This is a genomic window from Saccharobesus litoralis, assembly GCF_003063625.1.
GTDB lineage: Bacteria > Pseudomonadota > Gammaproteobacteria > Enterobacterales > Alteromonadaceae > Saccharobesus > Saccharobesus litoralis.
In genome coordinates, this window is the sequence record NZ_CP026604.1 from 4,556,049 (window position 1) to 4,786,734 (window position 230,686).

Annotated in this window: 197 protein-coding genes, 9 tRNA genes, 3 rRNA genes and 1 pseudogene (2 of these 210 only partly in view); 64 read left to right on the plus strand and 146 right to left on the minus strand. The window is 41.4% G+C overall.

Going from position 1 to position 230,686, the window contains the following annotated elements; translation table 11 throughout:
• The 16 genes from C2869_RS16965 to C2869_RS17040 all read right to left on the minus strand — a co-directional run.
• Positions 1 to 270, minus strand: partial view of a response regulator gene (locus C2869_RS16965; protein ID WP_159084209.1) — the 5' portion only. It extends 111 nt beyond the left edge of the window; 270 of the gene's 381 nt are visible here — the first part of the coding sequence; it begins with the start codon at positions 268 to 270; the stop codon falls past the left edge of the window.
• Between the two features lie 215 nt (positions 271 to 485).
• Complete coding sequence (nqrM, locus tag C2869_RS16970) at positions 486 to 716, minus strand: (Na+)-NQR maturation NqrM (protein WP_108604077.1); 231 nt, start codon at positions 714 to 716, stop codon at positions 486 to 488.
• Positions 717 to 768: 52 nt separating this feature from the next.
• A complete protein-coding gene (locus C2869_RS16975) occupies positions 769 to 1,791 on the minus strand; it encodes an FAD:protein FMN transferase (protein WP_228710694.1) in 1,023 nt (340 codons plus the stop codon).
• 239 nt (positions 1,792 to 2,030) lie between these two features.
• Positions 2,031 to 3,254, minus strand: coding sequence for an NADH:ubiquinone reductase (Na(+)-transporting) subunit F (gene nqrF / locus C2869_RS16980; protein WP_108604079.1), 1,224 nt, complete (start codon positions 3,252 to 3,254; stop codon positions 2,031 to 2,033).
• 66 nt (positions 3,255 to 3,320) lie between these two features.
• Complete coding sequence (nqrE, locus tag C2869_RS16985; protein ID WP_108604080.1) at positions 3,321 to 3,944, minus strand: NADH:ubiquinone reductase (Na(+)-transporting) subunit E; 624 nt, start codon at positions 3,942 to 3,944, stop codon at positions 3,321 to 3,323.
• A gap of 3 nt (positions 3,945 to 3,947) precedes the next feature.
• Positions 3,948 to 4,568 carry an NADH:ubiquinone reductase (Na(+)-transporting) subunit D gene (locus tag C2869_RS16990; protein WP_108604081.1) on the minus strand — a complete coding sequence of 207 codons (621 nt, stop codon included), beginning with the start codon at positions 4,566 to 4,568 and terminating at the stop codon, positions 3,948 to 3,950.
• Complete coding sequence (locus C2869_RS16995; protein ID WP_108604082.1) at positions 4,568 to 5,338, minus strand: Na(+)-translocating NADH-quinone reductase subunit C; 771 nt, start codon at positions 5,336 to 5,338, stop codon at positions 4,568 to 4,570. Before C2869_RS16995 ends, C2869_RS16990 begins: the two co-directional genes overlap by 1 nt.
• A complete protein-coding gene (locus C2869_RS17000) occupies positions 5,331 to 6,542 on the minus strand; it encodes an NADH:ubiquinone reductase (Na(+)-transporting) subunit B (protein ID WP_108604083.1) in 1,212 nt (403 codons plus the stop codon). Before C2869_RS17000 ends, C2869_RS16995 begins: the two co-directional genes overlap by 8 nt.
• Positions 6,543 to 6,544: 2 nt before the next feature.
• The gene (locus tag C2869_RS17005) at positions 6,545 to 7,882 is read right to left on the minus strand and encodes a Na(+)-translocating NADH-quinone reductase subunit A (protein ID WP_108604084.1); all 1,338 of its coding nucleotides are present in this window, start codon (positions 7,880 to 7,882) and stop codon (positions 6,545 to 6,547) included.
• A gap of 329 nt (positions 7,883 to 8,211) precedes the next feature.
• On the minus strand, positions 8,212 to 9,399 hold the full coding sequence (gene fabV / locus C2869_RS17010; protein WP_108604085.1) for an enoyl-ACP reductase FabV: 1,188 nt from the start codon (positions 9,397 to 9,399) through the stop codon (positions 8,212 to 8,214).
• Between the two features lie 110 nt (positions 9,400 to 9,509).
• Positions 9,510 to 10,604 (minus strand): TRAP transporter substrate-binding protein, encoded by a 1,095-nt coding sequence (locus tag C2869_RS17015; RefSeq protein ID WP_108604086.1) that lies wholly within the window; start codon positions 10,602 to 10,604, stop codon positions 9,510 to 9,512.
• Between the two features lie 11 nt (positions 10,605 to 10,615).
• The gene (locus tag C2869_RS17020; RefSeq protein ID WP_108604087.1) at positions 10,616 to 11,314 is read right to left on the minus strand and encodes a hypothetical protein; all 699 of its coding nucleotides are present in this window, start codon (positions 11,312 to 11,314) and stop codon (positions 10,616 to 10,618) included.
• 22 nt (positions 11,315 to 11,336) lie between these two features.
• Entirely contained in the window at positions 11,337 to 12,701 is a 1,365-nt protein-coding gene (locus C2869_RS17025; RefSeq protein WP_108604088.1) for a TRAP transporter large permease, read from the minus strand.
• The gene (locus C2869_RS17030) at positions 12,701 to 13,279 is read right to left on the minus strand and encodes a TRAP transporter small permease subunit (protein ID WP_108604089.1); all 579 of its coding nucleotides are present in this window, start codon (positions 13,277 to 13,279) and stop codon (positions 12,701 to 12,703) included. The genes C2869_RS17025 and C2869_RS17030 overlap by 1 nt, the downstream gene beginning before the upstream one ends.
• Positions 13,280 to 13,329: 50 nt before the next feature.
• Entirely contained in the window at positions 13,330 to 13,644 is a 315-nt protein-coding gene (locus C2869_RS17035; protein ID WP_108604090.1) for a BolA family protein, read from the minus strand.
• Between the two features lie 17 nt (positions 13,645 to 13,661).
• A complete protein-coding gene (locus C2869_RS17040; protein WP_199915585.1) occupies positions 13,662 to 14,315 on the minus strand; it encodes an alpha-ketoglutarate-dependent dioxygenase AlkB family protein in 654 nt (217 codons plus the stop codon).
• Between the two features lie 401 nt (positions 14,316 to 14,716).
• Between C2869_RS17040 and C2869_RS17045 the strand changes: the two genes are divergently transcribed.
• From C2869_RS17045 to C2869_RS17055, 3 genes are all read left to right on the plus strand, one after another.
• Positions 14,717 to 15,964: a methyltransferase gene (locus C2869_RS17045; RefSeq protein ID WP_108604091.1), complete on the plus strand. Its 1,248-nt coding sequence runs from the start codon at positions 14,717 to 14,719 to the stop codon at positions 15,962 to 15,964.
• Between the two features lie 13 nt (positions 15,965 to 15,977).
• Positions 15,978 to 16,577 (plus strand): peptidylprolyl isomerase, encoded by a 600-nt coding sequence (locus tag C2869_RS17050; RefSeq protein WP_108605102.1) that lies wholly within the window; start codon positions 15,978 to 15,980, stop codon positions 16,575 to 16,577.
• 155 nt (positions 16,578 to 16,732) lie between these two features.
• Entirely contained in the window at positions 16,733 to 17,056 is a 324-nt protein-coding gene (locus tag C2869_RS17055) for a hypothetical protein (protein ID WP_108604092.1), read from the plus strand.
• Between the two features lie 30 nt (positions 17,057 to 17,086).
• Here the strand turns inward: C2869_RS17055 and C2869_RS17060 are convergent, their stop codons facing one another.
• The 5 genes from C2869_RS17060 to C2869_RS17080 form a co-directional block, all read right to left on the minus strand.
• The gene (locus tag C2869_RS17060) at positions 17,087 to 18,415 is read right to left on the minus strand and encodes an AmpG family muropeptide MFS transporter (protein ID WP_228710695.1); all 1,329 of its coding nucleotides are present in this window, start codon (positions 18,413 to 18,415) and stop codon (positions 17,087 to 17,089) included.
• A gap of 363 nt (positions 18,416 to 18,778) precedes the next feature.
• On the minus strand, positions 18,779 to 20,437 hold the full coding sequence (gene glnS / locus C2869_RS17065) for a glutamine--tRNA ligase (protein ID WP_108604094.1): 1,659 nt from the start codon (positions 20,435 to 20,437) through the stop codon (positions 18,779 to 18,781).
• 508 nt (positions 20,438 to 20,945) lie between these two features.
• Positions 20,946 to 21,140: a carbon storage regulator CsrA gene (csrA, locus tag C2869_RS17070; protein ID WP_108604095.1), complete on the minus strand. Its 195-nt coding sequence runs from the start codon at positions 21,138 to 21,140 to the stop codon at positions 20,946 to 20,948.
• Between the two features lie 127 nt (positions 21,141 to 21,267).
• The gene (alaS, locus tag C2869_RS17075) at positions 21,268 to 23,892 is read right to left on the minus strand and encodes an alanine--tRNA ligase (protein WP_108604096.1); all 2,625 of its coding nucleotides are present in this window, start codon (positions 23,890 to 23,892) and stop codon (positions 21,268 to 21,270) included.
• Between the two features lie 134 nt (positions 23,893 to 24,026).
• Positions 24,027 to 24,533, minus strand: a complete 507-nt coding sequence (locus C2869_RS17080; protein WP_159084210.1) for a regulatory protein RecX — start codon at positions 24,531 to 24,533, stop codon at positions 24,027 to 24,029.
• 82 nt (positions 24,534 to 24,615) lie between these two features.
• On the opposite strand from C2869_RS17080, the gene C2869_RS17085 reads away from it, so the two are divergent.
• A complete protein-coding gene (locus C2869_RS17085; RefSeq protein WP_108604098.1) occupies positions 24,616 to 25,734 on the plus strand; it encodes a GNAT family N-acetyltransferase in 1,119 nt (372 codons plus the stop codon).
• Between the two features lie 197 nt (positions 25,735 to 25,931).
• Here the strand turns inward: C2869_RS17085 and C2869_RS17090 are convergent, their stop codons facing one another.
• Complete coding sequence (locus tag C2869_RS17090; RefSeq protein ID WP_108604099.1) at positions 25,932 to 28,481, minus strand: LamG-like jellyroll fold domain-containing protein; 2,550 nt, start codon at positions 28,479 to 28,481, stop codon at positions 25,932 to 25,934.
• Positions 28,482 to 28,641: 160 nt separating this feature from the next.
• Between C2869_RS17090 and C2869_RS17095 the strand changes: the two genes are divergently transcribed.
• A complete protein-coding gene (locus C2869_RS17095) occupies positions 28,642 to 29,634 on the plus strand; it encodes a sulfotransferase (RefSeq protein ID WP_108604100.1) in 993 nt (330 codons plus the stop codon).
• Between the two features lie 104 nt (positions 29,635 to 29,738).
• On the opposite strand, the gene C2869_RS17100 is transcribed toward C2869_RS17095, so the two are convergent.
• Genes C2869_RS17100 through ffh form a run of 3 tightly spaced genes read right to left on the minus strand, consistent with a single transcriptional unit; the run spans position 29,739 to position 32,140 of the window.
• The gene (locus C2869_RS17100; protein ID WP_108604101.1) at positions 29,739 to 30,224 is read right to left on the minus strand and encodes a WbuC family cupin fold metalloprotein; all 486 of its coding nucleotides are present in this window, start codon (positions 30,222 to 30,224) and stop codon (positions 29,739 to 29,741) included.
• A gap of 16 nt (positions 30,225 to 30,240) precedes the next feature.
• Positions 30,241 to 30,603, minus strand: coding sequence for a Rieske 2Fe-2S domain-containing protein (locus tag C2869_RS17105; RefSeq protein WP_159084211.1), 363 nt, complete (start codon positions 30,601 to 30,603; stop codon positions 30,241 to 30,243).
• A gap of 58 nt (positions 30,604 to 30,661) precedes the next feature.
• Positions 30,662 to 32,140, minus strand: a complete 1,479-nt coding sequence (gene ffh / locus C2869_RS17110; protein WP_108604103.1) for a signal recognition particle protein — start codon at positions 32,138 to 32,140, stop codon at positions 30,662 to 30,664.
• A gap of 278 nt (positions 32,141 to 32,418) precedes the next feature.
• On the opposite strand from ffh, the gene C2869_RS17115 reads away from it, so the two are divergent.
• The 6 genes from C2869_RS17115 (at position 32,419) to fur (ending at position 36,717) form a co-directional block, all read left to right on the plus strand.
• A complete protein-coding gene (locus C2869_RS17115) occupies positions 32,419 to 33,207 on the plus strand; it encodes a cytochrome C assembly family protein (RefSeq protein WP_108604104.1) in 789 nt (262 codons plus the stop codon).
• A 67-nt stretch (positions 33,208 to 33,274) separates the two neighbouring features.
• Positions 33,275 to 34,567 carry an HlyC/CorC family transporter gene (locus tag C2869_RS17120; protein WP_108604105.1) on the plus strand — a complete coding sequence of 431 codons (1,293 nt, stop codon included), beginning with the start codon at positions 33,275 to 33,277 and terminating at the stop codon, positions 34,565 to 34,567.
• Positions 34,568 to 34,579: 12 nt separating this feature from the next.
• Entirely contained in the window at positions 34,580 to 35,350 is a 771-nt protein-coding gene (locus tag C2869_RS17125; RefSeq protein WP_108604106.1) for an alpha/beta fold hydrolase, read from the plus strand.
• Positions 35,351 to 35,403: 53 nt separating this feature from the next.
• Positions 35,404 to 35,604: a DUF2788 domain-containing protein gene (locus C2869_RS17130; RefSeq protein ID WP_108604107.1), complete on the plus strand. Its 201-nt coding sequence runs from the start codon at positions 35,404 to 35,406 to the stop codon at positions 35,602 to 35,604.
• 15 nt (positions 35,605 to 35,619) lie between these two features.
• Positions 35,620 to 36,144, plus strand: a complete 525-nt coding sequence (fldA, locus tag C2869_RS17135; protein WP_108604108.1) for a flavodoxin FldA — start codon at positions 35,620 to 35,622, stop codon at positions 36,142 to 36,144.
• A 150-nt stretch (positions 36,145 to 36,294) separates the two neighbouring features.
• Complete coding sequence (fur, locus tag C2869_RS17140; protein ID WP_108604109.1) at positions 36,295 to 36,717, plus strand: ferric iron uptake transcriptional regulator; 423 nt, start codon at positions 36,295 to 36,297, stop codon at positions 36,715 to 36,717.
• A 556-nt stretch (positions 36,718 to 37,273) separates the two neighbouring features.
• On the opposite strand, the gene C2869_RS17150 is transcribed toward fur, so the two are convergent.
• The 13 genes from C2869_RS17150 to C2869_RS17210 form a co-directional block, all read right to left on the minus strand.
• On the minus strand, positions 37,274 to 38,407 hold the full coding sequence (locus C2869_RS17150) for a sodium ion-translocating decarboxylase subunit beta (protein ID WP_108604111.1): 1,134 nt from the start codon (positions 38,405 to 38,407) through the stop codon (positions 37,274 to 37,276).
• An 11-nt stretch (positions 38,408 to 38,418) separates the two neighbouring features.
• Positions 38,419 to 40,206: a sodium-extruding oxaloacetate decarboxylase subunit alpha gene (oadA, locus tag C2869_RS17155; protein ID WP_108604112.1), complete on the minus strand. Its 1,788-nt coding sequence runs from the start codon at positions 40,204 to 40,206 to the stop codon at positions 38,419 to 38,421.
• Between the two features lie 19 nt (positions 40,207 to 40,225).
• The gene (locus tag C2869_RS17160) at positions 40,226 to 40,471 is read right to left on the minus strand and encodes an OadG family transporter subunit (RefSeq protein ID WP_108605103.1); all 246 of its coding nucleotides are present in this window, start codon (positions 40,469 to 40,471) and stop codon (positions 40,226 to 40,228) included.
• A 378-nt stretch (positions 40,472 to 40,849) separates the two neighbouring features.
• A tRNA-Arg gene (locus C2869_RS17165) sits at positions 40,850 to 40,926 on the minus strand.
• A 28-nt stretch (positions 40,927 to 40,954) separates the two neighbouring features.
• A tRNA-Arg gene (locus tag C2869_RS17170) sits at positions 40,955 to 41,031 on the minus strand.
• 24 nt (positions 41,032 to 41,055) lie between these two features.
• Positions 41,056 to 41,148: transfer RNA gene (locus C2869_RS17175), tRNA-Ser, on the minus strand.
• Positions 41,149 to 41,298: 150 nt separating this feature from the next.
• Complete coding sequence (locus tag C2869_RS17180; RefSeq protein ID WP_108604113.1) at positions 41,299 to 42,051, minus strand: HvfC family RiPP maturation protein; 753 nt, start codon at positions 42,049 to 42,051, stop codon at positions 41,299 to 41,301.
• On the minus strand, positions 42,048 to 42,896 hold the full coding sequence (locus C2869_RS17185; RefSeq protein ID WP_108604114.1) for an HvfB family MNIO-type RiPP peptide maturase: 849 nt from the start codon (positions 42,894 to 42,896) through the stop codon (positions 42,048 to 42,050). Before C2869_RS17185 ends, C2869_RS17180 begins: the two co-directional genes overlap by 4 nt.
• A 359-nt stretch (positions 42,897 to 43,255) precedes the next feature.
• Entirely contained in the window at positions 43,256 to 43,750 is a 495-nt protein-coding gene (locus C2869_RS17190; protein WP_108604115.1) for an HvfA family oxazolone/thioamide-modified RiPP metallophore, read from the minus strand.
• Between the two features lie 231 nt (positions 43,751 to 43,981).
• Positions 43,982 to 44,401, minus strand: coding sequence for a type 2 periplasmic-binding domain-containing protein (locus tag C2869_RS17195; RefSeq protein WP_108604116.1), 420 nt, complete (start codon positions 44,399 to 44,401; stop codon positions 43,982 to 43,984).
• Positions 44,402 to 44,410: 9 nt separating this feature from the next.
• Positions 44,411 to 45,646: a porin gene (locus C2869_RS17200; protein ID WP_108604117.1), complete on the minus strand. Its 1,236-nt coding sequence runs from the start codon at positions 45,644 to 45,646 to the stop codon at positions 44,411 to 44,413.
• A 150-nt stretch (positions 45,647 to 45,796) separates the two neighbouring features.
• A complete protein-coding gene (locus C2869_RS17205) occupies positions 45,797 to 46,753 on the minus strand; it encodes a 3-keto-disaccharide hydrolase (protein ID WP_228710696.1) in 957 nt (318 codons plus the stop codon).
• 133 nt (positions 46,754 to 46,886) lie between these two features.
• Positions 46,887 to 47,750, minus strand: coding sequence for a helix-turn-helix domain-containing protein (locus C2869_RS17210; protein WP_108604118.1), 864 nt, complete (start codon positions 47,748 to 47,750; stop codon positions 46,887 to 46,889).
• A 490-nt stretch (positions 47,751 to 48,240) separates the two neighbouring features.
• On the opposite strand from C2869_RS17210, the gene C2869_RS17215 reads away from it, so the two are divergent.
• The 7 genes from C2869_RS17215 (at position 48,241) to C2869_RS17245 (ending at position 58,171) form a co-directional block, all read left to right on the plus strand.
• Complete coding sequence (locus tag C2869_RS17215) at positions 48,241 to 49,578, plus strand: c-type cytochrome domain-containing protein (protein ID WP_159084212.1); 1,338 nt, start codon at positions 48,241 to 48,243, stop codon at positions 49,576 to 49,578.
• A gap of 15 nt (positions 49,579 to 49,593) precedes the next feature.
• Positions 49,594 to 50,790 (plus strand): NHL repeat-containing protein, encoded by a 1,197-nt coding sequence (locus C2869_RS17220; protein WP_228710697.1) that lies wholly within the window; start codon positions 49,594 to 49,596, stop codon positions 50,788 to 50,790.
• 11 nt (positions 50,791 to 50,801) lie between these two features.
• Positions 50,802 to 54,074: a DUF1553 domain-containing protein gene (locus C2869_RS17225; protein WP_108604120.1), complete on the plus strand. Its 3,273-nt coding sequence runs from the start codon at positions 50,802 to 50,804 to the stop codon at positions 54,072 to 54,074.
• A gap of 21 nt (positions 54,075 to 54,095) precedes the next feature.
• On the plus strand, positions 54,096 to 55,535 hold the full coding sequence (locus tag C2869_RS17230) for a DUF1501 domain-containing protein (protein ID WP_108604121.1): 1,440 nt from the start codon (positions 54,096 to 54,098) through the stop codon (positions 55,533 to 55,535).
• A gap of 451 nt (positions 55,536 to 55,986) precedes the next feature.
• Positions 55,987 to 56,649: a hypothetical protein gene (locus C2869_RS17235; protein ID WP_108604122.1), complete on the plus strand. Its 663-nt coding sequence runs from the start codon at positions 55,987 to 55,989 to the stop codon at positions 56,647 to 56,649.
• 158 nt (positions 56,650 to 56,807) lie between these two features.
• Positions 56,808 to 57,230 (plus strand): hypothetical protein, encoded by a 423-nt coding sequence (locus tag C2869_RS17240; RefSeq protein WP_159084213.1) that lies wholly within the window; start codon positions 56,808 to 56,810, stop codon positions 57,228 to 57,230.
• A gap of 335 nt (positions 57,231 to 57,565) precedes the next feature.
• Positions 57,566 to 58,171 (plus strand): GntR family transcriptional regulator, encoded by a 606-nt coding sequence (locus tag C2869_RS17245; RefSeq protein WP_108604124.1) that lies wholly within the window; start codon positions 57,566 to 57,568, stop codon positions 58,169 to 58,171.
• 94 nt (positions 58,172 to 58,265) lie between these two features.
• Here C2869_RS17245 and C2869_RS17250 read toward each other — a convergent pair whose 3' ends face one another.
• A complete protein-coding gene (locus C2869_RS17250; RefSeq protein WP_159084214.1) occupies positions 58,266 to 58,565 on the minus strand; it encodes a hypothetical protein in 300 nt (99 codons plus the stop codon).
• Between the two features lie 380 nt (positions 58,566 to 58,945).
• Between C2869_RS17250 and C2869_RS17255 the strand changes: the two genes are divergently transcribed.
• A complete protein-coding gene (locus tag C2869_RS17255) occupies positions 58,946 to 60,535 on the plus strand; it encodes a tryptophan halogenase family protein (RefSeq protein ID WP_108604126.1) in 1,590 nt (529 codons plus the stop codon).
• On the opposite strand, the gene C2869_RS17260 is transcribed toward C2869_RS17255, so the two are convergent.
• Positions 60,532 to 61,545: a LacI family DNA-binding transcriptional regulator gene (locus C2869_RS17260; protein ID WP_108604127.1), complete on the minus strand. Its 1,014-nt coding sequence runs from the start codon at positions 61,543 to 61,545 to the stop codon at positions 60,532 to 60,534. The genes C2869_RS17255 and C2869_RS17260 overlap by 4 nt on opposite strands.
• Positions 61,546 to 61,928: 383 nt before the next feature.
• Here C2869_RS17260 and C2869_RS17265 point away from each other — a divergent pair, with 383 nt between their 5' ends.
• The 7 genes from C2869_RS17265 (at position 61,929) to C2869_RS17295 (ending at position 74,542) form a co-directional block, all read left to right on the plus strand.
• Entirely contained in the window at positions 61,929 to 64,640 is a 2,712-nt protein-coding gene (locus C2869_RS17265) for a TonB-dependent receptor (RefSeq protein ID WP_108604128.1), read from the plus strand.
• A 126-nt stretch (positions 64,641 to 64,766) separates the two neighbouring features.
• Entirely contained in the window at positions 64,767 to 67,355 is a 2,589-nt protein-coding gene (locus C2869_RS17270) for a family 20 glycosylhydrolase (protein WP_108604129.1), read from the plus strand.
• 404 nt (positions 67,356 to 67,759) lie between these two features.
• The gene (nagK, locus tag C2869_RS17275) at positions 67,760 to 68,638 is read left to right on the plus strand and encodes an N-acetylglucosamine kinase (RefSeq protein ID WP_108604130.1); all 879 of its coding nucleotides are present in this window, start codon (positions 67,760 to 67,762) and stop codon (positions 68,636 to 68,638) included.
• Positions 68,639 to 68,659: 21 nt separating this feature from the next.
• Complete coding sequence (nagB-II, locus tag C2869_RS17280) at positions 68,660 to 69,658, plus strand: glucosamine-6-phosphate deaminase NagB-II (protein ID WP_108604131.1); 999 nt, start codon at positions 68,660 to 68,662, stop codon at positions 69,656 to 69,658.
• Positions 69,659 to 69,660: 2 nt separating this feature from the next.
• The gene (gene nagA, locus C2869_RS17285) at positions 69,661 to 70,833 is read left to right on the plus strand and encodes an N-acetylglucosamine-6-phosphate deacetylase (protein WP_108604132.1); all 1,173 of its coding nucleotides are present in this window, start codon (positions 69,661 to 69,663) and stop codon (positions 70,831 to 70,833) included.
• Between the two features lie 31 nt (positions 70,834 to 70,864).
• The gene (locus tag C2869_RS17290) at positions 70,865 to 72,568 is read left to right on the plus strand and encodes a sodium:solute symporter family protein (RefSeq protein WP_108604133.1); all 1,704 of its coding nucleotides are present in this window, start codon (positions 70,865 to 70,867) and stop codon (positions 72,566 to 72,568) included.
• A gap of 324 nt (positions 72,569 to 72,892) precedes the next feature.
• A complete protein-coding gene (locus tag C2869_RS17295) occupies positions 72,893 to 74,542 on the plus strand; it encodes a methyl-accepting chemotaxis protein (protein WP_199915586.1) in 1,650 nt (549 codons plus the stop codon).
• A gap of 273 nt (positions 74,543 to 74,815) precedes the next feature.
• On the opposite strand, the gene C2869_RS17300 is transcribed toward C2869_RS17295, so the two are convergent.
• The 8 genes from C2869_RS17300 to fabB all read right to left on the minus strand — a co-directional run bounded on the left by C2869_RS17300 (position 74,816) and on the right by fabB (position 81,277).
• On the minus strand, positions 74,816 to 75,064 hold the full coding sequence (locus tag C2869_RS17300; RefSeq protein WP_108604134.1) for a type II toxin-antitoxin system Phd/YefM family antitoxin: 249 nt from the start codon (positions 75,062 to 75,064) through the stop codon (positions 74,816 to 74,818).
• A 213-nt stretch (positions 75,065 to 75,277) separates the two neighbouring features.
• Positions 75,278 to 75,520, minus strand: a complete 243-nt coding sequence (locus C2869_RS17305; RefSeq protein ID WP_108604135.1) for a DUF2442 domain-containing protein — start codon at positions 75,518 to 75,520, stop codon at positions 75,278 to 75,280.
• Positions 75,521 to 75,529: 9 nt separating this feature from the next.
• The gene (gene dhiT, locus C2869_RS17310; protein WP_108604136.1) at positions 75,530 to 75,799 is read right to left on the minus strand and encodes a type II toxin-antitoxin system toxin DhiT; all 270 of its coding nucleotides are present in this window, start codon (positions 75,797 to 75,799) and stop codon (positions 75,530 to 75,532) included.
• 202 nt (positions 75,800 to 76,001) lie between these two features.
• Positions 76,002 to 76,541 carry a DNA-deoxyinosine glycosylase gene (locus C2869_RS17315; protein ID WP_108604137.1) on the minus strand — a complete coding sequence of 180 codons (540 nt, stop codon included), beginning with the start codon at positions 76,539 to 76,541 and terminating at the stop codon, positions 76,002 to 76,004.
• Positions 76,542 to 76,821: 280 nt separating this feature from the next.
• On the minus strand, positions 76,822 to 77,838 hold the full coding sequence (locus C2869_RS17320) for an aspartate-semialdehyde dehydrogenase (RefSeq protein ID WP_108604138.1): 1,017 nt from the start codon (positions 77,836 to 77,838) through the stop codon (positions 76,822 to 76,824).
• 16 nt (positions 77,839 to 77,854) lie between these two features.
• Positions 77,855 to 79,000, minus strand: a complete 1,146-nt coding sequence (locus tag C2869_RS17325; protein WP_108604139.1) for a 4-phosphoerythronate dehydrogenase — start codon at positions 78,998 to 79,000, stop codon at positions 77,855 to 77,857.
• A gap of 293 nt (positions 79,001 to 79,293) precedes the next feature.
• Entirely contained in the window at positions 79,294 to 79,893 is a 600-nt protein-coding gene (locus tag C2869_RS17330) for a peroxiredoxin family protein (RefSeq protein WP_159084215.1), read from the minus strand.
• A gap of 172 nt (positions 79,894 to 80,065) precedes the next feature.
• A complete protein-coding gene (fabB, locus tag C2869_RS17335) occupies positions 80,066 to 81,277 on the minus strand; it encodes a beta-ketoacyl-ACP synthase I (protein ID WP_108604141.1) in 1,212 nt (403 codons plus the stop codon).
• A 319-nt stretch (positions 81,278 to 81,596) separates the two neighbouring features.
• Between fabB and mnmC the strand changes: the two genes are divergently transcribed.
• Positions 81,597 to 83,609, plus strand: coding sequence for a bifunctional tRNA (5-methylaminomethyl-2-thiouridine)(34)-methyltransferase MnmD/FAD-dependent 5-carboxymethylaminomethyl-2-thiouridine(34) oxidoreductase MnmC (gene mnmC / locus C2869_RS17340; protein WP_159084216.1), 2,013 nt, complete (start codon positions 81,597 to 81,599; stop codon positions 83,607 to 83,609).
• A gap of 202 nt (positions 83,610 to 83,811) precedes the next feature.
• On the opposite strand, the gene C2869_RS22510 is transcribed toward mnmC, so the two are convergent.
• On the minus strand, positions 83,812 to 83,982 hold the full coding sequence (locus C2869_RS22510) for a hypothetical protein (protein WP_159084217.1): 171 nt from the start codon (positions 83,980 to 83,982) through the stop codon (positions 83,812 to 83,814).
• Between the two features lie 122 nt (positions 83,983 to 84,104).
• Positions 84,105 to 84,863 (minus strand): sulfite exporter TauE/SafE family protein, encoded by a 759-nt coding sequence (locus C2869_RS17345; RefSeq protein WP_108605107.1) that lies wholly within the window; start codon positions 84,861 to 84,863, stop codon positions 84,105 to 84,107.
• A gap of 128 nt (positions 84,864 to 84,991) precedes the next feature.
• On the opposite strand from C2869_RS17345, the gene smrA reads away from it, so the two are divergent.
• From smrA to C2869_RS17375, 6 genes are all read left to right on the plus strand, one after another.
• Positions 84,992 to 85,570 carry a DNA endonuclease SmrA gene (gene smrA / locus C2869_RS17350; RefSeq protein ID WP_108604143.1) on the plus strand — a complete coding sequence of 193 codons (579 nt, stop codon included), beginning with the start codon at positions 84,992 to 84,994 and terminating at the stop codon, positions 85,568 to 85,570.
• A gap of 232 nt (positions 85,571 to 85,802) precedes the next feature.
• Positions 85,803 to 86,618 carry an SDR family oxidoreductase gene (locus C2869_RS17355; RefSeq protein WP_108604144.1) on the plus strand — a complete coding sequence of 272 codons (816 nt, stop codon included), beginning with the start codon at positions 85,803 to 85,805 and terminating at the stop codon, positions 86,616 to 86,618.
• A 5-nt stretch (positions 86,619 to 86,623) separates the two neighbouring features.
• A complete protein-coding gene (locus C2869_RS17360) occupies positions 86,624 to 87,964 on the plus strand; it encodes an NTP/NDP exchange transporter (RefSeq protein WP_108604145.1) in 1,341 nt (446 codons plus the stop codon).
• A gap of 159 nt (positions 87,965 to 88,123) precedes the next feature.
• Entirely contained in the window at positions 88,124 to 89,233 is a 1,110-nt protein-coding gene (locus tag C2869_RS17365) for a glycoside hydrolase family protein (protein ID WP_108604146.1), read from the plus strand.
• 163 nt (positions 89,234 to 89,396) lie between these two features.
• Positions 89,397 to 91,559: a sensor histidine kinase gene (locus C2869_RS17370; protein WP_108604147.1), complete on the plus strand. Its 2,163-nt coding sequence runs from the start codon at positions 89,397 to 89,399 to the stop codon at positions 91,557 to 91,559.
• 9 nt (positions 91,560 to 91,568) lie between these two features.
• Positions 91,569 to 92,213 carry a response regulator gene (locus tag C2869_RS17375; RefSeq protein WP_108604148.1) on the plus strand — a complete coding sequence of 215 codons (645 nt, stop codon included), beginning with the start codon at positions 91,569 to 91,571 and terminating at the stop codon, positions 92,211 to 92,213.
• 598 nt (positions 92,214 to 92,811) lie between these two features.
• On the opposite strand, the gene C2869_RS22700 is transcribed toward C2869_RS17375, so the two are convergent.
• Positions 92,812 to 92,949, minus strand: coding sequence for a hypothetical protein (locus tag C2869_RS22700; protein WP_199915587.1), 138 nt, complete (start codon positions 92,947 to 92,949; stop codon positions 92,812 to 92,814).
• A 257-nt stretch (positions 92,950 to 93,206) separates the two neighbouring features.
• On the opposite strand from C2869_RS22700, the gene C2869_RS17380 reads away from it, so the two are divergent.
• From C2869_RS17380 to C2869_RS17390, 3 genes are all read left to right on the plus strand, one after another.
• A complete protein-coding gene (locus C2869_RS17380) occupies positions 93,207 to 94,511 on the plus strand; it encodes an alkaline phosphatase (protein WP_159084218.1) in 1,305 nt (434 codons plus the stop codon).
• Positions 94,512 to 94,558: 47 nt separating this feature from the next.
• Entirely contained in the window at positions 94,559 to 97,363 is a 2,805-nt protein-coding gene (locus C2869_RS17385) for a bifunctional acetate--CoA ligase family protein/GNAT family N-acetyltransferase (protein WP_108604150.1), read from the plus strand.
• A 203-nt stretch (positions 97,364 to 97,566) separates the two neighbouring features.
• Complete coding sequence (locus tag C2869_RS17390; RefSeq protein ID WP_108604151.1) at positions 97,567 to 98,055, plus strand: DUF6491 family protein; 489 nt, start codon at positions 97,567 to 97,569, stop codon at positions 98,053 to 98,055.
• 123 nt (positions 98,056 to 98,178) lie between these two features.
• Here the strand turns inward: C2869_RS17390 and adk are convergent, their stop codons facing one another.
• The 4 genes from adk to ligA form a co-directional block, all read right to left on the minus strand.
• The gene (gene adk, locus C2869_RS17395) at positions 98,179 to 98,823 is read right to left on the minus strand and encodes an adenylate kinase (protein ID WP_108605108.1); all 645 of its coding nucleotides are present in this window, start codon (positions 98,821 to 98,823) and stop codon (positions 98,179 to 98,181) included.
• 169 nt (positions 98,824 to 98,992) lie between these two features.
• Positions 98,993 to 100,924 carry a molecular chaperone HtpG gene (gene htpG / locus C2869_RS17400; protein WP_108604152.1) on the minus strand — a complete coding sequence of 644 codons (1,932 nt, stop codon included), beginning with the start codon at positions 100,922 to 100,924 and terminating at the stop codon, positions 98,993 to 98,995.
• Between the two features lie 160 nt (positions 100,925 to 101,084).
• On the minus strand, positions 101,085 to 101,882 hold the full coding sequence (gene murI / locus C2869_RS17405; RefSeq protein ID WP_159084219.1) for a glutamate racemase: 798 nt from the start codon (positions 101,880 to 101,882) through the stop codon (positions 101,085 to 101,087).
• 96 nt (positions 101,883 to 101,978) lie between these two features.
• Positions 101,979 to 104,018, minus strand: a complete 2,040-nt coding sequence (gene ligA / locus C2869_RS17410) for an NAD-dependent DNA ligase LigA (RefSeq protein ID WP_108604154.1) — start codon at positions 104,016 to 104,018, stop codon at positions 101,979 to 101,981.
• 145 nt (positions 104,019 to 104,163) lie between these two features.
• Here ligA and C2869_RS17415 point away from each other — a divergent pair, with 145 nt between their 5' ends.
• The 3 genes from C2869_RS17415 (at position 104,164) to C2869_RS17425 (ending at position 105,842) form a co-directional block, all read left to right on the plus strand.
• On the plus strand, positions 104,164 to 104,649 hold the full coding sequence (locus tag C2869_RS17415) for a YajQ family cyclic di-GMP-binding protein (protein ID WP_108604155.1): 486 nt from the start codon (positions 104,164 to 104,166) through the stop codon (positions 104,647 to 104,649).
• A 112-nt stretch (positions 104,650 to 104,761) separates the two neighbouring features.
• Positions 104,762 to 105,136: a hypothetical protein gene (locus tag C2869_RS17420; RefSeq protein ID WP_108604156.1), complete on the plus strand. Its 375-nt coding sequence runs from the start codon at positions 104,762 to 104,764 to the stop codon at positions 105,134 to 105,136.
• A 211-nt stretch (positions 105,137 to 105,347) separates the two neighbouring features.
• Entirely contained in the window at positions 105,348 to 105,842 is a 495-nt protein-coding gene (locus C2869_RS17425; protein WP_159084220.1) for a nucleotidyl cyclase domain-containing protein, read from the plus strand.
• A 271-nt stretch (positions 105,843 to 106,113) separates the two neighbouring features.
• Here the strand turns inward: C2869_RS17425 and C2869_RS17430 are convergent, their stop codons facing one another.
• The 20 genes from C2869_RS17430 to C2869_RS17525 form a co-directional block, all read right to left on the minus strand.
• The gene (locus C2869_RS17430; RefSeq protein ID WP_159084221.1) at positions 106,114 to 107,340 is read right to left on the minus strand and encodes a tetratricopeptide repeat protein; all 1,227 of its coding nucleotides are present in this window, start codon (positions 107,338 to 107,340) and stop codon (positions 106,114 to 106,116) included.
• A gap of 97 nt (positions 107,341 to 107,437) precedes the next feature.
• The gene (locus tag C2869_RS17435; protein ID WP_108604159.1) at positions 107,438 to 108,061 is read right to left on the minus strand and encodes an energy transducer TonB; all 624 of its coding nucleotides are present in this window, start codon (positions 108,059 to 108,061) and stop codon (positions 107,438 to 107,440) included.
• A gap of 1 nt (position 108,062) precedes the next feature.
• Positions 108,063 to 108,461, minus strand: coding sequence for an ExbD/TolR family protein (locus tag C2869_RS17440; RefSeq protein ID WP_108604160.1), 399 nt, complete (start codon positions 108,459 to 108,461; stop codon positions 108,063 to 108,065).
• Positions 108,462 to 108,475: 14 nt separating this feature from the next.
• Positions 108,476 to 109,000 carry a MotA/TolQ/ExbB proton channel family protein gene (locus tag C2869_RS17445; RefSeq protein WP_108604161.1) on the minus strand — a complete coding sequence of 175 codons (525 nt, stop codon included), beginning with the start codon at positions 108,998 to 109,000 and terminating at the stop codon, positions 108,476 to 108,478.
• Between the two features lies 1 nt (position 109,001).
• Positions 109,002 to 110,369, minus strand: a complete 1,368-nt coding sequence (locus C2869_RS17450) for a MotA/TolQ/ExbB proton channel family protein (RefSeq protein WP_108604162.1) — start codon at positions 110,367 to 110,369, stop codon at positions 109,002 to 109,004.
• The gene (locus C2869_RS17455) at positions 110,369 to 111,130 is read right to left on the minus strand and encodes a DUF3450 domain-containing protein (protein ID WP_108604163.1); all 762 of its coding nucleotides are present in this window, start codon (positions 111,128 to 111,130) and stop codon (positions 110,369 to 110,371) included. Before C2869_RS17455 ends, C2869_RS17450 begins: the two co-directional genes overlap by 1 nt.
• A gap of 445 nt (positions 111,131 to 111,575) precedes the next feature.
• Positions 111,576 to 113,315 (minus strand): arginine--tRNA ligase, encoded by a 1,740-nt coding sequence (gene argS, locus C2869_RS17460; protein ID WP_108604164.1) that lies wholly within the window; start codon positions 113,313 to 113,315, stop codon positions 111,576 to 111,578.
• Between the two features lie 14 nt (positions 113,316 to 113,329).
• Complete coding sequence (gene prfC / locus C2869_RS17465) at positions 113,330 to 114,916, minus strand: peptide chain release factor 3 (protein WP_108604165.1); 1,587 nt, start codon at positions 114,914 to 114,916, stop codon at positions 113,330 to 113,332.
• Between the two features lie 317 nt (positions 114,917 to 115,233).
• Positions 115,234 to 117,819, minus strand: a complete 2,586-nt coding sequence (locus C2869_RS17470; protein WP_108604166.1) for an Ig-like domain-containing protein — start codon at positions 117,817 to 117,819, stop codon at positions 115,234 to 115,236.
• A gap of 442 nt (positions 117,820 to 118,261) precedes the next feature.
• Positions 118,262 to 119,275, minus strand: coding sequence for a DUF4340 domain-containing protein (locus tag C2869_RS17475; RefSeq protein ID WP_108604167.1), 1,014 nt, complete (start codon positions 119,273 to 119,275; stop codon positions 118,262 to 118,264).
• 21 nt (positions 119,276 to 119,296) lie between these two features.
• Positions 119,297 to 121,156 (minus strand): GldG family protein, encoded by a 1,860-nt coding sequence (locus C2869_RS17480; protein ID WP_108604168.1) that lies wholly within the window; start codon positions 121,154 to 121,156, stop codon positions 119,297 to 119,299.
• A 12-nt stretch (positions 121,157 to 121,168) separates the two neighbouring features.
• Positions 121,169 to 121,903: an ABC transporter permease subunit gene (locus tag C2869_RS17485; RefSeq protein ID WP_108604169.1), complete on the minus strand. Its 735-nt coding sequence runs from the start codon at positions 121,901 to 121,903 to the stop codon at positions 121,169 to 121,171.
• A 3-nt stretch (positions 121,904 to 121,906) separates the two neighbouring features.
• Complete coding sequence (locus C2869_RS17490) at positions 121,907 to 122,827, minus strand: ABC transporter ATP-binding protein (RefSeq protein ID WP_108604170.1); 921 nt, start codon at positions 122,825 to 122,827, stop codon at positions 121,907 to 121,909.
• 366 nt (positions 122,828 to 123,193) lie between these two features.
• Positions 123,194 to 123,901 (minus strand): ABC transporter permease, encoded by a 708-nt coding sequence (locus C2869_RS17495; protein ID WP_108604171.1) that lies wholly within the window; start codon positions 123,899 to 123,901, stop codon positions 123,194 to 123,196.
• Between the two features lie 30 nt (positions 123,902 to 123,931).
• On the minus strand, positions 123,932 to 125,158 hold the full coding sequence (locus C2869_RS17500) for a response regulator (protein ID WP_108604172.1): 1,227 nt from the start codon (positions 125,156 to 125,158) through the stop codon (positions 123,932 to 123,934).
• Positions 125,159 to 125,277: 119 nt separating this feature from the next.
• Positions 125,278 to 126,501, minus strand: a complete 1,224-nt coding sequence (locus tag C2869_RS17505) for an EAL and HDOD domain-containing protein (RefSeq protein ID WP_108604173.1) — start codon at positions 126,499 to 126,501, stop codon at positions 125,278 to 125,280.
• Between the two features lie 327 nt (positions 126,502 to 126,828).
• Entirely contained in the window at positions 126,829 to 127,431 is a 603-nt protein-coding gene (locus C2869_RS17510; protein WP_228710698.1) for a DUF6942 family protein, read from the minus strand.
• A gap of 1 nt (position 127,432) precedes the next feature.
• Positions 127,433 to 130,525, minus strand: a complete 3,093-nt coding sequence (locus C2869_RS17515) for an efflux RND transporter permease subunit (protein WP_108604174.1) — start codon at positions 130,523 to 130,525, stop codon at positions 127,433 to 127,435.
• Positions 130,526 to 130,528: 3 nt separating this feature from the next.
• Entirely contained in the window at positions 130,529 to 131,617 is a 1,089-nt protein-coding gene (locus C2869_RS17520) for an efflux RND transporter periplasmic adaptor subunit (RefSeq protein ID WP_159084222.1), read from the minus strand.
• 100 nt (positions 131,618 to 131,717) lie between these two features.
• A complete protein-coding gene (locus C2869_RS17525) occupies positions 131,718 to 132,833 on the minus strand; it encodes an AI-2E family transporter (protein WP_108604176.1) in 1,116 nt (371 codons plus the stop codon).
• A 121-nt stretch (positions 132,834 to 132,954) separates the two neighbouring features.
• Here C2869_RS17525 and folX point away from each other — a divergent pair, with 121 nt between their 5' ends.
• On the plus strand, positions 132,955 to 133,317 hold the full coding sequence (gene folX, locus C2869_RS17530) for a dihydroneopterin triphosphate 2'-epimerase (protein ID WP_108605110.1): 363 nt from the start codon (positions 132,955 to 132,957) through the stop codon (positions 133,315 to 133,317).
• A gap of 56 nt (positions 133,318 to 133,373) precedes the next feature.
• Positions 133,374 to 134,279 carry a TIGR01777 family oxidoreductase gene (locus tag C2869_RS17535; protein WP_108604177.1) on the plus strand — a complete coding sequence of 302 codons (906 nt, stop codon included), beginning with the start codon at positions 133,374 to 133,376 and terminating at the stop codon, positions 134,277 to 134,279.
• Between the two features lie 33 nt (positions 134,280 to 134,312).
• On the opposite strand, the gene C2869_RS17540 is transcribed toward C2869_RS17535, so the two are convergent.
• The 12 genes from C2869_RS17540 to C2869_RS17595 all read right to left on the minus strand — a co-directional run bounded on the left by C2869_RS17540 (position 134,313) and on the right by C2869_RS17595 (position 142,964).
• On the minus strand, positions 134,313 to 134,789 hold the full coding sequence (locus tag C2869_RS17540) for an acyl-CoA thioesterase (RefSeq protein ID WP_108604178.1): 477 nt from the start codon (positions 134,787 to 134,789) through the stop codon (positions 134,313 to 134,315).
• Between the two features lie 384 nt (positions 134,790 to 135,173).
• Positions 135,174 to 136,682, minus strand: coding sequence for a hypothetical protein (locus C2869_RS17545; protein WP_159084223.1), 1,509 nt, complete (start codon positions 136,680 to 136,682; stop codon positions 135,174 to 135,176).
• 789 nt (positions 136,683 to 137,471) lie between these two features.
• Positions 137,472 to 137,547 (minus strand) — tRNA-Gly (locus tag C2869_RS17550).
• Between the two features lie 4 nt (positions 137,548 to 137,551).
• A tRNA-Leu gene (locus C2869_RS17555) sits at positions 137,552 to 137,638 on the minus strand.
• A gap of 166 nt (positions 137,639 to 137,804) precedes the next feature.
• Positions 137,805 to 138,851: a succinylglutamate desuccinylase gene (locus C2869_RS17560; RefSeq protein WP_108604180.1), complete on the minus strand. Its 1,047-nt coding sequence runs from the start codon at positions 138,849 to 138,851 to the stop codon at positions 137,805 to 137,807.
• A 67-nt stretch (positions 138,852 to 138,918) separates the two neighbouring features.
• Positions 138,919 to 138,992 (minus strand) — tRNA-Cys (locus tag C2869_RS17565).
• 126 nt (positions 138,993 to 139,118) lie between these two features.
• Positions 139,119 to 139,194: transfer RNA gene (locus C2869_RS17570), tRNA-Gly, on the minus strand.
• 117 nt (positions 139,195 to 139,311) lie between these two features.
• Positions 139,312 to 139,860: a CDP-diacylglycerol--glycerol-3-phosphate 3-phosphatidyltransferase gene (pgsA, locus tag C2869_RS17575; protein ID WP_108604181.1), complete on the minus strand. Its 549-nt coding sequence runs from the start codon at positions 139,858 to 139,860 to the stop codon at positions 139,312 to 139,314.
• A gap of 113 nt (positions 139,861 to 139,973) precedes the next feature.
• Positions 139,974 to 141,803, minus strand: a complete 1,830-nt coding sequence (gene uvrC / locus C2869_RS17580) for an excinuclease ABC subunit UvrC (protein ID WP_108604182.1) — start codon at positions 141,801 to 141,803, stop codon at positions 139,974 to 139,976.
• Positions 141,804 to 141,819: 16 nt separating this feature from the next.
• On the minus strand, positions 141,820 to 142,464 hold the full coding sequence (gene uvrY, locus C2869_RS17585; protein WP_108604183.1) for a UvrY/SirA/GacA family response regulator transcription factor: 645 nt from the start codon (positions 142,462 to 142,464) through the stop codon (positions 141,820 to 141,822).
• Between the two features lie 282 nt (positions 142,465 to 142,746).
• A tRNA-Ser gene (locus tag C2869_RS17590) sits at positions 142,747 to 142,837 on the minus strand.
• Positions 142,838 to 142,873: 36 nt separating this feature from the next.
• Positions 142,874 to 142,964 (minus strand) — tRNA-Ser (locus C2869_RS17595).
• 319 nt (positions 142,965 to 143,283) lie between these two features.
• On the opposite strand from C2869_RS17595, the gene C2869_RS17600 reads away from it, so the two are divergent.
• From C2869_RS17600 to C2869_RS17620, 5 genes are all read left to right on the plus strand, one after another.
• The gene (locus tag C2869_RS17600) at positions 143,284 to 143,949 is read left to right on the plus strand and encodes a Bax inhibitor-1/YccA family protein (protein WP_108604184.1); all 666 of its coding nucleotides are present in this window, start codon (positions 143,284 to 143,286) and stop codon (positions 143,947 to 143,949) included.
• A 91-nt stretch (positions 143,950 to 144,040) separates the two neighbouring features.
• Positions 144,041 to 144,421, plus strand: a complete 381-nt coding sequence (tusD, locus tag C2869_RS17605) for a sulfurtransferase complex subunit TusD (protein ID WP_108604185.1) — start codon at positions 144,041 to 144,043, stop codon at positions 144,419 to 144,421.
• Complete coding sequence (gene tusC / locus C2869_RS17610; RefSeq protein WP_108604186.1) at positions 144,418 to 144,768, plus strand: sulfurtransferase complex subunit TusC; 351 nt, start codon at positions 144,418 to 144,420, stop codon at positions 144,766 to 144,768. The genes tusD and tusC overlap by 4 nt, the downstream gene beginning before the upstream one ends.
• Complete coding sequence (gene tusB, locus C2869_RS17615; protein ID WP_108604187.1) at positions 144,768 to 145,058, plus strand: sulfurtransferase complex subunit TusB; 291 nt, start codon at positions 144,768 to 144,770, stop codon at positions 145,056 to 145,058. Before tusC ends, tusB begins: the two co-directional genes overlap by 1 nt.
• A 5-nt stretch (positions 145,059 to 145,063) precedes the next feature.
• A complete protein-coding gene (locus tag C2869_RS17620; protein WP_199915588.1) occupies positions 145,064 to 145,402 on the plus strand; it encodes a TusE/DsrC/DsvC family sulfur relay protein in 339 nt (112 codons plus the stop codon).
• A gap of 35 nt (positions 145,403 to 145,437) precedes the next feature.
• On the opposite strand, the gene C2869_RS17625 is transcribed toward C2869_RS17620, so the two are convergent.
• The 8 genes from C2869_RS17625 to hemH all read right to left on the minus strand — a co-directional run bounded on the left by C2869_RS17625 (position 145,438) and on the right by hemH (position 154,988).
• The gene (locus C2869_RS17625) at positions 145,438 to 145,635 is read right to left on the minus strand and encodes a hypothetical protein (RefSeq protein WP_108604189.1); all 198 of its coding nucleotides are present in this window, start codon (positions 145,633 to 145,635) and stop codon (positions 145,438 to 145,440) included.
• A gap of 130 nt (positions 145,636 to 145,765) precedes the next feature.
• A complete protein-coding gene (gene serS / locus C2869_RS17630; RefSeq protein WP_108604190.1) occupies positions 145,766 to 147,058 on the minus strand; it encodes a serine--tRNA ligase in 1,293 nt (430 codons plus the stop codon).
• Positions 147,059 to 147,069: 11 nt separating this feature from the next.
• Positions 147,070 to 147,462 carry a fluoride efflux transporter CrcB gene (crcB, locus tag C2869_RS17635; protein WP_108604191.1) on the minus strand — a complete coding sequence of 131 codons (393 nt, stop codon included), beginning with the start codon at positions 147,460 to 147,462 and terminating at the stop codon, positions 147,070 to 147,072.
• 226 nt (positions 147,463 to 147,688) lie between these two features.
• The gene (locus C2869_RS17640; RefSeq protein WP_108604192.1) at positions 147,689 to 149,116 is read right to left on the minus strand and encodes a hybrid sensor histidine kinase/response regulator; all 1,428 of its coding nucleotides are present in this window, start codon (positions 149,114 to 149,116) and stop codon (positions 147,689 to 147,691) included.
• A gap of 179 nt (positions 149,117 to 149,295) precedes the next feature.
• On the minus strand, positions 149,296 to 150,579 hold the full coding sequence (locus tag C2869_RS17645; protein ID WP_108605111.1) for a replication-associated recombination protein A: 1,284 nt from the start codon (positions 150,577 to 150,579) through the stop codon (positions 149,296 to 149,298).
• Positions 150,580 to 150,626: 47 nt separating this feature from the next.
• Positions 150,627 to 151,259 carry an outer membrane lipoprotein chaperone LolA gene (gene lolA, locus C2869_RS17650; RefSeq protein ID WP_108604193.1) on the minus strand — a complete coding sequence of 211 codons (633 nt, stop codon included), beginning with the start codon at positions 151,257 to 151,259 and terminating at the stop codon, positions 150,627 to 150,629.
• Positions 151,260 to 151,280: 21 nt separating this feature from the next.
• Entirely contained in the window at positions 151,281 to 153,935 is a 2,655-nt protein-coding gene (locus C2869_RS17655; RefSeq protein WP_108604194.1) for a DNA translocase FtsK, read from the minus strand.
• An 87-nt stretch (positions 153,936 to 154,022) separates the two neighbouring features.
• On the minus strand, positions 154,023 to 154,988 hold the full coding sequence (gene hemH / locus C2869_RS17660) for a ferrochelatase (RefSeq protein WP_108604195.1): 966 nt from the start codon (positions 154,986 to 154,988) through the stop codon (positions 154,023 to 154,025).
• A 242-nt stretch (positions 154,989 to 155,230) separates the two neighbouring features.
• Between hemH and C2869_RS17665 the strand changes: the two genes are divergently transcribed.
• The 3 genes from C2869_RS17665 to C2869_RS17675 all read left to right on the plus strand — a co-directional run bounded on the left by C2869_RS17665 (position 155,231) and on the right by C2869_RS17675 (position 157,990).
• A complete protein-coding gene (locus tag C2869_RS17665; protein WP_108604196.1) occupies positions 155,231 to 156,385 on the plus strand; it encodes a response regulator in 1,155 nt (384 codons plus the stop codon).
• A 169-nt stretch (positions 156,386 to 156,554) separates the two neighbouring features.
• Positions 156,555 to 156,995 (plus strand): hypothetical protein, encoded by a 441-nt coding sequence (locus tag C2869_RS17670; RefSeq protein WP_108604197.1) that lies wholly within the window; start codon positions 156,555 to 156,557, stop codon positions 156,993 to 156,995.
• 164 nt (positions 156,996 to 157,159) lie between these two features.
• Positions 157,160 to 157,990 (plus strand): SDR family NAD(P)-dependent oxidoreductase, encoded by an 831-nt coding sequence (locus C2869_RS17675; protein ID WP_108604198.1) that lies wholly within the window; start codon positions 157,160 to 157,162, stop codon positions 157,988 to 157,990.
• Here C2869_RS17675 and recR read toward each other — a convergent pair.
• The 19 genes from recR to rpsB form a co-directional block, all read right to left on the minus strand.
• Positions 157,987 to 158,586 carry a recombination mediator RecR gene (gene recR / locus C2869_RS17680; RefSeq protein ID WP_108604199.1) on the minus strand — a complete coding sequence of 200 codons (600 nt, stop codon included), beginning with the start codon at positions 158,584 to 158,586 and terminating at the stop codon, positions 157,987 to 157,989. The two genes, C2869_RS17675 and recR, sit on opposite strands and share 4 nt — an antisense overlap.
• Positions 158,587 to 158,642: 56 nt before the next feature.
• Positions 158,643 to 160,037: a tRNA lysidine(34) synthetase TilS gene (gene tilS, locus C2869_RS17685; RefSeq protein WP_108604200.1), complete on the minus strand. Its 1,395-nt coding sequence runs from the start codon at positions 160,035 to 160,037 to the stop codon at positions 158,643 to 158,645.
• Positions 160,038 to 160,131: 94 nt separating this feature from the next.
• The gene (accA, locus tag C2869_RS17690) at positions 160,132 to 161,088 is read right to left on the minus strand and encodes an acetyl-CoA carboxylase carboxyl transferase subunit alpha (RefSeq protein ID WP_108604201.1); all 957 of its coding nucleotides are present in this window, start codon (positions 161,086 to 161,088) and stop codon (positions 160,132 to 160,134) included.
• Between the two features lie 204 nt (positions 161,089 to 161,292).
• Positions 161,293 to 164,775: a DNA polymerase III subunit alpha gene (gene dnaE, locus C2869_RS17695; RefSeq protein ID WP_108604202.1), complete on the minus strand. Its 3,483-nt coding sequence runs from the start codon at positions 164,773 to 164,775 to the stop codon at positions 161,293 to 161,295.
• Complete coding sequence (rnhB, locus tag C2869_RS17700) at positions 164,775 to 165,383, minus strand: ribonuclease HII (RefSeq protein WP_108604203.1); 609 nt, start codon at positions 165,381 to 165,383, stop codon at positions 164,775 to 164,777. The genes dnaE and rnhB overlap by 1 nt, the downstream gene beginning before the upstream one ends.
• A 2-nt stretch (positions 165,384 to 165,385) precedes the next feature.
• Positions 165,386 to 166,510, minus strand: coding sequence for a lipid-A-disaccharide synthase (lpxB, locus tag C2869_RS17705; protein WP_108604204.1), 1,125 nt, complete (start codon positions 166,508 to 166,510; stop codon positions 165,386 to 165,388).
• A gap of 13 nt (positions 166,511 to 166,523) precedes the next feature.
• The gene (gene lpxA / locus C2869_RS17710) at positions 166,524 to 167,297 is read right to left on the minus strand and encodes an acyl-ACP--UDP-N-acetylglucosamine O-acyltransferase (RefSeq protein WP_108604205.1); all 774 of its coding nucleotides are present in this window, start codon (positions 167,295 to 167,297) and stop codon (positions 166,524 to 166,526) included.
• Between the two features lies 1 nt (position 167,298).
• A complete protein-coding gene (gene fabZ / locus C2869_RS17715; protein ID WP_108604206.1) occupies positions 167,299 to 167,760 on the minus strand; it encodes a 3-hydroxyacyl-ACP dehydratase FabZ in 462 nt (153 codons plus the stop codon).
• A gap of 73 nt (positions 167,761 to 167,833) precedes the next feature.
• Complete coding sequence (lpxD, locus tag C2869_RS17720) at positions 167,834 to 168,871, minus strand: UDP-3-O-(3-hydroxymyristoyl)glucosamine N-acyltransferase (RefSeq protein ID WP_108604207.1); 1,038 nt, start codon at positions 168,869 to 168,871, stop codon at positions 167,834 to 167,836.
• Complete coding sequence (locus C2869_RS17725) at positions 168,871 to 169,386, minus strand: OmpH family outer membrane protein (protein ID WP_108604208.1); 516 nt, start codon at positions 169,384 to 169,386, stop codon at positions 168,871 to 168,873. Before C2869_RS17725 ends, lpxD begins: the two co-directional genes overlap by 1 nt.
• 35 nt (positions 169,387 to 169,421) lie before the next feature.
• Entirely contained in the window at positions 169,422 to 171,932 is a 2,511-nt protein-coding gene (gene bamA / locus C2869_RS17730) for an outer membrane protein assembly factor BamA (RefSeq protein ID WP_108604209.1), read from the minus strand.
• 26 nt (positions 171,933 to 171,958) lie between these two features.
• Complete coding sequence (gene rseP, locus C2869_RS17735; RefSeq protein ID WP_108604210.1) at positions 171,959 to 173,308, minus strand: sigma E protease regulator RseP; 1,350 nt, start codon at positions 173,306 to 173,308, stop codon at positions 171,959 to 171,961.
• Positions 173,309 to 174,505: a 1-deoxy-D-xylulose-5-phosphate reductoisomerase gene (ispC, locus tag C2869_RS17740; RefSeq protein WP_108604211.1), complete on the minus strand. Its 1,197-nt coding sequence runs from the start codon at positions 174,503 to 174,505 to the stop codon at positions 173,309 to 173,311.
• Positions 174,506 to 174,511: 6 nt separating this feature from the next.
• Positions 174,512 to 175,387, minus strand: a complete 876-nt coding sequence (locus C2869_RS17745; RefSeq protein WP_199915589.1) for a phosphatidate cytidylyltransferase — start codon at positions 175,385 to 175,387, stop codon at positions 174,512 to 174,514.
• Complete coding sequence (locus tag C2869_RS17750) at positions 175,377 to 176,132, minus strand: isoprenyl transferase (protein ID WP_408011867.1); 756 nt, start codon at positions 176,130 to 176,132, stop codon at positions 175,377 to 175,379. The genes C2869_RS17745 and C2869_RS17750 overlap by 11 nt, the downstream gene beginning before the upstream one ends.
• A 396-nt stretch (positions 176,133 to 176,528) precedes the next feature.
• Positions 176,529 to 177,086 carry a ribosome recycling factor gene (gene frr, locus C2869_RS17755; protein WP_108604213.1) on the minus strand — a complete coding sequence of 186 codons (558 nt, stop codon included), beginning with the start codon at positions 177,084 to 177,086 and terminating at the stop codon, positions 176,529 to 176,531.
• Between the two features lie 20 nt (positions 177,087 to 177,106).
• Positions 177,107 to 177,844 carry a UMP kinase gene (gene pyrH / locus C2869_RS17760; protein ID WP_199915590.1) on the minus strand — a complete coding sequence of 246 codons (738 nt, stop codon included), beginning with the start codon at positions 177,842 to 177,844 and terminating at the stop codon, positions 177,107 to 177,109.
• 257 nt (positions 177,845 to 178,101) lie between these two features.
• On the minus strand, positions 178,102 to 178,953 hold the full coding sequence (gene tsf, locus C2869_RS17765; protein WP_108604214.1) for a translation elongation factor Ts: 852 nt from the start codon (positions 178,951 to 178,953) through the stop codon (positions 178,102 to 178,104).
• Between the two features lie 111 nt (positions 178,954 to 179,064).
• A complete protein-coding gene (gene rpsB, locus C2869_RS17770; RefSeq protein ID WP_108604215.1) occupies positions 179,065 to 179,796 on the minus strand; it encodes a 30S ribosomal protein S2 in 732 nt (243 codons plus the stop codon).
• A 359-nt stretch (positions 179,797 to 180,155) separates the two neighbouring features.
• Here rpsB and map point away from each other — a divergent pair, with 359 nt between their 5' ends.
• The 3 genes from map to dapD all read left to right on the plus strand — a co-directional run bounded on the left by map (position 180,156) and on the right by dapD (position 184,514).
• Positions 180,156 to 180,974: a type I methionyl aminopeptidase gene (gene map / locus C2869_RS17775; RefSeq protein WP_108604216.1), complete on the plus strand. Its 819-nt coding sequence runs from the start codon at positions 180,156 to 180,158 to the stop codon at positions 180,972 to 180,974.
• Between the two features lie 64 nt (positions 180,975 to 181,038).
• The gene (glnD, locus tag C2869_RS17780; RefSeq protein ID WP_108604217.1) at positions 181,039 to 183,660 is read left to right on the plus strand and encodes a [protein-PII] uridylyltransferase; all 2,622 of its coding nucleotides are present in this window, start codon (positions 181,039 to 181,041) and stop codon (positions 183,658 to 183,660) included.
• 26 nt (positions 183,661 to 183,686) lie between these two features.
• Complete coding sequence (gene dapD / locus C2869_RS17785) at positions 183,687 to 184,514, plus strand: 2,3,4,5-tetrahydropyridine-2,6-dicarboxylate N-succinyltransferase (RefSeq protein ID WP_108604218.1); 828 nt, start codon at positions 183,687 to 183,689, stop codon at positions 184,512 to 184,514.
• Between the two features lie 112 nt (positions 184,515 to 184,626).
• On the opposite strand, the gene C2869_RS17790 is transcribed toward dapD, so the two are convergent.
• On the minus strand, positions 184,627 to 185,139 hold the full coding sequence (locus C2869_RS17790; protein ID WP_108604219.1) for a hypothetical protein: 513 nt from the start codon (positions 185,137 to 185,139) through the stop codon (positions 184,627 to 184,629).
• Positions 185,140 to 185,199: 60 nt separating this feature from the next.
• Positions 185,200 to 186,075, minus strand: a complete 876-nt coding sequence (locus C2869_RS17795) for a LysR family transcriptional regulator (protein WP_108604220.1) — start codon at positions 186,073 to 186,075, stop codon at positions 185,200 to 185,202.
• Between the two features lie 118 nt (positions 186,076 to 186,193).
• Here C2869_RS17795 and trxA point away from each other — a divergent pair, with 118 nt between their 5' ends.
• On the plus strand, positions 186,194 to 186,511 hold the full coding sequence (gene trxA, locus C2869_RS17800; RefSeq protein WP_108604221.1) for a thioredoxin: 318 nt from the start codon (positions 186,194 to 186,196) through the stop codon (positions 186,509 to 186,511).
• A 137-nt stretch (positions 186,512 to 186,648) separates the two neighbouring features.
• Here trxA and rrf read toward each other — a convergent pair.
• The 8 genes from rrf to dinB form a co-directional block, all read right to left on the minus strand.
• A 5S ribosomal RNA gene (gene rrf, locus C2869_RS17805) occupies positions 186,649 to 186,763 on the minus strand.
• 147 nt (positions 186,764 to 186,910) lie between these two features.
• Positions 186,911 to 189,783, minus strand: a 23S ribosomal RNA gene (locus C2869_RS17810).
• A gap of 296 nt (positions 189,784 to 190,079) precedes the next feature.
• Positions 190,080 to 191,608: ribosomal RNA gene (locus tag C2869_RS17815) — 16S ribosomal RNA — on the minus strand.
• The 16S, 23S and 5S rRNA genes sit together here, the layout of an rRNA operon.
• 572 nt (positions 191,609 to 192,180) lie before the next feature.
• Positions 192,181 to 193,293, minus strand: coding sequence for an enoyl-CoA hydratase/isomerase family protein (locus C2869_RS17820; protein ID WP_159084224.1), 1,113 nt, complete (start codon positions 193,291 to 193,293; stop codon positions 192,181 to 192,183).
• Positions 193,294 to 193,403: 110 nt separating this feature from the next.
• A complete protein-coding gene (parC, locus tag C2869_RS17825; protein WP_108604223.1) occupies positions 193,404 to 195,689 on the minus strand; it encodes a DNA topoisomerase IV subunit A in 2,286 nt (761 codons plus the stop codon).
• Between the two features lie 397 nt (positions 195,690 to 196,086).
• Complete coding sequence (locus tag C2869_RS17830; protein ID WP_108604224.1) at positions 196,087 to 196,398, minus strand: Rieske (2Fe-2S) protein; 312 nt, start codon at positions 196,396 to 196,398, stop codon at positions 196,087 to 196,089.
• Positions 196,395 to 196,799, minus strand: a complete 405-nt coding sequence (locus tag C2869_RS17835; RefSeq protein WP_108604225.1) for a DUF4124 domain-containing protein — start codon at positions 196,797 to 196,799, stop codon at positions 196,395 to 196,397. Before C2869_RS17835 ends, C2869_RS17830 begins: the two co-directional genes overlap by 4 nt.
• Positions 196,800 to 196,915: 116 nt before the next feature.
• Complete coding sequence (gene dinB / locus C2869_RS17840) at positions 196,916 to 198,031, minus strand: DNA polymerase IV (RefSeq protein ID WP_108604226.1); 1,116 nt, start codon at positions 198,029 to 198,031, stop codon at positions 196,916 to 196,918.
• A gap of 84 nt (positions 198,032 to 198,115) precedes the next feature.
• Here dinB and C2869_RS17845 point away from each other — a divergent pair, with 84 nt between their 5' ends.
• Positions 198,116 to 198,730 (plus strand): acyl carrier protein phosphodiesterase, encoded by a 615-nt coding sequence (locus C2869_RS17845; protein WP_108604227.1) that lies wholly within the window; start codon positions 198,116 to 198,118, stop codon positions 198,728 to 198,730.
• A 61-nt stretch (positions 198,731 to 198,791) separates the two neighbouring features.
• Here the strand turns inward: C2869_RS17845 and C2869_RS17850 are convergent, their stop codons facing one another.
• The 5 genes from C2869_RS17850 to C2869_RS17870 all read right to left on the minus strand — a co-directional run bounded on the left by C2869_RS17850 (position 198,792) and on the right by C2869_RS17870 (position 205,441).
• Positions 198,792 to 199,772: an aldose epimerase family protein gene (locus tag C2869_RS17850; protein ID WP_108604228.1), complete on the minus strand. Its 981-nt coding sequence runs from the start codon at positions 199,770 to 199,772 to the stop codon at positions 198,792 to 198,794.
• A 35-nt stretch (positions 199,773 to 199,807) separates the two neighbouring features.
• Entirely contained in the window at positions 199,808 to 200,704 is an 897-nt protein-coding gene (locus tag C2869_RS17855) for an SMP-30/gluconolactonase/LRE family protein (RefSeq protein WP_108604229.1), read from the minus strand.
• A gap of 154 nt (positions 200,705 to 200,858) precedes the next feature.
• Positions 200,859 to 201,872 (minus strand): UDP-glucose 4-epimerase GalE, encoded by a 1,014-nt coding sequence (galE, locus tag C2869_RS17860; protein WP_108604230.1) that lies wholly within the window; start codon positions 201,870 to 201,872, stop codon positions 200,859 to 200,861.
• A 125-nt stretch (positions 201,873 to 201,997) separates the two neighbouring features.
• Positions 201,998 to 203,002 (minus strand): dTDP-glucose 4,6-dehydratase, encoded by a 1,005-nt coding sequence (gene rfbB / locus C2869_RS17865; RefSeq protein ID WP_108604231.1) that lies wholly within the window; start codon positions 203,000 to 203,002, stop codon positions 201,998 to 202,000.
• 195 nt (positions 203,003 to 203,197) lie between these two features.
• Positions 203,198 to 205,441 carry a HEAT repeat domain-containing protein gene (locus C2869_RS17870; RefSeq protein ID WP_228710699.1) on the minus strand — a complete coding sequence of 748 codons (2,244 nt, stop codon included), beginning with the start codon at positions 205,439 to 205,441 and terminating at the stop codon, positions 203,198 to 203,200.
• A 284-nt stretch (positions 205,442 to 205,725) separates the two neighbouring features.
• On the opposite strand from C2869_RS17870, the gene C2869_RS17875 reads away from it, so the two are divergent.
• Positions 205,726 to 206,637: a hydrogen peroxide-inducible genes activator gene (locus tag C2869_RS17875; protein WP_108604232.1), complete on the plus strand. Its 912-nt coding sequence runs from the start codon at positions 205,726 to 205,728 to the stop codon at positions 206,635 to 206,637.
• 83 nt (positions 206,638 to 206,720) lie between these two features.
• On the opposite strand, the gene C2869_RS17880 is transcribed toward C2869_RS17875, so the two are convergent.
• The 5 genes from C2869_RS17880 to prmB form a co-directional block, all read right to left on the minus strand.
• Positions 206,721 to 207,878: a DUF1501 domain-containing protein gene (locus C2869_RS17880; RefSeq protein WP_108604233.1), complete on the minus strand. Its 1,158-nt coding sequence runs from the start codon at positions 207,876 to 207,878 to the stop codon at positions 206,721 to 206,723.
• Between the two features lie 24 nt (positions 207,879 to 207,902).
• Positions 207,903 to 209,279, minus strand: coding sequence for a DUF1800 domain-containing protein (locus tag C2869_RS17885; protein ID WP_108604234.1), 1,377 nt, complete (start codon positions 209,277 to 209,279; stop codon positions 207,903 to 207,905).
• A 475-nt stretch (positions 209,280 to 209,754) separates the two neighbouring features.
• Positions 209,755 to 210,894 (minus strand): MFS transporter, encoded by a 1,140-nt coding sequence (locus C2869_RS17890; RefSeq protein ID WP_108604235.1) that lies wholly within the window; start codon positions 210,892 to 210,894, stop codon positions 209,755 to 209,757.
• A 110-nt stretch (positions 210,895 to 211,004) separates the two neighbouring features.
• The gene (aroC, locus tag C2869_RS17895) at positions 211,005 to 212,102 is read right to left on the minus strand and encodes a chorismate synthase (RefSeq protein WP_108604236.1); all 1,098 of its coding nucleotides are present in this window, start codon (positions 212,100 to 212,102) and stop codon (positions 211,005 to 211,007) included.
• Between the two features lie 26 nt (positions 212,103 to 212,128).
• Positions 212,129 to 213,070, minus strand: a complete 942-nt coding sequence (gene prmB, locus C2869_RS17900; RefSeq protein ID WP_108604237.1) for a 50S ribosomal protein L3 N(5)-glutamine methyltransferase — start codon at positions 213,068 to 213,070, stop codon at positions 212,129 to 212,131.
• A gap of 97 nt (positions 213,071 to 213,167) precedes the next feature.
• On the opposite strand from prmB, the gene smrB reads away from it, so the two are divergent.
• The 4 genes from smrB to C2869_RS17920 all read left to right on the plus strand — a co-directional run bounded on the left by smrB (position 213,168) and on the right by C2869_RS17920 (position 215,700).
• Entirely contained in the window at positions 213,168 to 213,707 is a 540-nt protein-coding gene (gene smrB, locus C2869_RS17905) for an endonuclease SmrB (protein ID WP_108604238.1), read from the plus strand.
• 117 nt (positions 213,708 to 213,824) lie between these two features.
• Positions 213,825 to 214,466, plus strand: a complete 642-nt coding sequence (locus C2869_RS17910; RefSeq protein WP_108604239.1) for a hypothetical protein — start codon at positions 213,825 to 213,827, stop codon at positions 214,464 to 214,466.
• A gap of 15 nt (positions 214,467 to 214,481) precedes the next feature.
• Positions 214,482 to 215,042, plus strand: coding sequence for a hypothetical protein (locus C2869_RS17915; RefSeq protein ID WP_108604240.1), 561 nt, complete (start codon positions 214,482 to 214,484; stop codon positions 215,040 to 215,042).
• 169 nt (positions 215,043 to 215,211) lie between these two features.
• Positions 215,212 to 215,700: a hypothetical protein gene (locus tag C2869_RS17920; protein ID WP_108604241.1), complete on the plus strand. Its 489-nt coding sequence runs from the start codon at positions 215,212 to 215,214 to the stop codon at positions 215,698 to 215,700.
• 131 nt (positions 215,701 to 215,831) lie between these two features.
• On the opposite strand, the gene parE is transcribed toward C2869_RS17920, so the two are convergent.
• The 5 genes from parE to nudF all read right to left on the minus strand — a co-directional run bounded on the left by parE (position 215,832) and on the right by nudF (position 220,326).
• On the minus strand, positions 215,832 to 217,724 hold the full coding sequence (gene parE, locus C2869_RS17925; protein ID WP_108604242.1) for a DNA topoisomerase IV subunit B: 1,893 nt from the start codon (positions 217,722 to 217,724) through the stop codon (positions 215,832 to 215,834).
• A gap of 94 nt (positions 217,725 to 217,818) precedes the next feature.
• Positions 217,819 to 218,400, minus strand: coding sequence for a YqiA/YcfP family alpha/beta fold hydrolase (locus C2869_RS17930; RefSeq protein ID WP_108604243.1), 582 nt, complete (start codon positions 218,398 to 218,400; stop codon positions 217,819 to 217,821).
• Positions 218,397 to 219,158 carry a metallophosphoesterase family protein gene (locus tag C2869_RS17935; RefSeq protein WP_108604244.1) on the minus strand — a complete coding sequence of 254 codons (762 nt, stop codon included), beginning with the start codon at positions 219,156 to 219,158 and terminating at the stop codon, positions 218,397 to 218,399. Before C2869_RS17935 ends, C2869_RS17930 begins: the two co-directional genes overlap by 4 nt.
• 78 nt (positions 219,159 to 219,236) lie before the next feature.
• Complete coding sequence (locus C2869_RS17940; RefSeq protein ID WP_108604245.1) at positions 219,237 to 219,689, minus strand: DUF1249 domain-containing protein; 453 nt, start codon at positions 219,687 to 219,689, stop codon at positions 219,237 to 219,239.
• A gap of 1 nt (position 219,690) precedes the next feature.
• Complete coding sequence (nudF, locus tag C2869_RS17945) at positions 219,691 to 220,326, minus strand: ADP-ribose diphosphatase (protein ID WP_108604246.1); 636 nt, start codon at positions 220,324 to 220,326, stop codon at positions 219,691 to 219,693.
• A gap of 107 nt (positions 220,327 to 220,433) precedes the next feature.
• On the opposite strand from nudF, the gene tolC reads away from it, so the two are divergent.
• The 3 genes from tolC (at position 220,434) to C2869_RS17960 (ending at position 222,682) form a co-directional block, all read left to right on the plus strand.
• Positions 220,434 to 221,726 carry an outer membrane channel protein TolC gene (gene tolC, locus C2869_RS17950; protein WP_108604247.1) on the plus strand — a complete coding sequence of 431 codons (1,293 nt, stop codon included), beginning with the start codon at positions 220,434 to 220,436 and terminating at the stop codon, positions 221,724 to 221,726.
• Positions 221,727 to 221,761: 35 nt separating this feature from the next.
• Positions 221,762 to 222,049 (plus strand): DUF1330 domain-containing protein, encoded by a 288-nt coding sequence (locus tag C2869_RS17955; protein WP_108604248.1) that lies wholly within the window; start codon positions 221,762 to 221,764, stop codon positions 222,047 to 222,049.
• A gap of 198 nt (positions 222,050 to 222,247) precedes the next feature.
• Entirely contained in the window at positions 222,248 to 222,682 is a 435-nt protein-coding gene (locus C2869_RS17960; protein ID WP_159084225.1) for a hypothetical protein, read from the plus strand.
• Positions 222,683 to 223,047: 365 nt separating this feature from the next.
• Here C2869_RS17960 and C2869_RS17965 read toward each other — a convergent pair whose 3' ends face one another.
• From C2869_RS17965 to C2869_RS17990, 6 genes and pseudogenes are all read right to left on the minus strand, one after another.
• The gene (locus C2869_RS17965; RefSeq protein ID WP_108605114.1) at positions 223,048 to 223,941 is read right to left on the minus strand and encodes a DUF2971 domain-containing protein; all 894 of its coding nucleotides are present in this window, start codon (positions 223,939 to 223,941) and stop codon (positions 223,048 to 223,050) included.
• Between the two features lie 440 nt (positions 223,942 to 224,381).
• On the minus strand, positions 224,382 to 224,561 hold the full coding sequence (locus tag C2869_RS17970) for a helix-turn-helix domain-containing protein (protein WP_228710700.1): 180 nt from the start codon (positions 224,559 to 224,561) through the stop codon (positions 224,382 to 224,384).
• Positions 224,562 to 224,741: 180 nt separating this feature from the next.
• Positions 224,742 to 226,358 (minus strand): IS1634 family transposase, encoded by a 1,617-nt coding sequence (locus C2869_RS17975; RefSeq protein ID WP_159083991.1) that lies wholly within the window; start codon positions 226,356 to 226,358, stop codon positions 224,742 to 224,744.
• Positions 226,359 to 226,609: 251 nt separating this feature from the next.
• A pseudogene (locus C2869_RS23170) lies at positions 226,610 to 226,860 on the minus strand (type II toxin-antitoxin system RelE/ParE family toxin); the annotation flags it as partial.
• A 280-nt stretch (positions 226,861 to 227,140) separates the two neighbouring features.
• Positions 227,141 to 227,440 carry a hypothetical protein gene (locus C2869_RS17985; RefSeq protein WP_108604250.1) on the minus strand — a complete coding sequence of 100 codons (300 nt, stop codon included), beginning with the start codon at positions 227,438 to 227,440 and terminating at the stop codon, positions 227,141 to 227,143.
• Positions 227,441 to 227,494: 54 nt separating this feature from the next.
• Complete coding sequence (locus C2869_RS17990) at positions 227,495 to 228,211, minus strand: SIR2 family NAD-dependent protein deacylase (RefSeq protein WP_108604251.1); 717 nt, start codon at positions 228,209 to 228,211, stop codon at positions 227,495 to 227,497.
• 92 nt (positions 228,212 to 228,303) lie between these two features.
• Between C2869_RS17990 and C2869_RS17995 the strand changes: the two genes are divergently transcribed.
• Both C2869_RS17995 and C2869_RS18000 read left to right on the plus strand, forming a co-directional pair.
• Entirely contained in the window at positions 228,304 to 228,756 is a 453-nt protein-coding gene (locus C2869_RS17995) for a DUF2721 domain-containing protein (protein WP_228710701.1), read from the plus strand.
• Positions 228,757 to 228,885: 129 nt separating this feature from the next.
• On the plus strand, positions 228,886 to 229,854 hold the full coding sequence (locus tag C2869_RS18000) for a TIGR00341 family protein (RefSeq protein ID WP_108604252.1): 969 nt from the start codon (positions 228,886 to 228,888) through the stop codon (positions 229,852 to 229,854).
• Positions 229,855 to 229,952: 98 nt separating this feature from the next.
• Here C2869_RS18000 and C2869_RS22515 read toward each other — a convergent pair whose 3' ends face one another.
• Positions 229,953 to 230,686, minus strand: partial view of a PKD domain-containing protein gene (locus C2869_RS22515; protein WP_159084226.1) — the 3' end only. It continues 2,032 nt past the right edge of the window; 734 of the gene's 2,766 nt are visible here — the last part of the coding sequence; its start codon lies beyond the right edge, outside the window; its stop codon occupies positions 229,953 to 229,955.

Below are 230,686 nucleotides of genomic sequence, written 5' to 3' on the forward strand. Positions count from 1 at the left end.
TTGGTTTATATGGAAAAACTGCGTGTAAGTAACAAGTATTATTTTCATATTAGGTTGTAAAGCTTTTAACCTTAATAAGCTATCTAACAGCTCACCGTAAGGTAAGTAACAGTCGTAAAATAATACGTCGCATGGTTTTTCTTCTAAAACATCATGCAGCTCAGCAAAACTCCCTGCTTCACCAATAACATTATAGGTAGTTGATTTTAAGTAGGTTTTTAAACCTAAGCGATAGATTGAATGACTATCAGCAAGTACAACATTGGCCATAATTTTTCTCCCATTTAAAACGCAAGCCAAAACTAAGATAAGCACGAACGGCATTGCTCGCCTTCTCGATGAAATGCATTTTCAAGGTAAAATGTGGACGAAATATGGAAGCAATTAAAAGGGTAAATAAAGTGTGCGTTTGCGCACACTTTATTGTCATAAAATCTTAAAGAAAGAAGTACAACTGACGACTCAGATGTTAATAAGGTGAGAATTTAGATGATACGGTTATCTTGCCAAGCTTTTTCTTTTGCGGCTTTTTCTTCCGCTGCCATTTTTGCTTTACGATTATCACAAGGATCGTCGCAGTCGCAGGCTTTATCTATGCCTAGTGAACCTAAACCACCACAACTACCACTGATAGTTTTCTTTTGAAAGATATACCCAACCGCCATTGCCAAAACCACAAGTAAAAACATGGCAAATACTAAAAGAAATATTGTCATCTCAACCTCTAAACTAACCGCAAATCATTCACAGCTAATTTCAACGCGAATATTACTGAATATAACTCGAAAATCCTGAGCTATATTTTACATCGAAACCTTCTGCCGATTTTACCACAAGATAAACCGCTAAGTTTTGTCTTTCCGCAAATTCCAACGCTTTTTGCGGCCCCATGACATTTAACGCCGTCGCGTAACCATCTGCCATCATGGTTGAGTCGTGAATAACCGTAACGGAAGCCAGTTTATGTGTTATCGGCTTGCCGTTGCTAGGATCGATTGTATGCGAATAACGCTTACCTTCTTTCTCAAAATAATTACGGTAATCACCCGAGGTTGCTATTGCCTTGTCTTGCAGATCGACAACTTGTTGTACCGCACGCTCTGCACTAGTGGGTTTTTCAATAGCCACTCGCCACAAACTACCGTCCATTTTTTTGCCTTTGGCGCGCATTTCACCACCTATTTCGGCTAAATAGCGATTTATGCCTTTGGCCTCTAGGTATTCTGCAATTTTATCGACACCAAAACCTTTAGCGATTGCAGATAAATCTATATACAGCTGATCTTGAGTTTTAATTAATGTTCTACCTTTTACCAATAACTTGTCGATGCCAATCAAGCCTTTAGCCAATGCGATTTGCTCAGATGTTGGTGCACTTTCGACATGGCCATTAGGTCCAAATCCCCATAAATTAACTAAAGGACCAATTGTTATATCTAAAGCACCTTCAGACTGAACACCAATATCTATTGCACTTTGCACAACGTAGGCCGTATCACTTGAAACAATAAACGGCTCGTCATTAGCTGAAGTGTTAAAGCGACTAATCTCAGAGTCAGGTCTATAGGTCGACATTTGTTGATTAACGGTTTCCAGCAATGCTTCTATGTCTTTGTAGAATTGCTCTGTGCGAATTTGCTGCTCAGTGGCAAAGAACTTAACACTATAGGTTGTGCCCATAGTTCTACCTTGCAATTCGACTGGAGTCAGTTTATTACTTGTATCACTACATGCTGAAACTAACAGCAAAACAAGAGTAAAAAATGAAAATTGGATTTTGTTCAAATTCAAAATGCGTTCCTTAATACAGCTGTATCCACAGTTCATATTGTAACTATATTTTACAGGTAGAAACAAAAAAGGCTCTGAAATCAGAGCCTTTTGTTATTCTTCACACTCAAGCTTTAATGCTTCATTGTCTGCACAATCTCGTCCCAATCACTTAATAACACATAAGCTCATGGGAACTCGATGTTTGACGGCTTCGCCTAAAGCTCGATTGTTTTGACTAAATACCTAATACAAGGCTATTAACCACCGAAATCATCAAGAAGGATGTTTTCGTCTTCAACACCTAAGTCTTTCAGCATGCCGATAACAGCCGCGTTCATCATAGGTGGACCACACATGTAGAATTCACAATCTTCTGGCGCTTCGTGGTCTTTCAAATAGTTCTCTAAAAGAACGTTATGAATGAAACCAGTATAACCTTCCCAGTTATCTTCAGGTTGTGGATCCGATAACGCAACATGCCATTCAAAGTTTTCGTTTTCTGCGGCAAGCATATCGAAATCTTCTACATAGAACATTTCACGCTTAGAACGTGCACCATACCAGAAAGACATCTTACGAGAAGATTTCAAACGACGTAATTGGTCGAAGATATGAGAACGCATTGGCGCCATACCAGCACCACCACCAACGAATACCATTTCAGCATCAGTTTCTTTCGCGAAGAACTCACCGAATGGACCAGAGATGGTAACTTTGTCACCTTCTTTTAAGCTCCAGATGTATGAAGACATCTTACCACAAGGCAAGCTTAAGTTATTTGGCGGCGGAGTCGCAATACGTACATTAAGCATGATGATACCCTCTTCTTCAGGGTAGTTAGCCATTGAGTATGCACGTAATACATCTTCATCAACTTTTGATTCAAGTTTGAAGAAACCAAAACGTTCCCAATCGCCACGATATTCATCAGGAATATCGAAATCTGCGTATTTAACGTGATGAGGTGGTGACTCAATTTGAATATAACCACCCGCACGGAAAGGTACAGACTCACCATCAGGAATAGCCAGTTTAAGCTCTTTAATGAATGTCGCTTTGTTATCGTTAGAGATAACCGTACATTCCCACTGTTGAACACCGAAGATCTCTTCTTCTAGTTCAATAGACATGTCTTGCTTAACCGCAACTTGACATGATAAGCGACAACCTTCGGCGGCTTCACGCTTAGTAATATGGCTTTCTTCAGTTGGTAAAATATCGCCACCGCCAGAATGAACTTCTACGCGACACTGACCACATGTACCACCACCACCACAAGCAGAAGGAATGAAAATACCTTGATCTGCCAATACGTTTAGTAGTTTACCGCCCGCTGGAACAGTAACTGATTTTTCTGGATCGCCGTTTATCGAAATAGTGATATCGCCTGATGATACTAATTTAGATTTAGCAAAGACGATTATCAGTACTAACGCTAGTACTATCGCGGTAAACATCGATACGCCGAGAATAATTTCCATCGACTTTTCCTTTAATTCTTATCTAAAGGTCTGGCTGGTATCACACCAACCAAGACCGACATTAGCCTATAGGGAAATACCACCGAAAGAAAGAAAGCCGAAAGCCATCAATCCAGCGGTAATAAATGTAATACCCAAACCTTTCAAACCATCTGGCACGTCAGAGTACTTCATCTTCTCACGAAGACCGGCTAACAATACGATTGCTAGCATCCAACCAACTCCACTACCAACACCGTAAACCACACTTTCACCTAAGGTGTAGTTACGAGCAACCATGAAGGATACGCCACCAAAGATTGCACAGTTTACTGTGATTAATGGTAAGAAAATACCTAATGCGTTGTATAAAGGCGGGAAGTATTTATCAAGTACCATCTCAAGGATTTGTACGAGAGCCGCAATTACACCGATAAAGGTAATGAATGATAAGAAGCTTAGGTCAATTGACTCTGCTGGCGTTGTTACACCCATTAAGCCATCTAATGCACCTGGTGCAAGAATAGCTTGATAAATAATTTGGTTAGCCGGTACCGCAATACCTAAAACCACAACAACCGCAACACCAAGGCCAATCGCAGTGCTGACTTTCTTAGATACCGCCAAGAAAGTACACATACCTAGGAAGAAGCTAAGTGCCATGTTCTCAATGAAAATGGTCTTAACAAACAAACTTAAATAATGTTCCATTGTTTACTTCTCCACTTGCTCTGGTTTCTTCTGACGAATAGCCCAGATAATTAAACCAATGATGAAGAACGAGCTAAATGGAAGAACCAATAAGCCGTTTGCTTGATACCAACCACCGTTTTGCACTAGAGGAAGAATTTCAATACCGAACAAAGTACCGAAACCGAGTAATTCACGGAAGAAAGCAACAGAAATAAGAATGAAGCCGTAACCTAAACCGTTACCGATACCATCTAAGAAACTCATCATAGGTGTTTCTTTCATCGCGAAAGCTTCAGCACGCCCCATAACAATACAGTTAGTAATGATAAGGCCGATATAAACTGAAAGCTCTTTCGACAATTGGTATGAGAAGGCTTTAAGCACTTGGTCAACCACGATTACTAACGAAGCAATAATCGCCATTTGCACGATAATACGTACGCTACCAGGTATATGGTTACGAATGGTAGAGATAAATAAACTAGAGAAACCAGTTACACAGACAACCGCAATAGTCATAACTAATGCGTTTACCATTGAACTTGTCACCGCAAGTGCAGAACAGATACCTAAGATCTGAAGTGCGATTGGGTTATTGTCAACGATTGGACTGGTAAGAACCTTTTTAGTATCAGAACTCATTAGTTAAGTCCTCCGTTACGGAAGTTAGCAATGAAAGGACCATAGCCCTCTTTACCAAGCCAGAAATGCAACGTACGCTCAACACCGTTTGAAGTTAAAGTTGCACCAGATAACGCATCTACGCCGTGGATGTCACCAGATTTAGCGCCACCTTTAACGATTTTGATCGCTACGTTATTTTGTGCATCGTACATTTTCTTGCCGTCCCATAAAGCAATCCACTTAGGGTTTTGCACTTCTGCACCTAAACCCGGAGTTTCCTTATGGTCAGAGTAGATAACACTCTTAACTGTGTTTAGATCCGTTTCTAAACCGATGAAACCAAACATTAAGTCCCAAAGACCGCTACCTACGATAGGTAAAACCACAGTATCAACCTGACCTGCATCATCTTTTACTAAGTAGATAACAGCATCATGTGAACGACGGTTAATACCCGCAATATCATTTTGCGGTTTGTCACTTTTGCTAGCGTCACGTGAATTCGCACGCTCGTCGAAAAGCTCAGGGTCACCTTCGATGAACTTACCTGAATCTAGGTCGATCATCTTAGCTTCAACATACTTAGCGTAAGTACCTTTGATATCAGTACCCGCTTTTTCTAATAAGCCTGCGGCTTCTAAAATCTTGGTTTGCTTATCCAATAATTTGTTTTGGGTTTGCAAAGGCTTAAGGCCTACTGCAGAAACCGATACTAATGCAGCACACACCAAACAAACGACGAATACGAAACCAACCGTTTTGCCAAAAGTTTCTTTATTACTAGACATGGCGAGCAAGTCTCCGTTTTATGTTGGACTGAGCAACGAAGTAATCGAACAATGGAGCAAACAAGTTAGCAAAAAGAATAGCTAACATCATGCCTTCTGGGAAAGCTGGGTTTACTACACGAACTAATACAACCATGATGCCAATTAACGCACCAAATGCATATTTACCTTGGTTAGTAAATGACGCAGACACTGGATCAGTCGCCATGAACATCATACCGAAGGCAAAACCACCAACCACTAAGTGCCAGTACCAAGGCATAGCAAACATAGCATTTGTATCACTACCGATAGCGTTAAATAATGATGCAGTCGCAACCATACCTAGGAAAACACCTAGAACAATACGCCATGATGCAATACCTTTGTACAAGATATAAGCGCCACCGATGAATACGGCCGCAGTTGAAACTTCACCAACTGAACCTGGGATTAAACCCCAAAACGCATTCCACCAATCAGCATTGACACTGTAGTCAATCGCACCCACTTGCGCTACGGCACCCGCAGCAAGGGCTGTTGCACCAGAGAAACCATCAACAGCAACCCACACAGCATCGCCTGAAATCTCAGCTGGATAAGCAAAGAATAAGAAAGCACGGCCTGCTAATGCTGGGTTTAAGAAGTTTTTACCTGTACCACCGAATACCTCTTTGGCGATAACTACACCAAAGGTGATACCCAATGCAACTTGCCATAAAGGAATAGTTGCCGGCATGATAAGCGCGAAAAGAATAGAGGTTACGAAGAAACCTTCGTTAACTTCATGCTTACGCACAGCAGCAAATAATACTTCCCAGAAACCACCGACAATAAAGGTCACGGCATAAATAGGTAGGAAGAAACACGCCCCATACCACATTAATTCGAACCAACCGGAATCAGCGGTTAAGTTACCACCGAAAGCTGAGAAGATAGCCACTTGCCAAGAATCAGGAACGGCGAAACCGGCGATTAATGCTTCTTGAGCCTGGAAACCCACGTTGTACATACCAAAGAACATACAAGGGAATACAGCCATCCAAACCGTGATCATGATACGTTTTAAGTCAATAGCATCACGAATGTGAGTTTGACCTTTAGTCACATAACCAGGTGTAAATAAACCAGTTGCAATGGCTTCGTATAGTGCGAACCATTTTTCATGCTTACCGCCTTTTTCAAAATGCGGCTCGATATCGATAATAAATTGTTTCAAGCTCATGCTTAACCTTCCTTCTCGATAGTTGTTAAGCAGTTACGAAGTAAAACACCGTAATCTGTTTTGCCTGGACAAACGAAAGTACATAAAGCTAAATCTTCTTCGTCTAACTCTAGTGCGCCTAACTGTTGAGCACTATCTGTGTCACCAGCGCAAATATCACGCAATAATAAAGTTGGAAGAATATCTAAAGGCATAACACGCTCATAGTTACCAATTGGCACCATGGCACGAACACTACCGTTAGTCGTTGTTGTTAAGCCAAATAACTTACCTGAGAATAAGTGTCCCATGTACGCTCGGGTAACAGAGAACTTATTAGCACCTGGTGTCATATAACCAATGAAGTCACGCTCACGACCTTCTAGCAATAAAGAAACTTGGTTGTGATAACGACCTAAATAAGCGTGAACACCAGCAGCTTTGGTACCTTGTAATAAAGAACCCGATACGGTACGTACTTCACCGTCAACGACTTCATTAGCCGCTAACTCGTCTATATTGGCACCTAATAGGGTGCTCACTAAACGTGGTTTAGAAGCAGCTGGGCCAGCAAGTGAAATAACACGCTTAGTGTTTAATTCACCAGTGGTAAATAATTGACCGAAAGCGATTACGTCTTGGTAACTAACATGCCAAACCGTTTTAGTCGCGCTTACTGCATCTAAATGATGAATATGCGTACCAACTAAGCCAGCTGGGTGCTTACCACCAAATTCGTGAGTTTCAACACCTGAGGTTGACGGAACGCTAGCGCCTGCAGCTTTACAAAGGAAAACTTTACCTTCAGTTAGCTGAGTGATAACGGTTAAGCCGTTAATAAACGCTTCTTGGTTTTCAGCGATAATGACTTCAGGGTTAGCCGCTAAAGGATTAGTATCAATTGCGGTAACGAAGATTGAATTAGCTGTCGAGTCAAGAGCAGGAATTTTGCTGTATGGGCGAGTACGTAAAGCAGTCCATAAACCTGAATTAACAAGGTTTTCTTGAACCTTTTCACGACCTAAGCTACTTAATTGAGACGCGTCATACTTAGCATATGTTTCTTGCTCGTCACCATTGAGAGTAATGACTACAGATTGCAAAACACGCTTAGCACCGCGGTTTACTTCTGTAACCTCACCAGCAGCAGGGGCAGTAAATACTACTCCTGGGTTCTTTTTATCTTCAAAAAGAACCTGGCCTTTCTTAACCGTGTCGCCAACGCGAACACGCATAGTCGGGCGCATGCCAATGTACTCTTCACCAAGGACAGCAACCTTTGTAACGGCATTGCCGTCAGATATTGCTTGTTCTGGCGCTCCAGTAATAGGAACGTCCAAGCCTTTCTTGATAGTTATCATAGGTTTGCACTTAATGTTTTAATGTTAAAACTAATAAAAATAAAAAAGTTGGTATCCGGTTAAGCAATTTGTTGTTCTTATTACTTATCTGCTTAACCATATATTCTCTAGTGTTATTAACCGGCAAATTTTAGCACAAAATCGTAATTTTACGCTAATAAAAACTAGCAGCTTGCGCCAATTTTGCTACGAAATGATGAAAAAATAACCAGGTGATACTAATGAGGATTGTTCACATTTAAGGATGGGTAAAAAAACAACAGGCTGCGCAAGGCAGCCTGTTAAAAAATAAACGATATTGCTTCAAGTCAGCAAATAAATGTCAAGGTTTATTCTTCAATTTTAAGATCAACTAACGGGCTGACATCCGCGTCATAATCAACGCCATCAACTTCAAAACCGAACAGCTTCAAAAACTCATGGTGATAACTTTTATAGTCGGTTAATTCATCAATTGAATCAGTATCAACTTCATCCCAGATTTTCTGTACAGCATCTTGAACTTTATCTTCAAGCTCTTTGTAGTTTTGACTTAAACGACCTGCCTCGTCTAAACGCGGGCTTTCGCCATAAAGGTTTTCCCAAAATAAGCCTGCGATCTGCTCAATAACCCCTTCATATGTACCCTGCTCTTTCATCACTTTGAAAAGACCTGAAATATACAAAGGCATAATAGGAATGGCAGAGCTTGCTTGAGTGACAACTGCATTTAGCGAGGTGACATAAGCTTTGCCATTTACATTAGCAACAGACTCAGTAATCGCAGCCGCAGCACGATCTAAATCTTCTTTCGCTTTACCTATGGTCGCATGCCCATAAATTGGCCAAGTTAACTTTTTACCAATATAAGTATAAGCCGTGGTTTTGAAATTTTCGGCTAACACGTCAGCTTGTTGTAATGCATCGATCCACATTTCCCAATCAGCTCCACCCATAACATCAATCGTGCCTTGGATTTCTGCTTCATTCGCTGCTTCAACGGTAATATCTTCAATGACGCGCTTAGAAGTATTTAGGTTTTTAGTGGTAACAGATGAACCAATTGGCTTTAACGTAGAAGAATAAACTTCACCCGTATTCGGATCAGTACGACGTGGCGCCGCAAGGCTGTATACAACCAAGTCTATTTTGCCTAAATCTTTTTTAATAATATCAATTGCTTGTTGCTTGATTTCATTTGAAAAAGCATCACCATTAATATTCTTTGCGTATAAACCAGCCTCTTCAGCTGCCGCTTGAAACGCAGCAGAATTGTACCAACCCGCGCTACCGGTTTTTTTCTCAGTTGCTGGTTTTTCAAAGAAAATACCTAAGGTTTTTGCACCTGCACCAAATGCAGCGGTAATGCGCGAAGCTAAACCGTAGCCAGTAGAAGAACCGATAACCAGTACATTTTTAGGCCCTTCTAATTGACCTTTTGACTTAACATAGTCGATTTGCTCTTGTACTGCGGCCGCGCAACCAACGGGATGAGCATTTGTACAAATAAAACCGCGAACTTTAGGTTTGATAACCATATTAATTTTCCTAATCGAATGAATTTTTATTGACTAGCGCCATTGATTTATTGGAACTGAATCCGACAACGGCGCTATTCTAAAGATATTGTCATCGTTAACTGATCTGATCAGTTAAGATCACGTGAAGCGTAATACGCTTGCTCAGATAGCTGATTGTATTGCTTAACTTTTTGATAAAACGCAGAGTACGATTGATAAATTTTGTCAGCCGTTTTATCTGTCGCAACTAATTCGTCAATGACTTGTTGGCTGTATCGCTTATAGGCGGCAACTACATCAGCAGGTAACTGACGTACCTCTACACCATGTTGCTTGGTTAATGTTTGTAGTGCTTCTTGGTTACGCGCGGTATATTCTGACAGCATGTCTGAATTAACGGCTCGCGCGGCCACTTCAATAATTTTTTGTAAATCTTTAGGTAATGCCGCCAACGCTTTTTCATTAATAATAAACTCAAGCATCGAACCTGGCTCATGCCAAGGCGTGGTGTAATAATATTTAGCCGCTTTGTGAAAACCAAATGCTAAATCATTATATGGCCCAACCCATTCTGTGGCATCAATTGTACCCGTTTGTAATGCAGTGAATAATTCACCACCCGGTAACGTAGTCGGCACACCTCCGGCCTTTTTAAATACGTCGCCAGCAAAGCCCGGAATACGCATTTTTAAACCTTGAATATCTTGCAACGAGTTGATCTCCTTATTAAACCAACCCGCCATTTGCACACCTGTATTGCCACCGGCATAAGGCACTAAGCCAAATGGTTTATAAAGCTCGCGCCAAAGTGCTAAGCCATCTCCATAATGGATCCACGCATTCAACTCTTGAGCGTTCATACCAAAAGGAATGGAAGAAAAGAAAGGTGAGGCTGGAATTTTACCTTTCCAAAAATACGAGCCACTGTGGCCCATTTCAGCGGCACCATTGCGCACACCGTCAAAAACTCCAAAAGCCGGAACTAATTCACCAGCACCATATACTTTTATGGTTAAGCGACCGCCAGACATTTCGTTAACATATTGGGCGAATAGTTCGGGGCCGTGTCCCAGACCTGGAAAATTTTTAGGCCAGCTAGTGACAAGCTTCCACTTAAACTTTTTAGCGGCTGGCGCAGCGCCAGTTTCTGCTGTGTCATTACCACCACAGGCCGCCAACAATAGGCTTAATCCTGTGACTAATGCTAAACAATACTTCTTCATAATTGTCCTATTTATTCTTGTTCAAGTTCCGTCAACGATATGCCCTGCATATCTAGCAGCAACTTTGTAAAAATACTTTGTAAATTCTGGTTGGCGTTTTTCTCAAACTTCAGGCCTAAATGCAACTTTTCTTTAGCATTAACATTTTTCACTACGGCTTTCAGCGTGGTTTCAGTTTGACTAACCGGATCAAATTGCGCGTTTATAGTTAATTCTTTTTCTAACAAATTTTCTTCTAATTCAGCAAAATCATGATTGCTACCATCGCTAGGCAAACATTCGCATTTACAACCGCTCAACGAAAAATCCGTTAACAAGGCAATTAAATCTAAGTTCATTTGCGGCACTTTAACTTCCGCCATTAGTTCAACTTTAATTCTTGGCTGAGTACGCAGTTTTTGAGTTTGCACCTCTTGTGGGTAATCCAGCACTAAAATAGGCTCTTTATAAGTTATCTTAGCTTGAACTGCTGCAGAAAAAACAATGTAGTCCATGTGAAAATCATCAACCAAAGCTCGTGCCATGACTTTAACCCCAGATCGTAGCGAACTCGCATCGCGACTATCTTTCGACTTTGGCCAACGAAACATCATGTATTGGTTTTCGATACAACCAATATATTCAGCTCGCGCTCGGGCTTTTTTATGAACTGCATTGAAAAAAAACAATTCAACTGCGGTTGATGGCTTCAAATCCGTGACTTTGCGCATAATTGTCCTAATTCTTTATCTGTTAGCCATACATTATTTCAGGTAACCAAGTAGCCAACTCAGGCCATACAGCCAGCAATACTAAAACCAATAGTTGAATAACAATAAATGGCGCAACGCCCTTGTAGATCTGCGCGGTTTTAATACTCGCTGGGGCAACACCACGCAAATAAAATAAAGCAAAGCCAAATGGTGGGGTTAAAAATGAAGTTTGCAAATTAATGGCTATCATGATCCCTAACCAAATCGGGTCAACCCCCATAGTTAGAAGCACAGGTCCAACAATCGGCACTACAACAAAAGTGATCTCAATAAAGTCGAGAATAAAACCCAATACAAATATCACCAGCATCACCACAAGGATGGCAGTCCAAACCCCACCTGGCATATTATGGAAAACATCATGAATTAAATCTTCGCCCCCTAACCCTCTAAACACCAAGGAAAAGATAGACGCACCAATTAAGATCAGAAAAATCATGCTCGTGACTTTAACTGTGTCTTGGCCTATTAACTGAGCTTGATCCACATTGAGCTTGCCCTTAACCGCCGCCAAAACTAAAGCACCAAATGCGCCTATGCCGGCAGCTTCGGTCGGCGTTGCAAACCCCAATAAAATAGAGCCTAAAACAATAAATATTAACGTCAGTGGTGGTAATAACGCTTTCAGTAACGCGATAAGGTTAATATTGTCATTATCGTTTTTAACCGGTTGAACATTTTTGTCTGTGTACACTGCGTAAATGGCGTACAGCGCATAAAAAGCAACCAGTATTAACCCCGGAATTAAGGCACCGACAAATAAGTCACCCACTGAAACCGTTTCAGGCGAAAAAATCCCTTGGCTAATTTGCGCTTGTTGATAAGCGTTTGACAAAACATCACCCAACAAGACTAAAGCAATTGAAGGTGGAATAATTTGCCCTAGCGTCCCCGTACTACAAATAATGCCAGTTGCTAAGGATGCTGGGTATTTTTGCTTAAGCATTGCAGGTAAAGACAATAAGCCCATTGTCACAACCGTTGCGCCAACGATGCCGGTACTGGCCGCTAGTAACATACCAACTAAAATTACACTTAGCGCCAAACCCGCTTTAAAACGGCCAAACAATTGCGCCATAGATATCAACAAATCTTCAGCAATTTTAGACTTTTCTAACGTGACACCCATCAATATAAATAAAGGCACCGCGAGCAAGGTTTGATTATTAACAATGCCAAATAAGCGACTCGGCAAGGCATTAAAAAAACTAAAATCAAAAGCGCCAAACAAGCTGGCTAAGGTAGCAAATATTATTGAGGTTCCGGCTAAGGCTAGCGCCACTGGATAGCCCGACATTAAAACCAAACAGACAACAACAAAAAGTAATACTGAGAGCCATTCCATTAGATACTCTCCTTGTGTGACTGTTGTTGTGATTGTGACGGAGACTGTGACTGTGTCTGTGACTGTGTCTGTGACTGTGACTGTGACTGTGTTAATAGCAAAATACTTTTGATAATTTCACTGACTGCCTGCAATACCATGACAACACTAAACACTAAAATAAATGACTTAAGTACATACACTAAGGGTAAGCCGCCCGGCTCAGCGGAAGCCTCTTTAATCTGCCAAGCATTAGCAACGTATTCGACACTCATGCAAAAGATAAATATCACCACAGGCAATAACAAACAAAGATGGCCTAATAAATTAACCATTGCTTTTTTCTTAAGTGAAAAGTGACGGTAAAAAACATCAACCCTAACATGCTCGTCATATTTTAATGTATAGCCAGCGGCAAACAATAATGCCGCTGCGTGAAAATAAGATACACTCTCCTGTAGCGCAATCGAGCCTATATTTAGGCCGTAGCGCATCACAACGACAGATGTCATCAAGACAACCATGAGTAAAGTAAACCAAGCGGTTATTTTGCCAAGCCATTCACTAACTTGATCAATAAAAAAAGATATTTGCTTCATTATTTTTGTTTATTGTTTTAATCGTCTTATCGGGGCGTGTCTTAACATTATTAGGCTTTTTTACTGCCACCTAAGCAATTTGGTGATAGAGGAACATCATTTTTTCGCGTTTGCCATTCTTCAGGATGATAAGCATGGATGGCTAACGCATGAACAGGTCCTGCCAACTCATCAGCTAAGCAAGAATTAACCGCTCTATGCCTAGCCAACAAGCGCTGGCCAATAAAGTTGTCACTAACAACAATAACCTTAAAATGAGACTCTGTTGCTGGTCCAGAATGCATGTGACTTTCATTAATCACATCAAGTACGGCTGGATCAAAGGTTTGAGTTAGCTTTTCTATAATTACTGATTCGACTGACATTTTACTCACGCAATGATTTATTTGGGCGAGTTAATTAAATAGCGAAAGGTTAAATTAATCCTAGGCTCTGCAACTCGCATCCTTTTAGGTAAGCTATGATACCAAAATTGTTGAGTTTTGCCTGCCATAATCAACAAGCTACCATTTTCTAATAGCAAGTTATGTTGTTGAGAAGAAAATTTGTGCTTAAATTTGAAGTCTCGGGCTGCACCAAAATTCAACGACGCGATAACAGGCTCTTGGCCTAATTCCGGCTCGTCATCCGCATGCCATCCCATATTATCATTACCGTCACGATAATAATTACCCAACATAGCGTTAAACTGGATGGTACGGCCAAGCACTTGACTACATGTCGATGCTAACCAAGGTTTAAGACACGACAACACCTGTACCCATTCTGTAGCATCAAACCGCTGGCCAGAATACGTATAATAAACGCCGTTATCGCCATAAAATGATTGTAACCGCGGGGTTTTGACCTCTCGATTATATAAATTCAAGGTTTCCTGTTGCCAGTTTAACGACTCAAGTAGTCGAAAATAATGCCGAGATTCACTTAACGAAAATAAATTAGGGAAATAATATACATCGCTATCTTGCCAAGGCATTTTACCTTGCAACTCCAATTGCGAAGCCGAATGCGTATTATCAAATAACTGAAACTGCATAAACACGCCCTAAACAAACCACTTTTTCATTATAACTGAATTGTCCAAAGTGATTAATCATTACATTGTGCTAAACAAGCTAGGTTTTCTTGATATGTTTAGTTAAAATCCACGCTTTTTATAGTCTTCTCGCTCAGGTTTTATGGTTCATTGTCGGCGCTTACTCGCCCCAATCACATAGTAGAGCATATGCTCATGGGGTCTCAAAGCTTGACGGCTTTGCCTATATGGATGTAGGTACTTAGGTTTCGTCTGGAACTAGAAACCTGCCCCTAAAACCCGATCGCTTTGACTATTCGTGCCTTGAATTAAATCAATAATCAAAATAATCGATGGATCAAGACAGGTTTCCATTACCAAACGAAACCTAAACAGAAGATTATAAAAAGTAGCGACTTTTCATGTCTAACGAAACAATATTAGCATTGCACTCTTCTCAGCAATCACAACACGAACCAAAGCCGGCTAGCCAAGTTGAATTGTGGCGTTATCCACCACAACTTGCCGATGCCAATTTACGTGCGTGGGATGCCGCTGACAAATATGTGTTACAACAGATCCTTGATGGGGAAATAACGTTAGGCAACACCCTGCTAATCAACGACGCCTTTGGTGCTTTGGCAGTGAGCCTGCATCAATTAAAAACATTAAAGTTAATTGCCAATATAGCTTTATATAGTTATACCGACTCAAAAGTGAGTGAGTTAGCACTAAAAAATAATTTAACGAGAAACTGGCCAACAGCCCTTCACACAGAAACGAATAGCTCAGTCCATGTGCTCTCGCAAACACAAGCTTTTTCAGCAAACAACCATTGGCAAAGTATAATCATTAAATTGCCTAAATCCGTAGCTTACCTCGAGTTTTTATTAATACAGTTAGTCGAATATTTGCGCAGTAGTGGTAAGACAAAACCGGCCATTATCATCGCTAGCAAAGCAGTTGAATTGACTCCGAGTATAATCAAGTTACTCAAGAGCTACTTTAAACAAGTGGTTCCCAGCCGCATTAAACAAAAAGCCCGTTACTTAACTCTGCTCGACCCAGTGGAATCTACACCCGTATTTTCTTATTGGTCAACCACTAAAAAACCGCTTAACGGTGTTAATTACACCGCTGCGCCTAATGTTTTTGCTCGCGGTAAAATTGATATAGGCGGACGCTTCTTAGCCGAAAATTTACCTAACTGTAATCAAAAAAGCGTCATTGATTTAGGCTGTGGGAATGGCTTACTCAGTGTTAACGTACTTCAAGCGTTTACGCCTTCTTTATTAATCGCTAGCGACGAATCTGCACAGGCAGTAGAAACAACACTAGAAAATATAAATAACACTAAAGATAAACAACAAAGCCAAACAGTAAAGGTTAATGTAATACAAGATGATTGCTTAACTAATCAAGCATCAAATAGCGCTGATGTTATTTTATGTAACCCTCCCTTTCATCAGGCAAATGCCGTTACCGACCACATTGCTTGGCAAATGTTTAATGATGCTAAGCGCGTACTCAAAGTAAAGGGGGAGCTACGCATTGTTGGTAATCGCCACCTTGGTTATCATACTAAGCTAAAACGTATTTTCGGCAATTGTAAAAATATTGCCAGCAATGACAAATTTGTCATTCTTGCTGCTTTTAAAATAAATGAATAAAGGACACTTAAAAATGATTTCTCACATTTTCAAGGTTATCACCTTACTGCTTTTTTCCACGGCCATTAGTGCGCAAGCTGCTGCGGACAAACGAATTCAACCCGATGTGTTGTATCCAAGAGTTAAATTCGAAACCTCGTTGGGCGACTTTACAGTAGAGCTTAATCGCCGACGTGCTCCTATTACGGTTGATAATTTTTTAACCTATGTTGTTAAAGGTGAGTTTGATGGGGTTATTTTTCATCGAGTAATTGGCGATTTCATGGCTCAAACTGGCGGCTATGATAAAAACTTTCAAGAAAAGCCTAAACGAGACAGCATAGTTAATGAAAGTGGCAATGGCTTAAAAAATGATGAAGGAACGATTGCCATGGCTAGAATGAATGACCCTCATTCAGCAGCTCGACAATTCTTTTTTAACCTCAATGACAATGATCATTTGAACCCAGGTCGTAACTGGGGATATACCGTGTTTGGAGAAATTGATTCAAATAGCGAAATATTAGAAAAGTTTAAGCAACTAGAGACTGAATTTAACCCAAAGTTAGGACAACCGGACGTTCCCAAACAAATTGTTCTAATTAAACGCGTCACCTTACTTCCGCAAAGCTAATCAGCGTCTATACTTAGGTCGTCAACGAGAAAACCTGTTGACGACCAGTATTCAGCTATTTTGGGCCATTTGATATACAAAGATATATTTTGACATGTATTGTTATACGAATGACAAAGTAGAGCATAAGAATTAATTGAGGAATACTTATAGTCGTGATAGTTAACCAATTCATAGAGCTTAAAAAGAAACAACTTAGCTATTATGTACGCGAATTTTGTGAAAAAAATTTACCGTACAACGAGCTTAATTTGTTTTTATGGGATACGCTCGAAGAATGGACACAGGTCACTATTCGTAAGGATGAACCCTATTCGCAAGTCGAGCGTGTATTTTGGCATTTAATCCATCTACTCAGTTACTGGCCAGAACAACAATTACTGCAGGACGACTACCTAGTTGAAGAAATGCAGTTATGTGTTGAGTATTTAGAAGGCCAAGGTTGCGTGCCTTTTGACTGTGTAGGGATAAGGCCATAACCAACAGCTAACAAAACGCTTCCCCACGCATTAACTGGCTTTTGTTTCCAACTGGCTCACTTGTGCTTTAATTCGCCAAAGTAGAAACAAAGCAGGAATAATCATCAAAGTAGTGATGATAAAAAATATTGTCCAATTACCATCTAACGCATCAACCATCACGCCGCTATAGGCACCAATAAATGTACGCCCTACAGTTCCTATTGAAGCCATTAGCGCATATTGACTGGCCGAAAATGTATGGCTACACAACAAAGAAATAAATGATACAAAAGCCACTGTACCCCAAGCGGCAGTGAAACCATCAACTATCACGGCAAATATAAATAGATTTAAATTGGGGCCGACTTGAGCCATCACAGCAAACAACAAATTGCTTGAAGCCATAGCAATACCCGCAACGACTAATCCTTTAACTATGCCTTGTTTAGCAGTAACCCAACCACCTATTAGTGAAAACAGCACTGTTACCCACCAAGTGATCATTTTAGAATAGATACCAATATCGGTATTGGAAAAGCCTATTTCTTTATAAAAAACGATAGACATACGCCCCAAAATGGCTTCACCTAACTTAAACGTGAAAATAAACAAAAGGATCGTTAACGCGAGTTTAATGCCGTTACGTTTAAAAAATTCAGCAAAGGGTTCAAAAACAGATACCACTAACCAAGCTAACAATTGAGAAAGCGAGCCCTTAGCGCCTTGCTTGGCTAATTTTTCAGCATATATTTTTTCTAATGCAGATTGCACTTGCTCTCGATTACTATTGGGTTCGCGTATCCAAAGTACAGGGAGCATCAAACACAGCATAATAGCGCCAATCACCCAATAGACATCTTGCCATTGCCAGCCGCTGGCATCAGATAATATCAACGGAATACTGCCAAGCGCCGCGTATCCAGTCCACCAACCTGATGTCGCCATGCTCGCGGCTAGAGGTATTTTTTCACTTTCGTCATGCTTAAAAAAATCAATGCGCAAAGCATCAATTGCAATATCTTGAGTCGCTGAAGCAAATGATATAAGTAAGCCACTCACCGCAAGTATCACTAATTGGTTTTGCAAGGTTAAATTGGCAAAACTAATGCATCCTACCGCTATAAGGGATTGGCAAAACAATATCCAACTGCGCCGCTGCCCTAAAAAGCGATGTAGAACAGGTAATTTAATTCGATCGACCAAAGGCGACCACAACCAATTTATTGAATACGCAATAAAAATAGCGCCTAAATAACCAATTTCAGATCGAGAAAAACCTTCATCTTTTAACCAAGCTGACAACGCTGAGCCTATGATCACCCAAGGAAAGCCACTAGACATACCCAACAAAAAAACAGAAATAAGTCTTTTATCCATATAGTTGGCAAATTTGCCATTTATACTTATCATAAATTGAGTGGCCTACTAACTCACAAACGGGTGTTATACTTTGCAGATTACAGCGCCTAACGTATTGAAAACAAGCTATTTTACAAAATGATTAGACTATTTTTATTTGTTCCACTTATCACATTTGGCCTTTGGTATCTGTATTTAAGACACAACGGCTGGACTATAGAACAAGGCATGAAAGGCTTTAAAGCAATACTCATGTTTAATATTGCAGTATTAGGCTTATTTATATTTTTGCTTTTTGTAACAGGGTAGTAGCACCCAATAAACAAATAAGCCGACTCAACGTCGGCTTATTAAATTATCAAACACGTTTGAATGTATAGACTAACCAGCCCAAGTATCGCGTAAAGTAACCGTTCGATTAAATACTAGATTATCCGCTGAGCTAGACTGATCCGGACAAAAGTAACCCATACGTTCAAATTGAACCGCAGTACCTGTCGCTAATTCAGCCAAGCTTGGCTCTACAATGGCATGTTTCATTTCTACTAACGAGTCAGGGTTTAATACTTGTGTAAAGTCTTCTTCAGCCGCTGGGTTTGGTACAGTAAATAAACGGTCGTACAAACGTACTGTCGCAGGCTTACCTTCACTGGCAGATACCCAATGGATCACCCCTTTAGGCTTAGTACCGTCTGCTGGGTTTTTACCTAATGTATCTGGGTCGTAGGTACAATAAATCGTGGTTACATTACCATCTGCATCTTTATCACACCGCGTAGCTGTAACCACATAAGCGCCGCGTAAACGAACGGCTTTTTCTAATACCAAGCGTTTATATTTTTTATTAGCAGATTCGCGAAAGTCTTCTGCTTCAATAAAAAACTCGCGGGAAAATGGCACTATTCGCTTACCAAACTCTTCATTCTGCGGATGGTTAGACACTTCTAATTGCTCAACCTGCCCTTGTGGGTAGTTTTCAATAACCACTTTAACAGGGTCGATTACCGCCATAGCTCGAGCTGCGTTGCTATTTAAGTCATCGCGAATACAAGCTTCCAACATGCCCATTTCGACCATATTTTCCATCTTAGTCACACCAATGCGCTTACAAAATTCACGAATAGACGCAGGGGTATAACCTCGACGACGTAGGCCGGCTATTGTCGGCATGCGCGGGTCATCCCATCCTTCAACGTGATTATCTACCACTAAAGTATTCAATTTACGCTTACTCATAACTGTGTATTCAAGATTTAAGCGTGAAAATTCATACTGATGCGGTCGAGCTTCAATGCTAATGTTATCGAGGATCCAGTCGTAAATGCGACGATTATCTTGGAATTCTAAGGTACATAGCGAGTGGGTAATACCTTCAATTGCGTCCGAAATACAATGCGTAAAATCGTACATTGGGTATATACACCACTTATCAGCGGTTTGATGATGATGAACAAAGCGAATGCGATATAAAACCGGATCGCGCATGCACATAAAAGAAGATGCCATATCAACTTTGGCACGTAAGCAACATTCGCCTTCTTTAAATTCGCCATTGCGCATTTTGGCAAACAAGGCTAAATTTTCATCAACACTGGTATCACGGTAAGGGCTGTTTTTACCAGGTTCTTTTAACGTGCCGCGATACTCACGTGTTTGCTCGGCATTTAAAAAGCAAACATATGCCTTGCCCGCTTTAATCAACTCTACTGCGTAATCATGTAACTGATCAAAATAGTTAGATGAATAACAAATATCACCATCCCACTGAAAACCTAACCATTTCACATCTTCTTGAATAGAATTAACGTAATCAATATCTTCTTTTTCTGGGTTAGTATCATCAAAGCGTAAATTACATTTACCCTTATAATCTTGGGCAATACCAAAATTTAAACAAATTGATTTTGCATGGCCTATATGTAAATAACCATTGGGTTCAGGTGGGAAACGGGTATGCGTTGAGGCATGTTTACCGTCTGCCAAATCTTTGTCGATAATATTGCGTACAAAATTTGACGGGCGAGCTTCGTTCTCAGCCATAAAAGTGGGATTCCTTTAAAACAGTCTAACTATTATCTTGGATAACAACCAAGTGGATTACGGGTCAATTTTAACCCTTACTCCTACAGGTATATAGTGGTGATTAACAAAAAATTAAGGCTTTTTACTTATTTTTGTTGGAATAAAACACCATGTGCTAATCAAAACGCTGGGATATTGAAAAGATGCGCTAACCTTAGTCGAGTATCAGCACTAACAAAGAAGTATAAAGCCAGAATGAGCAAGATAGGCTCTAGATGATTATTACAGCGCTAAGATCAAAAAAGCCGACTTAACATCGGCTTTTTATTTATAGTCAAAGCGATCAGGTTTTAGGGGCAGGTTTCTAGTTCCAGACGAAACCTAAGTACCTACATCCATATAGGCAAAGCCGTCAAGCTTCGAGGCCCCATGAGCATATGCTCTATTATGTGATTGGGGCGAGTAAGCGCTGACAATGAACCATAAGACCTTAGCGAGAAGACTATATCAACTGAAATCTAATCGACTACATATTGCCGTTAGGTTCCTGTTGATTTTTTTCCGCTTGTATACGCATGTAGATTTCTTCGCGGTGAACAGAAATCTCTTTTGGTGCATTAACACCAATGCGAACTTGGTTGCCTTTAACACCTAAGACAGTCACAGTAACATCGTCACCAATCATTAGAGTTTCGCCAACGCGACGCGTTAAAATTAACATTTCCTACTCCTTTTCCTAATCCAACTAACCGTTTAAAAAAGTTATTGCAAATTAAAGTTAGTTCATAAAATTAAGAACTTCACGTCAATTTACAATTTTTTAATAAAAGCTGGCCAATAATACTGGTTTACAGCTTTTCTTCAAGCCATTTGTTAACAGTTGCAATAGCCGCAGTTAGGTTTTCAGGTTGAGAACCACCCGCTTGAGCTAAATCAGGACGACCACCGCCTTTACCACCGACTTGCTGCGCAAGAAAGTTAACCAACTCACCCGCTTTCACTTGGCTGGTCAAATCTTGGGTTACACCGACAATTAAGTTAACCTTACCTTCGCCTTTTAAACCAAGAGCGATAATGGCGCTCCCTAATTTAGTTTTTAACTCGTCAACTGTATTACGTAATGCTTTAGGTTCAACCCCTTCGATTTCTGCAGCTAATACTTTAACCCCATTAATCTCAGTTGTTTGCGATGCCAAATCAGCACTGGCGGCACTGGATAACTTGTCTTTTAATTGCTGTAGTGATTTTTCTAAGGCTTTATTTTTATCTAACGCGGCTTTGACTTTTTCTGTTGCACTAGCCACATCAGATTTAAGCAAACTGGCGATTTGTGCCAGTTGAGATTCAAGAGAATTCACTTGCGCTAATGCTGCTTGACCAGTAACCGCTTCTATACGACGTACACCAGCGGCAATACCACCTTCAGATACAATTTTAAATAATCCAATATCACCTGTTCTTGCTACGTGAGTACCACCACAAAGTTCAATTGAATAATCGCCCATGCTGACAACACGTACTTCATCATCGTATTTTTCACCGAACAACGCCATTGCACCCGCCTGTTTTGCGTCGTCAATATTCATCAACTTTGTTTGCAAGGCGTTATTGGCGCGAATTTCAGCATTAACCTGATCTTCTACTTGTTGAATTTGTTCAGCAGTAACCGCTTCAAAATGAGAGAAGTCAAAACGTAATTTATCAGGATCAACCAATGAACCTTTTTGCGATACATGATCGCCCAATAAGTTACGCAGTGCCGAATGCATTAAGTGCGTCGCAGAGTGATTAAGTTTAATTGCTTGACGGCGCTTGGCATCAACAACAGCTTCTACTTTGCTGGCAACAGAGATAGCAGCCAATGCTTTCCCCTTATGGGCAATCGCACCAACTAGCTTAACGGTATCAGCTACAGTAAAGACCGTTTGGCCTGATTGCGCAAATGACCCTGTGTCACCGACTTGGCCACCGGATTCAGCATAGAATGGTGTTTGGTCTAGGATCACAATGCCTTCTTCGCCCGCAGCCAGTTCGCTTACCACTTCACCATCTTTAATAATTTCAACAACGCTTGCAGTATCAGTTTCTAAATCATAACCGGTAAAATCAGAGCTTTGCTCAGTTGTTAGTGCATCGTTGTAATCTTTACCAAAGCTGCTGGCTTCTTTTGATTTATCGCGCTGACCTTGCATGGCTTTTTCAAAGCCTGGCTCATCAATGGTTAAGTCACGCTCACGCGCCACATCGGCGGTTAAATCAGCTGGGAAACCATAGGTATCGTAAAGCTTGAAGACTAAATCACCAGGGATAACCGCGCCCTCTAGTGTTTTTAATTCGTCATTTAAAATAGCTAAACCACGATCTAAGGTTTTTAAGAATTGCTCTTCTTCAATACGCAGCATTTTTTCTACTAGCGCTTGTTGTTTCACTAGCTCTGGGTACGCTTCACCCATTTCATTAACTAAGGCTTGAACCACTTTGTAGAAGAAAACATCTTTCGCGCCTAACTGGTTACCATGGCGGATCGCGCGGCGAATAATACGACGCAATACATAACCACGGCCTTCGTTCGATGGCATAACACCATCAGCGATAAGGAAGCTACAAGAGCGAATATGATCCGCAATAACACGTAACGATTTATTTTCTAAATCGGTTACGTTTAATAAGTCAGCCGTGTATTTAATTAGGTTTTGGAAAATATCAATTTCATAGTTGGAGTGAACGCCCTGCATAATAGCGGCAATACGCTCTAGCCCCATGCCGGTATCAACAGACGGCTTAGGCAAGTTTTCCATAGTACCGTCGGCATGACGGTTAAATTGCATAAAGACTAGGTTCCAGATCTCGATGAAACGATCACCGTCTTCTTCAGGAGAACCAGGAGGACCACCCCAAATATGCTCGCCATGATCATAAAAAATCTCGGTACAAGGACCACATGGGCCTGTATCACCCATAGCCCAGAAGTTGTCTGACTCGAACTTTTTATCAGGGGATTTATCACCAATGCGAATAATTCGATCGGCCGCGACACCCACTTCTTCGTTCCAGATTTTAAACGCTTCGTCGTCAGATTCATAAACCGTAACCAAAAGCTTTTCTTTTGGTAAGCCAAGCGTGTCGGTTAAAAACTGCCAACCAAAACGAATAGCGTCTTGCTTAAAGTAGTCACCAAAACTGAAGTTACCTAACATTTCAAAAAAGGTGTGATGACGTGCGGTATAACCAACATTTTCTAAATCGTTATGCTTACCACCGGCTCGCACACAGCGTTGGCTCGAAGTGGCGCGACTATAGCTACGCTTATCACTGCCTAAAAATACATCTTTGAACTGATTCATACCTGCGTTGGTAAACAACAAGGTTGGATCATCTGCTGGAACAAGTGAACTACTCGCAACAACTTGGTGCTGTTGCTGTGCAAAATAATCTAAAAATGCCTGCCGGATCTGTGCAGTGTTCATTTTCATGGGGTCAATCCTATTTGGTATGAATATGGCTCAAATTACTGGGGCGGGAATGTAACATGATCTTGGTATTTAGTTAACCAAGCAAACGTGCAAAACCATTAAAACTAACAATTAAATTCTTGATTGCATAAATTTCAAGCAAGTTCACGCCATAATTGATTTATCTCTTGTTGATTAAAGCCTTTTTGCATGAGATACCGGCTGATTTTTTGCTTATCTTTGACATTGTCAGGCCCTGTTTCTCCGTAACGTTTTTCATAAAGTTGTAGCAGTTGGCTAAACCAATCAACTTCTAATTCTGCCAAGCATAATTCAAATTCTGCATAACTAATTTTATGGGCTTGCAGCTCGGCAAAAATTTTATTTTTACCATAACCGCGACTAATTTTATTACGCACAAACACTTCAGTAAAACGGCTATCGGATTGATAACCTTTATCAATAAACTCAGATAAGAGTTGTTCACATAACTGACTGGAATAACCTTGTGAATAAAATTTACGCTTAATTTCAACTTGCGAATAGTCACGCCGAGCGAGTAAAAACGTTAAATAATGACGCGCTTTTTTTTCGATTTGCTTTTGTGTTTCAAGTGAGTTTTCGTTTTCACCTGATCCACTATCATTTATTTGGTTGTTCAATTTAGTGTTGTATTGTTGCGGATGACTTATAGTACGCCCTATCCAACGAAAATTTCAACGACTCAGTACAAAGACATTGTTAATGACGCCTGATAATCAATTTTCTGTTTATTCTAAAACACCTGATAATTTAGGAAATTTGGATAACGACCCTTTTCTTAATTCGGTATTTCTAAAAGCCTTAGAAGACAAACAATGTGTCAATTTAAAAAGCGGTTGGCATACTAGCCACATAGCTAATCAGGATTTGAGTTTATTCTTACCCAGCTATATAAAACAGCATAGTTACGGTGAATATGTGTTTGATTGGAGTTGGGCGCAGGCTTATCAGCAATACGGTTTTGATTATTATCCGAAATTACTTTCCGCCCTGCCCTTTACGCCCATTCCCAACCCTAAGCTATTGGGCAATCATAATTTAGAGCAATTAAGCCAACTCTGTGAATTTGGCCGGCAATTTTGTTTGGATAACCAATTCAGTAGTTGGCATATCAATTTTATTCCGCAAGCATTTGCTGAACAGTTAGCTACACACGATTTTAATATTCGCTTGGGGGTACAATTTGAATGGTTTAATCACAGCTATAATGATTTTGAGCACTACCTCAATCGTTTTACTTCTCGCAAGCGCAAACAAGTCAAAAAAGAACGAAAATCGGCTCAGCAAGCTGTCACGTCAATTCGTGTTTTTGATTCACATACTGAACATCAACTCGACACCCAACTCATTAAGCAGTTTTACTATTGCTATCAAGTCACCTATTTAAAGCGCGGGCAACAAGGCTATTTAAACCAAGCGTTTTTTGAACATTTATTTGACGTAATGCCAGACAACTTAGCTTTGATCGCAGCTTTTGACGAGCAAGATAAAATGATTGCTTCAGCCTTGTTTTTCAAAGACCAACAAAATTTATATGGCAGGTATTGGGGATGTTTAACCGAGGTCGAATACTTACATTTTGAACTTTGTTATTACCAAGGCATTGAATACGCAATTAAGCATAATTTGCAGCGTTTCAACCCCGGAACTCAAGGCGAGCACAAACTGGCAAGGGGCTTTGAACCCATTTATAGTTACTCAGCGCACTGGCTAGCAGAGCCGACGTTTCAACCGGCAATCAAGCAATTTTGTGCAGAAGAAGCAAAGCAAATTAGGCTGTACCAAAAAGAATGTTTAAAGCGTATACCTTTTAAGCGATGAAAGTATGAGTTGCTTCACATATGCTAGTTACCTTTAATGAGGTAACTAGACACCTTTGAGAAAAGCGAACAGCACAAATAGCATTGTTTACCGAGGAAGATTACCACTCTGTAAACTGTGAGTTTATGCGTACCGATTGCTTAGTCAATTATCGCTAACCTTTTTAAGAACGCAAACGACTAATAACTCTACAATTTTTATTTATTAATAAATTGAATTGCACTTTGAAATTGAACTAAACCTAGATAAATTTGAGTCTGATCGCTGCAGTGGGATATTTTATCGTTATTATCAACTTCACCAGTAATAGCACATCCATCTGTTTTAGGAATAATATCATTTTCAAGCTTATCGTATGCGTCTCCCAACAAAGCTTGTCCTGTATTAAGGTCTGATTCATTTACAGCCTGCTCGACAAGACTAACAACTTCATTCAACTTATTTGCAAATGTTTTCCCCCAATTTTTGCTTTTAAGATTTGCAACGTCTATTTGTTGAATAAGCTCGATCAGGCTTGCTGCTATCCCTGATGCGGTATCATCATCTGGGTTACAGTTTTCGTCGATTCCATTTTCTATGATTTCTGTTGCTCCTGGATTTATAGTTGCATCAAATGGAGCGCAATCCTCACCATTTAGCCAAGTGTCATTATCGATATCAGGGTCACATGCATCACCAATCCCGTCGATATCAAAATCGGCTTGGTCACTGTTGTAAATGTCCGGACAATTATCGAGATCATTGTCGAAAAAATCACCATCTATATCAGGATCACATAAGTCTCCTAAACCATCTCCATCCATATCAGCTTGGTCTGAATTAGCATTTAACGGGCAGTTATCTACTTCGTTCAATACCAAATCACCATCCATATCACTATCACAAACATCGCCAAGGCCGTCCCCATCAAGATCCTTTTGTTCGTTGTTAGTTATTGTTGGGCAGTTATCTAAAGTGTTATCAATCGAATCACCGTCTAGATCGAGATCACATAGGTCTCCTATACCGTCTCCGTCTGTATCTACTTGATTGGCATTTGCTAGTTGTGGGCAGTTATCGTCATCATCTGCAATACCATCTTCATCCGTATCATTTGATGCTGATTCGCCAAGGAATAACATTTCAACGTCTTCTGCTGATAATGCTCGATTGTATATTCGAATATCATCAATTGCGCCATAGAAGTACTCTGTATTACTTGCTCCAGTTCCAGCGTGACCTATGGTTAATGGTGTATTTTTTACTAGCATATCGCCGCTGGCAGCTGCACTTTGCTCGATAAATTCTCCGTCAATATAAAACTTGGTTGAATTTCCATCATAGGTCAACACGGCATGGTGCCATTGGTTAAGGCTGGGAAATACGTCATTAAAGCCAATGCCATGGGTAGCCCCACCTTGACTGCGAACTCGGCTAAAGATAACTCTACCATTGGATTCTCGACCCATGCGGATTTCAAAGCTACCAAATGTATTATAGCCGTTGTTTAAGAGACCTTGATACCGCGTAACTAGTCCCGTTCTTTTAAACCAAATACTCGCAGAAAGTTGGTCCCCAAACGCATAATTTCTTAACGTATTTACTGTGATTTTATCTCTACCATCAAAATAATAAGCACTAAATGGGTCGCCATCTTTGCCAACCGTAAGCATAGCGCCAGAAACAAGACCATGATGGCCATTGCCACTATAGTCTTGAGCATTAGTAGCAATGGGGTAATAAGCAATGAGTTCGCTAACATCAACTGTTGGAATGACGTGAATTTCAACGGTATCAGATAGGTTTATTTGACCATTTGTTCCGGTTAATTCAAATCGATAATAGCCTGGTTTAACTGCAGTAAAGCTAGGTGTTGCTGAAGATATATCGGACAGCGTGACAGGAACATTCTTAGGACTCTTAGCTAAAGACCACTGATAGCTAATGACGTTACCATCCGAATCATAACTTGATGTGGCATCTAAAGTTATTTGTTCTCCAGCCATTTTTATTTGGCTTTGGCCCGCATCCAATATAAAACCAGTTTCAGCATCATCTTGATATAAAGTTAATATTTCACCAGGTGTAAAAGCTCTTTGATAAATTCTTACATCATCAATTGCACCATAAAAATATTCACTTTCTACACCACGTCCACCGCCATTTCCACCCATACCAATAGCTAAAATATTATATTTAGTTTGCATATTGCCTCGGGCAGCAGTGCTAGACTCAATAAATTGGCCATCTAAGTAAAAATTAGTTATTGAGCCGTCATAGGTTAACACAACGTGATGCCACTGGTTGTTAGCTGGATACACATCGTTGAATCCTAAACCTGGTGTACCACCGTTTTCACTATTAATGCGACCTAAAATAGCAGTTCCGCCATTCTCGCGCCCCATACGGATTTCAAAGCTGCCTTTGGTATAATACCCGTTGTTTACAATTCCTGAGTATTTACCAAATAATCCTGTCCGCTTATACCAAGCAGTGACCGTAAATTGACTGCCCCAATCAAAGCCATATAAGCTAGGAGCCCTCACTAGATCGTTACCATTAAAAAAATAAGCACTGTTGGGGTTCCCTTCTCTATCAGAAGTAAGCGTAGCCCCCACTGCAAAAGCATGGTGCCCGTTACCACTATAGTCTTTGGCATCTCCCGCAAAGGGATAAAAAGCCAATAACTCGTTTCTATCAAAGGCGTGAGCTCCACATACCGTGAAACTAAGAGCAAAAACACAAGCACGAATGACCCGTATACTCATAAAGTAAAATTCCTTGTATCAAATTGTATTGATTGTTTTATATAAGAGGTGTAGGTTAGATATGAATTTAACCCCTTATAAATATACAACGCACATACTATCTAATACAATAAGGGGTATAGTGTTAATGTAATCTCGAGAAAAATTACGGCCAAATGTAATGGAAGAAGCAAAACTCAATTTAATTCATATCGGTTTACCAAAGACTGGCTCAACAGCACTACAAAATTACTGGTCAACACATAAACACTTAAATTGCTGCTGGCAAAATTTAGCGCCCATGGTGAGCAATATTAGGCAGGCTATTCATCAATTTAAAGACTATGAAGATTTACCAATAGCTACCCCGTTAACTTTTGACAAGCGAGTTGATGAACCAGTCAGTGGCATTTATACATCGGAAGCCTTGTCAACTTTTGCTTGGGGCTATTCAGTAAGTGCAGAGCAAGTTACCAAAGCCCGTTGGTTTTTTGCTGACAGCATATTTAACCAAATCCCTGAAGCCAAAGTTTTAGCTGTAATTAGAGATCCCATCGATTGGATATTATCAATCTATAAACAATATATTCAGGAGGGCGGTCATCTCGATCTACAGAGCTTTGTTGAAAGTGAAAAAGAGTTTTTGCTAGCGACTTTGAACTTAAGAGAATTATTCGATGTTTGGGCTGAGTATTATCAAAGTCAGGATATTATTTTCTTGCCTTATGAAATGTTAAGAAAAACACCACAAAGATACAATCAGATACTCAGTGTTAAGTTAGGCTTGTCCGAAGAGCACAGATTAGTAGGAAATCTACCAGAAGCAAATACCTCTATTAGCAATAAAGAAGTTGAATTGATGCGTCAATCTGCAGCTTGGTTTCAACAACTAGAGGAGCATTCTGAATGGTCGAAATTAACCTTTAAGCGACTGAGGAAAGATTTATTATTAGCGCTTAGAACAGAATTTCAAAAGCAGGGAACATTATCTGAGTATATCGAAGCTACGTACTCTCAATCAGAGCCCAAATTTGAATTAACTAGCGAATATTTAGATATGTTAGAAACTCAGTTTCTTAGTTTTTTGAATGAATATAGTCCCGAGTTCTATGGTTATTTATCTAGATATCGCTCGACCTTATACCAAAACCAATACGAATTAAACGAGGAATAATTATTAATAAGCACTTGAGCACCAAACGATTAGGTTTTTGCGAACTATACCTAGCTTATCCAATTGGTGCTCAAAAAACGAAACTAAAAGTAAATATTCTAAGATTAAAAACGAGCCGATTCACCCTCTTGGATATTGACTAACTTAGCAATAAAATCAGCCACTTCAGGATCGCCTTCTACTGGCGCCCACTGAGCAAAACCTTTGTCCGTTGTCACTGTGTAAGGTCCTTCTTTGACCTCAAAAAAAACGGTGCCGCTTTCTAACGCGACAGTTGAATGCCAAACATTAGGTGGGATCTCTAAGCCTTGCTGTGGACCATTAGCCGAAAGTTCAACTTTCTTAGTGACCGTACCTTGCTCATCATAAAGTAAAAACAAAAGGCGGCCTTGGCTTACATAAAAGAATTCCCACTTGTTGCTTTCTATATGACGATGCGGGCGCACATAGCTATCTGGCTCCATGGCAATAAATAATCTTTGCACTGGCGCATTATAATCATCATGCAGATTTTCATTGGTACGCCGCCGCGGTGAGGCTTTTGCCCGCTCAACCAGCTGGTCAAAAAAGCGTTGGTCAAAATTTTTCATGTTCTTATCCTTACCTCTAATTTTCTATTATCCAGTATTCATCACCGCTATTTTCAACCGCAAACGCTTGATTATATTCGCTATAAATACAGATTGGCCTTCTATGTAACGAACAGTAGACATTACCATCGGCCTTTAGCGGATCTTTGCTAATATCATAGCCTTGGTGTGGACAGTAAGCAGAAACCGCACGCAGATCAATTGAACCGTCTTGCAAAATCGTTTTGTATATCACAACCTTGCCAACGTGGTCGGTCAAGGGTAACTGTGCTTTCCCCACCAAAACATCAGGATTCGCGGTTTCTTTGACCTGTTCTATTTTTATTCTTGCACTGCATTTACCCGCTGCCGGATAAAATACATTTAGTTCGTTTGCCATTTTTTGTTCCATTCACAAAAAAGTCACCCGAAGGTGACTTTTCAAATATTAATAGTGATTATTTTTTCTTAAATGGGTTGCCACCTACCCCCGGTAAGCCGCCACCAAGTCCTGGTAAGCCACCTGGCGCGCCTGGATTGCCCATGTCGCCCATTCCTGGTGGTAATTGCCCTGGTGCTCCGCCGCCACCCATACCAGGCATACCGCCCATGCCTTTCATCATTTTCTTTAAGCCGCCTTTGCTAGACATCTTCTTCATCATCTTTTGCATTTGATTAAATTGTTTAATCAAGCGGTTTACATCTTGAATAGTGGTACCTGAACCATTGGCGATACGACGCTTACGCGAACCATTAATGACTTCAGGGCGCTGACGCTCTTTTGGCGTCATTGAATTGATAATGGCTTCTAACTGGACGAATTGCTTATCGTTTACCTTATCTTTCATATTGTCAGGCAATTTCGACATACCCGGCAATTTATCTAACATGGACATCATTCCACCCATGTTTTTCATTTGCTGTAATTGGTCACGAAAATCTTCTAAATCAAAGCCTTGGCCTTTTTGTATTTTCTTAGCCATTTTCTCGGCTTTTTTCTTGTCTACTTTACGCTCAACTTCTTCAATTAAGCTTAAGACATCACCCATGCCGAGAATACGAGAAGCAATACGATCCGGATGGAAAGGCTCTAATGCATCCAGTTTTTCGCCCATACCAATAAATTTAATTGGCTTACCGGTAATATGACGAATAGAAAGTGCAGCACCACCACGAGCATCACCATCCGCTTTAGTTAAGATAACACCCGTTAATGGTAGCGCTTCATGGAAAGCTTTAGCGGTATTGGCAGCATCTTGACCTGTCATGGCGTCAACCACGAATAAAGTTTCTACTGGCTCGATTGCCGCATGTAACTGTTTGATTTCATCCATCATGGATTCGTCAACGTGCAAGCGCCCTGCAGTATCAACTAATAGCACATCGAAAAACTGAATTTTTGCGTGCTGGATTGCGGCGTTAACAATATCGATCGGCTTTTGTTCTACCGTACTTGGAAAAAACTCAACGCCCACTTCACCGGCTAAGGTTTCTAGCTGTTTAATCGCCGCTGGACGATATACGTCAGCCGATACGACTAAAACTTTTTTATTTTCGCGTTCACGCAAATAACGCGCTAATTTACCAACAGAGGTGGTTTTACCCGCACCTTGCAAACCCGCCATTAAAACAACAGCCGGTTTTTGGGCCGCTAAGTTTAATTCTTCATTCGCTTCGCCCATGGCTTTAACAAGCTCGTCATTAACAATTTTGACAAAAGCTTGACCAGGATTAAGACTTTTACTGACTTCAGTACCTAAAGCCGCTTCTTTAACATTGGCGATAAATGCTTTGATTACAGGTAGAGCAACATCTGCCTCTAATAGCGCCATACGCACTTCGCGCAGCGTTTCTTTAATATTGTCTTCAGTTAAACGACCACGACCTGTAATATTTTTAAGCGTTTGGCCAAGACGATCTGATAAATTTTGAAACATGAAATTACCTAAAATTGCAGCATGCACACATAATGCTTGCGAAATACGCTAAGCGGCAGGCAAAAATATCTTTGTAAATATAGGCGGCATTATAACCGCAATTTAATCCAATATGCAGGTCATGAACGGTGAATTAAAGTGTTGAAACACAGTTATTAATAAAAAATGTGCAAAATCACAGCAAGATAGACAGATTTTCCAAGGTTAATTCGTTTAATTATCAAAGAAAGTTGTTATTATCCGCAGTTGAGGAATTAACACTATTTCAAGGGTAATACATGGCTTTCGCTGTTATAGGCGTTTTAGGTTATTTAATCAGTGCGGCTGCCTTACTGTTATTATTTTTCAAGCACTACAATTACCAACTTAAAATCATCATCACCCCTGGCTTACTTGCGGTTGTGATGCATACCTTGTTTATCCATCAGCATTTTGATCTTGCTTCGCCAGATTCATACAATTTAGTCTTGGTCGTCAATATCGTCAGCTTAGTGGTTTCTTTTGCATCAATTGGTTTTGCGCAAAAGTTCAATAATTTCTTTGTGTTACCTGTTTGCTTTGTATTTACCGCCGTTATGTTGCTCATTGGATTGGTTGCGCCAGTAGACTTACCCACTGTCGCGTCTTGGTCGAGCCAAACCCTATCACATATCGGATTTGCGATTGGCGCCTATGCCATATTAACGGTAGCGACTCTTTTAGCTTTCCAATATCGATTTGTCAGTTATCGTTTAAAAATGCATGACCTGTCAATTTTACGATTACCTATTCCAGCGTTAAATGAAATTGAACGACAAATTTTCCAATTGCTGATCACAGGTACGTTGTGTCTAACCATTTCTATTATCACAGGTGCTCTATTTCTCGATAACTTCTTTGGTTCAGGCCAATCCCACAAAGCCATACTGTCTATTATCGCTTGGGGATGTTTTAGCTGTTTGCTTTTAGGGCATGCAATTTGGGGATGGCGAGGAACCATTACATTGGTACTTACACTAAGCGGTTCAACACTATTAACCTTGGGTTACTTTGGCTCACGTTTCGTACGTGACTTTATAATGAGCTAACACCATGGGCTTGAAAATATCAGTTTCATCACCATATAACTGATTCAATAATTAAAGGGCTTAATTCTTGGACGACATATCTACCGGTACCCTGCTAATATTTTTGGGTGTACTTGTCTTAATTTCTGCTTTTTTCTCTAGTTCAGAAACAGGCATGATGTCTTTAAACAAATATCGCTTAAGGCATCTTGTTACACAAAAAAATCGCAATGCCATGCGCGTGCACAATTTATTGTCACGCCCAGATAGACTCATTGGTCTTATCTTAATCGGTAACAACTTAGTCAATATTCTAGCGGCATCTATTGCAACCACGATAGGTATGCGCTTATTTGGTCACTTAGGTTTAGGGGTTGCCACCGCAATTACCACCGTAGCTTTAACCACCATCATACTCATTTTTGCAGAAGTTACGCCAAAAACGCTGGCTGCTTGGTTTCCTGAACGCATTGCTTACCCTGCTGCCATCATTTTAAAACCATTAATGTGGGTTTTTTATCCTTTCGTTTTGGGGCTTAACGCCATCACTAATGGTATTTTAAAACTATTTAGAGTTAAACCTGATGACAATGGACAGGTACTTAACCAAGAAGAATTACGTACTGTAGTTAATGAAGCCGGTACTATGATCCCACGTCAACACCAAGATATGCTACTGAGCATTCTCGACTTAGAAAAAGTTGCGGTGGAAGATGTCATGGTGCCTCGCAATGAAATTTTAGGCATTGATATTAACGACGAATGGGCTGATATTGTTAAGCAGCTGTACGGCACAAAACATACTCGCTTATTACTTTATAGAGATACAGTAGACGATGCCGTCGGATACATCCACGCCCGCGACGTATTGCGTTTAACGTCGAAAAAGAAATTCTCGAAAGATACTTTGCTGCGGGCGGCCAAGAAATTAGTTTTTGTACCAGAAGGCACGCCACTCAACACCCAATTATTACATTTCCAGCGTAAAAACTATCGATTTGCACTAGTAGTTGATGAGTATGGTGACATTCAAGGCTTATTAACTTTAGAAGATATTCTTGTCGAAATTGTTGGCGACTTTGAAAATCGAGCTCAACCTGGTCGACATGAAGATTACCGCCGTCAAGTTGACAACTCATATTTAGTTGAAGGCAGCGCCAATGTTAGAGATTTAGCAAAAGACTTGGGCTGGAAACTGCCCATTGACGGCCCTAGAACCATAAACGGCTTAATACTCGAATATTTAGAAGAAATTCCACAGCCTAATGTTTCCATTAAGTTGTATGGCTATCCGGTAGATATTGTCGAAGTTACCGATAACGCCATTAAGCAAGTCAGGGTACATGCTCAACTCTATAAAAAAATGAAATCTTCAAAATAATTAACGCGTTTTATGATCCTCAATTTTACTGACAAAGGGCAAGGCCCTACCTTAGTTTTAATCCATGGCCTGCTAGGTAGTTTAGATAACTTAAATATGGTTGCCCGTTCACTCAGTAAGCATTATCGGGTGATTTCAGTTGACTTGCGAAATCACGGAGCCTCAGCCCATGACGCTGCGATGGATTATCACACGTTAGCAAGCGATGTTTTCGAAACCCTAGATTCGCTCCAAGTGACAAATTTTTACCTTCTCGGCCACTCTATGGGCGGCAAAGCGGCTATGGTTATGGCTATACAGCAACCCTGTCGCATAAATAAACTAGTCGTAGCTGACATCGCGCCTGTCACCTATCCTGAACGCCACCAGCAAATATTTAATGGCTTAAAGGCGATTGATTTAGATACGATTAATAACCGTAATGATGCAGATGTAACCTTAGCCAAATACGTCGACGAACCTGGTGTTAGGCAGTTTTTATTGCGTAACTTAAGTCGTCAAGCTGAGTCTTTTGTCTGGAAAATGCACCTTGAATACATCATCAATAATTATTCATACGTTATTGGCTTTCCAGAGCTTGAGGCTGAATACACTCACCCTACTCTATTTATTAAAGGTGGCGAGTCAGATTATATTCAACGTCAGCATCAACCAGCCATAGTCAAACTGTTTCCAAACAGTAAAGCTAAAATCATTCAAGGTGCTGGTCATTGGCTGCATGCTGAAAAAACTACGCTATTCAATCGTATCGTCAGTGATTTTCTTGGCGCGTCCTCTGTGTAACTAACCACCATCTATGTTAAAATGCGCGTCCATTTAACGTTGAATTTACAATTATGACGTTTGAGCAGTTTGAAACACTCGGCTTTTACTTAGGTATTGCAGCACTATTTCTGTTTATATTCTTAGCAATTAAAGATGTGCTCGATAAAGGCAATGTGCCTTTAATTGGTAAGTTGGCCGTTTGGTTAGTTTTATTTTTGGGTTGTTTCGGTTTTATTGTAAAGGGAATAATCCAAGTATTTTTTGATTCTTAGCGAGACAGATAAACTATGTCAGTTATAGGTTGTTTTTTTGGTAGCGACACCGGCAACACAGAAGCCATCGCAAAAATGCTACAAAAAGAAATCGGTAAAGATTTAGTCGATGTCTATGACATTGCTAAAGCGAGTAAAGAAGATATAGCCAAGTATGACTTTTTATTGTTAGGCATACCCACTTGGTATTATGGTGAAGCCCAATGTGATTGGGACGACTTTTTTCCTGATTTAGAAGAGCTAGACTTCAATGATAAGCTTGTCGCTATCTTTGGTTGTGGTGATCAAGAAGACTATGCTGAATATTTCTTAGATGCCATGGGGATGATCCGCGATATCGTAGAGCCTAAAGGCGCTATTGTTGTCGGCCACACCTCAACAGAAGGTTATGAATTTGAAGCGTCAAAAGCCTTAGTCGACGACAGTACTTTTGTTGGACTCGGCATAGATGAAGATCGCCAGCCCGAGTTAACCGACCAAAGAGTTAAAGCTTGGTGTAAACAACTTCGTGAAGAAATGTGCTTAGACGAATTAGCCTAATACACTTAAAAGAGAAGCCACTCGCTTCTCTTTTCCCCTATCTTATTCCGCATTCAACTCAATATTAACAAATAAACTTACAGAGTAAGGTTTTATATTAGCGGCCTTGCTATATAATGTACGCAATAGGTTATATAAAGTTTATTTATTATGTCTGACCACAATTTAGAATTAAAAAAAGCCGGTCTGAAAGTCACTTTACCTCGAGTAAAAATTCTCGAAATGTTGCAAGAACCAGAATTGCAGCACATTAGCGCAGAAGATCTGTACAAGATTTTACTAGAGCGTGGAGAAGAAATCGGCTTAGCGACTGTTTATCGAGTACTCAACCAATTTGATGATGCAGGTATTGTTACCCGTCACCATTTTGAGGGTGGAAAATCCGTATTCGAATTAAGTGAAAAACAACATCATGATCATCTCGTTTGCTTAAAATGCGGTAAAGTTATTGAGTTTGCTGATGAAATGATTGAAGAGCGTCAAGAGAGAATAGCCAATGAAAACGGCATTAAACTCACTGCGCACAGCTTATATTTGTATGGTGAATGTACTGACAAAGAAAACTGTAAATAAGCTTATTTTACCGTTTTAATTCACTAACGAATAAAAACCAGTGCTAAGTCACTGGTTTTTTTATAGCTTGCAATAACCGAAATCAATTCGGCCCAACAATGGAAATTGAACGGGTCTCTAATCTTACTCTACATTGATGTCGCCGTACGCTGTTCCAGACGCTTAACGGCATTTCCTACATCCATATAGGTCGCCGTACGCTGTTCCAGACGCTTAACGGTATTTCCTACATCCATATAGGTCGCCGTAAGCTGTTCCAGACACTTAACGGCATTTCCTACGCCCATGTACGACAATAGCAGCAGAGCTGATACAAACTTGTTTTTCCGCTGCGACATTACCTAATATCTGCAACATTTATCGAAGTACAAGGTACAGACCTAGATCCTGTTTCCTGAAAAACCCTAACGACCTGCTCTACTATGCCGAAAGACACCAAAAGTAAGTATTTTAAGCGAGTCTCTAGCGACAAGTTAGATCTAAACTAATCTCAATTCAAAAACAAAAAAAGCGCCTAAAGGCGCTTTTTTAAAAGGATTATATAGCAAAGTGCTAATTACACTTGAACCAACGCAAGTAATATACCTGCCGCAACAGCGGAACCCAATACACCTGCTACGTTTGGCCCCATAGCATGCATCAATAGGAAGTTATGAGGGTTAGACTCTAAGCCAACCTTATTAACAACACGAGCCGCCATAGGTACCGCAGAAACGCCTGCGGCGCCAATTAATGGGTTAATCTTACCACCTGATAAACGACTCATCAGTTTAGCCATTAATACCCCAGTTGCAGTACCAATACTAAATGCCACCGCACCTAAGGCTAAAATACCTAATGTTTCTACCGTTAAGAAAGCTTCAGCTGATAATTTTGAGCCTACCGCTAAACCTAAGAAGATAGTTACAATGTTGATTAATTCGTTTTGCGCAGTCTTGCTTAAACGATCAACCACACCACATTCACGCATTAAGTTACCTAAACAGAAACAGCCGACTAACGGTGTTGCTGAAGGTAAGAATAAAATAGTCGCGAATAACACCATTAACGGGAAGATGATCTTTTCTTTTTGAGAAACAGGACGTAATTGCTCCATTTGGATCTTACGTTCTTCCTCATTAGTTAAGGCTTTCATAATTGGCGGTTGAATTAGTGGAACTAATGCCATGTATGAATAAGCAGCAACAGCAATCGCACCTAATAACTCAGGCGCTAACTTAGACGCAACAAAAATAGCAGTAGGACCATCAGCACCACCGATGATAGCAATCGCAGATGCATCAGCTAGGCTAAATTCAAAACCAGGTACAGCATTAAGCAAAATGGCACCGAACAAAGTCGCAAAAATACCAAACTGCGCAGCAGCACCTAATAATAACATTTTAGGGTTAGCAATTAGCGCGCTGAAATCTGTCATAGCACCAACGCCCATGAAGATTAACAGCGGAAAGACACCACTATCGATACCAATGTAATACACGTAGTACAACATTCCACCTGGATCAGATAAGCCAGCAATTGGAATATTAGTTAATAACGCGCCAAAACCGATTGGAACCAATAGTAAGGGTTCGAATTTTTTAACAATGGCAAGATATAGCAGTAGAAAGCCCACTGCCATCATCAACACCTGACCTAGCTCAAAATTAGCCAGTCCAGTTGATTGCCAAAGGGTAACTAAACCTTCCATTTAATTCCCTCTTAAGCCAAAGATAAGATTGGATCGCCAGCAGCTACTGAGTCACCTTCTTTAACGAATAGATCGACAACTGTGCCGTCTTTCGCAGCACGCACTTCGGTTTCCATCTTCATTGCTTCCATAATGATCACAACATCACCAGCAGCGACTTGATCACCTTGAGAAACGACAACTTTGAAGATATTACCCGCTAATGGCGCATTCAATGTTTCGCCACCAGACACTGATGCTGACTGTGGTACGACTTCGTCAGCAGCTTGAGCTGGGGTAATATTGCTAATTGTGCCACTAGGCGCAACTTCAACATGGAATAACTTGCCATCTACTCTAACATCATAAGCGCCTGGCTCATTATTGCTAGTTGATTGAGCTGGAGCCGCTTTAGCTGGAGCTTCATCTTCACCCGTTGGAGCCGGTTCGAATGCATCAGGGTTATTGCGGTTTTCTAAGAACTTAAGTCCAATTTGCGGGAATAACGCGTAAGTTAATACATCGTCAATTTTCTCATCCGCTAAAGAGATACCTTTTTCAGATGCTAAAGTGTCTAACTCAGCAGAAAGTTTATCTAGCTCAGGCTCTAACAAATCAGCTGGGCGACATGTGATAGCTTCAGCACCATCTAATACGCGAGCTTGTAACTCAGCATTTAATGGCGCAGGCGCAGCACCGTACTCACCTTTAAGTACACCTGAAGTTTCTTTAGTAATTGACTTATAACGCTCACCAGTTAATACGTTCAATACGGCTTGCGTACCAACGATTTGCGAAGTTGGTGTGACTAAAGGAATATAACCAAGATCTTCACGTACACGTGGAATTTCTTTTAATACTTCATCTAAACGGTCTGAAGCACCTTGTTCGCGTAACTGGTTTTCCATGTTAGTTAACATGCCACCAGGAACTTGAGCCGTTAATATACGTGCATCAACACCTTTTAATTCGCCTTCGAACTTAGCGTACTTCTTACGTACTGCACGGAAGTAAGTTGCAATATCTTCCATGTCTTCTAAATTCAAGCCTGTGTCGCGCTCTGTACCTTCAACAATTGATACCATGGTTTCAGTAGCAGTGTGACCATAAGTCATACTCATACTTGAAACAGCGGTATCTAGCATGTCGATACCCGCATCAATTGCTTTCATATAAGTCGCTGTGCTTAAACCTGTTGTCGCGTGACATTGCATGGCAATTGGCACAGAAACAGTCTCTTTAAGACGTGTAACCAACTCTTCAACAACGTAAGGCTGAAGTAAACCCGCCATATCTTTAATGAAAATAGAGTGAACACCCAAATCTTCAATTTGACGAGCTAAGTCTAACCATGAGTCCAATGTATGAACCGGACTAACAGTATAAGATAATGTACCTTGAGCATGAGCACCTACATCAATTGCCGCTTTAACTGCCGTTTGGATGTTGCGAACATCATTCATTGCATCAAAAATACGGAAAACGTCAACACCATTAGTGTGAGCACGCTCAACAAACTTGGTGACAACGTCATCAGCATAGTGACGATAGCCTAATAAGTTTTGGCCACGTAATAACATTTGCTGACGCGTATTTGGCATCGCTTTTTTCAGAGCACGAATACGTTCCCAAGGATCTTCACCAAGATAACGAATACAAGAATCAAACGTTGCACCGCCCCAGCTTTCTACAGACCAGTAACCGACTTTATCGAGTTTTTCTGCGATAGGCAGCATATCTTCGAGACGAACACGCGTAGCCAACAGTGACTGATGCGCATCACGTAACACAAGCTCGGTTATCGCGAGTGGTTTAGACATATTATTCTCCTGCTAGAACTTACTTTTGACGGTGTTTATGAATTGCTGCAGAAATCGCGGCTGTTGTTTGCGCCGCACGCGCTTGGTCATTCTGAACAGCGGGACGTCTGCTAGGTTGAGTCACACTAGTTTCAACCTCACCAGCAAAAGCCTTTGACATTAATTGGATACATACAATTAGTAGGCTTAAAAAGCCGAATACCACGACCATGCCCACCAACATTAAATTAGCGGCTTCTAGTAACGTACTACTAAGATTTTCCATACCATCATTCATTTAAAAAATGCAGAACAGTACGTATACCGTGCAGATAGGTAAAAATCAAATTTTCGTCCCATCAAATCGGCATAACGTATGTGAAAACTCATTTAAATTAGCTTGCTAAAAGCCAATTCAAACTAATTCTCTGCATTTGGTTATAATAAGTTTTAGTATCTTAGCCGATATGCGGCAAGATCTCTAAGTTTTTCAAGCTATAAACGGCGATCCGCCCTTAAATTCTCTGTGGGTAATATTTAAACACCCAGAAAAAAGAATAGCTTTTTCACCCCAGCTTGTGTCTTGCTTGAGTTAATGTTTTGGGCATTTAAAAATAAAATTTAGCTGAAATAGCCAAAAAGAATAGATAACTTAGGAAAGGAATGGCGCGCGTGGAAGGATTCGAACCTCCGACCATCTGGTTCGTAGCCAGGTACTCTATCCAGCTGAGCTACACGCGCGCTTTGGAAAAACGCAGTGTGAAGAAAGTGGCGCGCGTGGAAGGATTCGAACCTCCGACCATCTGGTTCGTAGCCAGGTACTCTATCCAGCTGAGCTACACGCGCGCATCTAAAACACACTTCACGAAATGGCGGTGAGAGAGGGATTCGAACCCTCGATAGAGCTACAAACCCTATACTCCCTTAGCAGGGGAGCGCCTTCAGCCTCTCGGCCATCTCACCGTTTCGTGGGTGCGCATATTAAAGAAATTATTCTTCAAGTCAACGAGTTTTATCATTTTTTTCTTAAAAAATTACTGTTTGATTAAAACACCAGCAAAGCGATGAAATTAACAACAATTCGAACAAAAAACAGCTCAAATAATGTCCATACTAAGAACAATATTGACGAACAATACCTCTAGCTAACAATCCAGACAGGGTTTGTTCAAAACCACTTTCTATTTGTTCCTGAGTAAATTGCGGCATGGATTGTTGAACTGTCTGTAAAATATCTTGATAAAGGCAACCAGGATTTGCTTGTATCAATCCGAGCAATTGAATGGTCGCTGGATTAACTAACATAAAATCGACATCCAGTTCTTTATTTCTATACACGACCAACCCCGTCCCTTCTGTAGTGGGTTGTTGCGGTTGGTATTCATTAGATATTTGATGAACAGGATATTGGTAATGAAGTGGCCATGCAGTTTCTGCTATAACAAGCGGCTGCTCCTTCGCTTGCTCAATATCGATACATGGATAATCCGCTAATTCCTGCTTAATTGATATAACCAACTCAACCCATTCATAGTGTGCTAATTCAACCAGAAATGGCGGATCGATCGCGGTTGGTTGATACTCATTTGCCAAAAACTCAACAAAGGCCTCTGATATATCTAAAAATATTGGCGACTCACATTGATGCTGAATAAAAAATTTGCGAGCTAAACGCTGCCAATCCTCTTCATTATATAAACTGTTTAATACCGGAAAGCCTGACGTAATAAACCCTAACACGTTATTGAAGAACAAATCGCGATAGATCTTCATTCTGCGGTTTTCAATTCCTTCTGGCATGGCCGCATTTTCAGGGTCACGGATATGGTTAGCGAATGCCTGTTGTATTTCAGTAAAGTCTGTCATCCAGCACTCACCTTTTGCAAAGCTTGATACTTTTGCTGAATAACTTTTATTTTTTCTAGCTCGAGTACTAATTCATCCGTTTCGGGAATATTAAAGTCGCGCTCCAGCAATGTCGGAAAAACACCATGTAGAGAATAAGCTTTTTCAAGTAACTGCCATACGGGTTCAATGACATCGGCTCCATGCGTATCAACTATTAGATCTTTAGCCTCTTGATAATGACCTGCAATATGCCCATAGGCGATCCGTTGCGTCGGCATTGCTTGTAAAAAATGCTCGGCATCATAGCCATGGTTAACTGAATTAACATAGATATTATTAATATCGAGCAATAACTGACAATCGGCTTGTTCTAGCACTTCTAACGTAAAGTCGAGTTCTGTCATCTCCTGACCAGGCGCTGCGTAATAAGATACATTTTCCATAATTAAAGGGCGTTCAATAATATCTTGTACTTGCTTTATACGCTGTACAACGTGTTTAACAGCACTTTTAGTGAACGGAATTGGCATCAAATCATATAAATGACCATTGGCAGAGCAATAACTCAAGTGCTCCGAATAGGCTAAAATATTGTGTTTATCAAGAAATTGCTTAACCGCCCGCACAAATTCAATATCCAAAGGGTCAGGACTGCCAATTGACAGTGATAAACCATGGCAAACAAACTGCTGACTTTCGGTTAAAAAGCTAAACTGCTCAGCATACTTGCCTCCCAACGTCATCCAATTTTCAGGCGCCACTTCCATAAATTCAGCTTGTGGTGGAACTTGTTCAACAAATTCGCTAAGCATATCGCGCCGCAAACCTAAACCGACCCGATTTAAATTAGCCAATCCAGCCATTCTCTTCTCTCAAAATATAAAAACGCAAAATGCTAAACACAAAACGTAAAAAAGCCATGACACTTTATACCCATACATTTTAGGTAAATAAAGCTGTCACGGCCTCAAATAAAACAGTAAGTAGCTGTCATGTATAGTCAAAGCGATCAGGTTTTAGGGGCAGGTTTCTAGTTCCAGACGAAACCTAAGTACCTACATCCATGTAGGCAAAGCCGTCAAGCTTCGAGACCCCATGAGCATATGCTCTATTATGTGATTGGGGCGAGTAAGCGCTGACAATGAACCATAAGACCTGAGCGAGAAGACTATATAAAGAAACTATAAAAACAACTACTTTTAATAAATACGCGAGCGACTACTTAGCTTTTACCGCCGCACTTACCTTCGCCGCACTTGCCTTCTTTTTTAGCTTTGCCGCCACACTTACCTTCGCCGCACTTGCCTTCTTTTTTAGCTTTGCCGCCACACTTACCTTCTCCGCACTTTCCTTCTTTGTTGGCCTTGCCGCCACATTTACCTTCGCCGCACTTGCCTTCTTTGTTGGCCTTGCCACCACATTTACCTTCGCCGCACTTGCCTTCTTTTTTGGCCTTGCCACCACATTTACCTTCGCCGCACTTGCCTTCTTTTTTGGCTTTGCCACCACATTTACCTTCGCCGCACTTGCCTTCTTTTTTGGCTTTGCCACCACATTTACCTTCGCCGCACTTACCCTCAGCCATTTGTAACTGGTAACCAGCGTCTAAATCTTGCATTGTAAATGGCGCAGCTGAAGCCGGTGCTGATACCGCCAAAGAACCTACCATTACTGCACCTACAGTTGCTGCTACTGAATTTTTTTTGAATGCGCTCATTTGAATTACCTTTTCAATTGTGTCATGTGAATGATTAATATGTCGTTATTGTAAAAGACCCTAAAGGGTTTTAATTAATTTCAAGATTTTTTACAAATTAAAGATTTTGGCCAAAATATAAGGAGTTTTTTTCTTGTAAATCAATGACCAAGAACAATAGGTAAGATTTTAGATAAAGTGAAGGAACAGAGCCAGATTATTTTCTGACTCTGTATTAAGTAAAGGTACAAACTAAAACGTAGCAATAACCTTTACATCAGGCGTGACGTTTTTGGCGTCAATATAGCCGATCGCATTAGGGGAGGATTTAACTTTTGCAATCACATCCGCTTCTGATTTTAACTGATCGGGTGGCGTACCTTTACCCGTAAACACATATTTACCCCAATAAGCATTAATTTGCGCAGGCGAACGTTGGATAACCATTTTCTCAAACTCGTTGCGAACACCACTGCCTTCATTCAAATTAAAAGGAATAACATCAGAGCCAGAGGGAAAAGCCTTATCTTTACCCATAAAAATTCGGCTAATTTGCTTTCTATCTAAGTTGTCTGCGACACTCGGATTAACAATAATAGCCACCTCGGCTGATAAGCTAAAAACGCTAAAGCTAATACAACCTATAGCAATAGTTAATATTTTCCTGAACATATCAACCCCCTAAAACATTAAATCGATACCGAAACGCAGCGCCGATGCATCTCGATTACGATTATCTTGTTCAAATTTAGAATATTCAACTTTAACCGCTGCATTATAACTAATGTCGTACCGCGCCCCAAAAGATAGTACTGTAGCATCTGATAATTCAGAAACCGATGGCTCGTTCAATACATTATCATGAATAAAGTTGTATAACAGTTGTGGTGTAGGCTGACCAGTCGCATCCAACATCACCACTGGTGTACCGGCAGGGAGCGTTACAGGTCCTTGCGGGCTTAATGTCGGCGTATCACTCGCCAACGCGGTTGGAATAGAAGAAAGTGCGACTTCATTCGACTCATCATCAGCCTTTTCGTACGTCACTTGCAGAACGAGATTATCAATGCGTCGGCCAAATGACACATATGAACGTTTTTGCACTGCTAATAATGAGTTATCCACTTTAAGCTCAGTATATTCAACTTCTGCTAACCAGTTGTTGTAATCGATTTTACCACCTACCCCAATAAAAACCCCAGGGTCTTCCTGCGCTACAAGATCGTTTTTCGCTTGTTCTAATCGGTAAAAATCGAGCAATTGGGTTAAAGCACCAAAACTAGAACCGGCGTCAAAACTCACGTCACCGACAATATAACCCCCACGTAAACTTAACCATTCATCATAATCTAAAGTTAAATTAACACCGGATAATCCGTCTACTTTAACACTACTATCTTCACCGCCATCATAAGCGCCTGTAAAACCTTGAAAAATATAATCAAAATCAGCAACTCTACCATTATTGATAACGGAAATACCTTCGTAAGTATTGAAAGGTAAGCTGTATACTAACTGAGGTGGTTTTACCCAATTGTAAGAAAAGCCAACATCTAGGAAATCAGAATAGCGATAAAAAGGCACTCTTAACTTACCGGCATTAACTTTCCAATTTCTATCAATCTGATAAGTGACATAGGCCCATTCCATATCAACATTGTAGTCATTTGCGCCGCGAGCAATAATTTGTGTGGTTGCGGATAACCCTTCACCTAAATCAGTCGAGGCTTGTAATGCGAATAATGATTCAGGCTTAAAGTTAAGTTTGTCGCTGTAACCTCGATACTCCCAGCTATCTTCAGAAGAGGTACCACCAACGATAGAAGCAAACCCTCTAAATTGAAGTTCAGCTGATGCCGGTAACGAGGCAGACACAGCCACGGCTAAAACACTCAGTGAAACTAATTTTCTTTTCATACTTCACCCATCTTAGTCTTCCCCAATAAGACATAAACAGCCGCCTAACTTATGTTTAGTTCAGTTCCACTGAATTTCGCTAATTCACAAATTAGGTAGCGGTTTGATTGTTATTGTTATAGGTATAGCAGAGATCCGTAAAAATAAAATTTATTCACTTAAATAACGTGTAAATGAAGATGGCATCTTATCAAGCGCGCGAATTTTAATTGCTCGATAATAAACTTCAGCGCCTTCAGATTGGATTTGCAGTTGACCAGACGTAAGCGGCTGTCCTTTTTTATCGAGTGAGTTTTCAATCGCCATAACCACTTGGCCATTAATGACAAAAACCGCTTTATCATTAAGTGCATACAAATCCACTTGGTTCCATTCACCGTGCGGTGCATCCGGCTCTAAATAGGCGTGACTATAACCTTTTACTAAGCGGTTATGTTTACCTTCGGGCTGATACAAATAGTGACCTTCTAAAGTATTGGTTTTTATCGTCGCGGTCGGGCCAGCTAAAGGAATGTAATCACCAAAATCGCTTTCCTGAACTTGCAACTCTTGGCACGCTTTCCAAACTCGCCAAAATGCTCCATGCTCACCATAACAGTGGAACAATACTCCACTGTCGCGTTTAGCATTTAAACGCGGCGCCCATTTTTTATCGCCCCACTTAATTTGCATAGTTAAGTGATAATTTTGATAGCTGGCTAATGTGGTTAAACCACCGTATATCTCACCGCTGATTTTTAATTCGGGTTGCGCTTTAGAATGGTCAACTTGAAAGACATTTTTAACATCATTATTAAGTCCCATGGCTAATGATGGATCACCATGCTGATTTAAGTTCGTGGCTGTGTATGTGCCTTTTGGTAAACCTTTTACAGACGAGTGCGGAACACCCATCCAAATCTGCCATTGGTCTAAATTTCCAGGCATTAAATCATGCCAGTCAGATGTCAGTTTATGTTCAATCACAGGTGAATTGCTAGGATCAGACAATAACTGACAAGCAGTAAGTGAGCTTAGCACGCAGAATGTGAGGGAAAGTTTAGTTATTTGATTTAGCGTTGTTTTGAGTGTTGTTTCGAGTGTCGTATTGAGCGTTTTTGTGAACATATGTGGCCTTCTTAGTTGGGCGAGTTTTTTAACTTAATAACTTAAGCACCCTAACAGAAAGCCGTCATATTCAGCAGTCTAACTATTCACAGATAAAATATAGATTTTAATACTATTAAGAAATAACTGTCATCTATCCAGCTACAACAAAGTTTTTACGAAACGCGGTCGGTGACGAACCGGTTTCTTGCTTAAAGGTACGTGAAAAATGATAAAGATCACAAAAACCACAACGTTCAGCGACTTGCTCTACCGAATCCCCCTCTAGCAATAATAATTGCTTAGCTAACTCGATACGTTTAGCCAATATGTAACGTTTAGGCGCAATATTAAAAGCCGCTTTAAACTTACGCGAGAAATGTTCTGGCGACATGTTCGCGTCTTGCGCTAACTCTTTAATGTCAGGCGGATTAGTCAAATTAGCGTTAATTTTATTAAGTGCTGGCAATAAAGACTGGTGTCTAAAACCCGCTTCATGAATTTCTGTTTGCTGAAACTGCTGAATAAAAGGCGCAACCAAGTTGAGCAAATGAATTTTACGATTAATAACACCACTAGGTTGCTTATCGTTAACGGCTGAAATTAATTTTAAAAAACTGGCCTTATATTCAGGTTTATCTGACACATCAATTTCAGCCGTTTGGCCGTATAGCATAAATAAGTCTAATTCAGCTTCTAAGGATGCTTGAAAATGCGTCCACAAAAAATGCAGTCCATCTTTAGTGCTATGTGAAATAAGTTGATAAGGTGGGATCAAATATAAATACCCTGGTTTCATAGTGATCTTCTTATCTTTAAATACCAACTCACCTTCACCAGACTCAATATAATAGATACGATTATAATGATTAATAAATTGATCACCTGCCCACTCACGACCAATTTGCATGTCATGAGCAGTATAAACATGAAATTTCACGTGACTAAAAAGATTGTCTGGCATCAAGTTTTCCCAGACAAATCCGCCTGATCCGGTTTCGTATTTTTCAGGTCTCATATTTTAACTCATCAAAAAAAATCAAATATCCAAAGTGGATTTTGTAAACAATCGAGGTAAAAAGCAATAGGAAATGCAAAATATACATCATAAAAAAACAAATATTTACCTAAATTAACGAAACAAATTTGGATAATAAATGGTTTTATCTTGGGCCATTCGCCTACGGAACAAACAACTCTGATTACTAGGTAATGGTTACAATTCGTTTAAAATAAAATCCACACAAATCTACCTACTGAGTAGGACAAATAGCTGCTATTTATTGCTATTTATGTCTATAATCAGATGAATAAATTTGATATTAGCTCCCCCACTAAGAAAAAATCAAAAACACACAAAACAAACCCAACTCCATCAATTTTTTAATTATTTACACTTATGTAACATTGTCAGCATCAAAATAGTTCGTGGTGTTGAAATGGACATTATTCAATTTTTTGGGCGTTTCCACGTCCTGGTTTTGCATTTACCCATAGGAATTTTGCTAATGGCAGCCCTGATGGAAATGCACACATCAATTACAGGTAAACAAAGAAATCCACTATTAAATCAAATTTGGTTATGGGGAGCGATATCTGCTATTGCAGCTTGTATACTCGGCTACATGCTCTCTTTAGGCGGTGGATATAATCCAGAAGCTGTCGATATTCATAAAGCATTTGGTATTTCAGTCGCGACTCTCTCCATCATCTGCTGGTTAGCCTTCTCCATTAAAAGCCAATTAAACAAACTCTTGGTTTTAGGCTTATCTGGTTTTCAATTGCTATTACTGTTCACAACCGGCCATTATGGCGCCAACATGACTCATGGTGAAACTTACCTCGTTGAGCATGCGCCTAATTTTGTACGGCAGATCGCAGGGTTTGAACCCCACGCAGCACCTCGCGAAAAAGTGACATCAATCGCCCAAGCTGATATTTACCTTGACCTTATTCAACCTATGTTTAAACAACGTTGTGTCAGTTGCCACAATGATTCAAAAGCAAAAGGTGGCTTAAACCTAGCGTCGGTCGACGGTATTGTAAAAGGGGGAAAAACAGCATCCACTTGGGGCAATGGTCAACTTGAAAACAGTGAGCTATATAAACGGATCAGCATAGATAAACATGATAAAAAGTTTATGCCGGCTGAAGGTAAAACGCCTTTAAGCGATGATCAAGTTGATGTTATCGCGTGGTGGATAAAAGCCGGTACGCCAACCTCTGGTTTAGTCGGCCCACAAAAAATTGCCGACCGCTACCAAGGCGCAATGGCTCGAGTTTTAGGTTTAAGTGCCAGCGCCGGAGCGTGGCCGCTAGCAAAAATAGCAACGCCTAATCCACAAATAATCACATCGTTAAATAACCAAGGGTTTATTGTTAAGCAGATTTCGCAAAAAGTAGCGCACTTAGATATTGACGCTTCAATTCGAGTTAAAAACCTACCCAATAGTGCAATACAAACGTTAGTCGACAATAAAACGGCTATCGCTTATCTCAACCTGTCTAAAACGCAGGTAACCGACGAGCAATTAGTGCAGATCGCACAGTTATCTAATCTCATTAAATTGCGACTCGATAGCACACAAGTCACTAGCCAAGGCATTGCAGCGCTCGCGGGTGCAAGCAACCTCACCTATTTAAATCTGTACGGCACGCAAGTTGATGATCAGGTATTTAGCACGTTAGCCACATTCCCTAAATTGAAAAAAGTCTTTCTAGCTGACACCAACATCAGCCTAAAAGCCGCCAATGAATTTAGTGAAAAGCATAGTGAAATAGCCTTAATTCATAACAAAGGGCTAAATAAAAAACCTGAACAAATAGCCCAAACCGCAGCCGAATAAGGCAAGGCAAAATTTATGAAAAATAACAACACAAATACAAAAGACCAAACTAGCCAAACGGTTAATCAAAGCAAACGTCAGTTTATTAAACAATCATCTGCGTTAAGTACCACCCTATTGTTGGCCGGCATGAGCCAAAGTGCCAATGCGCATGAACCACCACCTAAGCCGTTACCCAAAGCGGGGCGTAACCCGCACGGTAAAATTGTTGGCCATGGTGATTTTCAATACAAGGTAGATTATCACTGGGGGGAGCAAGACCGCAGCAAGTTCCCTGTCGAAAATAGTCATGGTTTAGATTTTGACTCCAAAGGCCGTTTAATTATGGTGACCGATAGCGATGTTAATAACTTCGTTATTTTTAACAAAGACGGCAAAGTATTAGATGCATGGGGCACACAACACCCAGGGGCGCACTCAGTTAAAGTGTCACGCGAAAATGGCGAAGACTTTATCTATATTGTTGATGGCGGCTGGATATTAGACAGAAACCGTCCTGATAACCAATGGAAAAATAAATGGACACGGCAAAGCGGTTTTGTTTCCAAATTAACGCTAGACGGTAAATTAGTTTACACATTAGGCCACCCGCTTAACTTAGGCATTTACGAACCGGGAATGCGTTTTCAGCCAACTGATATCACCATTGCCCCAAATGGTGATTTATATGTAACGGATGGTTACGGCTCTGACTGCGTTATCCATTATGATTCTAATGGTCGTTATATAAACCATTGGGGCGGTTGGAAAAACAAAGATAAAAAACTAAACCTGAAAAATACTCACGGGATCGCAGTAGATACCCGCGATCCTAACAGCCATCACTTATTAATAAGTTCTCGTGGTGAGCAAAAAATTAAGCAATACACACTAGATGGAAAATTATTAGGCGAAATTAACTTACCCGGCGCCTATGCCGGTGGGCCCGTATTCAAAGGCGAGCATTTTTACGCTCCGGTTTGCTGGTCAAAAATCGATGGCAAAATGGCGCCCAATTCTGGCTTTATCACTATTTTAGACAAGCACAACAAAGTTGTTTCTAACCCCGGCGGTACGCGCCCACATTACGAGAACGGCCAACTCACATCCATGCAAAGCACATGGGACGTATTCAATCACTGCCACGCTGTTGCAGTCGATGATGAAGAAAACCTGTATGTCGGCCAATGGAACAGCAACCAAATTTATCCCATTAAACTCGTTCGTGTGTAGGTTGAATTAGCATGAAAAACACTAATCATTTACAAACAAGCTTATTGATACCCCAGTTAAAGCGCACTTTTCAGCAAACATCGACAGCCAAGCCATATTGGTTATCACTTATTTTTGCTAGCACTCTAGTGGCGTGTGGCAGTCAAGACGACCAACAAACCTTTGCTGAGCCATTACCTGAGGTAGTCGACTTTAACTTTCACGTTAAACCCATTTTGTCCGACACCTGTTATTTGTGTCACGGCCTAGACGAAACCAACGCCAAAGGCGGCTTAAGCTTAGCCAGTTACGACAAAGCCACCAGCCACAAAACCGCAGAAGGAAAAATGGCACTGATCCCTGGCAATCCAGAAGACAGTGAAATTTGGCAGCGTATTTTATCTGATGATGAAAATACCATCATGCCACCGCCCTCTTCCAATCTCGTTTTGTCTGATCGCGAAAAAGCCATTATCAAAAAATGGATAGAACAAGGCGCCGAGTATAAAAAGCACTGGGCCTTGATCAAACCTGAACGCGCTAAAACCCCTACAGTGTCTAAAGTTGACTGGGTTAACAACGATATTGATAACTTCATTTTAAAACAAATTGAAGCCAAAGGTTTAACCCCGCAAAGCCCCGCAGATAAAGAAAGCTTGATCCGCCGAGCTAGCTTTGACTTAACCGGCTTACCGCCGACACTGAGCGAAATTGACGAGTTTCTCGCAGATGATTCTGCTAATGCCTATGAAAAATTAATTGATCGCTTGCTCGCAAAACCAAGCTTTGGCGAGCGCTTAGCCACAGAGTGGATGGATGTAGCCCGCTACGCAGACACCCATGGTTACAGCACCGACTTTTACCGCGACATGTCACCCTATCGCGACTGGGTTATTGACAGCTTTAATCAAAATCGTCCGTTTGATGAATTTATCACTTGGCAGGTCGCTGGCGACTTATTACCCAACGCGACCACTGAACAACGTTTGGCCACCGCCTTTAACCGCATTCACGCACAAAATGGCGAAGGTGGAATTGTCGCAGAGGAGTTTCGTGTTGAGTACGTCAAGGATCGTGTACAAACCATAGGCACTGGCTTATTGGGTTTAACCATGCACTGTGCACAATGTCATGATCATAAATACGACCCCATATCGGCCAAAGACTATTACTCTACATTTGCCTTTTTTAACAACATAGACGATTCAGGTCAGATTTCTTATGATCCGAACGACATTCCGGTACCCACGCTAAGATTACCTAACGCAGAACAGGAAAAGCAATTAACCAGCCTTGAAGCTGAAATAGCTAAGCAAAGTCAGTTAATTAACCAAACCCATTCGCTAAACAATGCCGAGTTTAAAAAATGGTTAGCCAAAGACCCATCGCTTGACAAAATCACTGGCGACGACGCGTTAATTGCCTACTACCCGTTCAGCAAAAAAGACAGTGTAAAATCAATTGCTGAAGTTAAAAACCAAGACCTAGCCGGTAAAGTCATTTGGGGCGCGCAGCCCAATGAAAAGAATGGGCCAGACATGGTGCATGAAATCAGCGAAGGCCGCCAAGCAATCGTGTTAAACGGTGACGACGCCCTGTATTTTCCTAAACTTAACGACTTTGACCGAGCTCGCCCGTTCAGTGTCAGTATTGATGTCAAATTACCAGACGACCTAGAAGAAGGTGTATTGGTGCACTACAACAAAGCTGGCGTTTTGTATAACTTTAAAGGGTTTGATTTTGGCCTAGAAAATAACCAATGGATTGTACGTTTAGCCCATACTGCCCCCTACAACGCCATTATTCTTAAATCTCAGCAAACAGTGCAACGCAATAAATGGTTAAACGTAACCATGACCTACGATGGCTCATCAAAAGCCGCTGGCACTAAATTCTTTGTTAACGGCCAAGAAATTGCCATGACTGTCGAGCGCGACAATTTATACAAAGACATCAAACATACTAAAGAAGGAGTGCTAAAAGAAATTGGCATTAAAGTAGGTGCTCGCTGGCGTAGCCGCGGGTTAAAAGGGGCTGTTGTTGACAACTTAAAGGTATATCAGCGCGACCTAACCGCTATCGAAATAGCCAACGCCAACCAAGTACAGGCACCAAGCAAAAGTGAGGCACTGTTAGCCTTATTTAATAGCCAGTACAACAAGCGCTATCAACAAGATGTCGCCAAGCTAACCCAATTGCGCCAACAACAAAACAGCTTAGCTGAAACCATTAAAGAAATCATGGTTATGGAAGAGCTACCCGAACCACGCCAAGCCTATATTTTAGAGCGTGGTAGCTATGCCTCGCACGGTGAGCCGGTGCAACCTGGGGTGCCAGAACGCGTATTTCCTTATGACCCAAGCTGGGGTAATCAACGCGACGGTTTAGCTAAATGGCTAACCCATCCCGATCACCCTCTGGTATCTCGCGTTGTGATCAACCGCTATTGGCAAATGATGTTTGGTACAGGATTAGTCCGCACACCGGAAGATTTTGGCAACCAAGGTCAATTACCCACGCACCCTGAATTACTAGACTGGCTAGCGCGTGAGTTTGTCGCCTCCGGTTGGAATGTTAAACACATGCTTAAGTTAATGGCGATGTCACAAACCTATCGCCAAAGCTCAATTGCCGATGCGCAACTAACTGAAATCGATCCAGAAAATAGACTGTATGCGCGTGGTCCCAAAGCACGCTTAACAGCTGAAATGATCCGTGACAATGCCTTAGCAGCCAGTGGCTTATTAGTCGATAAGTTAGGCGGTGAAAGCGTTAAGCCTTATCAACCCAAAGATATTTGGAAAATGAACAATATGGAATACAAACAAGGTGCAGGAGAAGAACTCTATCGCCGCAGCATGTACACCATACATAAACGCAGTGCTCCACCACCAAACATGACAGCATTTGATGCGCCAATGCGCAGCTATAGTGTCGGTACACGCCAACAAACCAGTACGCCGCTACAAGCTTTAGCCTTGCTAAACGACCCGCAAATTGTCGAAGCGTCACGCGTGTTAGCCAGCAAAGTTATGCAGCAAACAACGGATAAAACCGCACAACTGCGTACCATATACCGAACATTAACCAGTCGTAAAATCAGTGATGACGAATTAGCCATTGTCGAACAAATGTACCAAGACATGCTAAGCAGTTTTGCCAATAAATCAGAACAAAGTCACGAGTTACTCGCGATAGGTGAAGCCCAAGTGACAGGCGATAATATTCAAGCCGAACAATTAGCGGCTTTAACATCTATCACCAATATTCTGATCAACCACGACGCTACCGTTATTAAGCGCTAGGCATAAGCGAGGAGAACAATTATGTTTAATCGACGTCAATTTTTAAAAGGCGCCGGGCTTGCAACCGGCGCAGGTGTATTATCGGGTATACCTAACGCTGCATTTTCCAACGACAGTCAAGCGCAGAAAATGGCGCAGCAAGCTGTTAATTTAGATGGTGTATTAGGCCAACCTCACAAACCGGCAAAAGCCAAGCGAGTCATCTATTTATTTCAAAGCGGCGGGCCATCACAGCTTGAAACCTTTGATTACAAACCCGAGTTAGACAAACGTCACGGCCAACAATTACCCGATGAAGTGCGCGGTGATCAGGTATTAACGGGCATGAGCGCCCAACAAACGTCACTGCCGTTAGCTCGTTCGGTATTTGACTTTAAACAACATGGTGAATCAGGCGCTTGGGTCAGTGAATTACTGCCACATACCGCCAAAATAGTTGATGATTTATGTATTGTTAAATCTATGCATACGGATCAAATCAACCACGATCCGGCCATTACTTTTTTACAAACCGGTTTCCCGATTGCCGGACGCCCCAGCATAGGCGCTTGGTTAAGTTATGGTTTAGGTACCGACAACCCTAACCTACCGCCGTTTATTGTCATGGTGTCGGCCAACGGCGGCGGCCAGCCTTTGTATTCGCGTTTATGGGGTAATGGCTTTTTACCGTCAATACATCAAGGGGTGCAGTTTCAAGGCGGTGCCGATCCTGTACTCTACTTAAACAACCCACAAGGTTTAAGCAGCTTAGATCGCAAAGGCTTAATGGACCGATTCCGCCAATTGCAAGATATTCAGCATCAAAAATGGTTAGATGATGAAATACAATCACGCATGGCACAATATGATATGGCAGAGCGCATGCAAGCCTCCATTCCAGATGCTACCGATTTCAGTGATGAACCCGACTGGGTCTTTGACCTATACGGCCCCGATGCCAAAAAGCCCGGAACCTACGCCGCTAACTGTTTAATGGCAAGACGCTTAGCCGAGCGCAACGTTAAATTTATTCAACTGTATCATCAAGGCTGGGATCAACATGGTTGGTTGCCGGGCGGCATTAAAAAACAATGTAAAAACACAGACCAAGCCTCAGCAGCCTTAGTGCAAGATCTAAAAATGCGTGGACTACTCGACGACACCTTAGTGATTTGGGGCGGTGAATTTGGTCGCACCAACTACTCACAAGGTAAGCTGACAGAAACCAACTATGGCCGCGATCACCACCCAGGTTGCTTTACCATGTGGATGGCCGGAGGCGGTATTAAACCCGGCGTTTACGGTGAAACAGATGACTTCGGATATAATATTAGCAAAAACCCAGTACACGTATACGACTTCCAAGCAACACTCATGCACTTAATGGGAGTCGACCACGAAAAACTGACCTACAAATATCAAGGCCGCCGCTTCCGTTTAACCGATGTGCACGGTAAAGTGATAAAAGATATTTTGGCTTAAGCCACCAGTGCTGATGCCAATAAACTCAATTCAATAAAGCCAATAAGCTCAACATAGATAAACATCAAGTGTGTTGGGCTTTTTCATAACTTAGAAAATGGACTCACAACGCAATTTGCACCATGGTTAAGAGCATGGGGATAAATTTGCGTTGCTCTAATATTTGTATGGCCTAATTGTTTTTTTACTGTCGATGTAAAGAGCTATCAGAGGGAAGGCTCCCTAAGTCACAAATAAGGTGCGGCATGTAATTTTAAACTTGGCTCGATTAAGTAATTGGCTCATTTTACGGAATGTGGAATTGCTAATTGAAGACCAAATAAATTGATGCTAAGTTGCTGACCCTATTAAGAAATAATTAAGTGTTACTAAGATGACGTGACGATATTGTTAACATATCTGAGAGTGCTTGGTAATACGTTGTTATACCTAAATGGTGATTACTCTAACCATGGAAGATATTTATAAAGTCATCGCAAATAATCCAGATTACTTCGCTTGGGCATTCACATTAATTAATGTTTTCTGGGGGGCTTTTGTCTATTTCAATAAAAAACGCCATCAACGGGAACTTGTGAGCTTAAAGCAATCATTAGATTTAGATCTTGAACGGCGAAAAAAAGTCTTTGAAATGAAAACAAGTCAATATGAAGACTATTTCAAAAACATGGACAATATTCATAGTAAACATCAAAACGACTACCAGACTATCGTTTTACCTATTATCAATGAATTTAATTCATCGTATCAAAGAGCTTTAGCCGTAAATAATAATGAAGCAGCTACCGAAGCAACAATTAAGTTTAGTGAAGAAATAGGTAAATTAACTTACGATGGTTTTGAAGAACTACAAGCTATGCGCTCGCAAACAAATGCATTACGTTTAACTGCTAGCGATAAGGTAGCTAATCTATTAGATGAACTCCAAGAGCTTTACGAACAGCTTTTTAATATCTCAACAAAAATGGTTTCTGATCTCGTTCAAATAATCATGAATGGTGATCAAGCTCTTGCTCAGGAAAATCAACGTAAATTAAACGAGTTGGGAGGTATTACTAAGCAAAGGTCGGTTGAGTTACGCGAACAAATGCGCAGCGATCTTAAGCAAATTTAGGTATTAAGAATTAACAAAAAATCTATACAGGTAATCAATATTAATAAAGACCCCCATCTTTAAAAGTATTGATAACCTAAGCGAGAGCGGTAAGCTAAAAAACAAGTTCTGCCGCGTAGCGGCTTAGTTCAACAAGGCCATCAAGTGGAAGAATAAATATGTCTATGGAATTGTTCGTTATAGTAGCTTTAGATCAAGTTACAAATACTGAATCATTCAATAACAAAGCAAAAGAACATTCTGTTCCCATTGTATTTGAAGAAAATATTAACTTAATGAAGCACACTGGCTTTTTGCCTTCGACTACCAAAAGCCAAAAATCTGGTGTCGAGGTATATTCAATTAAATATACCGATATTGAGTCTATGCTACCACCAAATGAAGAACTAAAAATAACAAACCCTACAGTAATTACATTTCGTTGGGGTGGTGATTTTTTTGAAGGCGCTACAGCTATGTATGCGGCGGCTGTTTTGATAGCAAACAATAATGGTTTAGCTTTTGAGCCAATTAGCAACATGTATTTAGATAATACGCAGCTAATTGAAGGAGCCGAAGCAATGTTAAGCTACTCTCAGTAATCGGCACTTAACAAACGCATGGGCTAATAACAAGCCCCCCATCTTTAAAAGTAAACCAGTAACTTGTATTGAACATTACTGCTTATTCATACAACCCGTAACGCAGTTTAACGAGGCTAAGATAAACCCTAATTAAGGTATAAGATATTACAGCTAAAAAATGTAAGTTATATCTATTCTTGAATGAGATTTTGTTAACAATTTACCAAATTTCGGCTATCTTCGACGAAATACAGGAAAAAATGCAAAAACTTTAGCTGATAGGGTTCGCAATATACTGGCAATCGTATACAATCGAGCCATTAAAAGTATGCATCCTCTTGTAAAATAATATTATGAAAGCTAACAAAATTATCCCTGTACGCGAACAAATCGCAGATGTTTTACGTGCCGATATTATCTCTGGTGAACTTGCCGCTAACACTAAGTTAAACGAGCAACAACTTGCTGAGCGCTTTGGTGTTTCTCGCGGGCCAATTCGTGACGTATTGCTTAAGCTAACGAAAGAAGGTTTGTTAGTCAGTAAAAATAATATTGGCTCTTCTGTTAGTGCGCCACTAACACATGACATGCAAAAACTCAGTGTTGATTTACGTCGTAAAATTGAAGAATACGCCGCTAAACATTTAGAGAAAACCCTACTAGATAAAGATGTAGAAGCATTAGAAGAAATCATTGAGCGCATGCAAGGTCACTTCGACCGCGAAGAGTTTACTGAACTCACCATGGCTGATATCGAATTTCACCAGTACTACGTTAAGCTAGCCGGTGGCGAAGATTTAGTTAACTTATGGTATCCGATTGTTATGCGTATGCGCATGAACTATAAGCGTATTGAAACATCACAAGAATTAGTTGACGAGCACAGAGACATTTTAGAAGCGTTAAAAGCCCGTGACTCTAAAGCCGCTATCGCTGCTATTCGCAAAAACATCAAATAAACGCTGCGTTTATTCTCATTTTAAAAGCAGTCTCATTTTAAAAGCCGTTGCCAAACTCGCAACGGCTTTTTTGATCATAAATAACTAACCTTACCTACCTCACCTTTAGGCTGATTTGACAATCAATATGCTTGAGAAATTGATTAACGATAGTCGGTAAATTAATTTCGGTTACAGCTGAGCTGTCCACCTCCACCAATAAATCACAATTATCCAGTTCGAGATTTTGCCTAACAAAATACAAGGTGATCTCATCAAAATTCATGGCGTTTAATGGAATTAGCCCTACACAAAAACGCGGATCATCCGTTGCTTCATAACAAGCTCCCTCTATCTCACGACTCAGCATAATAGCCTGCATTTTATCTAAATGCTTAATACGAAAATTAACCAAAGCGGACAAACTCACCTACTCTTAGCAATATAAAAAACATTGTTTGTACCTTTTCAATAAAGAAATGATCAGTTGAATCACTCGCATAATTTACTATCACTCGTGATGCTTTTAACCATATTTAGATTAAATAAACAACTTCAGGCTGAGCTTGTCGAAGTCTTATTACTTTCTAATTTACCGACACTTCGACTGCTTCGCGCTCAGTGTGAAAGTGATCACCAATTTTTTCAACTAATCAAAATTAAATTGAAAAAGTGCTAGCTTACTTATTTATAGCGAAATAAACAGTAAAAATGGCGTAAAAACACCAATAGACAACGCTGTCATTTTAATTGATACTAAAATAACAGCCAGCATAAACACTTATCGGAGTCAGAATGCGTTCAATTTTAATTTGTGGTGGTGGAACCGCAGGATGGATGACAGCCGTCTACCTGAGTCACTTATACAATCGATTTGAACAAACAGTCAGTATAGAACTCATTGAAAGTTCAGATTTACCGCCCGTAGGGGTTGGTGAAGCCACTGTGCATAGTATCCGCCATTTTTTCGATATGGTCGGTATTAATGAAGCCGAGTTTTTTACGGCAACCGACGCCACCTTTAAATTAGGTATTGAGTTCATTAACTGGAAGCAAGCGCAAAAAGGGAAAACCCACAGTTACTGGCACCCTTTTGATATGCAAACCGCTGAGATAGCGGGTGATAATTTAGCGCAATGTTGGCTGGATAACTTAGCGCATACCAAGCATGATTACGCTCATAGCGTTTCCATATCGCCTTACCTATCTGCTGCCCACAAAGCCCCTAAAACCATTGACATGCCAGCGTATCAAGCCCCTATCCCCTACGCTTATCACTTTGATGCTGGAAAATTAGCGACCTTTTTAAAGTCCATTGCCTTAAAACGTGGGGTTAAACATACAATTGGGGCGATTGATAAAGTCATTCAGCACAATGGTATTATCCAAGCCATTCAAACTAATATTGCAAACAAACAGGCTGACTTTTACTTTGATTGCACAGGTTTTCGTGGCCTTTTAATTAATCAACTCAGCGCCAATAATTGGTTAAGCTTAGAAGATGAACTGCCGTGCAACCGTGCTTTAGCTATTCAAACGCCATACCCAGACCAGCAACAGCCAGCCACCCATACGCAAGCGATTGCCATGCAACACGGTTGGCGCTGGCGAATTGGTTTGCAAAACCGCGTTGGCAATGGCTATGTTTTTAGCGACAAATACTGTAGCGAAAGCCAAGCAGAACAAGAGCTTAGGCAGGATCTCTTACAAAACAATACTAAACTAGGCCGTGACGCTGAATTTAAACTCTTAAAAATGCGCATTGGCCATCGCCAACAAACGTGGATCAACAACTGCTGCGCAATTGGTTTATCGTCGGGTTTTATTGAGCCGCTTGAATCAACGGGCATTTACCTAATTGAGGCAGGGTTAAGGCTTTGGGGAGAATACACGCGCTTTCATGACTTTAGTCAATTAAGCAAAGCAACCTCATTGCTACCCAACCAATATAACCAAATATTACGCGATATTTATCAAGATCTTAAACGCTTTATCGTATTACATTATGTATTGAGTGATCGACAAGACAGTGAGTTTTGGCGCAGTTGGCAACAGGTATTAAACCAAGACGAGGTTTTACAGCAGCAACTGGCTGTTTGGCGTTATAAACCAGTCGAGGCTAGCGACTTTTTCGCAGCCAAAAGCCAGTTGTTTAATGAAATTAACTACCGCTTTGTATTGTACGGCATGGGACACTTACCCACGCAGACGGTCACGCAAACAACCAAGCAGTCAGCAAGCCAAGTTCCCGCGACACGTGGCAGTAGTCATCAACAAAACCAACTCAATTTATTAAAGCAATTGAATCAGTTTTGTTTAAAGCAAACACAAAAACACCCAGATCAAATGGCCGTATTAAACAGCTTTAAATCGATTAAAAGCTAAGTCGACTCGCGCACGACCAATTGCGGCTCAAAACTAATATTTTCGCAGGCTTGCGGCTGTTTTTTATTGGCTTGTTGTAAAGTTCTGAATAACAGCTCGGCGGCCTCGTTAGCAATATCCTGAGTTGGCTGGGCTGCCGTGGTCAATTTAGGCCATGTTTGACGAGAAAACGGGTTATTCTCAAAGCCAGCGATAGCAATGTCGCTGGGTACATCTAAACCATTTAATCGCGCGGCAAACAGAGTTCCAGCCGCAATTTCGTCGTTACAAGCAAATACCGCACTTGGCTTGGCCGATTTAGCCAGCATAGCTTTGCAGTTTTCAACGCCTGATTCAAATGAGTACTGGCCGCTATACACCCACTCAACATCAGCAGAAATATTATGATCAGCTAAAGCCGCTTTGTAACCGGCTAAGCGCTCAGCTGTCGATTGATGCTCTTCATCCCCACTAAAAAATGCAATAGCTTGATGGCCTTGTGCAATTAAATGCTCAGTAATTTGATATGCGGCTGTGCGGTCATCAACAAATACACAAGGTGTTTCAGTAGCATAAGGCTTGCCAGATAACACACGTACCATATTTACGTCGGCCTCGGTTAGCATTTGAATAACATCCTGCATTTCAGACAATGGCGGCGTTAAAATTAAACCCGATGCCCTTGACTGGCGCAGCATCTCTTTTAATTCATCTAATAACGAGTCCGATTTACTGTTAATTGGGTGGATCAACAATTCATAATGTTTTTCACGACAAGCGTTCAAAATACCTTGTTGCATATCAATAATGTAATAAGCATTGGGATTGTCATACACAAACCCCACCACATAAGATTTACTGGCCGCTAAACTTCTTGCCGACTGGTTGGGTTGATAATTTAATTGCCGAACCGCCTCTCTTACTTTGTCTTGCGTATTTTGTCTGACACTGGGCTCGTTGTTAATAACGCGGGATACAGTCTTAATTGAAACGCCAGCTAATTTGGCAACATCGTTTATCGTAGCTTTCATCGTTTTTGGGTAATTCCTTAGGGTCGACTATATTTTGCCTATGCACGCAATATCTTTCAAACAATAACTGAGTTATCGGTAAAAACCTATGAATTCCTCTTAGAAACAAGCGATTAACAAAAAAACAACAAAATAATTTGAAAAGGCAATTGACAACGCTGTCATTTGATTGCTATAAATAATGACATCGCTGTCATTTAATGAATTGTATAGTCAAAGCGATCAGGTTTTAGGGGAAGCCGTCAAGCTTCGAGACCCCATGAGCATATGCTCTATTATGTGATTGGGGCGAGTAAGCGCTGACAATAAATCATAAGACCTGAGCGAGAAGACTATAGTTTTGGCAGGCGCGTTTAAAGACACTTAAACTAAGGGCACAAAACATGAAACAACTCAAATTAACGCCAATCACTCTTGCTGTAAATGCAGCATTACTTACCGGACTAGCATATACAGCGCCAGCCTTGGCCGCTGAACAAACTGCAGAAGAAGAAATAGAAGTCATTGCAGTTAAAGGGATCCGCGCTAGTGCCAAAGCCAACTTAAATACTAAGCGCTTTGCCGACTCAATTGTTGATGCGATCACCGCAGAAGATATTGGTAAATTTCCAGACAAAAACGTCGCCGAATCATTGCAACGTGTAGCTGGTGTATCCATTACTCGTGATTTCGGTGAAGGTGAAAAAGTCTCTATTCGTGGTACAGCGCCACAATTAAACAACACCTTGTTAAACGGCCAAGCCGTAGCCACAACCAAATGGTGGGCACTAGAGCCTTCTTCACGCAGCTTTAACTTCTCTTTATTACCGTCTGAACTGGTTTCAGCGTTAGAAGTTTACAAATCACCCGAAGCAAAAATCGACGAAGGTGCTATTGGTGGTACTGTTATTTTAAGAACCCGCAAACCGTTAGATTTAGATTCTGGTACAATTTATGGCTCGGCCGGTGTGCGTTACAACGACAAAACAGAAAGTTCAGATCCGCAATTTTCTGGGCTTTTTAGCTGGAAAAACGAAGACGAAACCTTTGGTATATTAGCGTCTATTATTCAACAAGGCCGCGAACAACGTCGTGACGGTTTAGAAGCCTTTGGTTGGTTTGACGCTACCCGCGCCGATACCGCAGCATCTGTTGGTAAATCAATTCCAGGATGGGACTACGACACCAATACAGGTAAAACAGCCTCATGGAACTGGGGCATGGGTTCAGCCTACTTTGACCAAGAGCGTGATCGTTTAGGCTTAAACTTAACCGCGCAAATGCGTCCATCAGACAACTTGGATCTCACCTTAAATATTGTTGATTCTGAGCTAAAACAAACCAATACCAATAATAACTATATTTCGTCGCACGGTTGGGCTGCCTATATGCCATGTACGCCGTGGGATCCAGCCTCAGACTTTGAATTATGTGCCGGTATTGAAGACTATACCCTAACCGATCCAAGTGGTGTTGCCGCATTAACCAAATACACCATAGGCAAAAATGGTCATGGCGATTATCAACTTAACCAAATGAATGAATCCCTAGCTCGTGTTTCAACCCTAACAACACAAGTTATTGATTTAGAAGCGAATTACACCGGCGATAACTACACCATTCACGCCCAAGTTGGGGTAACAGAAGCCAACGGTGGTTATGATCGCGAAGATTTGGTTAACTTTGGTCATGCGTCAGGTTCAAACATCGAAATCTACGACAACGGTTTAATTAACTTCTCATTCCCAACTGAGTTAGGTGGATTGCCGACCGACTCATACGCAGGTTTTGACTTCCGTCAGTATCGTTGGAATTCTCGCCCTGAAGTAGACAAAGAAACCTATGCTCAAGCCGATTTTAAATACGAGCTTGATGGAGATGTTATCTCGTCAATTGAAGTTGGGGTTAAATTCCGTGACAAAGAACATTCGCAATCGGGTGTCACAACAGAAACTCAAGATTACTCAGCGTTAATCGACAATGCAGATACCAGTAAATATGATGGTGCAATGTCACCTGACTTACATAGTAGTGTAGCTAATGCGGGTACTTTAACTCGATACGCCACTATTGATATCGACAAAATTCGCGCAGATGCCGATAAAGTCAGCGGCATTACACCTACTATTGATTACGGCAATGTATATCAATTAACCGAAGATATTACAGCCGCTTATGTGCAAGCGAACCTAGATATGGGTGAGCTAAAAGGTAATGTCGGTGTGCGTTTAGTGAATACCGAGGTTACGTCCGCGGCATACGAATTAAGCGACAATACTTGGTTTAGTGAAAGCTCTAGCTATAGTGATGTGCTACCGTCATTAAACTTATCTTACAGCTTAAGTGACGATTTAATTATTCGTGGTGCGGCGTCTAAAACCATGTCGCGCGCCAACTACGCTGATTTAGCCGCCACTCGAACACTTAGCGCTAACTTAACAGGCAGCGGCGGTAATACCGAATTAAAACCTTACGATGCCACTAATTTCGACTTATCTGTTGAATGGTATTTTTCAGACGAAGGCTTGTTGTCTTTAGCCTTGTTTAATAAGCAAATTGATTCATTTATTTTCAATTCAGCTGAACAAGCAACGCTTAGCTACGACTGTGACCAAAGCGGCAGTATTGAACCAGGTGAAACCTGTATTTTCACTATGACTCGTCCTAATAACGGTGCAGAAGCGAAAAACACAGGTATTGAAGTCAGCTTCCAAATGCCAATTGGCGAATACTTTGGTGTGGTAGCTAACTACACGTATTCAGACGCCGAAGGCAAAAATGCAGCAGGCGACACGATCGATTTAGCGGGTAATTCTAAAAATACTGTCAACCTAACGGGTTATTTTGAGAATGATAATATTTCTGCTCGCGTTGCTTATAACCAACGTAGTAGTTATCTAACTGGCTTTACCTTTGGTGGCGCGAATACGGCCGATGCTTACTCACAACTAGATGCATCAGTTTCGTATAACCTTACTGATAACTGGTCGGTAACGTTAGAAGGTCAAAACTTAACAGACTCTGAAGTCTTCCATTATCAAGGTCAAAAGTACCGCCCAATTGGTTTGTATACCTTTGGTCGCAGTTACTATGTTAGCACCAGTTTTAACTTCTAAACCAAGCTGAACTGTAAATTAATGTGTGTTGGACAAGGATGTCTGTTCTCTTTGTAACATTCTTTTTGCCCGCTACGTTCGACTATTAACTAGCGGGTATTTTTTTCTAATAACGAGGGTAACAAAATGCAACGTTTAGGCTTGTTACTGACTTTATCCATTTTTGCACTAAGCGCCTGTAAATCTTCAAGGCATAATCCGGTTCAACGATTGGCAGAACAACTCGCGGTTCAGTATCAAGTTATCACCAATCGCGCCGATGAAACTTGTCCCAAACAATACGCCGGTGGTGCTTGTTTTCAAGGGCAAATTAGTTTGCAACTGCCATACGAATATACCAATAGCGATTGGCAAATTTACTTTAGTCATGTAGCTCCCATTCGCAGCGAGTCCAGCGAGTTATTCGATATTATTCATATCAATGGTGATCTGCATAAAATCCAGCCTACTGCAGCGTTTAACGGTTTTCTAAACCAGCAAACCTATAAAATACAATTTAAAGCAGATTACTGGCACTTATCCAATTTCGACGCTATTCCCAACTATTTTATTGTCTCAGGCGAAGGCCAACCAGAATTAATCCGCTCAACCAAGGCGCGCATTGACCAACAAACAGGGCAAGAAATCTTGCCGTTTGTTAAACCAATAAGCGACTATGAAAGCCAATTTAAACGTACCCCTGATGATAAAACGCTATGGGCTACGCCACAAAATATTTATCAAGCCAATGCTGACAGGCTATTAGATGAGCAACTCATAAACATTCAACCGTCAACAGGGTTAACCGCGGCGAACCGCGTTATTCCCAATGTAAAGCAACAACAAATTGGCCAAGGTTTTATAAACCTGCAGCGTGGCTTTAGTATTAGCGCACAAGACCAAGCTCTATATGCCGAATTAAGATCGGCCTTTTTCCGCTTAAATTTGGTCGGTTTTAATAATATTGCCAGCGGCTTACCACTCACCTTTGAACGCCAAAGCCAATTACCGGTTGAAGCCTATCAACTCGATATTACGAAGCAAGGCATCAAGATTAACTACACTAACTTGCAAGGGGCTTTTTATGCTATTCAAACCCTAGCAAATTTAATCGATATACAAGATAGCTCGCAGCTAGCAGTACAAAAGATTACAGATGAACCACGATACGATTTTCGCGGTTTACACATTGATGTTTCACGCAATTTTCATGGTGTTAACCAAATCAAAAAGCTAATTCGCGAAATGTCGGCTTATAAGCTCAATTCTTTGCATTTGCATTTGGGGGACGATGAAGGCTGGCGAGTTGAAATTCCTGGCTTGCCCGAGCTAACCGAATTAGGCGCTAACCGCTGTTTTGACCCACAAGAAAACCAATGCTTGCAAGCTCAATTAGGCAGCGGGCCGTATAAACAAACTCAAGTTAACGGTTTCTATTCAGTCGATGAATATATCGATTTACTAAAATACGCCAAAGCGCATTTTGTCACTGTGCTACCCTCATTTGACATGCCTGGCCATTCTCGGGCGGCGATCAAAGCCATGGAAAAACGCTATCGCGACTACATGGCCAAAGGGCAAACCGCATTAGCCACCGAATATTTGCTGAGTGACTTTGCCGATAAAACCCAATATGAATCGGTACAATTTTATAGCGACAATACAATCAACGTTTGTATGCCCTCTGCCCTGCACTTTGTCGATAAAGTGGTTAGCGAGCTGGCTCAACTTCACCGCCAAGCTGGAGTTAAGCTAGATAAGTATCACATTGGTGCCGACGAAACTGCTGGCGCATGGGTTAAATCGCCTATTTGCCAACAGCTAATGGCGCAAGACCCAAGCTTAACCGGCGAAAAACTTGGCGCGCGATTTGTTGAACAAGTTGCCAACCAACTAGCCCAAAAGGGCATAAAAGCCGCTGCATGGAGTGATGGCCTAAGTCATGCAAATGCCAACAACTTGCCTAACGAAATTCAAAGTAATGTGTGGAGTACCTTGTTTTGGAATGGCCACCAAACTTTACACGATCATATCAACAAGGGCTGGCAAGTTGTGGTATCAAATCCGGATGTAACTTACTTTGATTTTCCCTATGAAGCCCATCCAGATGAACGCGGTTACTATTGGGCATCTCGCGCGACTAATACCTACAAGGTATTTCAATTTATGCCAGACAATACCCCAGCCATGGCAGAAGTTTGGCACGATAGACAAAACCAACCATACTCAGCCGATGATAGTCAAACGAGTATCACCAATGGCCAACGTGCCGCCGGACTACAAGCCCATTTATGGAGTGAAACTACGCGACTAGATGTCACAGTAGATTATTTACTCTTCCCTCGCCTACTCGCTTTAGCGGAACGAGCTTGGCATCAGGCAGATTGGGAACTGGCCTATCAACCCAACCGCCAATACAGTCAGCAATCAGGCTATCTAACCCAGCAAGATCAGCAACAGCGTGACCGAGATTGGCAAATGTTTAATCAGGCGCTCAGTCGCGAACTGGCTAAATTAGAAAAAGCTCAAGTGCAGTATCGTGTCGCCACGCCAGGCGCTAAATTGCAAGCGGGTCAACTGTATATGAACCATATACTGCCAAAAACCCAGCTGCAATATCGGATTAACCAAGGTGCTTGGCAAGACTACAACCAGCCAGTTAAGGTAAATGGCCAAGTTGAGGTGCGCGCCAAATCGCAGTTAGGTACTTTCTATAGTCGCACTGAGGCGCTTTAGCAGGCTCAGCATAAAAGTCCATGCAAATGTTTGATTTTGCATGGGAAAATATGAATACAAAAGTCTGTATTACATTAGCGCAGCACTCTCTGTTGCAAAAACGTAACGCTGTTCAGCGAAATAACAAGCAGCAGAAAAGTAACTAAAAAGTATTAGTCAAAGCGATCAGGTTTTAGGGGAAGCCGTCAAGCTTCGAGGCCCCATGAGCATATGCTCTACTATGTGATTGGGGCGAGTAAGCGCTGACAATGAACCATAAGACCTGAGCGAGAAGAATATAGATAAAAACCGACAAAAACTTTGACAAGTTAAGTTAGGTTTGCCAGAATTAAATGACAGCGCTGTCATTTATCTAAAAAGATAACCGACGCGCCAATCTAAATTAAGTAAAAGTGAGAAGCACAGTGGCTGATCAGAAGTATATTATCGGTGTAGATGGTGGCGGAACAAAATGTCGAGCCAGACTCTACTGTACTGTTCAAGGTTTTCTTGGCACGGGCCTAGCGGGCCCTGCTAATCCAGCCAGAGACTTTGACTCTGCCATGCAATCTGTCATTGATGCATGTCAGGCTGCTATTCAAAACGCTAACTTACCTCAGTTAAAGCTTGACCAAGTTCACGTAGGAATGGGGCTAGCTGGGGTCAACCTTGCCTCGGTTAAGCAAAAAGTTTTAGCTTGGCAACATCCGTTTAAATCGCGTTTTGTCACCACGGATTTACACATCGCTTGTATTGGCGCGAACGACAATCACGAAGGCGCTGTCATTATTGTTGGAACAGGCTCTTGTGGCTTAGTGGTAAAAGACAATGAATTTAGTCAACTTGGCGGCCATGGTTTTCCCGTGGGTGATTACGGCGGCGGCGCTTGGTTAGGTTTTGAAGCGATTCGATACGCATTACGCGCTATGGATAACTTAGCCCCTTCTAGTTCAATGATTACGCGCATTCTCAGCTATTTAAATTGCAGTAATGCCAATGACGTAGCCGAGATCATGCTTAACGCACGTCCTGCTGATTTTGCCAGATTGGCGCCGTTAGTTTTTGATGCCGCCGAAGATGGTGATGAAGCTGCGCGATCTATTATCCAAACCGGTGCTGAGCAAATCTCTGAACTCGCTCGCCAACTGTTAGCCAAACATCCTAGCCGCCTGTCAATGATAGGAGGCGTTTCCGAACGTATTAAATCTTGGCTGGCCGACGATGTAGCCAAGCATATTCAAACGGCAGTCTATCAGCCTGATTACGGCGCCGTATTTTTTACCCTAAACCAATTTAAAAACTAGTCGCATATTTTGAGGTTAAACATGACAACAACCATCATGGAACAAGAAGCTCGCCAAACACCGAGCTTGATCCGAGACCAGTTAAAAAACAACCAAGCCAAAGCCCAAGCTTTAGGTGAAAGTATTAGAAATAACCCACCTAAATTTGTTTATATCATAGGTCGAGGCTCGTCCGATCATGCTGGGGTATTTGGTAAATACTTAATAGAGATAGAGGCCGGTATCACAGTTGCCCATGCCGCACCATCGGTCGCCAGTGTTTATGATAAACAACTCGATTTATCTAACACACTCGTATTAGCGATTTCGCAATCAGGTCGCAGCCCAGATATTTTGTCGCAATTAGCCATGGCTAAAAATGCCGGAGCGACTACAGTCGCCTTAGTTAACGACGAAACTTCGCCGTTAGCTGAACAAGCCGATTTTTTAATGCCTTTAGGAGCGGGAGAAGAAAAGGCCGTTGCCGCAACAAAAAGTTACTTGTGTACGCTGTCGGCTATCACGCAAATTGTTGCTCATTGGACTCAAAATCAAGCCTTGCTAGATGCGCTAGACGCGCTGCCTGAACAGCTACAAGCCGCGATTGATGCAGAGCGCCAATTAACCACCCAGCAATTTCAAGATGTTCACAACTGCGTGGTATTAGGACGCGGTTTAGGTTATGCCGTTTCACGCGAAATCGCCTTAAAGCTCAAAGAAGTCTGTTCTATTCATGCTGAAAGTTACAGTAGCGCCGAATTTGTGCATGGTCCTATCGCTTTGGCCGGTAAACGCATATTGGCGTTAGAAATTGACGTGCACGATGAATCTCGGCCATATCATCAAGAGCAAATTATCGATTTACAAAAGCGTGGTTCTAAGATAATTCATTTAAATCAGGTAGATACAAATTGCCATCCGCGCACTGCGCCTTTGTTGGTATTACAAAAGTTTTATGTGGATATCGCCACAGTCTCAACCGAGCTCGGCTATAATCCGGATGCACCTCAAGGTTTAAATAAAGTAACTCGGACACAATAAGCATGAAACAACACTACCGCCCTACTCGCTTTTTTAACGGTCAAGGTTTTATCGACAATGCAGTGATCAGCGTCGAAAACGGCGTTATCTGTGGCATTGACGTAGCAGAAAATGAAGTTGCTGAAAATCTAACAAGTAAGGCAACGAATAACGCCATAAATCCACAAGACATAACCCGCTTAAATGGCACCTTGGCACCCGGTTATATCGACGTGCAAGTCAATGGTGGCGGTGGTGTACTGTTTAACAATCAGCCAACGCTTGCCAGCTTACAGGCCATGTTCAATGCTCACCGCCAGTATGGCACAACCGCGTTGCTACCCACCTTGATCACAGATGATATTGATGTGATGCAACAAGCAGCAGACGCGGTAGCGCAAGCCATTAAACAGCCTTTATCTGGCATAGTGGGTATTCACTTTGAAGGCCCACATTTATCCGTACCGAAAAAAGGCGTGCATCCCGCGCAACATATTCGCCACATTAGCGATCAAGAATGGCAACTATTTTCGCGCAACGACTTAGGTATTAAAAAAGTCACGTTGGCGCCAGAAGCGGTTAGCCCTGAGGAGATCCAGCGCCTGACAGAGCTTAACGTTATTGTGAGCTTAGGCCATAGCAATGCCACCTATGAGCAAACTCAAGCGGCATTGGCGGCAGGCGCGACCGGCTTTACTCACTTATTTAACGCCATGTCGCCATTAACCAGTCGCGAGCCAGGGGTAGTAGGGGCTGCACTGGCTGCGCAACAGACCTATTGCGGCATTATTATTGACCATCATCACGTACACAGTACCAGCGCCAACTTAGCTTATCGCCTAAAAAGTGCAGACAAGTTAGTTCTCGTGACCGACGCCATGGCATTAATTGGCAGTAAGCAAAGTCATTTCAATTTATTTGGCGAACAGGTTGCATTGCAAGGTGACAAGCTAACTATTGATACTGGGCAACTGGCCGGTTCTCATTTATCCATGCAGCAAGCCGTGCAAAACAGCGTTAACGATTTACACATCGAACTAGGCGATTGCTTAAAAATGGCCAGCCTAACCCCAGCCACATGGTTAGGTTTAGACGAGCAAATGGGCAAAATTGCCGTAGGCTATCGAGCCGATTGGGTATTACTTAATGACGATTTATCCGTACAACAAACTTGGGTTGCTGGCCAAGCCAGCTAATCACATTTCCATATGATTTAGGAGCAGAACAATGCAATTGGCAACTCTCGATTGGGCCATAGTGATCAGCATTTTGGCATCCACCATGCTGATCGGTTTTTTAGTAAGTAAGCGCGCCTCCAAAAACTCTGCTTCTTATTTTCTAGCTGGCCAAAGCATGCCTTGGTGGCTATTAGGCATTTCCATGGTGGCTACGACCTTCGCCGCTGATACGCCCAACTTAGTCACCGACATTGTGCGCTCGCAAGGCGTAGCGGGTAACTGGGTGTGGTGGGCCATGTTACTAACTGGCATGCTAACAACTTTTGTGTACGCTAAATTGTGGCGACGTTTAGGCATTACTACAGATGTTGAATTTTATGAGCACAGGTACACAGGCAAACCCGCGCGCTTTTTACGTGGCTTTCGTGCCTTGTATTTGGGTTTGTTTTTCAACGTAATGATCATGGCCAACGTCACCCTAGCCGCAGTGAAAATTGGTAGCGTTTTATTTGGTATTGACCCCACCATGGTGATTGTTCTTGCCTGTGTGATCACGGTTATTTTTTCTACCTTAGGCGGCTTTTTAGGCGTACTGATCACCGACATGTTACTGTTTGTGGTCGCTATGGTTGGCTCCATTTTAGCAGCCTACTTTGCGGTTAATCACCCTGAAGTTGGTGGCCTGAGTCAAATGTTGCAACATGAAGTTGTCAGTGAAAAATTAGCTTTTTTACCGGATTTTTCTAACCCTGATTTATATATTCCATTGCTTGTTATCCCGCTACTTGTGCAATGGTGGAGCGTATGGTACCCAGGCGCGGAACCGGGCGGCGGCGGCTATATTGCCCAGCGCATGCTTGCAGCCAAAGACGAAAACCACGCACTGGCGGCATCAGCCTTCTTTAATTTATGCCACTACGCGGTGCGCCCTTGGCCTTGGATTTTAGTCGCTTTGGCTTCAATTATTGTCTTCCCTGATTTGGCAAGCTTAAAAGCGGCATTCCCTAACGTACCTGCTCATTTAGTGAAAGACGATTTAGCCTATTCAGCCATGTTAACTTTCTTGCCTGCGGGGGTATTAGGTTTGGTTGTCGCGTCGTTAGTGTCAGCTTATGTTTCCACTATCTCAACCAGCTTAAACTGGGGTGCCTCTTACTTTGTAAACGACTTTTATAAGCGCTTTGTAAAGCCCGATGCCGACGACAAACAACAAGTTTTGGTTGGCCGCATTGCAACCGTAGTGCTTATGTTATGCGCCAGTTTAATGGCGTTATTACTGGAAAATGCCTTGCAAGGATTCCGCTTACTATTAACTATTGGTGCAGGTACAGGTTTACTCTTCTTATTACGCTGGTTCTGGTCACGCATTAATGCATGGAGCGAAATTTCAGCCATGATCTTTTCCTTCCTTGTCAGTATGTTTTTCGAGTTTGGACCATTTAGCGATTTACTTGGTTGGCAAAAAATGCTGTTGAGCGTGGGCGTAACCACCTTAGGCTGGCTATCTATCACTTTAGTTACCCAACCCGAGTCTCAAGAAACCCTCAATGCGTTCTGGAATAAAATACAATTCAGTCGCACAGACTTAGTCAAAGGTTTATTAATCGCCCTTGCCGCAACAATAGGGGTTTATGCTGCCCTATTTGCAACAGGCTTTTGGTTGTACGGTGAAATAGTTAACGCAATTGTATTAACCTCTATTGCGGCAATAACTGGTGTTATTACTTTTAAATATGGGCTTAAACCAAGCTAGTTTTTGTAGGTTGCTGATGAGCTAGCGAGGCCAAACAAAGCCAAAGTAATGTTGGGCTTCATTCGTCATCTCAACCTACAGATAAAAAGAATCACCCTCCCTGTGAGTCCTTATCCCTAAGAGCTTAGTGCCTCGCTGAGCTTGGCTGGGAGCCTCGAGTGTGCTTACTCGACCAGTCTTATGACTGGTTTTTTTCGTTTCAGGTAAGAAAAACAACCGTTCATTTTTCACTCAATTTTTATTGACATTCCCTCTGATAGAAACAATAATGACAACGCTGTCATTATTGTTAAAATGACGTAAAATTTAAGTTGAGGAGGCGCCATGATCACTCTCAAAGCTAAAGTCTGGCTATTAATAGCTGCAATTCTAATGTGTTTATTTGGATTAATGTCCGTTGGCTTATTTACATTAAAAGTTGCCAGCGACTCTGATAATCAAGCCCGAGTTAAACAGTTATTTCGCTCAACCTACAGCACAGTACAAACACTTGAAAAACTCGTAACCGACAACACCATCAACCTTGAAACCGCTCAACATATCGCTCGCCATTTATTACGCAACAATATTTACCACCAATCAGAATATGTATATGTAGCTGACAAAAAGCTTAATTTTATCGCCACGCCATTAGATCCTCAGCTACATGGCACCAGCTTTCACGAATTTAAAGACAGCCATGGGCAAAGTGTCGGCACTATTATGCTTAATGCGGTACGCAATAATAAAAATAAACAGGATATTGCCGAATATGAATGGACGCAAAAGCAAGCCGATGGCTCAACTGAAAAGAAACTATCGATTGCTAGACAAACCTCAGACTGGGGTTGGTACGTAGGGACTGGGATCGGCTTTGATGAAGTCAACGCCCGTTTTTGGCAAACCGCGCGTTGGCAATTAACCATTTGTGTTGTACTCACCTTAATCTTAGGTGCGACATTGCTCTACTCCGCCAATCGAATACTGAATATCCTAGGCGGTGAGCCTAAAGATGTTTTGTATCATGTAAGTGCCGTTGCCAAAGGTGATTTAACCGTCGATCATCAATTAGTCGTTGCAACAGAGCGCAGTTCCATATTGGGCTCCACCTTAACTATGCGCGAAACCCTAAGCCAAATCATGCAAAATGTCAGGCAGGTTGTCTCCAGTCTCAATCATCAAACCCATGATTCAGAGCAACGCTCTTGTCAAATTGAAGATTTGTTTGAACAACAAAAAAATGAAACCCACATGGTAGCCACCGCCATGACAGAAATGTCAGCTTCATCGCAAACTGTAGCCATTAGCGCCGCAAATGCGGCTGATGCGGCCAACGAAGCCGATCAGCAAGGAAAAAACGCCATGCAGGTTGTCCAAGTTTCTGTGAGTAAAATGCAAGATTTAACCGCACAGATCCAATCAACCAATACGGTGATCACCGATCTCGGCAGTGATGTAGAAGAAATAGTTTCGGTACTCGATGTAATACGCTCTATTGCTGAACAAACTAACTTATTGGCATTAAACGCAGCTATTGAAGCCGCCCGTGCTGGAGAAGAGGGTCGCGGTTTTGCCGTGGTCGCCGATGAAGTACGTCACCTAGCTAAACGCACCCAAGACAGCACCAGTGAAATTCAAGTCATGATTGACAAATTACAAAGTGGCGCCAGTCGAGGTATCACATCGATGGAGTCCAGCATGTCAGCAGCCCATGAAGCGGTCGATAAAGTCACAGCAACTTATGATTCATTAACGGGAATCGCCACGGCGATCAATACCATAAACGAAATGAACAACCAAATCGCCACCGCGGCAGAAGAACAAAATCAAGTCGGTGAGGATATTAGTCAACGCATTAATATGATTTCCGATTCTGCTCAACAAGTCGCGGATGTATCAAGAGACAGCAAACACATGACACAAAAGCTTGTTGAGTTAAGCGAGGATTTAGAAAAGAGTTTGCATTATTTTAAGTTGTCTAACATTAGTGATTAGCGTTAATCTTTGCTGCGTTTGTAGGTCGGCGTTTAGGCCGATAGGTAAACAAGGTTACACATATAAATGAACCAAGCATGGACGTAAAAAATATTCAAATTCGTCTGTTAAAAATTAACCAAAACCGAATAAAGCTGATACCTTGTTTACTGCCAGCAACTCACTTTTCAACCCGATAACACGCGTAGCCATTGGCCTAAAGACCAACCAAAAAGAATAAAATTTCCGTTGCTATTGATATCAGAGTTAGGAGCTGACTTTTTAAAATCAAGCCTATAAGTCATCAAGGTTTACCGTTATGGCCGGCTCATTTTTTCTTTCTTCTGCAATGGCTAATAACTCTATATCCTCTAATTTATTCATAAGCAATTCACAAGCTTCGGCTGGTACGCAATAAAAAGCGGGTTTATTTCTATTTAAAACCGCAACTGGCTCACCATGTGCACTAGCCACTACTTTCATTGGGTTTGCTTTTAGCTCTGTTATGCTGGCTGCAAACTCTGTAAGAACTCTCGTTGTCATATCATTACCAGTACTTTTAAAAGGTCTTTAATTCAGTCTTGTAGTAAGGAAAATATAACAAAGCAATTAGGGCAGACTAAAAAGCTCGGCTTAAATAGCCTGCACTTACAAGGCTGTATTGAAGTGGTATTGAACAAATTTTAACAATGAAAAAGCCACACTTTAGTAAAAACCATTGGCTGCTAACAACCATGTTTTGGTGTTCACACTTTGTTAGCTGCCTAGAGGGGTACTGAGTAAATATAAAGTATCGTTACTGAAGTCCTGTTCATGAGGCCACTCTACACAGCCAAAAGCAACCGAAGCTTGTTTCAAATAATTATAATCTTGTAATTCCTTAAAAATGCCCTTGTCTAAAAATGGGCTTACATCAAAAAGCTTAACCTCATCATTTTCAAAGGAAATCTTTAAAATATGTTCTTTTACTGCTTCAACGGAAATTACGCGAGGGTTCATACAAATAACCTATTTTAATGGGTCTATTTTAAAAACAGATTCACCATTTATTGCAAGTTGCCAATCAGCCATCAATTCATCTTTATGTATTTCAATCCACGCATCTACAAGCTTTTGTTTTGATTTAGGTAATTCGCCTTGTAAAACATCACCGGATGGTATTTCAATAATTGCGGCGCTTTCCTGATAGTGCACATGAATATGAGGCATATTATGTTGCTGATTATCGAAATAATACATACGTATAATTATTCCATAAAACATTGAAATAGTTGGCATGGCATTCTCATTTATGGTTGATTATCAGTATTATACATTGCTGCCTAACCCTGACAATCTTAGAGCGCTTATCAAAACAATCAGGATCGAAAGTAAACCCTAACGCCCCAATAAGACTGGCTGGCGATTGTTAATTGCATGTAAACTGGTACTTTGGTGTTATGCAGATAAATCTGCGCCAACAAAAATAACACGCTTATCTTTATAAAACTGGCCGCAAGTTTGTTTGCCAAACATCAATTTTCTCCTGCAATTTCATTCTGGCATTGGCGGGGCTGGTTGACGGCAACTCGATAATTTTAACGTGCGGAAATTCAGAAAATAAGCCTTGCCAAACATAGCGTTGAAAGCTTTGTTGTGCTTTTTTGCCATTAAGGGCAATTGCATTAATGTTTGCATGCTGCTTGAGCAAGCCAACAAAATCATTGGCGACGATGCTTGATTCAACAATATCCGAATCTAGGCTAGATTGACGCTGGCAATGCTTCATCACATCCCACAACGCAACTTGATTATCGACTAGTTTTTGCAATCGTTGTTGATAATCAAGCGTAAGTGAAAAGCCGAATAACTCGGCCATTATGGGCCAAAATGCATTGCGCGGATGGGCATAATATTGATTTTGTTCAAGTGAGGCTTTGCCGGGCATGGAGCCAAGAATGAGTAATTTGGCATCAGGATAAGCGATACAGCCAAATGAGCTTAGCAAATCACTAGGTTTATCGAGAAAAGAAGTGGTCATTAATAGGGTTTATTTAGAACTTATGCAGAGTAACTAGATTGCGGCTTGCGCCGCAATAACAAAGTTTTATCAATATAGCTATGTTCCCTTTAACTATTGTTGAGTTCACAAAAACATGCTTAGTAGGTCGAGTTTTAACTCGACAGCTCTAATACATAGTAAAGTAACCAAGTTGAATTAACTAAACCTGTCGTATCTTTTCGTCGAAATAAATTTCGACCTACATAAGATTCTTGCGCTGCAATAACAAGCTTATCTAAATTGATAAAGTTCGGGTTAACTAAGACAAATACTCAGCTAGCAATATTTCAGCTATTTGCACGCTATTGGTGGCAGCGCCTTTACGAATATTATCAGCGACTACCCACAGGTTTAATCCATTTTCACAGCTAATATCTTTGCGTACGCGGCCAACATAAACGTCGTCGTTACCCGCTGCGTCACCTATTTGGGTTGGGTAATCCTCGTTATCTGCCATCAAAATCACGCCTGGCGCTGTATCTAACCAAGCTTTAACTTGGCTAATATCAACTTTGCCTTTGGTTTCAACATGCAAGGCTTCTGCGTGCCCATAAAACACTGGCACACGCACAGCAGTAGGGTTAACGCGAATACTATCGTCAGCAAAGATTTTTTGTGTTTCCCACACCATTTTCATTTCTTCTTTGGTGTAATCATTGTCTTGGAAAACATCGATTTGTGGGATCGCATTAAAAGCAATTTGCCGATCAAACACGTGCGACTCGACTGGCTGACCTGTCAATAATTTGGTGCACTGCCCTGCCAACTCGTCAACTGCGCTTTTACCTGCGCCAGATACTGACTGATACGTACAAACGTTAATCCGCTCAATGCCTAAGTTGGCTTGAATTGGCTGCAATGCAACTAACATTTGAATGGTTGAACAGTTAGGGTTGGCAATAATGTTACGCTTTTTATAATCGGCGATGGCATGAGCATTAACTTCTGGCACCACCAGTGGTATATCATCTTGATAACGAAATTCCGAAGTATTGTCGATAACCACACAGCCGGCGCGCGCAGCGATTGGCGCATATTCTTGTGAAACGCTGCCACCAGCCGAAAATAAGCCAATTTGGCATTTAGAAAAATCAAAACCAGCAACGTCGATAACGTCTAATTCTTCGCCGCGAAATTCAACAGATTTCCCCATTGAGCGCGAACTTGCCAATGGGTATAACTTGCCAATTGGAAAATCTCGCTCTTCCAGTATTTCAATAATTTGCTTGCCAACTAACCCTGTGGCACCTAATACACATACATCTACTGTTTTCATTTATGTTCTCGTTTTATTACTTGGTAGCACGCAGGCTTAGTTGGGTTAATTTGTCTTGAATGTCGTGTGCAGGATGACGCACAACTAACGAGGTCATTTCACGGCGGATCGGATAACTGCGACGCAAAGATTTAAACTGGCTAGCATCTTGACGCATGGCGTTTTTAAACCAGACGTTATCGTCTCGAATGTCATACACCAAATGGGTGATTTTGCGTAAAATAGATTGTTCAAACTGACAAGAGGCAGCTAAATCAATATTATCAACGCGCATTGGCGGTAAAAAGTCATGCAACTGATGCTGTTTGTTTAAACCGAAAAAATCACATAGTTTAAAATACAACATCTCGGTACCGCGCGCTTTGCCTTCAAGGCTATGCCCCGCAATGTGCGGAGAAGCAAACATAGCGAGTTCCATGATCTCTAAATCAATATTTGGCTCGTTATCAAAAACATCCAGGACCAGCTTGGTTTTTGGCTTGGCTTGCATATGCGTCTTAAGCGCCGCTTCGTCAACAATTTCACCGCGACAGGCGTTGATAAAGATCACGTCTTCACGCATTTTGGCAAATTGCGCCGCACCAAACATTTTGTCTGTGGCAAACTCATTATCGTGCGTTAATGGCACATGGCAACTGATAATATCGGCCGCTAGCACTTCATCTAAACTGGCTGAAGTAAAACTAGCATCGTTTTGCGCACGCACGGGATCATAAGCTATCACTTGGCAACCCAAAGCGTTGACTCGTTCAACAATACGCGAACCGACTTCACCAACACCAACAACCGCGACACTTTTATCAGCCAGCTCAAACATAGATTCCTGAGCAATAATAAACAGTGCGCTTAACACATAGTCTGCTACTGCATCAGCATTACAGCCACCGGCTGCTGTCCAATGAATACCTTTGTCTTCTAACGCTTTGCCATCTATATGGTCATAACCCGCGGTCGCCGTACCAACAAACTTAAGATTCTTAGCTTGGCTGACTAACTCACGACTGACTTTTGTGGTTGAGCGAGTCAATAACACATCGGCGTCGCTAATGTCTTGTGGCTGCACTTTGTAACCAGAAAAGCGAGTAATGTTGCCCACATCTTTAAAAAATTCTTCCGCGTATAAAAGCGAATCTTCAATATAGATCTGTAATTCAGTAGCCAATGTGTTGTACCTGCGAGCAATGTTAAAAATTAAGGGCGCAGATTATACCTGATATCGGGCAAAGAGTTGAAATAAACCCAATAAATATCGCGGTTAGATTAGGAATAGAAAATAGACCCTGATGTTGGGTCTATTTTTACAATGAATGATAGTCAAAGCGATCAGGTTTTAGGGGAAGCCGTCAAGCTTCGAATCCCCATGAGCATATGCTCTATTATGTGATTGGGGTGAGTAAGCGCTGACAATGAACCATAAGACCTGAGCGAGAAGACTAGATTTAAAAAGCCTTGGCTTTAAAGATGTTTTTTGGCGACAGCCAACATTTGCTTGCCTGATGGGCGGGTTTTAAAGTCTTCACTGACATAATACCAAGCAACTGTACCGTCTTGTTTAATCAAATACATTGCAGGGTGCGCAAGGTTATCGCTTTTATTGAAGCCCCATGCTTTAGCCACACTCACGCTAGGATCACTTAAAAACAAATAATTCTGACCAAAGCGGCGCTGACTGTTCTGATTAGTGGTTGTACTATCGCCGCTGATCGCAATTAAACGCACACCTTGTTTTGCTAATTCAGGTAATGCAGCTTCAAATGACTCTAAGCTGTCAATACAAAAGGGGCACCACTCTCCGCGATAAAAAACCAATAACGCGTGATTGTCTTTTAATACTGACGACAATGTCACTTGCTTATTGTCAGCATCAAGTAAAGTAAAATCAGGTGCCTGCGAGCCAGCTTTTACTTTAACTGAGCTAATATCACTATAGCCACTTGATGCGATAACGCTCTCGTCTATATCACTATTGGTTAAAAAGCAGGCTGATACCAATAACGTTGACGCCGCAATTACCGCCGTTTTCGCTAGGGTTTTGAAGTGTGTAGAAATATTCATATTGTCCATGGAGTTTTTAAATTGTCGCTTTATTTAGACACAAGATAAGCTAAAAATATTTCAAGTTTAGAAACTATTTTTAATAAACCGATATTTGTTCAGCAAATTAAAGACAAAAAAATACCCCGACAAGCGAGGTATTCTCAAAATTCTAATTATTGAATCAGACTATTTAGCTTTGGTATTTTTTGAAGACTAAAGTGGCATTAGTCCCACCAAAACCGAAGCTGTTTGACATAACAGTGGTTAATTCAGCATCGCGTTTTTCAGTCACAATATCTAAGCCTTCGGCTTTTTCATCCAAAGTATCAATATTAATTGATGGGGCAATAAAGCCGTTTTCAAGCATAAGTAAGCTGTAGATAGCTTCATGTACACCTGCCGCACCTAGTGCGTGACCTGTCATGGCTTTAGTTGCACTGATTGCTGGTTTAGTATCAGCAAATACAGTTTGGATAGCTTCTAATTCTTTAACATCACCGACAGGCGTTGAAGTACCGTGCGTATTGACGTAATCGATTGAATCAACGTTTTCCATGGCTTGTTGCATACAACGGATAGCACCTTCACCACTAGGTGCAACCATGTCGTAACCGTCTGATGTTGCACCATAACCTACGATCTCGCCGTAGATTTTCGCGCCACGCGCTAACGCGTGTTCTAACTCTTCAACAACAACGATACCGCCGCCGCCAGAGATAACAAAACCATCACGATCTGCATCGTAGGTACGTGATGCTTTTTCAGGCGTTTCGTTATACTTAGTTGATAATGCACCCATGGCATCAAACATCATGGTCAATGTGTAGTGCAGCTCTTCACCGCCACCAGCAAAAACAACGTCTTGTTTGCCTAATTGAATTTGTTCCCAAGCATGACCAATACAGTGTGCTGAAGTTGCACACGCTGAACTGATTGAATAGTTAACACCTTTAATTTTGAACGGTGTCGCCAAACAAGCAGAAGCGGTAGAAGACATAGTACGTGGAACCATATATGGACCAATACGCTTTACACCTTTCTCGCGAAGAATACGCTCAGCATCAATTTGATTTTCTGATGAAGCACCACCAGAACCGACAACTAAACCAGTACGCGGATTAGACACTTGCTCAGGCGTTAAGCCTGAATCTGCAATAGCTTGCTCCATAGAGATATAAGCGTAAGCAGCTGCATCACCCATAAAACGAATTTGCTTACGATCAATATGCTCTTTGGTATCGATTTTTAAATCGCCCCAAACTTGGCTACGTAAGCCTGCTTCAACAAATTGATCCGACTTGGTGATACCAGAGCGACCCGCTTCCAATGAAGCTTTAACTTCTTCAGCATTGTTACCAATACTTGAAACGATACCTAAGCCGGTGATAACAGCTCTTTTCATTTATATCCTCACAGAATTTTTATTTTGATAAAGAGCTAAATAACTCGGATCCAGCTCGTTCTAATTTAATTGGCGCATATTATGAGTTAAGCAAACACATAAAACAATAAAGCTGATCACCTCATCGCTACTGGTATAAGCAGTTACTGCATTTTTTTTAATTAAGATCAGACATTTAGCACATATTTTAAGCTTTTATTTTTTTTATATTTCAGCTTACAAGTGTTCACTTATTTAAATTTTATAACAAAACAAGCTTGGTCAAAGCCTAGGTTTTCCTTAAAATAACCAGCCTTTATTTCATGTTTGAGACATTCAGTTGAGCCAATCCATCCAAGCCGCCGATATTCACTTTAATGAATCAGGTACCCCTATTTCTAATCAGTTTGATGATATTTATTATTCGCGTGAAGATGGCTTAACTGAATCCTATTACGTGTTTCAACAGGGTAATCAATTACAAACGCGATGGTTGGCTTTTGAGCAAGAGCAGTTTGTGATTGCCGAAACCGGTTTTGGTACAGGGTTAAACTTTTTGGCGGTATGCCAATCATTCCACGAGTTTCGACAGCAAAACCCAGAACATACGTTAAAACGCCTACACTTTATTAGCTTTGAAAAATTCCCGCTAACCCAAGCCGCGTTAGCTGAATCTCTAAGCCAATGGTCAACGGTTAAGCCATGGGCAGTGCAATTACTGGCTAACTACCCTTCTCTCATTCAAGGGGTACACAGACTACAGATAGATACGGCGATCAGCTTAGATTTATGGTTTGGCGATGTACTCGATTCAACACCACAAATAAATGATCGCGGCATCGGGGTTGTCGACGCTTGGTTTTTAGATGGTTTTGCACCAAGCAAAAACCCAGATATGTGGAGTGACGAGCTATTTTATCAAATTGCTCGCTTAACCAAACAATCTGGCAGCTTTGCGACATTTACCGCCGCCGGTTTTGTGCGGCGCGGCTTAATGCAACAGGGTTTTAACGCGTATAAGTTACCTGGGTTTGGCCGCAAACGTGAAATGGTTGCCGGTGTTATGCAACAAAAACCAAATTTAGCGCTAAACCGCAGCCAGTTATTATTTCCAACACCAGCGGCACATACCAACAGGCAACCTGACGAAAAACAAGTGGCTATCATAGGCGGTGGCATTTCCGCCATTAGTAGTGCCTATGCGTTAGCGCAACGTGGTTATCAGGTCAGCATTTATACCCAAAGTCATTTAGCAGATGCAGCTTCAGGCAATCATCAAGGCGCTGTTTATCCCTTAGTTCAATTGCAACACAATCCACTTTCAGAATTACATATTAAAGCCTTTGAATTTAGCCAACGTCATTATTCCCATATGCAAACCACACTTGATTTTGGTTTTGCGACTTGTGGCGTATTACAATTGGCCTTTAATGCCGACCGACAACGGCGCTTACAGCAATTAGTTGATGAACAAAACTGGCCAGAAACCCTAGTCCACGCTGTATCGACTGAGCAAGCTAATGACATAGCCGGTATCAATATCAACAGCCCTGCTTGGTATTACCCTAACGGCGCTTGGCTTAATCCTGTTTCTTATATCAAGGCGCTAGCCGAACAACTCGTTGCCAAGCAACAACTGGTGTTGCACGAAAATACCCAAGTCACCACATTACAGCAAGAAAACAACCATTGGCAGCTAACTCTAAATAATGGCCATACCGTTGACGCTAACATAGTGATTTTAGCCTGTGGCCATGCCATTCAAGACTTTGAACAGGCACAAGGGGTTGAGGTTCACCCAGTACGTGGTCAAGTTACCGAGCTTGCCAGCCACAGCGAATTAGCTAAATTAAAAAGTGTTATCTGCCATAAAGGCTATTTAACGCCAGCTTTTAGCCAGAAACATTGTGCGGGGGCAAGTTTTATTAAAGACAATGACAGTATTGCTGTCAGCCAACAAGAAGACGAAGCCAATCTAGCCCAACAAAGCCAATTTTTAGCCCAGTCAGGCATTGAGTTTACGCCAGAGCATATTGTAAATCAGCGAGCATCGATCCGTACTTGCACGCAAGATCATATTCCTGTTGTCGGCGCTTTGTTTGATCAAAAAACATTAGCCGCCAGTCACCATGATTTATGGAAAGGCCAAAAAGTAACATTGCCAGCCAATACTTACGATAATTTATATTGCTTAACCGGTTTAGCATCACGTGGCTTAAGTACAGCGCCTTTTTTAGCGGAATATTTGGCCAGTATGATCAACCAAGAAGTATTGCCCGTCGCGCAAAATATTAGTGACGCATTAAACCCAAATCGCTTTGTGGTGAAGAAATTAATTCGCCGCGAGATCTAGTGTCGAAGAGTTGGTTTTATCGCTGCATTTACGGAATTAAAAATTGAGCGGTTCTGAAAAACTGAGTTCTTTTGGAATATTATAAGATATTTAAATGAGGGGCCTGGCAATCGGCAGGTTCCGAAGAACCGAGGGGGTGCCGATTTTCAGGAGATATTCGTTGCTGTAAACTTTTAAAACTTGGTGTTTCGAGGGGTTGAAACTATCTAATGCGATTAATGTCGTTAAACTGATAAATTGCTTTTAATTCTTCAACGTTTTTGTCTAACGATTTAAGAATACCAATCACAGATTCTAATGCGACATCTTCTGTAGGGGGCATGTCAGGCGCCTTGAAATCCGTGCCGTCTAGCTGAATCGGTTTGTCAAACATTGTTGCTCTCCGCTACCCCAGTTAAGTTACTTTATGTATCGGAGAGCGATACAAATGCTTTAGCTAAAAATTAAACTTTTTTAATTTATTTTTAAAATTAACGGCCTGTTTTGATTACTTTGTTAGTTAAATGCTTTAATAAACAAACCTATACCAGACAAAATTGTCATGGTTTCAAAACTGCGTTTTACCAAAATGTTGCCTTTTGCTAAAGCCAAATAAGCACCCAAATAGCCACCAATGAAAGAACCGGCCAATAAAACCAATAACCATTCCCACTTAACTTGATGAATAATAGCCAAGGTAATAGCACCGGCTCCATTCCATAACACGCCAACCATCACTAAAGTGTATGATACCGCTCTGGTGTAACTCATACCAAACCAGCCAATTAACCACATGGTGACAAATAACCCAGTGCCCGATGTAAGCGATCCATTAAGTACACCAATAACGAATAAACCTAAGGCACCAAGTAAATAACCGCGTAAATCCAAATTACGCATATTCTCTTTCATACCCAAATCGGGTTTAAGAATGGAATATATGCCCAAACCTATCGTCAAAATGCCCAACGACACCATGGCGATTTTTTCAGGAATTTGCAGAATAACATTGGCACCTAAAACCACGCCAGGTAACGCACCGGCGATCATAATGGTAACGAGTTGCCATCGGTAGCCACCATTTTTTAGATGTTTGATTGATGCGCCTAAGCCTAAAGCCACAGACGCAATTTTGTGGGTTGCTAGCGCAATACCAAAAGGTAACCCAAGAAAAATTAATGCTGGTAATTGCAATAAGCCAGCGCCACCGCCAGCTAATGACGATAACGTATTGGCAATTAAACTAATAAAAAATAGCAGGATTTGTTCGAACATACTGTCCTTGCCCAACGGCGTATTAGGGTAATGCAGCGCATTATACGGCGGATCAGGCTTACCGGCATTGAATTTACAACATAAAAGCCTTATTAATAACACATTATAGGTTTTTGCATGGGTCAACAATGAAAGACGAACTTGATTTATTTATGCAGGAAATGGCCGATGTAAAGCCAATATCGCAAGAAAAGTCTGTCGCTAAAGTTAAAGACAAACCTTCGCTAGCCCAACTGGCACGTAGAGAAGCCGCCGAACAAGAATTATTGGACGATCCTAACAACCTATCTACGGAATATGTCGAGCCTGTCGATCCCTATGATGTACTGGCCTATAAAAAAGATGGCGTACAAGAAGGAGTATTTAAAAAACTGCGTTTAGGCCAATATCAAATCGAAACCAATCTTAATCTGCACCATCACTCTGTTAAAGAAGCTCGGCGCGAAATTTTTAACTTTGTTCAAGACTGCTACAAACGTAACATACGTACGATCAATCTCGTGCATGGCATAGGTAAAGACAGTAAACCTTATCCGGCTATTTTAAAAAGCCATATCAACAAATGGTTGCAAGAATTGGATTGTGTATTGGCTTTTCACAGTGCAATTAAAGCCCATGGTGGCTACGGCGCAACCTATGTGTTATTGAAAAAAAGTGAAGAGAAAAAGCGTGAAAACCGCGAACGCCACGCACGGCGGTTAGCTTAAAGCAAAAATGTTCAACTAGCCGAAATAATTTCGGCTAGCAACCCTACGCCCTACATACTACGTCATACACACCCTAAGCCATACTCACTGCGACATACCCACTACGACAATAAAGAGTTAAATATGATCTAGCACTTTTGTCATTGATTTACCCGACTATTCAAATTGTTAACAATCAGTATACTTTTTAGCAACTCAACTCTCTTGCTAAAAACGGGTAAATAAAAACATCATGCTAAAAAATCAATTAATAAAACTCTGCTTCTTACTGCTGTGCTTTAATTCTTCGGTGGCATGCAGTGCGGTTACGACACAATCCAGTACACAAGCCAATACACAGTCAACTAGCCAGTCAAAAGGCACTGTGCTGATTACGGGTGCTAACCGTGGCTTAGGTTTAGCCTTATCTCGCCATTTCATTGCCGACGGTTACAAAGTCATTGGTACGGCCCGTAAACCTCACAAAGCCACAGACCTGAAAGCGGCTGGCGCACAAGTTGTGCAATTGGATGTAACAGATGATGAGTCCATTGCCGCCATGGCAAAAACCTTACAAGGTGTAGCCATTGATATTGTTGTGAATAACGCAGGTTATGTTAACGACTATACGCGAGGCATTGAATCATTTAAAAAATCCACACGAGAAGAGTATTTAAGAACCTACAACATTAATACAGTCGGCCCCGTTTTAGTCGCCAAAGCACTCTACCCTAACCTATTACTGTCTAAAGCCAGTGTTAAAAAATTAGTTAATACCTCTTCACAAGGCGGCATTGTCGACCGTAAAGGTACTCATGCCATTTATGCCTACGACACTTCAAAAACCGCTTTAAACAAACTAACCAATGAGCTCGCTAAAGACTTAAAAGCCGACAATATTACGGTTATCTCACTCGCACCAGGTTGGAACAAAACCAGAACAGGTGGTGAAGGTGCCCGCCTTGAACCAGAAGTGTCGATGGCGCAAGCTAAAAAAGTGATTGAAAGCCTGACTATTGAAAATACCGGCACCTTTGTCACTTATTCCGGCCGTTCGGTTAAGTGGTAAGCCTTATGTCAAATTCAACAACTAACAAGCAAACATCGCACAATAATTTTTTCTGTCGCTTAACTCAAATTGAGCCAGAAGAAATTAAAGCCGCACTGCTGGCATTTTTATTCATCTTTTTATTAATGACCTCTTACATGATTTTAAAACCGGTAAGAGATGCCTTGCCCAGTGACTGGGGCGACGTAAGCCGTGCCGTGCAATGGACGTACACCTTTATTTTTGCCACGCTCGCGGTGATGATCTACAACTATTTTTCATCTCATATTTCGGTGCGTAAACTCGTCCCTCGGGTATTTTTCGCATTTGCCATCAGCTTCATGGCGATTTACGCCGCGTTTAAACTGGGGGTAGATGTATCGTTACTCGGTAAAGTGTTCTACGTGTGGACCAGTGTCTTTAGCTTGTTTCATATCTCGGTTTTTTGGAGTTTTATTTCGCAACATTATTCCAAATCACAAAGCAAACGCGTGTTCAGTTTTATTAATACTGGCGCCAGTGCTGGCGCAATTTTAGGACCACTGATCGTGATTGTATTAGCTGAAGCAATTAGCATAGAAAATGCCTTGCTAGTCACCAGCAGCATTTTGTTGATCAGCTTACCTATTATTGCCTTACTGAATAAACACTTTGATGCCGCAGAACAACGTATTACCGATAGCGAACCGCTACAAACCAATCCGTTTTCTGGCTTAAGTCAGTTACTGTCGCACAAGAAACTGATGGGGATCGCTAGTTTTATCTTTTTACTGACTGGTGTTAGCGCGTTTTTCTACACCACGCAAAGTGATGTGTTAGCCGAATTTAGCCGTGCAGAGCGTAAACAAATGCTCGGCGGTTTAGAGTTGATCACCAATACCCTGACTATTCTGATTGGCTTGTTTGTATCTAACCGCATTTTTCAAAAGCTAGGAATATCTTTTAGCTTATCTTTTGTGCCCTTCGCCATTGCGGGACTAATGCTATTACTCAGCGCCAATCCGGTTGTGTTGTTTGTATTGATTTTAGTGGTGTTACGTCGTGCAGGTAACTACGCCATTGTGCGACCAGCCAGAGAAGTCTTATTTACTGGAGTCGACCGCGAAGCCCGCTTTAAAACCAAACCCATTATCGATATCGCAGTTTACCGTGGCGGCGATGTGTTCTGGATCTGGACAATTGCCTTTATTGGCGACGGCTATCTTGGTTTTAGCATGGCCGAAAAAATTATTGCTGGCGCGGTTGTCGCCATTCTTTGGGGGCTAACTGGCATGTTTATCGGCAGAAAGCACGACAACGCAGAGCAGCAAGAGGCATCCGAGCAAGCGGCCAGTGCCGAACTCAAGCCTTGTAAATCAACAAGTTAAACCACCTATAGTCAAAGCGATCAGGTTTTAGGGGAAGCCGTCAAGCTTCGAATCCCCATGAGCATATGCTCTATTATGTGATTGGGGTGAGTAAGCGCAGACAATGAACCATAAGACCTGAGCGAGAAGACTATATTACTCATTATTCGGGACAATAATATGAAAAAAAATTTCAAAACTCGTTTAGCGAAAACTCGCAACCTAGTGTTAGGCTTATCAAGCGCAGCCTTGTTAATGGCTTGCTCAGCTAACCCTAGCGATGTAAAACAAGATACCGACGATTTTAACTTATCTGGCGTGATGCAGCCTGTTGCCCAAGAAAACATCTTTTACGATAAAGAATTCTTTAACTGGGGTTCAAGCATGGTTAAAGGTGAAGACGGTAAATACCATTTGTTTTATGCGCAAATGCCTCGCAAACATGGCTTTTTTTCTTGGTTAACCGACGGTCGCGTATCTCGCGCCGTGTCAGATAGCCCAACAGGTCCTTGGAAACATGTTGAAGTAGTAATGGAAGGCCGTGGTGACGGCTACTGGGATCAATACACTGTGCATTGCCATAAAATTTATAAATTTGAAGGCAAGTACTACTTGTATTACATGTCGACTAATTCAGGTGATATGGACTTAACCCCAGAACAACTAGAAGAAGTGCGTCGCTCACGTTGGAAGCCAGATAATTTACGTGGCATGATGCGTTTAAATCAGCGTATTGGCGTCGCGGTTGCCGACAGTATTGAAGGCCCTTGGCAGCGTTTTGACAAACCGTTAATTGAACCTGAATTTCCTATTGCTAACATAGTCAACAACACGACGGTAACCCAGCGTCCTGACGGCGGTTATTTGATGGTTGTGCGTGGTGATCAACCCGACCAACCGAAAAACGAAATTATTCGTATGCAAGCGGTTTTATTAGCTGATCACCCCTTAGGGCCATGGAAAATGCAAGAAAAACCTGTGATCAAAGACTACAATTCTGAAGATCCTGAAGTGTGGTACGATGCTGAGCGTAAACGCTACTATTCGCTATACCATGCCTTTGGCTATATGGGAATGATCACCTCAGAAGACGGCTTAAATTGGCAACGAGCTAAACACTACAAGGTTTCAGATAAATCGTATAAAACGACTGAGGGTAAAACAGTTAAAGTGCATCGCTATGAGCGCCCAACGATTTACCATGAAAATGGTAAGCCGTTAGTGATGACAGCGGGTATTAAAATGCCAGACGGCGACACCCATTCACTGTTTATTCCCTTAAAGCAATAACAGTAGCAATAACAGTAAAAGCGTTATAAGTCGGTGATTTACGGTTAAGCACCTGTAGCCTTTATCGAGTCATCATGTAATGGATGACTCGATTTGCCAGCTTAATCGCTCACCTGCAAAATCAAGCTTATTACGAGCAAATTAAGATTAAAAAGGTAATACCATGCTAGCGAAAAAGTTGTTCATTTTTGTTTTACTACTCGCTAGCTTGTATACCTATGCAACAGTTAATGTTAACGCTGAAAATGGAATTAGCCCAGATGTTGTACAACCTAATGCAATTGCTACTAACGTTGTCGCAGCTAACGCGGTTGATCCTAAAAATATTGACGAGTACCGACACCAGCAAGCGCAATCTAAATTAAATTTATCAAGCTGGCCCGTCACACGTATTAAACAATTAGAGCAACTGCGCGAACAATTAAAAGCCAATATCGCTCAGTTACCCCGTCACTGCCCTATTATTTCAGACAATCGTTTGGGCTATCATTCTTCTCTTACTTTAAACATCGACCACAGCGCACCGGTGGATCATCAAATCAATTTTACACTTGAGCGCGCTTATCCAATTCAATCCATCGCCTTGGTGCCGGCGTTTAATCCACTTCGTCCTTATGGTGGCTCCTACGCGTTTCCTAAGCGCTTTAAAGTAGAAGGTGAATCTACTGACACTAATAAATGGATCGAAATCGTCAACTGGCTAGATAAAGACTTCCCTAACCCAGGTTCATACCCGGTGTTTTTTAACAGCATAGATCAATCCTTTAAGCGCATTAGAATTAGCGCCCCAAGTTTAATCGATGGCAAAAAACAACCTCATTTTGCCCTAGGGGAAGTATTTATCTGGGCGCATGATGAAAAAAATGGATTAATCGAAAACGTCGCGCGCGCCAATACAACCCAAATAGATACATCAAGCAGTTATAACCAAACCGCCAAATGGCACCCACATTTTTTAACTGATTTAGACACCGGTTTGGGCTTTCCCATTCAAGAACAAGAAGTGGATCGTCAAGATTTACTGATCGTCCCCAGCCAGCAAGATTTAGCATCACGCATTGAGTTTATTATTCGTTTAAACCGTCCTCGTGATATAAGCAGAATCGATTTTTGGCCTGCTAAGCCTAGGGGTAACATTATGTTGCCTGATTTTGGATTTCCGGAAAATATTCGCGTTGAAGTGGCCGACAATGCCGATTTTAAGCAAGCCAAGCTAATCAACCCTGATTCAAAAGGCGACAAATTTGGTACTTTGTTTACTGTCAGCTTAAAAGCCCAAACCTTACAATTTATTCGCATTACAATGGACCAATTGCAGCAGTTAAATGGTCAACGAATATTAGGATTAGGCGAAATCGCCGTATACGACGCCAAAGGCGAATTCGTTAGCAATAGTGAAATAGTTGCCAATGGTATCGCCTCGCCCTACCTGCAGCAATTAGACAGATTGTTAGACGGCTATAGTTGGGGACGACGCATTGTGGCAGAGCGTGATTGGATAATGGGCTTGGCTCAACGCCGCCCGCTAGATGAGCAACTTAAGTTAGTTAATAACGAGCTAACCTTGGCGCATGAGTATTGGGAATGGTTAGTTTCTCGCTTCATTATTGTCAGTATTGTTATTTCACTACTCATACTGGTTGGTGCATTTGTCTTACTACAACGTTCGCACCGCCAACATTTACTAGTTAAACAAGGTAATAGGATCAACCGCGATTTACATGATGAAGTTGGCAGCAGTTTAGGCAGTATCACCCTGTTAGCTGACGAGTTAGCCAGTGCTAAAGTCAGCCCCGAAATCGCAGACGATCTAAACGACTTATCCCTTATGGCGAGAGAGGCTAATGCCTCTTTAAGAGAAGTTGTGTGGAACGGAGACGATAAATCGATTTTATTAAGTTCATTATTATCTTCATTAACTAACCGAGCTGAGCGTATTTTACGTGGTGTCGCCATAACGGTAATACAGCCCGAACAAGTGCCGAATATTAAAGTCTCTTTGGCTGTAAAACGCCACTTAACGCTGTTTTTCAAAGAGGTTATTCACAACTGTGCGCGTCATGCTAATGCCAGTCACCTGACAATAAGCATCAATATTGATGCAACGACCTTGGCACTAGAGGTTAAAGATGATGGCTGTGGTTTTGAACCTCACCATGTAACCTCAGGCTGGGGATTAAATAACTTAGTCGCTAGAGCCGAAGAAATGCAAGCCAAGGTAGCGATCCAATCCGTTCCCCATCAGGGAACCTGTATTAGATTACAGATAGCACTCAGCCAGCTGTCGCAAGAACCTGAACACGGCTATCAGACGTCAAACGAGTAGAGGTTTTTTATGACACCAATTAACGTATGGATTGTAGAAGATGACGCGACTTATAGACGTACCTTAGAGCGCGTTTTAAGTCGCGCAGACGCTATAAATTCTTGCCGTGCTTTTCCATCCTGTATTGAATTTTTCACGACGTTAGATGACGAGCCTGCCACTCGACCGGACTTGATCCTGATGGATTTAGGTTTACCTAGAATGGGCGGGGTTGAAGGCATTAAAAAACTGAGCGAAATAGCACCCGACATTATCGTGGTTGTATTAACGGTATTTAGTGAAAAAGGCAAAGTACTAGAAGCGTTAGAAGCCGGTGCAGCTGGCTACTTGTTAAAATCGGCCAGTGGCCCTGAAATTGTCAAGGGCTTACAAGAAGTCATAAAAGGCGGCTCGGTGCTCAGCCCAGAAATAGCCAAAGTGGTACTCGATAATATTCAAAAGCCTGTGACTAGCGAAGATTATAAATTAGCCACGCGAGAAATAGAGGTATTAGAAAAATTATCCTTGGGGCAAAGTGTTAAAGAAATTTCCCGCAGTTTAGCCATTTCACAAAGTACGGTTTCAACTTATTTAGCCAGAATATACGCTAAGCTAGAAGTGCAGTCTCAATCTGGCGCGGTGGCTAAGGCGTTACGCAGTGGCATTATAAAGTAACTATAGTCTTCTCGCTCAGGCTTTATGGTTCATTGTCTGCACTTACTCTCGACTTTGCTTACATGGATGTAAGTCTGCCTCTTCTACACAAGTTTCAGAAGCGCTTTTTTCGGTCAATGAGGGTGAAGTTTTATCACCGAGGCTTAGGAAAATACACTCGTCATCCTCGCGCATGCGGGGATCCAGCGACTTTTGTTGGATAAACATAGTCTAGTTTAAGCAAAAGACACTGGGTTCCTGCCTGCATGGATGCAGGTACTTAGCGATAGCATGGATGCGATAGCTGTGCATACGCAGGAAAGACGGTACTTTTTTAACCACTAAATACTACCTACTAACCCGCATTTTTCTTCGACTTTAGGTTAACTTGAGATAATTAACATTTGTGTAGAAGAGACAGGGGTATAGGTACTTAGGTTTCGTCTGGAACTAGAAACCTGCCCCTAAAACCTGATCGCTTTGACTATAACACTTTTATAATTAATGGCATTCCCAACCACTACAACCTAAAGAACAATATTGCTGGCAATAAAAAACCCGCTATTAAGCGGGTTTTTTGTAGATCCATGATTCATAAATCTATTAATCTGTTAATCTGTTAAGCGTCTTTTTTTTCAACAATTGTTGGCTCTTCATTGAGCTCGGCTGTCGCAGTGTTAAAAAAAGCTGAAACAGCCATAACAACTACTGCAATAGCAACAACCGTTAAGTTTATACCCTGTGAGGCCTTATTCATGGGTCATTACCAACTTTTAGATTTTGTTATTGTTTTTATCAATTACACCACTTACCGGTAAATGACTGAAAGTTAATTACCAACATGCGATTGCACAATAATAGAGCGATTTTTAATCGATAACAAGCACAATATTTATAAATTGCAAAAAAATTAACGAGTTATCTTTCCTTGAATAAACTCGATATACTTTCGACTAAATAAAGGTGTAATAAGTTCACCATAAAATGAATTTTTTACGACAAAAAGGTAAGAAAATGTCAAAAAGTCGTAGGTTAATTTGCTTAATCGGCCTATTTCTATTAACCAGTTGTGGCAACATAAACTCTTCACATTCGGTTAATAAAGCACCAAAAAATATCATATTAATTATTGGTGACGGCATGGGGCCAACTCACATAAGTGCTTATCGTTACCTAACCGAACATAAGTCAGGTAGCACCCAAACGGTATTTGATAAATTCAAACTCGGCACAGCATCCACTTTTCCCGCCGACAATACCTTAGTTACCGATTCCGCAGCAGCGGCAACCGCTTTAGCGACAGGCATAAAAACTTACAATGGTGCCATTGCAGTAGACAAGCAACAGAACCATTTAACAACCTTATTTGAAATCGCTAAACAGCACAACAAACAAACTGGCTTAGCCGTTACCTCTGATATTGCGCATGCCACCCCCGCCAGTTTTTACTCGCATCAACAACGGCGCAAACAAAAAAATGAAATTGCCAATTGGCTAGTCGATAATCAAACCTCAAAACAACCTATCGTTGATGTGATTTTAGGTGGTGGTAAATTTTTTATGAAACGCAGCGACCGAGATTTGATCGCTGAATTACAAGCCAAAGGTTATAGCTATACAGATAACATGGCGCAATTAGCGCAATTAACCAAACCGGCATTAGGTATTTTTCATTCGATTGGCTTTCCCAGTGCACTAGATTCCGATACGCAGCGCTTAAGTCAAATGACAGATACCGCACTTAATTTACTCAAAAATAGCGAACAAGGGTTCGTATTGTTAGTTGAAGGTAGCCAAATTGACTGGTGTGGTCATCAAAACGATATTGCCTGTCTACTGGCTGAAATGGCAGATTTTGCCAATGCAATCGATACGGCGTATCAATTTGCCAGTCAACGCGACGATACGCTCATTGTCATTACAGCGGATCATGAAACCGGCGGTTTAGCATTGGCTTCACAAGGAAAATACCTTTGGAAAGTCGATGAGGTGGCTAAAATTAGCATGACAACAAAAACGATGGCCGCAAAAGTGAAACAAGGAAACGATTTAGCCACGCTATTATCTCAGCACACCCCTTTTACCTATAGCGAACAAGAAATAGCTCAAGCGCAAAGCTACTCCCATTTGGCAACCGAACCCTTTGCTTTACACATTACTAAATTGATCAACAAAAAGTCCAATACGGGTTTTTCAACCACAGGCCACAGCGCAACCGATGTGCAAGTGTTCAGTTACGGTACTGGCTCTGAGCATTTTACAGGATTTATGGATAACACAGATATTGCTAAAAAGTTGATCCAGTTCGTTAAGCAGTAAACGAAAATAGCATAGGGTAAGGGGCATGTTAGCGTCAGGAGCGCACTATGTGGTTTCGTACCCTACTTTCAGCCAAATCGATTGCCGTTATCGGTGCATCTAATGATCCGCAACATAGCGGCTATCATGTTTTATATAATATTAGAGAATACGGCTTTAAAGGTGTGGTTTATCCCATTAACCCCAACTTCAAAGTTGTTCAAACCATGGCTTGCTTTGCTAATTTATCAAACTTACCAAGCTCGCCTGACATCGCCATTATCTGCAACGACCATCAAGCACAAGAACAGCAAAACCTAAATACCACCTTAACCCAACTCGACAAGATGGCCTGTTCTCTTGCCATAATCACTCATAATCCCCCGCATGATATTAGCCCAAATGTCAGCCCTAATAACAGCTCCAATGTCAGTAATGAGTTCAAGGTTACACCTAAGTTAAGTGCTAATAGCAAATCTGCAAAAGGCTTTCAAAATCTTAGAATACTCGGTCCTTGTAGTACAGGTTGGTTAGCGCCATGGCAACGTCTCAATCTTGGTTTCGCGCCAAACTCAATTAAAGTTGGTAATATTGCGGTGATCAGTCAATCTAACTCCATTTCGAGTGGCTTATTAGATTGGGCAGTCAATCGGCAGATCGGTTTCTCCCATTTTATCAATTTAGGGCAAAGCTGTGATTTAAGCCTAAGTGAAGTGCTAGCGCATTTAAGTCAAGATAGTAAAACCCAAACCATTCTGCTGTGTTTACGTTCAATTGACAATGGCCGCAAATTTATGTCGGCTGCTCGTACTGCTGCATTTGCTAAACCCGTGTTAGTGCTAAAAACACGCGCAATGCAAGCTCAACCAATCTCCTATAACACGATACACAATGTCCACCCTGATAATTCAAATGTTGATCCATTAGCCTTTGACGCAGCAGTGAAACGCGCAGGCATGCTGTCGTTTAATAACTTACAAGCGTTATTAACTTACGCAGAAAGACTTGCTCATGGTAAGCGCCCATCACTTCAAGCACATGGTCAACAACACAATAAGCCATTACTCATCATTAGCAACGGCTGGGGTGTTGCCGAACTAGCGATGACGGCGCTGAATCAACAACACCCACAATATGAAAAATCAGGCTTAGCCGATTTAAATAGCCCTTTAACTCAATCATTGGCCAATCACCCCAGCATACGCTTAGCCTCTAATCCAATTATATTAAAGGCCGCTACACAACCCAAAGACTATATATCTCTGCTCAAAGAAATACATAGCTTGCAACCTCAAGCGACAGTGTTACTGATCCACAGTCCTCAATACCAAGTTAACAACCAAGTATTAGCCCAAGCCGTAGCCGATTGGTTTGTATCTAGCAAAGGCAAAGCAAACTTAATGGTGAACTGGCTAGGTGAAACCTCTAATTTGGCTTGTCGAACGATTTTTGCGAATGCCAATATTAGCGCCTTTCGTACGCCTGAAAATGCTGTTAGCGCTTTTATGCAAATGCAAAGCTATATTGAAAACCAAGTCATGTTGCAACAGACACCAGAAGCGATACCAACAGATATTCAATATGAGCCAAACAAAGCTGAAAAAATACTCACGCAAGCTTGGCAACAAAATAAAACGAATAACGCTTTAAACCCTTTGGATTGCTCAGCCATGCTGGCTTGTTACGGAATGCAATCCGTTCCTTGTTTATTCGCAGACACCATTATCAACGCGGCTGATAAAGCCGAAGCTCTGGGCTACCCTGTCGCGTTAAAAGTGAATAATCCACAAAGTATGCCCTATAAAGCGCAATACGGCGGTGTACAACTCGATTTACAAAACGCAATGCAAGTGATAAATGCTGGCGAAAAGATGATGCAACAATTACAAGCCCACCCAACAAAAAACACCACAGAACATGGCTTTATTGTGCAAAAAATGTTGAACCGCGTAAGCAGTCATGAAATTCGCATCTTAGTTAAACGCGATAACACATTGGGTAGTGTAATTTATCTAGGACAAGGAGCATACGAATGGCAACTGCACCGAGATGCAATAGCCGCTTTGCCACCTTTAAATAGCGCCCTAGCCCATAACTTTATTAACCAAGCGTTTGAGCAAGGTAAGCTACGTGATCACCACAGCGTTTATCCTATAGATAGGCACAGTTTAGCTTTGTTTTTATGTCAGTTGAGTCAATTTATTATTGACCAACCTTCAATCACTACACTAGATATAAACCCTCTAGTCGCGGACAAATCCGCCATGTTAGTGCTCGACGTAAATATACAAATCAACGAACCGAAACTCGATAATCAGCAACACGCACATTTAGCGATACAACCTTACCCTAGCCAATGGCAAAGGAAAATTAAACTACCCAATCAGCAAGACATTATTATCCGGCCGATTAGAGCCGAAGATGAGCCGGCTCATCGCATTTTCGATCAACACATGAGCAACGAGGATAGGTATAAACGTTACTTTGGCAATATCCCTAAACTGGATCATTTTGCTTTAGCACGCTTGACGCAACTCGACTATGACCAAGAAATAGCCTTTATTGCGACTACCAATACACCCGCTAATCCAACAACGTTAGGTGTAGTACGCGCGCAATTTGCCAATGACAATGCCACAAATAAATCAATGGCTGAATTTGCCATTGTCATTCAGCAGAACTTTCAAGGCCTTGGATTAAGCAAATCTTTAATGCAACTATTGATTGATTATTGCCAATCTAAACAGATCAAAACACTAAAAGGCGTCACCATGTTAGACAACCATCAGATGGCAGGATTAGCAAAATCAATGGGCTTTACTGTAACCAGAGACTTCGACGCTGGCGAAATCTCTATGGTCCTGATGCTTTAACGTTAGCGAGTTGAGCGAGCAAGCTTTAGACATAACTTGTGTTAGCCGAAATCAATTCGGCCCACAATGGATACTTTTTTTAATCAGCTAAATAAGCTAACAATACGTAACAATTTGTAAATTCACCGCATTGCATTGTGCAATTTTTTGCTAGGCCAGTTACACTTCAATTATACGCTTTAAAAATACAGTGAATGCTTATCATGAAACGCTCTAACCTAATGATTGTCGCCATTGCGGCCGCCAGCTTAGCCGGCTGTGAATTAACCGATGAAAATACGGTTTCTATTCCTGATTTAAGTGCTACGTTGGCCAATCAAACCGGACAAGACGGCAGGGCTTGTGTCGATAAAGGCGATATTCGCGGCTTTGGTGCGCTTAACGACAGGGCTTTATTTGTCGATACGATGGGCGATGGTTATTTTGTCATGACCACATTATGGAGTTGTTATTCGTTAGATACCGCATTTCAAGTAGGCTTTGATTCACGCAGCTATCAAATATGTGGCGGGCGCTCGGATAAAATACTGACTAGTGATGAAAAATGTTTGGTCAAGCAAGTATTCAAATTTGATGATCGCAAAGCAGCCCACCAAGCCGTAGATAAAGCAGAGCTAGAGCGCGAGCAACTTAAAAAAGCGGCTGAGCAAAAACAAACAAATAAGCCAGAACACACTAACCAGTCTGCGTAAGTTAAATCGTTTAAAAAACGTAAAGGAAAGGTTTAAGCAGGATCAAAAACGGCTCGCCTAGCGAGCCGTTTTAAATTTTTTAATTGGTCTATTAATTTGCCAAAGTCAAAATGACTGGAAAAATTAACCTAACAATTCAGCTAATTTAGCGCTAACTTGCTCAACCGGCTGAGTACCGTCTAATTTAAAGTACTTAGTTTGGCCTTTTTCAGCCATAGCTGAATAGTAGTTGATTAACGGCGCTGTTTGCTCGTGATAAACACCTAAACGCTTACGCACAGTTTCAGGTTTATCATCTTCACGCGTGACTAAGTCTTCACCTGTTTCATCATCTTTACCTTCCACTTTTGGCGGATTGTAAACAACGTGATAAACACGTCCAGATGCAGGATGTTGACGACGGCCACTCATACGCTCAACAATCACTTCATCAGCAACATCGAATTCTAATACAGCGTCAATGTCGACACCGTTTTCGACCATAGCATCAGCTTGTGGGATGGTGCGTGGAAAACCATCAAGTAAAAAACCTTTTGCACAATCGTCTTGGGCAATACGCTCTTTAACTAAACCTATGATGATATCATCAGAAACCAAGTTACCCGCATCGATAACTTGTTTTGCGGCTAAACCTAACTCGGTTCCCGCTTTAATGGCAGCTCGTAGCATATCACCAGTAGAGATCTGTGGAATGCCATACTTTTGCATTAAGAATTGAGCCTGAGTACCTTTACCCGCACCCGGCGCGCCTAATAATATAATGCGCATAATCGCCTCTTGTATCATGAATTTAAACTGCCGCCAATTTACACGTTAGATAACTAAGATACAAGGACAAGAGCTCGCTGAATGGCTGCAAGACAAACTAATTTGCCATATAAAAGCAAAAAAGGAGCCGATTAGGCTCCTTTTCAAATAATTGTTGGCAGTTGAGCGTTTAAGCTGTGACTTTTAACAATAATTTATTTAAGCGTGATACAAAGCTCGCTGGATCTTCCAAGCTACCTTTTTCTGCCAATGTTGCTTGTAAAAACAACACGTCAACCCACTCTTTAAACGCTTCTTCGTCTGCTTCATCAGCCACTCGCTTAACTAATGCATGCTCAGGGTTAACTTCAAAAATGTACTTAGTTTCAGGCGCAGCTTGACCTGCCGCTTCTAACAACTTAGCCATTTGCGTATTCATGTCGTTTTCGTCAGTAGTAATAACCGCTGGCGATTCCGTTAAGCGATGAGAAACTTTAACGTCTTTAACTTTGTCACCTAACGCCGTTTTAGCACGCTCTACAAAGCTAGAAAATTCTTTTTCCGTTTCTTCTTGCTCTTTCTTCGTTTCTTCATCATCTAAGTCAGATAAATCAACATTGGCTTTAGCAACAGACTGGAATTGCTTTTCGCTATACTCAGTTAGATGCGACATCAACCACTCATCAATGCGATCTGACATCAATAAGACTTCAATGCCCTTCTTACGGAAGATCTCTAAATGCGGGCTGTTTTTCGCCGCATCAAAGCTATCAGCCGTAATATAGTAAATCTTATCTTGGCCTTCTTTCATACGCTCAATGTAAGCGTCTAAGCCAACCGATTGCTCAGCAGTATCGTTGTGCGTTGAAGCAAAACGGAATAACTTGGCGATCTTTTCTTTATTCGCAAAGTCTTCAGCTGGACCTTCTTTTAATACGTTACCAAACTCTTTCCAGAAGGTTGCATACTCTTGTGCTTTTTCTTCGTTCTTAGCCATACGGTCTAATAACGATAAGATCTTCTTAGTATTACCCGAGCGAATGCTTTGCGTGATCTTATTATCTTGTAAAATTTCACGCGAAACATTTAATGGTAAATCATTAGAATCAACTAAACCTTTTACAAAACGTAAGTAACTTGGTAAGAATTTTTCAGCGTCATCCATAATGAAAACGCGCTGAACGTACAATTTAATACCATTCTTAGTATCACGGTCCCACATGTTAAATGGCGCACGCTTAGGAATATACAACAAGCTCGTATATTCAGTTTTACCTTCAACTTTGCTATGGCTCCAAGTTAATGGATCATCAAAGTCGTGGGCAACTGTCTTATAAAACTCTTTGTATTCGTCTTCACTAATATCTGCTTTTTCGCATGTCCAAAGTGCCGTGCCTTTGTTGATAGCTTCCCACTTAGCTGGCTCTGCTGGCGAGCTTTCATTACCCTCTTCGTCAGTTACCGCTGGCACTTCTTCTTTGAACATTTGCACAGGAATGTTGATGTGATCAGAATAACGCGTGATAGTACTACGCACTTTCCAATCATCTAAAAACTCATCTTCGTCTTCACGTAAGTGTAAAATAATTTCCGTACCGCGCTGTGGTACTTCAATATCAGCAATGGTGAAATCGCCTTCGCCTTTTGATGTCCATTCAACACCTTGGCTAGCATCGACACCTGCGGCACGCGTTTTAACCACGACTTCGTCAGCTACGATGAAAGCTGAATAAAAACCAACACCAAATTGACCAATTAATTGTGAATCTTTGGCTTGGTCACCGGATAATTTACTGAAGAAATCAGCTGTACCTGACTTAGCAATTGTCCCTAGGTTATTGATCACGTCTTCACGTGTCATACCAATACCATTATCAGCGATCGTAATGGTACGCGCGTCTTTGTTTACTGATACACGAACGCGCAGGTCACCGTCATTTTCATATAAATCGTTATTTTCTAACGCCTTGAAGCGTAATTTATCGGCGGCATCTGATGCGTTTGATACTAACTCACGTAAGAAAATTTCTTTGTTTGAATACAGTGAGTGGATCATAAGTTGAAGTAGTTGCTTTACTTCGGTTTGAAAACCAAGCGTTTCTTTTTGAGCTGCTTCAGACATCTTAAGTCGTTCTCCTAGATGCGATATTAGAAAAAATAAATTATGCGTTTGCGACGATTATGTCGCTGTTGCAATGAAAAATGGGGATAAAGAAAAAAGATTCAAGGCAAAAATTAAAAAAAGATCCAAGCGAGAACGAACTGGATTTAAAAATTACTGGTTAACCGAATTGGTTTAAGGTGTGTACCTGACTGTCTTTCCCTAACAGTCGAGCAATATTACGCTGGGTTAATTCAACACTACCCGAGGTAAAATAAGTCACCTCGCCTTCTGTTTGGTTTACAGGATCCGCGGTAATTTTTAACAAGTCTTGAACGCGCTTAGCCACGGCTTTACCCGGCTCGATAATATGCACCGGATAATCAAAGCACGCCGCAATTTCATTTTGTAAGAATGGATAATGCGTACAAGCTAATACCAAAGTATCTGGCTTATCGACAATCAAACTTTGCAAGGTCGATTTAACAATACGACTCGATACTGATTTATCAACCCCTTGCTCGACTAATTCAACCCAGCCATTGCACACCAAATAACTCACTTGTGAATGCTGCTGACTGTAGCTAGCGACTAATTTATTTAATCGATTGCTGTTAATGGTGTTGTGGGTTGCTAATACCGCCACATGTGGCCGCGCCAAGTCATTAAGTGCCGGTTTAACCGCAGGTTCAATTCCAACAAAGGGAATGTCGTAGGTTAGGCGCAAACGGTCAATGACAGCCACTGTAGCCGTATTGCAGGCAATCACAATAGCTTGGACCTTTTGCTTAAGTAAAAAGTCAACGATAACGCAACAGCGCTGCCAAACTTGCTCGGTGGTTTTTAAACCATAGGGGGCATATTGGCTATCTGAGACATAAATAAAGTCTTGCTGAGGCAGTAAATCCGTCAGTTCTCGCAAAACGGATAAACCACCAATGCCTGAATCAAATACACCTATGGGTTGCTTGTTAGTCATGTTCATCAAAAAACGATTGTCGCCGCAAGCGACGACCTACAAGGATGTAGGAAGTGCCGATTATGTCCGGAACTATTTTCGGCCGACCTACAAGGATTAACCAACATTATTGTCATTAAAGAAGGCTAACATATCGTCTTCTGTCCATACCTTAACGCCTAACGATTGAGCTTTAGTTAATTTAGAACCTGCCTTTTCACCCGCCACTAAGCAATCGGTTTTGGCAGAAACACTACCCGAAACTTTGGCACCTAAGCCTTGTAGTATCGCTTTAGCATCGTTACGCCCCATGCTAGACAAAGTCCCTGTTAATACGAAAGTTTGCCCTTCTAATATTAAATCGGCCTCATTTGGTTTTTCAATTGCAGGCCAATGAATACCTAAATCTAACAACGCGCTAACTACTTCCTGATTATATGGCTCTTTAAAAAACTTAACGACATGCGCAGCAACCACTTCCCCCACGTCACTAACTTCAAGCAATTGCTCTTCATTGGCAGCTTGAATCGCGCCTAACGTAAGAAAGTGTTGCGCCAAATTAAGGGCTGTTGCTTCACCCACCTCACGAATACCGAGTGAGTAAATAAACTTTGGTAACGTCGTTTTTTTACCGTCGGCTAATGCTTGTATCAATTTAGCCGCTGACTTTTGCCCCATACGATCCATACAAGCAACATCAAACTGTTCAAGGGTAAACAAGTCTGCCGGCGTTTTAACCATGGCTTTATCAACTAAAGCATCAATTAGCTTGTCACCTAAGCCATCTATATTAAAGGCTTTGCGCGATACAAAATGCTTAAGCGACTCTTTTAACTGAGCTTGGCAATACAAGCCTGCAGAACAGCGAATAACCGCCTCACCTTCAACTTGCTGTAAAGCAGAATCACAAACCGGACAGCTTGTCGGGTATTCAATTTCTTTAGCATCGTCAGGTCGACGTTCTTTCACGACAGAAACAATTTGTGGGATCACGTCACCTGCACGGCGTATCACCACACTATCGCCAATTTTAACCGCCAAGCGGGCTATTTCGTCTGCGTTGTGTAAAGTCGCATTCGAAACTGTGACACCACCAACAAATACCGGTTCTAAACGCGCAACGGGTGTAACAGCGCCCGTACGACCCACTTGGAACTCGACATCATTCAGTATTGTGATTTCTTCTTGTGCAGGGAATTTTCGCGCGATAGCCCAACGCGGCGCTTTAGCAACAAAACCCAATTGTTGTTGTTGTGCAATATCGTCAACTTTAAAAACAATACCGTCAATTTCGTAACTTAAGTTGTCGCGCTTGGCTGCTATTGTTTCATAGTAATCATCACATGCCTCACCCCCTTGGACTTTGCGCACTTCCGGGTTCATCGGCAAGCCAAATGCCTTTAACTGCTCCATACGGCCATAATGCGACTGCGACATCAAACCATTAACGTCTTCAACATAACCAATTGAGTAGGCATAAAATGCCAAAGGTCGCGATGCCGTTATTTTAGAATCTAGCTGACGTAAACTACCGGCTGCAGCATTGCGCGGATTCGCAAATTGCTTTTGTCCCGACGCTTTTTGGTTTTGATTAAGGCTGGCAAAACCTTGCTTTGGCATAAACACTTCGCCGCGCACTTCTAATACTTGCGGAAAATCGACATTCAGCTCACCACGTAATGACAGAGGAATACTGCGGATCGTTTTAACATTCTCGGTAATGTCTTCACCAATTTTACCGTCACCCCGCGTAGCCGCTTGAACCAACAAGCCATTTTCATACATAAGAGACACGGCTAAGCCATCTAACTTAGGTTCACAACAAAAAGCCACTTGACTGACGGTGGTTAACCTATCCAACAAACGTTGATTGAAAGCCAGCATGTCTTCAGCAGAAAACGCGTTCTCCAAAGATAGCATAGGTAATTTATGCTCAACTTGGGTAAAGGCTTTTAATGCTTGGCCACCGACCTTATTACTGGGTGAATCCGCCTGAACCCAATCTGGATATTGACTCTCCAACTGTTTTAATTCACGCATCAACCTATCGTATTCAGCATCGGGAACACTTGGATTATCCAATACATAATACTGGTAGTTATAATCATTCAAGGTTTTAACGAGTTGTTGGATTTGCTGCTGAATAAGTTCGGCCATAATAAATATTACTGTTTAGATTAAAAATCGATACTGTGATTGGCGCTTAGTATAAAGCGCATTATTTTGCAGTAAACCTATTGTTTTTTTAACGGCTATTTTTCAGTACACTAGCGCCACAAAAATACACAATGGAATCCTTACAATGCCCTCTTTTGATATCGTTTCAGAAATTGACGCACCAGAGCTTTTAAATGCAGTAGACAACAGTAAACGTGAACTCGGTACACGCTTTGACTTTAAAGGCGTTAACGCGGATATCACTTTAAAAGATCTCACAGTGACTATTTCGACAGAGTCAGACTACCAAGTAAATCAAATCATGGATATTTTGATTAAAAACTTAGTACGCCGAAACATTGATACTGAATCTATGGACGCTGATGACAAAATCACCCACAGTGGCAAAACATTTTCTAAAAACTTTACCTTTGCTCAGGGTATCGACCAGGCAACGGCTAAAAAAATCGTCAAGTTCATTAAAGATCAAAAATTTAAAGTTCAAGCGGCTATTCAAGGTGATAAATTGCGCGTGACAGGCAAAAAACGTGATGACTTACAAACCGTCATTGCCGCGTTACGTGGTGAAAGTATGGGCCTACCATTACAATTCAATAATTTCCGCGACTAAATCTAGTTTAAAGCAGTAATAACCTTAGTGTTATTACTGCTTTATTGATATATATCATCGCAAGCCTAGCGCACTTAGCTAAACTCATGTCAAATAATCAGGATATGAGCTTATGCACCACCTTAGTCAGCAATTCATAAACAAATGCAGTTTGGCACTCAGCCAGTTACAAGCTGAAGTGTTGCAGCAAATTTATAGCAAAATCCAAGCTTCAAATGTCGAATTGGCACAGTTTATCGATAAGCCAATATCATCACTATCCGCTGAACAACAGCTTGAATTATTTGAACAGCACTTCGAGTATTTACTTAAGCAAGAGCTGCCAAAGCTGCGCAACATTTTAACGGCAGAAAGTCAGTTAGACATAGGTTTATATGGCATCTGCCCTTATTGCGAATCAGAGATGACTCCAGAAGCACTCAGCAAAAACCCTGCCATCCAAACTTGTTGTCAATGTTGTAAAGAGTGCGAAAAATGTCGAGACTAAGCTTTAGTCAAAGCGATCGGGTTTTAGGGGCAGGTTTCTAGTTCCAGACGAAACCTAAGTACTTACATCCATGTAAGCAAAGTCGAGAATAAGTGCTGACAATGAACCATAAAACCTGAGCGAGAAGACGATATTAATCCACATTGAAAATAAGAACATGCCGCCATACTAGTCTATACTCAAATTGACTGGGATAATTTGGACTTTTGTTATGGCATTTTCTTTTCAAAATTCGTCTTTTCGCGATCCGGATACTGGTGTCTATAATCTAAATTATTTTATGGAGATATTATTTCGCGAATGGCATAGGTCAATGCGCGAACAAGGTCAGTTATCACTCGTTTTAGTTCACCCTAGCTACCCACAACGTCATCATAGCCAAGAAAAGAAAGTGATCGCCAGTATCTTGGAAAAATCCGTTTATCGCGCAACAGATTTAGTTTCAATACTGAATGAAGATGACTTTTTACTCGGTTTATTTAATCTTAACAAATCAGGTACGGATGTGATTGTCGACCGGATCATCGCGCAAACTAATGAATTAAAACAACAGTTTGGAATTGAAATTTGGGCTGGCGGTTTTAACTTATCACCCAATAAAGATATCAGGCTAGAAACCGTATTTGATGAGTTACAGTTGTTTATCAATAGCCCGGATATTCATAATGAAAAACACTTTTCAATTTCGGAATACCAGCATCATTAACAAGAAGTTCTCTATATAAGCTCTGCACACCGCCTTGTAAATGAGCCCTAGCTGCTTGCATCGATTTTGGCATAGGCTTTACTCTTCAACCCAACAGAATATTGGTCATGCTTTAGGCGCCTGGAACAGACCAATGTATACCAAGCACAAATCGTTAACTGAATGACATGGGTGTACAGCTCAGCATGCAGCCAAAAAAATCACCATAAAAGCCACAAACAAAAAAGGAACCTTACGGTTCCTTTTTTAAACTAACTAAACAAAGTGTGGTTTAAATAATTTTTACGTTATTACGACCAGCCACTTCTTTAATATAGCCTGTCCAGCCTTTAGCTGAACGCGCTGTTTTCTTGTGCTTAGATGCCTCTAACGCATACTTATAAGCTTGCTTATATTGCTTGGTATAGAAGAAAGCTTCAACCAAAGACAATTGAATTGCAGGTGTTTTATCTGAACCAAGCTCAATCGCTTTTTCAAACGCCTTAATAGCACGCTTGTAATCTTCAGATAAGGTTAATAAATCACCTACTCGCTTATAGTAATCAGGATCTTGCGTTAATTCAGCGACTTCTTGATAATACTTAGCTGCTTTTTTGAATTCCTGAGATTGATGATAATAGTTCGCTAAAGCGCCTATATTCTTCTCGTCTTTCTTTAAAACACCTTCATTTAAGTATTTTTCTTGAATTTGTGCCGCTTTAATTGGAATGGCATTAGCTGCATACAGCTGAGCAATCGCAACAAAATGGTTTGGCTTAGTTAAGTGCCCTTGTTTATAAGCTAAGTCAAATGTAGAAAGTGCTCTTTCCATATTTTCGTCTAACAAATAAAACTGACCTAACTGGATCCAGTAGTTTGCCTTTTCTGGGAAAAGTTTTACTACGGTGGAACCCACTTCAATAGCTTCTTTAAACTTTTTGCGCTCGTAGTAAGAGCTCACTTTTAACAAGTAAGGCGTTACTGCCGGCTTTTTCTGTAAAGCGATAGCTTTATCAGCTGGTGCAATTAGTTCTTCTAGTTCTTTTAGCTGGTAATGAGCCGTGGCCATTTTCTGATAAACCATTTCGTCCTCTTTACCAGAGAAGTCCATCCAGCGTTGATAACCTTTAAGCGCTTCGCGCTGGTTACCTTCCTGTAGGTTTAAATCAGCTAAAAGTTTAATCGCATCTTCTTGTTCAGCTTGGTTAAGTACATCTAAATCAACCGCTTCTTTTAAAAGCTTAATTGATTTTTTTGCACCACCCTTCTGACCAGCATAGATACGGCCGAGAAGACGCTTGATGAAAGCTTGATCGAAAGGCTTTTTCGCTTCAATTTCTTCCAACATTTTAATTGCGTCATTAACACGCTCCTCAGCATAAACATCGAATGCAGCCTGTACTTTTTTACCGACTGATTGCGACATTACCTGAGTTTTACGTTTCTCTGTTTTCTCAGCAACCGCAACGCCCGGCATGATCAAGCTAACACAAAGTGTTGCTAAACCTAGACCAGTCATTACTTTCTTTGATATAGAAGAGAAATTCATGTTGACCTCATTGATATCTATATGATGGCTCAAGCATAATTTAACAACTTGAGCACATCATCCATAATTACTGTTTCGCGCCTTGCATGTTGAAGTCAAGCTGTACGGTTAAACCGTGTTGCTGAATAGGTTTACCATCAACAATTTTTGGCTTGTACTTCCACTTAGCTAATGCTTTCTTAGCTGCGCGGTCGAAGATACGCTTAGGCTCTGCTTCAATGACATCGATATTAATAACATTACCTAGTTCGTCGATAGAGAACTTGAGTTTAACCCAACCTTCTTTACCTTCCCTTAACGCTGCCATTGGGTAGCGAGGTTCGATACGAACAATAGGTGCTGCATCACCATCTTGCATCAAATTACCGCCAAGTCCGCCTAGTCCAGTGTCACCAACACTCGTGTCTGGAGCAGGCATATCCAAATTAATACCACTGGCATTTGGATCTACCACATCCGGCGTCGACTGCTGAGGCTTAGGTGGCTCAGCAGGTGGCGGCGGAGGCGGGGGCGGCTTGCGCTGCATTTCTTGCACACCTTCTTGAGGCTTCGACATAACAATATCAATGCGAGGTGCCTTTTCGCTTTCTTCAGGGCCCTTTTGGTTGTTAGCGATTAATTCCGCCATCAACACAAAAAGACCAAAAGTAATTGCGATACCAATAGGTATAGATAGCAGCATCCGGATCATATTATTTCTCCGCTGCTACAGTAATTCTTTCAATACCTGCGGCTTTAACTTGATCCATTACTTTCATAATTAGACCATGCTTAGCTTCTTTATCACCTTGAACAATAACAACGTCAGTGTTCTGTTCAGCAAGCATTTTTTCAACGTTAGCGCGAACACGCTCAACATCTACTTGGCGCTTGTCCATCCAGATTTCACCTTTGTCGTTAATCGCGATAAAGATATTTGCCTTAGGCTCAGCTTTTGTATTGTTCGCCTCTGGCTTATCTACTTCGATACCTGCCTCTTTAACAAAAGACGTGGTAACAATGAAGAAGATTAACATAATGAATACGATGTCTAGCATCGGCGTCATGTCGATTGCTGCATCTTCTTCTTCATGATGACGTTTACGTGCCATAACAAAATTCTCTCTTAATGATGTGGCAAACTATCCACTAATTTTTCTACTTCCGTTTTAGCGCGCGCTTCAATTCGTGAGCTAAAGAATACCCCAGATAGGGCTGCAACCATTCCCGCCATAGTCGGAATTGTTGCCATGGAAATACCAGATGCCATCAGACGTGGGTTACCTGTACCCGATGTTGCCATCGAGTCGAATACGCTAATCATACCCGTTACAGTCCCAAACAATCCGATAAGTGGACACAAAGCTACCAAGGTTTTAATCAACAAAAGACGGGCTTTTAACATTTCAGACGCTTCTGAAATCCAAAAATCACGAATTTTATGTGCATACCAAGATGTGGTGTCTGGTCGTGCATCCCAACGAGCTATTAACTCTTTGCGATACTTTGGAAACTCAATTAAGAGAAACCAATAACGCTCAATCATTAAAAACCACATAATCGCAAGCACTGCGAAGACGATATATAAAACATCGCCCCCAGTTGATATAAATCCCCTGACAGTTTCCCAAATGTCGATGAGGAATAACATCTTATGCTTGCTCCTTCTCCGCGTGCGCAGCTACGATGCCCGCGCTTTGCTCTTCAAGGATATGAGTGATTGATTTACCACGTGCCGCTACAATAGCGTGGATAAAGATTAATGGTAATGCAGCGATTAGACCTTGTGCCGTTGTTACCAACGCCATTGAGATGTTACCCGCCATAATCTTAGGATCACCAGTACCGAATAATGTGATTGATTGGAAAGTACCAATCATACCAACAACCGTACCTAGTAGACCTAATAACGGAGCAATTGCTGCTAGAATCTTAATTACGTTAATACCGCGCTCAATGCTTGGTGTTTCACGTAAAATAGCTTCGTCTAACTTAAGTTCTAAGTTTTCAACGTCAGCGTCTTTGTTGTCAGCATAAACTTTTAAGATACGGCCTAACGGGTTATTCGTGTTAGGAGTCGCAGTATTCTTAAGCTGACCTTTCATTTTCGCGCCAATTAAGAATAAGGTTAATAGTTTCCAAAGCGCGATTAATGCACCAAGTGCTAATACACCTGTGATTACGTAGCCAGGAACACCACCTTGATGATAACGCTCTTCTAATGTTGCTTTTTGCTTGAAGATATTCAAGATAGCACCACGAGCTGGATCAAGATAAACCGAACCGTAACCAGAGCTTTGACCTTGGTAAGCAGATGCATCAGCTAAAATGTGCGCTTCTGGCTGACGAGCTAGAGGCTGGATTTTAGGGTCTGCTGCATTTTCAGTGTTATAAACTAAGTACTCACCATTAGAAAGTAAGTTGAAAACACCAATACGCGTAATTGTTTCAGTGGTTTCTGAACCGTCTAATGCGACAACTGGAGCATCGTAAGTTACAACTTTACCAGACTCAGTCATTTCAGTTTGTAAAGCGAACCATAACTCTTCTAATTCAGAAACAGTCGGTAGTTCTTTTGCTTCAGCTAACTTAGAAAGAAGCTCTGTACGGTTAGCATACTTAGGTTGTGAACTTACGATTGAAGTAGAGATACGACCTAAAGCTTCACCAGATGATTGACGAACAACACCAAACATCTCACCCAATGTGCCTTTAGCATCATCAAGTTCAACTTCTTTTTCAGTGATTTTTTTGTTGTTGTCGATAAACGCTTGTTGTAAACGTTTTTGACGTGCTTCTTCTGCTTTGTATTCAGCTTTGGCTTTATTTAATAAAGCTTGCTTTTGATCACGTGCAGCTTTGAATTCAGCTTCACGCTTAGCATTGATTTTAACTTCTGATACGCGGTCTTTTTTAACTTGCTCTAAAAGCTTGTCTAACTCAGCGTTAGCACTCGCAGTAAAAGAAACCGAAGTTAAAGCAAGCGCAGATACGGTTAATAGCGTTTTAAACTGTTTCATTATTGTGCACTCTCCGCTGCAAATACTGGAACCTTAAGTAAATCAGGAGCAACCTGTTTACGCGCCATACGAATAACTTGACGGATAGGTTTGATGTATTCATCACCTAATTGAGTCCAAGCACGTGCATTGTTATCCCAAACCCAAACTTGTTTAAAGTCTAAAGATTGTGCAACAAGAACAGTACGACCAATGTGGGCGATATCAACAGTTTTACCTTCAACGTCACCTTGGTAAGCCGCGATTAATGTGCCGTAATCATTTTCGATTTGATAGGCTTCTAATACTTGGCGGTAACGTTCAGAAGTTGTGATGTTAGGATCAGTCATTAAACGACGAATACGCTCAATACGCGCTTTACGCTCGTCTATTTTCAATGGAACGTCTAACTCAACAAATTTTTCTAATGAATCAAGCATCTTATACATCAATGGAACAACACCTTGTTTTGTGTCTTCGATACCATCGATTTGCTTTTGTAATGACGCGATTTCAGCTTCTTGGTTCTTAGTGATTTTTTCGTAGTGGTCGTTGTAAACACGTAAGCTGTCAGTTTTATCAACTACACCACGGTACTCGGCTAATAACTCTAAAGATTGCTCGTAATAACGATCGACCTTCTGTTGTGATTTTGCTGCGGCTTTGTGAATCTTGTTTTCTTCTTTATGTAGATTCTCAAGCGCATCTGCTGCTACGGCTGTCGTAAAAGACAGCGATAAAGCGCAAGCGACCGCAGAAGCTAGTTTTTTACTCTTCATCATCTTAGACACGATTCCCAATGTATTAATGATTTGATTTGTAGACCATGTAAACGGCTCGTAAAACACAGTCCGGAAACTTTCACAGTTTTATAACTAAAACTCTCCGAATGTTCTATGATTTGCCAGAGCATGTCAACCAAAACCCTTGTAGATCCGGCACATTGCTTGACTTTTAACCAATTACGAAGACTTTTTACAAATGTAAACAGCCTGCATTCGAATTCAACCTAAGGTTATGCTATCTCAGGCCAAGCTGCAAAGGATTATTTGAAGATTTTTTAACTAAAAAACTCAATAATAATAACGATTAATACAATTTATTGCGGCTTGATATACAAAAAAACGGCGACTTAACAAAGTCGCCGTTTTTTATAACTAATCAGATGAAGGGAATAAGAATCGCAACAACCGATACAACCCTTAATTAAAAATTACAAACTTTCGTTTACATTTTATCCATGGTTTCGATACCCAATAACTCTAAACCGGTTTTCAAGGTTTGTTGGGCGTTGTAGGCAATTACAAGGCGTGAATTTTTGGTTACTGAATCCACGTCATCTTTAAGAATTGGGCAAGCTTCGTAGAAGCTCATGAAGCCACTTGCGACTTCATAAAGGTATGCACATAACATATGTGGATAGGCTTCACGAGTCACTGTTTCTAACGTATCTTCAAACTGCGCAAGCTTAGTCAGAAGGGCTTTCTCCTGTTCCTCTATAACCTGTACATTATTCTCTAAATCACTTGCCTGAATACCAGCTTTATCGAAAATTGACTGCACTCGGGTATAGGCATACTGTAAATAAGGTGCGGTAGCGCCCTCAAAACTCAGCATGGTTTTCCAGTTAAATATGTAGTCACTTGTACGATTTTTCGACAAATCGGCAAATTTAACCGCGCCAATTCCCACTTTACGCGCAACTTCAGCTTGTTGCTCAGCGGTTAAATCGGTTTCTCGTTTTGATAATAATTCAGTCGCACGAGACACAGACTCTTCAAGTAATTCAGCCAATTTAACTGTACCGCCAGCACGAGTTTTAAATGGCTTGCCATCTTCGCCCATCATGGTGCCAAACGGATGGTGCTCTAAAGAAACCTTATCAGTTGCAAAGCCAGCTTTCTTACCAATAGTGAATACTTGCTGCATGTGCAACGATTGTCGCGCATCGATAAAGTACAGACAACGATCTGCATCAAGTTCTTGTGAACGATATTGAATAGCCGCTAAATCAGTTGTCGCATACAAGTAACCACCGCCAGATTTCTGGACGATAACCGGCATTGGGTTACCTTCTTTGTCTGCCATTTCTTCAAGGAAGACAACTTGTGCGCCTTGGTCTTCAACTGCCAAGCCTTGGTCTTGCAAGCTAGCAATCACTTTAGGTAGCTGCTCGTTGTAGGCACTTTCCGGCTTAATATGTTCACGCTCTAACGTAACATTAAGCTTGTCGTAAACTTCTTCGCTGTGTTGAACTGATATTTCAATAAATTGCTGCCAAAGTTCCGTACAACGCTCATCACCACCTTGTAGCTTAACCACGTAATCACGCGCTTTAGTGGCAAACGCTTCTTCATCGTCAAAACGTTTTTTCGCTTCACGATAGAAGGTTTCTAAATCGGCTAACGCGGTACCATCAATGCTACCACCCGCCATGGTGTCTTCTAGGTGGGCAATCAACATACCGAATTGCGTGCCCCAATCACCCATATGATTTTGACGGATGACTTTATGGCCTTGGAATTCCAACGCACGAACAATAGCATCACCAATAATACTTGAACGTAGATGGCCTACGTGCATTTCTTTAGCCAAATTAGGCGAAGAATAATCCACCACACAAGTTTGTACTTGTTCGGCTTTGGCAACACCTAAGCGCGGATCTTGGAAGCTAGCTTGTGCTTGCTGCACTAACCATTCTTTCGATAAGAAGATATTAATAAATCCCGGACCGGCTATTTCAGTTTTTTCCGCAATATCAGCTAAATCAAGTTCAGCTAATACTTTAGTGGCTAGCTCACGAGGATTAGTTTTTAACGCTTTAGCCGCTCCTAAAACACCATTAGCTTGATAATCACCAAACTGAGGCTTATTACTTAAGGCAACATGAGGGCCATGTTCAGCCGGAATACCAGCAGCGACCATGGCTGCTTGGACACGTTCAGATAAATATTGCTTAATTTTCATTAGGTTTGCCTAAATTAGTGTTCACGTGTTTTAAGGAATTTAATATCAGGATAGCGTTCTTCGGCCAAACTTAAGTTAACCATAGTCGGTGCGATATAAGTCAAGCTATCACTACCGTCCAAGGCTAAGTTACTTTCAGCTTTACGACGAAACTCTGCCAGTTTTCGCTCGTCGTCGCATTCACACCAGCGCGCAGTAGATACACTAATCGCTTCGTAAATGGCATCTACGTTATATTCAGCTTTTAAGCGATGCACAACCACATCAAACTGCAGCACACCAACCGCACCGACAATTAAGTCGTTATTGGTTAAAGGACGGAAAACTTGCACAGCTCCTTCTTCTGACAATTGAACGAGACCTTTTAACAATTGCTTTTGTTTAAGAGGATCTTTTAACCGAATACGGCGGAATAGTTCTGGTGCAAAGTTAGGAATACCGGTAAAGCTGACTTTTTCGCCAACCGTGAAACTATCACCGATACGGATCGAACCATGGTTATGCAAACCAATAATATCACCCGGATAAGCTTCTTCTACCGCTTCCCTGTCACCCGCTAAAAAGGTTAAGGCGTCAGATATACGTACATCTTTACCAGTACGCACTTGATGCATCTTCATGCCTTTTTCATATTTACCTGAACAAATACGCAAAAAGGCGATACGGTCACGGTGTTTAGGATCCATGTTCGCTTGGATCTTAAATACAAAACCAGAGAATTTATCTTCTTGCGGTGTGACTTGACGTTCATTCGTGGCACGTGGTTGTGGCTTAGGAGCCCAATCAACAAGGCCATCTAGCATATGGTCAACACCAAAATTAGCGAGTGCCGTACCAAAAAATACTGGGGTTAATTCGCCCGCTAAGAACATTTCAAGATCAAACTCATGAGCAGCGCCCTGCACTAACTCCATCATTTCTCTTAGTTCTTCTGCATAATCACCAATCGCTTCATCAAGCTCTGGGTTATCTAAACCTTTAATGACACGATTATCGGCAATGGTATGACCCATACCTTGTTGGAATAAAATCACTTCATCACGCAATAAGTGATAAACACCTTTAAATTCTTTGCCCATGCCGATAGGCCAAGTGATCGGTGCGCAAGCAATTTTAAGAACATCTTCAACTTCATCCATCAATTCGATTGGATCACGAATCTCACGGTCGAGTTTGTTCATAAAGGTGATGATCGGCGTATCACGCAGGCGTGTAACTTCCATTAGTTTAATGGTTCTATCCTCTACACCTTTCGCAGAGTCGATAACCATCAAACAAGAGTCTACCGCAGTTAAGGTACGGTAAGTATCTTCCGAGAAGTCTTCGTGACCAGGGGTATCGAGTAAGTTAACTAACTCGTCACGATATGGAAACTGCATGACCGAGGTAGTAACCGAGATACCACGCTCTTTTTCCATTTCCATCCAGTCAGATTTGGCGTGCTGGCCAGACTTTTTGCCTTTAACCGTACCGGCTTTTTGAATGGCTTGTCCGTAGAGTAGAACTTTTTCTGTAATGGTCGTTTTACCGGCATCCGGGTGCGAGATAATCGCAAAGGTACGACGCTTATTAACCTCTTGAATAAATGGCGATTCTGTCATTAGGCAATTCTGCTGAAATCGGAAAGAAAAATGCTGATTTTTAAGAGCGGCGATTATACAGATTTTGTTGGTTTAAACCAAACGACTGACGGTATTTCCATAAAGAAATGATCAGTATGCTATATTGCATGGCTAGAAAAAATAAACCTCGTCTTGCCGGACTTGCTCCGGCACCCATTGTCTTTAGCCTATGCATGGTGCATTAATGCAGTATGGCTGACTTAATCAAAGCCATTGGATAATTCAAAGACAAGACGTTCGCCACAATTTCACCACATTGACGAACGTTTATTATATGGACTCTCAACGAATTAAAATCAATTCGAAAACTCGACGATTAATTTAGGCGCTTGCGCTGCATTACCATTATAGGAACGTGCAGTTCGCGCAACTAAAGGTTGAGACGGACTATGAATGGTTAGCACCATAGCATTACCCGCTTGCCAGTCTGGATGACTAATTACTTGTTGCAACATGGCCGATAAGTCTGGCGTTTGTTGGGCTTCACCATTGAGGTTACTGCCTGTCCAAGGCGCTGGTTGCCAAGCTACGCTTGTCGGGACTTTGCCTCGGCTACTGATGTTGAATTGCGAATAACCAAATCCTTCAGCGTCGCCTGAGTTTTGCGCTTCTATTAATAAATCAACATCATCATTTTCGGTTTTGGTGCTAGTAAATTGCACATACGCGCGAGTAATCGTTGCATTGGCTGGAATATTAACTGCAGCAAAACGTAAACCAACATGTTGATGGGCCGAAGGGCCATATTTACTTGAAACATATGTATCGTAACCAAGCTCTAAATCACTGCCGTTTCTAGCAATAGAACCACTCTCTCTTTGTTCAGCATCATCGTTACCCGCGCTAATCGCAACTTCAATTTGGTTTTGTACTAAATTGATAACATGCGTTGTACTTTGGCTAGTTAACCCTAAATCGTCTTCAGCAATAGCGTAAATACTATACTGACCATAGCTATTTGGCTGCCATTGCATTTCATATGGCGCACTATTATCGACCCCGACTTCAACATTATTGACATAAAAAGTCACCGTTGAAACACTTCCATCACTATCCGCAGCGTTAGCAGTGATACCAACATTAGCCAAACCAATTTGATCTGATTGTTGCGCCGGAGAAGTTAAGCTAACAACAGGGGCTTGGTTTGCTGGTTGGCCTTGATCGTATTCAAGATAAATATAAGGTGCTTTGCGCAAACTACCATCCGCAGAGTCCGCAACCCGCTTACCTGTACCAGAAATTAATAGCGTTACGGCGCTATCTTCATTCCAGCCTTGTTTGCTGACTAAACTGTTAACCAAACTTGATAGATCTGGAGTGGCGTTAACGGCTTGCGTAGCATCAACTTGTTGCCATGCGTCTGGCTGCCAAGCTACGTCAGCTAACGAGCGAGTTCGATTAGAAAGGTCAAAATCATTGTCGACAAAGGCTAAACTATCAATACTATCTTCAACTTGAATGCTTAACTGCGTATTTTCGTCATCGGTTTCATCAACACTGAATTGCACGTAAGCCTGCTGAATATTGGCATTAGCCGGAAGGTTTAACTCTGCAAAACGCAAACCGACTAATTGATCGCCCTTGCTACCATCGTTCACCAATTCTAAATCTGAGCTATGTAAATCGACAGCACCAGATTCTCTTTGTTCGGCGTCATCTTCATCATGCTGTAAAGGCCAAAATACGATAGATGGATAGTCAACATCGGCTTGACCATAGGCTCGCACACCATAGCCATAAACATCAATCAACTCGATCTTCAATTGGCTAATATCAAAATCAAATGGTAAATCCGATACACGAATATCTAACGCATAACCCGGCTCGGTATTTAAACTACGGTTAATAAAAGGTTTGTGGTGATGATGATCATTATGACTACTGGCCGGATAGCTCTGTGGCATCTGCGCCATTTTATCAACATAGCGCGCATAATTTGTTTGGCCACGGTTATATGGATAAGCAAATAACTCCAAGCCTTGTACGTAGTCATTATTGTCGCGTAAATCACCGGCATGTTCACTAACGGCTTCAAAGTCATAGGTACGTGAATAGTTTCCACCATCTAAGCTAATGGTAAGTGCGCGAATGGCTGTTTGTTGATACGGTAAAATCACCCGAAACATGGCCGAATCAATATCATGATCTAACTGGCTAATCTCAGCTGATTGCAAATGGGCATGTAAATGTGGTGTGGCAAGCGGGTCGAACGTGCGCATAGGGTTAACATTAACCCGAGTTTGACCATTATGACGCATAACACTGTAATGCAAATGTACCGTACTGGTATGGCCTGTTTCACCCATTAGCCCTACTACATCGCCCTTATCAATATCTTGTCCAACTTGTAGGCCATTTTCTACTGACTCCAAATGGCGGTAAGCCATATAGATATTGCCCCAGTTATTGCCATTAAAGGTTTGGTCACACATCACTTCAACATAACGTCCTTCACCCGTAGATTCCATTTCTTGCAAATTACCGTCGACAATTTTTGAGATCACACCATCACAACGACTCACTATGCTAGGCGGCGTAATTTCATCAAAGTTTTGGCCGCCATTCTGCACCACGGCAGTAAAGTCCATGCCTTTATGAAAATCAAAATACTCAACATTACTGCTGCTAACATATTTATATCTAGGCCCAAATATCGACGTAAAATAACGATGACTATAACTTGGCGTGTAGCTATCTGGCGCTTGTTGCAATATATCCGCGGCTATTGGCGCCACAAAATCGTATTGATACGCAGGTTCTACATTTTGATAGTTGGCGTCAACAAAACTGCTGACATTAAGCTGGTGTCCTGGAGAAGCAACAACAGTGGTACTCACTAATCCCAATAAGGTACTGGTAACTATGCTTTTTACTGCTTGCATAACGGCATTCTTTCCTGAATTTAAAGTAAAAGTTGTCAAGTAAACTTAAAATCCAACTGTCTATTTATGATGCTAATTTCAAAACCTAATTCACTTTGAGCGAAGTCGAATTGAATCTGCTTATTAAATTAAACTCGCCCCTTCGACTGCTGCACGCTCAGGGTGAAGTATTCATCAGACTGTCAGTGTTTAAGAGAACCGAGCGTTTGAATAAGGTAAATTCTAGTGATTGCCTACAAAAATTCTTGTGGGTAAACAGTAAAGTGCGACAGTGCGCACGCTTCGAAAGCACTCAGAAAAGAAAGTGTGGGACAGGTCGCAAAAACGCTTGGAGGTTAAGTGTGATAAGGGTCACAGAAATATCGAGCTATAAAAAACCCGCGATAACGCGGGTTTTTCAAAAGATAATTCAAATTGTAAAACTAGCCTTAACTCTAGCCGTTTATTCACTCGTTTCAGCTAAAGGCTCTAGCATGTCTTCAATTGATTTATCTAAGCTATCAAAAGTATAGCTAGGCAAGGCATACTGCCATTTGCCATAGTTATCGTTGTATTGCTGAGCAATGACATTCGAGGCTTCATCAGTGCCACTCGCTACCACAGACAGCCAGTTTTCGTCTGAATCAGCGTCGGTCGAATTAACCAATTTTAATTGGTAATCAACACCATTAAATAAGCTCACCTTTAGACTTTTGACCGAATCATTTTGCCACAATTGGCTGTCAAGTAAGCGAGGGGCATCCATACGTAAACCACCAATAGAGCTTGATAATGAAGCTAACTCGCTGCTCGATTTAGCGGTGCGTTCACTAGGAACCGACTCTAAGTTAAAATCGGCTTGCTCTTTATCGGCTTTATTAAGCACAAAACCCTCTTCACCTGCTAATTCAAGGCGTTTGATATCGGCCATGGTAAAGTCATTAAACAGCTTTTTGTCTATCCAGTTAGCGGCAGAGCTTGGCGTATAAAGCTGCTTGTCGATTAACCATGTTTGGTCTTGATCAGCAAAGCGCACATAGCGGCCATTACCTTTAGCAAAGTTACCTAATAATAAATCAATCGATTTACCCTCAGATACCAAGTGCAATAACGTCGCTTCACTGTCGCTATCGTTGATCGCGGTTAAGCCTAAACGTGCATGTTTGCTCGCATTAGCGGTTTTCTTCTCCACTAATTTGCTATCTACCAACTCTTGCACAAACTTGCTTAAGTCAGCAACATTAAGCGGATAGCCATCAAGGTTATTAACTTGCCATTTATCACCCTGCTTTTCGGCATCTAATACCAGTTGATCACCCGCTTTAATAAACTTCACTTGTTGCAACTGATTGACATCAAAGTCGCTAAGCAAGGTTTGTTGCTGGGCTGAACTATCCGGCTTGCCAGACTGACTCACAACAGCGGCTACAACCGCAACTAGAACACCAACAAGTAATAAAACAATATTCTTATTCATCGGTTTTCGCTCCTTGCTGACTTACACAATTTGCTTACGCATTAGACGACGACTGACTAAGCCCAGTAATAGGGTTAGCAACAGAGGGATTAAAGCGATATTGAAAAACTTCAACCAGCTACCTAAAGCGTCGATGTCTTTATTTAGCTGATGCTGAACATCACGTAACTCTTTACGAATTTCGATACGCTGCTTCATAAAATCTTCTAGCGCTTTACTTTGCTCTGGATTTAACACCAAGCTATTGGCGTCACCACTATTGTTTTGCAGCTCTTGTAATTGTTTTTCGGTTTCATCCAAGCGCGCTTGTAGCTCTTCTTGTTTCAAACGAAACGCAGCTTCTGCTTCGACTTGTAACTCTTTAACCACATCGAATGGACGAGAGAACTTACCACGAGCACGAATACTGATTAGATCCGAACTACCCCCTAAGTTTTCAGCGGCATTTGAAATTAAGTCACCATTATTGGCAAATGGGCTCAGAATGGTTTGGCCAAAAAAGTTTTGCCGCTGTACCCAAAAGTTATCCGCTAACAGGTCTGAGTCGGCAACAATAATGACTTTTGCCTGCTCGGTTTGTTTAACATGCTCAGCACCTTCAACTGGTGTTTCATCTTGGTATGCCGATTTAATTTTACCGACAATACGTGCGGCTAGCGTTTTCGCTTCATTGCTTGATGCAAAACCACGTTGTAAATCTTGCGGGTTGCGGGTAAAGGCATAAGTATCAGCACTGGCAAAAGCACTGTGTACCGAAGATTGTAAAAGTGGCGTAAACGTAAATTCACTATCTTCTTTAGCGCTAATCGCACCAAATGAAGCACCGTTAATTAACTCAAGTGATGAAACCACTACATCTTGTTTATCAACGTTTTCTGCGCCTAAGCCAATATAACCAAAGTGTTTACCTTGACCACCCGTTGGCAAACGGATCTCAAGCGCTTTCATGGCATCTAGTACAATTTGGCTAGAATCAAATTCAACGCCCCAACCGGCTAACAAGTCATCAATTTCACTGGCATTACGGCCACCGCCCATCATGCCCATACCACCAGATTGCGCCGCCACTTCTGCATGCGGGTCAACGAAAGCTAATAGTGATTTACCAGCCATCACATATTGGTCAATCGCGAATTTTAGTTCGTCAGATAAACCTTTTGGATGAGCCAAAATCAACACATCGGTTTCTTGCGGTATTTCAGTAGCCGAAACATCAAGATTAGTTACTTGATAAAGCTGTTGTAGCTGCTCGTAAAATACCCATGCTGGCGTGCTTTGCGGCGGCATCATAGGGTTCATCGGATTTGGCTGTTGTTGCGCACCTTGATACGGTAAATCACCTAAGATGGTAACTTTAACCTTTTCCGGATCATTCAATTTGTAGATAAGTTGGCTAATGTCGTATTCCAAAAACTCTTCTTTCGACATATCGAAAAAAGGAATAGTTAACTCATCATCCAAACTATTGGTAGCACCTAAACCAAAATACAAAGTTTGACCTGCCGCACCGACTTGTGCCGCGGTTAAACCAAATGCAGAAGCACGGTCTTCATCTTCTGAGAAAGGTTCTGGATCGATCACTTGTAAGTTGATTTTACCTTCGCTGTATAACGCATATTCTTCTAACAAACTTTGCACACGGTTGGCATAGTTACGAATATGCGAAATACCTTCTGAGCTTTCTTGCGAGAAAAAGAAGTAAAGGTTAATCGGCTCTTCAATTTTATTGATAATGGCCTTTGAGCCATCCGATATTGAGTAAATCTGATTTTCAGTTAAATCTAAACGCGCTTTGTCAAAAACAAACGAGTTAATAATAATTAGGCCAAAAAAGATCAGGACTAATGCGCCCAAGCCTAGTGAAGATTGTAATTTTTTCATCTGTTAGGCTCCTTATTCAGCTTTTTTCTTTTCGATTAAGATCAATCCAGCTTTAAGCCAGATCGCCATCACTATCACAAAGTAAAGAACGTCTTGCATTGAGATAACGCCTTTAACTAAAGATTCGAAATGGCTGATAAAGGATAGAGAAGCAATGGCATCTAACATTACGCTTGGCACCACACCTTTGAAGGCACTGATCACCATGCTTGAGCCGCTTAATACAAACAAGAAGCACACTACAACCGACAAGATAAATGCAATCACTTGCGATTTAGTTAACGCCGACATACAAACACTGATAGCTAAAAAGCTACCTGCCATCAACCAACTACCCAAATAAGCCGCGAAAATAATGCCGTTATCCGGTGAACCAAGGTAATTAACTGTAATCCATAATGGGAAAGTCAACAGTAACGCCAAACCCAATACTGCCCAAGCAGCAAAAAACTTACCTAACATGGCTTGTAATGGCGTAATGGGTAACGTCATTAATAATTCGATAGTGCCGCTTTTACGTTCTTCCGACCATGTACGCATCGCCATGGCAGGCACTAGGAATAAATATAACCAAGGGTGAAAGTTAAAAAACGGCTGTAAATCTGCTTGGCCACGCTCGTATAGGTTGCCAAAGTAAAAGGTAAACACACCGCTTAACATTAAGAAAATAGCGATAAATACATACGCTACTGGTGTCGCGAAGAAACTGGAAAATTCGCGACGAAATAGAATTTTTGTCATTTCCATGATTTACACCTCCGCCGTTAATTTTCTAAACACATCGTCTAAGCGCCCTTTCTCGGCATACATACCGGTAACAGGCCAATTGCCTGACTTAGCCAACTCAAATAATGCATTAAATAAGTTAGCTTCTTGCTCTTTAGGAATAACGGTTACCGCTTGGTGAGTTTCGTCTTTTTGTACTTCAGCAACAAGCTCATGACCTTCAACAGCAGTTAAATCTGGAATTTCACTAAATTCGATTGTGATCGCTTTTTGATGACGTGATTTTGCTTCTAATTCTTGCGGAGTGCCGTCAAATAACTTTTTACCACCGGCAATAATCACTGCACGATTACAAACCGCTGTCACTTCTTCCAAGATATGTGTTGAAACAATAACAATTTTATCAGCGGATAAGTTTTGGATTAGTTTACGCACTTGATGCTTTTGGTTTGGATCTAAACCGTCAGTAGGTTCATCCAAAATCAACACTTTAGGATCGTGCATAATAGCTTGAGCTAAACCGACACGACGCTTAAACCCTTTTGATAAGGTATCGATATGTTTTTGTAATACAGATTCGATTTCTACGCTGCTTACAACGTGTTTTAAACGCTCGGCTTTGTAGTCACCTTTTAAGCCGCGAACATCGGCAATAAAATCAAGGAACTGCGCTACTGTCATATCACCGTAGGCTGGTGCGCCTTCGGGTAAGTAGCCAATTTTTTGCTTGAGTTCGATACTGTTACTCACTATATCTTGGCCATCTATTTCAACCGTACCAGCACTGGCTTCTAAAAAGCCGGTGATCATTTTCATTGAAGTTGATTTACCCGCACCGTTGGGGCCAAGAAATCCGAGTATATCGCCTGGTTGCAGCGACATGGATAAATTATCGACGGCGACAAAATCGCCAAAGTGTTTGGTTAAATTGTTTATCTGGATCATAAGCTTAATTATTTCTTTGTTGCCGTTACCAATTAAACGTCCAATTTAGTAACAACTAATAACTGTTACTAAACATCGAGAGCTAATTATTTAGTGGTTTATATTTGATTGCTAAAGCGGGTTTGTAACCATGTAGAGCAGGTTTTACAACTGTTAATACGATAGTTAAACAATATACCGAACAAGCGATATCCGACTCGGCCTAGCACAAATGCTTTTGCAATCAATACAAACTCAGTTTAGATAAGGTCGTAGAAAAGGCTTTTCAAGCAAAGTGTTACCGTAATTTATGTAAAATTTCGTAAATTACTTTCGGGCTGTTTTTCTACAAACTTTAGTTCGACAAGTTATATAGAAAAAGTTCAATTAATTTTTATTTTTTGCCAATAAGTGCAGCATGATCACCGCGCCTAATCCAGCAGCGCCTAACACCATGGTCATAATCATAATTTGATAACGCACCGCCACTAATGGCGAAACACCGGATAAAATTTGCCCCGTCATCATCCCTGGCAAAGCCACTAAGCCCACCGCTAATAAACTATTAATTTGCGGGATCATTGCGGTATGAAACGCTTTGATCTTGGCTTGGTTGGTGGTCTCTTCACTTACAGTAGAGCTTGCTGCTAGCTCGGAGCTAAAACGTTCGGCAGCTAAACTTAAGGTATTCATGGTATTAGCGAAATACATACCGGCCAATGGAATGATTAATTGCGGTTGATACCAAGTATCTGACTGCAAAACCAACACCACTGAAATCAATAAATGCACAACAACAGAAATACCCAAAGCGATTAACGCTGGCACTAAATAGCCATCAAGATGACGGACAGGACGAATAGCGATCCAAGCAGCCACAACTAGCATTAGCGTGATGACCGCAGCACTGATCCAAGGCGAAGGGTAATTAAATAAGCTAACGAGCACATAGCCCATTAAGAGTAACTGCACAAACATGCGCAGCGATGCTATCGTCAACTCACTGATTTTACCTTGCCAACGATGATAAATAAAAGCAACGAAAACGAGTGGTAATAAACACCACGCTAAATCTAACCAAGAAATGGATGCCAAAAGAAAAACCTAAAAGAACATGTTATCCCACTAGAATAACTCAACATCCATTTGATAGTCATCCCCTTGTTCAGGCACAAATTCAACACCCTGCACCCGCATGGTATCTTTTTGCACTTCTTCAACCACTTTGTTTTGCTCTTTAACTAAACGCTGCATAGTCAAAATAACTTTAGCTAACTCACGGTTGGTTTTGTCTGAATCATAAGTTGTGGTTGCCACTTTATCTATGGTTTGTTGGGTTAAATCGAGTATATAAAGTTCCTGATCCTCTTCCAGTCCAAGCTTAGGAATGTGCTGTTGTAGCTCAGCGTACATACCTTGTAAATGCTCATAACTTTGCTTGCTATTGGTATTTAAAGTCGCTGCGAGGTTAACTAATGTTTCTCGTATAGTCGAAAATGAATCAGACAGTTGTTTGGCGTGTTCAACAATTAAGGCTTGTTCCTCAAGTGCTGCTACTTTAGCATCCACCGCTCCTAACACGGCAGGAAACAAATCTTTGTAGCGGCCATAATCTTCAGCGTTATCTAACGGCATATTTTTAATTAACACAGATACACGTGGATAATTAATAATGGTCCGGCAGCCAAAATCCACAAAGCGATTTTCATGCTTAGTGGCATGCAACAATTCTTTTTCTAGTGGTTTGACGATGCCGTTTTGTGAATAAACATAATTTTGGCCATTTAACGTTAACGACAAACAAGTTTTTAACCCTAACATGCCAGTTAACGCAAAAAAACGCTCGGCTAAGGTTTCTATTTGCGTAATACCATAGGATTGCTCTATAAATAGCATGACTTGCCCCAACTCACTGTTCCCTCGCAATGCTTCCATTGCCATGTCTTGCGCTTGTTGCACTTGGCTGCTGAGTTGTTCAAATTCAGATAAGTTTTTTGTGAGAATTTGTAGTTTGGCTAACAGTAAATTGGCATCAAATGGCTTAACAATATAGTCATCAGCCCCTGCCTCATAGCCAAGCATCACTTCACGTAACGAGGTTTTACCTGACAAAAAGACCACTGGCACATGATCATATTGCGACTGGCTACGAATATCATCACAAACTTCATAACCATTGCGCCCCGGCATTTCTACATCTAATAAAATGAGCTGAGGTTGAACATTCGCGAGCTGTTCTATTGCTTCGTCACCTGAAAAGCAATGATGTAAAGTAAAATGTTCGGCGAGTAGCTTGTCTATGATTTTATGAATGAGTTTGTCATCATCAACAACTAACACATCGAGCAGCATAACCCTGACCTATTATTTTGATAATTAAGCTTATATAGTCGCGTTGCAACAGCAGACTTTCCGTCAAATAATTAAGGCACAGGATCAAGTATCTAGCAAATCAGTAATTTAATAAAAAGCTAAGTTTCATTCCTATCGTAAGCCGCCACCCAATTTAAGGCCTCACTGTAAGCACTGCCCAGTTGCTCATAAGAAATACCTAGCTTATTGGCTTCTTTGCTAGTGTTGTACCAACTACCCGACTCATAAAGCTTGATCGCTCGTAAAATAATACAGATCTGAGTCTCTTCTGACTCTCGCAAAGCCACCTCTATTTCTTTGGCAAGCGGCAACTGTTCTAATATTTGCGCCATGGGTTGATCTAATACTGCATCCAACAATGAAAAGAGTCCGGTTAAAAATGCCGATTCTGCCAATTTGCTGTTTAAAGGCGTAATTAGGATTTCACAAAACCGCGCTCGTAAGATGGCAACGCGGATCAACTCTTTTGGCTTATCAAAAGCTAAGACGCCGGTTGTTAAAATCGCAATTAATTTTCGAGTTTCCGACTCACCTAGATAAACAATTGCTTGTTTGATTGACGATATTTTTTCACGGATCGGTAATACACCCGAGTTGATAAAGCGCAGTAATTTATAACTTAGGTTAAGATCTTGCTCGAAGTATTTAGAAATATTTTTAACATTAATTTCCGGCTTTAATGTTTCACGATACAGACTTAGCAAAATATGTTTATTGCTTTCTACATCACGTTTTTCTGTCATTTCCGGTTTGCAGAAAAAATAGCCTTGAAAATAGTCAAAACCCATTTTAGCGGCTTCAATCACTTCTTGCTTGGTCTCGACTTTTTCAGCCAAAATTTTTATGTTTTTCCGTTCCGCTTTTAATTGCTTGACTAGTGGCTCTAGGTAACGGATTGGGGTTTGACTAATATCAAACTTAATTAGCTTAACAAACTTAAAAAAGCGTTCCCATTCGGCTTGGTAAACAAAGTCGTCTAAGGCAATGTGATAACCTTGATGAAACAATTCACGAATAGCCTCATAGACTTCATCAGTTGGTTCAACAGATTCCAGCACCTCAATCATAATTTGCTTATTAGGCAACATCATAGGTAGGCGCTTGATAAGGCACTCTTGACTAAAGTTTATCAATGCAGGTTTATCTGCGGTGAAATGTTTCAACCCTTGACTCAGGTGAGTACGGACAATTAATTTTTGTGTCGCTTCGTGTGGTTCTACATCAGGGAAAAAGTTCTCTGGCCCGTCTCGAAACAGCAGTTCATACGCGACAACATGGCCTTTGCGATTAAAAATAGCTTGGCGTGCTGTATAAACTTTCATAAAAAGGCGTTTCCTGATTTTTCTTAATTATGTATTTATCAATGACGCTTATCGACCAGCCGATCATGACAAGGTCAATAAAAGCGTAGCATATAATCTTCTCGCTCAGGTCTTATGGTTCATTGTCAGCGCTTACTCGCCCCAATCACATAATAGAGCATATGCTCATGGGGCCTCGCCGCTTGACGGCTTCCCCTAAAACCTGATCGCTTTGACTATAGTTGGTCGAGATCATAATCTTAGCCGCCATAAATAGACAAGTGCTTTTATAGCTAGTGGCGATGATTAGCCTAAATAATTAATGAAATCAGTATGGGTGGGTGATTATCACTCAGAAGTTAATTGATATTTAATCAGCTCGACGAGTCGTTTGATTTTGACATTGGATAATTGGCGATAATCAAAATAAGGACAAATCATTACATTATGTTGCTGCGACCAAGCAAACTCACCATTACCAACATCATCTTCGCGTAACAACCATGTCAGTGTGATCCCTGCTTGTTTGGCAAGCTGAATACCGTATTGCCGCCCACAAATAAGATGTAGGGTATTTTGCGGTTTTGATGAAATCTTATCCAACAATAAATTGGAAAAGATCAAGCTAGTATGACTATTTTCGCGTAGCAAGAAATTGTCGCGCAGATCTTGCCAACGAGCATAATCATTCAACTTTTCAGGCCAAAGTTCAGCGATAAACTTAGCATAAACATTAAAAATTTTTCGCCAATGATTACCTGTTTTATCGGCGATAAACTTAATCTCTCCCGCTTGCATGCCATGTACGCTGTCGAGATGTTGGTAAAACTCAAGCGGCGGACGGTTGGCAATGTAGACTTTTAGCTGGCTGTTACTGCAGCCTAAGCCAACCTCTTTTCCAGCTTTAGTTCCAACTTCTGTTACAGCCTCTGAGCGACTAACAATGGGCAAGTTAAGCTACCTTGGCTTGAGTGGGGGTTATATCTTCTGCTGCGGGCTGAATACACTTAAATGTTTCTTCTCCCATACGCAATAAGCTCGGTAAAAATATCAAGGTAAATAGCGTACTGACACTCATACCACCGACAATTACCGCCGCGATACCTCGATATAATTCTGCTCCAGAACCAGGAATAAGGAGTAACGGCAACATACCAAACAAACTAGTCAATGTACTCATAAGAATAGGCCGTAAACGCAAACGTACAGCTTGTTTAACCGCCTCAGTACGATGCAAACCTTCACGCTCCGAACTGCGAGTTTGGTGCACTAATAAAATAGCATTATTCACTACCAACCCTAACAAAATCACAAAGCCTATCATGGTTAATAAATCTAATGGCTGGAAAATAAACAAGTTAGTTATTTGTAACATAGCCACCCCGCCAAATGTCGCCAGAGGTAAAGCCAAGACCACCAATAAACTATCCTTAAAGGAGCGAAATAAAGCCGCCATCAACAGATATAAAATGGCTAATGCCAAAGCAAAGCTACCCGCCATTTGCTGTAATGTGGTATCTAACGCCTTCGCGCTGCCGCGATACGTAACCGTACCATCTTCTGGTAAATTCGCGCTAATGACTGGCTCAACCTCAGTTTTTAACATTTTAATTGCCTGTTCTAAACTCATATTATCAGGCGGCGTAACGACCAAGGTAATCGTGCGGCGACGATCAACTCGGCGGATTTGCGCAGGCCCAGCCGTACGCTCAATTTCGACTAACTCAGAAAACGGCAAGGTCGTGCTATTTGGCGTATAAACAGGAGTGGCGCCTAATGACTCAGGTGTCGTCCATTCAGGGGCCCGCAACAGCATACGCGCTCGGCGTTGGCCATCGAAATATTCACCTAAAAATAGGCCATCACCTAAAGCAGCAGTCATTTGCATAACGTCTTGACGTGCTAAACCGGCTTCAACTATTCGCCTTTTATCGGGGGTTAATCTCAATTCAGGTTCGGCAAACTCCAACCCAGGTACAGGCTGAGTTTGAGCTGTGGGCATGACTTGCATAATTTTACCAAAACCGGCTTGTGCTGCCTGTAACGCTCGGTCAATATCATTGGCTTGAATGTCAATATCAATCGAACGCCCACCATCCAAGCGGCCAAATAACTCAGCTTGGCTAGCAAACGCAATAGTATCTGGAAAGCCTCGTAATATTTCACCGTTAAACGCGTTGACCAAATCAGGGATCTTATCAGGATCGGTAGCGGCACCACCGACGAATCCAAAGTTACCAAACAAACCTAAAAAATAATTACTCACTTGTGGCTCTTTGTTACCTTGATAATATTCACTGAGTCTGGCGTTAAGGACTTCGCCCATTTCTTGACGTGCCGCTTCAGCACTTTGCCCAGGCGGCGGCAAAATAAAACCAAAAATTAAATTACGATTGCCTTTCGGCAGATAATCGGCTTGCGGCAACAATGCCAATGTCGTAGTGACCGACAATAACATTAAACCCAATATCCATGACCAACGTTTTGCCGGTGAAGACGTTATGCGCATGATCCCTGCTGAAATGTTATCCCACCAACGTTTATGCGGATCATCATCCTTAACTTTAGCCAGTAAGCCAACGGAACCAGTGGGCAACACCAAAACGGCTACCAATAATGAACTCACCACAGCAATCGCAATAGCTAAAGCTAAATCACCAAATAGCTGACCAGATACATCTTTTAAAAATAAAATAGGAATAAAAATAGCTATCGTCGTCGCCGTTGACGACAACAAAGCACCCCATACCTGCCCTGCACCTTGCAGTGCTGCGTCTCGCTTGTTTAACCCAGCTTCGCGTAAACGGACTATATTTTCTAAAACCACAATAGCCGCGTCTAATACCATGCCAACGGCAAAGGCGAGCCCTGCCAAAGAAATGATGTTTAAACTGCGTCCGAGCATATCAAATACAACAAAAGTGGTTGTTAATGCTAAAGGGATCGCAACAGCCACCATGATAGTGGCGCGGAACTTACGTAAAAACCACCAAAGAACACCGATGGCCAATAATATGCCAAGTGCGAGGTTGTTCCGGACCAAGTCTACTGCGTCATTCACATAATCGCTTTCATCGTAAACTTTAGTGATAGAAACCCCCGCTTTGGGTAAAACATTTTGATTGAGATCGTCAACAATCACATCAACCTGTCGCATAATATCCAGCACGTTAACGTCGTTTTCTGGCACTATGTTCATGGCCACACCCCGTGAGCCAATCTGGTACAACACACCCACTTCGTCCTGCAAACGATAATCCACCGTTGCCACGTCCGACAACAGAACAGGCTCGCCTTGATAAGTTGTAACGACAATTGAACCAAAATTTTCGATTGGATATTTACCTTTAAAACGCAAGGTATATCGCCGGCGACCTACATCCGTAAAGCCGCCAGAACTATCTTGAATAGAAGACAGTCGACCAACTAACTGAGGAATAGTCACACCAACGGAAGCTAGCTTTGTCGGGTCAAAAACGATCTGCAATTCTTTTTCCAATGCGCCGTAAGCATTGGTTTTTGAAACGCCATCAATACGCTCAATACGGGTTTGGATAACATCTTCAATGTATTCTCGATAAGCGCGTATATCTTTGTCATTGCCCTCTACAGTTTGAATTGCAAACCAAGCAATTTCACCGCCAAACTCATCATTACCGACAAACAACACAGGCTCATCGGCATCGACAGGGTAACGAGGCACACGATTAAGCTGGTTCATGGTTTCCAGCAAAGCACGGCGCAAATCGACTTCTACATCAAATTTTAACGTTACCGTACCACGCCCTTGCCCCGCTTGGCTCTCAAGCTTGACTAAGCCTGGCACATTCTTTAAAACATCTTCTTGCTGTTCAATAATTTCAGATTCAACTTCCTCGGGAGCCGCTGAGCGCCAACCGGTCTGCACAACAATTTGCGGCCGCTCAACATTTGGGGTCATTTGCACAGGTAAGCGGAATAAGCTAATGATGCCAAACATGACAACCATGATTAACCCGACCACCACGGCAGTCGGATTACGTAGAGCTTGTTGGGTCAAGTTCATGACTTACAACTCCCGCACATTAACTAGTTTGCTGTTATCTTGTTTAACGGATACAGGCATGCCATGGCGCAAGCGTTCTGCCCCACGAATGATTACAGCCTGCCCCACAGTTAGGTCGCCTTTAACCGCAATCCATTGGCCATAACCATTACTTTCAACAACAGGCACTTGTTGAGCTAGGTTATCTTTGACAACAAAAACGGAGTTTTGTCCGCGACGCAATACCAAGGCATCTCGTGGTACAAGAAAAGCGGCATCTTTGTCTAATTTTGGTAAAGGAACAGCGACTTTAGCATTTCCCCCTACAGGCCAGTTGGTTTGACTAGCATCGAGCAAAACTTCCATGAGTCGAGATTGACTATCAGCAACAGGGACAACTTTACGTACTTTAAGTTGAGCCTGTCCCAAATCAGAATCAACTTCAATTTGCATGTTAGGTTGAACAAATTGCCATGCCGCAATAGGAACCATAACTTTAATATCAATATTGTTCGTATCCACTAACCGCAATAATGGATCGCCTTGACTCACTACCTCACCCACTTGACTCAGTCGATTAGTCACAACACCGGAGAAAGGCGCTTGTAATTGACTATAAGCCAATTGTAATTGCACTTTTGCTATATCCGCATTTACTGCATCTATTTTTGCCAAGGTCGTATCTAGCTCGGACGTACGTTGCTCCAATAAGGTTTTAGAAGCATTGTTCTGAGATGCAAGTCGAGTAAGGCGTTCTACTTCTTTTTGTAAGAATGTTTTCTGGGCTTGCAGCCCACGAATATTGGCCTGTTGTGTCGCCAAATCAAGCTTTAACCCACTATCGTCAAGCTTTATTAACTTGTCGCCAAGCTCGACTTTATCTCCGGCTTCTTTTAGCCACACGACCTGCCCAGCCACTCGACTGGCTACCATGGCGTCATTTCGACTGACAACAGTCGCACTGCGCCAAACACGAGCAGGAATATCGTTAGCTTTAATTTCATCAACGTGAACTAAGGCTGGCGGTTGTTCTGGATTAGCCTGTGATAGATTGGAAAAAGCCAATAAACTGACGACAACAGGAGTGAAGAAAAATCGTGAAAAACATGACATGCGGGAAACCCTAAATTCCATGGCAAACGAAAACTCGTTATTCTACCGAGATAGAAATCAAGTATACAGTAACGAGCAAAGCAACTAACCGATTTAAATGTTAACTAATCTTATCTTGATGAGAGTTTGCGTTTTCTGGAGGTAAAACCTCAGTTGAAGCCTCTGTAGATGCCACTACCTCATCCAATTCATCCCCACTGGAAATTAACAAAGCTAGCCAAAGGGTTTCTTCATTAGACTCCAATGCAATTTTAACTACCATGGTCAAGGGTACACTCAACAGCATGCCCACTGTACCTAACAACCAACCCCAAAAAACCAAGGATAAAAACACAACCAAAGTCGATATACCTAACCCTTTACCTAAATACTTGGGCTCAACGACATTGCCCATCACTGTGTTGATCGCTAGATACCCCACAGTGATCATACCTGCACCGCCAGGGCCTACTTGCAATAAAGCTAACAATATCGCCGGTACCGCTGCAATTATAGAACCAATAGTCGGAATATAATTAAGCAAAAACGCCAACAAACCCCAAAGAATAAAGTAGTCAACGCCAACCGCCCAACACAATACACTAGCACAGATCCCCGTTCCTAAACTAACGACGGTTTTAATGGCTAGGTAACGTTTTACCGACTCAAGAAAGCCATCGATTTTCTCGATATGCATGGCTGGATCATCAAACGCGACATGCAATTTTTTCTTTAATGAATCGGCTTCTAACAGCATAAAAACACTGGTCAGTAAAATTAGAAAAAAGTTAGCCAGTACGTTACTTAAACCAGACAAGGTATTTGTGGCGACTGACATTGCTGCACTGGGGTCAAAATGCTCAAGCACAAACGATTTATTTAACACTATGTTATAAACAGCCAAGGTCTCGACTAACCAAGTAAATTCATTTTGTAATTGCGCTTTATACACAGGGATATCAGCACTAAATTTACTCATCGATTGAGCAACTACGCCAGTCAACGTCATACCAACTAGTACTATCATGCACACGACGAGCAATACGGCGATCCCCTTAGGGATGTTAAATTTCGCTAAATAATTAATTAAAGGCTGACAGGTAATAGCCACAAAAACCGATAACAAAAATGGCTCTAAAATAGCAGATGCGCCGCTGACACCAGCAAAAATAATAATAATGGCGGCTACTGTCAGCAATAACTTACTAACGGCGGTAAATTGAGAATTGAATTGCATGATGCCAAGTCCATGAAGTTATTAGTAATTCACTTTAACAATGCCACATGAGCGTGTATTGTTGTTTTAAATGATCGTTAATTATGTGACTAACGTTAATAAGCCCGACAGTAAACTAAATATGAGCAAAAACCTAGCCCGGATCAGTATAAAAAATTTAAGACTGCGTACCTATATTGGTTTTAACCAATCGGAAAAAGAAAACAAACAAGACGTGGTGATCAATGCCCACATTTACTACGGCGCCGACCGTGCTGTAACAACCGATAACGTACAAGACGCAGTCAACTATAAAACTATAACCAAACGTATTATCCGTCATGTGGAAGATGGTCGTTTTTTATTATTAGAAAAATTAACCCAAGATGTTATCGATATTTGTCGTGACCACCCTTGGATTGAACAAGTAGAGGTGGAAGTAGATAAGCCACATGCATTGCGGTTTGCCGATTCTGTTTCACTGTGTTTAAGCTGGCAAAAGTAAGTAGAGAACTTATACTTAAAACATCGATATAAAGGTGACATTTTCGTCAAGCAATTATGCATATTCTCATCACTGGTGGTACCGGCTTTATTGGCTCTAATCTAATTAAGCAACTTAAAGCCCATAGTAAAATTACGGTAGTGTCTCGACAATCTTGCTTATGTTTCGACCGATTTGGCCATGATATTAGCTGTATTGATGACTTAAATAAATTACCCTCGTTAAACCAGTTTGATGCTGTGATCAATTTGGCTGGCGAGCCAATCGCAGATAAATATTGGACTAATCGTCAAAAGTGGCGAATAAAACAAAGTCGCTGGAACATAACTCAGCAACTTGTCGACTTATTTGAAAAATCCAAAATAAAACCCAAAGTTTTTATTTCAGGATCAGCCATAGGCTACTATGGTCGGCAAGCTGCTGATATTGATATAGATGAAACGTTTAGCCAACCTCATCATGAATTTACCTATGAGGTATGTGAAAAATGGGAGCGCGTTGCCAAGCAAGTCGAACAACACACTCGCCTGTGTATTCTCAGAACCGGCATTGTGTTAGGACGTGAAGGGGCATTGAAAAAAATGAGTTTGCCTTTTAAGCTCTACGCTGGTGGAGCATTAGGTTCAGGGCAGCAAGTCATGAGCTGGATCCATATTGACGACATGGTGGAGGCCATTATTTACTTGTTAAATAATGAAAGCTCTCGTGGCGTATACAACCTAACCGCACCCAACCCAGTAAATAATTTAGCCTTTAGTCAAGCACTAGCAAGCGCGTTAAACCGCCCGTGTTGGCTAACAATGCCAGCCGTTATGTTACGCTTAATCTTAGGTGAATTGTCCGATCTCATGCTAACAGGGCAAAAAGTAAAGCCGACTCGATTACTAGAGGAAGGTTTTGAATTTAGATTTACAGATATCGACACGGCTTTACAGCACTTATCTAAACCGCATCGACATTAAATAACGCGAAGCTAGAGCGTATTGATCTAAAATTTACTCAACGTAAATTTGCATCTCTTCGCCAATTTGTTTACGCATTTCCATCAACTTAACCGCAGAGGCATGCTGTTTTTTATCAGCTTCGGTTTCTGGCACCCATTCCGGTACGTTAATCGGTTGCCCTGACTCGTCAACCGCAACCATAATAACGATACAATGCGTGGTTAAGCGACGATTCATGGATTTAGGATCACAGGCATTAACTTCTAACGCAATGTGCATTGAAGAGCGACCTGTGTATATGACTTTCGCACCAACCTCAACTAGGTTACCAACATGAATAGGTGCCACAAAGCGGATCCCACCTGCATAAGCTGTCACACAATAACGGCCACTCCAGCCGGCTGCACAGGCATACGCGGCTAAGTCTATCCATTTCATTACGGCGCCACCGTGTACTTTACCACCAAAGTTAACATCTTGTGGTTCAGCTAAAAATCTTAACGTTATTTCTCTTTGACGTGGTTCCATAATGTTTCTCCCCCGTTGGCAACATTAAATATGGATGAAAATTAAATAAAACACCAGATGAACTGGCCATAAACTCAACTTAGCAGGATGTATTCCAATTAGTAACGAAGTGAGTAAGAAAATAAAAAGTTTGTTTGCTGACGATCCTGCTTTCTTACACCGCGGATAAATTTCGTTCTAAATGTGACAAAATAATAAACTTTTTGTAGATAAACTGGCTTGTTAGCTCTGCAAGCATAAATGCTCGCCTACACTATTTTATCCCAATCTAGCTAGCAGAATGAATAAGTCATTGGCTTATACGGCCAGTTAAGTCAGAGCTAAGCACAAAATAAGTGCAGCACCACAAGAGTGCATCGACTGGTATTTTCCAACTTGGTGCAATTAATTGATTTTAACACTGCCGTCTTTACGCCAAAAGACAATCGCAGGTATTTGCGTTTCCCACAATTCATTTGGATTCCAAGTGTATTCATTTTTGTAGCGGCGATTCAGAATGCGCATATCCAAACCCGATTTAACACGCGAAGCTTCAAAATAAAAATTATACTGTGGTGAAATAATGACTTCAGTTTGACTAAATGATTGTTGCTGATTACGAGTCACTTGTTTAACAATAGGTAATTCAGGGTTAGACGGGTAAAGTGATGAAACAATACCCTTTTCTAATGCTTTGGTTTCGGTGCAATAAAAATAAACACCGCTACCCACTGGAAAACGGCCGACCATATCCAAAAATAGCTTACCGAATAACCGGCTAAAAGTGCGCTCTTCTATTGCTTGCTGAATAAAGTCATAAGCTTGATAAACCTGTCGATAATCATGCTCAGCTTTAGTACTTAAAATAAACGACCCATAGGTCATGGGTATCCGTAATAAGTTTCGTAATTCTTGACTATGTGACCGTTCTGCATCCATCATCGCCAACATAAAATCCATTTTACGGGTTTCATACTCGACAAACGCATTTCTCTCTTCACGAGTATCAAGTTTTTTATTAGGTAAACCAATACCTAAGCGTAAATAATCAAGTGACTTTTTGCGCATGGTTTTCAGCATTTGGTCACGTTCATCTTGGCTTAAAACCCGATAACGGTCACCATTGAAAATAGCTTCAACTTCAGGCGAGTAAGAACCTATAGCGTGAACTAATGCAACCTTAGCAATCGGTTTTAATACTTCTTCGCGATACTTCATGCGCCCTTGCGGATCAAGCTGATTTGGCTCATCCGCCATGAAACACATAGAGCGTTCTGTAAAAATATCTTCTAAATTTTCGCGTAAATAAGGATGCTTAAATTGATGATTACGCCTAACTTCTTCAAATAAAGCGACAATTAACGCTGTGATGTAAATAGGCTTATATTTTTCATTTCTAACACAACGAACAACTTCATCAGGTAACGGAGAAGATAAAGCGATAGTCCCTAAAAATTGACTAAATATTTTTCGCCCGTCGAGTAAATCCAAAATGTTATCGGTTAGGCTATCCAATTGCTCGTATCGTTTGGCCTTATCATCTGACATTTTTTTTAGCAGTTGCTGTCTATCAGATTTAGCACTGTCTCTTAAGCGCAATAACTTCTCTAAATAGCGCTCTGATGACTTTTGACCACGAATAACCGGCAGCTTACCTTTTTCTTTCTTATAATTGTTTAGCAGGTCAACCTGTTCTTGGTATTGTCGAATGCTAGTAACTAAACTTTCTAAACGCTGGTGTTCTTCAACATAGTTCTCAAAGAATTGGGTAGCATCCGTGACTAAGCGAATATACTGCTGTTTAAAATCAGCAATTTTTTTTGATATAGCGCTAGCCATTGTGGGAATAGCAGACAGTCGTTCCGTTCTATACTGGTTAAAGCGTCTTAACTCTTGATTTTTCTTCTCTGCCATTGATTGCGAACATATCCTATAAATTACCGCGTAACGCTGCTTGCCATTTTAACAACGTTGAAACATAAAACAATCTAGCACTGGCATTGAGCGGCAATAATTACTGATTTTATTGTGTTTAAGGCTTAAATCACGGCACATGCTGCAAAACACCGTACCGCAAGCTTCGGACTGAAAATAAGATAAGCCAATTTAATCACCTAATGACTGCTATTCGAGTAACCTAATAAAAAATGCTTATTGAAAGAAAACTAGTACCTTAACTAAAAAGTTTTAAAGGGTTAAATTTATAAACATTTGCTAAATTGTAGTGTCAATTTTATATCGACAAACCTTGTATTAGCCGAAATAAATTCGGCCCTACAATGGAACGGGTCTTTAATCTTGCCCGTTTATCTACTTAGATTGTTAATAATAACGAGCTCAACAGGTCATAATTTTTGCATCGAAGTGCTAGATCGAAAATAGGCAAACTGGATAAATTGAAAAGTCCAAGGGGCTAATGAGATCCTACGCCGTGACATAAGTTGTAGTTAGATGCAGTATTGACGAAATGAGGAGAATTTGGAGCGGCTAACGAGACTCGAACTCGTGACCCAAGCTTGTTCTGCGTCGACCTAAAACTATCGTAAGATATAGTTTTTACTTAAATTATGATATTGAATAAGAGGGGAATTTGGAGCGGCTAACGAGACTCGAACTCGTGACCCAAGCTTGTTCTGCGTCGACATAAAACTATCGTAAGATATAGTTTTTACTTAAATTATGATATTGAATAAGAGGGGAATTTGGAGCGGCTAACGAGACTCGAACTCGTGACCCCAACCTTGGCAAGGTTGTGCTCTACCAACTGAGCTACAGCCGCTTAATGGTGCCCGGGGCCGGACTTGAACCGGCACGTTGTTACCAACGAGGGATTTTAAATCCCTTGTGTCTACCAATTCCACCACCCGGGCATCGGGTTTCACTAAAAGTGATTAAGTGGTACAAACTACAAAACTTTTCGAACTGTCCCGTAGCAGGTATGGCGCGGCATTCTACGGATTTTTATTTTCATGTAAAGCCCTTTTTTGAAAGTTTTTTTGCAGTTGAAACTGTTTGCTTACAAAACAGTCAATTTGTTCAATTTTTAGTAGCTTCTACGTCTGGATATTCAGTTTCTAACAGCAAAAGCGCCCTCTGACCAATTTTAACCTTAGGATTGGGAAATACGAGGTATGTATTTTTAGAAACCTGAATCGGTTTGCCATTTTGCCAACCGAGTAACTGGCCTTTAGCAATCTGGCTAAAATTTTTCACGTCGTTGGCAAAATTAAAGCGTAAGTCGGCATGGGTTTTTATTAACTGCTCGCTCACGTTAAATACCTGTAATTGATTGAAATCAGTGCCGGTTTTTAGCGGTATTTTGGTACTCGTTAAAAATTGAATGACTTTTTGACTGAATGACTCAAGTTTTGTTAGATCATTACAGCCAAATGGTACTGCTTGGCCTAATTCAATTGTGGCTGACAACGCATGGTATTTAATTGCCGTATAACAACTAAATGTCGGCACCACTTTATGCATGTTGATAACCGCTTGTATCGACGCATTGGCTAAAAAACGGTAAATATTCCATTTGCTTTGCTCCCCTAACACCACAGGCAGCACGGCAAAAAAAGGATAATGGCTGGAGCGAATTGAGCAATGTAAATCGAAATGAACCAGTCTGAGACGTTTATTTACAGAGTGAGTTAAGCCTACGAAGTGCTCTACCGCTTGTTTGATTTGTTGCGACCGTCGCGTTTCATAGCCTTGCGCTTCTTTTTCTTGTTGGGTTGAACGCTTAATCGCAAACAAACGATTAAGGTTATAATCAATAAACCGAGTATGGTGAAAAATCGCTTTGGGATTTCCTGCAATAAACAGTATGGGGCGTATTGGTTGCCAATCTCCGTCGAGTATTCCTTGTAACCAAACTTGATTTAGCTCAATTGGCGCTGTTTCATTGCCATGAAGCCCACACGAAATAATAACCGCAGATAATTGATAGTTAATGGATGTAGGGATTATCGAGTAGATCCCTGTTGTCAAACGAAAAAATTGCCAGTGAGGATTAGCGTAAAGTAAAACTTCACGTGAACATTGAGTTAACAGATCATCAAATAAATTAAAGTGACAACTCGCCAAAGCCTAACCCAACTGTTAAAACAGAAAAAGTATTGTCGTAGTTAGATTATAGTTGATTTGTAGAGTATGGAGGCGGAACCCGGAGTCGAACCGAGGTAGACGGATTTGCAATCCGCTGCATGGCCACTCTGCCATTCCGCCGATATGATGTGATTACAGATGTAATACAAAAATGAAATTTGGAGCGGCTAACGAGACTCGAACTCGTGACCCAAGCTTGTTCTGGGTCGACCTACTCAAACTTAACTAGGTTAAGCTCCGAGAAATTGGAGCGGCTAACGAGACTCGAACTCGTGACCCCAACCTTGGCAAGGTTGTGCTCTACCAACTGAGCTACAGCCGCTTAATTCGCTAAGGAGATAACTCCTTGAGAACGGAGACGCATTCTACAAATATATTTAAGCGAGTCAATCATTTATTTTAATCTTTTTGCTATCTGCTTAAAGCATATGCAATTTGTTTATTTTTCGTTCGTTATTTGCGGCCATGCTGCTTTTAAATAGACGACCATCGACCAAAATGTCAAAACCACCGCAATATACAATAATACCAAGGCTGCCCACTGTACCCATCCTTGCTCGCCAGATATTAATCCCGTCAGCGCCATTAGCTGCGCCCAGGTTTTCCATTTACCAATCGAACTAACCTGCACTAAGCCACGTTGTCCAAGTTCAGCCATCCATTCGCGTAAGGCCGAAATCAAAATTTCTCGGCTAACCATAACGATGGCCGCAAACGTGATATACCAAGCTTGAAAATAATCAGTTAACAAAATAAGGGCACAAGCAACAATTAACTTGTCGGCGACAGGATCCAAAAAAGCACCAAACGCAGTTTGTTGCTCCAATTTTCTGGCCAAATATCCGTCTAGCCAATCAGTGATAGCCGCAACAGCAAAGATAACCGCAGCCGAAAAATGAGCCCATTCAAAGGGTAAATAAAACGTGACTACAAAAACTGGGATCATGATAATCCGCAGCGTAGTTAGCGTATTAGGTATATTCCACATGAAAATTTACTTTAAAAATCTAACAGGGCGGATAGTCTCAATTATCCTTCTCAAGGTAAAGCGCTAAGCCAATACTTTTTTTAAAAGCAAAAAATAAATCGCACATTACCGGCTTATTTATCGCGCAGATGATCATAAACAACTTGTGCTAGCTGGGCACTAATTCCAGGCACTTTTGCGATTTCTTCAACTGTTGCTTGTAAAACACCTTGCAAACCACCCAAATGTTTAATGATGGCTTGGCGACGTTTTGCCCCAACACCAGGGATAGATTCCAATTTAGATGTTTTAGCCGCTTTATTGCGCCGATTACGATGGCCTGAAATGGCAAAACGGTGCGACTCATCTCGCACATGCTGAATTAAATGCAGCGCAGGTTCACCTGAATCCAATTGAATGGTTTGGTGATTACCCGCCATGATTAATGTCTCCAAGCCAGGTTTGCGACTTGTGCCCTTTGCTACGCCAATTAATGTCGGTTGCTTATACTGCCAATCAACAAAATAACTTTCAGCTTGTGCTAATTGACCTTTACCGCCATCAATTAATAGCACATCAGGGATTTTATCTGGGTCGGTCGCGTTTCTAAAACGCCGAGCTAATGCTTGAGCCATGGCCGCGTAGTCGTCACCAGGCGTAATACCTTCAATATTGTAGCGCCGGTAATCGGTTTTTAGCGGGCCCTCTCGATTGAATACAACGCAAGAAGCCGTTGTTTGTTGTCCCATCGTATGGCTAATATCAAAACATTCAATACGCTGAATAGGCTCAGCTAATTCTAAGGCTGCATCTAATGCTTCAAAGCGCTTTTTAATTGATAAATTTTGGCTAAGTTTACTTTCTACACCGGTTTGAGCATTAGTATTGGCCAGTTTAATATAACGCGTTTTTTCACCGCGTTGTGGCACAACGATCCGCACATTGCTTTCATGAAAATCGCTTATAGCTTGCTCTAAACCTTGCTGTTCGTTAATTTCAAACGGTAAATTGATTTCTTTACCCGGCTTGCGATTATGATCATTTGACAAATAAAATTGTGTCACAAAGGCGGTTAATATTTCCTGCTCGTTGGCATCTTTTGGCATTTTAGGAAAATAACTTTTACTACCCAGAATTTTCCCTTCGCGAATAAATAACACAAAAACGCAAGCGATACCTAAGTTGACATAACACCCTAAAATATCTAGCTCTTGATGATCACCACTCACCCACTGCTGCTCTTGTACTTTACGCAAAGCATTAATTTGGTCGCGATACAAAGCCGCATCTTCAAATGCCAAACGCTGACTGGCTTCATCCATTTTATTGACTAACGTTTCAGTAACCTGAGTATCCTTACCTTGCAAAAACAATTTCACTAACTGAACTTGTTCATCATAAGCTTGATCGGTTACATATCCAGGTACACAAGGTGCCGAGCAACGTTTTAATTGGTGTTGTAAGCAGGGACGACTGCGCGCACGATAATACGAATCTTCACATTGACGAACGGGGAAAATTTTTTGCATTAACCTTAAGCTATCGCGCACGGCTCCGGCAGAAGGGTAAGGTCCGAAATAACTGCCTTTTTCTTTACGACTGCCGCGATGCAAGGTGATCCTCGGGTGTTGATGCGCCGTTACCAGAATATAAGGATAAGACTTATCGTCCCGCAACAATACATTATATTTAGGCTTGTACTGCTTAATATAATTATTTTCAAGAATGAGCGCTTCGGTTTCACTGTGCGTCACCGTAATATCCATTTGATGAATATTATTGACGAGCGCTATGGTTTTAACTTCATTGACTGAGGTTCTAAAATAAGATGAAACGCGCTTTTTAAGGTTTTTAGCTTTACCAACATAAATAACATCCCCAGCCTCATTGTACATACGGTACACGCCAGGTTGTTCAGTTAATGTAGCAAGGAAAGCTTTATAATCGAAAGGGATGTGACTCACTGACTAAACAAAAAATTTATAATTTGTTAGCGTCTAGCATACCATGGCGGATTGCCAAATGGGTAAGTTCAACATCGCCGCTAATATTTAACTTTTCAAACATGCGATAACGATAACTATTAACGGTTTTAGAACTAAGATTTAATTGATTAGAAATATCCTGAACTTTCTCACCTTTAGTGATCATCAGCATTATTTGCAACTCGCGCTCTGACAATGAGTCAAATGGGTTATCTTCGTTACCACTGATTTGCCCTAGTGCCATTTGCTGAGCAATATCAGGCGCTAAATAACGCTGCCCTGCATTGACCTGACGGATCGCTTTAATCATTTCGTCTGGACCGGCACCTTTAGTCAAATAACCTGCTGCACCAATTTGCATAACTTTCGCCGGGATTGGATTTTCAGTATGAACTGTTAAAAAGATCACTTTGGTGTCTGGGCAAAAGCGTAAAATCTTTTTTGTCGCTTCAATACCACCAATACCTGGCATATTCATATCCATTAGCACAACGTCAGGGTTATTTTTACGACAAAAGGTAACGGCCTCTTCGCCCGTCTCTGAGTCACCTACTACTTTAATGCCACGCACATCTTCTAAAATACGTTTGATTCCGGTACGCACAAGCTCGTGGTCATCAACAAGTAATATGTTTATCAAGAGACACCTCTAACAACAAGATATGAAGTAAGTCACTGAGCAGTCACAAATTGCCCGTCGAGACTAAGGTTATTTATCTAACGAAGTTAACAAAATATTATGAATTGTAAAGAGAATTATTTGACAGAAAACGAAAAGATTAAGCGCTAAGCCAGCGTTTATATCGTTTACCGATAATTAAACAGATAAGATCTAAATAAACACACTGATTAACATAATTTTAAAAAATTATTAACGTTGAGTGTGGGAGGTAATTATTAACTTGATGATACACAGAAGGAGTGGCGGTGAGATAGGGATTTGAACCCTAGATACGCTATTAACGTATGCCGGTTTTCAAGACCGGTGCTTTCAACCACTCAGCCATCTCACCGCAATTTTAAATTGCAAATACGATAATTTGAAAGAGTGGCGGTGAGATAGGGATTTGAACCCTAGATACGCTATTAACGTATGCCGGTTTTCAAGACCGGTGCTTTCAACCACTCAGCCATCTCACCGCAATCAAATTATCTGTTCCCATGACGAGTCACTGGAACGGCGCGCATATTAAGACCTTAAACTTAGCTTGTAAAGAGCTAATTCATGAAAACTTTATCCAAATGGCAAATATTAGGTCCGTTAGCTTAATAATTGTTCACTTAGCGAAAATATCATCAATAAGGTTGAATTGTTAGCTCAATGTCATAATATGTCAGTTAAAGATGATCTTGAAAAGGATTGCGTTAGTAACTATATCAAGTACCATCTAGTAAAATTATTTTAAACACTCAAACACTTTATAATTTAAAGTGACAACGTTAAATGAGGGTAAACAAAATGGAAAATAGAACTATCTATACTCAAGGTTCTGCTTCGGTTCTTGAAACCAATAAGGTATTGCGTAATACCTACACCTTATTAGCCATGACACTCGCCTTTAGTGCGGTAACGGCGGGTATCTCTATGGCAATGGGCTTTAGCCATATGATGGGCTTAGTTTTCTCATTAATTGGTTTCGGCTTAATGTTTGTAGTTAATAAAAAAGCAGACAGTGCTGCGGGTATCTACTGGGTGTTCGCATTTACTGGTGTTATGGGATTGGCAATTGGGCCTTTACTTAACCACTACCTTGCACTACCTAGTGGCCCAACCATTGTTGCTCAAGCTTTAGGCACAACAGCATTAGCGTTTTTTGGCTTATCAGGCTACGCATTAACTACTAAGAAAGATTTCTCATTCATGGGAAGCTTTTTAATGATAGGTTTAATCGTGGTTATTGTTGCTGGCATTGCTAACATTTTTTTGCAAATCCCAGCCATGAGCCTAGCGATTAGCTCTGCTGTTGTTTTAATTATGTCTGGCTTAATTTTGTTTGATACTAGCCGTATCGTAAACGGTGGCGAAACTAACTATATTCGCGCAACGGTAGGCTTGTACTTAAACATTTATAACTTATTTACTTCACTACTTCATTTAATCGGTGCTTTTAGTAGCGACGACTAATTTAGTATACTGCTTTTACCACTACAAAGCCCCGCGAGTCGGGGCTTTGTTGTTTTTAAGTGTTGTTATTTTTAGATGTTGTGAATGTCGCATGGCAAAATTTTTACTCTTTGTAACCAGTGGTCCCGAAAATCAAGCTGCATACTCAGCATTGAATTTTGCGAAAGCGGTTACGCAAAAACATGAATTAGTTGGTGTATTCTTTTATGGTGAGGGGGTTTACAACCTCAATGGCTTAATGTGCCCACCAACTGATGAAATTAACATAGCAAAAGAATGGCTTGCTTTGACAAATCAATCGGTAAGGCTAATTGCCTGCTCAGCGGCAGCGCAGCGAAGAGGCATGCTCAATAAACAAGAAGCTGAATATCATGGTGTATCTGGAGAAAGTCTTTTCTCCCCCTGTGAGATCGCCGGTTTAGGTGAGTTAATTGTATTGCAGCAACAAGTTGACAAGGTAGTACAGTTTTGAAAACCGCAATAGTAAACAGACATTCACCATTTCAAATTGACGCGGGGCGTGAAGCGCTCGATCTGGCCTTAATTCTCGCAACATACGAACAAGATGTCGCCCTATTCTTTCAAGGCCAAGGCGTATTGCAGCTTAAACAGCATGATAAAGCTAGGCTTGATAAAAAAGACTACACTGCGACATTTAAAGCGCTTGAGTTATACGACGTTGAACATGTATTCGCGCTTAAATCTGACATAGATAAATACCAAGTTGACATTGAGCAATTAGACTTTGCCGTTACGCTGCTAAATAATCAAGAATACGCGGCCACCCTCGCCGGTTTCGATCAGCATTGGAGCTTTTAATGAGCCTCTTAATTAACTTAACTCGTATTTTAGATATTGACGAAAATGATCGCCTTGTACAATTTGCCACTGAACAACAAGCCAGCATTTTATTGAGTCAAGACGGCGTATACAGTTTACCTCAAGTCACTGTAGCCGCTGCTAAAACAGAAATAAGTTTGTACATTTTACACGATGATGCCTTGGCTCGTGGTGAAACAATACAAACAACGCAAGCAAACTTAACCAAGATAAATTACGCTGACTTTGTTGAGTTAACCTTACAGCACCACTCTGTCTTTAATTGGTAATGATGATGAAACCGACTTTATTATTTAATGGTCAAAATATAGAACTCGACAAGCATGGCTATCTTTGCCACATTGAAGATTGGAATGAACAACTGGCAGTTGAACTAGCCGCTACTGAAAATATCCAATTAACAGCCGCGCACTGGGAAGTGGTTAATTTTGTCCGCCAGTTTTATTTAGAGTTTAATACCAGCCCTGCGATGCGCGCATTAGTCAAAGCGATTGGCAAGTCTTTAGGGGAAGAAAAAGGCAATAGTAAGTATCTTTTTAAGTTGTTCCCTAAAGGCCCAGCCAAACAAGCGACTAAAATTGCAGGTTTGCCTAAGCCAGCTAAATGCCTCTAAGCGACATTAAATGCACCGTGCTCTCACCTAAATGCCTACATATTGGCACTTAGTGTTTCCCAAACACCCAGTGCCAAATAAGCAATGCCGAGTATAACGCCTACTGTAATCATCCAGTAAACTGATTTTAAAAAAAACCTGACTACGCCCCCTTCCTGCTTTTTACCACTCGAAGCCGTAGATTTCGCTTTTGCATCAGTACTTTTGGTTTTTTCTTTGTTATCGCGACTCATAAACGTTAATACCTTGTTAAATGATACTGTGCGATTCTAAAGCATTTTTTAGATAAAAAAAAAGCATTGCGTTAACAATGCTTTTTTCAAATTAAATGTAAGCACAATGCTCGTATCTTGCCTTAACGTCTTACTCGCCTAGTTGCGTTAAGCCACCCATATAAGGGATCAGTACATCAGGTACGCGAATAGAACCATCCGCTTGCTGATAATTCTCTAAAATAGCCACTAATGTACGGCCGACAGCCAAGCCTGAACCATTGAGAGTATGAAGCAACTCTGGCTTTTTCTCACCCTTACGACGGAAGCGAGCTTGCATACGACGAGCTTGGAAATCACCCATATTAGAACAAGAAGAAATCTCTCGATAAGTATCTTGCGCTGGTAACCAAACTTCTAAATCAAAGGTTTTAGTCGCACTGAATCCCATATCCCCAGTACATAACACCACTTTACGATACGGTAATTTTAACAACTGAAGTATTTTTTCAGCATGACCCGTTAATTCATCCAAGGCAGCCATTGAGTCTTCAGGCTTAACCAGTTGTACTAATTCAACCTTATCAAATTGATGCTGACGAATGAGACCTCGTGTATCACGACCTGACGAGCCAGCCTCTGAGCGGAAGCAAGGAGTGTGGGCAGTCATACGTACTGGCAGTTGAGCTTCATCGTAAATTTCATCACTTGCCACATTGGTCACAGGGACTTCTGCAGTCGGGATTAAAGACATACCTAAACCACTTTCTGTCGCCGGTTTGGTATGAAATAAATCTTCACCAAATTTAGGTAACTGCCCTGTACCGTATAAGGCTTTGTCATGCACCAAATAAGGTACATATAGCTCAGTATAGCCGTGTTCAATGGTATGAGTGTCTAACATGAATTGCGCTAACGCTCTATGCAAACGCGCAATTTGCCCACGCATCACGACAAAACGAGAACCCGATAATTTAGCCGCTGTTTCAAAGTCTAGGCCATTACCAACACCCGCACCTAGATCGACGTGATCTTTAACTTCGAAATCAAATTGCGGGATATCACCCCAAGTTGATACTTCAACGTTTTCATTTTCATCTTTACCCAAAGGTACAGAATCATGCGGTATATTAGGAATAGTCGCGGTTAATTGATTTAACTGAGTTAACACTTGCTCCAATTCAACTTTAGCCGCGTCCAATTTGTTACCTAAATCACTCACCTCAGCCAATAACGGCGCAATGTCTTGCCCTTGCGCCTTAGCCTTACCGATATTTTTAGAACGCGAATTACGTTCGTTTTGCAATTCTTGGGTTTTAACTTGCAGCGCTTTGCGTTGCTCTTCTAACTCTGTATAAGTTGCGGCATCAAACTCGAAACCACGAGATTGCAATTTGGCAACTGTAGCTTCTAATTCATTGCGAAAATGTTTTGGGTCTAACATTTATATTCCAATTAACTTTTAATAAATATCGCGAAGCGGCTACCTAACCAAACGGCCAGTAAGCACACACTTACATTCAACACCATATTGAAGCCAGCTTTTAGCCAAGCACCTTGCTGAAACAACAAATAAGTGTCCATCGAAAAGGTTGAAAATGTGGTTAAAGCACCTAAAAAACCAATCCCAACCAAGGTTTTCCATGGGATAAGCTCTAACAGCCCTTGTTCAATTAATCCGTATAAAATACCAATCAACAAAGAACCAAGTACATTAACTAACAAAGTCCCGTATGGAAAGCCTTTGCCAAATAAACTAAGCGCTAATTCAGACAAGAAATAACGCAGGCAAGCTCCTAATGCACCGCCAAGGGCCACAAATAGATAAATACCTAGGTTATTAAGCAAAGTTTAATTCCAATGGGTATAAAATTTAGAGTTATTATAACGAAGAAGTGAAATAAATATAGTCAAAGCGATCAGGTTTTAGGGGAAGCCGTCAAGCTTCGAATCCCCATGAGCATATGCTCTATTATGTGATTGGGGTGAGTAAGCGCTGACAATGAACCATAAGACCTGAGCGAGAAGACTATATCTATTCTGATGAATAAATTGATAGATAAACTTCCATTTATTATTTTGGCAGTTTTATCCAAAAACAACCGCCTTCCTCGCTCGACTCGTATCCCACTAACCCATCATGCAACTCTAATATCTTTTGACTTAGCGCTAAGCCTAAACCAGCTAAATATTCTTGATCAGAAGAAAGTTTACCAAATGCTTTAAACAAATTAGCTTGATCCGTTTCTGTAACGGTTTGGCCTTGATAGTTAATACGTAACCACAAGTAATCACCCGAATATTCACTAGATACATCTAAATACGAGTTTTCTTTAGCTAATGATAATGCGCTATCCGTTAAATTCGCTAAAGCTTGCGCTATTTTACTTCTATCTGCGTGCACGGGGTCAAAGTTAATATCAATTTCAATGTTTATTCCCCGCTCAGCAGCGCGAGCATAAATTTGCTCTTCAACGCCACGCCACGCGTCAATAATATGAAAGGTAGACCAATTTAAATCGGGTTTAGTTAGCAACTTAGCGTAGTGTTGCACGCCACCTAACATATTTAACATGTTATGGGTTGAACCTTGAATGGTCTCAATGCAGCGCACTAATTTATCGGGTTGGTCTTTAAATTGGCTTAAGGCTAAATCAATCAGATTATGAATATTACCTAATGGTTGGCTTATATCTTGATTCACCATATCAAGCAGTAGATTTTGACTCTCGTTAAACTCTTTTAAGCGCGCTAAATCTAATATACGGTCTAGGTTTTGATTAACTCGCGTGATCAGTTCTTCATTATTAAATGGCTTAGCAATGAAATCATTAGCACCGGCTTTTAGAAAAGCGATAGATTGATTTGAATTATAAACGCCACTTACGCCAATCACCGCAACTTCATTAAAGCCATGCGTTTTACGCAATTCACTGGTCATATCAATACCGCTTTTGCCATCCAATTCCCCGTCAGCGATCACCAAGCGGATCTGCGGTTCTTCATGCATAACTTTCAACGCTTGCTCGGCATTTTCAGCCGCGTAAACTTGCAATAGCTGCGCTTCGAGAATGTGAGTCAATAATCGACGAGCAACCCGAGAATCGTCAACGACCAAAACTTTCGTTTTCATGTTACGCAATAAACGGCGAATTGCTTCAATAACTAAAACAAAAGCGTTGGTGACTTTTTTAACAACGTAGTCAGATACATATTTATGACTCTGGATGTCTTCACGCATCGCGTCTGAAATATCTGCTGTTAAAATAATGGAAGGAATTTTAAAAGGCGCTATTTCATCCATGATCTCACCATCAGGAGAGTCAGGTAAATGCAAGTCAACAATCGCTATACAAAACTCATCGCGATTATTGGATAAATGATCAAGCGCTTCTTCTTTAGTGCCAGCTATTTCAAATGGCAATCCTATTTCATGTTCAATATGAGCAGCGATAATAGCCGCATAGGTTTTGGTATCTTCAATGATTAGGATTTTTTTCATAACAACGAGAAACAGCCAAACTAAGTTATCAACTTACGTAAGAAGTCATAAAGCGCACGCAACTTTCACGCAATTTTGATATTGCAGATAATGACCGCTAGTTTAACACGGAAATGTTGTCAGGGATTAGGCTAAGCTTTATTTTTATCAAGTAGTTATCAAAAGTAGCTGATTTTCAGCTACTTACCTTTATAAGCCTGCTCGTCAAGCGAACGTAAATATTCGAGTTTAGAAGCAATTTGTTTTTCTAATCCGCGATCAGTAGGGAAATAAAAACGGCTGTCGACAACCTCTGCAGGTAAGTAAGTTTCACCTGCAGCATACGCATTAGGCTCATTGTGAGCGTATCGATACTCAGCACCATGCCCCATCTCTTTTAATAAACTAGTAGGTGCATTGCGCAAATGAATAGGCACATCATAATCAGGCTCGTCTGCTACCTGACGCTTAGCATCTTTAAAGGCTTGATACACAGCATTACTTTTCGCAGCACACGCCATATAAACTGCCGCTTGGGCGATTGCCCTCTCCCCTTCTGCTGGTCCCACTCGAGTAAATGTGTCCCACGCATTGACCGCTAATTGCATTGCCCTTGGATCGGCATTACCTATATCTTCAGATGCAATAGCCAATAAGCGCCGAGCCACATAAAGCGGGTCGACACCCATTTTTAACATACGCGCATACCAGTACAGAGCAGCATCAGGATTAGAGCCACGTACCGATTTATGAAAGGCCGAAATTAAATCATAAAAGATATCGCCGCCTTTATCGCCCGCTGCTGGCCGGTATTGAAACAAGCTATCAATGTCTGACTGGGATATTACACGCTGACCTTGTGGATTTGGCTCTATCATATCGGCCAATGTTTCCATTGTATTCAGCAGGTTTCTCGCATCACCATTTGCAAGGTCAACCAGCGCATGGCCGATTTTGTCGTCGTAAACTAAAGTAGCGGCTTCTTGGCTTTTATCAGGACGCGACTTAAGCGAAGCCAGCACATGCTGTAGCTCAACCGATGAGTGTTTTTTTAAAAGGTAAACTCGCGCTCGGGATAACAAGGCTCGATTTAATTCAAATGAAGGGTTCTCTGTTGTTGCGCCAACAAAAATTACCGTACCATCTTCAATAAAAGGTAAAAATGCATCTTGCTGGCTTTTATTGAAACGATGTACCTCGTCTACAAATAATAAGGTTTTTTTTGCAGACTGCAGCGCGACAGCTTTGGCATTTTCAATAGCAGCTCGTATATCTTTCACACCTGAAGTAACGGCTGACAAGCGCTCCACATGCGCATTGATATAGTTAGCAATTAATTCCGCTAGGGTTGTTTTACCCGTGCCTGGCGGCCCCCACAAAATAAGTGAATGAACTTTACCTTGTTCAATCGCTCTACGCAGGGGTTTACCAATGCCAAGAATATGGCTTTGACCAATATATTCATCTAAATGACTAGGCCGCATGCGCGCAGCCAAGGGTTGGTTTACAGAATCGAAATCAAACACGGTAATTATTGACGTTGATCGTCTAACTCAACGCCCTCAGGCAAGCTGAAAGTAAATTGCTGACGTGTAAGTTGAGGTGCCATTTTAAATTGACTAAATTGATAATGGCTATTTTGACCTTGCCTATCAGAAACAACCAATTTATCGACCGCAGAAGAGCCTTTTACAAAAGTGACTTCAATCGATTCAACTAAACTTTTTTCATCTTTCACTCGAATTTTGAAGCGGTTGTCATCAAGTTGACTAACCTGATAGCCCTGCCATATTTCATCTTCTACTTTTAAAAGCAATAAAATAGGGTTATTAAGCAAGGCCTCCTTTAACCAAACCGCCGTCACTTGCTCGATGAATGGATCGTAAAACCAAATGGTTTCGCCATCACATTGTAAAATACTTTCGTCGGGCTCTTGTGTATGCCACTTAAACAAATTGGGTTGTTTTAATTGTGTTGAACCTGTCGCTGATTGTATTTCTACATTGTCACTATCAAACACTTGCTGGGTAAAATCACTGGTAAATGCATTTAAACCGGCAATTTTATTTTTTAACGTCTCAGTGACATTATCCGCCAATACAGATGTACTCAAGCTACACAATAGCGAAAACGTGAGTAGTTTGCTTTTAACTAAAAATTTCATAAATCGATTAATTACCTAATGTTAATCTTTTGGCGCAGCAGGTGCTAACACTTCACGTGCACCATTATGCCCTGCTGAACTAACGATACCGCTCATTTCCATTTGCTCAACAATATTAGCAGCTCGGTTGTACCCTATGCGGAATTTACGTTGCACACTTGAAATTGAAACTTTTCGAGTTTCGGTAACAAAAGCAACCGCTTCATCAAATAATGCATCATATTCGTTGTCACCATCGGCTTCCGGCACTTCACCCGGTAATAAAATTTCTTCTTCACCATTTAAGACATCGTCAATGTAATTTGGTTTCCCACGTAATTTCCAATCGGCAACCACAGCATGTACTTCATGGTCATCAACAAAAGCCCCGTGCGCCCGCGTTAATACATTCGAACCTGATGGCATATAAAGCATGTCACCCATACCGAGCAAAGATTCTGCGCCCTGCTGATCCAAAATGGTACGAGAGTCAATTTTCGAAGAAACAGTTAAACCAATACGTGTGGGTATATTAGCTTTTATCAAGCCGGTAATGACATCAACCGAAGGGCGTTGGGTTGCTAAAACAAGATGAATACCCGCAGCTCGTGCTTTTTGAGCGATTCGCGCGATTAACTCTTCTACTTTCTTGCCGACAATCATCATCATGTCAGCAAATTCGTCAATTACCACTACAATACTTGGTAGTTTTTCTAATTGAGGAGCGGTTTCATCCATGCTGTCACCGGGTTGCCATAACGGATCGTGTAATGGTGTACCCGCCTCAATATTCTCGACCACTTTGGCATTAAAACCTTTTAAGTTTCGTACCCCAACCGCAGCCATTAATTTATATCGACGTTCCATTTCTCCTACACACCAACGCAGAGCATTAGAGGCATCTTTCATATCTGTGACCACTTCACACAACAAATGTGGAATATCTTCATAAACCGATAATTCCAACATTTTCGGATCAATCATGATCATACGCACTTCTTCAGGTGTTGCCTTATACAAAAAGCTCAATATCATGGTATTAACCAATACCGATTTACCTGAACCCGTCGTACCGGCTACCAACACATGTGGCATTTTAGCTAAGTCTGCGATAACCGGTTTGCCCGCAATATCAGGGCCTAAAACCATGGTTAATGGTGATTTAGATTTGGCGAATTCTTCACCTTCAATCACTTCACTTAAGCGCACCGTTTCTCTATGTTTATTCGGTAATTCTAATCCGATATACGGCTTACCTGGGATCACTTCAACGACTCGTACTGCGGTAGTTGATAATGAACGGGCGATATCTTTAGACAAGTTAGTAATCGTAGACACTTTAATACCGGGCGCTAAATCCAACTCAAGGCGAGTAATAACAGGCCCAGGATAAACACCGACCACATCCGCTTTTATTTTGTACTCAAGTAATTTAGCTTCAACTAAACGCGCGACTTGATCCATTTCCTCTTGGGTGATTGGATTTTGTTTTTTGTCGGGACGATCCAATAACGCAAAAGACGGTACTCGTCCTTCTGGCTTAGCAGGGACATCAGGTAATACAGCAGATAAAGAAAAGGGATCGGTATTAGCAACAACTTTTATATGCTCTTTTTCTTTAGCAGGGACTTTTTTGGATAAGATAGCGTCATCACCCTCATCCACCGCTTGTTCACCACTTAATGGCAATTGTGGTTGCATGTTTTCGGCAAAGGTTTGCTCGTCTTCTATTTCGACATCGACCGTCGATAAACTGGGTTCAACTCTGTCCTGCTCAGCCACCAATTCTTCAATGTCGACTTGCTGTTCATTAAGGACTAACGGGGTTGATTCTACAATATCGTCAACATTTGGCGCTTGCTCTGCAACTTTTTTCCAGCGCTCTAAACTTTTATGCGGTTCAGTTGGCTCTGACGCGTCAGACTCTTCTGTTGCTTCCAACTTACTGAAATTTGGTTCTTCATCAATAGCAAAAGGCGGCTGCTGTGGATCAATCTGCGACTCGGGCGTTTGTTCTATCGCTTTGTCTTGAGCGCCATCTTCAAAATGAGAAAAAGTTTCGTTTTCACTAGTCGGTTCAGGTAACTCGCTGTCTGGTTTCGTTGTTAACTTAGCGTATAGTTCAGCGGATTTGTGCCAAAGCCACAGCGCCGAATTAATCGTAACATTGCCTGTATTATCAACTAACTCTAACCATGACAAGCCGAACAATAAGGTTATACCTGTGCAAAAAAAGCACAGCAATAACAGTGAAGTACCAACAAAATTAAGGTAAGGCAACAACGTTTGGCTAATGGCATCACCCATTAAACCACCAGAAGAGAAGTAATAAATGTCGTTAACATTTAGGCTAGCGGTTGATGTGGCTGCAATAATAATTAATAACAAGCCAATAATACGCAAACCCAAAGCTAAAAAGTCAGTTTCAAAAAAGCTTTGATGTCGACGAAATATGGCCCAACCTAAATAAGCAACGGCAAGCGGCACAACGTAGGCAACAACACCAAGAAAAGCAAAGAGCAAATCAGCCATCCATGCGCCAGCAGCGCCACCCGCGTTTTTTATATTGACGTGATAGGTAGATTGACTCCAACTCGGGTCTTCAGGCGCAAACGAAAATAACGCAATTTGCAAAAAAACAGCAAACCCTGCTGTTGCGATTAAGCCGACTTCCAACAGTCGTTGCACCCCTGTCATGGGTGATTTTAGTTTTACTTCCACTAATTGCTACTCAAATCCTGATTAGAGAAATTCGAGGTTATTTTCGCACGCCTATCGCCAAGGTTAAAGATTTGCTTTGACAAGTTGGCTTAAAAATTCGATATGTGCAGGTTGGGCGTTTAACGCAGGAATATAACGATATTCCTCACCACCCGCGTCAAGAAACACAGATTTATTTTCTTCTGCTATTTCTTCTAACGTTTCTAAGCAATCCACAGAAAAAGCGGGGCAAACTAAATCAACACACTTTTGGCCTGTTGTCGGCAAATGTTCAAGGGTTTTATCTGTATAAGGCTGTAGCCATTCTTCTTTACCTACACGAGACTGATAACACAGCATCCACTGATTGTTATTTAACCCTAAGTAGTCAGCAACATCCCTAGCCGTTTGTTGGCAATTGGCTTGATAAGTATCGCCTAAGCTAACATATCGCTTAGGGATACCATGAAAAGAAAACATCAATAAATGCTGCTTACCTGTCTGTTGCCAATATTGCTCAATACTCTGAGCAAGGACTTTAATATATTCTGGGTGATGGCTATAACTATTGATAAAACGTAAGTTAGGTAAAATACGGCGACGCATAAAGTCTTTTGCTATGACATCAAAAGCAGCAGCGGTAGTGGTAGCTGAGTATTGCGGGTACAAGGGGATAGCAATGATGTCATCAACCCCTTTCTCGATTAACTTATCGATAGCAGAAGAGATAGAAGGATTACCATAAGTCATGCCAACTTCAACGGGTATCGCATGCTCGCTTAAAGCAAGTTGTAAGGCGTTTGCTTGTTCGTAGCTAATGCTACGCAGTGGTGAGCCTTGCTCGGTCCATATGGTTTGATAAGCATGAGCCACTTTGCGCGGGCGTACATTTAAAATAATGCCACGTAAAATAATTTGCCAAAGCCATTTAGGATAATCAATAACCCGCTGATCAGACAAAAACGCTTTAAGATAGGTTTTAACCGCTTTTGGGGTAGGCGCATCTGGCGTACCTAGGTTAATTAATAAAACACCTTTTTTATTATTCACTACTTGCTTCCCGAATATTAACAACAGCTATTATACGCTGAATATGAGGCTAGAGTTCAATGCTAATTCCGTGATTCTAACCAAACACTGACCTAACTCAAGTGCATAAAAACCAATCAATATAGCCAAAACAGTTATAATTTGGAACTCAGTCTTCATTTTTGTAGTAAAGGGCTAGCACTTTTAGCTGTGACTAATATACTTACATCAGTTTGATTTGATCACAGAATGAAGAAGAGTAAGTGAAAGATAAGATTCTGATCATTGACGATGTACCTGAGATTTGTTCACTTTTAACGATGCAGTTAGAAAATGAATTTGAAGTCCATGTCGCCAACGATGGTATACAAGCAATAGAAGCCTACCAAGACCACCAATACCTATTGGTATTACTCGATATTGAAATTCCGGGCATGGATGGTTTTGAAATTTGCCAAGAACTTAACCAAATAGATAAACCTCGTAAACCATCACTTATTTTTATTTCTGGTCATGACGATGATGAAACCACATTGCGCTGCTTCGAAATGGGTGCAGACGATTTTATCTCGAAAAACACCGAAACCAGCATTCTTAATAAAAAGCTAAAAGCCCTCGTCCGTTATAAACGTATGGTTAGTGCCTTACACCAAGAGGAAGAAAACCTCACCGAGCTTGTTAACACAACTATGCTGCAGGCTTCATTCTACGGCAGTTGCTTGAATTTAATGGCTGACATTCAACTGGCTGACAGTGAAGAGCGAATAGCACAAATTGTCTTTAGTTTTATGCAAAGCCAAGGTTTGAAAACAGCTTTTAGCTTTAGTCATGACGGCCAAACTAACTACTTTGATCAAGTGAATCGACTGTGTAGTCCAATCGAAAAAAAGGTCTTTACCCTGCTAAAAGATAAAGGCCGAATTTATGAATTCAGTAGCCGTTTAGTTCTTAATGACCAACACGTATCATTACTGATTAAGCAAATGCCGGATAGCCAATCTACACAATACGGTTTGTTAATTGACGTTTTGGCGAAACTCGTACCGGCAATTGAAATGCGCTACCGCGCACTGATAAACAACCGGCAACTACAACTTGCCCAACACTCGCTGCAATCAACGGTCTCCAATATTCAAATGGCGGTGCAAGAGATGCAAGAAGAGCGCCAAAAAATAATAGACGATATTGTCATGAAAATAGGTCTTAGTTTTCATGATATGGACTTCTCTGACGATCAAGAGCAGTTTCTTATCAAACTCATCGAAACCAGCGTGATGGAACAAGCCGACAATAACGACAAATTTGTCAGTATTAATCAGCAACTGACACAAACATTGGATTCGATCCACCCTGAAACCTTAACACCACAATTTACTGAAGACGGCGATAGTGGCAGTGGCGATATCGAATTGTTCTAATTCAAGTTTTAGTCTATGCCTTACTCAACCGGCATAGACTATAAAAACGCCACCTTCCTTCTGTCAGCTAAATTCGTTTGGCAACCTTCTAACTAGGTCAAAAAAACCTCAAGCTTCAACAGACTGTACCGATAAATTAATTAATATTAGTTATGGTTAGCGGTACTTCATGGCAGACTCATCAAATTGCAAAACCTATACAAGCAATACAAAAACACTTATTAGCATTGCCATTCTCGCCCTACTCTCTTTGAATGTTAGCGGATGCGGGCAAGCTATTTCACAAGTCATGACACAATCGAATACACCCGTACCCGCCACAACCAAGCAAGAAATAGCTAAGCGTTATCAGCAAAAATTTGTATTTGGTGAATGGCGTTATCAAAGTGTTGAAGATAAACCGGGTGAGCTTAAGGTGTTTATTCAAATTCCTAACAAACTGGATTTACCAGAAGAACAAACCCAACAATATATTCAGTCCGTTATTTGTCCACATAGCAGCGAAGAATCGATTTGGCAAAGCTTAGCCGATGTCCGCTTAACCGTTAGCTTGTATAGTGCGCATAAATCGAACTCCATTAGTGAAACCTGTGTCAATCCTTTAGCTTAAACCGAGTAAAGCTTTAGCCAAAACCAAATTGTAGATTTGGTAAGTTAAGCTACACAACAATGCAATGACCCATTAAAAGAATGTGAGAGCAACAAAAATCCCTGTATTTACAGGGATTTTTTATTTATAAATAGCAAACACAATCCCTACTACAAAAACACCCTATGCAATCCATTTTAATAACCGGCTGCTCTAGTGGAATTGGCGAACATGTCGCCAAGCGCTTGCATCAGCAAGGTTACGACGTACTCGCAACAGCTCGTCAATCACAAGATGTCGAAAAACTAAAACAAGCTGGCTTAAAAGCCTATCAGCTTGATTTGCAAAATGAGCAAAGTGTAGAGCAAGGTTTCATTTGGGCTGTCGAAAATGCGCAAAATAAGCAAATTGATGTTTTGTTTAACAATGGCGCTTATGGTCAAGCCGGTGCGTTAGAAGATATTTCGCGCTATTGGTTAGAGCAACAATTCGCCTGTAATGTTTTTGGCTGGCACCAATTAAGCAACTTATGCATTAAACACATGCGCCAATTCGGCAGTGGTAAAATAATTCATAACTCGTCTGTTCTTGGTATTGTGTCTATGCCGTTTCGCGGCGCTTACAACGCCTCCAAATATGCAATAGAAGGGTTAGCAGATACCCAACGCTTAGAACTCGCTAATACAAATATTCATGTTAGTCTTATCGAGCCGGGGCCTATTCTGAGCCAGTTTCGAGCCAATGCCATGGCACAAATTGAAAAAAGTGTTGATATTGAAAATAGCGTTTATACACAACAGTACCAAGGCATACTAAACAGACTAAAAAAAGAAGGACCGGCAGCACCTTTTACCTTACCACCGGAAGCTGTATATAAACGAGTGGAACGCATACTGAAAAGTAATAAACCTAAACCTAGGTATTACGTAACGTTTCCAACTTACTTATTTGGTTTTTTAAAACGAATATTACCAGCCACTTGGCTAGATAAAATAATCGGTTCAGTTAAAGACTAAAGTGTTTTACGCCCTGAGAAGGCATGACCTAAGGTTTTGCCATCGACCATTTCTAACTCACCGCCAACCGGTACGCCTTGAGCAATACGGCTGACTCTAACATTATGTTGCTGAGCGATTTCAGCAATGTAATGGGCGGTTGCTTCACCTTCAACCGTCGGATTAGTCGCTAAAATAAGCTCTTTTACTTCTGTAGTTGCCATAAGATTCGCTAATCGGTCTAAACCAAGCTCATCGGGTCCAATACCGTCGAGCGGTGACAATAAACCCATCAATACAAAATAGCGACCTTGAAAATGCCCCGTTTGCTCGATAGCAGCAACGTCAGACGGCGTAGCAACCACGCAAATTTCACCATTGAGTTCTCGGCGTGGATTAGCACAAATATCGCACAATTCAGACTGCGTGTAATTACGACAGCTAGTGCAGTGCTGAATACCATCTACAGCTTTGGCGAGTGTTTTAGCGAGCTTTTGCCCACCTAACCTATCACCTTCTAATAAACTAAACGCCATGCGCTGGGCAGACTTTGCCCCAACACCGGGTAAGACTTTAAGTGAACGAATTAAATCTTCAAGTAATGGAGGAAAGGACATGTGACAACAATTAAAAATTTTTGCACATGCTACCACAGGTTAGATAATTTACTATATTAGGCATAGCTAATTTCTATTTGCTGATGGCTAGTATCTCTTGTGTCTAAATGGCTTTGCCATACCCCAACCGCCCCACACACTTGCTTGTCTTGTACAACAAAACATATGTTACTGCGCTGCCAAGGAGGGATAGCGTACTCATGCATTAATTTTTTAACTTGGCGCGAACCTTGACGACCTTGAGGTTGACAGCGAACAGAGCCTGCCAAGCGATTCGTTATCTTAACTTCATGGCTATTAACAATATTAATTGTAAAGCTTGCCGAAACACCATCAACCACTTGCAAGAAAACCTTATTTTTCACGTCTTGTGTTGATAAAACTAAGTTAATTTCTGGCAACGCGGCTACCTTAGCTATTTGACTATTGGCAATCAAAAATAATGTATGTCGATAGACACGAAGCTGTACTTGGCTCAGTTTAATATGGGTATCGGCATTGGCTTCCTGCACAAACAACTGCTGTTGAATTAATTGCATTTGTTGCTGGCTTGGCGCATCAACACCATGGCTTGCCAACCAGCAACGTAACAAGGCGCGTTGTTTGGCCGGTGATAGTTCTTTAAATGCGTTAAGCGAGAGCTTATCAATCGCATGGCCGGGTAATTGCTCCAGTAATACTTTTAGCGAGTCAGCCATACCAAGCTCGCAAGGCAAAGCCTCACATTTCGCACCTTGCAACAGCTCTTCAGCAAGTTCAGTGACCAAGTCATTATATTCCGCCGCTAGCTCAGCACTTCGATTCACACATTGACTAAAGCCTGACCAACGCGTTTCCAACATAGGTAAAATTTGATTACGCAAAAAATTGCGATCAAATTGATTGTCAGCATTACTTTCGTCTTCGACCCAAGTCAAATGATGGGATTGAGCATACTGCACCAACTGTTGCCGTCGAACATGGAGTAAAGGTCTAACTAATTTAATGCTTGAGGTTAATTGTCGTTCTGCTCGCATCGCAGCAAGACCTTTAGGACCACTACCGCGTTTTAAACGAATAAAAAACGTTTCAACTTGATCATCCATGTGTTGCCCGGTTAATAACAAAGCTGGACTATTCGTTTGCTGCATAATCAACTGCTGCATAAGCTGATATCTAGCCTCTCGAGCTTGAGCTTCTAAGCTAGTTCGAGTTTTAGTTGTTATGCTTGCTTTAGCCGTTAACAAGGTTACGTTCAGCCGTTCGCACATTAATTGACAATGGTGTTGCCACTGCTCAGCATTTTTCGACAAACCATGATTAATATGGATCGCGTATAACGGCTGATCGGCTTGACGCGCCATCGCAGCCATATGCAACAGCACACTGGAGTCCAGCCCACCACTTAACGCAATAAAAATAGGACATGGTTGATTTAAGTAATATTGTACTTGGGTATTAAGCTTAGGCATTAGCAATTGGTTAAAACGTTAGCAAAGACATAAATAAAGCTAAAAAAAATGCCGCAAAAGCGGCATCTTAAACAAACGAAATTACGCTATTCGATTAACAATAACCGAATGACATCAAACGTTGATAACGTTCTTCCAATAATGTCTCGACTGGTTTAGCTTTTAGCTCAGCTAATTGCTGCGAAATAGTCTGCTTAATATTGTGCGCCATAAAATCAAAATCACGATGCGCGCCGCCTAACGGCTCGTCAATAATATCGTTGATCAGATCCAGTTCTTTTAATCGTTGCGCTGTGATCCCCATGGCTTCAGCCGCCAAAGAGGCTTTTTCAGCACTCTTCCACAAAATTGATGCACAACCTTCAGGAGAGATAACAGAATAGGTGCTGTATTTAAGCATGTTAACGCGATCACCAACACCAATGGCTAGTGCACCACCAGAACCACCTTCACCAATAACCGTACAAATAATAGGCACATTTAAAGCTGCCATTACTTTCAAGTTTTTAGCGATAGCTTCGCTTTGTCCACGTTCTTCAGCACCAACACCTGGGTACGCACCTGGCGTGTCAATGAAGGTAATGATTGGCATTTTAAAACGCTCAGCCATTTCCATTAAACGCAATGCTTTGCGATAACCTTCTGGACGCGGCATACCGAAGTTACGACGAATTTTCTCTGCTGTATCTCGGCCTTTTTGCTGACCGATCACAACAACCGGTTCGCCGTTAAAACGAGCAATACCACCAATAATTGCCGGATCATCAGCAAAAGCACGATCACCTGCCAGTTCATCGAACTCGGTAAACATTAAATCGATATAATCTTGGGTATAAGGACGCTTAGGGTGGCGGGCAATTTGTGCGATCTGCCAAGCGCCTAAATCAGAGAAGATTTTTTCTGTCAGCTCATGGCTTTTCTGTTTTAAGCGAGCAATTTCTTCTTCAATATCAATGTTAAGGTCGCTACCTTGATTAACATTTTTTAATTCTTCTATTTGCGCTTCAAGCTCAGCAACGGGTTGCTCGAAGTCTAAAAAATTCAAACTCATTCAGATCTACCTGTGATTGACTCTACTCAGCGTAAGGAAATTGTTGTCGAGAACGCTGATATTATCTGGATTTGCTCTTAAAAAATTCGGCTTATTGTATTTAACCACCTCTCGTAAGGCTAGTGTTTTTGACAAATAAACCTGTGTTTTATAAAAAACGGGACTATTATACCGTTTTTTTAGCATTATCTGGTCTAGCCTTTTTTAACTTTCATAATCAAAATACACTTGTTCTTCACCGACAATTTGTTGTAAGTCATATATCAATCTGTCCTTAGGCGTAATATACCAATTAACACCAAACTTGATATTCGCTTGGGCTTTATCTGTTTTGTATATTGCCTTAACCGGTACAGAACCTTGATGGTAATTCTCCATCACGGCTTTTAACTTACTGGTAAAACCGTCAGTCAGCGTACTTGAGTTGATATGAAAAGTAAGCGATTTAACCGTTTGCTCACGCGCGGCAACTATGTCTTTAACCTCTGATGCCCCCATCATATTGGCATCGCTATAATCATCAAATTGCACGCGACCTTTAACAATAATGATTTTATCTTTCTGCAATAATTCTTCTGCTCTATCATAATCATCAGGGAAAAAGCGTACATCTATACGCGCTGATTTGTCATCAATGGTGGCAATGGCCCAACGCCGGCCTTTCTTGTTGACCATCACTTTAACCCCTAGTATTAAACCAGCAGCAGTTACCTCTACCCCTCTAGGCGTGGGTTCTAAATCAGCGACTTTACAATTCACATAATGACGTAGCTCTTTACGATAGCGGTTGATTGGATGCCCAGTTAAATATAAGCCTAGCGTTTCACGTTCCCCCTCTAACCAAACCTCTTCTGGCCACTTAGGTACATTGGCAAACGCTTTTTCAACATCTTCAGGTTCTGTGGTTAACACACCAAACAAATCATCTTGACCCATTGCTTGATCTTTATGATGTTGATCGGCGGCCTTTAACGCATCATTTAAACTAGCCATCATAGCCGCGCGATGAGGGCCCAGTTGATCCATAGCACCCGCTTGCACCAACTTTTCTAATACCCGTCGATTCACTTTTTTCAAATCAATCTTGGTACAAAAATCAAATAAATCGGTAAATCGCCCCTGAGTTTCTCGTGCATGAATGATAGCTTCAATCGGTCCTTCGCCTACGCCTTTAATTGCCCCTATGCCATAAACTATCTCACCTTTATCCGTCACGGTGAACTTATACTGCCCAGAGTTAACATCTGGCGGCAATATTTTAAGGCCCATTCGTTCACATTCGTCAACTAACGTCACCACCTTATCCGTGTTATCCATATCCGCAGACATAACTGCTGCCATAAACTCCGCTGGGTAGTGAGTTTTCATCCACAAGGTTTGATAAGAAACCAAGGCATAAGCCGCTGAATGCGATTTGTTAAATCCGTAACCGGCAAATTTTTCTACCAAGTCAAAGATTTTCATGGCTAATTCGCCATCTATGCCGTTATTAATTGCTCCTTCTTCAAAAACAGCACGCTGTTTAGCCATTTCTTCTGGCTTTTTCTTACCCATGGCACGACGTAACATATCAGCGCCGCCCAACGTATAACCAGACATGGCTTGCGCAATCTGCATGACTTGCTCTTGGTAAAGAATAATGCCGTACGTCGGTTCAAGGATCTCTTTCAAACATTCGTGTTGATAGTCAGCATCTGGATAAGAAACTTCTTCGCGACCATGCTTACGATCAATAAAATTATCAACCATACCTGATTGCAAAGGCCCCGGACGAAACAGGGCGACAAGTGCAATCATATCTTCAAAACAATCGGGCTGCAGACGCTTAATCAGGTCTTTCATACCCCGCGATTCGAGCTGGAACACGGCCGTTGTTTCAGAATTTTGTAATAGACGAAAGCTAGCGGGATCATCAATAGGAATAGCCGTAATATCAATTGGCGGCTTGCCTCGCTTAGCATTTCGCACGTCAGCCATATCAATTGCCCACTGCAAAATTGTCAGTGTGCGTAAGCCTAAAAAGTCAAATTTAACTAACCCTGCGGTTTCAACATCATTTTTATCAAACTGGGTGACGGGTTGTTTGCCTTCTGCATCACAGTACAAAGGGGCAAAATCAGTAATAGTTGTCGGTGAGATAACCACGCCTCCGGCATGTTTACCCGCGTTTCGCGTACAACCTTCAAGGCGACGCGCCATATCAATTAACGCTTGCACCTCTTCATCAGCATCATAGATTTCAGGTAATCTTGGTTCAGCTTCAAACGCCTTTTTTAACGTCATGCCGGGATCAGGCGGTACCAACTTAGTAATGCGATCAACAAACCCATAAGGATGGCCAAGAACACGCCCTACATCACGAATAACCGCTTTAGCTGCCATAGTACCAAAAGTGATGATCTGCGAAACCGCATCACGACCATACATATCAGCAACGTGGGCAATAACCTCGTCACGACGGTCCATACAAAAATCCACGTCAAAATCTGGCATGGACACCCTTTCAGGGTTAAGAAAACGTTCGAAAAGTAAATCAAACTCAAGCGGGTCAAGATCGGTAATTTTTTGCGCATAGGCTACTAATGAACCTGCACCTGACCCTCGCCCTGGACCGACCGGTATGTTGTTGTCTTTACTCCATTGAATGAACTCCATTACGATTAAGAAGTAACCGGGAAAGCCCATCTGGTTAATAACATCCATTTCAATTTGCAAGCGTTCATCATACTCGCCACGTTTTTCAGCTCGAACTTGTGGATCAGGAAACAAAAATTCGAGCCGATCTTCTAACCCTTCTTTTGATACTTTAACTAAGTAGTCTTCATCACTGAGTCCACCAGTCGGGAATTTAGGTAAGAAATACTCGCCTAATCGAATAGTGACATTACAGCGCTTAGCAATCTCAACCGTATTAGCCAAGGCTTCTGGAATATCAGCAAAGCGCTCGCACATTTCCTGTTCAGAGCACAAATATTGTTGCGGCGAATAGCGTTTAGGCCGATTAGGGTCATCCAGAGTATAACCATCATTGATAGCTACGCGTATTTCGTGAGCGTCAAAGTCATCCTCTTCCAAAAAGACCACTTCGTTAGTCGCCACCACAGGTAATCCTACCTGAGATGCCAAATCAACCGCCATATGAAGATAATTTTCTTCATCTTTGCGTTCTGTTCGGATCAACTCCAAATAATAAGCATTTGGGAAATGCTCTTGGTAGAAGGCAACAAATTGATTAACTTGTGCAACATTACCCTTAATTAATGCTTTACCGACATCACCTTCAACCCCACCGGAAAGTAAAATTAAACCTTCGGCGTGTTCTACCAACCAAGCCTTATCAACAACTGCTTTACCTTGTACTTCACCGCGCTGGTAAGCTTTAGAAATAAGTAAAGTTAGGTTTTTATAACCCTGATTATTTTGACAAAGCGCAACCATCCGAAACAACTCGTTACCGAGTTCACTTGATTGCAGCCACAAGTCGGCACCAATGATAGGCTTTATACCTGCACCATGAGCTGCGCCATAAAACCGCACCAAACCACATAAATTCATCTGATCCGTGATCGCCATTGCTGGCATCTTCATGTCTTCAACTTTACTCACGATAGGTTTGGTTTTCGCCACACCATCAACCATAGAAAAATCGGAATGAATGCGCAGATGAATAAACTTAGGATCAGACATTAACGAGACTCCAAGGCTCTAATAACAGGTTTAAATGATTTACGGTGTTGCTCGATTGGCCCTAACGCCTGCAATTTTTCCATATGTAACTTAGTTGGGTAGCCTTTGTGCTTATTAAACTCATAGTCTGGGTACTGCTTGGCTAACTCAAGCATTTGTCGATCACGAAACTCTTTAGCCAATATAGAAGCGGCACTGATTGCAGGAATTAAATCGTCACCTTTGACTATAGCTTCACACGGCATAGTTATGCCTGTAACAGGCTTATTGCCATCAACCATAACAAGTTCAGGTTGGGTTGTTAGGCCTTCTATTGCACGACGCATGGCTAAAAAGCTCGCTTGTAAAATATTAATATCATCTATTTCACTAGCCGTTGCTTCAGCTACAGCCCAAGCTAACGCTTTTTGTTTGATCTCAACTTCAAGGATAGCTCTTTTTTTATCAGACAATTTTTTAGAGTCTCGCAATCCTTCGATCGGTTGCTCAGGATCCAATATAACCGCAGCAGCAACAACTGAGCCGACAAGAGGACCGCGTCCGACTTCGTCAACGCCTGCGACTAATTGTGCATCTTTGGCTAACTCACTAAACAAATCATTTTGCATGATTATCTTCTCACTAATTCTGCAATAGCTAAGGCGGCATGCTTACCCGCATCTTTTTTCAGTTGGTGATGTATTTGGCTAAACTGCTGCATCATGTCTTGATTATCTGACGTAAATAAACGCTGCAGCTCTTGCTTTAATGCAGTTGGTGTTACGTCATCTTGCAATAACTCTTTAACTAACATGCTATCTGCTAGTAAGTTGGGTAAGGAAAAGTACTTAACTTTAACTAAGCGTTTAAAAATCATATAGGACAAGGTTTTAAAGCGATACGCAACAACCATAGGCCGTTTAATTAAAGCCGCCTCTAGGGTCGCCGTACCTGACGCCATTAACAACACATCCGCCGCAGCCATTACGCTTTGCGCCGATTTTTCAAAGTATTGAATAGTCACGTCCGGAGCATATTTTAATCGAGCGGCTTCGAGTTGAGCTTGGCGTTTGGGATTAACATACGCTGAAATCACTTGTAAGTCAGGCAGTTCTGTTTTCAACTCAACAATGGCTTTAAGGTAGGGCTCGCCAAGCAATTCGATTTCACTACTGCGGCTACCACAAAATAAGCCTAAGGTTGCGCGATTAGCAATATTCAATTGTTGTCGAGCTTTTAGTTTGTCGCTTTGTAATGGAATTTGATCCGCTAACGTATGACCAATAAATTGGCAAGGCACATCAAATTTATCGTAAAAGGCTTTTTCAAAGGGAAATAAAGCTAGCACCAAATCGGTGGCTTTTTTCACTTTAAATACCCGTTTTTGACGCCAAGCCCACACAGACGGGCTCACATAATGAACGGTTTTAATACCGACAGCCTTTAACTTGCCTTCTAAGGTTAAATTGAAATCAGGTGCATCGATACCAATAAAGATATCCGGCGGTGACGCTTTCCAATAATTAATAAGCTGTTTGCGAATAGATAAGAGCCGAGGTAAACGCCCGAGGACTTCAACAATTCCCATCACTGCCAGTTCTTCCATATCAAACAGCGCTTTGCACCCTTGAGCTTTCATGCCTTCACCGGGCACACCTTCAAAAGTAGCGTCTGGAAATATTTTTTTTAATTCTTGGATAAGGTTGCTGCCGAGGATATCACCCGATACCTCACCAGCAACTAATGCAATGCGCATAAGACTCGCCTATTTAACGAATTATGCCGCGATTTGATTGCTCGATAAAATCGACAAAAGGTTGGATAGCCGATTCTTGCTTAGCAGATTCAGCTAATTGCGCAGTCGCCTCAGCTAAGGTCAATCCGTTGCGATATAAGGTTTTATACGCGTTACGTATGGCCAATATTGCATCTTTAGAATAACCACGGCGTTTTAAACCTTCGCTATTGATACCATGAGGCTCAGCATTTTGACCTGCCACCATTACATAAGGCGGAATATCTTTTAATACCACAGAGCCAACAGCACAAAACGAATGACTGCCAATTTTGCAAAATTGGTGAACCCCAGTAAAACCGCCCAAAATAGCAAAGTCGCCAACATGGACATGCCCGGCTAATGTCGCATTGTTAGCCAAAATATTGTTGTCACCAACAATACAATCATGCGCAACATGTACATAGGCCATTAACAAATTGCCTGACCCTATTTGAGTCAAGCTATTATCTTGGGTTGTTCCTCTGTGGATAGTGACAGACTCTCGAATAATATTGTTATCACCAATAATGAGTTCTGTCGGTTCGCCTGCAACAAACTTTTTGTCCTGACAGTCTTCGCCAACCGAGGCAAACTGAAAGATCCGGTTACCTTTACCAATTTTAGTTGGGCCTTTAATAACCACATGCGAGGCGATTTGGCAGTTATCACCTATTTCAACATTAGCAGCTATATAAGTCCAAGGGCCTATGGTAACGTTTTTACCAATCTTAGCCCCAGCTTCAATTATCGCGGTACTGTGTATCAAATTACATCTCTCTAGCGGCACACATAATTTCCGCTGAGCAAGCTAACTCTCCGTCAACTTTGGCTTCACACGAAAATTTCCACATGCCACGTCGTTCTTTAATTAGTTCAGCGTGCAAATGCAGTTGGTCTCCAGGAACAACTGGGCGCTTAAATCTAACGTTATCAACTGAAGCTAATAAATATAGTTCATTGCCTGTTAGGCCGCCACGCGCTTGCATGGTTTTAAAACCTAAAATACCAGTAGCTTGCGCTAAGGCTTCTATAATCAACACACCTGGGAAAATAGGCTTTCCTGGAAAGTGACCATTAAAAATAGGCTCGTTGATAGTAATATTTTTGTAACCATGCACTGACTTTTCAACTTCAAAATCAACAACACGGTCAATTAATAAAAACGGATAACGATGCGGCAATAGTTCAAATATTTCTTGGATATCAACCGTATTTAATTCGCTACTCAAAACTCTTATTCCTGTACTTATTGCGAAACGGCGCGATTATAACGACTTATTGCCAAATAACCGCTCCGATTAGTTAATCTTCGCTTGTTTTTAATTCCGCTAATTGCTTTTCTAGCTCTTTTACCCGATCAAATAAACTTTCAACCTGGCGTAATTTCACCGTATTGCGCCGCCATTCTTTATTTGTGGTAGCAGGTTGACCTGACGAGTAAACTCCGGCTTCTGGCAAGCTTTTAGTGACCATAGAAAATCCGGTGACATGCACATCATCAGCCAACTGAATATGACCGTTTAGCGCGACACCACCAGCTAACGTACAACGTTTTCCGATATAGGTACTACCAGCCATGATAACGCCACCAGCAATAGCTGTGTTTTCATCAACTTCAACGTTATGAGCAATGTGTACCAAATTATCTATTTTTACACCTTGACGGATCAGGGTGTCTTTAATGGTGCCACGATCAATTGAGGTATTAGAGCCAATTTCAACATTGTCTTCTATAACAACACGGCCAACCTGAGGGATTTTTACCCATTGGCCTTTATCATTTGCAAAACCAAAACCATCCGAGCCAATAACAGCGCCCGAGTGAATGATGCAATCGTCACCTAATTGACAGTTATGGTACAAGGTGGCGTTTGCATATATTTTACAGCCTTTACCCACCTCGGTATTTTCACCAATGTAAGCGCCGGATGCAATTTGACTACCAGCACCAACAACAGCACCTGCACAAACGGTGGCACCACTGGCTATGTTTGCTGTGGGATCAATTTGTGCCGACTCATGAATAAATGCATCGCTGGCAATACCGTTAGCAATATTCGGTGTAGTATCCAATACTTGAGCCGCTAATGCGTAGGCAAGATATGGATTATCCGCTAACAAACAAGAACCTTGATATAACTCGGCGAACTCTGGCTTTAAAATAACCGCAGCCGCCTGACAACTGGCAAGTTGCTTAGCGTACTTTTTATCATTTAAAAAAGTGACTTTTTCTGCATCGGCTTCTGGAATACCAGCAACGCCATTAATTTGCTGCTCGCCATCACCTTGCAATGTTGCGCCAATGCGCTGAGCCAGTTCGGCTAGCGAAATCGTCTTCATTATTTGATTTTACTAATTTTATCAACAAGCTTAGCTGAAATATTGTCGCTTTCGTTTGCATAGAAAGGTACCGACTCTTTACGTAAAATTAAGTCATATTTACCTTCAGCGGCAATGGCATCAATATTTTGCTTAATCAATACCAATAATTTATTGCGCTCTTCCGCTGAACGACGACGCATTTCTTGGTCTAAACCTTGCGCTTTTTTAGTAAAGTCGTCACGCAAAGAAAGTACTTTTTTAGCGTTTTCTTGCTTTTCAGCTTCGCTCATGGTTGCTGCTTCGCGCTTTTGCTTATCCATGTAATATTTGATGTCTTGTTCCATACGACGTACTTCTTCAACACGATCTTTAAATTCCGATTCAATCGTATTCTGAATAGCTGCCGCTTGCGGTAACTGTTGAAATACAGCTTGTACATCAACAATGCCAATTTTTTGTGCAGCATTCGCAACGGACGCAAAACCACTGGTTAATGCCAACAACAATGACGCGGCTAAAGTTAACTTTTTCAAGATATATCCCCTTTGTTGAGATTCTTATAATTTTATTAGAATGTATTACCGATGTTGAAGCTAAAGAACTTAGTTTCATCATCATCGAATTTTTTCAATGGTTTAGCAAAGCTAAAAATAATCGGCCCCATCGGCGATATCCATTGCACTGAAATACCAGCAGACGCTCTAAAGCGCATAGGATCCGAATAATCATCAATGATTGCAAGCTGATCTGGATCTAATTCTGCATATTTTCCAAAATCGAACTCAGTATCCCATACGTTACCAAAATCAACAAAAGCACTGGTACGGAATGATGTACTCGCGGCTGGCTCAACAAAAGGCAATGGGAAAATCAACTCGACTGTCCCTAACGCTTGCGCGTTACCACCGTTAGAACGAGCGTTTTGGCTACCATTAGTCGTATATTTTTGTAATAGGTCAAAACGAGGATCAAGTACGATAGTATCAACATTACCTTGACCGTCCGCCGGGCCGCTTATGGTTTGTGACGTTCGATAAAACAGTTTAGGACCAACCACACTATTCTCAAACCCACGCATGGTAGATTGACCACCGGCTCGGAAGTATTCCCACGTAGGTAATACGTGATCATTACCATTGCCAATCTCTCCATAACCGTTGGCATAGCCTAAACGTAACCGCGTGGTAAACACCCATGAATGAAAACGATCTAATGGGAAATAATGTTTATCTTCAAACGATAATTTAAAATATTGGTTATCCGAACCTGGAACGGTAATCTTACCCGTTAAGTTTTGACTATTACCCGCTGTTGGAAACATACCTTTGTTCAATGTGCTACGAGACCAACCAGTTGATAACTCATAGTTATCAAAAACTAACTGGTTTTTATCATTCTTTTTGTCATCATAAACAATATTGAATGAGCGCATCATTTCAGATGGTTGCGAGAAGTTACCCATTTCATTATGAAAATAGCCTACTCCCCAACGAATGCGATTCACTTCGTCAATTGGGTAACTTAAATTAAGTGATGAAGTAAAACGCGTAAGTTCGTAATCTTCGGTATTAGAGAACGAGTTACCGTAGTCGATTTCTTGATAAGAAACTGAGCCCCCTAAACTGATACCATCCACGGTAAAATAAGGATCAGTAAAACTCACACTAGCAGTTTTAGCATACGAGATGGTATTAACGTTAAACGCTACCATATTACCCGTACCTAAGAAGTTATTATGTTGAATACCGGCTTGCATACTAAAGCCTGTTGCATCGCCATAACCTATACCAGCGTTAAATTGCCCTGAAGGCTGTTCTTTTACAGTAAAGATAACATCGACTTGATCATCTTGATCAGGCAAGCGAACAGTTTCAAACTCAACCGACTCAACATAAGGTAAGCGTTGAATTCGAACTTTAGACATTTCTAATGAATAGCTTGATAGCCAAGCTGATTCCATTTGGCGTAGCTCACGACGTAACACTTCATCATCTGTGGTTTCATTACCTTCAAAGATGATACGACGCACGTTAATTCGCTTACCGGGATCAACCTTAACGGTTAACGCAACTTCTTTTTTCTCGTCATCAATTTCCGGAATAGTTTCTACTTCAGGAAATGCATAACCCCAGTTGCCCAACATCTTCGAAATGGCTTCTTCACCACCTGTCACGGCTGCAGCGTTATATAAACTACCTTTAGGAAAGCCCATAATACGCTTGAATGCCTGCTCTTGATTGACTAAATCACCAACAAACTCAACTTTTGAAATGGTGTAAGTTTCGCCTTCTGATACGTTTAACGTAACATAGACTTGCTCTTTATCAGGCGTTAATGATACTTGGGTAGAGTCGATGGCAAAACGAATATAACCGCGATCTTTATAATAAGATTCCAGCGTTTCCTGATCACCTTGCAAGGTTTGCTTTTGGTAACGATCACTTGAGCCGAATTCCCACCAAGCTAAATCTTGCTGAGACTCAAATTTACTCAGTAATAAATCATCCGAAAACAGTTCATTACCAACAATATTAATTTGCTTAACTTTGGCTGCATCACCCTCGGAAAATTCAAAGGTCAAATTTACACGGTTGCGCGGCAAATAGGTGACTTTCGCTTCTACATCGGCGTTGTACTTACCAATACTTTGGTAAAAGTCTTCCAGACCTTTTTCAAGGTTAGCTAAAAGCGTTTTATCTAAAGGTTCACCCGCACGAATATCTTGCGAATCAAGATTCTCTTGCAACTGCTCATCTTTTAAATCTTTATTGCCTTCTAAAATAACTTCGGCAATGGTTGGACGCTCTTGAACTTTAAAAATTAATGTATTGCCTTCACGGTACGCTTCGATAGATTCAAAATGACCCGATGCAAACAAAGATTTAATAGTTTGAGTTAAACGAAATGAGTTAACCTTATCGCCAGACTGCAATGGGACATAGGTTAACGTTGCGCCAAGCGCGACACGCTGTAGACCATTTATCTTGACATCATCAAGGATAAACTCTTCAACTGCATTCGCGTTTGCACTCAATGCCAGTGCTAACGCACCAGTGAGTAAAGATTTTTTAAAATTCATTAGAAAACTAACTCAAACCAAACTTGTTATAGACGAGCGATATCATTAAAAATGGCTATGCTCATCATGCTAAATATTAAAATTAGCCCTATCTTATACCCCAGTTCCTGAACACTTTCTGGAACTGGCTTACCAGTGGCAAGCTCGATAAGGTAATAAAGTAAATGGCCGCCATCAAGTACAGGCAAGGGTAAAAGGTTAATTATTCCCAAATTAACGCTAATAAAGGCCATAAAGCTTAAAAAATGTACTAACCCATAACTTGCAGTGGTACCTGCCCCCTCAGCAATGGTCACAGGTCCACTTAATGCTTTTATGGAAACTTCACCACTTAACAGCTTTGCAACCATGGCAAAACTCAAAGTAATCGTATTCCACGTTTTTTCAACCGCTACCGGTATAGCAGCCAGCACATTATACTGTTGATGATTAGTATATTCTGGAGGAAAAGGCTCAACTGTAGGTGATACCCCAACAAAGCCAACGGTTTTTCCATCACGGTGTTTTGTGACGCCTAATTTCAAGAAAAGTTCCAGCTCGCGCCCATTTCGCTCAACCTGAATCGCAATTTCTTCATTGGGATAAGGCCATACTTGTGTTTGGAAATCACGCCAATCGGCAATTTTGTTACCGTTAACCGCAATAATTTTATCGCCAATTTGCAATACATTAAATGCCGGAGACTTATCAGCAACCTGACTGACAATAGCGTGAATATTGGGTCTATAGGGTTTAATACCAATAGATGTTATTAAACTTTCACTTTCCGGTTTAGGTGTCCAATAAGTTAAATCGAGTACGCGAGATTTAGGTTGTTGCTGATGTTTCGCTATCACTTCCACAATAACATCTGGCGCGCCAATCACGCGAGACAATTCAAGTTGCACATCTTGCCAAGTATTTGTCCGCTGGCCATTAATCGAAAATATTTCACTACTCGATTGAATATTAGCCTGCGCAACAATTGAGTCTTTAACTATGTCACCAATAATCGGCTTAGGCGACTGGACGCCAATTAAGTACATTGCCCAAAATGCAACAATCGCCAATATAAAATTAAAAATAGGCCCAGCAGCTACGATAGCAATACGTTGACTAACCGGCTTATAGTTAAACGTTTGGTCGTGGTAGGCTTGGGGAACGTCTTCTATTCTGGAATCAAGCATTTTAACATAGCCACCCAATGGAATGGCGGCTATAACATACTCAGTGCCTTGCTTGTCGTGCCATTTAAATAAAGGACTGCCAAAACCAATTGCAAAACGCAACACTTTAACACCACATTTGCGCGCAACAATAAAATGACCATACTCATGCACAGTCACTAGCACGCCGATTAAAATGATAAAGAAGAGCAAATTCCATATAAATGTCATTTAGTTAACCCTTCTGTGTTGCGCGATTAACTGATTGGCAGTATGGCGAGCTTCTGTATCTATCGACAAAATTGCTTCAATACAAGTGGCTTTATGTGGTTGATACGTTTCTAATGCTAATTGATTCAACTGGCTAATTTCAGTAAAGCCAATTTGGTTATTTAAAAATGCGGCAACATTGACTTCATTGGCGGCGTTAAGCACTGTGGTGGTTTCTTGCCCTTGCTTAAACGCTTGTTTGGCTAAATAAAGGTTAGGATAACGCGCTTCACAGGGTTGGCTAAAACTAAAATCACCACCGGTGACAAAGTCGTAAGGTTGTACTTTGGTTGATAATCGCTCTGGGAACCCCATTGTATGTGCAATAGGTGTGCGCATATCTGGCTGCCCCATTTGCGCCAACACCGAACCGTCCTGATAACGAACCATTGAATGAATGACTGATTGTGGGTGTATTAGCACTTCAATAAACTCTGGCGCCACTGAAAACAAATAACAAGCTTCAATAAACTCTAAGCCTTTATTCATCATGGTGGCCGAATCAACCGAAATTTTTTGTCCCATACTCCAGTTGGGATGAGCGACAGCTTGAGCAGGGGTTTTACTGGCAAGCTCTTGTAGTGGAGTATCTCTAAAAGGCCCACCAGAGCCGGTTAAGATAATAGAGCTAACCCCAAAGTCCGAAATGGATTTGTGTAGGTAATCTTGTTGATAATCAAGAGGCAAGCTTTGAAAGATAGCATTATGTTCACTATCCACTGGCAATAAGGTCGCATTATTTAGCTTCACTTGCTCAATAAATAATTGGCCCGCCATGACCAAGGATTCTTTATTCGCTAATAAAATACGTTTACCGGCTTGCGCTGCTGCTAAGCAAGGCTTTAAACCTGCAGCGCCGACAATGGCCGCCATCACGGTATCAACCGCCGCATGGCTAGCAACGTACTCTAAGCCTTCCACGCCAATTAACACTTCAACATCAAGATGAGCAATAAGCGGCTTTAATTGACTCGCGGCTTTTTGACTCATGACAACAGCATAAGATGGAGCAAACTCGATACACAGCTCAGCCAGTTTTTCGACTTGAGCATGACCTGTTAGGGCAAATACATTAAATAGTGATGGATTGCTACGCACCACATCTAATGTATTGAGTCCGATTGAGCCTGTTGCACCTAAAACCGAGAGTGTTTGCATAAACCGCTATATTACGAAATAAAACAAAAAAGCAAAAATAGGCAGCGCTGCAGTGAGACTATCAATGCGGTCTAAAATACCACCATGTCCTGGCAGTATGGTACCGCTGTCTTTTATTCCAGCTTGGCGTTTAAGCATACTTTCTAACAAATCACCCAACACTGAGCTAATGACCACGGCAAAAGAAAGTAATGCCATCTGAGCAATATTAAATGCAGCGAGTAACGGGGTTTGCGCCACTAAAAAAACCACGGCAAAGGCAGCGATCATGCCACCAAGCATCCCTTCAATAGTTTTACCAGGGCTGACGTTAGGCATGAGTTTACGCTTACCATACGCTTTACCCGCAAAATAAGCCCCAATATCTGCGGCCCAAACTAGCGCCATCGCAAAAAGTAACAGCCATGCACCAAACTTTGCATCGTCAGCATAATTTGTGCTACGAATTAGCGTGGCCGCAACCCATGTGGGTACTAGGGTTAAAAAACCGAATACCATTTTAAGAAAAGCTTTTTGCCGCCAAAATGAAGATGTTTTGGGGTAGGACAAAACAAAACCTGCGGCAATAACCCACCAAGCCACCGATGCGCTCAGTAAATACAAGGTTATGTCAGATTGCATCGAGAAAGCCTGCGGTTGATGCAGATTAAAATGGTAAAATAAATAACCAATAATCCCGATTAGTAATGCCATTAGTGAGATACGTAACCGTTTTTTAGAAAAACCAATAAACGGCCCCCACTCCCAAGCCCCTAATGCCATGATAAATGCACAAAATGCCGCAAAACCCCAAAGCGGGAATTCAAAAATAGCAACCAGTGCTACTGGCAGTAAAATAAGGGCGGTAAGTATACGTTTTTTCAAAGAGCTATTATTTTTCAATTTGCTCTCCTGTTAACCCAAAGCGACGGTCACGGTTGGCGTAACACATAATTGCTTTAGCAAAAACTTCGTCATCAAAGTCTGGCCAATGCTCTTCTGCAAAATAAAATTCCGCATACGCAGCTTGCCATAATAAAAAGTTACTGATCCTATGCTCACCACTAGTACGGATCATCAAATCTAATTCAGGTAAATCTGCTGTCGCTGTATATTGGTTAAGGGTCTGTTCAGTAATATCATCAACTGATAATTTTTGCTCAACTACGTCTTGCGCCATAGCCTTGGCAGCACGCGTTATATCCCAACGTCCGCCGTAATTAGCCGCTACATTAAATATCAAACCAGTGTTGTCCTTGGTCAGCTCTTGCGCATTAGCTATTTGCTTTTGTAAGCGCTTATTAAAGCCGCTGATATCACCAATAATACGTAACTGAACATTATTTTTATGCAGGTTTTTGACTTCTTGCTTTAGTACCAACATAAACAATTCCATTAACATGGAAACTTCTGATTCAGGGCGATTCCAATTTTCACTACTAAAAGCAAATACAGTTAGGGCATCAATACCAAATTTACGACAAAAGCGTACGGCATTTCGAACTGATTCAACTCCGGCTTTATGACCAAACGCTCGAGGTTTACCTCGAGATTTTGCCCAACGACCGTTACCATCCATAATGATAGCTATGTGTTTAGGTAAGCAACTTTTATCTAGCGCTGTTAATTCTTCTATCGCACTCATCATAAAGTGTTCTAATTATTTCTTTTCCTAATCTTTTAAGCTATAGCCAAAGCAATCGGGTTCTAATGCAACCACGGTATCCTACTTTTTCATCCAAGCTTTATTCGTGCAGGCAACGTCAAAACCACATGCTCTTTTGCTCCACTATGTAATTGGGGCAAAGTCGAGAACAGAACTGACAATAAACCTTAAAACCCGAGCGTGACGACTATATAAACGCCCAAAATAATGACGCACAAGAATATACGTTTACCCCTAAAAAGGCGAACGAATCTTAGCTTAATTTATGCGATTTAAACGTTAATGCCACTAAATCAAACAATTTGTTCAATTTATCACCAAACACAAACAAAAAAGGCCGTGCATTTTGCTACGGCCTTAATTAATTCCATAAAAAGATTAAATTTCCATTAACTCTTTTTCTTTATCAGCAAGAATTGAATCAATGTTTTTAATAGCAGCGTCGGTTACTTTTTGCACTTCTTCTTCACCTTTACGTTGCTCATCTTCACTGATTTCTTTTTCTTTTTGCAGCTCTTTTAAATCGCCATTTGCGTCACGACGAATGTTACGTATAGCAACACGCCCCTTTTCTGCTTCAGCTCGAACTAACTTAATTAAATCTTTACGACGCTCTTCCGTTAATGGCGGTAAAGGAATACGGATGACAGTACCTGCAGAGCTTGGGTTAAGACCTAAATCAGACGTCAAAATAGCCTTCTCTACCGCTTGCAATAAGCTTTTATCAAATAAAGAAACAGCTAATGTACGTGAATCTTCAACGGTTACGTTACCAACCTGTTTTAATGGCGTATCCGCACCATAGTATGGAACCATAATGCCATCTAATAATGCAGGGTGGGCACGGCCAGTTCTGATTTTAGATAACTGACTTTTTAAAGCTTCGATGCTTTTAGACATGCGCTCTTGCGCATCACTTTTAATTTCGTTTATCACAGCAGTATCCTATTACTTAATTATTCTTGAAAGTTTTCGGCATGGTCAATTAAGGTGCCTTCTTCTTCACCCATTATCACATTGCGCAAAGCGCCAGGTGTATTCATATTAAATACACGAATTGGTAAGCTGTGATCACGTGCCAACGTAAATGCAGCTAAGTCCATGACTTTTAATTCTTTTTCTAATACTTCTTGATAGCTAAGCTTACTATGTAATTTTGCATCTGGATTCGTTACAGGATCAGCGTCATAAACACCATCCACCTTAGTGCCTTTCAATACGACGTCAGCTTCAATTTCGATACCGCGTAAACAAGCAGCTGAATCCGTAGTAAAGAATGGATTACCCGTACCAGCAGAGAAGATAACAACCTTACCTGACTTCAATAAACCAATCGCTTCTGCCCAGTTATAGCTATCACAAATACCACTTAATTCAATAGCAGACATTAAACGGGCGTTAACGAACGCGCGGTGTAATGCATCACGCATAGCTAGACCATTCATTACCGTCGCCAGCATACCCATATGATCGCCAACAACACGATTCATACCGGCTTTCGCTAAACCTGAACCACGGAAAATGTTACCACCACCTAAAACAATACCGACTTGAACACCCAGTTCAACTAACTCTTTAATTTCAGACGCCATGCGATCCAACACTTTTGGATCAATACCAAAGCCTTCTGAGCCTATTAATGCTTCACCACTAAGTTTTAAAAGAACACGACGATAACTAGGTTTTAGATTCATTATAATTCCCTGATTGCAATAAATTGTTACAAACACATTTTAACAGCAGCCTTTTAACAACAAGAAAGCTATTGTGAAAATAGGTTTAATCGTTCAAATAATCAAAGTGATTGAGTTTTATGTTCTGTTTCTTTTTCTGCTATAAAACATCAATTTTTACATGCTTGTCAATAAGCTGGCAGACGTCAAGTCCTAAACTTATTGTAAGAAGAATATAAAAGAAAGCCGCGCTTAGCGCGGCTTGTTGAAGATTGGAATTAAGCTTTTTTAGCTGCTTCCATTTGAGCAGCAACTTCTGCTGCAAAATCTTCTTCTTTTTTCTCAATACCTTCACCGACTTCTAAGCGAATGAAAGTAGAAACACTTGCGCCTTTCTCTTTAAGGAAAGCACCAACTGTTTTCTTCGGTTCCATGATGAAAGCTTGACCAGTAAGAGAAACTTCACCAGTGAACTTCTTCATACGACCAGTAACCATCTTCTCAGCGATTTCCGCAGGCTTACCTTCGTTCATCGCGATATCGATTTGGATAGCTTTTTCTTTTTCAACAACGTCAGCAGGTACGTCTTCTGGATTAACGTAATCAGGCTTACTTGCAGCAACGTGCATAGCAACGTGCTTTAATGTTTCAGCGTCTGCATCACCAGCTACAACAACACCGATACGGTCGCCGTGACGGTATGAAGCTAGGCTGTCACCATCAACATACTCCAAACGACGAATGTTGATATTTTCACCAATTTTAGCAACTAACGTTACACGTTGTTCTTCAAACTGTTCTTTTAATGCTTCAACAGTTACTTTGCTAGCCGCAGCAGCTTCAGCTACTTGGTTAGCAAAACCTAAGAAGTTTTCATCCTTAGCTACGAAATCTGTTTGGCAGTTAACTTCAACTAATGCAGCAAAACCTTCGCCTTGAGCGACAAGGATAGTACCTTCAGCTGCAATATTACCTGCTTTTTTGGCCGCTTTCGCTTGACCATTTTTACGCATATTTTCGATTGCTAGCTCAATGTCACCATCAGTTTCAACAAGAGCTTTTTTACAATCCATCATACCAGCGCCAGTGCGCTCGCGAAGTTCTTTTACTAAAGCAGCAGTGATTGCCATCTTTTTAATTCCTCGTAAAATTTAAGCGCTTAAAACCCTATAAAGGTTTTAATAATAAACAGGGGCTATAAGCCCCTGCCATTTCAAGAATATCTTGCGTTTATTGCAATATTATTCAGCAGCTTCTACAAAACCATCTTGCTCAGCTTGTGCTTCGATGTTTTGCTCACGACCTTCAGCGATCGCAGTTGCAGCCGCGTTTAAATACAATTGAATTGCACGGATTGCGTCATCGTTACCTGGGATAACAAAATCAACACTATCTGGGCTTGAGTTAGTATCAACAACAGAGATAACAGGAATACCTAGGTTATTCGCTTCTTTGATAGCAATGTGCTCGTGCTCAGCATCAATAACGAATAAAGCGTCTGGTAAGCCGCCCATATCTTTGATACCGCCTAAGCTTTTCTCAAGTTTTTCCATTTCACGAGTACGCATTAAAGCTTCTTTTTTAGTTAGCTTTTCAAAAGTACCGTCTTGGCTTTGTGCTTCTAAATCTTTTAAACGCTTGATCGATTGACGAACTGTTTTCCAGTTAGTCAACATACCACCTAACCAACGGTGGTTAACGTAGAACTGGTCTGATTTTTGAGCAGCTTCTTTAACAGCATCAGATGCAGCGCGCTTAGTACCAACAAATAAAACTTTACCTTTTTTAGAAGCAACGCCTGATAACTCATTTAACGCTGATTTGAATAAAGGAACCGTTTTTTCTAAGTTGATGATATGAATTTTGTTACGAGCACCGAAGATGAAAGGCTTCATCTTAGGATTCCAGTAACGAGTTTGGTGACCAAAGTGAACACCAGCTTGCAACATGTCGCGCATTGAAACGTTTGCCATAATTTCCTCTCTTGGGGTTAGGCCTCCACGCACCCATTAGTACCGACTTAAAACTTAATTTAAGCACCCCGGACTAACGTTGTAGTACGTGTGTGTAATTAATAAAAAATAGTTAGTGCCTCAGGTAAGTTGAGCCACCACAATCATGAGTTAAATCCAATTTGGATTTAACGGCGCGCTTTATACCATAAACCGCCCCCAACAACAATTTATTTGCGTAAACTCGACTAAATATTTTTTTATAAACTCAGCCGTTTTGCACATGCTAAAAGCCGCAAAATCACGTAAAATCGCCTGTCAAAATTGAAATTGTGAATATTAAGCAAATTCAATCGGTTATAAATTCAAGAGAGAACTGAATGGCTGCGGTAATAAAAACTCCTGAAGAAATTGAAAAAATGCGCGTTTCTGGCCGAATGGCTGCGCAAGTGTTAGAAATGATTGGCCCTTATGTCAAAAAAGGCGTAACGACTGATGAACTCAATCAGATCTGCCATGACTATATTCGCAATGAATTTAAAGCCTACCCTGCTCCACTAAATTATCACGGCTTTCCAAAATCAATTTGTACGTCGGTTAATCATGTTATTTGTCACGGCATACCATCAGATAAAAAATTAAAAGACGGTGACATTATTAACATTGATGTAACGGTTCGATTTGATGAAGACAGTACAGACCCCGATCATCCACATGGTTACCATGGCGATACCAGTAAAATGTTTTTCGTGGGCAAACCCAGTATTTTAGCTCAGCGCTTAGTTAAAATAACCCAAGAATGCATGTACAAAGCAATTGAAATAGTTAAGCCGGGAACTCGCCTAGGCGACATTGGCGCTATTATCCAAAAACATGCAGAGTCGCACGGCTACAGCGTAGTTCAAGAATACTGCGGACACGGTATAGGTAAAACATTCCATGAAGACCCACAAATTGTCCATTATGGTAAAGCGGGGACAGGTGAAGAGTTACAAGCCGGAATGTGCATTACTATTGAACCCATGATCAATGCGGGTAAGCGCCATAGTAAATTATTAAAGGATAATTGGACTGTTGTCACCAAAGATCGCAGTTTAAGTGCTCAATGGGAACATACATTACTCATTACAGATAATGGTGTAGAAATACTCACATTGCGTAATGACGAAGACTTTCCAAGAGTCATTGAGCACAAATAGGCATAGTCCAAGCTTAATTATTTAATCAGCCAGTAATAAATCCATAACTCGAATAGGATAACCAGTGAGCGACCAGCAATTTCATATTGAACTGATACATCGTATTTCGAACCCTAACGATATTGTCAATATTAAGAAACAGGTAAGCGATTATCACGATTACTTACGTGAAAGTTTTGCTAAACAACCTATTAATAAAATTATTCTAGGTCGAGCCTTTTATATTGATTGTTTAATTCGTCATCTTTGGAAATCGTTAGAGCTTGAGCAATATAAAGACTTATCTTTAATTGCTGTCGGGGGTTACGGGCGTGGGCACTTAAACCTTCACTCAGACATAGATCTACTGATTCTCTACAAGTCGTCTATAAAACCCGAAGTCAAAACGCTCATAAGTCAATTTATTACTTTGCTATGGGATATAGGCTTAGATGTAGGACAAAGCGTTCGCTCTATCAAAGAGACAATAACGTTAGCAAAAGGTGATATTACAATTGCCACCAACTTATTAGAAGCACGGATCGTTGCTGGTTGTGATACGACATTTGCGAAACTGGAAAAAGAAATAGGTCATAGACGCTTTTGGCCCAGCGATAAGTTTTTTACCGAAAAACGCAAAGAACAACGCGAACGCCATGCCAAATTTAACGGCACAAGCTACAACTTAGAGCCAAACATCAAAGAAAATCCTGGCGGCTTACGTGATATACAAATGATTGGCTGGGTTGCCAAAAAACATTTTAATGTCGCCGATGGTAACGATTTAGTTAAAAAAGATTTTCTGCAACCGCAAGAGCTACTCGAACTACAAGAGTGTCGCCAGTTCCTATGGAAAATTCGCTGTGCGCTACATATTGTCGCTAAACGTTCTGAAAACCGTTTGTTATTTGAATACCAAACCGACGTTGCAAAATTACTTAACTATGGTGATGAAGGTAAAGCATCTGTCGAAAAGATGATGAAGGAATACTTTGTTGTCGCCCGTCGTATTTCAGAACTCAACCAAATGCTGCTGCAATATTTCTCAGAAGCAATCTTAGAGCCCATCAACCCAAAGCGTTGCCAAGCTATTAATGAAAACTACGATTTATACAACGACTTAATTGTATTAAAAAATCCACAAGCATTAGAAACACCAACAGGGTTATTACACCTGTTCCACGTTATTGCCGACAACCCGCAAATAAAAGGGTTGCATTCAATGACATTACGCCAGCTACGTATGGCTCGGCGATTCTATGAGCATAAAGAAGAACAGTTAGCTGAACATATCGAGTGCCAATTAGCCTTTAAACAACTAATTAAGCATCCAAACTTTTTTGACTCGGCTTGGGATTTAATGCATCAACACGGCATTATGGCAATATATACTCATTATTGGGCGCACATTGTCGGTTTAATGCAGTTTGATTTGTTTCATGCCTACACTGTGGATGAGCACACTCATAGATTGATCAAAAATATTTATCGGTATACTCAATTTGAGTTTACCAATGAATTTCCTCGTTGCTCCTCTATATGTAATGATTTCCCGCGCATGGATCTGCTTTATTTAGCCGCTATATTTCACGATATCTGCAAAGGTAAAAATGGCGACCATTCAAAACTTGGGGCAGTTGCTGTACGTGAATTTATGACACAGCACGGCTATGCAGAAATCGATATTGATTTAGTCGCTTGGTTAGTTGACAACCATTTAGAGATCTCTGTCGTTTCACAGCGTAAAGACATTAATGACCCACAAGTTATCAATGAGTTTGCAGATTTAGTCGAAGATGAAATTCGTTTAAACTTGCTTTATGCACTGACATTGGCAGATATTCGCGCCACCAATAAAAGCCTCTATAACCAATGGAAGGCGTCACTAATGCGTGAACTATATACTTGTACGTTAAAAGTACTGCGTACAGGTCAAAGACAAAGTTTATCGCAATCTCAACGTATCCAACAACGTAAAGCCGATACCATTGAGCTATTGGAGAATACCCAAGTCAGTGACCAGCAATTTGAACAGTTTTGGCAATCGATGGGCGATGAATATCACCTGCGTCATAAACCTGCGCAAATTGCATGGCATTGTGAGCAAATTTCAGCTTCAACTGACAATCAGCCCATTATCAAAGTACATAATGATTTACATAAAGGCGGGACTACCGTGTTCGTCTATTGTAAAGATAGACCGTTCCTTTTCTCGGGCATTGCTTCTAACCTCGCGGTTAAAAATTTCAATGTTCATGCCGCTATGATATTTAGCAGTGATCAAGGCATGGCGGTTGATAGCTTTATCATTTTAGAAGACGATGGAACACTAGTTGATAACGAGCGGAGCCAAGACGCCATCCGAGCCGTTGAAAACGCAATTAACTGCGGTGAAGACTTTGTTATCAATGAACGTATTCCGCGTAAAATGAAACAATTTAATGTACCAACCAAGGTATTTTGGTTGGACAGCGACTATCACGACCGTACATTAATGGAACTAGAAGCCTTAGATACACCTGGCTTGCTAGCAAAAATTGGTCGCGTATTCTTGCAAAACAACGTAACCCTTCACTCAGCAAAAGTAGCAACCATTGGTGAGCGCGCAGAAGACTTTTTTGTATTAAGCGATGATGAAGGCAATAAGCTTAGTGATGAACAAAAGCGCATATTGTCTGAACAAATTAAACAAGAGCTCAAGCTCTAAACTCATTTTATAAGATAGGAAATATCATGTCTGATTTAAAAGCAGTAATTGAAGCGGCATTTGAAGACCGCGCTAATATCACTCCAGGTACAGTTAAGCCTGAAATTAAAAAAGCAATCGAAGACGCCATCGAATTAATCGACTCTGGTAAAGCTCGCGTTGCAGAAAAAATTGCAGGTGAATGGGTCGTTCATCAATGGCTTAAAAAAGCAGTATTACTATCATTCCGCATCAATGATAATGCACCAATGGCCGGTGGCGAAACTCAGTATTATGACAAAGTTGCTCCTAAATATGCCGATTATACAGAAGAGCAATTCAAAGCAGACGGCGTACGTGTAGTACCACCAGCGGCAGTGCGTAAAGGTTCTTACATTGCTCCTAACGTTGTATTAATGCCTAGCTATGTCAATATTGGTGCTTTTGTTGATGAAGGTACTATGGTTGACACTTGGGCAACTGTTGGTTCATGTGCGCAAATAGGTAAAAACGTTCACCTTTCTGGTGGTGTAGGTATTGGTGGTGTTTTAGAGCCACTACAAGCTAACCCAACGATCATTGAAGACAACTGTTTTATCGGCGCTCGTTCGGAAGTAGTAGAAGGCGTAGTCGTTGAAGAAGGCGCTGTACTATCAATGGGTGTATACATCAGCCAAAGCACGCGCATTTATGACCGTGAAACAGGTCAAATTCACTATGGCCGTGTACCAGCAGGCTCTGTTGTTGTTCCTGGTTCTTTACCTTCTAAAGACGGTACACATAGCCTATATGCAGCCATTATCGTTAAGAAAGTAGACGCCCAAACGCGTGCTAAAGTTGGCGTTAACAACTTACTACGTAACATTGACGAGTAAGCGGCCACTTAACTCTAGTTTGAGCTGCTAGTAAAATAATAGTTCCATAACGTAAAATGCCGAGTTAAAACTCGGCATTTTTTGTTTTTAATTTTAAAGCAGCCAGTCAAAATTATTCATCAATAACCGGCACTGACATAACCATCTCGCACAATAAATAAGCTGCAGGTTTACCTTGCTTTGCCTTCATTATCGGAAAACACTGTTGTTCATCAACTTGAGTCACTCGCATAATTTCCGCAACAGAATAGTCTTTTAATGCACGAAATTCAGAATGTTTTAATAACGAAGTTTCAGATTTTTGCTCAGAGTTTTTGCGCATTACAAAATCAGAATTAACTAGCTTCACTGCAGTATATAAAGATTCCTCTCTTGCTTGTTTTCGAGCCTGCGCAACAGACTCAAAATCATCAATGGGCAATTCGCTTCTAACGATAACCGTTTGTAGAGGCTTAGATAATAACTCCTGCTTAAATTCCCCCATTTCAACTTCAACAACATGTTCTGCCATAGGATCGCCAACTTCTACTTTGGGTATCTGATTTGTAAGATCAACAGGCTTGGTACTAACACAAGCGGTTAACGAAGTGACAATAGTTAAAGTTATTAACGCTCGAATTAACAAGTATAAACTCCTCTTTTCTATGCAATTGCTACTCTGAAATATAAGCTAAAGATCATAAACTTAAAGCTCAAGACGACCCACATTATTTTGGAAAAAATCGAGAAAAACGCGAGTTTTTAATGGTACATCACGGCTTTGATACAACACGCTTAATTGCTGCGCTACAGGTTGCTTAGTCAATTGCAACTTTTGCATTTTACAATTTAATTGACAGGTGTAGTTAGGCAGCTTAGTAATACCCAAATTTCGTTCCGTACATTGCCTACGCATTTCAGGACTAGTAAACACGACTCTTGCGTGGACCGGTACCGCTTGCAAACTATTTCCATCACGAAATAACCATTGCTCTTGTTGGTGCGCCAATATACAACTCTCGTCAACCAAATCCTCTGGTTCTCTAATATGTGCGATATCATAATCTTTTGACGCATAGATAGCTTGCGGGAAACTTAACAAGGTTTTGGCTATCCAATTGGATTCAGGTAACGGTGACTCATGTAAAACAAAAGTAATGTCATAGTTATGATGCTCGACTGGAAAAACATCAGAATAATGAGCACAATTAAGCCGGATCTTAGGGTACATAAGTGCAAACTCAGCCACCAGCCCACTCATAACTTGATTAAAAAACTCTAAAGGCAACAAAATGTTAAGTTGCCCGACCGGCTCATTAACTAAATGGCCAATTTGTTCTTCAACATTATTTAAAGCATCTATATGAGGTTTACTCGCCTGAAAAAGTAACTCGCCACTCTCAGTTAATTTCTGGCTACGAGTCGTCCTGATCAACAAGGTTGATCCTATCGTATTCTCTAATTGAACAAGTCGTCTACTAACTTTAGACTTTGGTATATTGAGTTTTTCAGCCGCTTTAGTTAGTGAACCGGCTTCAACTAAAGTGACGAAAAACAGAAGATCATCTAAACTTGATTGCATTTCAATTGTTGCATATATAGAACAATAATTCCTATTAAACCTATCTAATCAAATAAAAGCAAGCGCGATACACTAGCTCCAACTTTTAAATCAAAGCAAATGAATAGAGGAATTCGTAATGAGTGAAGTGACAAAGATATCAGGTCAAGATTTCGAGCAAGAAGTGACTAATCACAATGGCGTTGTTCTTGTAGACTTTTACGCAGATTGGTGTGGTCCTTGTAAAATGATTGCTCCAGTTTTAGAACAATTATCTAAAAGCCGAGACAATGTAAAAATAGTCAAAGTGGATGCAGATGAAGCCCCTGAATTAATGGCTGAGCAAGGTATTCGAGGTATCCCAACGCTTTTACTTTTTAATCAAGGAGAAAAAGTTGGCACAAAAGTAGGCGCAGCCCCCTTAGCACAGCTAGAAGCGTTTGTAGACCAAGTTTAATACTTGGTCTCTTTTAAATTATACATGCAAGCATAAAGCGAGATACTTACAGCATAAATGCTCGCCCACCTCGGTATTGTTTTAGCCAGAACGCAAAAAGCCCTTAGCTAACGCTAAGGGCTTCTTTTCGAATAAGAGCCTGACAGTGTGCTACTCTCACATGGGACCTCCCACACTACCATCGCCGCAATTGCGTTTCACTTCTGAGTTCGAGATGGAGTCAGGTGGTTCCGCAATGCTATCGCCGTCAGGCATAAACTGTTATGTATTCAACTCTTGAGTTAAATACCAATTAGGCTCGTAATAAGTTCGTTATATTTTCTAGTGAATCTAGTCAATTCATTTTTTAATAGTTCGTGTTATTCAGTGTCATCTCACACAAAGCCACTTCGGCGTTGTATGGTTAAGCCTCACGGGCAATTAGTACAGGTTAGCTCAAAGCCTCACAACTCTTACACACCCTGCCTATCAACGTTGTAGTCTCCAACAACCCTTTAGGGACTTAAAGTCCAGTGAGAACTCATCTCGAGGCTCGCTTCCCGCTTAGATGCTTTCAGCGGTTATCGATTCCGAACATAGCTACCCGGCAGTGCACTTGGCAATACAACCGGAACACCAGAGGTTCGTCCACTCCGGTCCTCTCGTACTAGGAGCAGCCCCTCTCAATTCTCAAACGCCCACGGCAGATAGGGACCGAACTGTCTCACGACGTTCTAAACCCAGCTCGCGTACCACTTTAAATGGCGAACAGCCATACCCTTGGGACCGACTTCAGCCCCAGGATGTGATGAGCCGACATCGAGGTGCCAAACACCGCCGTCGATATGAACTCTTGGGCGGTATCAGCCTGTTATCCCCGGAGTACCTTTTATCCGTTGAGCGATGGCCCTTCCATTCAGAACCACCGGATCACTATGACCTGCTTTCGCACCTGCTCGACGTGTCTGTCTCGCAGTTAAGCTGACTTCTGCCATTGCACTAACCGTACGATGTCCGACCGTACTTAGTCAACCTTCGTGCTCCTCCGTTACTATTTGGGAGGAGACCGCCCCAGTCAAACTACCCACCAGGCAGTGTCCCTATTCCCGATTCAGGGAACGAGGTTAGAACATCAAACATACAAGGGTGGTATTTCAAGGATGGCTCCACAATATCTGGCGACACTGCTTCAAAGCCTCCCACCTATCCTACACATGTAGGCTCAATGTTCACTGCCAAGCTGTAGTAAAGGTTCACGGGGTCTTTCCGTCTAGCCGCGGGTACACAGCATCTTCACTGCGATTTCAATTTCACTGAGTCTCGGGTGGAGACAGCGTGGCCATGATTACACCATTCGTGCAGGTCGGAACTTACCCGACAAGGAATTTCGCTACCTTAGGACCGTTATAGTTACGGCCGCCGTTTACCGGGGCTTCGATCAAGAGCTTCTCCGAAGATAACCCCATCAATTAACCTTCCGGCACCGGGCAGGTGTCACACCGTATACGTCATCTTGCGATTTTGCACAGTGCTGTGTTTTTAATAAACAGTTCCAGCCACCTGGTCACTGCGACTGTCGTTCGCTTACACCGCAAGGGCTTAACAAACAACAGCGTACCTTCTCCCGAAGTTACGGTACTATTTTGCCTAGTTCCTTCACCCGAGTTCTCTCAAGCGCCTTAGTATTCTCTACCTGACCACCTGTGTCGGTTTGGAGTACGGTTCGAATATATCTGAAGCTTAGCGGATTTTCCTGGAAGCATGGCATCATTCACTTCAACTCCGTAGAGTCTCGTCTCGTATCTCAGCCTTAGAAAACCGGATTTGCCTAGTTTTCCAGCCTACATACTTTCACGTGGACTACCAACGCCACGATGAATTAGCCTTCTCCGTCCCCACATCGCAATATATTCAAGCACGGGAATATTAACCCGTTTCCCATCGACTACGCCATTCGGCCTCGCCTTAGGGGCCGGCTTACCCTACCCTGATTAGCATGGGATAGGAAACCTTGGTCTTTCGGCGTGGAGGTTTTTCACCCCCATTATCGTTACTCATGTCAGCATTCGCACTTCTGATACCTCCAGCAAGCTTTACAACTCACCTTCAACAGCTTACAGAACGCTCCCCTACCCCACATGCAAAGCATGTAGCCGCAGCTTCGGTGCATAGTTTAGCCCCGTTACATCTTCCGCGCAGACCGACTCGACCAGTGAGCTATTACGCTTTCTTTAAAGGGTGGCTGCTTCTAAGCCAACCTCCTGGCTGTCTATGCCTTTCCACATCGTTTCCCACTTAACTATGACTTTGGGACCTTAGCTGGCGGTCTGGGTTGTTGCCCTCTTCACGGCGGACGTTAGCACCCGTCGTGTGTCTCCCGGATAGTACTCATTGGTATTCGGAGTTTGCAAAGGGTTGGTAAGTCGGGATGACCCCCTAGCCTTAACAGTGCTCTACCCCCAATGGTATTCGTCCGAGGCTCTACCTAAATAGATTTCGGGGAGAACCAGCTATCTCCCGGCTTGATTAGCCTTTCACTCCGACCCACAGGTCATCCCCTAACTTTTCAACGTTAGTGGGTTCGGTCCTCCAGTTGATGTTACTCAACCTTCAACCTGCCCATGGGTAGATCGCCGGGTTTCGGGTCTATACCCAGCAACTCAACGCGCAGTTAACACTCGCTTTCGCTACGGCTCCCCTAAACGGTTAACCTTGCTACTGAATATAAGTCGCTGACCCATTATACAAAAGGTACGCAGTCACAACACGAAGTTGCTCCCACTGCTTGTACGTACACGGTTTCAGGTTCTATTTCACTCCCCTCACAGGGGTTCTTTTCGCCTTTCCCTCACGGTACTGGTTCACTATCGGTCAGTTAGGAGTATTTAGCCTTGGAGGATGGTCCCCCCATCTTCAGTCAAGATATCACGTGTCCCGACCTACTTAATATGGACATTACACTTTTTCGCATACAGGACTATCACCTACTATGGTCAAACTTTCCAGAATGTTCTGCTGAAGTGTAATATCTCGGCTGAACCCCGTTCGCTCGCCGCTACTAAGGGTATCTCAATTGATTTCTTTTCCTCCGGGTACTTAGATGTTTCAGTTCTCCGGGTTCGCCTCTTACACCTATGTATTCAGTGCAAGATACTCCTAAGAGTGGGTTGCCCCATTCGGAAATCCTGGACTCAACGCGTTTTATCAACTCGTCCAGGCTTATCGCAGATTAACACGTCCTTCATCGCCTCTAACTGCCAAGGCATCCACCGTGTACGCTTAGTCACTTAACCATACAACCCGAAATAACCTTTCGATTATTCAAATCGTATAAATCAAAATGACACTTTCACGCGCCTATTAAATTTTGAATACTAAATTCACTATATGGATGAACTTATTACTTTTGCCTAATTGTTAAAGAACATTTGGTTGCCTACAAGGATGTAGGTATATCGAATTCGTCAGGAACGAAATTCGATGAGAAACCAAACTGATTAACTCAATTTAGATGAGTCAATGATTTGGTCTCTAACCACTTTGGTAACTGCTTATCTGTGTGAACACTCAGTAAATTTCAAGTCTTAGGTAAGGAGGTGATCCAGCCCCAGGTTCCCCTAGGGCTACCTTGTTACGACTTCACCCCAGTCATGAACCACACCGTGGTGAACGCCCATTATTAAGCTATCCACTTCTGGTGCAGCCCACTCCCATGGTGTGACGGGCGGTGTGTACAAGGCCCGGGAACGTATTCACCGCAGCATTCTGATCTGCGATTACTAGCGATTCCGACTTCATGGGGTCGAGTTGCAGACCCCAATCCGGACTACGAACGGCTTTAAGGGATTCGCTAACCATCGCTGGCTCGCCGCCCTCTGTACCGTCCATTGTAGCACGTGTGTAGCCCATCCCGTAAGGGCCATGATGACTTGACGTCGTCCCCACCTTCCTCCGGTTTGTCACCGGCAGTCTCCTTAGAGTTCCCGACCTAATCGCTGGCAACTAAGGATAAGGGTTGCGCTCGTTGCGGGACTTAACCCAACATTTCACAACACGAGCTGACGACAGCCATGCAGCACCTGTCTCTACGCTCCCGAAGGCACAAAAGCATCTCTGCTAATTTCGTAGGATGTCAAGGGATGGTAAGGTTCTTCGCGTTGCATCGAATTAAACCACATGCTCCACCGCTTGTGCGGGCCCCCGTCAATTCATTTGAGTTTTAATCTTGCGACCGTACTCCCCAGGCGGTCTACTTAGTGCGTTAGCTGCGCCACTCACGTTTCAAGAACACAAACAGCTAGTAGACATCGTTTACGGCGTGGACTACCAGGGTATCTAATCCTGTTCGCTACCCACGCTTTCGAACCTCAGCGTCAGTCACTGTCCAGGGGGCCGCCTTCGCCACTGGTATTCCTTCAGATCTCTACGCATTTCACCGCTACACCTGAAATTCTACCCCCCTCTACAGGACTCTAGCCAGACAGTTTTGAATGCACGGCCGAGGTTAAGCCCCGGTTTTTCACATCCAACTTATCTAGCCGCCTACGCTCGCTTTACGCCCAGTAATTCCGATTAACGCTCGCACCCTCCGTATTACCGCGGCTGCTGGCACGGAGTTAGCCGGTGCTTCTTCTGTTGCTAACGTCACATCATACGGGTATTAACCGCACAACTTTCCTCACAACTGAAAGTGCTTTACAACCCTAAGGCCTTCTTCACACACGCGGCATGGCTGCATCAGGGTTTCCCCCATTGTGCAATATTCCCCACTGCTGCCTCCCGTAGGAGTCTGGACCGTGTCTCAGTTCCAGTGTGGCTGATCATCCTCTCAGACCAGCTAGGGATCGTCGCCTTGGTGAGCCATTACCTCACCAACAAGCTAATCCCACTTGGGTTGATCCAAAGGCGAAAGCCGAAGCCTCCTTTAATCCGAAGATACTATGCAGTATTAGCCATCGTTTCCAATGGTTATCCTCCACCTTAGGGCACATCCCCAAGCATTACTCACCCGTCCGCCGCTCGTCATCTTCTAGCAAGCTAGAAATGTTACCGCTCGACTTGCATGTGTTAGGCCTGCCGCCAGCGTTCAATCTGAGCCATGATCAAACTCTTCAAAAAAGTAAATCTGGGTCTCAATGAATTCTGATTTTTACTCAACAACCAAAGTCGTTGAAGCAAGTTTAAGACTGTATAAGTCACTCATTCTTCATCAAGTAATTTTTTATACCTGAATATTTACGAGTGCCCACACAGATAAGTAAGCTACCAAATTGTTAAAGAACTTGCCGAAACCTTTGCGAATAAACCGATTTGTTTCGACTGCTTTGTGAGGCATTCCTCTCAAAGCGGGACGCGAATAATACACCCTTATTTTTCAAAGTCAACTTTAATTTTCAAACATTTAAAATTAATTTTAACCTTGTCGATTTGGTTTCAACTCTTGTTGAGGCCGCCTCGTTTGTGGTGGCGCATTATAGGGAGGAATTAGATTCGGTCAACTAAAAAATGAAGTTTTTATGAAAAAAATAGCCCTGACATTGCAGGGCTTATTTATTGAGTGATTATTGTCTTAAAAACAACCAAATAAATGATTATGTCACTTAAACGCAATCCTCGTTAACCTTAAAAAGCCTATTGCCTGACTAATCTTGAATCTCAAATTGAAAGTTCATGAAAATTTACTTAGCGAATTAGAACTTAAATAAGCTAGCATCATTGATATTTTTAAACTTCCAACGTGGATCTTGCTGTTTATCAACCAAAAGTGCACGCACACCTTCTTGAAAGTCACCGTAAGCACATAATTTAAAAGCCACATTTAAATCAAACTCATAGTGAGATTCGTCATTAGCAAAAGTTTGATTAAACTGGCGGAATATCGTCAACAAACTTAACGGAGATCCATAAGCAAGATTATTTTGCAGTACTTTCCATTCAGAACTTTGTCGTTTATTGGCTTCTGCTTTATCGCTTAACAACTTAGTTAGCTTGGTAATTAAACAAGCAAACTCATGTTCTTTAGATGTATTCAGGATATCTTGAACAAATTGATTAAGATCGCGGTTATGCCAAAACTCACTACTTTGCTCATCAATAAAACAATGGTTATTTGAACTATAGCTTTTTAAATGCTGGTTTAGTTGTCGATGAATATTTGCCAGATCATAAGTATTAGCCAATAGCTCTTGAATAAAGCGATTTTTACTTGTAGCTGGCAAGCAATAATCTACCAAGCCGAGTTCAACAGCCATATTTGCTTTTACTGACAAAGCACCAATCGCCATTAATACACCAAGATTGTTGTTTGTTTTTAATAAGAATCGACTTGCAAATACATCCGGAAAAAAGCCGATTAACGTTTCAGGCATCGCCAATTTAGTATCATTCAAAATAACTTTATGGCTGGAATGACACAACAAGCCCATTCCTCCGCCCATCGTAATACCATTTGCAATACAGATGATGGGCTTAGGGTAGTTTTTCATTTCTAACATCAGTCTGTATTCATTGCTAAAAAACTGCTTAACAGTGGAACATACCTGTTGTTTATTTTTAATTTGCGCCAAATAAAGCGATTTAACATCACCTCCAGAACAAAATGCTTTACAAAAATCAGAATGTAATAAAATACCAATGCACTTTTCGATTGGCTGATGTTCCAGCAATAAATTACGTAATGCCAAAACCATTTGTGTATCTTGAGCATTCAGCTTATCTGGCGCGTTAAGTTTTATTTCAAGAAAGTAATATTGATTTTGGATTGGGTTTTGTAGAAATCGGATGCTGCTTTGAATGAAGGGCAAATTGTAAATCCAGCTAAGTTGAATTTGCTACTTTATAAAATTAGCTGATAAAAATAAAAAGGCCTAATCAACGGATTAGGCCTCAAACTATTTAAAATGAAATTAAGAGTTTAGTCTGCTAATTCAGCTTCATCACTACTTACATCATTATCGATCAATAATTCATCTACACGTTGCAACCCTCTTGGTAATTTATTACCACGACGGCCTCGCTCACCTTTATAGTGCTCCCAATCTTTCGGTTTAAGCGTCATCTGACGTTTGCCAGCAACTAACACAATAGCTTGGTCTTCACTAATCACACCAATATGCTTAACAAACTCTTCTCGATTACGCGCGCGTTCTGCACTAATGCTAATGATCTTATTACCTTTACCTTTTGCTAAGGTAGGAAGGTCTTTTATTGGAAAGATCAACATACGTCCTTCATTAGACACCGCCACCACAAATTGCGAGTCATCACTTAACAACTGAATTGGTGGGATCACTTTAGCATTTGTAGGTAAAGTTAATAACGCTTTACCGGCTTTGTTCTTACTGATCAGATTTTCAAATTCAGTGACAAAACCATAGCCCGCATCAGAAACCATCAAATATTTATCCTGACTGGCAGAAAGTACAACATGCTCAATTCTTTCTCCCGCTGCAATATTGAACCGACCACTTAACGGTTCACCCTGACTTCTGGCTGATGGCAAGGTATGAGTGTCAGTAGAAAATGCTCGACCTGATGAATCAATAAATACCGAAGGTTGATTAGAACGACCTTTTGCTGAAGCAAGATAACTATCTCCGGCTTTGTAGCTTAAACCTTGAACATCGACATCATGGCCTTTAGCACAACGTCCCCAGCCTTTATCAGAAACCACAACAGTAACGGCTTCTGTGGGAACGAGATCTTTTTCGCTTAATGCTTTGGCTTCGCCACGTTCAATAATTGGCGAACGTCTATCATCGCCATATTTTTTGGCATCTGCGGTGATCTCTTTTTTAATCAGTTTGCGTAACTCGGTATCTGAACCTAGAATTTTTTCCAGCTCTTGACGCTCTGCTTCTAATTCATCTTGCTCACCACGAATTTTCATTTCTTCAAGTTTAGCAAGATGACGTAATTTTAATTCGAGGATCGCTTCAGCTTGTTTATCTGTGATCTGGAAGCGTTCCATTAAAACAGGTTTAGGCTCATCCTCGGTACGAATAATATGGATTACTTCATCAATATTTAAGAAAGCAATTAATAAACCGTCTAAGATATGTAAGCGAGCCAAGACTTTGTCGAGGCGATATTGCAAACGACGAGTTACCGTTGCACGACGATATTCCAACCATTCGTTAAGAATAGTAGTTAGCCCTTTAACCTGTGGTCGACCATCTAAGCCGATCATATTCAGATTCACTCGATAATTTTTTTCGAGATCTGTGGTCGCGAACAAGTGTTGCATAAGCTGTTCAGTATCAACGCGATTAGACCGAGGCACAACCACCAAGCGAATAGGGTTTTCATGATCAGATTCGTCGCGTAAATCCGATACCATAGGTAATTTTTTAGCCTGCATTTGTGCAGCGATCTGCTCTAAAATTTTGCTGCCTGCAGCCTGATGAGGTAAGGCAGTTATAACAATTTCGCCTTGCTCAACCTCATATACGGCGCGCATTTTGATAGAACCACGACCGGACTCGTATATTTTACGAATATCTTTGCTAGGCGTGATAATTTCAGCCTCTGTCGGATAATCCGGCCCCGGCACAAAATTCATAATTTTCTCGATCCCTGCATTGGGGTGATCAAGCAAATATTTAGCTGCGTCCGCTGTTTCACGAACATTATGTGGCGGAATATCCGTCGCCATACCTACCGCAATACCAGTAACACCATTTAACAAGATATGCGGTAAACGCGCTGGTAAATTAACCGGTTCTTTCATAGTGCCATCAAAGTTTGGCCCCCAATCAACCGTACCTTGGCCTAACTCACCTAACAAGACATCGGCAAATTTCGATAACTTAGCTTCGGTATAACGCATGGCTGCGAAGGACTTAGGATCATCCGGTGCACCCCAGTTACCTTGCCCATCAACTAACGGATAGCGATAGGAAAATGGCTGTGCCATTAATACCATGGCTTCATAACAGGCAGAGTCACCATGTGGATGGAATTTACCTAGCACATCACCAACAGTACGCGCAGATTTTTTATATTTTGCCGCGGCTGACAAGCCAAGTTCCGACATGGCATAAATGATACGACGTTGCACCGGCTTAAGCCCATCGGCTATATGCGGTAAAGCCCTATCCATAATGACGTACATTGAGTAATTGAGGTAAGCGTCTTCGGTAAATTTACGAAGTGGTAATTGCTCAACATTGGTCAAGTTTATATCGAGAGTATCAGACATATTATTGGAGTTACTTGCTGTTTATTTTGTTAGCTATCGAATTACTTTGGCTTAACATTTATCAATATAGTCTTCTCGCTCAGGTCTTATGGTTCATTGTCGGCGCTTACTCTCGACTTTGGCTCCTACGTCGTTCTACTACCTAAATCCATTTAGGCGGCCCCAATCACATAGTAGAGCATATGCTCATGGGGTCTCGAAGCTTGCCTACATGGATGTAGGTAAGGAGCGAGAGCAAGGATGCGGTAGCTTTGACGGCTTCCCCTAAAACCTGATCGCTTTGACTATACAAAGCCTCTTTTAGCGATAACGGATTAAAGCAAGATTAGATTTGAATGTGAAGCGCTAATAGTCGGTTTCCTAAAATTTGCACGCAAATAATAAAAACAACCCGATCTCAAGTCTCTTCCGAAACAACCACAAAGTTTTCGCCTTGCCTTTCGACAACATAACTCATGGCGTTCTGGCAAAACACACCTATACGCCAGCCATGGAACGGACAAACCAAGTTTCCATCATTTTCTATCGGCACATTAGTCAGATCGAGCCCTTGATGCGGACAATAAGCAGAAATTAAACGGTAAGACTCATCTCGTTTAAATATTAATACTTTATAAGCTTGATCTTGCCCCGATAGTTGCGCCATGCCAGACCAAGAATCATCCAACTGATTTAACTTAACATTTGTCACTGCAATCGGAAAATTCATTGGCTTGTTTCCCGTTTCTGACAACCGAACTGCGCAATGCCCGCCTCGTAGCGCTTAACATACTTTAGCGCGTCTTTTTTACGTGACTCTGTAGTCGCCAAAACATAATTGCGCTTTGCCCCTTCATACATATCAATGAGAAAACTGCAGTCTTCATCACTGACTCTTTGTTTGGTTGGCTGTTCTTGTGGCGCTTGCTTAGCTGCTACTTCACGTTCCTTTTTGGCATTAGGAGGTAAACGAATATCAATCGCCTTGGCATCAGGTTGAGATGGCTGTTGCGAAAAATGAACCTGGCCTTTTTCATCTACCCATTTGTAAATTGTCACTTTATTTTGTGCAATTGCATGGCTAGCAATAAACATTAGACAAAACAAAGATAATCCGCGTAAATTAAACATGGCTTGGCACAAAACGAAATCATTATTTAAATATAGCGGTTAATTTTTAAGCTGCCTTATCAGCGCGTCTGTTTTAAACATTATTTAACAGCAATAGAACCCACATCGCTTTTTTTCTAAAATTCGAATTTAAGCTGTACTTGTGGCTTTTTTTCTGTCAAACCAACACTCAGCCCAACTAAACGAATACCACGCTGGTTTTGCCTTAACAACGCACCTTGCAAAAGAGACACGAACAAACTGTCATCAATCTGTTGTGATGATTTTTCAATGGTTGTCGATTTAAAATCAGAAAACTTAAGCTTAACCACTTGCTTGGCAATGGCAGACGTTACATCACGCTTGGCATTTCTCGCTACACGCGTTTTCAGTTCAGGTAATAACTTTTTCATTACCGCTAAAGCATCATCAAATGTATGAATATCGTGGCTTAACGTAAACTCGACCCCGACTGATTTGCGGTTACGCTCCAAACTCAGATTACGATTGTCGATACCATGGCTTTTATCAATCAGGCTTTGAGCAAACTTACCATATTGTTGAAACAACAAATCGCGCGGGTAAGCACGAACATCTGCTGTGGTATTTAACCCGATAGCAGCGAGTTTTTCTGCTGTGACCTTGCCAACACCAGGAATTTTTCTAAGCGGTAGCTCAGCCACAAACTCTGCAACCTGATCAGGAGTCACAACACAAATACCATTGGGTTTATTCTCATCGCTGGCGATTTTGGCAATAAATTTATTGGGCGCGACACCCGCAGATGCCGTTAATCCCGTTGTTTCAAAAATTTCGCTGCGGATCGCTTCTGCGATTAAAGTTGCTGAGCCATGATGGAGCTGACAATGGGTAACATCTAAATACGCTTCGTCTAAAGACAAGGGTTCGATTAGCTGGGTGTATTGACTAAATATCTGCCGGATCTGCTGCGAGATCTGCTTATACAAGGCCATATTACCAGGTACAACAACCAAATCAGGACAAAGTTTATAAGCTTGAGCTGTCGGCATGGCTGAACGTACACCGTATTTACGCGCTAGATAATTACAGGTGGATAATACGCCGCGCCTTTCTTTAGCGCCTCCGACAGCAAGAGGAACATGACGATATGCTGGGTTTTCGCGCATTTCAACAGCCGCGTAAAAACAATCCATGTCTACATGAATTATCTTTTTGGGACTATGCTTTAATTCCGCTGAAGTTGAGTTATATTCCCCTGATTCGCTCTTCATAATGCTAAGGTGGAAAAGTCGTAACTGTGTTAAATTTTACACGAGTTAAATTTCGCGTCCACAAAAATACTGTATAAACACTGTATGAATTATCTTGCCCATATCCATATTGCCGACTATAGCCAGACATCAATTGTCGGAAATCTACTGGGTGATTTTATGAAGGGTGCAAACAAAGACAACTTTAATCAAGCATTACACCAAGGTATCGCACTGCATCAATCGGTTGACTCCTTTACCGATTGCCATTATAGCGTACTGGCATTAAAACCTTTGTTTGCACAATACCGCCGCTTTGCTGGTATCGTTATCGACATACTATTTGATCACATTCTGGCAAAGCATTTTACCCAATATCATTCACTAACCTTGGCCGAATTTGCCAGCCGAACCTATCAACAATTAGAAAAAGAAAAGCAATTACTCACGCACGCCAACATTAGATTGCCAGAGCGCTTTAATGTGAGTAGTCAAAAAATGATAGAAATGGATTGGTTAACAAGTTACGCACGAGCATCTAGCTGCCAACAAGCCCTTAAACGGACCGGACAAAGGTTAAAGCGGCCTGTTGATTTGAGTTTGTGTTGGCCATTATTTGCAACACATCGCGAGGCATTTGAACAAGCGTTTCATCATTTTTACCCAGAATTGCTGTTACACGTCACAAGGTTAGGTAAAACATTTAACGCAGAAGAGTAGCTCATAAAGCTAAATACCACTCAGTAGTTAAATCGAGTGGTATTGATCAGTAGTCGTTAGCTTACAAAGCGGAAAACTTAAATACGATATTGCGATAATACTCCTCTCCAACCTGTAAAACAGAGTTAGGAAAATGAGCTTGGTTGATCGCGTCTGGGTAATTTTGCGCTTCTAAGCATACGCCTTGAAAGCCTGTCAATTCACCACCAAGGTATCGCCCCGAATAGAGTTGCACACTAGGTTGATCGGTAAACAATTCTAGCTTGATGTTGTTTTTGTGCGACGTTAATGTGGCTTTGGCTTCACTCATTGGGCTATTGTCTAAAATTAAACAATGGTCATAACCACCTGCCGCGACTAATTGCTCGTCCTTGGCATTGTCAATTCGCTCGCCAATCACAGCTGGTTGACGAAAGCTAAACTCGCCTTGCTCGACAGCTCGTGTTTCACCGGTTGGAATGCAGTGCTCATCTAACGGTAAATAGCTAGACGCGGCCATTTGCAAACTCAATTCACGACAAGAGCCCTCGCCCAAATCAAAGTAACAGTGGTTAGTCATATTGATCGGTGTCGGAGCTGTTGTTGTTGCAAGGTAGTTGATCTTAAGTTCGTTTTGCTCAGTCAATTGGTAAATAACAGACGAAGTAACTTGGCCAGGAAAGCCCTGATCACCCTCTTCAGATACCAAATCGAATTTAACGAAAGTGTCCGTTAAGCTAGCTTGCTCTATTTGCCAAAAACGGTACGAGAAATTTAACTCACCGCCATGTAAACAATTAGGGCCATTATTAATAGGTAAGTCATAAGACTGGCCATTCAACTCAAATTTACCATTGGCAATGCGGTTACATACACGACCACAGGTAGCACCTAAATAGAAAACGTCGTCTTGGTAGTTTTCAACATTTTGATAAGCCACTGTCATTTCAGTTGGCTGACCATTAACAGGAAATTTTATTGAACGCACTCGTGCGCCAACATTGAGTAACTCAACTTGCATACCTTGATTGTTTTTAAGCGTAATTTGTTTAAGTTCGCTCATTGTTCTTCCTTATTTCATATTGATTAATGAATAAATTATTCGGGTTTAAATCTTGGTTCAACTAAACCAATACTCTGATCTAATTGATAAATAAATAAGTGCCCCGCGTGCGGTTGCTCTTGCAATTGCTGTTCTGTTAGGCCTATTTTGGCACTGGTCACAAACATTAAATCCAAGTTTTCGCCACCAAAAGCGACACAACTAGAACGACCCGCTGGTACGTCTATTTTGCCAAGTTGTTGACCATTTGGTGAATAACAAGTAACACGGGCACCATCCCATTGCGCATTCCACATATTGCCATGCTTATCGACCGTTGAACCGTCAGGAAAAATATTCTCCGGTGTTTGCACAAAAACTTGTTTATTACTTAGCTCACCCGTTTCAGGATTTGAGTCGTAGCGCCATATTGTGCGGGTCGGCGAATCTGCGTGATACATAACTAAGCCATCAGGTGACCAACACAAACCATTACAAACGCGAATACCATCCAAGCGCTCTATCACCTCACCATTAGCATTAACTTGATATAGTTTGGCAAGTGGCTCGGCATCTTGTTCGGCTTCCATCATGGTGCCGGGCCAAAAACGCCCTAACCTATCTAACCGCCCATCGTTAAAACGGCTACCTTGAGCTTGCTCTGGTTTAGCTAGCCAATCGATCTCGCCACTTTCTGGTGAAAAGTAACCAATGCCAGATTCAAATGCGACGATCAACTTGTCGCTATTTTCGATAAAACCAAAACACCCCACACGCTCCGGAGTTGAATAGGTTTCCAATTGTTTTGTAGCAAGGTGATACTGAAAAATTTGGCAGCCTTCAATATCCAGCCACCAAACCGATTGATTAATTTCGTCCCATAGCACACCTTCACCTAAGATATTGGCAACAGGCACAGTGTCGATCAATTTTGCATCAAGTAAGTTAGACATAATTCAGCTATTTTTATTTGTTGTGAAACCAAGCATAAAAGCTCACTTGGTGTAAAGAAAGTCTACTGCGAGATAAAGTAAAATTAATACAAAGTATTACAAACAAAAATGGCGTCGATTAAGACGCCACTTTTTATCAAAGGCTGTACTTAGACTAAACGCCGTAACCTTCAGGGTTGTTCGATTGCCAACGCCAAGAGTCTTCAACCATATCTTGCAGAGTTAATTGCGCTTTCCAACCAATGGTTTTTTCTGCGAATGCTGGATCAGCATAACATTGACCAATATCACCAGGGCGACGATCAACAATCTTATAGGGTAAGTCTTGACCACATGCTGCAGAAAAGGCTTTAACCATTTCTAACACTGAGTAACCCTGGCCTGTACCTAAGTTAACCGCATGACAACCAGCGTTACCATGCAAGGCTTCAATCGCTTTTAAGTGGCCTTGCGCTAAATCAACCACGTGAATGTAATCGCGTACACCGGTGCCGTCTGGCGTATCATAGTCATCACCAAATACCGATAAGAATTCACGCTTACCAACAGCAACCTGAGTGATAAATGGCATTAAGTTATTTGGAATACCTTTAGGGTCTTCACCTATGGTGCCAGATTTATGCGCACCAACTGGGTTAAAGTAACGTAATAAAACCACAGTTAGTTTGTCGTTGGCAGCGGTCACTTCACGACACATTTGCTCAACAACCAATTTAGTTTGGCCATAAGGGTTAGTGGTACTTAACGGGAAGTCTTCAGTAATAGGAACCGAAGCAGGATCACCATAAACAGTTGCTGAAGAGCTAAATACTAACGTGTTAACATCATGCTTTTCCATCACTTGCATTAATACGCGAGAACCATTTACGTTGTTATCGTAATAAGCCAATGGGATCTGCGTGGATTCACCAACCGCTTTTAAACCTGCAAAATGAATAACTGCATCGACTTTATGTTCAGTAAATGCCTTATCAAGCGCAGCTTCATCACGAATATCTGCGTTAACAAAAGTTACGCCTTTACCACAGATTTTTTCTACGCGCTTTAATGACTCTTCGCTAGAGTTGCAAAGGTTATCAACAACTACGACTTCATGGCCGGCTTCAAGCAGTTCAACACAGGTATGTGATCCAATATAACCTGCCCCACCTGTCACTAAAATTTTCATGGTTGGTTCCTGTTTAAGTGTTAACTAATTTTTATGTTATACGCTATCAATGTTACGCAAATAATACGTGATTGTACATCAAGCCAATTAACTATTCAGCAATATGTTATTCGCATAACAATCCATCATTTAATCTTGCTTACATACCATCCGACCGTACTGGCTAAGGCTGAATCAAAACTAAAGAACGGCCGCCAGCCTAATTCGTTTTTAATTTTATTACAGTTAACAGCGTACCGAATATCGTGGCCTGGGCGATCGCTGACAAAAGTCACTAAATCAGCAAAGTGTTTAACCTGTCTTTCAATGCCTAGTTTGGCACATCGCTCATCCAAAATATGACAAATTTTATGAGTGAGGTCTATATTACTCAGCTCATTACTACCGCCAATGTTATATCGACTGCCGATTACGCCGCGCTTCCATACTAAATTCAAGGCTAATACATGGTCATCAACATACAACCAATCCCTAACTTGTTGGCCATCACCATAAATAGGGATAGGTTCACCTTGCAATGCTCGGTTGATAATTTTAGGGATCAGCTTTTCAGCATGTTGCCCTGCACCAAAGTTGTTACTGCAATGGGTGACAATAGCCGGAAAATCATACGTGCGAACCCAAGCATTAATAAAGTGATCGGCCGCGGCTTTTGACGCGGAATAGGGCGAACTGGGATTAAACGCATCACTTTCAGCAAACTCACCCTGTAAAATGTCGCCATAAACTTCATCAGTTGATACTTGTATAAATTTAAAGTCGAGCGGGTTGCTAGTCTGCAAGTATTGTTGGCAAACATCCAGTAAATTAAGGGTACCCAAAACATTCGACTCAACAAAAGCTTTGTAGTTGGCTATGGAGCGATCAACATGGCTTTCTGCCGCTAAATTAAAGACAACATCTGGGCGATGTTGCTTAATAATTGACAACATGGCTACGCTATCGCTTATATCCTGCTGGTAAAAGTGATAGCGGCTGAGGTCTGGCTCTCGTGGTAAATTTTCGCTATTAGCGGCGTAAGTCAGCTTATCTACATTAACAACGCTATGTGCTGTGCTATTAAGATAATAGCGAACCAGCGCAGATCCAATAAAACCTGCGCCTCCGGTTATTAATACTGTCTTTTGCATCGTCTCAATAACATCAATATAGTCTTCTCGCTCAGGCCTTATGGTTTATTGTCTGCGCTTACTCGCCCCAATCACATAGTAGAGCATATGCTCATGGGGTCTCGAAGCTTGCCTGCATGGATGCAGGTAAGGGGCGTGAGCAGGACGCGGTAGCTTTGACGGCTTCCCCTAAAACCTGATCGCTTTGACTATAAATTAAAGCATAAACACCTGATAAGCTTGGCGATTATTTAATTTTTGCGCTAAGTACATACCCATTTGCTGAATTTGACCATTGCCACGAAAATCAGCATAGCGCTTAACTAACATATCCAAAGCTTTTTGACTGTGGCCAATATTGTCCATAGCCAAAGTTAGGGCATACAAATATTGTGGATTAGCGCTGTCTATCTCGAATGCTTGTTTAAAATAATTAACCGATTGATGCGCCTGTTTTTGGCGAATTAAATGCAATCCATATGAATATTTTAACGTGGCTGATAACGGTACCGCTTTAATGCCTTGCTCTAAAGTTTGTGCCACTAATTTCGCTTGGTTTTGTCCTCGATACAAGTCAGCTAAATTAATGTATCCCAAATCAAAATAAGGCTCGACAACAATGGCTTGTTGATAGGCTTCTATCGCCTGACTCATGTTACCTTGGCGTAATGCCAAATTACCTTGATTCAGTCGACCTTCACCACGCCAACTATTAATATCATGCTCAGTTGCCAGTTCTTCAAATGCTTGTTTAAAGACTGCGCTATCCACAACCGAGGTTGGTCCATCCACTAAAGCTTGGGCAGCAGCGGTGCGCACTGAGCGACGCTTATCAGATAACAAAGGTTTCAATAACGAAACTTTTTGCTCTGCTGGTTGGTTGTTTAAAGCTCTTGCGAGTGCCAAACGAATTAAATCTGATTTATCAGTTACATAACTAGCCAACTTAGCTAAAGGTAAAGGCTCTTGCCGATAACTTAACATAAATAAGGCTGTCGCGCGGGTCATATCATCCAACTCAGTATCGGCGATAATACGCATATGACTATCAATACTCACCATTTGTCCAATGTGTAAACGCATAAAATCTCGCTTACTACTGGATAATGATTTTGCGGGTCCGTGCCACTGTTTTAACGTTTTGGCTGCCCAAGCATTGTCTTTCGATTTATCCGACGCTTGATGGCACTGCACACATGCGTTAGGCGTATCGAATTGCTGCGATAAATCGGGGCGCGGAATTTTAAAGCTATGATCTCGTCTATCATCGACCCCCATATAGGTATTTTCCGGCATGTGGCAATTAACGCATTGCGCGCCAGCACTAGCAACAGGGTGTTTATGATGCTCTTGAACATTGTATTCGTCTGGGCTATGACACTGCAGGCACAAACCGTTATCTAACGTTTTAACCTTCATAGTGTGTGGATCGTGACAATCTAAACAATTTACCCCTGCTTGGTGCATTTTACTTTGCATAAAGGAGCCATAAACATATACCTCATCCTTTATTTGCCCATCAGCATGGTAAAGCGGGGGAACTAAAAATTGCGGACTAAACTGATCGAAAAAAGGTTGATTAGCATCAATCCCATCCGTGACTGGCGAGCGTAATGAATGGCAAGCAAAGCAAGCATCCATAAACTGATTATTACGTGGTTTGGCAGGTGAACCGTCTTGATTACGCCACTTGGCTACCTTCTCACCTTGATTACGTAACCAAGCTCCTGTGATATAACGCAAACTATTATCGACTAGCGAGTGAGTCGTTTGCTTTTTGCCTTGTTGATAGGCTTGCGCATGTTGTCTTTGATCAGCATGGCAAGACAAACAACCCACATTAATATTATCCCACTCAGAGCTAAAACTGTTGTCAGTTGGGTTATAGTTACGAGTTAAGCCATCAGAGTGACAATCAGCACACATGCCATTCCAACTCTGCAATGGCTGCTGCCAGTGAAGGCGATCTGCTGGCATTATATCTTCTTCGCTATACATAGCGAACCACCGCTGACCACCGTCTTTTTTACTGCGCGAATCCCAGCTAAAAGGCAAAACTTGATAACGACCTTTTTCGCCTTTAACTAAAAATTGCTGTAGTGGATAATGGCCAAAAGTGTATTCAATATGATAAGTCGTGGTTTTATCTTGGTGGGTTAATTCAGCATAATACTTATCATTTTTACGATAAAACTTAGCCGTTTGGGTAAAATGCTTAGCTTGCTGGTTATTAAAGTTAGCCAGTACCGACTCTTTACTGGCAACCGCCATCGCTTTGGCATGATCTGACACTTGCCAGTTTTTATGCTGACTAGCATGGCAATTGATACAGGTTTGATTACTTATTGGCTGTGACTTTAACTGCGCATGGGCAGGCAACGCAACAACGCCAACACAAAATATCAATAAGATAAACAAGAGATCCACAAGCTTAGGATGGCTTAAGGCGAGTGCTTTCAATTTAGCTCCGAGACAAACGTAACCACGCCTAGCCGCTAGTAAACCTTTTTATTAAGGCCACTAGAAGACAGGACATGGATGTCAAAAATTTGTAAAGGCGTTAGTTTAACAGTGCACAAAAGGGAATGTCAGGCAATTTACATTTTTTTGCCGAGCTTTAATTGGCGCCATTAATTGACGAGCTTACAGCGAATGCTAACACCACTTTAAGCTAACAAGCTAAATTGACATTAATTTAATGTCCGCTAATCTAAAATACTAATTAGAAATAAAAAACTAATCGAATGAGCAATAGACATCGCCCTAGTTTAAAAGCCCTACAATATTTACTAGCACTGCACCAAGAGCAAAACTTTAATCGTGCCGCCAAACAGTGCTTTGTTAGCCAATCTACCCTGAGTACCGCCATTCAAAATTTAGAAGAGCAACTTAATTGTCAAGTCATTGAGCGCGATCATAAACGTTTTCACTTTACACCGACTGGAGAGCAAGTGGTGTTACGCACCAAGCAAATATTGGCTCAAGTCGATGATTTACTCGCCTTTACCGCAGATCAAAGCGGTGATATGCAAGGGGAAATCTCGATAGGCTGTATTCCTACCATTGCGCCTTACTTGTTACCAAGACTTATTGAAAGCTGTGCAGTGCAATTCCCAAAACTTACATTAATGCTGCGGGAAGATACCACGGAAAACTTACTAAAATTACTCCAGCAAAATCGCATTGATCTATTAGTATTAGCCTTACCCGTAGACACAGGCGATCTCATGGTTAAAACCTTGTTCCATGATAACTTTATGCTTGTCGGTCACCCTGAAGTTATCGACCCATTTCCGGCTTCAGGAATAGGAAAAGATGTACCTGATCACAGTATTTTCTTACTAGAAAAAGAGCATTGTTTATCTGATCACGCAGTGTCTGCTTGCCAATTAAAAGGCGGCAATAAAATTCACCCTTTTAGTGCTACTAGTTTACACACCTTAGTACAAATGATGAGACAGAAAGCCGGAGCCAGCTATTTTCCGAAAATGGCTATCGATAATGGGATACTAAATGGAACTGAGTTAGAAAGTCGCTCACTCGCTGGCAATCAAGCTTATCGAGAAATTGGCCTAGTGTGGCGACCAACAACAGCACGCTTGAAAACCTTTATGCAATTAGGCGAATGTATTAAGTTTTTGTTTGCTAAAGACTAAAAGAAAAAAACCAGTCATCCTTGACCGGGAGATGATAGAGACAACAAAAAAGTGAAACTAAAAACCACTTAATTAAGTGGTTTTTAAATAATAACCTGCGTTTGATAAGGGCGCAAGTGATTAAAAATATTATTTAACTGCGATATTTCTAAATCCCAATGTTGATGTAATGCCGTCGCCACCCAAGTTAATGAATTTGAAGTTGGTTTAAGATCACGGTTTTGCAACAAGTTTTGCTCGGCCAAACCGGGCCATTGCCCCAACACCTTGCCTCCTTTCACTGCACCACCCGCCAAAAACATAGCACCACCAGTACCGTGATCGGTTCCACCCGTGCCATTTTCTCGAACAGTACGGCCAAATTCGGTAGCTATCACGACCACTGTATTTTGCCATTCATCGCCCAAACCTTGTTGTAAACTGGCAATGCCTTTGTCGAGTTCACCTAATTGACGATTTAATCGTGCAACTTCATTGTTATGTGTATCCCAACCGCCCATTTCTAACATGGCACAGTCCACACCTTCAGCACCTTGCAATAATGACGCACAAGATTTAGCTAAAGCGACAAAGTTTCCTTTCTTCTTTTGCTGCATCATGCCACCTACTTTAGACTCCACGGCTAACCCTTCGCTTAATCGCGACTTAAGTAAATCGTCGTGTTGATACAATTTAAAAAGCATTTGGTAAATGTCTTCTTTGGCGTCTTTTAATGCTGACGGATACCAAGTATTTGCCGCACTGCTGCGCATACTAATGGGCAATGAGCGAGCAATCGCCACAGCCTGCTTTTGCTTTTCGTTAACCGCACGGCCTAACCACCCTGTATCGTGATCAATTTGTTGATTACCGCTTTCTAAATAATCTTGACCATCAAAATGAGAGCGCGCACCATAGCCTGATCCCACCGCAACTATGGGCGCTAGTTGCTTAGCCTGATATAGCTGATGAAAGTGTCCTAACGCCGGATGTAACCCATAACCACTATCTAAGGGTAAAAGTTTATCTTTAACCGCTTTGTATAGCTTAGGTCTATGTTGTACCAAATGCTCGTCAAATGTCGGCACTATCGTGTGTAATGAATCAAAGCCGCCACGTAAAATCACCCAAACTAACTTTTTGCGAGCCGGTGCCTGAGCTGCATTGGCGACATTGACTAAAGGCGCACCAAATACGGTAAGACTGGCACTGGCCATTTTTAAAAACTGGCGGCGGGCTAAATTTTCTTGTAATACATTCATTGTGTTCACCTTACTTAGGCTCAGTTAGCGTCGCTGAAACTCAGGACTCATTAACAACATAGCGATACCTTGCTGATGACTTTCAGCTCGACTGATCCAAGTCGACGTTGACTCGCTTGCCCACTCGCCCAAACTGTTTTTTACAAGCTGCTTGGCGTTTTGTTTACGTCGCTGTGATGCTTGCATAGATGCCCAATCAATACGCGCCATTAATGCACTGGCGCCATCCCAATCAGCTTGTTGATCGCTGTAACCTGCTGGGGAGCCGGCGTTAAATGGTCTTTGCCCAAGCTGATCCAACATATAAACAATATGCTTATCTTTTAGATCTCTGGCATTCAATGCGCGTAACCCTGAAATAACAAATTCGCGAGGTGTTTTAAACTTTTGCGCTTGTTCTAACCAAGCGGCGTCATGGTTGATCAGAGTGATCATGACTTGCTTTATATCACCTTGAGTACGTAACCAAGTTTTTTGCATTACACTCACTAACTGTGGATCGGGTGTATCCGCCACAAAGTGCCGCGCCAATTTAAAGCATACATATTGTGCCGTATTAGCATGGCGCGCCAAATCCAATAACATCGCCTTGCCTTGCGATACGCCTTGCTGAGCATAGCGTTTACCTAATAATCTACGCGTACCGGGTTCATGGCCATTATCGCGAAACTTAAAGCCTGTGCCTTCTTGTCTATTTGGCACGGCGACACTCCAACCGGTAATGGCTTTAGCCAACTCAATAACATCAGCTTGGCTGTAACCACCATCGACCCCAAGCGTATGTAGCTCTAAAATTTCGCGAGCTAAATTTTCGTTTAAGCCTTTCTTACGCCTACGCCCCAATTTAGAGTTTTCGCCAAATGACTGTTCATTATTCAGGTAAATCAACATCGCTGGATGCTGTGCCACCGCCAGCAGCATATCTTCAAACTTTCCCACTAAGTTGGGGCCAATCGCCTCTCGCTCTAATGTGGGTGCCAAACCGCGCATTAATCGCCCTGATGCACTAACACTAAAGTGATTAGAAAAGAAATCCAACAAGCGCCACGCTAAACTATTATCAGACTCCAAGGCTTGATTAAATGTATCCTTGGTTAAATCAAAAAAAACCGAACGCTCAAAGTTTTTTTGATATTCCATATCTTGCATCATGTTTTGCACTTGGCTTTTTTTCAGTTTGACTTGTTTGCCATTTGCTTGATCTTTTTCGCGCTTTTTCATTTCACGATACACAGCAAATTGTTGAGCAATGTCATCAGAAGTTGCTAAACCTTGTGGGGCTGGGATATTAATGAGTTGACGAATCAACCATTGTTTTGGATCCGCTTGTGCGGCGTTTAAATCGCCGGGACGCGCACCATAAGCAAAACGGTTAGTCGCAATGGCAGCTTGAACTGACATAACAGTACCCTATCGTGTTAAATTAGCATCATTCTGTAACGATTATAGGCGATGTCGCAAACCACAAAATCGTTACTACCTGAGATATAACATAGATAGATATTTAACCCAGTGCTAGCGCATTTTCAATGCTTTACTGGCTCTTTACAATTTATTGACATTGACGAAAATTGCGTTAAGTACCGCGAGAAACTAGATACTGTTATAGTCAAAGCGATCAGGTTTTAGGGGAAGCCGTCAAAGCTATCGCGTCCTGCTAACGCCCCTTACCTGCATCCATGCAGGCAAGCTTCGAACTCCCATGAGCATATGCTCTATTATGTGATTGGGTTGCCTAAAGGGATTTAGGTAGTAGGACGACGCAGGAGCCAAAGTCGAGAGTAAGCGCTGACAATGAACCATAAGACCTGAGTGAGAAGACTATAGCTTGCTTTGATTGCAGACTGACCAAGCACAGCCAAGAGAATATGATGGGTTATTTCACTTGCAATTTTAGCGTAAGCAAACAAGCCAATAGCGCGACTAAGCCTGAAATAACATAAGTGGCACTTGCGTTCCAATCCCACATCGCGCCAACGCTTATGCTACCAATTGCGCCACCCAAACCATAGGTTGCGCCAACGTAAATGGCTTGACCGCGACTCTGCTGTTTAGCAGGAAATTGGCTACGTATAAACCGTTGGGCGGCAATGTGATGTAATCCATAGCCTAAAGCGTGGATCGATTGCGCAGCTAACAGCAACCAAAACTGTTCAGGCCATTGACCTATAGTTAGCCAACGCACTGCGCTAGCCAAATAGCAGCCAATAAAAATCCATTTTAAAGACCACAGCTGCACAATATGCCCAGCTTTAACAAACAGCAAAACTTCGCACAGTACCCCAAAGGCGATTAATATGCCGATTTGCGTACCACTGTAACCAAGCTCGGTTAAATAAATCGAGAAAAAGCCATAATAGGCAGCAAAGCTAAGCTGCAACAAAAAACACGCCACGTAAAACATAATTACCTGTGGCTTTAATAAGGTTTGCTTAATGGAACCGACATCTTGCTTGGCTTGCACAACCCGTCTGTCTTGCGGTAATCGCCAACTACTCAGTACCAATAAGCCCAACAAGCTTAATGTTGCCCATTCAATAGTATTGATGACACCTAGCCATTCAAAGGCAATACCAGACGCCATCACCAAACCGGTAAAACTAATACTGCCCCACACTCGGGTTCGACTATACAACTTAGCGTTACCTTTGTAACAAGCGGCACATACCGATTCCAGCTGCGGTAAAATTGCCGTCCAAAACAAGGTGAAAATCGTTAAGCTACAAAGCATTAAATAAAACTGATGACTAAACAGCAAAGGGATGAAAAACAATAAGGCTAGACTGGCACCAATTCTTATAATTTGTCGTTTGTTCTGTTTTTTATCGGCAAGGTTTGCCCATAAAAACGGGCCAAAGATACGCCCAATTGTCATCACTGATAAAATCGTTCCCACTTGAAGTGGCGATAAGCCCAATTCACTTAAATACAGGCCGAAATAGTGAGCAACTACGCCTAAAATAGCGAAGTAAGAAAAGTAGGTGTGGGACAGGCGAAAATAAATGGAGTTAAGCATCTAATATAACAAAGCCGAATCTCAAAGAAATTCGGCTTATATGTATAAGGTAAAGCGGCTTTAATTTGTCGGACGTATTCGTCCGACCTACACTACATAGTTAACTAAAATTACGCTTGTTTAGTAATATCTGGCGTAGCTACATTAACGTCAATATTTTGCGCGCGATGACGCATAACATGGTCCATTAAGGTGATAGCCAACATTGCCTCGGCAATAGGCACTGCACGAATGCCCACACAAGGATCATGACGACCTTTAGTAATCACTTCCGTCGTTTCGCCATTAATATCAATGGTCTCACCCGGTACGGTAATACTCGACGTTGGCTTAAGTGCAATACTGGCAACGATATCTTGCCCAGTGGAAATACCGCCTAACACACCGCCGGCATTGTTAGATAAAAAGCCATTTGGTGTCATCACATCGCGATGCTCCGAACCTTTTTGATTAATGCAATCAAAACCAGCACCAACCTCTACACCTTTAACCGCGTTAATACTCATTAATGAATAAGCGATTTCAGCATCTAAGCGATCAAATACCGGCTCGCCTAAACCGACAGGTACAGCAGAAGCTTCAACAGTTACCTTAGCGCCAATCGAATCGCCTTCTTTTTTCAAGTCGCGCATATATTCGTCAAGCGCTTCTAACTTGCTAGCATCAGGGAAAAAGAATGGGTTTTGGCTCACTTGCTCAAAGTCAACTGATTCAGCTTTTATTGGCCCGAGTTGCGATAAGTAACCGCGAACTTCAACACCAAACTTTTGCTTTAAGTATTTTTTAGCAATGGCACCCGCCGCGACACGCATCGCTGTTTCGCGCGCACTTGAGCGACCACCACCGCGATAATCTCGGTGCCCATACTTATGCGTGTAGGTATAGTCTGCATGACCTGGGCGGAAAGTATCTTTAATTTTCGAATAATCTTTAGAACGCTGATCGGTATTTTCGATAATCATACCAATGCTCGTGCCCGTGGTTTTACCTTCAAACACACCCGATAAAATTTTAACTTGATCCGGTTCACGACGTTGTGTGGTGTAGCGTGACGTACCAGGTTTGCGGCGATCTAATTCAATTTGAATTTCTTCTTCGCTAATTTCAATTCCCGGCGGACAGCCATCAACAATACAACCCAAAGCCAAACCATGACTTTCACCAAACGTTGTTACCGTAAATAATTTACCTATCGTATTACCAGACACGTTTATAACCCTTTACTTAAAATACTTTATCTAATATAAGCTGCGTCAATCGCCTGTTTATATTTTATTAATTCTTGCTTGGTGATAAGAAACACCCCATCACCGCCATTTTCAAAGTTTAACCAAGTAAATGGCACTTCTGGGTAGGCAATTGGCATGTGTACTTGCGAGTTACCTACCTCAACAATTAATACGCCATCGTCATATAAATGATCAGCGGCTTGCGCTAATAGTCGACGTACAATATCTAATCCATCATAACCTGCGGCTAAGCCCAGCTCAGGTTCACGACCAAATTCATCTGGCATACCCGCCATGTCTTCTTCATCAACATAAGGAGGGTTGCTAACAATTAAGTCGTACTTTTGTCCTTGTAAACCATCAAACACATCTGACTGGATCGGTGTTACCTGTTCAAGCAAGCCATGGTTTTCAATATTCACTTCCGTTACATTTAAAGCGTCAATTGAAATATCCACTGCATCGACTTCGGCATTAGGAAAAGCATAGGCCATAGCAATCGCGATGCAACCTGAACCGGTACATAAATCCAAAACACGCTGCACCTTGTTAGCTTCAACCCAAGGTGAAAATTGATTTTCGATCAATTCAGCGATAGGTGAGCGTGGCACTAATACACGTTCATCCACAAAAAAAGGCAAACCGCAAAAATGAGCTTGGTTAGTAATGTAAGCTAACGGCTTTCTTAAATTAATGCGCTGCTCAGCCATTTCAACTATGTGTTGGCGTTCGCTATGAGTTAATTTTGCAGGATATAAATCTTTGCCCCCAGCAACGGGTAAATTTAACGCAGCACAGATTAATGCAAAACCTTCATCCCAGCCATTATCAGTACCATGACCAAAATACACTTCGTTTTCATTAAAACGCGAAACTAACCAACGCAACATATCAAAAAATGTCGATAGTTCAGTTACCGCTTCCTGACTTTGAGATTGAGTTAACATGAGGCTTTTCTTTCAGATAGTTCAACTATCAGATCGTTTTAGGCTATAATCCGCCGCCATTATTACCAACTAGTGACTGGCCATTTACAGGCGAATGATGAGCTCAAAATTTTCGAATGATGACGAAATGGATTTATTTCGCCAAGCTATGGGCGATACCCGTCAAATTAAGCAGGACAAGATACAGCCTGAAGCCAAGCGGAACAAGCAAAAAATCGCATTAGATATAGAAAAGCGCACAGTGCGCGAAGCCAGTTTCTATTTCTCAGATACGTTTGAACCGGCCATCGAATCAGACGGGCCAATTAAGTATGTGCAACAAGGCTTTGCTCATGATTTAGCCAAACGCATTCGCCGTGGTGATTTCCAACCCGATCTGATTTTAGATCTCCACGGTATGAAGCGCGATCACGCCAAACTAGAACTCGCCGAGCTGATCCACACAGCAATAAAAGAACACTGCCGCTGCATTTGTATTGTGCACGGAATTGGCAGTGGCATATTAAAAGCCAAAATACCACATTGGCTAGTGCAACATCCGAAAATAGCCGCCTTTCACCAAGCGCCATTAGAATTTGGCGGTAATGGTGCCATTTTGGCTTTAGTGGACCTAGGGGAAGAGGAAGCATTTTTTTAACAAATATTCGATATTTATTAACTTATGTTAATTGACTGTCATTATTGATTAATGCAATATCCGAGCTGATTTCGCAACGAAATCAATTGGAACTAAAATAATTACAGGAACATAAAAATGAAATTTGTTAAAAATTTACTACCCATTTTTCTATGTGTAGCAATGACGGCTTGTGCTTCATTCCCCAGCGAGAAACTGGCAAAAGTAGAAAGCATGCCCGACACAACCCAATATAAATCAAAGCCTAAAGTTGCCATCGACTTAAAATTATTCCGCGGTAAACCCGATCAAGAAGGCGCAATTGAAATGTCTCAAGTGCAGCCTCAATTACAAAAATTAACGTCAAAAATACTAGATGACAGTCAATTATTTGAAAGCTACACCTATGATTCGTTTGAAGCTGCTAATGCAGACTATGTCATCAAACTACACTTCTATAACCATGGTAGCCAAGGCGCTGCAGCCATAACTGGTTTCCTGTCGGGTTTCACCATGGGCATTATTCCAGGCTTCGCTAAAGACGAGTACACCTTAAAAGCCGAAGTATTAGCAGGCCAAAATAGCTTAATGGCAAATCAAACTGACGATGCAATGAATACTTACATCGGTATTTGGTTTATCCCTGTAATGGGCAATTCACCGCAAAAAGCATTCGACGAAGTCACTGGCAATATGATCAAAGATGCGTTGAAAAAAATGGTAGAAAGCAAACAACTTAAATATGCATTCCAACCTTACCCTTTACGCGTAGTAAGCTAAGTTGAGATTTTAAACATGACTAAAATTATAAAACACCTTTTAGCCGTTACCGCATTGGTTGCATTGCTACCGGCTTGTTCAACATTAGCCCCACAATATGCGCCACAAGTAGAAAATGTAAATTCTTTAAAAGAGAGTGCAACTAAGGATTTAAAAACAGGTGATTTTACTATCCAGAAAAAACAAAACTCGATCTCGCTACGCGGCACGAGTTTAAAATCGCCAAATGAAGATTCTTACGCTGTATATCTGCAAAAAGCGATTACGTCAGAGCTAAATAAAGCTAAGCTGTTAAACCCGCTATCTCCTCGTGTGATAACGGCTAATATTGTTGAAAATGATTTGGATGCGACAGGGTTTAGTGAAGGTGAAGGTGAAATGGAAGTTGCTTTCAAAATTGAAGAACATGGTAAAGTGATTTTTAATAAAAATATCAAAGCTAAAATAACTTGGCCTTCTTCATTTATAGGCGCGGTTGCCATTCCTAATGCTCAACAGTCTTACCCTAAGCTAGTAAAGCAATTGTTAGCCAACTTATATGTTGACCAAGATTTTGTCAAAGCGCTTAAAAACTAGTTAGCGGGTAATAGACAAATTCATTTCAATAAAAAGGAGATCATTTGACCTCCTTTTTTGATGTACCTTTTAATATTCATATCAATCCTGATATCATCGTTCGAAAATATTGTCGGCATGAACAGTTATTCACTAGATATTAAAAGGACAAACAAGGCATAGCAGGACTATGAAGAAATCAACCTTACTAACTACAGCTCTATTATTTTTAGTTTCATGTGCTGGACACTATCAACCACCAACTCAAGGCAAAGTCGCTTACCTAGAATTACCTGTTAGCAAAGAAAACCTAGACTGGATAAAAGGATCTTCGGCTACAAAGATTCATTTTGGGATCGCAGGCGAAGATGGTTGCGCTAGATTGCACAATATTGTTGAGCCTACTAATAAAGATGATAAAAACGTCAGCATAATAATTCCAGCCAATAAACCTATTATTCTCAGATTTCTGACTTATGACACAGGCAATGGAATAGGAAACTGTACTGTAAAAGGTGCATTCATAGCTAAAGAGGGCAATAAATATCAAGTACTTAAATTTGGTAATGAATATAAGTGTGGTCTAGGTTTAGTCGAAGTAAACAAGAATGGTAAAAAACACCCTGTTATCATGGACAAAGTTCAGCAAATGCCTTTTTTTAATTTCTGTAAAATATAACCCGCTAAATTCGGCAGCCCTAGGGCAGAAATATAAATGCCCTTACAACTTAAAAATTGAACTCTCCCGCTTGTTTTAACTTTAGATAGAGGTCGTCAAAATTAGTCATCGACAACCTCGTTGACTACAAACTAAGCCAACTCGACCTGATTACCTTTAGTTTCAAGCCAGTCTTTGCGATCGCCTGAACGCTTTTTAGCCAGTAGCATATCCATGAGTTCATTAGTGGCTGACTCTTCATCAATAGTCAATTGCACTAATCGTCGAGTATTAGGGTCCATGGTAGTTTCACGCAATTGCATCGGGTTCATTTCACCCAAGCCTTTAAAGCGCTGTACGTTGACCTTACCGCGTTTTTTCTCGGCTTCTATCCTATCTAAAATACCTTGCTTTTCATCTTCATCAAGCGCGTAAAAAACTTCTTTACCCACATCAATGCGATATAAGGGCGGCATAGCAACAAACACATGGCCTTGCTCGACCAAAGTGCGGAAATGGCGCATAAATAAAGCGCATAACAAGGTAGCTATGTGCAATCCATCTGAGTCAGCATCGGCAAGAATACAAACCTTGCCATAACGCAATTGAGATAAATCAGATGAATCAGGATCAATCCCTAACGCAACAGAAATATCATGAATTTCTTGTGAGGATAAAATTTGCCCAGAGTCTACTTCCCATGTATTAAGAATTTTACCACGCAATGGCATTACCGCTTGAAATTCACGATCACGTGCCTGCTTGGCCGAACCACCGGCTGAGTCACCTTCCACCAAGAAAAGCTCTCCTTGGGCGGGATCTTGCGAGGTACAATCCGTTAATTTACCCGGTAAAGCAGGCCCTTGGGTAACTTTTTTACGAACCACTTTTTTCGCCGCGCGCATACGTTTTTGCGCGTTGCTAATAAACATTTCCACTAGCTGTTCAGCGATTTCGGTGTGTTCATTAAGCCATAAACTAAATGCATCTTTCACCACACCAGACACAAATGCTGAGCATTGGCGCGACGATAAGCGCTCTTTAGTTTGACCGGCAAATTGTGGATCTTGCATTTTAACTGACAAAATATACGCGCAGCGATCCCAAACATCGTCTGGAGTTAATTTAACCCCGCGCGGTATTAAATTACGAAATTCGCAAAACTCGCGCGCAGCGTCGAGTAAACCTTGGCGTAAACCGTTAACATGCGTACCCCCTTGAGCGGTGGGAATAAGGTTAACATAGCTCTCCGCTAACACTTCGCCACCTTCGGGTAACCAAGTTACTGCCCACTCTGCGCCCTCGGTTTGGCTAGCCAACTTTCCAACAAACGGAGCAACTGGTAACGACTCATAACCTTTTACGGCTTCAACTAGGTAATCGTTTAAACCATCTTCATAAAACCATTTATGCGTTTCGTTTGCTATTTTATTATGAAACTCAATGGTTAAACCAGGGCACAGTACCGCTTTAGCTTTAAGGTTATGAATTAAACGCGTAACTGAAAACTTAGCACTATCAAAATAACTCGCGTCTGGCCAAAAATGCACACGCGTACCCGTGTTACGCTTGCCACAGGTGCCAGTAACGGTTAAGTCTTCTACTTTATCACCATGCTCAAATGCCATTTCAAATACTTGAGCATTACGGCGCACGCTAATTTCAACCCGCTTTGACAAGGCATTTACAACTGAAATACCCACACCATGCAAACCACCAGAGAATTGATAGTTTTTATTAGAAAACTTACCACCGGCATGGAGCTTAGTTAAAATAAGTTCAACCCCGGGTATACCCTCTTCTGGGTGAATATCGGTTGGCATACCGCGACCATCATCGATCACTTCTAACGAATTATCTTGATGCAAAATTACTTTAACGCTAGAGGCATGCCCAGCCATTGCCTCATCCACCGAGTTATCAATAACCTCTTGCCCTAAATGATTTGGCCGAGTGGTATCGGTATACATTCCGGGTCGGCGTTTAACCGGCTCTAGGCCGTTAAGAACTTCAATCGCTTCAGCGTTATAATTTTGGTCTGTCATGGTTTTTCTAGCTTGTTTTCGATTTTGTTTTTTTGAGCCAATATCTTTTATAAGATTGACCTTGTGGTGGCTAATAAAACGTTAATTTACGGTGTTAATCAAGTCTTGCTTGAAAAAATTCAACGATCTGCGGCAAAAATCGTTCGTAACCTTGAAAAGCATGGTCGCCTCCTTCCTCGATTGTCATTTGACAACCTTGGTATTTATCAACGGCTTCGCGGTAATTTAGCGTTTCATCTTCTGTTTGCAGCAACAGCCATAATGGTAATTGACTGGGTGTAGGCACATCAAAATACTTCAAGTGCTCATTAAAATTAGGCGTTACTTCAAATTCATCACCTGTGTAAGGATGCTTGTGCCAACCTAAATAATCTTGTAATAGCACATAAGGGTATGCCGCAGGGTTAATTAATACACCTGGTATAGCCAGTTGTTGGCTTACCCAAGTAGCCAAATAACCGCCTAACGAACTGCCAACCACACCAATTAAACTCGAACCATAATGCTCTAACAACTGCTGTAATACATCGGCCGTTTGCTCCGGATGATTGGGCAATTGTGGAATTAAAATATCCAGCTCTGGGTGATGTATCTCGATATGCTCTTTGGTTAACTGCGCTTTAACCGACTTAGGCGAGCTCAAAAAGCCGTGGAGGTAGAGAATATTTTTTGTCATAACCAAATTGTTTCTCTTTGTATATCACCATTATCTTGCAAGCGAATAATATTGTACCCCCCTGTTGTATTACCTGTCGCAAACTCACTAACCTGATGGATAAACTCCACACTCGTCGCGGGACAAGCATAAACCGGTTTGCCCAAAAACAGATAACCGACCGCGCTATGCACATGGCCATGAATTAAACCTTTAACCTGAGGTTTAGTAACCCACTGATTAAAAGCCTCATCATATTCAGTAATGTACTTATCAATAAAGCTATTAAATGGTTTAACATGATGATGAAGTGCCAACAACACATGAGGCTGGGTTATATCGGGTAAGCTTGCCAAATATTCAGCGCTTAACAACCCTTCGGTACAGCCTTGTTTGGTCGAATCTAACAATAAAATTTGCCAATTAGCATAAGTTAATAATTGACCGTGAGGTGAATTAAAATTAACAAAAGGCTCATCACATAAATAATCCGCCGCCAACTTTTTATCATCATGATTACCGGGCAGCCAATAAATCGGCAGTTGCCAATGAAAAGAACGCACTAAATCCGCTAATAATTGATAAGTAGCGGCGTCTTCAGTTTGGGCTAAATCCCCCGTTAGCAGCACAAAATCAAGCTCTGATTGCTTTTGTGCCACATCAGCTAAGGCTCTGGCTAAATTGTCGTAAGGATTAGCCAATTCATGACAACGACTTTTATCATGATATAAATGGCAGTCAGATAATTGAGCAAAACACACAACAGCAGGGTTTAACATAGTATTGACTCAGGTAGATTGGTTTCGGTCACAAGAATATAAGTTACAGAGAGTATAGAAACCAACCCAATTGCGTTTTTATTGGGTGGGATATTCAACCGAGCTTGGTTCAGCTAAACCAAACTGCAAACTAAATTTAAGCCAATCAAACAGAAAAAGATTGTTTTGGGTTTTCTCATCTTTTTGCATCATGCGCTTATTAGGATATTCATAGCTTTGCTGAATACGCCCCATATTTTTGTTTTTAACCACTTCGGCTAAACGCGCGTCGTGGTATACCCTCACCTCTAATTGCGGTTGCAATATTGCTGGTAAGCTGGCTGATAGCTGACGCATTTCAATAACATTAGTGTACTTTGAACACTCAATAATTTTGATTTGGTACAACTGCTGTTGATTTGTTTCAAACCGCACAACATGATGCAACCGTTGCCAGTTGCTCACCAGTTTGTCCAACATAAAGTAATTTTGTTCGTGCAAATTACCCAATTGGACTAAGTCAGGGACGTAGCGGTTACTAAAAGCCTGCAAATTATCTCCAAGCGTTTTTCAATTTATCTAAATTCAACTCTAACCATTGCAATGCAATAATTGTGGCGGCGTTCTCAATAACACCATCGTTCATATATTGTAGCGCTTGTTGACGAGAAACAACATGTACCTTTATGTCTTCATCTTCATAATCTAAACCGCAAATGTCACCCGCCTTGCTTGAATCCACCTGCCCCGCGTATAAGTACAAGCGCTCTGACGTACCACCAGCGCTAGATAAATAATTCACCATGGGCATTAAATTGCGCAATTTTAGGCCTGCTTCTTCTTCCGTTTCGCGATGGGCTACCTCTTCATTTTGCTCACCAGGCTCTACCATTCCACCCACCAGTTCGAGCATCCAAGGTTTATCACTGTTGGCAATACAGCCAATGCGAATTTGTTCTAACATAACAATTTGATCACGCTCTATGTCATACGGCAACACAATGACCGCATTACCACGTTCAAACAATTCGCGTTTAACTGAACCTGACCAACCACCCGCAAATAATTTATGACGAAAGGTCAGCGTATTAACGTTAAAAAATCCGTTGTAGTTTGTGGTTTTATCTTCAATAACCAAATCGTCATGGCCAAATGTCAATGGGGCCACTATTTTATCCTTTTCAGACATAAAACTTTCCGTTTAAACTCTTTGCTTGTTAATTTACCCTATTTCGCTATTAAGCCGAACTGATTTAGCTAAAATCGGCCAACATTACCGCATCAGGACAGATAAAAATGAAAAAGGCCTTGTTATCCGCCATCGCGATTGCCCTAACTGGCATGTCAACACAAATGAATGCCGCCAGCTTAATTGATATATACAATCAAGCCGTGGAGAATGACCCGTTAATTCAAGAAGCCAAGGCTAATTATCAATCCACTGTTCAAGATCTCGATATATCTCGCGGAACCTTATTACCGACAATTGACGCCACCATAAGTTATGGGGACGATAAGCGTCGTGACGTTAAATCAACGTCCGCATTAGTTTCACTTCAACAAGAGATCTATAAACATGATTCTTGGTTGAGCTTATCGCAAACCGAAAAATCCATAAAGCAAGCTGAACTTGTTTATCAAGCTGAAGAACAAGGCTTGATTATTCGCACGGTTGAGGCTTACCTAAATATTCTAAAAGCCAAAGATGATTTAGAATTTATTAAAGCAGAAAAACAAGCGATTGAGCGTCAGCTAGAACAAACCAAACAACGCTTTGCCGTTGGCTTAACTGCCATCACTGATGTTCATGAAGCACAAGCGCAATTTGATAATGCAATTGCTCAGGAAATATCGGCAGAAAATAATGTTGAATTTGCCGCAGAAAATTTGCGGGCAATTACAGGTGTTTATACACTAGACATTGCCTCATTAAACACCGAGCAATTTAGTACGTCTTCTCCAAATCCTGCAACGTCAGCCGGTTGGATTAAACGCGCAGAACAAGCGAGCAAAAACCTACTAGCGCAAAAAATAGCCAAAGATATAGCACAGAAAAATATAGATATTGCTAACGCTGGCCACCTACCATCAGCAAGCTTTAATGCCGACTATGGAAAAACCGAGAACGAATTTGGCGCAGCAACAGAGGAATACACAGGTGCTAGTTGGGGTGTTAGAGTTTCGGTACCTTTATATTCGGGAGGAAAAACGTCTGCTAGTGTTCGTAAAGCCCGCCATGCTTATGTTGCGGCATCACAACGCTTAGAATTAAGCTATCGCACCACCCAACGTGATGTTCGAAACTCGTTTAATAATGTAAAAGCATCAATCTCGCGCATTAAAGCCTTGCAACAAACAGTTGTGTCTGCAGAAAGTGCGTTAAAAGCAACCGAAGCTGGTTTTGAAGTCGGTACGCGTACCATAGTCGATGTATTAAATAGCACCCGTAACGTGTTTGATGCCAAGCGTAACTTATCTAACGCTCGCTATAACTATATTTTAGCCATGTTAGCTCTGAAACAAGCCGCTGGCACGTTAGAAAAAGCCGACGTTATCGATTTAAATCGAGGTTTAAGTCACAACAGCTAATCAATCTGAGCAATTAAAAGGAAGCAATACTGACAATGAGTAAAGGCTATTGGATCGTCAGAGCGGATGTTACTGACATGGAAAAATTTAAACAATATATCGCTAAAACGCCAGCGGCTTTGGCTAAATTCGGTGGCAACTTTTTAGCTCGTGCTGGCACACATGAAGTGGTTGAAGGCAGCACGCGCAGCCGTAACAGCTTAATTGAATTTCCTTCATACCAAGCGGCGCTAGAGTGTTGGCAATCAGACGATTATCAGCAAGCCCGCGCGCTGAGGTTAGGCGGAGCACAACTGGATATTGTAATTATTGAAGGCTGCTAGTTTAACCTAGAGCGCTACACTCATATCACCTGTTACCTATCATTTTAGCCAGCACTTGCTGGCTTTTTTATTGACTGAGTTTATTCAAGATTGGGCTTGCAAGCCCAATGTGAAACTGTGTTAGAAAGTAGCAAAGATTGCTATAAATTTACTCTTGAGTGGGTATACTGGTATACAGATAAACACGGAGCAGCCAACATGAAAAAATTAACCCTAAAAACCACTTTAATTGCCGCCAGTTTGAGCTTGACTGTTTTATCGAATGCGCATGCGGCAGAGCAAGAAGCATCTTGGTGGGATAAAACCAAAGCTTTCTTTTCTGAAACCTTTAACTCAGCTGACGAAGCAACCAAAGATGAGCGCGCACAAATCAGCGAAAAGTCAAAAGAAGTTTATAAAAACATCAAAGACGAAGGCGGCGAATTACTTGAAGCCGGAAAAGAAAAATCCAAACAAGCTTGGGAAAAAAGCAAAGAGAAATCAAAAGAAGCTTGGAGCGACTTAAAAGAAAACTCCAAACCCGTTATTGATGACGCCAGCAAAAAAGCCAAAGACGTTGGCAATGACCTACTCGACGGTGCGTCAAACTTATTTGAAAAAAGCAAAAAAGCGGTTGAGGAATCAACCAAGTAAATATCTAAACTTGGGCTTAGAAAGCGGTTTCTGTTGCAGGTAAAGTCTATTTGATAGGTTAAGCCTGCGATATGATCGTGTTGCTGCGGGCATTGGTTTTTGTAGAGTGCCTCGCACGAAGTGAGCTGCACCATATATGTCTTACCTAATGCTCAAACATCGTAATGTCTATTTAATAGGTTTATACCTGTAACAGGGTCTAAATCTTTTTATGAACGTTGTGTGCTTAAAGCAATCTTTTATTGTGGGCGTGCATTTACCTGCACCATCATATTTGAGTTAAATTGGATATTAATGCCTGCATTTTCGGCTGGTTTAGAGCACCAGCAAGTAAACTTTCCGACTGTATGCGATTATTAACACTTTTACAGAGGGCTATTAAAAATATCGCTCAACTCATGCTCTTTAATATTCCAGCGAGCTGCTTCACCCAACTCATTTTGAAGCTCGGTAAATATATGGGCTGTTCTTGGGCTAATAAAAGGACTCTTTTTAGAAATAGGTTGATTAGATTTAATCGGTTCCTTTCTAAACTCATATCCCCGGTTTGCAATGGCGGCAAGACTTAATGAGATATTCGTATTTTTGATTTTATGCCATATTTCTCTTTGCGATTCTACAGGCATCCTTTCGCCAAGGGTAATGGACTTTATCGCAGCTGAGGGAACGTCCAATACATAAACGGGAAAACCATTATATTCACCAACTTCCTTACAATCAGATAGATTTCTAACGATTCTACATTCTTTTTCATATTCCCAGTCCTTGGGTTTTACACAAAGTTCGGCTATCGGAATTGGTGGCTCACCACTTAGGTAAGAACTGATGTCCTTCTTAGGTCTATTCTCTCGATAATCTATATCAATTAGACCCATGAAGAATTCATGCTTTTCATCAAACTCTATAACGGCTCCGGAGTACTCACCAGCATAGTGAGACCACATTAATAGAGACGACTCATTTTTAGATAAACACAAAATGCCAAAGGATTGATTCAACTCGCTTAAAATTTTTCTAGAATTTACGTCATTACAATGGTCAGACTCAAAGTCAACGGCTAATTCACCAACACTCGGCTGCCTTCTTGGTGCAATGGGATCAAAGCTGATAGATATATCTTTAGGTTCGAAATCTTCTGGTACATGTAGTTCAGGTACCATCTCAAAAGGATCGTTAAATGCCCCTGGCTGAGTAAACCTGACCGTTCCGTCTAAAACTCTAAGCGCATTTTCGGTTGTCAAATATTTATACAGAGACACAGTCTGTCCTTGAATGTTAACCTTTAGCATTTATACGGCATGCTATTTGTGACGTATAAATACCCTATTGGACTAAGCTGATGGCCACGCCTAATCCGTTTATTTGATATCATTAATGCTAAAGGAAATTGCATTTTGAAGGAAGTCGTTTTTGTAACAAACAATTTAAGTTTAGTCCTAAATCACCGACCCTGTCTATACTCGCTTCACGTTTCTAATATGGTCTTTTAGTTGTTAGAAATCTTGTATTCTTGCGAGCCTGTACGCCATTGTCATCTAACCTTCGCTGGCGGTGGTTAAATCCGCGTAATCGGATATTTCGGTGTTATTCGAATGAATTCGAACCTACAAAGGGACATTACATTGTAGTGAACACGCGATAGCACCGCCAAATGACCAAGCTGTTGCGAATCACGCCCCACTCTCTTGTTAACTGGCTGTTAGACCAGTCTTATTTCTAACTTTTTTCCTAAAGCTGACGCAAACTTCTCTAAAGTTGATAGTTTTACGTCTCCAGAATGATTTTCAATTCGTGAAATTGCACTTTTTTGAGTATGCAGTTTATCGGCAAGATCCAACTGTGTAAGGCCAGCACTCTTGCGTGCTTCTCTAAGCAACACGCCAAATTTAAACGCCTGATATCCTTCATCCGATCTTCCGCACTTAATTATAGATACAGGATATTTTGTGTGGTTGCGGCCCTAAATTTTTAAGTAGATCTGTTTGTTCGATAAGCTTATCCTGTTTTACGCGCACGACAAATGCCACCGCATAGCAGTGTATTTTTCTTCAAGTGATGGCTAGCTCAGTTGATATATATCTAAAGCTTCTTTGCCAAATAAGCGAATGATTTTCTCTTCTCTTTCACTGATATTCGCGACCCCAATGCCTTGTGTTCCTAAATCAACATAACTTATCCCTCGCAGCATTTGAAAGACCCAGCGTAATGTAGGCGATTGCGTGGGGTGCCCTAACTGATTGGGCAAGGTTTCGTCTTCTTTTGTTAATCTCGCTCTCAATTCGTATTGACCTAAGTTGTAAACCAGCAACGATAAACTCATGACCATCAGTAATGCGTCTATCCGTTGTGGGTTTTGCAGGTAAATGCGATTGCTTTGAAAGGATTTGTCTTTCATGAACCTGAAACCATTTTCAACTTGAGATTGTTGCTTGTATTCCTTAAGCATTTGCGCGGGTGTTAAACTCGTTTTATTTGTGGCTAAGACGAATCGACCAAGTGGGTGCTTCGCTTGGGCTATGGCTTCTGCGTTTTCTACAATGTCTGCTATGACCCGGTAACCTTTGAGTTTTTTATCTTCTGGCTTCGGTCTTCCTCGTTTTTCGTATCCCCATTGAGCCTCTATTTCGCGTTCAACAACTTGGTGATACTTCGCTTTTTTAGCGGTATTTTTAAGTGCCTGTCTCGCGTCATGCTCACACGCATACAATGTCCCTGATACTTTTTTCAATGCGCGAGTTAATGCTTGATGTGCGTTATCGATTTTCTTTTCCAATGTTTTCAGTTGGCGAGCTTTACCTTGCTCAGAGCTGTATAGCACCCAGTTTTCATTCGGGCTGTCTTTGTCTTCATCGTTAATTTTGGCGTAACGATAACCGTTATCTAATTCGCACCATTCAAAAGCATCATCGCTTTTCGCACTATTTTGCTTAACTATGTTTAAGGTGGCTGGCACGCGTGTCAGCCAATTCACGTTGGCATTTTGAAGCTTATTCGTGTTGTACAGCGCTGAATCAGCTACCCATAACATGTCTTCGCTATTATTGAGTTCTTCAATGAAGTTACGCATATAAGCAATGCTGTCATGAAATATCGTTTTGTCTGCTGCATTACCGTCATAACTTTCATAATAAATCGGAAGTCCTGCTGGGCCGTTGGTAATGAGATTAACAACCACTTGTTTCAAGTCGGGGCGATGGTCTTTGGAATACCCTTGTTTAGGTATTGGGGCATGCTTCCAATCACCATTGTATTCACCGAATAAGGCTAAGCTGGTGCTATCTAAATGATGGCTGGTGCTTAATAAGCCATGCTCTTGAATAATTTCAAAAGCTAACTGACTAAATAAACGTGTCGTCCCGTGTTGATTCAGTTTATCAAGACATCGACCCAGCGCATCCTCATTCATATCATCGGCACAAAGCCCTGGCGCTATCAATGCCTCTATCGGTTTGTCTTTAAAAAAGTCTGGGGTCATATACAAAGTCGCATTGGTGAACCCAAGACCATTCAGGATTAGCGCGCAGATCCGCTGCCCATACGTAGACTTGGTTCGTTTATCCAATTTAATCGGCAGCATCAGGTCAATTCGCTGTGCAATTTTGTACTTTTTCAATAACGCAGCGACTAAACCAAGGTGATCCATAGATTGAATAGAGACTTGTTTGATTTGGGGCATTAATGGATCTGATAAATATAATGACAAGGATATTGTTATCTTAGCGAAGCTGTTTGAAATACTGTGTGATCTGTAGCGTGAATAAGGGTGATCTTTTACTTCAATGCTTGTGATCTATTTCGCACAATAAAGTGACTTGCTAAATTTTCAACATTTGAGATTAAAGTACGGAAGATGGGCTTCATCTAAGTTTTCAGCGAATTCAGAATCATTGCTTTTCCGCTTAACTAAATATTTTTGAAGATCACTCATTATGATTTCCTCCGCAAATAATCTCTCTTACGACTTTCTGCTATTTTGATTTCTTTAGCTGGTGTTTTTTGGGTTTTCTTTTGAAAACCATGGTTTAAAATCACTAAATTATCACCTTCAAAAAACCAAGAAGCCTAAAAATATCCCCGCTTACCTGAACTCTGATTTCCCAAATACCATCAGTATTAACAAGCTTTTTTAAATAAGTTGTAGGTACAATATCCAATTCTTCAACTAATTGGAGCACCCAAACAACTTTTTTTGGGCTTGTTTACCGTTTAAAGAATCCAAGAACTCCTCAACAGGGCATTTTCCATCTTCTGTTCGGTAAAAGTTTATATTTTTCATCTGCAAGAGGTTAACATGGAGGTGAACTTTGTCAATTATTTCAAATATCGTAATGTCTATTTGATAGGTTTAAGCCTGCAATAGGGTCGTGTTGCGATTCGCTGCGCTCAGGGCAACCTACGGGTAACTTTTTCAAATCCGTTTATGATTGCTTTGTACTCATAATGGTAGAGAACAAAAAGCTAAAAAGGGATTTCAAAATCGTCGTCAATTGCCATCTCTCTTTCTTTCATTCGCTTTTGTTTAGTAGCTAAATCATTTGCCGCTTCGTCTTGCATTCTTTGGTCAAGAACATCCCACATTTCGTTTTGATGCAGAAATATAGGATCGGCATTCTCTGCTAGCCATTCATCAACTGGTAGGCCGTCTATCGTCGGCTGACGCTTTACCTTAACTTGCTTACCATTAATAAAAATCGTTTCAAATTGCTTTTTACGTTCGGCTTTTTCTCGCTTTTGCTGCGCGGTTAACTTACGTTTCACTTTGGTTTTTTTTTAATTTAGTTTTTTCGATTTTGCTTTGGCCATCAAATTCTCTTAATTTTGCTGAATATACTCACTGGCTGTCATTTTGTGGTAAATCACATGTTTATGCAGTACATGGCAAGGTGACGGATCTACCACTTCAATCGGCAATTCTCGCTCACGGGCGATCTCTAATGCCATTTGGGTAATATTGACACTAAATGAAGTTCCCATAAAAACGATTTTTTCTGCATCCAACATCATTTGTTGCGCCCGACTGATTTGGTACAGTTCGGTATAATATTCGTCAAACAACAATACGTAAGGTTTATACGATACGTTTAGCTCTGGTCCTTTGCTGGATATTTTAAAACAATCCAGTAGTGATTGAGTCAAGTGGCTTTCGTCAACTTCATGCCAAGGCGCAGTGATACGCTCAACAGGTTCGCCTTGTACGTGAAACAAGGTTATTTGGTCTATGCGGCCATGAATAGACACATAATCCGGATTGCCTGCCTTGCCATCTAAACCATCTATATTTTGTGTGATCAATGACTTGTCCGATAACCAATAATGAACACTATTTGGTCCGTGATGGCGGTAGGTCACAAATCTTTGGTAGTACCAAGCTAAGAACTCAGCAGGATTTTGTTGATACATGGCCCGAGTTGCCATTTGTTGCGGAGTGTAATTCCGGCTACCAATAGTCCAATAACCGTCTTCACCGCGAAAGGTCGGTATACCACTTTCGGCACTCACTCCAGCGCCTGTGATGTATAAAGTATTCATCGCATTTTCCAATAGAAATCAGCTCAATAGCAAACATAAATATCAAGTATGTACAAACCTATTGCAGTTTTTGACAATCCTTGGGAAAGTGAATGCAAAGGATCACATGTATTGTCATGGAGATAAATGTCATGGAGTTAACTATGCTTGATATTGGCGTTACCACACCGGTTTTACTCTTCCCTGCAATTTCATTGCTGTTACTGGCCTATACCAACCGCTTTATCGTAATAGCCAATCTAACGCGATCTTTGTATAGCCAATATAAAGCAACCGCAGATGACACCATGTGTTCACAAATCAAACACCTCAGGCTTAGAATAAAACTTATCCGCCACAAACAAATGTGGGGAGTCGTTGCATTTATCGCTTGTACACTGGCCATGTTATGCAATTTAGGCGGCCAAATTCAAGCCGGCTATGTTTTCTTTGTATTAAGTTTACTGACTTTACTGATTTCTCTACTCATTTGCTTTGTTGAAGTGTATATCAGTGGTTATGCCTTAAATAAACAGTTGGAAAATCTCGGCCAACTTAATGAGTAACGAACCTAGACTTAAAATAAAGGTATTCCTATCTGATTAAGAAGACTATAGACATATAGGGATGTCGTCATGCATGATAAGCATTAATTATTGGCCAATCTACCTATCACAGCCAAGCAAGGAAAGATAATGAAATACGTGGAAGTGATCGCAGATCAAAAGAGTCTCGACACCGTTAAATCCATCTCTGAAAAAGTCAAAGCCAAAGACTTTCGGCAAAGCCAAGTTAATGAAGATGGTTCGCAGCAAATGCGCTTATTAGTTGACGATGCCAGTTTACAAAACACCCTAGATTTATTGCAGCATGTATTAGGTGCTCAGCCTTCAGCCAAAATATTTGTTATGCCAATAGAGGCTTATCTGCCCAAGTCAAACGGGGTTGTCAAAACCAAAAATCGCTCACAATCTATTGCCCGTGAATCTATGTATCAGGAGATAGAAAAAGGTGCACAATGTGATGCCAATTTTTTCTTACTGGTTTTTCTATCCACTGTGGTGGCAGCCATTGGTTTATTGGAAAACAATGTCGCCGTTGTTATTGGTGCTATGGTAATAGCCCCACTGCTAGGGCCTAATTTAGCACTCAGTTTGGGTACAGCTTTGGGTGATCTTGAACTCATGCAAAAGTCGGTCAAAACCTTAGTGTTAGGTATTAGCTTGGCTTTTGTTATGTCTATTTTAATTGCTATTTGTTGGCCGTCGAGTATCTATAGCCATGAGTTGTTGTCACGCACTGATGCCAGTTTAGATTCTGTTGCCCTCGCTTTAGCATCTGGCGCGGCTGCCACTTTATCGTTAACGACGGGGTTATCTGGTGTTTTGGTGGGAGTGATGGTGGCCGTTGCTCTATTACCACCCACAGTGACTGCTGGGATCATGCTAGGTAATGGCGATCTTAAACTCGCAGGTGGCGCACTATTATTATTGGCTATCAATATAGTCAGTGTAAACGTAGCTAGTAAAGCCGTGTTTCATTTTAAAGGGGTTCGCCCGCGAACTTGGCTCGAAAAAGAAAAAGCCAAACAAGCTATGCGCCGTTATTTAATTGGCTGGTTGGTCACCTTATTAGCCTTGTCAGTCATTATTTACTTTAAATAAGCTAGCTTTGATGGCTCCGCCTTGATGATACCCCCCAAAACGGCTAGGTATTAAGGCTTAAAACAATAGGGAGCAACACCGCTTGCTCCCTATTATTGTCAATGACGATGCATTTTCGCTTGAAAAGCGCTTGATTGCGCCCCTAATGTAAATGAAGGATCAACATAACCTTTAAAGCAATTCATCATCCATGGAAAAGTATTAGTTACGTAATATCCATATTGGCCATCGACTGTCATACCATTACATTCATCCAGATCACCACTACCAGCGACATATTGCCAATCACCTCTAAATTGCCCGTCATAGTTGTCACTCACCACTGTACCATTGCCAGCCGTTGGGGTTAAATAATTGCCCTGAGTTTGCCGTTGACCACCATTGTTTTTTAAAGCATAACTGGCAGTAACGGTACGAATTTCACCACTATTTGCATCTTTGATACAAGAACCAAAAACAGGATAGCCATCTGCTGCAAAACCTATCACCGCCGACGGATGAGTTGCCAAAGCGCAATCTTGTTCAAACAGTGCGACAGGATTACCATGATAATGATATAAACCGCTTGGCTGCGGATGGGCGTTGTGCCTATCTGTACCAAATTGATTACTAGCCGCCATAGGGTCATATCGCCAAGGATGACTATTATCGTGACAACCGACCTTTTCCTGCCCTAATGGCTCTGGACCTTGGTTGTAACAAGCAGCCGCCAACATATCAACTTCTACCCCATTCAGTAAAATAGCATTGGTTGTGCCTAAACTGAGTTGAGTCGCGCTAGGTGCCACTTGGGGTTGTTGTGGAATACGATAAAGAATATTCACTTCACTCA

Bases quoted from the DNA above. Each gene is read 5' to 3' on its own strand.
- nqrM (WP_108604077.1), bottom strand. From the start codon at position 716: ATGACAATATTTCTTTTAGTATTTGCCATGTTTTTACTTGTGGTTTTG.
- nqrF (WP_108604079.1), bottom strand. From the start codon at position 3,254: ATGGAAATTATTCTCGGCGTATCGATGTTTACCGCGATAGTACTAGCG.
- nqrE (WP_108604080.1), bottom strand. From the start codon at position 3,944: ATGGAACATTATTTAAGTTTGTTTGTTAAGACCATTTTCATTGAGAAC.
- C2869_RS16990 (WP_108604081.1), bottom strand. From the start codon at position 4,568: ATGAGTTCTGATACTAAAAAGGTTCTTACCAGTCCAATCGTTGACAAT.
- C2869_RS16995 (WP_108604082.1), bottom strand. From the start codon at position 5,338: ATGTCTAGTAATAAAGAAACTTTTGGCAAAACGGTTGGTTTCGTATTC.
- C2869_RS17000 (WP_108604083.1), bottom strand. From the start codon at position 6,542: ATGAGCTTGAAACAATTTATTATCGATATCGAGCCGCATTTTGAAAAA.
- C2869_RS17005 (WP_108604084.1), bottom strand. From the start codon at position 7,882: ATGATAACTATCAAGAAAGGCTTGGACGTTCCTATTACTGGAGCGCCA.
- fabV (WP_108604085.1), bottom strand. From the start codon at position 9,399: ATGGTTATCAAACCTAAAGTTCGCGGTTTTATTTGTACAAATGCTCAT.
- C2869_RS17015 (WP_108604086.1), bottom strand. From the start codon at position 10,604: ATGAAGAAGTATTGTTTAGCATTAGTCACAGGATTAAGCCTATTGTTG.
- C2869_RS17020 (WP_108604087.1), bottom strand. From the start codon at position 11,314: ATGCGCAAAGTCACGGATTTGAAGCCATCAACCGCAGTTGAATTGTTT.
- C2869_RS17025 (WP_108604088.1), bottom strand. From the start codon at position 12,701: ATGGAATGGCTCTCAGTATTACTTTTTGTTGTTGTCTGTTTGGTTTTA.
- C2869_RS17030 (WP_108604089.1), bottom strand. From the start codon at position 13,279: ATGAAGCAAATATCTTTTTTTATTGATCAAGTTAGTGAATGGCTTGGC.
- C2869_RS17035 (WP_108604090.1), bottom strand. From the start codon at position 13,644: ATGTCAGTCGAATCAGTAATTATAGAAAAGCTAACTCAAACCTTTGAT.
- C2869_RS17040 (WP_199915585.1), bottom strand. From the start codon at position 14,315: ATGCAGTTTCAGTTATTTGATAATACGCATTCGGCTTCGCAATTGGAG.
- C2869_RS17045 (WP_108604091.1), top strand. From the start codon at position 14,717: ATGTCTAACGAAACAATATTAGCATTGCACTCTTCTCAGCAATCACAA.
- C2869_RS17050 (WP_108605102.1), top strand. From the start codon at position 15,978: ATGATTTCTCACATTTTCAAGGTTATCACCTTACTGCTTTTTTCCACG.
- C2869_RS17060 (WP_228710695.1), bottom strand. From the start codon at position 18,415: ATGGATAAAAGACTTATTTCTGTTTTTTTGTTGGGTATGTCTAGTGGC.
- glnS (WP_108604094.1), bottom strand. From the start codon at position 20,437: ATGGCTGAGAACGAAGCTCGCCCGTCAAATTTTGTACGCAATATTATC.
- csrA (WP_108604095.1), bottom strand. From the start codon at position 21,140: ATGTTAATTTTAACGCGTCGCGTTGGCGAAACTCTAATGATTGGTGAC.
- alaS (WP_108604096.1), bottom strand. From the start codon at position 23,892: ATGAAAATGAACACTGCACAGATCCGGCAGGCATTTTTAGATTATTTT.
- C2869_RS17085 (WP_108604098.1), top strand. From the start codon at position 24,616: ATGACGCCTGATAATCAATTTTCTGTTTATTCTAAAACACCTGATAAT.
- C2869_RS17090 (WP_108604099.1), bottom strand. From the start codon at position 28,481: ATGAGTATACGGGTCATTCGTGCTTGTGTTTTTGCTCTTAGTTTCACG.
- C2869_RS17095 (WP_108604100.1), top strand. From the start codon at position 28,642: ATGGAAGAAGCAAAACTCAATTTAATTCATATCGGTTTACCAAAGACT.
- C2869_RS17100 (WP_108604101.1), bottom strand. From the start codon at position 30,224: ATGAAAAATTTTGACCAACGCTTTTTTGACCAGCTGGTTGAGCGGGCA.
- C2869_RS17105 (WP_159084211.1), bottom strand. From the start codon at position 30,603: ATGGCAAACGAACTAAATGTATTTTATCCGGCAGCGGGTAAATGCAGT.
- ffh (WP_108604103.1), bottom strand. From the start codon at position 32,140: ATGTTTCAAAATTTATCAGATCGTCTTGGCCAAACGCTTAAAAATATT.
- C2869_RS17115 (WP_108604104.1), top strand. From the start codon at position 32,419: ATGGCTTTCGCTGTTATAGGCGTTTTAGGTTATTTAATCAGTGCGGCT.
- C2869_RS17125 (WP_108604106.1), top strand. From the start codon at position 34,580: ATGATCCTCAATTTTACTGACAAAGGGCAAGGCCCTACCTTAGTTTTA.
- C2869_RS17130 (WP_108604107.1), top strand. From the start codon at position 35,404: ATGACGTTTGAGCAGTTTGAAACACTCGGCTTTTACTTAGGTATTGCA.
- fldA (WP_108604108.1), top strand. From the start codon at position 35,620: ATGTCAGTTATAGGTTGTTTTTTTGGTAGCGACACCGGCAACACAGAA.
- fur (WP_108604109.1), top strand. From the start codon at position 36,295: ATGTCTGACCACAATTTAGAATTAAAAAAAGCCGGTCTGAAAGTCACT.
- C2869_RS17150 (WP_108604111.1), bottom strand. From the start codon at position 38,407: ATGGAAGGTTTAGTTACCCTTTGGCAATCAACTGGACTGGCTAATTTT.
- oadA (WP_108604112.1), bottom strand. From the start codon at position 40,206: ATGTCTAAACCACTCGCGATAACCGAGCTTGTGTTACGTGATGCGCAT.
- C2869_RS17160 (WP_108605103.1), bottom strand. From the start codon at position 40,471: ATGGAAAATCTTAGTAGTACGTTACTAGAAGCCGCTAATTTAATGTTG.
- C2869_RS17180 (WP_108604113.1), bottom strand. From the start codon at position 42,051: ATGACAGACTTTACTGAAATACAACAGGCATTCGCTAACCATATCCGT.
- C2869_RS17185 (WP_108604114.1), bottom strand. From the start codon at position 42,896: ATGGCTGGATTGGCTAATTTAAATCGGGTCGGTTTAGGTTTGCGGCGC.
- C2869_RS17190 (WP_108604115.1), bottom strand. From the start codon at position 43,750: ATGAGCGCATTCAAAAAAAATTCAGTAGCAGCAACTGTAGGTGCAGTA.
- C2869_RS17195 (WP_108604116.1), bottom strand. From the start codon at position 44,401: ATGTTCAGGAAAATATTAACTATTGCTATAGGTTGTATTAGCTTTAGC.
- C2869_RS17200 (WP_108604117.1), bottom strand. From the start codon at position 45,646: ATGAAAAGAAAATTAGTTTCACTGAGTGTTTTAGCCGTGGCTGTGTCT.
- C2869_RS17205 (WP_228710696.1), bottom strand. From the start codon at position 46,753: ATGTTCACAAAAACGCTCAATACGACACTCGAAACAACACTCAAAACA.
- C2869_RS17210 (WP_108604118.1), bottom strand. From the start codon at position 47,750: ATGAGACCTGAAAAATACGAAACCGGATCAGGCGGATTTGTCTGGGAA.
- C2869_RS17215 (WP_159084212.1), top strand. From the start codon at position 48,241: ATGGCAGCCCTGATGGAAATGCACACATCAATTACAGGTAAACAAAGA.
- C2869_RS17220 (WP_228710697.1), top strand. From the start codon at position 49,594: ATGAAAAATAACAACACAAATACAAAAGACCAAACTAGCCAAACGGTT.
- C2869_RS17225 (WP_108604120.1), top strand. From the start codon at position 50,802: ATGAAAAACACTAATCATTTACAAACAAGCTTATTGATACCCCAGTTA.
- C2869_RS17230 (WP_108604121.1), top strand. From the start codon at position 54,096: ATGTTTAATCGACGTCAATTTTTAAAAGGCGCCGGGCTTGCAACCGGC.
- C2869_RS17235 (WP_108604122.1), top strand. From the start codon at position 55,987: ATGGAAGATATTTATAAAGTCATCGCAAATAATCCAGATTACTTCGCT.
- C2869_RS17240 (WP_159084213.1), top strand. From the start codon at position 56,808: ATGTCTATGGAATTGTTCGTTATAGTAGCTTTAGATCAAGTTACAAAT.
- C2869_RS17245 (WP_108604124.1), top strand. From the start codon at position 57,566: ATGAAAGCTAACAAAATTATCCCTGTACGCGAACAAATCGCAGATGTT.
- C2869_RS17255 (WP_108604126.1), top strand. From the start codon at position 58,946: ATGCGTTCAATTTTAATTTGTGGTGGTGGAACCGCAGGATGGATGACA.
- C2869_RS17260 (WP_108604127.1), bottom strand. From the start codon at position 61,545: ATGAAAGCTACGATAAACGATGTTGCCAAATTAGCTGGCGTTTCAATT.
- C2869_RS17265 (WP_108604128.1), top strand. From the start codon at position 61,929: ATGAAACAACTCAAATTAACGCCAATCACTCTTGCTGTAAATGCAGCA.
- C2869_RS17270 (WP_108604129.1), top strand. From the start codon at position 64,767: ATGCAACGTTTAGGCTTGTTACTGACTTTATCCATTTTTGCACTAAGC.
- nagB-II (WP_108604131.1), top strand. From the start codon at position 68,660: ATGACAACAACCATCATGGAACAAGAAGCTCGCCAAACACCGAGCTTG.
- nagA (WP_108604132.1), top strand. From the start codon at position 69,661: ATGAAACAACACTACCGCCCTACTCGCTTTTTTAACGGTCAAGGTTTT.
- C2869_RS17290 (WP_108604133.1), top strand. From the start codon at position 70,865: ATGCAATTGGCAACTCTCGATTGGGCCATAGTGATCAGCATTTTGGCA.
- C2869_RS17295 (WP_199915586.1), top strand. From the start codon at position 72,893: ATGATCACTCTCAAAGCTAAAGTCTGGCTATTAATAGCTGCAATTCTA.
- C2869_RS17300 (WP_108604134.1), bottom strand. From the start codon at position 75,064: ATGACAACGAGAGTTCTTACAGAGTTTGCAGCCAGCATAACAGAGCTA.
- C2869_RS17305 (WP_108604135.1), bottom strand. From the start codon at position 75,520: ATGAACCCTCGCGTAATTTCCGTTGAAGCAGTAAAAGAACATATTTTA.
- dhiT (WP_108604136.1), bottom strand. From the start codon at position 75,799: ATGCCAACTATTTCAATGTTTTATGGAATAATTATACGTATGTATTAT.
- C2869_RS17315 (WP_108604137.1), bottom strand. From the start codon at position 76,541: ATGACCACTTCTTTTCTCGATAAACCTAGTGATTTGCTAAGCTCATTT.
- C2869_RS17320 (WP_108604138.1), bottom strand. From the start codon at position 77,838: ATGAAAACAGTAGATGTATGTGTATTAGGTGCCACAGGGTTAGTTGGC.
- C2869_RS17330 (WP_159084215.1), bottom strand. From the start codon at position 79,893: ATGAATATTTCTACACACTTCAAAACCCTAGCGAAAACGGCGGTAATT.
- fabB (WP_108604141.1), bottom strand. From the start codon at position 81,277: ATGAAAAGAGCTGTTATCACCGGCTTAGGTATCGTTTCAAGTATTGGT.
- C2869_RS22510 (WP_159084217.1), bottom strand. From the start codon at position 83,982: ATGTTTGACAAACCGATTCAGCTAGACGGCACGGATTTCAAGGCGCCT.
- C2869_RS17345 (WP_108605107.1), bottom strand. From the start codon at position 84,863: ATGTTCGAACAAATCCTGCTATTTTTTATTAGTTTAATTGCCAATACG.
- smrA (WP_108604143.1), top strand. From the start codon at position 84,992: ATGAAAGACGAACTTGATTTATTTATGCAGGAAATGGCCGATGTAAAG.
- C2869_RS17355 (WP_108604144.1), top strand. From the start codon at position 85,803: ATGCTAAAAAATCAATTAATAAAACTCTGCTTCTTACTGCTGTGCTTT.
- C2869_RS17360 (WP_108604145.1), top strand. From the start codon at position 86,624: ATGTCAAATTCAACAACTAACAAGCAAACATCGCACAATAATTTTTTC.
- C2869_RS17365 (WP_108604146.1), top strand. From the start codon at position 88,124: ATGAAAAAAAATTTCAAAACTCGTTTAGCGAAAACTCGCAACCTAGTG.
- C2869_RS17370 (WP_108604147.1), top strand. From the start codon at position 89,397: ATGCTAGCGAAAAAGTTGTTCATTTTTGTTTTACTACTCGCTAGCTTG.
- C2869_RS17375 (WP_108604148.1), top strand. From the start codon at position 91,569: ATGACACCAATTAACGTATGGATTGTAGAAGATGACGCGACTTATAGA.
- C2869_RS22700 (WP_199915587.1), bottom strand. From the start codon at position 92,949: ATGAATAAGGCCTCACAGGGTATAAACTTAACGGTTGTTGCTATTGCA.
- C2869_RS17380 (WP_159084218.1), top strand. From the start codon at position 93,207: ATGTCAAAAAGTCGTAGGTTAATTTGCTTAATCGGCCTATTTCTATTA.
- C2869_RS17385 (WP_108604150.1), top strand. From the start codon at position 94,559: ATGTGGTTTCGTACCCTACTTTCAGCCAAATCGATTGCCGTTATCGGT.
- C2869_RS17390 (WP_108604151.1), top strand. From the start codon at position 97,567: ATGAAACGCTCTAACCTAATGATTGTCGCCATTGCGGCCGCCAGCTTA.
- adk (WP_108605108.1), bottom strand. From the start codon at position 98,823: ATGCGCATTATATTATTAGGCGCGCCGGGTGCGGGTAAAGGTACTCAG.
- htpG (WP_108604152.1), bottom strand. From the start codon at position 100,924: ATGTCTGAAGCAGCTCAAAAAGAAACGCTTGGTTTTCAAACCGAAGTA.
- murI (WP_159084219.1), bottom strand. From the start codon at position 101,882: ATGACTAACAAGCAACCCATAGGTGTATTTGATTCAGGCATTGGTGGT.
- ligA (WP_108604154.1), bottom strand. From the start codon at position 104,018: ATGGCCGAACTTATTCAGCAGCAAATCCAACAACTCGTTAAAACCTTG.
- C2869_RS17415 (WP_108604155.1), top strand. From the start codon at position 104,164: ATGCCCTCTTTTGATATCGTTTCAGAAATTGACGCACCAGAGCTTTTA.
- C2869_RS17420 (WP_108604156.1), top strand. From the start codon at position 104,762: ATGCACCACCTTAGTCAGCAATTCATAAACAAATGCAGTTTGGCACTC.
- C2869_RS17425 (WP_159084220.1), top strand. From the start codon at position 105,348: ATGGCATTTTCTTTTCAAAATTCGTCTTTTCGCGATCCGGATACTGGT.
- C2869_RS17430 (WP_159084221.1), bottom strand. From the start codon at position 107,340: ATGACTGGTCTAGGTTTAGCAACACTTTGTGTTAGCTTGATCATGCCG.
- C2869_RS17435 (WP_108604159.1), bottom strand. From the start codon at position 108,061: ATGATCCGGATGCTGCTATCTATACCTATTGGTATCGCAATTACTTTT.
- C2869_RS17440 (WP_108604160.1), bottom strand. From the start codon at position 108,461: ATGGCACGTAAACGTCATCATGAAGAAGAAGATGCAGCAATCGACATG.
- C2869_RS17445 (WP_108604161.1), bottom strand. From the start codon at position 109,000: ATGTTATTCCTCATCGACATTTGGGAAACTGTCAGGGGATTTATATCA.
- C2869_RS17450 (WP_108604162.1), bottom strand. From the start codon at position 110,369: ATGAAACAGTTTAAAACGCTATTAACCGTATCTGCGCTTGCTTTAACT.
- C2869_RS17455 (WP_108604163.1), bottom strand. From the start codon at position 111,130: ATGATGAAGAGTAAAAAACTAGCTTCTGCGGTCGCTTGCGCTTTATCG.
- argS (WP_108604164.1), bottom strand. From the start codon at position 113,315: ATGAAAATTAAGCAATATTTATCTGAACGTGTCCAAGCAGCCATGGTC.
- prfC (WP_108604165.1), bottom strand. From the start codon at position 114,916: ATGACAGAATCGCCATTTATTCAAGAGGTTAATAAGCGTCGTACCTTT.
- C2869_RS17470 (WP_108604166.1), bottom strand. From the start codon at position 117,819: ATGCAAGCAGTAAAAAGCATAGTTACCAGTACCTTATTGGGATTAGTG.
- C2869_RS17475 (WP_108604167.1), bottom strand. From the start codon at position 119,275: ATGAATAAGAATATTGTTTTATTACTTGTTGGTGTTCTAGTTGCGGTT.
- C2869_RS17480 (WP_108604168.1), bottom strand. From the start codon at position 121,156: ATGAAAAAATTACAATCTTCACTAGGCTTGGGCGCATTAGTCCTGATC.
- C2869_RS17485 (WP_108604169.1), bottom strand. From the start codon at position 121,903: ATGGAAATGACAAAAATTCTATTTCGTCGCGAATTTTCCAGTTTCTTC.
- C2869_RS17490 (WP_108604170.1), bottom strand. From the start codon at position 122,827: ATGATCCAGATAAACAATTTAACCAAACACTTTGGCGATTTTGTCGCC.
- C2869_RS17500 (WP_108604172.1), bottom strand. From the start codon at position 125,158: ATGCTGCTCGATGTGTTAGTTGTTGATGATGACAAACTCATTCATAAA.
- C2869_RS17505 (WP_108604173.1), bottom strand. From the start codon at position 126,501: ATGAAAGTTTATACAGCACGCCAAGCTATTTTTAATCGCAAAGGCCAT.
- C2869_RS17515 (WP_108604174.1), bottom strand. From the start codon at position 130,525: ATGAACTTGACCCAACAAGCTCTACGTAATCCGACTGCCGTGGTGGTC.
- C2869_RS17520 (WP_159084222.1), bottom strand. From the start codon at position 131,617: ATGTCATGTTTTTCACGATTTTTCTTCACTCCTGTTGTCGTCAGTTTA.
- C2869_RS17525 (WP_108604176.1), bottom strand. From the start codon at position 132,833: ATGCAATTCAATTCTCAATTTACCGCCGTTAGTAAGTTATTGCTGACA.
- folX (WP_108605110.1), top strand. From the start codon at position 132,955: ATGAGCAAAAACCTAGCCCGGATCAGTATAAAAAATTTAAGACTGCGT.
- C2869_RS17535 (WP_108604177.1), top strand. From the start codon at position 133,374: ATGCATATTCTCATCACTGGTGGTACCGGCTTTATTGGCTCTAATCTA.
- C2869_RS17540 (WP_108604178.1), bottom strand. From the start codon at position 134,789: ATGGAACCACGTCAAAGAGAAATAACGTTAAGATTTTTAGCTGAACCA.
- C2869_RS17545 (WP_159084223.1), bottom strand. From the start codon at position 136,682: ATGGCAGAGAAGAAAAATCAAGAGTTAAGACGCTTTAACCAGTATAGA.
- pgsA (WP_108604181.1), bottom strand. From the start codon at position 139,860: ATGTGGAATATACCTAATACGCTAACTACGCTGCGGATTATCATGATC.
- C2869_RS17600 (WP_108604184.1), top strand. From the start codon at position 143,284: ATGGAAAATAGAACTATCTATACTCAAGGTTCTGCTTCGGTTCTTGAA.
- tusD (WP_108604185.1), top strand. From the start codon at position 144,041: ATGGCAAAATTTTTACTCTTTGTAACCAGTGGTCCCGAAAATCAAGCT.
- tusB (WP_108604187.1), top strand. From the start codon at position 144,768: ATGAGCCTCTTAATTAACTTAACTCGTATTTTAGATATTGACGAAAAT.
- C2869_RS17620 (WP_199915588.1), top strand. From the start codon at position 145,064: ATGAAACCGACTTTATTATTTAATGGTCAAAATATAGAACTCGACAAG.
- C2869_RS17625 (WP_108604189.1), bottom strand. From the start codon at position 145,635: ATGAGTCGCGATAACAAAGAAAAAACCAAAAGTACTGATGCAAAAGCG.
- serS (WP_108604190.1), bottom strand. From the start codon at position 147,058: ATGTTAGACCCAAAACATTTTCGCAATGAATTAGAAGCTACAGTTGCC.
- C2869_RS17640 (WP_108604192.1), bottom strand. From the start codon at position 149,116: ATGAAAAAAATCCTAATCATTGAAGATACCAAAACCTATGCGGCTATT.
- C2869_RS17645 (WP_108605111.1), bottom strand. From the start codon at position 150,579: ATGCGGCCTAGTCATTTAGATGAATATATTGGTCAAAGCCATATTCTT.
- lolA (WP_108604193.1), bottom strand. From the start codon at position 151,259: ATGAAATTTTTAGTTAAAAGCAAACTACTCACGTTTTCGCTATTGTGT.
- C2869_RS17655 (WP_108604194.1), bottom strand. From the start codon at position 153,935: ATGACAGGGGTGCAACGACTGTTGGAAGTCGGCTTAATCGCAACAGCA.
- C2869_RS17670 (WP_108604197.1), top strand. From the start codon at position 156,555: ATGGCAGACTCATCAAATTGCAAAACCTATACAAGCAATACAAAAACA.
- C2869_RS17675 (WP_108604198.1), top strand. From the start codon at position 157,160: ATGCAATCCATTTTAATAACCGGCTGCTCTAGTGGAATTGGCGAACAT.
- recR (WP_108604199.1), bottom strand. From the start codon at position 158,586: ATGTCCTTTCCTCCATTACTTGAAGATTTAATTCGTTCACTTAAAGTC.
- tilS (WP_108604200.1), bottom strand. From the start codon at position 160,037: ATGCCTAAGCTTAATACCCAAGTACAATATTACTTAAATCAACCATGT.
- accA (WP_108604201.1), bottom strand. From the start codon at position 161,088: ATGAGTTTGAATTTTTTAGACTTCGAGCAACCCGTTGCTGAGCTTGAA.
- dnaE (WP_108604202.1), bottom strand. From the start codon at position 164,775: ATGTCTGATCCTAAGTTTATTCATCTGCGCATTCATTCCGATTTTTCT.
- rnhB (WP_108604203.1), bottom strand. From the start codon at position 165,383: ATGCAAAATGATTTGTTTAGTGAGTTAGCCAAAGATGCACAATTAGTC.
- lpxB (WP_108604204.1), bottom strand. From the start codon at position 166,510: ATGCGCATTGCATTAGTTGCTGGTGAGGTATCGGGTGATATCCTCGGC.
- lpxD (WP_108604207.1), bottom strand. From the start codon at position 168,871: ATGAAGACGATTTCGCTAGCCGAACTGGCTCAGCGCATTGGCGCAACA.
- bamA (WP_108604209.1), bottom strand. From the start codon at position 171,932: ATGAATTTTAAAAAATCTTTACTCACTGGTGCGTTAGCACTGGCATTG.
- rseP (WP_108604210.1), bottom strand. From the start codon at position 173,308: ATGACATTTATATGGAATTTGCTCTTCTTTATCATTTTAATCGGCGTG.
- ispC (WP_108604211.1), bottom strand. From the start codon at position 174,505: ATGCAAACACTCTCGGTTTTAGGTGCAACAGGCTCAATCGGACTCAAT.
- C2869_RS17750 (WP_408011867.1), bottom strand. From the start codon at position 176,132: ATGATGAGTGCGATAGAAGAATTAACAGCGCTAGATAAAAGTTGCTTA.
- pyrH (WP_199915590.1), bottom strand. From the start codon at position 177,844: ATGAATCTAAAACCTAGTTATCGTCGTGTTCTTTTAAAACTTAGTGGT.
- tsf (WP_108604214.1), bottom strand. From the start codon at position 178,953: ATGGCAATCACTGCTGCTTTAGTAAAAGAACTTCGCGAGCGCACTGGC.
- rpsB (WP_108604215.1), bottom strand. From the start codon at position 179,796: ATGGCAAACGTTTCAATGCGCGACATGTTGCAAGCTGGTGTTCACTTT.
- map (WP_108604216.1), top strand. From the start codon at position 180,156: ATGGCTGCGGTAATAAAAACTCCTGAAGAAATTGAAAAAATGCGCGTT.
- dapD (WP_108604218.1), top strand. From the start codon at position 183,687: ATGTCTGATTTAAAAGCAGTAATTGAAGCGGCATTTGAAGACCGCGCT.
- C2869_RS17795 (WP_108604220.1), bottom strand. From the start codon at position 186,075: ATGCAATCAAGTTTAGATGATCTTCTGTTTTTCGTCACTTTAGTTGAA.
- trxA (WP_108604221.1), top strand. From the start codon at position 186,194: ATGAGTGAAGTGACAAAGATATCAGGTCAAGATTTCGAGCAAGAAGTG.
- parC (WP_108604223.1), bottom strand. From the start codon at position 195,689: ATGTCTGATACTCTCGATATAAACTTGACCAATGTTGAGCAATTACCA.
- C2869_RS17830 (WP_108604224.1), bottom strand. From the start codon at position 196,398: ATGAATTTTCCGATTGCAGTGACAAATGTTAAGTTAAATCAGTTGGAT.
- C2869_RS17835 (WP_108604225.1), bottom strand. From the start codon at position 196,799: ATGTTTAATTTACGCGGATTATCTTTGTTTTGTCTAATGTTTATTGCT.
- dinB (WP_108604226.1), bottom strand. From the start codon at position 198,031: ATGAAGAGCGAATCAGGGGAATATAACTCAACTTCAGCGGAATTAAAG.
- C2869_RS17845 (WP_108604227.1), top strand. From the start codon at position 198,116: ATGAATTATCTTGCCCATATCCATATTGCCGACTATAGCCAGACATCA.
- C2869_RS17850 (WP_108604228.1), bottom strand. From the start codon at position 199,772: ATGAGCGAACTTAAACAAATTACGCTTAAAAACAATCAAGGTATGCAA.
- C2869_RS17855 (WP_108604229.1), bottom strand. From the start codon at position 200,704: ATGTCTAACTTACTTGATGCAAAATTGATCGACACTGTGCCTGTTGCC.
- galE (WP_108604230.1), bottom strand. From the start codon at position 201,872: ATGAAAATTTTAGTGACAGGTGGGGCAGGTTATATTGGATCACATACC.
- rfbB (WP_108604231.1), bottom strand. From the start codon at position 203,002: ATGCAAAAGACAGTATTAATAACCGGAGGCGCAGGTTTTATTGGATCT.
- C2869_RS17875 (WP_108604232.1), top strand. From the start codon at position 205,726: ATGAGCAATAGACATCGCCCTAGTTTAAAAGCCCTACAATATTTACTA.
- C2869_RS17880 (WP_108604233.1), bottom strand. From the start codon at position 207,878: ATGAATGTATTACAAGAAAATTTAGCCCGCCGCCAGTTTTTAAAAATG.
- C2869_RS17885 (WP_108604234.1), bottom strand. From the start codon at position 209,279: ATGTCAGTTCAAGCTGCCATTGCGACTAACCGTTTTGCTTATGGTGCG.
- C2869_RS17890 (WP_108604235.1), bottom strand. From the start codon at position 210,894: ATGCTTAACTCCATTTATTTTCGCCTGTCCCACACCTACTTTTCTTAC.
- prmB (WP_108604237.1), bottom strand. From the start codon at position 213,070: ATGTTAACTCAATCTCAAAGTCAGGAAGCGGTAACTGAACTATCGACA.
- smrB (WP_108604238.1), top strand. From the start codon at position 213,168: ATGAGCTCAAAATTTTCGAATGATGACGAAATGGATTTATTTCGCCAA.
- C2869_RS17910 (WP_108604239.1), top strand. From the start codon at position 213,825: ATGAAATTTGTTAAAAATTTACTACCCATTTTTCTATGTGTAGCAATG.
- C2869_RS17915 (WP_108604240.1), top strand. From the start codon at position 214,482: ATGACTAAAATTATAAAACACCTTTTAGCCGTTACCGCATTGGTTGCA.
- C2869_RS17920 (WP_108604241.1), top strand. From the start codon at position 215,212: ATGAAGAAATCAACCTTACTAACTACAGCTCTATTATTTTTAGTTTCA.
- parE (WP_108604242.1), bottom strand. From the start codon at position 217,724: ATGACAGACCAAAATTATAACGCTGAAGCGATTGAAGTTCTTAACGGC.
- C2869_RS17930 (WP_108604243.1), bottom strand. From the start codon at position 218,400: ATGACAAAAAATATTCTCTACCTCCACGGCTTTTTGAGCTCGCCTAAG.
- C2869_RS17935 (WP_108604244.1), bottom strand. From the start codon at position 219,158: ATGTTAAACCCTGCTGTTGTGTGTTTTGCTCAATTATCTGACTGCCAT.
- nudF (WP_108604246.1), bottom strand. From the start codon at position 220,326: ATGTCTGAAAAGGATAAAATAGTGGCCCCATTGACATTTGGCCATGAC.
- tolC (WP_108604247.1), top strand. From the start codon at position 220,434: ATGAAAAAGGCCTTGTTATCCGCCATCGCGATTGCCCTAACTGGCATG.
- C2869_RS17955 (WP_108604248.1), top strand. From the start codon at position 221,762: ATGAGTAAAGGCTATTGGATCGTCAGAGCGGATGTTACTGACATGGAA.
- C2869_RS17960 (WP_159084225.1), top strand. From the start codon at position 222,248: ATGAAAAAATTAACCCTAAAAACCACTTTAATTGCCGCCAGTTTGAGC.
- C2869_RS17975 (WP_159083991.1), bottom strand. From the start codon at position 226,358: ATGCCCCAAATCAAACAAGTCTCTATTCAATCTATGGATCACCTTGGT.
- C2869_RS17990 (WP_108604251.1), bottom strand. From the start codon at position 228,211: ATGAATACTTTATACATCACAGGCGCTGGAGTGAGTGCCGAAAGTGGT.
- C2869_RS17995 (WP_228710701.1), top strand. From the start codon at position 228,304: ATGCAAAGGATCACATGTATTGTCATGGAGATAAATGTCATGGAGTTA.
- C2869_RS18000 (WP_108604252.1), top strand. From the start codon at position 228,886: ATGAAATACGTGGAAGTGATCGCAGATCAAAAGAGTCTCGACACCGTT.